Annotated in this window: 208 protein-coding genes, 4 tRNA genes, 1 other RNA gene and 1 pseudogene (2 of these 214 only partly in view); 113 read left to right on the forward strand and 101 right to left on the reverse strand. The window is 61.9% G+C overall.

From position 1 onward, the window contains the following. The 3 genes from GRF63_RS04295 to GRF63_RS04305 form a co-directional block, all read right to left on the reverse strand. Positions 1–1,174, reverse strand: partial view of a sigma-54-dependent transcriptional regulator gene (locus tag GRF63_RS04295; RefSeq protein ID WP_160484724.1) — the 5' portion only. 182 nt of this gene lie to the left of the window's left edge; only the first 1,174 of its 1,356 coding nucleotides appear in the window; its start codon is at positions 1,172–1,174; the stop codon falls past the left edge of the window. Beyond that, on the reverse strand, positions 1,171–2,913 hold the full coding sequence (locus tag GRF63_RS04300; RefSeq protein ID WP_160484725.1) for a sensor histidine kinase: 1,743 nt from the start codon (positions 2,911–2,913) through the stop codon (positions 1,171–1,173). The genes GRF63_RS04295 and GRF63_RS04300 overlap by 4 nt, the downstream gene beginning before the upstream one ends. A 185-nt stretch (positions 2,914–3,098) precedes the next feature. Further along, positions 3,099–4,229 (reverse strand): porin, encoded by a 1,131-nt coding sequence (locus GRF63_RS04305; protein ID WP_160484726.1) that lies wholly within the window; start codon positions 4,227–4,229, stop codon positions 3,099–3,101. Positions 4,230–4,618: 389 nt separating this feature from the next. Between GRF63_RS04305 and GRF63_RS04310 the strand changes: the two genes are divergently transcribed. Both GRF63_RS04310 and GRF63_RS04315 read left to right on the forward strand, forming a co-directional pair. Further along, positions 4,619–4,891: a UvrB/UvrC motif-containing protein gene (locus GRF63_RS04310; protein WP_160484727.1), complete on the forward strand. Its 273-nt coding sequence runs from the start codon at positions 4,619–4,621 to the stop codon at positions 4,889–4,891. A 181-nt stretch (positions 4,892–5,072) separates the two neighbouring features. After that, positions 5,073–5,813 (forward strand): cistern family PEP-CTERM protein, encoded by a 741-nt coding sequence (locus GRF63_RS04315; RefSeq protein WP_160484728.1) that lies wholly within the window; start codon positions 5,073–5,075, stop codon positions 5,811–5,813. Between the two features lie 34 nt (positions 5,814–5,847). Here the strand turns inward: GRF63_RS04315 and GRF63_RS04320 are convergent, their stop codons facing one another. Further along, positions 5,848–7,323, reverse strand: coding sequence for a tetratricopeptide repeat protein (locus GRF63_RS04320; RefSeq protein ID WP_160484729.1), 1,476 nt, complete (start codon positions 7,321–7,323; stop codon positions 5,848–5,850). 155 nt (positions 7,324–7,478) lie between these two features. Continuing rightward, entirely contained in the window at positions 7,479–7,925 is a 447-nt protein-coding gene (locus tag GRF63_RS04325) for a helix-turn-helix transcriptional regulator (protein ID WP_237392274.1), read from the reverse strand. 216 nt (positions 7,926–8,141) lie between these two features. Between GRF63_RS04325 and GRF63_RS04330 the strand changes: the two genes are divergently transcribed. After that, a complete protein-coding gene (locus GRF63_RS04330) occupies positions 8,142–8,951 on the forward strand; it encodes a COG4705 family protein (protein ID WP_237392275.1) in 810 nt (269 codons plus the stop codon). After that, positions 8,948–9,697 carry a phosphatase PAP2 family protein gene (locus tag GRF63_RS04335; RefSeq protein WP_160484730.1) on the forward strand — a complete coding sequence of 250 codons (750 nt, stop codon included), beginning with the start codon at positions 8,948–8,950 and terminating at the stop codon, positions 9,695–9,697. Before GRF63_RS04330 ends, GRF63_RS04335 begins: the two co-directional genes overlap by 4 nt. A 22-nt stretch (positions 9,698–9,719) precedes the next feature. On the opposite strand, the gene GRF63_RS04340 is transcribed toward GRF63_RS04335, so the two are convergent. Continuing rightward, positions 9,720–10,214, reverse strand: a complete 495-nt coding sequence (locus GRF63_RS04340) for a DedA family protein (protein WP_237392276.1) — start codon at positions 10,212–10,214, stop codon at positions 9,720–9,722. Here GRF63_RS04340 and GRF63_RS16510 point away from each other — a divergent pair. After that, positions 10,203–10,346, forward strand: coding sequence for a hypothetical protein (locus tag GRF63_RS16510; protein ID WP_237392277.1), 144 nt, complete (start codon positions 10,203–10,205; stop codon positions 10,344–10,346). The genes GRF63_RS04340 and GRF63_RS16510 overlap by 12 nt on opposite strands. A gap of 123 nt (positions 10,347–10,469) precedes the next feature. Beyond that, a complete protein-coding gene (locus GRF63_RS04345; RefSeq protein ID WP_160484732.1) occupies positions 10,470–12,335 on the forward strand; it encodes a M61 family metallopeptidase in 1,866 nt (621 codons plus the stop codon). A gap of 55 nt (positions 12,336–12,390) precedes the next feature. Here the strand turns inward: GRF63_RS04345 and GRF63_RS04350 are convergent, their stop codons facing one another. The 3 genes from GRF63_RS04350 to GRF63_RS04360 are packed head-to-tail and all read right to left on the reverse strand — an operon-like array spanning position 12,391 to position 16,607. Beyond that, positions 12,391–13,662, reverse strand: a complete 1,272-nt coding sequence (locus GRF63_RS04350; RefSeq protein WP_237392278.1) for a serpin family protein — start codon at positions 13,660–13,662, stop codon at positions 12,391–12,393. After that, positions 13,659–15,035 carry a hypothetical protein gene (locus GRF63_RS04355; protein WP_160484733.1) on the reverse strand — a complete coding sequence of 459 codons (1,377 nt, stop codon included), beginning with the start codon at positions 15,033–15,035 and terminating at the stop codon, positions 13,659–13,661. The genes GRF63_RS04350 and GRF63_RS04355 overlap by 4 nt, the downstream gene beginning before the upstream one ends. 33 nt (positions 15,036–15,068) lie before the next feature. Further along, positions 15,069–16,607: a hypothetical protein gene (locus GRF63_RS04360; RefSeq protein ID WP_160484734.1), complete on the reverse strand. Its 1,539-nt coding sequence runs from the start codon at positions 16,605–16,607 to the stop codon at positions 15,069–15,071. A 300-nt stretch (positions 16,608–16,907) separates the two neighbouring features. Here GRF63_RS04360 and GRF63_RS04365 point away from each other — a divergent pair, with 300 nt between their 5' ends. Beyond that, on the forward strand, positions 16,908–18,161 hold the full coding sequence (locus tag GRF63_RS04365) for a hypothetical protein (RefSeq protein WP_160484735.1): 1,254 nt from the start codon (positions 16,908–16,910) through the stop codon (positions 18,159–18,161). Between the two features lie 22 nt (positions 18,162–18,183). Here the strand turns inward: GRF63_RS04365 and GRF63_RS04370 are convergent, their stop codons facing one another. Next, positions 18,184–19,455, reverse strand: a complete 1,272-nt coding sequence (locus tag GRF63_RS04370; RefSeq protein ID WP_160484736.1) for a hypothetical protein — start codon at positions 19,453–19,455, stop codon at positions 18,184–18,186. A gap of 385 nt (positions 19,456–19,840) precedes the next feature. Between GRF63_RS04370 and GRF63_RS04375 the strand changes: the two genes are divergently transcribed. The 3 genes from GRF63_RS04375 (at position 19,841) to GRF63_RS04385 (ending at position 23,721) form a co-directional block, all read left to right on the forward strand. Next, a complete protein-coding gene (locus GRF63_RS04375) occupies positions 19,841–20,218 on the forward strand; it encodes a DUF6152 family protein (RefSeq protein WP_160484737.1) in 378 nt (125 codons plus the stop codon). A 38-nt stretch (positions 20,219–20,256) separates the two neighbouring features. Continuing rightward, positions 20,257–21,114 (forward strand): hypothetical protein, encoded by an 858-nt coding sequence (locus tag GRF63_RS04380; protein WP_160484738.1) that lies wholly within the window; start codon positions 20,257–20,259, stop codon positions 21,112–21,114. A 249-nt stretch (positions 21,115–21,363) separates the two neighbouring features. Further along, a complete protein-coding gene (locus tag GRF63_RS04385; protein WP_160484739.1) occupies positions 21,364–23,721 on the forward strand; it encodes a TonB-dependent receptor in 2,358 nt (785 codons plus the stop codon). Between the two features lie 87 nt (positions 23,722–23,808). Here the strand turns inward: GRF63_RS04385 and GRF63_RS04390 are convergent, their stop codons facing one another. The 3 genes from GRF63_RS04390 to GRF63_RS04400 are packed head-to-tail and all read right to left on the reverse strand — an operon-like array spanning position 23,809 to position 29,611. After that, positions 23,809–25,236 carry an efflux transporter outer membrane subunit gene (locus GRF63_RS04390; protein ID WP_160484740.1) on the reverse strand — a complete coding sequence of 476 codons (1,428 nt, stop codon included), beginning with the start codon at positions 25,234–25,236 and terminating at the stop codon, positions 23,809–23,811. Next, positions 25,233–28,469: a multidrug efflux RND transporter permease subunit gene (locus tag GRF63_RS04395; protein ID WP_160484741.1), complete on the reverse strand. Its 3,237-nt coding sequence runs from the start codon at positions 28,467–28,469 to the stop codon at positions 25,233–25,235. Before GRF63_RS04395 ends, GRF63_RS04390 begins: the two co-directional genes overlap by 4 nt. A gap of 2 nt (positions 28,470–28,471) precedes the next feature. Next, positions 28,472–29,611 (reverse strand): efflux RND transporter periplasmic adaptor subunit, encoded by a 1,140-nt coding sequence (locus GRF63_RS04400; RefSeq protein ID WP_160484742.1) that lies wholly within the window; start codon positions 29,609–29,611, stop codon positions 28,472–28,474. 149 nt (positions 29,612–29,760) lie between these two features. Between GRF63_RS04400 and GRF63_RS04405 the strand changes: the two genes are divergently transcribed. Together GRF63_RS04405 and GRF63_RS04410 are read left to right on the forward strand one after the other, a co-directional pair. Then, positions 29,761–30,345, forward strand: coding sequence for a TetR/AcrR family transcriptional regulator (locus GRF63_RS04405; RefSeq protein WP_202131563.1), 585 nt, complete (start codon positions 29,761–29,763; stop codon positions 30,343–30,345). A gap of 157 nt (positions 30,346–30,502) precedes the next feature. Then, the gene (locus GRF63_RS04410) at positions 30,503–31,120 is read left to right on the forward strand and encodes a TetR/AcrR family transcriptional regulator (RefSeq protein WP_160484743.1); all 618 of its coding nucleotides are present in this window, start codon (positions 30,503–30,505) and stop codon (positions 31,118–31,120) included. Positions 31,121–31,123: 3 nt separating this feature from the next. Here the strand turns inward: GRF63_RS04410 and GRF63_RS04415 are convergent, their stop codons facing one another. Genes GRF63_RS04415 through GRF63_RS04440 form a run of 6 tightly spaced genes read right to left on the reverse strand, consistent with a single transcriptional unit; the run spans position 31,124 to position 38,030 of the window. Next, positions 31,124–32,671 carry an AMP-binding protein gene (locus tag GRF63_RS04415; protein ID WP_160484744.1) on the reverse strand — a complete coding sequence of 516 codons (1,548 nt, stop codon included), beginning with the start codon at positions 32,669–32,671 and terminating at the stop codon, positions 31,124–31,126. 9 nt (positions 32,672–32,680) lie between these two features. Beyond that, entirely contained in the window at positions 32,681–33,535 is an 855-nt protein-coding gene (locus GRF63_RS04420; protein ID WP_160484745.1) for an HAD-IIA family hydrolase, read from the reverse strand. Continuing rightward, positions 33,532–35,010 carry a biotin carboxyl carrier protein gene (locus GRF63_RS04425; RefSeq protein ID WP_160484746.1) on the reverse strand — a complete coding sequence of 493 codons (1,479 nt, stop codon included), beginning with the start codon at positions 35,008–35,010 and terminating at the stop codon, positions 33,532–33,534. Before GRF63_RS04425 ends, GRF63_RS04420 begins: the two co-directional genes overlap by 4 nt. Continuing rightward, complete coding sequence (locus GRF63_RS04430) at positions 35,007–36,341, reverse strand: acetyl-CoA carboxylase biotin carboxylase subunit (RefSeq protein ID WP_160484747.1); 1,335 nt, start codon at positions 36,339–36,341, stop codon at positions 35,007–35,009. The genes GRF63_RS04425 and GRF63_RS04430 overlap by 4 nt, the downstream gene beginning before the upstream one ends. Positions 36,342–36,351: 10 nt before the next feature. After that, a complete protein-coding gene (locus tag GRF63_RS04435) occupies positions 36,352–36,822 on the reverse strand; it encodes an acetyl-CoA carboxylase biotin carboxyl carrier protein (protein WP_160484748.1) in 471 nt (156 codons plus the stop codon). Continuing rightward, a complete protein-coding gene (locus GRF63_RS04440) occupies positions 36,819–38,030 on the reverse strand; it encodes a Tm-1-like ATP-binding domain-containing protein (RefSeq protein ID WP_160484749.1) in 1,212 nt (403 codons plus the stop codon). Before GRF63_RS04440 ends, GRF63_RS04435 begins: the two co-directional genes overlap by 4 nt. A gap of 126 nt (positions 38,031–38,156) precedes the next feature. Between GRF63_RS04440 and GRF63_RS04445 the strand changes: the two genes are divergently transcribed. The 6 genes from GRF63_RS04445 to GRF63_RS04470 all read left to right on the forward strand — a co-directional run bounded on the left by GRF63_RS04445 (position 38,157) and on the right by GRF63_RS04470 (position 45,418). Beyond that, on the forward strand, positions 38,157–38,951 hold the full coding sequence (locus GRF63_RS04445) for a helix-turn-helix domain-containing protein (protein WP_160484750.1): 795 nt from the start codon (positions 38,157–38,159) through the stop codon (positions 38,949–38,951). Between the two features lie 142 nt (positions 38,952–39,093). Continuing rightward, entirely contained in the window at positions 39,094–41,751 is a 2,658-nt protein-coding gene (locus GRF63_RS04450) for a TonB-dependent receptor (protein WP_202131564.1), read from the forward strand. A gap of 79 nt (positions 41,752–41,830) precedes the next feature. Next, entirely contained in the window at positions 41,831–42,157 is a 327-nt protein-coding gene (locus GRF63_RS04455; protein WP_160484751.1) for a c-type cytochrome, read from the forward strand. Beyond that, positions 42,154–43,764 carry an FAD-binding oxidoreductase gene (locus tag GRF63_RS04460; RefSeq protein ID WP_160484752.1) on the forward strand — a complete coding sequence of 537 codons (1,611 nt, stop codon included), beginning with the start codon at positions 42,154–42,156 and terminating at the stop codon, positions 43,762–43,764. The genes GRF63_RS04455 and GRF63_RS04460 overlap by 4 nt, the downstream gene beginning before the upstream one ends. Positions 43,765–43,769: 5 nt before the next feature. Beyond that, positions 43,770–44,666, forward strand: a complete 897-nt coding sequence (locus GRF63_RS04465) for an MBL fold metallo-hydrolase (RefSeq protein WP_160484753.1) — start codon at positions 43,770–43,772, stop codon at positions 44,664–44,666. Then, positions 44,666–45,418 carry an SDR family NAD(P)-dependent oxidoreductase gene (locus tag GRF63_RS04470; RefSeq protein WP_160484754.1) on the forward strand — a complete coding sequence of 251 codons (753 nt, stop codon included), beginning with the start codon at positions 44,666–44,668 and terminating at the stop codon, positions 45,416–45,418. Before GRF63_RS04465 ends, GRF63_RS04470 begins: the two co-directional genes overlap by 1 nt. A 28-nt stretch (positions 45,419–45,446) precedes the next feature. Here GRF63_RS04470 and GRF63_RS04475 read toward each other — a convergent pair whose 3' ends face one another. Then, entirely contained in the window at positions 45,447–46,343 is an 897-nt protein-coding gene (locus GRF63_RS04475; RefSeq protein ID WP_160484755.1) for a LysR family transcriptional regulator, read from the reverse strand. Between the two features lie 121 nt (positions 46,344–46,464). Here GRF63_RS04475 and GRF63_RS04480 point away from each other — a divergent pair, with 121 nt between their 5' ends. The 7 genes from GRF63_RS04480 to GRF63_RS04510 all read left to right on the forward strand — a co-directional run bounded on the left by GRF63_RS04480 (position 46,465) and on the right by GRF63_RS04510 (position 57,537). Further along, complete coding sequence (locus tag GRF63_RS04480) at positions 46,465–49,419, forward strand: TonB-dependent receptor domain-containing protein (protein ID WP_160484756.1); 2,955 nt, start codon at positions 46,465–46,467, stop codon at positions 49,417–49,419. A gap of 98 nt (positions 49,420–49,517) precedes the next feature. Beyond that, positions 49,518–51,188, forward strand: a complete 1,671-nt coding sequence (locus GRF63_RS04485) for a dihydroxy-acid dehydratase (protein ID WP_160484757.1) — start codon at positions 49,518–49,520, stop codon at positions 51,186–51,188. A gap of 1 nt (position 51,189) precedes the next feature. Continuing rightward, positions 51,190–52,482: an aconitase X gene (locus tag GRF63_RS04490; protein ID WP_202131565.1), complete on the forward strand. Its 1,293-nt coding sequence runs from the start codon at positions 51,190–51,192 to the stop codon at positions 52,480–52,482. After that, positions 52,482–52,925, forward strand: a complete 444-nt coding sequence (locus GRF63_RS04495; RefSeq protein WP_160484758.1) for an aconitase X swivel domain-containing protein — start codon at positions 52,482–52,484, stop codon at positions 52,923–52,925. Before GRF63_RS04490 ends, GRF63_RS04495 begins: the two co-directional genes overlap by 1 nt. Positions 52,926–52,996: 71 nt before the next feature. Then, the gene (locus GRF63_RS04500) at positions 52,997–54,475 is read left to right on the forward strand and encodes an FAD-dependent oxidoreductase (protein WP_160484759.1); all 1,479 of its coding nucleotides are present in this window, start codon (positions 52,997–52,999) and stop codon (positions 54,473–54,475) included. A gap of 8 nt (positions 54,476–54,483) precedes the next feature. Next, the gene (locus GRF63_RS04505; RefSeq protein ID WP_160484760.1) at positions 54,484–55,875 is read left to right on the forward strand and encodes an MFS transporter; all 1,392 of its coding nucleotides are present in this window, start codon (positions 54,484–54,486) and stop codon (positions 55,873–55,875) included. 3 nt (positions 55,876–55,878) lie between these two features. Continuing rightward, positions 55,879–57,537, forward strand: a complete 1,659-nt coding sequence (locus tag GRF63_RS04510; protein ID WP_237392279.1) for a dihydroxy-acid dehydratase domain-containing protein — start codon at positions 55,879–55,881, stop codon at positions 57,535–57,537. An 18-nt stretch (positions 57,538–57,555) separates the two neighbouring features. On the opposite strand, the gene GRF63_RS04515 is transcribed toward GRF63_RS04510, so the two are convergent. The 6 genes from GRF63_RS04515 to GRF63_RS04540 form a co-directional block, all read right to left on the reverse strand. Next, positions 57,556–58,815 (reverse strand): adenosylmethionine--8-amino-7-oxononanoate transaminase, encoded by a 1,260-nt coding sequence (locus GRF63_RS04515; protein WP_160484761.1) that lies wholly within the window; start codon positions 58,813–58,815, stop codon positions 57,556–57,558. Continuing rightward, positions 58,812–59,429, reverse strand: a complete 618-nt coding sequence (gene bioD / locus GRF63_RS04520; protein ID WP_160484762.1) for a dethiobiotin synthase — start codon at positions 59,427–59,429, stop codon at positions 58,812–58,814. The genes GRF63_RS04515 and bioD overlap by 4 nt, the downstream gene beginning before the upstream one ends. Continuing rightward, entirely contained in the window at positions 59,426–60,592 is a 1,167-nt protein-coding gene (locus GRF63_RS04525) for an aminotransferase class I/II-fold pyridoxal phosphate-dependent enzyme (protein ID WP_160484763.1), read from the reverse strand. The genes bioD and GRF63_RS04525 overlap by 4 nt, the downstream gene beginning before the upstream one ends. Positions 60,593–60,603: 11 nt before the next feature. Then, a complete protein-coding gene (gene bioB, locus GRF63_RS04530; protein WP_160484764.1) occupies positions 60,604–61,662 on the reverse strand; it encodes a biotin synthase BioB in 1,059 nt (352 codons plus the stop codon). A gap of 118 nt (positions 61,663–61,780) precedes the next feature. After that, positions 61,781–62,140 carry an ArsR/SmtB family transcription factor gene (locus GRF63_RS04535; RefSeq protein WP_160484765.1) on the reverse strand — a complete coding sequence of 120 codons (360 nt, stop codon included), beginning with the start codon at positions 62,138–62,140 and terminating at the stop codon, positions 61,781–61,783. Continuing rightward, entirely contained in the window at positions 62,140–62,778 is a 639-nt protein-coding gene (locus tag GRF63_RS04540) for a peroxiredoxin (RefSeq protein WP_160484766.1), read from the reverse strand. The genes GRF63_RS04535 and GRF63_RS04540 overlap by 1 nt, the downstream gene beginning before the upstream one ends. 77 nt (positions 62,779–62,855) lie before the next feature. Here GRF63_RS04540 and GRF63_RS04545 point away from each other — a divergent pair, with 77 nt between their 5' ends. The 10 genes from GRF63_RS04545 to GRF63_RS04585 all read left to right on the forward strand — a co-directional run bounded on the left by GRF63_RS04545 (position 62,856) and on the right by GRF63_RS04585 (position 71,683). Next, positions 62,856–63,785 (forward strand): MBL fold metallo-hydrolase, encoded by a 930-nt coding sequence (locus tag GRF63_RS04545; protein ID WP_160484767.1) that lies wholly within the window; start codon positions 62,856–62,858, stop codon positions 63,783–63,785. Further along, positions 63,782–64,231 (forward strand): YeeE/YedE family protein, encoded by a 450-nt coding sequence (locus GRF63_RS04550; RefSeq protein ID WP_160484768.1) that lies wholly within the window; start codon positions 63,782–63,784, stop codon positions 64,229–64,231. The genes GRF63_RS04545 and GRF63_RS04550 overlap by 4 nt, the downstream gene beginning before the upstream one ends. Then, positions 64,228–64,641: a DUF6691 family protein gene (locus tag GRF63_RS04555; RefSeq protein ID WP_160484769.1), complete on the forward strand. Its 414-nt coding sequence runs from the start codon at positions 64,228–64,230 to the stop codon at positions 64,639–64,641. Before GRF63_RS04550 ends, GRF63_RS04555 begins: the two co-directional genes overlap by 4 nt. Next, entirely contained in the window at positions 64,641–64,970 is a 330-nt protein-coding gene (locus GRF63_RS16730) for a protein tyrosine phosphatase family protein (RefSeq protein ID WP_337189608.1), read from the forward strand. The genes GRF63_RS04555 and GRF63_RS16730 overlap by 1 nt, the downstream gene beginning before the upstream one ends. Before the next feature lie 36 nt (positions 64,971–65,006). Beyond that, positions 65,007–66,233: an NAD(P)/FAD-dependent oxidoreductase gene (locus tag GRF63_RS04560; protein ID WP_337189609.1), complete on the forward strand. Its 1,227-nt coding sequence runs from the start codon at positions 65,007–65,009 to the stop codon at positions 66,231–66,233. A gap of 9 nt (positions 66,234–66,242) precedes the next feature. Continuing rightward, positions 66,243–67,997, forward strand: a complete 1,755-nt coding sequence (locus GRF63_RS04565; RefSeq protein WP_160484770.1) for a SulP family inorganic anion transporter — start codon at positions 66,243–66,245, stop codon at positions 67,995–67,997. A gap of 89 nt (positions 67,998–68,086) precedes the next feature. Further along, positions 68,087–69,547, forward strand: coding sequence for a cytochrome ubiquinol oxidase subunit I (locus GRF63_RS04570; protein ID WP_160484771.1), 1,461 nt, complete (start codon positions 68,087–68,089; stop codon positions 69,545–69,547). Continuing rightward, positions 69,544–70,545 carry a cytochrome d ubiquinol oxidase subunit II gene (gene cydB, locus GRF63_RS04575; protein ID WP_160484772.1) on the forward strand — a complete coding sequence of 334 codons (1,002 nt, stop codon included), beginning with the start codon at positions 69,544–69,546 and terminating at the stop codon, positions 70,543–70,545. Before GRF63_RS04570 ends, cydB begins: the two co-directional genes overlap by 4 nt. Positions 70,546–70,549: 4 nt before the next feature. After that, entirely contained in the window at positions 70,550–70,687 is a 138-nt protein-coding gene (locus GRF63_RS04580; RefSeq protein ID WP_160484773.1) for a DUF2474 domain-containing protein, read from the forward strand. 66 nt (positions 70,688–70,753) lie between these two features. Further along, positions 70,754–71,683: an LOG family protein gene (locus GRF63_RS04585; RefSeq protein WP_160484774.1), complete on the forward strand. Its 930-nt coding sequence runs from the start codon at positions 70,754–70,756 to the stop codon at positions 71,681–71,683. A gap of 109 nt (positions 71,684–71,792) precedes the next feature. Here GRF63_RS04585 and GRF63_RS04590 read toward each other — a convergent pair whose 3' ends face one another. Beyond that, positions 71,793–72,290 carry a TonB family protein gene (locus tag GRF63_RS04590; RefSeq protein ID WP_160484775.1) on the reverse strand — a complete coding sequence of 166 codons (498 nt, stop codon included), beginning with the start codon at positions 72,288–72,290 and terminating at the stop codon, positions 71,793–71,795. 493 nt (positions 72,291–72,783) lie between these two features. On the opposite strand from GRF63_RS04590, the gene GRF63_RS04595 reads away from it, so the two are divergent. Next, on the forward strand, positions 72,784–73,278 hold the full coding sequence (locus tag GRF63_RS04595) for a hypothetical protein (RefSeq protein ID WP_160484776.1): 495 nt from the start codon (positions 72,784–72,786) through the stop codon (positions 73,276–73,278). 10 nt (positions 73,279–73,288) lie between these two features. Here GRF63_RS04595 and thiD read toward each other — a convergent pair whose 3' ends face one another. Together thiD and glmM are read right to left on the reverse strand one after the other, a co-directional pair. Then, the gene (gene thiD, locus GRF63_RS04600; protein WP_160484777.1) at positions 73,289–74,053 is read right to left on the reverse strand and encodes a bifunctional hydroxymethylpyrimidine kinase/phosphomethylpyrimidine kinase; all 765 of its coding nucleotides are present in this window, start codon (positions 74,051–74,053) and stop codon (positions 73,289–73,291) included. 73 nt (positions 74,054–74,126) lie between these two features. Then, on the reverse strand, positions 74,127–75,464 hold the full coding sequence (glmM, locus tag GRF63_RS04605; RefSeq protein WP_160484778.1) for a phosphoglucosamine mutase: 1,338 nt from the start codon (positions 75,462–75,464) through the stop codon (positions 74,127–74,129). Between the two features lie 176 nt (positions 75,465–75,640). Between glmM and GRF63_RS04610 the strand changes: the two genes are divergently transcribed. Next, complete coding sequence (locus tag GRF63_RS04610) at positions 75,641–76,252, forward strand: superoxide dismutase (RefSeq protein WP_160484779.1); 612 nt, start codon at positions 75,641–75,643, stop codon at positions 76,250–76,252. Positions 76,253–76,330: 78 nt separating this feature from the next. Here GRF63_RS04610 and GRF63_RS04615 read toward each other — a convergent pair whose 3' ends face one another. The 3 genes from GRF63_RS04615 to GRF63_RS04625 all read right to left on the reverse strand — a co-directional run bounded on the left by GRF63_RS04615 (position 76,331) and on the right by GRF63_RS04625 (position 78,390). Beyond that, positions 76,331–77,425 (reverse strand): AI-2E family transporter, encoded by a 1,095-nt coding sequence (locus GRF63_RS04615; protein ID WP_237392281.1) that lies wholly within the window; start codon positions 77,423–77,425, stop codon positions 76,331–76,333. Between the two features lie 129 nt (positions 77,426–77,554). Next, on the reverse strand, positions 77,555–78,187 hold the full coding sequence (locus tag GRF63_RS04620) for a sigma-70 family RNA polymerase sigma factor (protein WP_160484781.1): 633 nt from the start codon (positions 78,185–78,187) through the stop codon (positions 77,555–77,557). Continuing rightward, positions 78,184–78,390 carry a NepR family anti-sigma factor gene (locus GRF63_RS04625; RefSeq protein ID WP_237392282.1) on the reverse strand — a complete coding sequence of 69 codons (207 nt, stop codon included), beginning with the start codon at positions 78,388–78,390 and terminating at the stop codon, positions 78,184–78,186. Before GRF63_RS04625 ends, GRF63_RS04620 begins: the two co-directional genes overlap by 4 nt. A gap of 263 nt (positions 78,391–78,653) precedes the next feature. On the opposite strand from GRF63_RS04625, the gene GRF63_RS04630 reads away from it, so the two are divergent. The 4 genes from GRF63_RS04630 to GRF63_RS04645 all read left to right on the forward strand — a co-directional run bounded on the left by GRF63_RS04630 (position 78,654) and on the right by GRF63_RS04645 (position 82,406). Then, a complete protein-coding gene (locus GRF63_RS04630) occupies positions 78,654–80,291 on the forward strand; it encodes a CHASE domain-containing protein (protein ID WP_237392283.1) in 1,638 nt (545 codons plus the stop codon). Positions 80,292–80,357: 66 nt separating this feature from the next. Further along, positions 80,358–81,092, forward strand: coding sequence for a molybdate ABC transporter substrate-binding protein (modA, locus tag GRF63_RS04635; protein ID WP_160484782.1), 735 nt, complete (start codon positions 80,358–80,360; stop codon positions 81,090–81,092). Beyond that, the gene (gene modB, locus GRF63_RS04640) at positions 81,089–81,778 is read left to right on the forward strand and encodes a molybdate ABC transporter permease subunit (RefSeq protein ID WP_160484783.1); all 690 of its coding nucleotides are present in this window, start codon (positions 81,089–81,091) and stop codon (positions 81,776–81,778) included. The genes modA and modB overlap by 4 nt, the downstream gene beginning before the upstream one ends. Continuing rightward, on the forward strand, positions 81,768–82,406 hold the full coding sequence (locus GRF63_RS04645; RefSeq protein WP_160484784.1) for an ATP-binding cassette domain-containing protein: 639 nt from the start codon (positions 81,768–81,770) through the stop codon (positions 82,404–82,406). The genes modB and GRF63_RS04645 overlap by 11 nt, the downstream gene beginning before the upstream one ends. A 4-nt stretch (positions 82,407–82,410) precedes the next feature. Here the strand turns inward: GRF63_RS04645 and GRF63_RS04650 are convergent, their stop codons facing one another. Together GRF63_RS04650 and GRF63_RS04655 are read right to left on the reverse strand one after the other, a co-directional pair. Further along, positions 82,411–84,612, reverse strand: a complete 2,202-nt coding sequence (locus GRF63_RS04650) for a xanthine dehydrogenase family protein molybdopterin-binding subunit (protein ID WP_160484785.1) — start codon at positions 84,610–84,612, stop codon at positions 82,411–82,413. After that, positions 84,605–85,078, reverse strand: coding sequence for a (2Fe-2S)-binding protein (locus GRF63_RS04655; protein ID WP_160484786.1), 474 nt, complete (start codon positions 85,076–85,078; stop codon positions 84,605–84,607). The genes GRF63_RS04650 and GRF63_RS04655 overlap by 8 nt, the downstream gene beginning before the upstream one ends. Positions 85,079–85,421: 343 nt before the next feature. Between GRF63_RS04655 and GRF63_RS04660 the strand changes: the two genes are divergently transcribed. After that, positions 85,422–86,204 carry a Crp/Fnr family transcriptional regulator gene (locus tag GRF63_RS04660; protein ID WP_160484787.1) on the forward strand — a complete coding sequence of 261 codons (783 nt, stop codon included), beginning with the start codon at positions 85,422–85,424 and terminating at the stop codon, positions 86,202–86,204. An 82-nt stretch (positions 86,205–86,286) separates the two neighbouring features. On the opposite strand, the gene GRF63_RS04665 is transcribed toward GRF63_RS04660, so the two are convergent. Beyond that, positions 86,287–86,362 (reverse strand) — tRNA-Thr (locus tag GRF63_RS04665). 60 nt (positions 86,363–86,422) lie between these two features. Then, positions 86,423–86,496 (reverse strand) — tRNA-Cys (locus GRF63_RS04670). 134 nt (positions 86,497–86,630) lie between these two features. On the opposite strand from GRF63_RS04670, the gene GRF63_RS04675 reads away from it, so the two are divergent. Both GRF63_RS04675 and GRF63_RS04680 read left to right on the forward strand, forming a co-directional pair. After that, on the forward strand, positions 86,631–88,364 hold the full coding sequence (locus GRF63_RS04675) for a SulP family inorganic anion transporter (protein WP_160484788.1): 1,734 nt from the start codon (positions 86,631–86,633) through the stop codon (positions 88,362–88,364). A gap of 116 nt (positions 88,365–88,480) precedes the next feature. After that, entirely contained in the window at positions 88,481–88,777 is a 297-nt protein-coding gene (locus GRF63_RS04680) for a PilZ domain-containing protein (RefSeq protein WP_160484789.1), read from the forward strand. 22 nt (positions 88,778–88,799) lie between these two features. Here the strand turns inward: GRF63_RS04680 and GRF63_RS04685 are convergent, their stop codons facing one another. The 3 genes from GRF63_RS04685 to GRF63_RS04695 form a co-directional block, all read right to left on the reverse strand. Further along, complete coding sequence (locus GRF63_RS04685; protein WP_160484790.1) at positions 88,800–90,233, reverse strand: MFS transporter; 1,434 nt, start codon at positions 90,231–90,233, stop codon at positions 88,800–88,802. An 87-nt stretch (positions 90,234–90,320) separates the two neighbouring features. After that, positions 90,321–91,046, reverse strand: coding sequence for a winged helix-turn-helix domain-containing protein (locus GRF63_RS16515; protein ID WP_237392284.1), 726 nt, complete (start codon positions 91,044–91,046; stop codon positions 90,321–90,323). 102 nt (positions 91,047–91,148) lie between these two features. After that, positions 91,149–92,348, reverse strand: coding sequence for an LL-diaminopimelate aminotransferase (locus GRF63_RS04695; protein WP_160484791.1), 1,200 nt, complete (start codon positions 92,346–92,348; stop codon positions 91,149–91,151). Between the two features lie 178 nt (positions 92,349–92,526). On the opposite strand from GRF63_RS04695, the gene GRF63_RS04700 reads away from it, so the two are divergent. The 6 genes from GRF63_RS04700 (at position 92,527) to GRF63_RS04725 (ending at position 98,941) form a co-directional block, all read left to right on the forward strand. Beyond that, positions 92,527–94,389 (forward strand): PHA/PHB synthase family protein, encoded by a 1,863-nt coding sequence (locus tag GRF63_RS04700; protein ID WP_160484792.1) that lies wholly within the window; start codon positions 92,527–92,529, stop codon positions 94,387–94,389. Positions 94,390–94,547: 158 nt separating this feature from the next. After that, the gene (locus tag GRF63_RS04705; protein WP_160484793.1) at positions 94,548–95,378 is read left to right on the forward strand and encodes a phasin family protein; all 831 of its coding nucleotides are present in this window, start codon (positions 94,548–94,550) and stop codon (positions 95,376–95,378) included. Between the two features lie 189 nt (positions 95,379–95,567). Further along, positions 95,568–95,954 carry an ATP-dependent Clp protease adapter ClpS gene (gene clpS, locus GRF63_RS04710; protein ID WP_202131566.1) on the forward strand — a complete coding sequence of 129 codons (387 nt, stop codon included), beginning with the start codon at positions 95,568–95,570 and terminating at the stop codon, positions 95,952–95,954. 110 nt (positions 95,955–96,064) lie between these two features. Then, positions 96,065–97,330, forward strand: a complete 1,266-nt coding sequence (locus GRF63_RS04715) for an LptF/LptG family permease (RefSeq protein WP_337189610.1) — start codon at positions 96,065–96,067, stop codon at positions 97,328–97,330. Continuing rightward, positions 97,320–98,417 carry an LPS export ABC transporter permease LptG gene (gene lptG, locus GRF63_RS04720; protein WP_160484794.1) on the forward strand — a complete coding sequence of 366 codons (1,098 nt, stop codon included), beginning with the start codon at positions 97,320–97,322 and terminating at the stop codon, positions 98,415–98,417. Before GRF63_RS04715 ends, lptG begins: the two co-directional genes overlap by 11 nt. After that, positions 98,414–98,941, forward strand: a complete 528-nt coding sequence (locus GRF63_RS04725; protein ID WP_160484795.1) for a GNAT family N-acetyltransferase — start codon at positions 98,414–98,416, stop codon at positions 98,939–98,941. The genes lptG and GRF63_RS04725 overlap by 4 nt, the downstream gene beginning before the upstream one ends. Before the next feature lie 6 nt (positions 98,942–98,947). On the opposite strand, the gene GRF63_RS04730 is transcribed toward GRF63_RS04725, so the two are convergent. After that, on the reverse strand, positions 98,948–100,039 hold the full coding sequence (locus tag GRF63_RS04730; RefSeq protein ID WP_160484796.1) for a fatty acid desaturase family protein: 1,092 nt from the start codon (positions 100,037–100,039) through the stop codon (positions 98,948–98,950). Between the two features lie 181 nt (positions 100,040–100,220). On the opposite strand from GRF63_RS04730, the gene GRF63_RS04735 reads away from it, so the two are divergent. The 3 genes from GRF63_RS04735 (at position 100,221) to GRF63_RS04745 (ending at position 103,020) form a co-directional block, all read left to right on the forward strand. Next, positions 100,221–101,375, forward strand: coding sequence for an N-acetyltransferase (locus GRF63_RS04735; RefSeq protein WP_160484797.1), 1,155 nt, complete (start codon positions 100,221–100,223; stop codon positions 101,373–101,375). Between the two features lie 84 nt (positions 101,376–101,459). Continuing rightward, positions 101,460–101,903 (forward strand): response regulator, encoded by a 444-nt coding sequence (locus GRF63_RS04740; protein WP_160484798.1) that lies wholly within the window; start codon positions 101,460–101,462, stop codon positions 101,901–101,903. Positions 101,904–102,225: 322 nt separating this feature from the next. Continuing rightward, complete coding sequence (locus GRF63_RS04745) at positions 102,226–103,020, forward strand: response regulator (protein WP_160484799.1); 795 nt, start codon at positions 102,226–102,228, stop codon at positions 103,018–103,020. Between the two features lie 22 nt (positions 103,021–103,042). Here GRF63_RS04745 and GRF63_RS04750 read toward each other — a convergent pair whose 3' ends face one another. From GRF63_RS04750 to GRF63_RS04790, 9 genes are all read right to left on the reverse strand, one after another. Then, entirely contained in the window at positions 103,043–104,428 is a 1,386-nt protein-coding gene (locus GRF63_RS04750) for an MATE family efflux transporter (protein WP_160484800.1), read from the reverse strand. Between the two features lie 53 nt (positions 104,429–104,481). Next, positions 104,482–105,483, reverse strand: a complete 1,002-nt coding sequence (locus GRF63_RS04755; RefSeq protein WP_160484801.1) for an alcohol dehydrogenase catalytic domain-containing protein — start codon at positions 105,481–105,483, stop codon at positions 104,482–104,484. Further along, positions 105,484–106,602 (reverse strand): NAD(P)-dependent alcohol dehydrogenase, encoded by a 1,119-nt coding sequence (locus tag GRF63_RS04760; RefSeq protein WP_160484802.1) that lies wholly within the window; start codon positions 106,600–106,602, stop codon positions 105,484–105,486. It abuts the gene before it with no gap. A gap of 49 nt (positions 106,603–106,651) precedes the next feature. Continuing rightward, positions 106,652–107,515, reverse strand: a complete 864-nt coding sequence (locus tag GRF63_RS04765; RefSeq protein WP_337189611.1) for an SDR family NAD(P)-dependent oxidoreductase — start codon at positions 107,513–107,515, stop codon at positions 106,652–106,654. Next, positions 107,512–108,069, reverse strand: a complete 558-nt coding sequence (locus GRF63_RS04770; RefSeq protein ID WP_160484804.1) for a 2,4'-dihydroxyacetophenone dioxygenase family protein — start codon at positions 108,067–108,069, stop codon at positions 107,512–107,514. The genes GRF63_RS04765 and GRF63_RS04770 overlap by 4 nt, the downstream gene beginning before the upstream one ends. A gap of 12 nt (positions 108,070–108,081) precedes the next feature. After that, entirely contained in the window at positions 108,082–108,621 is a 540-nt protein-coding gene (locus tag GRF63_RS04775; RefSeq protein WP_160484805.1) for a 2,4'-dihydroxyacetophenone dioxygenase family protein, read from the reverse strand. Positions 108,622–108,635: 14 nt separating this feature from the next. After that, the gene (locus GRF63_RS04780; RefSeq protein ID WP_160484806.1) at positions 108,636–109,169 is read right to left on the reverse strand and encodes a 2,4'-dihydroxyacetophenone dioxygenase family protein; all 534 of its coding nucleotides are present in this window, start codon (positions 109,167–109,169) and stop codon (positions 108,636–108,638) included. Positions 109,170–109,283: 114 nt separating this feature from the next. After that, positions 109,284–110,624 carry an MFS transporter gene (locus GRF63_RS04785; RefSeq protein WP_160484807.1) on the reverse strand — a complete coding sequence of 447 codons (1,341 nt, stop codon included), beginning with the start codon at positions 110,622–110,624 and terminating at the stop codon, positions 109,284–109,286. 12 nt (positions 110,625–110,636) lie between these two features. Then, the gene (locus GRF63_RS04790) at positions 110,637–110,777 is read right to left on the reverse strand and encodes a hypothetical protein (RefSeq protein ID WP_160484808.1); all 141 of its coding nucleotides are present in this window, start codon (positions 110,775–110,777) and stop codon (positions 110,637–110,639) included. 117 nt (positions 110,778–110,894) lie between these two features. Between GRF63_RS04790 and GRF63_RS04795 the strand changes: the two genes are divergently transcribed. Together GRF63_RS04795 and GRF63_RS04800 are read left to right on the forward strand one after the other, a co-directional pair. Further along, complete coding sequence (locus GRF63_RS04795) at positions 110,895–111,653, forward strand: class II aldolase/adducin family protein (RefSeq protein WP_160484809.1); 759 nt, start codon at positions 110,895–110,897, stop codon at positions 111,651–111,653. A 16-nt stretch (positions 111,654–111,669) separates the two neighbouring features. Beyond that, positions 111,670–112,236: a (2Fe-2S)-binding protein gene (locus GRF63_RS04800; protein ID WP_160484810.1), complete on the forward strand. Its 567-nt coding sequence runs from the start codon at positions 111,670–111,672 to the stop codon at positions 112,234–112,236. 4 nt (positions 112,237–112,240) lie between these two features. Here the strand turns inward: GRF63_RS04800 and GRF63_RS04805 are convergent, their stop codons facing one another. Then, a complete protein-coding gene (locus GRF63_RS04805) occupies positions 112,241–114,268 on the reverse strand; it encodes a TonB-dependent receptor (protein ID WP_160484811.1) in 2,028 nt (675 codons plus the stop codon). A gap of 213 nt (positions 114,269–114,481) precedes the next feature. On the opposite strand from GRF63_RS04805, the gene arsC reads away from it, so the two are divergent. Further along, entirely contained in the window at positions 114,482–114,826 is a 345-nt protein-coding gene (arsC, locus tag GRF63_RS04810; RefSeq protein ID WP_160484812.1) for an arsenate reductase (glutaredoxin), read from the forward strand. A gap of 36 nt (positions 114,827–114,862) precedes the next feature. Here arsC and GRF63_RS04815 read toward each other — a convergent pair whose 3' ends face one another. Continuing rightward, positions 114,863–115,699, reverse strand: a complete 837-nt coding sequence (locus GRF63_RS04815) for a hypothetical protein (RefSeq protein ID WP_160484813.1) — start codon at positions 115,697–115,699, stop codon at positions 114,863–114,865. A gap of 67 nt (positions 115,700–115,766) precedes the next feature. Between GRF63_RS04815 and lipB the strand changes: the two genes are divergently transcribed. Genes lipB through GRF63_RS04830 form a run of 3 tightly spaced genes read left to right on the forward strand, consistent with a single transcriptional unit; the run spans position 115,767 to position 117,660 of the window. Then, positions 115,767–116,453 carry a lipoyl(octanoyl) transferase LipB gene (lipB, locus tag GRF63_RS04820; RefSeq protein ID WP_160484814.1) on the forward strand — a complete coding sequence of 229 codons (687 nt, stop codon included), beginning with the start codon at positions 115,767–115,769 and terminating at the stop codon, positions 116,451–116,453. 3 nt (positions 116,454–116,456) lie between these two features. After that, the gene (locus GRF63_RS04825) at positions 116,457–116,717 is read left to right on the forward strand and encodes a hypothetical protein (RefSeq protein WP_160484815.1); all 261 of its coding nucleotides are present in this window, start codon (positions 116,457–116,459) and stop codon (positions 116,715–116,717) included. Positions 116,718–116,736: 19 nt separating this feature from the next. Continuing rightward, positions 116,737–117,660: a DMT family transporter gene (locus GRF63_RS04830; protein ID WP_160484816.1), complete on the forward strand. Its 924-nt coding sequence runs from the start codon at positions 116,737–116,739 to the stop codon at positions 117,658–117,660. Here GRF63_RS04830 and GRF63_RS04835 read toward each other — a convergent pair. Next, the gene (locus GRF63_RS04835; protein ID WP_160484817.1) at positions 117,647–118,987 is read right to left on the reverse strand and encodes a DUF2254 domain-containing protein; all 1,341 of its coding nucleotides are present in this window, start codon (positions 118,985–118,987) and stop codon (positions 117,647–117,649) included. The two genes, GRF63_RS04830 and GRF63_RS04835, sit on opposite strands and share 14 nt — an antisense overlap. A gap of 48 nt (positions 118,988–119,035) precedes the next feature. Further along, the gene (gene nadA / locus GRF63_RS04840; protein ID WP_160484818.1) at positions 119,036–120,028 is read right to left on the reverse strand and encodes a quinolinate synthase NadA; all 993 of its coding nucleotides are present in this window, start codon (positions 120,026–120,028) and stop codon (positions 119,036–119,038) included. Positions 120,029–120,252: 224 nt separating this feature from the next. Here nadA and GRF63_RS04845 point away from each other — a divergent pair, with 224 nt between their 5' ends. From GRF63_RS04845 to GRF63_RS04855, 3 genes are all read left to right on the forward strand, one after another. Beyond that, positions 120,253–121,956, forward strand: a complete 1,704-nt coding sequence (locus tag GRF63_RS04845; protein ID WP_337189612.1) for a BCCT family transporter — start codon at positions 120,253–120,255, stop codon at positions 121,954–121,956. Between the two features lie 360 nt (positions 121,957–122,316). Next, positions 122,317–124,965 carry a TonB-dependent receptor gene (locus GRF63_RS04850; protein WP_160484819.1) on the forward strand — a complete coding sequence of 883 codons (2,649 nt, stop codon included), beginning with the start codon at positions 122,317–122,319 and terminating at the stop codon, positions 124,963–124,965. 95 nt (positions 124,966–125,060) lie between these two features. After that, on the forward strand, positions 125,061–127,013 hold the full coding sequence (locus GRF63_RS04855; RefSeq protein ID WP_160484820.1) for a tetratricopeptide repeat-containing sulfotransferase family protein: 1,953 nt from the start codon (positions 125,061–125,063) through the stop codon (positions 127,011–127,013). Here GRF63_RS04855 and GRF63_RS04860 read toward each other — a convergent pair. Beyond that, positions 127,010–127,354, reverse strand: coding sequence for a tRNA-binding protein (locus tag GRF63_RS04860; protein ID WP_160484821.1), 345 nt, complete (start codon positions 127,352–127,354; stop codon positions 127,010–127,012). The genes GRF63_RS04855 and GRF63_RS04860 overlap by 4 nt on opposite strands. Before the next feature lie 93 nt (positions 127,355–127,447). Between GRF63_RS04860 and GRF63_RS04865 the strand changes: the two genes are divergently transcribed. After that, positions 127,448–128,674: an MFS transporter gene (locus GRF63_RS04865; RefSeq protein ID WP_160484822.1), complete on the forward strand. Its 1,227-nt coding sequence runs from the start codon at positions 127,448–127,450 to the stop codon at positions 128,672–128,674. Between the two features lie 6 nt (positions 128,675–128,680). Here the strand turns inward: GRF63_RS04865 and GRF63_RS04870 are convergent, their stop codons facing one another. Both GRF63_RS04870 and GRF63_RS04875 read right to left on the reverse strand, forming a co-directional pair. Next, positions 128,681–129,397 (reverse strand): DUF4230 domain-containing protein, encoded by a 717-nt coding sequence (locus tag GRF63_RS04870; protein WP_160484823.1) that lies wholly within the window; start codon positions 129,395–129,397, stop codon positions 128,681–128,683. After that, positions 129,382–130,278: an MBL fold metallo-hydrolase gene (locus GRF63_RS04875; protein WP_419865944.1), complete on the reverse strand. Its 897-nt coding sequence runs from the start codon at positions 130,276–130,278 to the stop codon at positions 129,382–129,384. The genes GRF63_RS04870 and GRF63_RS04875 overlap by 16 nt, the downstream gene beginning before the upstream one ends. Positions 130,279–130,303: 25 nt before the next feature. On the opposite strand from GRF63_RS04875, the gene glpK reads away from it, so the two are divergent. Further along, positions 130,304–131,779: a glycerol kinase GlpK gene (gene glpK / locus GRF63_RS04880; protein ID WP_160484825.1), complete on the forward strand. Its 1,476-nt coding sequence runs from the start codon at positions 130,304–130,306 to the stop codon at positions 131,777–131,779. Here the strand turns inward: glpK and GRF63_RS04885 are convergent. Then, entirely contained in the window at positions 131,776–132,240 is a 465-nt protein-coding gene (locus GRF63_RS04885; protein ID WP_160484826.1) for a DUF1465 family protein, read from the reverse strand. The two genes, glpK and GRF63_RS04885, sit on opposite strands and share 4 nt — an antisense overlap. Positions 132,241–132,370: 130 nt before the next feature. Continuing rightward, a complete protein-coding gene (locus GRF63_RS04890) occupies positions 132,371–132,568 on the reverse strand; it encodes a YdcH family protein (RefSeq protein ID WP_160484827.1) in 198 nt (65 codons plus the stop codon). A gap of 204 nt (positions 132,569–132,772) precedes the next feature. On the opposite strand from GRF63_RS04890, the gene GRF63_RS04895 reads away from it, so the two are divergent. The 5 genes from GRF63_RS04895 (at position 132,773) to tilS (ending at position 138,587) form a co-directional block, all read left to right on the forward strand. Continuing rightward, positions 132,773–132,928: a YdcH family protein gene (locus GRF63_RS04895; protein WP_160484828.1), complete on the forward strand. Its 156-nt coding sequence runs from the start codon at positions 132,773–132,775 to the stop codon at positions 132,926–132,928. A gap of 84 nt (positions 132,929–133,012) precedes the next feature. Further along, positions 133,013–135,283: a phosphoenolpyruvate--protein phosphotransferase gene (ptsP, locus tag GRF63_RS04900; protein ID WP_160484829.1), complete on the forward strand. Its 2,271-nt coding sequence runs from the start codon at positions 133,013–133,015 to the stop codon at positions 135,281–135,283. A 97-nt stretch (positions 135,284–135,380) separates the two neighbouring features. After that, entirely contained in the window at positions 135,381–136,499 is a 1,119-nt protein-coding gene (locus GRF63_RS04905) for a helix-turn-helix domain-containing protein (RefSeq protein ID WP_237392285.1), read from the forward strand. Between the two features lie 191 nt (positions 136,500–136,690). Beyond that, positions 136,691–137,650 (forward strand): tetratricopeptide repeat protein, encoded by a 960-nt coding sequence (locus GRF63_RS04910; RefSeq protein ID WP_160484830.1) that lies wholly within the window; start codon positions 136,691–136,693, stop codon positions 137,648–137,650. Beyond that, complete coding sequence (gene tilS, locus GRF63_RS04915; RefSeq protein WP_337189613.1) at positions 137,628–138,587, forward strand: tRNA lysidine(34) synthetase TilS; 960 nt, start codon at positions 137,628–137,630, stop codon at positions 138,585–138,587. Before GRF63_RS04910 ends, tilS begins: the two co-directional genes overlap by 23 nt. Here tilS and GRF63_RS04920 read toward each other — a convergent pair. The 8 genes from GRF63_RS04920 to GRF63_RS04955 form a co-directional block, all read right to left on the reverse strand. Then, a complete protein-coding gene (locus tag GRF63_RS04920) occupies positions 138,584–139,297 on the reverse strand; it encodes a L,D-transpeptidase family protein (RefSeq protein ID WP_160484831.1) in 714 nt (237 codons plus the stop codon). The genes tilS and GRF63_RS04920 overlap by 4 nt on opposite strands. Positions 139,298–139,382: 85 nt before the next feature. Further along, positions 139,383–142,157 carry a phosphoenolpyruvate carboxylase gene (locus GRF63_RS04925; protein WP_160484832.1) on the reverse strand — a complete coding sequence of 925 codons (2,775 nt, stop codon included), beginning with the start codon at positions 142,155–142,157 and terminating at the stop codon, positions 139,383–139,385. After that, positions 142,154–142,777, reverse strand: a complete 624-nt coding sequence (eda, locus tag GRF63_RS04930; protein WP_160484833.1) for a bifunctional 4-hydroxy-2-oxoglutarate aldolase/2-dehydro-3-deoxy-phosphogluconate aldolase — start codon at positions 142,775–142,777, stop codon at positions 142,154–142,156. The genes GRF63_RS04925 and eda overlap by 4 nt, the downstream gene beginning before the upstream one ends. Before the next feature lie 5 nt (positions 142,778–142,782). After that, positions 142,783–143,760 (reverse strand): glucokinase, encoded by a 978-nt coding sequence (glk, locus tag GRF63_RS04935; protein WP_160484834.1) that lies wholly within the window; start codon positions 143,758–143,760, stop codon positions 142,783–142,785. After that, positions 143,757–145,571 (reverse strand): phosphogluconate dehydratase, encoded by a 1,815-nt coding sequence (edd, locus tag GRF63_RS04940; RefSeq protein ID WP_160484835.1) that lies wholly within the window; start codon positions 145,569–145,571, stop codon positions 143,757–143,759. Before edd ends, glk begins: the two co-directional genes overlap by 4 nt. Further along, positions 145,564–146,994 (reverse strand): glucose-6-phosphate dehydrogenase, encoded by a 1,431-nt coding sequence (gene zwf, locus GRF63_RS04945; RefSeq protein WP_160484836.1) that lies wholly within the window; start codon positions 146,992–146,994, stop codon positions 145,564–145,566. Before zwf ends, edd begins: the two co-directional genes overlap by 8 nt. A 141-nt stretch (positions 146,995–147,135) precedes the next feature. Then, positions 147,136–147,936 carry a transglutaminase-like domain-containing protein gene (locus tag GRF63_RS04950; protein ID WP_160484837.1) on the reverse strand — a complete coding sequence of 267 codons (801 nt, stop codon included), beginning with the start codon at positions 147,934–147,936 and terminating at the stop codon, positions 147,136–147,138. Between the two features lie 46 nt (positions 147,937–147,982). Continuing rightward, complete coding sequence (locus tag GRF63_RS04955) at positions 147,983–148,399, reverse strand: secondary thiamine-phosphate synthase enzyme YjbQ (RefSeq protein WP_160484838.1); 417 nt, start codon at positions 148,397–148,399, stop codon at positions 147,983–147,985. 17 nt (positions 148,400–148,416) lie between these two features. On the opposite strand from GRF63_RS04955, the gene GRF63_RS04960 reads away from it, so the two are divergent. The 3 genes from GRF63_RS04960 (at position 148,417) to GRF63_RS04970 (ending at position 150,184) form a co-directional block, all read left to right on the forward strand. Continuing rightward, positions 148,417–149,001: an alpha-ketoglutarate-dependent dioxygenase AlkB gene (locus GRF63_RS04960; RefSeq protein WP_160484839.1), complete on the forward strand. Its 585-nt coding sequence runs from the start codon at positions 148,417–148,419 to the stop codon at positions 148,999–149,001. Between the two features lie 65 nt (positions 149,002–149,066). Next, positions 149,067–149,438, forward strand: coding sequence for a DUF6152 family protein (locus GRF63_RS04965; protein WP_160484840.1), 372 nt, complete (start codon positions 149,067–149,069; stop codon positions 149,436–149,438). Continuing rightward, positions 149,435–150,184 carry a hypothetical protein gene (locus tag GRF63_RS04970; protein ID WP_160484841.1) on the forward strand — a complete coding sequence of 250 codons (750 nt, stop codon included), beginning with the start codon at positions 149,435–149,437 and terminating at the stop codon, positions 150,182–150,184. Before GRF63_RS04965 ends, GRF63_RS04970 begins: the two co-directional genes overlap by 4 nt. A 35-nt stretch (positions 150,185–150,219) precedes the next feature. Here the strand turns inward: GRF63_RS04970 and rimO are convergent, their stop codons facing one another. Next, entirely contained in the window at positions 150,220–151,587 is a 1,368-nt protein-coding gene (gene rimO, locus GRF63_RS04975; protein WP_160484842.1) for a 30S ribosomal protein S12 methylthiotransferase RimO, read from the reverse strand. A gap of 73 nt (positions 151,588–151,660) precedes the next feature. On the opposite strand from rimO, the gene GRF63_RS04980 reads away from it, so the two are divergent. Continuing rightward, entirely contained in the window at positions 151,661–152,077 is a 417-nt protein-coding gene (locus GRF63_RS04980) for a DUF1761 domain-containing protein (protein ID WP_337189614.1), read from the forward strand. 34 nt (positions 152,078–152,111) lie between these two features. Here the strand turns inward: GRF63_RS04980 and GRF63_RS04985 are convergent, their stop codons facing one another. The 5 genes from GRF63_RS04985 to sppA all read right to left on the reverse strand — a co-directional run bounded on the left by GRF63_RS04985 (position 152,112) and on the right by sppA (position 157,397). Further along, positions 152,112–153,173, reverse strand: coding sequence for a potassium channel family protein (locus GRF63_RS04985; RefSeq protein WP_160484843.1), 1,062 nt, complete (start codon positions 153,171–153,173; stop codon positions 152,112–152,114). 41 nt (positions 153,174–153,214) lie between these two features. Further along, complete coding sequence (surE, locus tag GRF63_RS04990) at positions 153,215–153,970, reverse strand: 5'/3'-nucleotidase SurE (protein ID WP_160484844.1); 756 nt, start codon at positions 153,968–153,970, stop codon at positions 153,215–153,217. Positions 153,971–153,972: 2 nt separating this feature from the next. Further along, positions 153,973–155,253 (reverse strand): serine--tRNA ligase, encoded by a 1,281-nt coding sequence (serS, locus tag GRF63_RS04995; RefSeq protein WP_160484845.1) that lies wholly within the window; start codon positions 155,251–155,253, stop codon positions 153,973–153,975. An 83-nt stretch (positions 155,254–155,336) separates the two neighbouring features. Further along, positions 155,337–155,411 (reverse strand) — tRNA-Val (locus GRF63_RS05000). A gap of 81 nt (positions 155,412–155,492) precedes the next feature. Then, positions 155,493–157,397 carry a signal peptide peptidase SppA gene (sppA, locus tag GRF63_RS05005; protein WP_160484846.1) on the reverse strand — a complete coding sequence of 635 codons (1,905 nt, stop codon included), beginning with the start codon at positions 157,395–157,397 and terminating at the stop codon, positions 155,493–155,495. Positions 157,398–157,541: 144 nt separating this feature from the next. Between sppA and GRF63_RS05010 the strand changes: the two genes are divergently transcribed. The 3 genes from GRF63_RS05010 to GRF63_RS05020 are packed head-to-tail and all read left to right on the forward strand — an operon-like array spanning position 157,542 to position 160,568. After that, a complete protein-coding gene (locus GRF63_RS05010; protein ID WP_160484847.1) occupies positions 157,542–158,585 on the forward strand; it encodes an aspartate carbamoyltransferase catalytic subunit in 1,044 nt (347 codons plus the stop codon). Continuing rightward, on the forward strand, positions 158,582–159,817 hold the full coding sequence (locus tag GRF63_RS05015; protein WP_160484848.1) for a dihydroorotase: 1,236 nt from the start codon (positions 158,582–158,584) through the stop codon (positions 159,815–159,817). Before GRF63_RS05010 ends, GRF63_RS05015 begins: the two co-directional genes overlap by 4 nt. Next, positions 159,807–160,568, forward strand: a complete 762-nt coding sequence (locus GRF63_RS05020; RefSeq protein WP_160484849.1) for an SDR family NAD(P)-dependent oxidoreductase — start codon at positions 159,807–159,809, stop codon at positions 160,566–160,568. The genes GRF63_RS05015 and GRF63_RS05020 overlap by 11 nt, the downstream gene beginning before the upstream one ends. Before the next feature lie 78 nt (positions 160,569–160,646). On the opposite strand, the gene GRF63_RS05025 is transcribed toward GRF63_RS05020, so the two are convergent. The 3 genes from GRF63_RS05025 to GRF63_RS05035 are packed head-to-tail and all read right to left on the reverse strand — an operon-like array spanning position 160,647 to position 163,328. After that, on the reverse strand, positions 160,647–162,113 hold the full coding sequence (locus tag GRF63_RS05025; RefSeq protein ID WP_160484850.1) for a CDC27 family protein: 1,467 nt from the start codon (positions 162,111–162,113) through the stop codon (positions 160,647–160,649). Between the two features lie 13 nt (positions 162,114–162,126). Then, complete coding sequence (locus tag GRF63_RS05030; protein WP_237392286.1) at positions 162,127–162,597, reverse strand: hypothetical protein; 471 nt, start codon at positions 162,595–162,597, stop codon at positions 162,127–162,129. 8 nt (positions 162,598–162,605) lie between these two features. Next, positions 162,606–163,328 carry a ParA family protein gene (locus tag GRF63_RS05035; protein ID WP_160484851.1) on the reverse strand — a complete coding sequence of 241 codons (723 nt, stop codon included), beginning with the start codon at positions 163,326–163,328 and terminating at the stop codon, positions 162,606–162,608. A 364-nt stretch (positions 163,329–163,692) separates the two neighbouring features. Between GRF63_RS05035 and GRF63_RS05040 the strand changes: the two genes are divergently transcribed. The 4 genes from GRF63_RS05040 (at position 163,693) to bfr (ending at position 167,118) form a co-directional block, all read left to right on the forward strand. After that, entirely contained in the window at positions 163,693–164,799 is a 1,107-nt protein-coding gene (locus GRF63_RS05040; protein WP_237392287.1) for an SPOR domain-containing protein, read from the forward strand. 114 nt (positions 164,800–164,913) lie between these two features. After that, entirely contained in the window at positions 164,914–166,194 is a 1,281-nt protein-coding gene (locus tag GRF63_RS05045; RefSeq protein ID WP_160484853.1) for a DUF418 domain-containing protein, read from the forward strand. Positions 166,195–166,289: 95 nt separating this feature from the next. Beyond that, positions 166,290–166,481 carry a (2Fe-2S)-binding protein gene (locus GRF63_RS05050; protein ID WP_160484854.1) on the forward strand — a complete coding sequence of 64 codons (192 nt, stop codon included), beginning with the start codon at positions 166,290–166,292 and terminating at the stop codon, positions 166,479–166,481. A 133-nt stretch (positions 166,482–166,614) separates the two neighbouring features. After that, a complete protein-coding gene (gene bfr, locus GRF63_RS05055) occupies positions 166,615–167,118 on the forward strand; it encodes a bacterioferritin (protein ID WP_160484855.1) in 504 nt (167 codons plus the stop codon). Between the two features lie 19 nt (positions 167,119–167,137). Here bfr and GRF63_RS05060 read toward each other — a convergent pair whose 3' ends face one another. The 5 genes from GRF63_RS05060 to GRF63_RS05080 all read right to left on the reverse strand — a co-directional run bounded on the left by GRF63_RS05060 (position 167,138) and on the right by GRF63_RS05080 (position 170,913). Next, positions 167,138–167,344 carry a hypothetical protein gene (locus GRF63_RS05060; protein ID WP_160484856.1) on the reverse strand — a complete coding sequence of 69 codons (207 nt, stop codon included), beginning with the start codon at positions 167,342–167,344 and terminating at the stop codon, positions 167,138–167,140. A 139-nt stretch (positions 167,345–167,483) separates the two neighbouring features. After that, positions 167,484–167,996 carry a DUF2721 domain-containing protein gene (locus GRF63_RS05065; RefSeq protein ID WP_160484857.1) on the reverse strand — a complete coding sequence of 171 codons (513 nt, stop codon included), beginning with the start codon at positions 167,994–167,996 and terminating at the stop codon, positions 167,484–167,486. Positions 167,997–168,005: 9 nt separating this feature from the next. Next, positions 168,006–169,484: a ribosome biogenesis GTPase Der gene (gene der / locus GRF63_RS05070; RefSeq protein ID WP_160484858.1), complete on the reverse strand. Its 1,479-nt coding sequence runs from the start codon at positions 169,482–169,484 to the stop codon at positions 168,006–168,008. A gap of 63 nt (positions 169,485–169,547) precedes the next feature. Next, positions 169,548–169,985, reverse strand: coding sequence for a VOC family protein (locus GRF63_RS05075; protein ID WP_160484859.1), 438 nt, complete (start codon positions 169,983–169,985; stop codon positions 169,548–169,550). 178 nt (positions 169,986–170,163) lie between these two features. After that, entirely contained in the window at positions 170,164–170,913 is a 750-nt protein-coding gene (locus GRF63_RS05080; protein ID WP_160484860.1) for a TorF family putative porin, read from the reverse strand. A gap of 285 nt (positions 170,914–171,198) precedes the next feature. Between GRF63_RS05080 and GRF63_RS05085 the strand changes: the two genes are divergently transcribed. Then, complete coding sequence (locus tag GRF63_RS05085; RefSeq protein WP_160484861.1) at positions 171,199–172,005, forward strand: metallophosphoesterase family protein; 807 nt, start codon at positions 171,199–171,201, stop codon at positions 172,003–172,005. Here GRF63_RS05085 and rnpB read toward each other — a convergent pair. From rnpB to GRF63_RS05105, 4 genes are all read right to left on the reverse strand, one after another. Beyond that, positions 172,006–172,424: RNase P RNA component class A (gene rnpB, locus GRF63_RS05090), an RNA gene on the reverse strand. A gap of 61 nt (positions 172,425–172,485) precedes the next feature. Then, positions 172,486–173,124 (reverse strand): N-acetylmuramoyl-L-alanine amidase, encoded by a 639-nt coding sequence (locus tag GRF63_RS05095; protein ID WP_419865952.1) that lies wholly within the window; start codon positions 173,122–173,124, stop codon positions 172,486–172,488. A gap of 65 nt (positions 173,125–173,189) precedes the next feature. Beyond that, a complete protein-coding gene (locus tag GRF63_RS05100; RefSeq protein ID WP_160484863.1) occupies positions 173,190–173,843 on the reverse strand; it encodes a histidine phosphotransferase family protein in 654 nt (217 codons plus the stop codon). A gap of 166 nt (positions 173,844–174,009) precedes the next feature. Further along, positions 174,010–174,405, reverse strand: coding sequence for a M67 family metallopeptidase (locus GRF63_RS05105; protein WP_237392288.1), 396 nt, complete (start codon positions 174,403–174,405; stop codon positions 174,010–174,012). A 44-nt stretch (positions 174,406–174,449) separates the two neighbouring features. Between GRF63_RS05105 and GRF63_RS05110 the strand changes: the two genes are divergently transcribed. The 3 genes from GRF63_RS05110 (at position 174,450) to GRF63_RS05120 (ending at position 176,826) form a co-directional block, all read left to right on the forward strand. Continuing rightward, on the forward strand, positions 174,450–175,427 hold the full coding sequence (locus tag GRF63_RS05110) for an RluA family pseudouridine synthase (protein WP_160484865.1): 978 nt from the start codon (positions 174,450–174,452) through the stop codon (positions 175,425–175,427). Between the two features lie 123 nt (positions 175,428–175,550). Then, positions 175,551–176,453, forward strand: coding sequence for an RNA polymerase sigma factor RpoH (rpoH, locus tag GRF63_RS05115; protein ID WP_337189615.1), 903 nt, complete (start codon positions 175,551–175,553; stop codon positions 176,451–176,453). A gap of 154 nt (positions 176,454–176,607) precedes the next feature. Next, positions 176,608–176,826, forward strand: coding sequence for a hypothetical protein (locus tag GRF63_RS05120; protein WP_160484866.1), 219 nt, complete (start codon positions 176,608–176,610; stop codon positions 176,824–176,826). Between the two features lie 6 nt (positions 176,827–176,832). On the opposite strand, the gene GRF63_RS05125 is transcribed toward GRF63_RS05120, so the two are convergent. Continuing rightward, complete coding sequence (locus tag GRF63_RS05125; RefSeq protein ID WP_160484867.1) at positions 176,833–178,176, reverse strand: amidohydrolase; 1,344 nt, start codon at positions 178,174–178,176, stop codon at positions 176,833–176,835. A gap of 101 nt (positions 178,177–178,277) precedes the next feature. Between GRF63_RS05125 and mtgA the strand changes: the two genes are divergently transcribed. From mtgA to GRF63_RS05140, 3 genes are read left to right on the forward strand one after another with little or no spacing between them, the layout of a single operon-like run. Next, positions 178,278–178,949 (forward strand): monofunctional biosynthetic peptidoglycan transglycosylase, encoded by a 672-nt coding sequence (mtgA, locus tag GRF63_RS05130; protein ID WP_160484868.1) that lies wholly within the window; start codon positions 178,278–178,280, stop codon positions 178,947–178,949. 5 nt (positions 178,950–178,954) lie between these two features. Continuing rightward, complete coding sequence (locus GRF63_RS05135) at positions 178,955–179,902, forward strand: cation diffusion facilitator family transporter (protein WP_160484869.1); 948 nt, start codon at positions 178,955–178,957, stop codon at positions 179,900–179,902. Beyond that, positions 179,899–180,396 carry a GFA family protein gene (locus tag GRF63_RS05140; RefSeq protein ID WP_160484870.1) on the forward strand — a complete coding sequence of 166 codons (498 nt, stop codon included), beginning with the start codon at positions 179,899–179,901 and terminating at the stop codon, positions 180,394–180,396. The genes GRF63_RS05135 and GRF63_RS05140 overlap by 4 nt, the downstream gene beginning before the upstream one ends. Before the next feature lie 80 nt (positions 180,397–180,476). On the opposite strand, the gene GRF63_RS05145 is transcribed toward GRF63_RS05140, so the two are convergent. From GRF63_RS05145 to GRF63_RS05155, 3 genes are all read right to left on the reverse strand, one after another. After that, positions 180,477–180,686, reverse strand: a complete 210-nt coding sequence (locus GRF63_RS05145; protein WP_160484871.1) for a hypothetical protein — start codon at positions 180,684–180,686, stop codon at positions 180,477–180,479. A gap of 139 nt (positions 180,687–180,825) precedes the next feature. Beyond that, positions 180,826–182,097: an ATP-dependent Clp protease ATP-binding subunit ClpX gene (gene clpX / locus GRF63_RS05150; RefSeq protein WP_160484872.1), complete on the reverse strand. Its 1,272-nt coding sequence runs from the start codon at positions 182,095–182,097 to the stop codon at positions 180,826–180,828. Between the two features lie 213 nt (positions 182,098–182,310). Then, positions 182,311–183,006, reverse strand: a complete 696-nt coding sequence (locus GRF63_RS05155) for an ATP-dependent Clp protease proteolytic subunit (protein ID WP_160484873.1) — start codon at positions 183,004–183,006, stop codon at positions 182,311–182,313. 250 nt (positions 183,007–183,256) lie between these two features. Between GRF63_RS05155 and GRF63_RS05160 the strand changes: the two genes are divergently transcribed. Beyond that, positions 183,257–185,353, forward strand: a complete 2,097-nt coding sequence (locus GRF63_RS05160) for a TonB-dependent receptor plug domain-containing protein (protein WP_160484874.1) — start codon at positions 183,257–183,259, stop codon at positions 185,351–185,353. Between the two features lie 205 nt (positions 185,354–185,558). Further along, on the forward strand, positions 185,559–187,682 hold the full coding sequence (locus tag GRF63_RS05165; protein ID WP_160484875.1) for a TonB-dependent receptor domain-containing protein: 2,124 nt from the start codon (positions 185,559–185,561) through the stop codon (positions 187,680–187,682). A 126-nt stretch (positions 187,683–187,808) separates the two neighbouring features. Here the strand turns inward: GRF63_RS05165 and tig are convergent, their stop codons facing one another. Further along, entirely contained in the window at positions 187,809–189,425 is a 1,617-nt protein-coding gene (gene tig, locus GRF63_RS05170) for a trigger factor (RefSeq protein WP_160484876.1), read from the reverse strand. 60 nt (positions 189,426–189,485) lie between these two features. Then, a tRNA-Leu gene (locus GRF63_RS05175) sits at positions 189,486–189,570 on the reverse strand. A 55-nt stretch (positions 189,571–189,625) separates the two neighbouring features. Between GRF63_RS05175 and GRF63_RS05180 the strand changes: the two genes are divergently transcribed. Continuing rightward, positions 189,626–189,973 carry a hypothetical protein gene (locus GRF63_RS05180; protein WP_160484877.1) on the forward strand — a complete coding sequence of 116 codons (348 nt, stop codon included), beginning with the start codon at positions 189,626–189,628 and terminating at the stop codon, positions 189,971–189,973. A gap of 33 nt (positions 189,974–190,006) precedes the next feature. Beyond that, positions 190,007–190,291: a DUF3297 family protein gene (locus GRF63_RS05185; protein WP_160484878.1), complete on the forward strand. Its 285-nt coding sequence runs from the start codon at positions 190,007–190,009 to the stop codon at positions 190,289–190,291. Positions 190,292–190,379: 88 nt separating this feature from the next. Here GRF63_RS05185 and nhaA read toward each other — a convergent pair whose 3' ends face one another. Further along, positions 190,380–191,627 (reverse strand): Na+/H+ antiporter NhaA, encoded by a 1,248-nt coding sequence (gene nhaA, locus GRF63_RS05190; protein ID WP_160484879.1) that lies wholly within the window; start codon positions 191,625–191,627, stop codon positions 190,380–190,382. A 134-nt stretch (positions 191,628–191,761) separates the two neighbouring features. Between nhaA and GRF63_RS05195 the strand changes: the two genes are divergently transcribed. The 5 genes from GRF63_RS05195 to GRF63_RS05215 all read left to right on the forward strand — a co-directional run bounded on the left by GRF63_RS05195 (position 191,762) and on the right by GRF63_RS05215 (position 197,930). Further along, the gene (locus tag GRF63_RS05195; RefSeq protein WP_160484880.1) at positions 191,762–193,165 is read left to right on the forward strand and encodes a glycosyl transferase family protein; all 1,404 of its coding nucleotides are present in this window, start codon (positions 191,762–191,764) and stop codon (positions 193,163–193,165) included. Further along, entirely contained in the window at positions 193,162–194,322 is a 1,161-nt protein-coding gene (locus tag GRF63_RS05200; protein ID WP_160484881.1) for a hypothetical protein, read from the forward strand. Before GRF63_RS05195 ends, GRF63_RS05200 begins: the two co-directional genes overlap by 4 nt. A gap of 53 nt (positions 194,323–194,375) precedes the next feature. Beyond that, the gene (locus GRF63_RS05205; protein WP_160484882.1) at positions 194,376–195,290 is read left to right on the forward strand and encodes a sulfite exporter TauE/SafE family protein; all 915 of its coding nucleotides are present in this window, start codon (positions 194,376–194,378) and stop codon (positions 195,288–195,290) included. Next, positions 195,287–196,048, forward strand: a complete 762-nt coding sequence (locus GRF63_RS05210) for a TIGR02186 family protein (protein WP_160484883.1) — start codon at positions 195,287–195,289, stop codon at positions 196,046–196,048. The genes GRF63_RS05205 and GRF63_RS05210 overlap by 4 nt, the downstream gene beginning before the upstream one ends. Before the next feature lie 109 nt (positions 196,049–196,157). After that, complete coding sequence (locus GRF63_RS05215) at positions 196,158–197,930, forward strand: ATP-binding protein (protein WP_237392289.1); 1,773 nt, start codon at positions 196,158–196,160, stop codon at positions 197,928–197,930. Between the two features lie 255 nt (positions 197,931–198,185). Here the strand turns inward: GRF63_RS05215 and GRF63_RS05220 are convergent, their stop codons facing one another. The 3 genes from GRF63_RS05220 to GRF63_RS05230 all read right to left on the reverse strand — a co-directional run bounded on the left by GRF63_RS05220 (position 198,186) and on the right by GRF63_RS05230 (position 203,345). Continuing rightward, positions 198,186–199,649, reverse strand: coding sequence for an MATE family efflux transporter (locus tag GRF63_RS05220; protein WP_160484884.1), 1,464 nt, complete (start codon positions 199,647–199,649; stop codon positions 198,186–198,188). Then, a complete protein-coding gene (locus tag GRF63_RS05225; protein WP_160484885.1) occupies positions 199,646–200,377 on the reverse strand; it encodes a 7-carboxy-7-deazaguanine synthase QueE in 732 nt (243 codons plus the stop codon). Before GRF63_RS05225 ends, GRF63_RS05220 begins: the two co-directional genes overlap by 4 nt. A 154-nt stretch (positions 200,378–200,531) precedes the next feature. Beyond that, positions 200,532–203,345, reverse strand: a complete 2,814-nt coding sequence (locus GRF63_RS05230; RefSeq protein WP_160484886.1) for a valine--tRNA ligase — start codon at positions 203,343–203,345, stop codon at positions 200,532–200,534. Positions 203,346–203,431: 86 nt separating this feature from the next. Here GRF63_RS05230 and GRF63_RS05235 point away from each other — a divergent pair, with 86 nt between their 5' ends. From GRF63_RS05235 to GRF63_RS05250, 4 genes are read left to right on the forward strand one after another with little or no spacing between them, the layout of a single operon-like run. Further along, complete coding sequence (locus GRF63_RS05235; RefSeq protein ID WP_160484887.1) at positions 203,432–204,541, forward strand: MlaE family ABC transporter permease; 1,110 nt, start codon at positions 203,432–203,434, stop codon at positions 204,539–204,541. Positions 204,542–204,591: 50 nt separating this feature from the next. Beyond that, on the forward strand, positions 204,592–205,461 hold the full coding sequence (locus GRF63_RS05240) for an ABC transporter ATP-binding protein (protein WP_160485399.1): 870 nt from the start codon (positions 204,592–204,594) through the stop codon (positions 205,459–205,461). Positions 205,462–205,470: 9 nt separating this feature from the next. Beyond that, positions 205,471–206,418 carry an MlaD family protein gene (locus GRF63_RS05245; RefSeq protein WP_160484888.1) on the forward strand — a complete coding sequence of 316 codons (948 nt, stop codon included), beginning with the start codon at positions 205,471–205,473 and terminating at the stop codon, positions 206,416–206,418. 11 nt (positions 206,419–206,429) lie between these two features. Further along, a complete protein-coding gene (locus tag GRF63_RS05250) occupies positions 206,430–207,032 on the forward strand; it encodes an ABC-type transport auxiliary lipoprotein family protein (RefSeq protein ID WP_237392290.1) in 603 nt (200 codons plus the stop codon). A 1-nt stretch (position 207,033) separates the two neighbouring features. On the opposite strand, the gene GRF63_RS05255 is transcribed toward GRF63_RS05250, so the two are convergent. The 5 genes from GRF63_RS05255 to crcB are packed head-to-tail and all read right to left on the reverse strand — an operon-like array spanning position 207,034 to position 210,169. Then, complete coding sequence (locus GRF63_RS05255; RefSeq protein WP_160484889.1) at positions 207,034–207,729, reverse strand: ATP12 family chaperone protein; 696 nt, start codon at positions 207,727–207,729, stop codon at positions 207,034–207,036. Beyond that, the gene (locus tag GRF63_RS05260) at positions 207,726–207,968 is read right to left on the reverse strand and encodes a hypothetical protein (protein ID WP_237392291.1); all 243 of its coding nucleotides are present in this window, start codon (positions 207,966–207,968) and stop codon (positions 207,726–207,728) included. The genes GRF63_RS05255 and GRF63_RS05260 overlap by 4 nt, the downstream gene beginning before the upstream one ends. Continuing rightward, positions 207,961–208,617: an HAD-IA family hydrolase gene (locus tag GRF63_RS05265; RefSeq protein ID WP_160484890.1), complete on the reverse strand. Its 657-nt coding sequence runs from the start codon at positions 208,615–208,617 to the stop codon at positions 207,961–207,963. Before GRF63_RS05265 ends, GRF63_RS05260 begins: the two co-directional genes overlap by 8 nt. After that, positions 208,614–209,759: an RluA family pseudouridine synthase gene (locus GRF63_RS05270; RefSeq protein ID WP_160484891.1), complete on the reverse strand. Its 1,146-nt coding sequence runs from the start codon at positions 209,757–209,759 to the stop codon at positions 208,614–208,616. Before GRF63_RS05270 ends, GRF63_RS05265 begins: the two co-directional genes overlap by 4 nt. Further along, entirely contained in the window at positions 209,756–210,169 is a 414-nt protein-coding gene (gene crcB / locus GRF63_RS05275; protein WP_160484892.1) for a fluoride efflux transporter CrcB, read from the reverse strand. Before crcB ends, GRF63_RS05270 begins: the two co-directional genes overlap by 4 nt. 209 nt (positions 210,170–210,378) lie before the next feature. Here crcB and rpsU point away from each other — a divergent pair, with 209 nt between their 5' ends. The 11 genes and pseudogenes from rpsU (at position 210,379) to GRF63_RS05330 (ending at position 219,343) form a co-directional block, all read left to right on the forward strand. After that, positions 210,379–210,585 carry a 30S ribosomal protein S21 gene (gene rpsU, locus GRF63_RS05280; RefSeq protein WP_160484893.1) on the forward strand — a complete coding sequence of 69 codons (207 nt, stop codon included), beginning with the start codon at positions 210,379–210,381 and terminating at the stop codon, positions 210,583–210,585. A 126-nt stretch (positions 210,586–210,711) separates the two neighbouring features. Then, positions 210,712–211,290, forward strand: coding sequence for an FKBP-type peptidyl-prolyl cis-trans isomerase (locus GRF63_RS05285; protein ID WP_160484894.1), 579 nt, complete (start codon positions 210,712–210,714; stop codon positions 211,288–211,290). A 4-nt stretch (positions 211,291–211,294) separates the two neighbouring features. Beyond that, positions 211,295–212,965: a DUF4153 domain-containing protein gene (locus GRF63_RS05290; RefSeq protein WP_160484895.1), complete on the forward strand. Its 1,671-nt coding sequence runs from the start codon at positions 211,295–211,297 to the stop codon at positions 212,963–212,965. A 50-nt stretch (positions 212,966–213,015) separates the two neighbouring features. After that, positions 213,016–213,318, forward strand: coding sequence for an Asp-tRNA(Asn)/Glu-tRNA(Gln) amidotransferase subunit GatC (gene gatC / locus GRF63_RS05295; RefSeq protein WP_160484896.1), 303 nt, complete (start codon positions 213,016–213,018; stop codon positions 213,316–213,318). Then, positions 213,318–214,799: an Asp-tRNA(Asn)/Glu-tRNA(Gln) amidotransferase subunit GatA gene (gene gatA / locus GRF63_RS05300; protein WP_160484897.1), complete on the forward strand. Its 1,482-nt coding sequence runs from the start codon at positions 213,318–213,320 to the stop codon at positions 214,797–214,799. Before gatC ends, gatA begins: the two co-directional genes overlap by 1 nt. Continuing rightward, positions 214,796–215,158 (forward strand): hypothetical protein, encoded by a 363-nt coding sequence (locus tag GRF63_RS05305; RefSeq protein WP_160484898.1) that lies wholly within the window; start codon positions 214,796–214,798, stop codon positions 215,156–215,158. The genes gatA and GRF63_RS05305 overlap by 4 nt, the downstream gene beginning before the upstream one ends. 238 nt (positions 215,159–215,396) lie before the next feature. Further along, positions 215,397–215,768, forward strand: a pseudogene (locus GRF63_RS16815) (acyltransferase family protein); the annotation flags it as partial. Positions 215,769–215,889: 121 nt separating this feature from the next. After that, a complete protein-coding gene (locus tag GRF63_RS16525; protein WP_237392293.1) occupies positions 215,890–216,462 on the forward strand; it encodes an acyltransferase family protein in 573 nt (190 codons plus the stop codon). Between the two features lie 84 nt (positions 216,463–216,546). Next, on the forward strand, positions 216,547–218,046 hold the full coding sequence (gatB, locus tag GRF63_RS05320) for an Asp-tRNA(Asn)/Glu-tRNA(Gln) amidotransferase subunit GatB (RefSeq protein ID WP_160484901.1): 1,500 nt from the start codon (positions 216,547–216,549) through the stop codon (positions 218,044–218,046). Between the two features lie 44 nt (positions 218,047–218,090). After that, positions 218,091–218,876, forward strand: a complete 786-nt coding sequence (locus tag GRF63_RS05325) for a hypothetical protein (protein WP_160484902.1) — start codon at positions 218,091–218,093, stop codon at positions 218,874–218,876. Between the two features lie 5 nt (positions 218,877–218,881). Then, positions 218,882–219,343, forward strand: a complete 462-nt coding sequence (locus tag GRF63_RS05330) for a tRNA (cytidine(34)-2'-O)-methyltransferase (protein ID WP_160484903.1) — start codon at positions 218,882–218,884, stop codon at positions 219,341–219,343. On the opposite strand, the gene GRF63_RS05335 is transcribed toward GRF63_RS05330, so the two are convergent. Continuing rightward, on the reverse strand, positions 219,340–219,648 hold the full coding sequence (locus GRF63_RS05335) for a hypothetical protein (protein ID WP_160484904.1): 309 nt from the start codon (positions 219,646–219,648) through the stop codon (positions 219,340–219,342). The genes GRF63_RS05330 and GRF63_RS05335 overlap by 4 nt on opposite strands. A 26-nt stretch (positions 219,649–219,674) precedes the next feature. Beyond that, positions 219,675–222,566 carry a M16 family metallopeptidase gene (locus GRF63_RS05340; protein ID WP_160484905.1) on the reverse strand — a complete coding sequence of 964 codons (2,892 nt, stop codon included), beginning with the start codon at positions 222,564–222,566 and terminating at the stop codon, positions 219,675–219,677. Between the two features lie 208 nt (positions 222,567–222,774). Here GRF63_RS05340 and clpB point away from each other — a divergent pair, with 208 nt between their 5' ends. Further along, complete coding sequence (clpB, locus tag GRF63_RS05345) at positions 222,775–225,354, forward strand: ATP-dependent chaperone ClpB (protein WP_160484906.1); 2,580 nt, start codon at positions 222,775–222,777, stop codon at positions 225,352–225,354. Positions 225,355–225,602: 248 nt separating this feature from the next. Then, positions 225,603–228,761 carry the 5' portion of a TonB-dependent receptor domain-containing protein gene (locus GRF63_RS05350; RefSeq protein WP_160484907.1) on the forward strand. 318 nt of this gene lie beyond the right edge of the window, so only the first 3,159 of its 3,477 coding nucleotides appear in the window; it begins with the start codon at positions 225,603–225,605; its stop codon lies beyond the right edge, outside the window.

Consider the following 228,761-nt stretch of genomic DNA (forward strand, 5'->3'; position numbering starts at 1 on the left):
GCGGCTGGCATGAATCCTCGCTATCGTCGGGTTTCTCGATGCCGACGAAATACAGCTCGGCAAGGTTGCGCAGCTCTCTCACGTTTCCGGGCCATTCGCGCTGCGCCAGCGTGCCGAGGTAATCGGCGGAGGGGCGGCGGTACTGATCCACGCCATGCCGCGCGGCAACGGTGCGCAGCAGGTGTTGAAACAATACGGCCACGTCTTCCGCATGGTCTCGCAGGGGCGGCATCTCCACCGTGGCGACGGCAAAGCGATACATGAGATCGGACCGGAATTCTCCGGCTTCGGTCAACGCTGCCAGAGACCGGTTGGTGGAGGTGATGATGCGGGCATCAAGATCGATGGATTCGTTGGAGCCGACCCGTTCGAACCGGCGCGTGTCGACCAGCCGCAGAAGTTTGGTTTGCAGGGCGGGGGAGAGCGAGCCGACCTCGTCAAGATACAGCGTCCCGCCGCGCGCATGCTCCAGCTTGCCATAGCGTGCCCGGCTCGCGCCCGGAAAGGCATCAGCCTCATGCCCGAACAGCAGGTGCTCAATATTCTCCTCCGGCAGAACCGCCAGGTTTATGGCAACGAAGGGCTGGCCCGATCGCGGGGACAGATCGTGCAGCATGCGGGCGGCAAGATCCTTCCCAGTGCCTGTTTCGCCCGTCAGCAAAACGTCGAGATCGGTGGCCGCCAGCATGCGGATGCGTTCCCGCGCCTGCTGCATCAGTTCCGAGGAGCCGACCATCAGCCGGTCCAGCGCATCATTGGTGCCTTCCAGCGTATCGCGCAGATCGCGGTTTTCCAGCCGCAGCTTGCGAAACTGCAAGGCCCGCGCAACGCGTTCACGCAGAGCCTGATTGGAGAACGGCTTTTCGAGGAAATCGAAAGCGCCCTTCTGCATCGCCGCCACGGCCAGCGGCACATCGCCGTGGCCGGTCACCAGGATCACGGGCAGCGCATCGTCTATTTCCTGTATCGCTTCCAGAAACTGGATGCCGTCCATGCCGGGCATGCGGATGTCGGACACGATCACGCCGGTAAAATCGCGCGATATCCGCTCCAGCGCCCGCTCTGCCTTGGCAAAGGCGGTGACTTCGTGCCCTGCCAGCGAAAGGCTTTCGATCGTGGTGTCGCGCACGTCCTTGTCGTCATCCACGAAAATCACGTCGGCACGGGTCGTCATGCAACATTCTCCTTCTGCGCCAGTGCCGGCATGGCGATGATGAACGTCGCGCCGCCGTTCTCTCCGGGACGGTAGAGCAATTCTCCGCCAAATTCCGATACGATCTTGGCCGATACGGATAGTCCAAGGCCAAGTCCTTTGCCACGCTCCTTGGTGGAGAAAAACGCCTCGAAAACGCGGGGCTCCTGCTCTTTCGAAACGCCGGGGCCGTTATCGGAGAACTGCAATTCTATCATCCCGTCCTCTCGCCGTGATCGCACTGCGATATGGCAAGGGATGTCGGCCGAAGCGCACGCATCCAGCGCATTCGCGATGAGATTGATGAAGACCTGCGACAGGCGGTTGCGCCCGCCCATGACGAAGAGGTCAGGCGCCACATCGAGATCGAAGATCGCATCCTCCTTCTGCATGCGCGGCTCCATGATGCCAAAGGCATCGTCCAGCGGCACGGACAGGGCCAGCGGATAGGAATCGGTGCGCGGCTGGCGAGAGAAGTTGAGCAGCCTTTTCGTAAGCCGGGCGATCCTGTCGGGCATATCGAGGATGGTGGAAATCTTGCTGCGCGCCAGATCATTGTCTTCACGGTCCAGATATTCATGCGCCAGCTCGGCGTTGGACCTGATGGCGGTAAGCGGCTGGTTCAATTCATGGCTGACCACGGCGGACATCTGCCCCACGGATGCGAATTTGGCGGCCTGCGTCAGTTCGATATGGGTTTCGCGCAGGTCCTTCTCGATCTTCTGGCGGCGGGCGATTTCTTCCCGCAAATGCCTGTTCGCCTCCCGCATTTCGGCGGTGCGCCGGTCCACCGTTTCTTCCAGCTCGGTCCGCATCTTGCGTTGCAGGGCCAGCCGCTCGACATAGGCGGCGCGGCGCGAAAGGATCAGCAGGGCGAGCAGGGCCAGCGCGCTGGTGCCGGTTGCGGCAAGCCAGCCCACCAGGCGAACATATTGCACGGCATCCTCGGATGATCGCGACACGCTGAGCGTCCAGCCATTGCGCGAATTCACCAGCCGCGACTGTCGCTGGGCGAAGGGCACCTTCCTGCCGGCCTGCGGCGGTCCCGCAAATTCGTCAATCGGCCGGCCGATGGCATCGCGCCTGTTGGCAACGGCCACGATGCCGCTCCTGTCCGCAACCAGCACGGTGTCTGACTGGAGTTGCAGATATTGCTCCAGTTCGGAAAGCGGCGCGATCACGACAACGATTTCGGCTCCTGCCTCGGGCACGGTGTCCACTTCAAAGGCAAAGGCATAGCCGCGCTGGCCATTGCTCCACGTTACGAAAGACCTTCCAAGGCCGCCATTCGCGGCGGTGCGCAGGATATCAGTGCCCAGCATCGCGGTTTCGCCTTCCGGCACGGTTGAGGAGAAAGAGCCTGCCAGTAGAGTGCCGTCCGGGCGCACGATCATCGTTGCCTGCGAACCCGTGGCGCCGTTCCACCGGGTCAAGCGGGAGCCGATGGAGGCAAGGGCATCCCCGTTCAGGAAGTTCGCATCGCGAAGGGCCGGGTCTTCGGCATAGATCGCGGCCAGCGCCCAATATTGCTGCTGCCAGGCTTCCAGCGATGTTGCGTAGGTCTCGGTCGCCCGCGCCAGTTCGCGGTCAAGCTCCTCGTCAGCGCTGCGTTCCGCCAGTTGCACCGCTACCACGGTCACCAGCGCCACCACGCCTGCAAGCACGGCAAGCCGCGCCAGCAGTTTGCGCCATATAGAACCAAGCGGCTCTCTTGATGCCAAAGGCCATCCCCTCACCATGGACGGCACTGCGCCCTGTGGTGGACATAGCCCGGTAAACGGCCAGCTGTCGATTGCCGCATCCGGCGAAAGTGATGCGGGATAGTGGCGCCGATCGGTTTTGTTGTTTTCTTCCGATCGGCGCCCGGTGCCGCCAGTTGTCGGCGGTGTACGACCCCAGCGAGGCATTAGAAATCGTAGCGGACGCCAAGCTCCATCTGCGACATGCTGTCACCGCTGGAAGATGAGGGCGCGCGAAGCGGATCATTGTCGAGCTTTTCGTACCCCAGCCACAGCCGTGCATCGCGCGAGATATGGCGCACATATTCGATCTTGTAGGAGTTCACGTCGCCCGAAACGTCGCATGAATCGACGGCGTAGCGACCGTGGATCTGGTTATCCCCCGTGCGATAGCTGGCATAGGCGCCGGTGGCACTGCGCGATTCACCGGGGCAGTTCGGAATGCCATCGACCCGGCCTTCCGTTGCAGCATCGCGCAGGCGGATGGTGCCGGTGGACCCGCGATAGATGTCGAAATCGTCGTTTTGGCGGTGGTGGTAGGCTGAAAGCGTCAGGCCCTTGGCCGGATAGACCCAGCCGCGCACGCCCAGGAGGGTGCCCTTGTCGGTGCCCTGGTTGTCCTTGATCGCGGCGACCTGGATCTTGGCGATATCGAAATCATATTCGGCACCGATCTGGAACTGGTCGAAGCTGTCGCCGTCCTGCTGCTCCATCTGCACGCCTGCGCCCACGGTCAGCCCGCCGGTGGAATAGTAATATTGCAGCATGTCATCATCGCGGATGGTGCCAAGCCGAACCGAATCCAGCCCGTCCCCGAAATAGGAACTGCGCACGAAGCGGTGGAAGACGATTGTCTGGGAGCCATAATAGAGGCTGCCGTATTTTTCCGATTGCACGCCGACATAGCCCAGGCGCAATGTCGGATCGCCGTTCTGTTGCAGATCCACCAGGTTATCGGCGCGCAGGCCGTATTCCACCGTGGCCACCAGCGCCACGCCGTCTCCGATACGCTTCTTGGCATTCACGCCCACGCGGCTGAGGAAGTCGCGGCCGTTGATCGCATCATCATCCGTCCCGGCGTCGACATAGTCCAGGCCGATGCGGATGGAGCCATAGAAGTCCACCTTGAACTCATCGTCGAGCGGCACGACTGGGTCCGCGACCTCGTCCAGCGTTTCCGATGTGGCGGCGCCTTGCGTTGCGGAGGGCAGGGTCTGCGCTGAGGCACCTTGTGCAATGCCGCAAAAGGCCACGCCGCACATTACAGCCGCGGTTGCGGCACGAAGCTTGATCATCATTTCTCTCCCAATGTTTTTGTTTTGACGAGAGGGACAGAAGGACAGGAACACCGTCCCGACAATCGCGAAACTGGCACCGCGACGCAGAAAATTGCGATGATCAGCGGCGGGGTTTCGCAAGGGTTACACGGCGCACTGTTTGGGCGTGTTATTCGCGTAGCAGAGCGCATCGCGGAGGCCGCACCAGAGGGTGAAGGGGCGGCAGATCGTCAGGAGCAGGCGCGGGCAGCATTGCGATTCGCAAGGCGCCGATCGCCCGATGTCGGCACTATCAGAGCACATACAAAGCCGCTGTTTCATCGTCTGCCACTCATCGCCAAACGCAGGCGAGAAGACGGTGCAGATCGTATCTGATGGTGCCGAAATGCCGACCCGCGCATTGCAACAGCATGGCACATACCATCGAAGACCTTCAGCGCGAGATGGAGCTTGCGGCAAGTGAACTCGATTTCGAGAAGGCAAAGCAGATCCGCGACCGTATCAACCTGATCAGGGGCGGGGCGTCTGCCGCAGAGGCGGAGCAGGCCGACACCTCAGACCTGACGCGCCAGCGACCGGGCGCAATGGGACTTGGCACGAACCGCCAGCAGCCCATTCGACCGGCAGGATGGAAACCGCCGCAAAAGCCCGATCCGATGACGTCGGGCCGAAAGCGTAAATAGGGGGCGCAATCACCGCGGGTGCGCAAATCTGCATTCGCGGTCACTGCGAAGACGCGTCGGGAATTTTGACAAGTTAATCCCGCGACTGCCGTCATTAACCATCGTGTGTCGCGGATTTCAGGGACTGGCACGAAGATTGCGTAATTCTCGGTATCCAAATTTTTTGAGGGTACTTGGGATCGTGAACAAACTTACCACCGCAGTACTGGCCTGTGCTGCCCTGGCCTATGCAACACCGGCCGCTGCCGGACCGATCACGATGGACAGCAGCGATATCGACTCCAGCTTCACCATCGATTTCGATGGCTTTGCCAACAATTCCACAAACACGGTGGACGGGCTTTCCGGCTCCATTACCTTCACGCTCGAGGAAATCACCAGCGGGACCTACACCTTCGGTTACAAGGTGGACAACACCAGCAGCGACGGCGTTGCCTCCAAGATCTCCAGCTTCGCATTCAACGTCGATCCCGATATCGTGGGCGCCTCCTCCGATGGCGCATACAACTACAGCTTCGTAACCGATGGCCGCGCCAGCGATCCGTCATATCCCAACCAGGTTGGCGCGGTGGATGTCTGCTTCAAGGCGGCAAACAGCGGGTCCTGCTCCAACTCCAGCGGCGTTTCCGAAGGGTCTACGGGCAGCGGATCGCTTTCCCTGTTCTTCGGTTCCTCGCCCAGCGAAATTACGCTGAGCGACTTTTTCGTGCGCTATCAGGGTATCAGCGGTGCGGGCGATGTCACCTCTGCCAGCGGGCAGCAGGTTACATCCTCCACCACCGGCGGATCGAGCAGCGGAACGCAGGTTCCCGCGCCCGGCATGGTCTGGATCCTGGGCCTCGTCCTGCTGGGTCTTGGTTTCCTGCGCCGCCCCGGTCGCTGGAATGCCAGCGATTTGGGCGGCAAACCGGCGTTCGCCTGATCCTCTACTCAGCGGCCAGGTGCCGGAGGGTCGACTAGCTGCGCTTTCGGGCCTGTTTCAGATGCTCTGCAATATCGGCATTGTCCGGCGCCAGCCGGGCCGCCTTCTCCAGCAATTGCAGGCCGCGGGCGCGGTCTTGCCCGCTCTGCACCATCAGCCAGCCTGCTGTGTCGATAACGCTGGCGTTATCAGGCGCCAGCTTTAACGCGGCGCGCGCATGGCTCAGCGCCTGCGCAGTCTGGCCTGTGCGGCTTTTCGCATAGGCAATATTGTTCAGCACCATGGCGTTGGAATCGCCGGTCCACCTGCGCAATTGCTCATAGGCGGCGATCGCGGCGGGCCAGCGCTGGGCGCGCATATCCGCATCGGCTTGCGCCAGCAGCGCGGCGATGCGTCTTTCGGGCGGAGCATTGGCAAAGGCGGCAGCCACCTGGCCAGCGCGGCCCGTCCGATCCGCAGCCTTGCGGTACAGCGCAATGTCACCCGGCGTGCCGTTTGCGCTGATCGCCAGCGGACCGATGGTGTCGAACGCCGCGCCCGCATCGCCCAATGCCATCTGCGCATCGGCCAGCGCGCGGCGGGCCTCCACCGCCTGCGGAGAGCGGCGCACGATTGCCGTCAGCTTGGGCAGTGCCTGCTCCGGCAAATCCAGCTCCAGCAGGGAGCGGGCGTACAGCTGTTGCGTGCGAGTATCTTCGCTGTCCTCGATAGGTTGCAGCAGGGTGCGCACCCTCGTCCAGTCTCCATCATCGGCGGCAAGGCGGGCCTGCAGATAGATCACGTCAGGATCGTTCGGCATGCGGCGCGCAGCGTCTGACACCAGATCGCGCGCGTCCTGCATTTTGCCCATGTCGCCCAGCATTCCGATCCGGCCCAGCAGGGCTGCGCGGGATTCTGGCCATGAGGCGTGGGCCTGCTCGTAATATTTCAGCGCCTGCGGATACGCACCTGCGGTCTGCGCAATATCTGCGCTGGCCAGCAGCGGGTCCAGCCCATCGGGATCGGCCTCAAGCGCCTGCCGGGCAAGCGAGCGGGCACGCGATAGATCGCCATTCAAGGCTGCGAACCGCGCGTAATCGGCATAAAGGCGGGAGCGATCGCCATCAGCATCAAGCCCGCGATAAAACGCATCCCTCGCAGCATCGCTTTCACCAAGTCCGATATAGGCAAGGGCCGCAATACGAAGCCCGTTGGCGGTGGCCAGGGCCTCTCCAGCGGCGGCTGCGCTGGCAAGTGCGCCCTGGATGATGAAGGCTTCGGCCAGCAATTCCTGGTGATCGGCCGGACGTATGCCAAGCCCGTCCATCCGGGTAAGCGTTGCTTCTGCACCCACACCGTCTCCCAGCATCAGCTGGGTGCGCACCAGCAATTCCAGCGCCTGCGGATCGTTTTCATCCGCTTGCAGCAAGGTGCCAAGATCGAGGCGCGTTGCACTGAAGCGGTGCTCCTCAAACGCCTGCTGCGCCCGCGCCAGGCGCTCTTCTGGCGAGACATCGCACCCTGTCAGCATGAGTGCCAGGGCGCTTGCAGAAATCAGATGGAGGACACGTCGCATGCTCGCGCATCTAGTGCGGCGAAGTTTAGGATAGGTGTACGTTGGCGTGCGGGTGGCGGTTTATCCGGCGAGAGGTGAGGGGGTGCTGGACTGGCTGGGAGCGCCCACAGCTATGGTTGATTTTCGATCAGCGGATCGATCAACTCGTCGAGAAAAAGGGCAAGCAACATGGTCTGGTTGGAGACCTGTGCCTTGTTGTAGATCTGGCTGAGTTGCGAGCGCACCGTGCCCTCTGCGCTGCCACGCAGCCTGGCAATTTCCGGAATGGTAGCGCCCTTGATTGCGAAGAGCGCAACGTCGCGTTCCGACCCCGTCAGGTTCCATTGTTCGAACCGCAGCCTGATGAGATCGGCCATCGCCCCGCGCGCCACGTTCAGCGCTGCCTCATTGCGCTGGGCATCGGCCAACAGCACCCGTGTGTAGCGAGCGCCCATTATGGTGCCCGCCAGCAGGGCGACCGCAACCGCGCATTCCATGATCGCCTCGATCTCAAGGCCCGAGCGCAGCTGCGCTGCTATGTCATCAATGCCATCTGCCAGAAAATAGAGCGCGGCCAAGCCTTGCAGGATAACCAGCGCACCAACTGTAAGCGCGCTGCGGCGCGGCGACTGGCCTGCTTTCATGTGTCTGCCGTTCACTCCGATTCTCCCTAAGCAGCCGCTCAACAGTCGCCGCCTAAGCAGGTGCTTATGGATTTTGCGACAGTTGCGTTCGATTAAATCGCCGAACCCGAAGGCAAACCTGAAGCCGGGCAATCGATTGGAGCACATCTGATGACACGTGACGATATGGCTGATGCCGTAGCCAAAGTTCCGGCGGTTACTGCGGGGTTCTGGATCATCAAGATTCTGGCGACCACTTTGGGGGAGACAGCCGGAGACTCGGTAAGCATGAGCTGGCTGGGTGAAACATCCGCCACCGCGGGCCAATCGGGACTGAACGGCTATGTCGTGGGGACTGCCATATTCGGGGCAGCGTTGCTGATCCTCGCATTCTTGCAAATTCGCGCCCGGCGCTTTCATGCCTGGCTGTACTGGGCAACCATCATCGCCTCCACCACTGCGGGAACGACCCTGGCAGACTTCGCCACCCGATCGCTGGGTATCGGTTACCCCGGTGGATCGCTGCTGCTCCTTGCCCTGGTTCTCGGTTCGCTGTTCGCATGGCATCGCACTCTGGGTGAGATATCTGCCGCTTCGGTCCACACGCGCGAGGCGGAGCTGTTCTACTGGATCACCATCACCTTTTCCCAGACACTGGGCACGGCACTGGGCGATTGGGTGGCGGACGGGTCGCTCGGCTATCTGGGCGCGGCAATGATCTTTGGAGGGGCGCTGGCGCTGGTGGCGCTGGCGCATTACTTCACCCGCGTTCCCAAGCCCATGTTGTTCTGGACAGCGTTTATCCTCACACGGCCCCTGGGCGCGGTGGTGGGTGATTTTCTCGACAAGCCTGTATCGAGCGGCGGACTTGAATTGAGCCGCCTTGCTGCTTCTGCCGTCCTCGCAGCCGCGATTGTAATGCTGATAGCGCTGTTGCCCCAACGCCCGGAGTCCGTCGCGGCGCAGGAACGGCTGGAATGATGCGCATCATCCGCAGCGGTTTAATGAATCGGATCGGTCCTCACCGCTGGGACAGCCACGTTCTGATAGCGTTTCTCGCCTTCGCTCTCGTGTCGCTCGGCATGATTGCCCTGGCTTCCGAAGTGGCGGAGGGCGACACCTTCGCGATCGACAAGATGATACTGACCGGACTGCGTCACAGCGATCAAGCTGGTTTGCCGATCGGTCCTGCCTGGCTGAGTGTGGCGGTGGCCGATCTTACATCGCTGGGTAGCGCGGCAGTTCTTGTCCTGATCACCGTGTTCGCTCTGGGCTATCTTCTGGTCGTGGACAAGAAATCCAATGCTATGTTCGTCGCTGCCTCGATCACCGGTGGCGCCTTGCTCAGCGGGCTGCTGAAGGCAATTCTGGTCAGGCCGAGGCCCGAGATCGTGCCGCATCTCGTCGATGTCAGTTCATCGAGCTTTCCCAGTGGTCACAGCATGAACTCGGCCATCGTCTACCTCACCTTGGCGGTGCTTTTAGCGCGCAGTGAAGAGGATCGGCACGTCCAGGTTTACCTGATCGCGGTCGCGCTGACCCTCACTCTCATAGTCGGCAGCACCAGGGTTTACCTGGGTGTCCATTGGCCAAGCGATGTGCTTGCGGGCTGGGCCGTAGGAGCCATCTGGGCAGCCGGGTGCTCTTTAATAGCAAGAGAGTTGCAGCGCCGCGGAGCAATTGAAAGGCCGGTTGAAGGGCCCGTCGATGGGCACTCTGGCAACTAAGGTGGCGCTGGCAATCGGACCGTCAGCCGTCAGGTGTCCCTCGCTGCTCGCGCGCCTTCCGCTGTCTCGCCGTGATGGTGTGCGCAAGCCATGCCGCTATGACCAACACGGCCACCGCACAAAGAATGACTGCATTCAGATGCAACCGGCCGAACAGGGCCTCGATTGCCTGCCCGAAGAAATAGCCCAGCGTCACGAAGGTTGCGCCCCACACCAGCGCAGCGGCGGCGTTGATGAGGACGAAACGGGACGCGCGCAGGTCCGTCGTGCCTATGGCGACAGGGCTGATAGTGCGCAGACCGTAGAGGAAGCGGAATGCGAAGACGAAGCCTGTCGGATGCCGATCAAAGACCGCCAACGCCCGTTTGAACGCAGGCTTTGCGCGAATTTTCTGCACATAGGCGGTGTCGCGAAACCCGCGGCCCAGTGCGAAGAAAACCTGGTCTGCCAGAAATGATCCGAGCGATGCCGCCAGCACAGCCGGCAAGAAAGCAAACAGCCCGCGATGCACGAACATCCCGCCAAGGACTGTCACCGTCTCCCCTTCAAGCCCGGCGCCTATGCCAAGCGCCCAGAGGCCATATTGGGTGAGGAATTGTTCAAGCTGCATCGGGTGCTTTTCTGCCGCGAAATCCGGCTGGTTTCCTGAAACGATCGCGGTACATTCGCAATCGATAATAATTGCATCGCTGGTTGCGGGGGAGGGAACGGCTCGGCCAGATCCGCGGTTTTTATCCAAGGCAAACACATCAGATCAGAGAGGAAAAGACGGTTGGACCAATCGAGCGGCGCGCAGGCTTCGGCCATCCAGCTCAGCGTGGATGCAACAGATGTGGCACGGGCAATCTTCTGGGCCACGCAGACCATGTCGGTGCAGGGGCGCGAGGGGCGTATCGCGCTCACGCTGGCCAAGTGGCTGCCCGCCTATCACGCGCCGCGCGGGGCGATAGACAGGCTGGCGGGGCTGGATTTCAGGGCGGATGGCTCGCCATGCCGCTGGCAGCGCGATCCTGACGATCCTTACCGCATCCTGGTCGATCTGCCCGAAGGGGCCATGCGCCTTGATATCACCTGCCAATCCCTGTCGCCCACGCAAGGCAATCAGGGCCGCATCATGGTGAGTGACGAGATTTTGCGCTTCCACTGGGAAGAATGCCTGCTCTATCCCGCAGACGCCCCGATTGACGATATACTGGTGGAGCCCGCCCTGCGATTGCCAGAAGGATGGGACTGGGCCTGCGCACTGGGCCGCGCGGACGAGGCGCAGACCGGGCCGGGCCAATCGATGCTGCGGTTCAAGCCGGTAAACGTGCGCACGCTGATCGATTGCCCGGTGCTGGCCGGCATCCACACCCATCGCGAGGATCTGGACGCAAACGTCGAACTGCTGATCGTGGCGGATCGGCAAGACCAGTTGCCGCAGGGCACCGAGGAACTGGAATGTCATAAGCGCCTGATCGCGGAGGCGGACGTGCTGTTCGGCCATCGGCCTTTCGACAATTACGTGTTCCTGATGGCCTGTTCGGACCAGATCGGGCGCATGGGGCTGGAGCATGAATGTTGCAGCGAGGAGGGCGTGCGCGCCACCTATTTCAGCAATTGGCAAAGCTCCACGACGGAACGCGATCTCCTGCCGCATGAATATGTGCACGCCTGGGTCGGCAAATACCGTGTGCCGGCGGGGAATTACCAGTCCGATTTCAGCCGCATGACGAATGAGCTGATGTGGGTGTATGAAGGGCTGACGCAGTATTACGGCCACGTCCTTGCCGCGCGGTGCGGGCTGATCTGCGCAGAATTGACGCGGGAGGCGTTTGCGCTGGTTTTCGCCACATATGACAATCGGCCGGGCCGCACATGGCGTCCGCTGGCCGATACGGACAATGATCCCATCTTCACCGCACGCGAGGCGCAGCCATGGCAAAGCTGGCAGCGCTCGGAGGATTATTATTCCGAAGGCCTGCTGATCTGGATGGAAGCGGATACGATCATTCGGCAGGGATCAGACGGCAAGCGATCGCTGGACGATCTGATGCGCCGCTTCTTTGCACCCGACGGCGCAGGTGATCCGGGCGTGGCAGGCGGACAGGGACAACGCCGGACGCCTGAACCCTACGGGCGCGATGAACTGATCAGGGCGCTGACCGATCTGCACGAATACGACTGGGCTGGCTTCTTCAAATCCCGCGTCGATGGCATCGCCCCGCACGCGCCCTATGCCGGGATCGAGAACGGGGGCTATCGCCTCGTCTGGCAGGGCCACCCATCTGGCTGGCAGGCGGATGACCAGACGCACCATTCCTATTTCGACTTCTCCTATTCAATGGGGGTCAAGATGGGCATCGGCGCCAAGGTGATCGATGTTCTGTGGGACGGGCCAGCCTTCAATGCCGGGATGACGAAGGGGATGGAGGTCCTCTCGGTTGGCGGGGTAACCTATTCCCACGCGGCGATGCAGGATGCGCTGGATAATTGCGCCGATGGCGGCGGCAGTGTGGAGCTGGTGGTCAAGCGGTTGGACAAGGTGAAGACGCTGACTATCGATTGCCCGACGGGCCAGCGTTATCCCGCCCTCGTGCCCGATGGCGACGGCCCGCATCTTCTCGACGCAATTCTGAGGCCGCGCGCCACGTCATAGGGGCAGTGCCGATGGCATCGTAAATGTGGCTGTCTGGCGGCAAGCTACAGGCGCTTCATCCGGCTTTTTCCACCGGTGCCGGGTCAGCAATGCGGCCGAAGAAGATCAGCGCGCCGCTGGCCCGGTCGCGGATGGTCAACAGGAATGGACGGTCGACGATCATCGTCGGCACATCCGGCATAATGCGCGAACCGGTGACCACGATCTTCACCGCCGTCACCGCCGCTGCCTCCGTCCCTTTTTCATCCACACGCAGGAAGGTGGCGTGGGCCACATCGTCAATTTTCAGCGGGGCAGCGGCCATGCTGGAGAAATCGGCACAATTTTCGTTGAAAGCGCAGGGCATTCCTGCCGCGATCAGCGCCTTCTTCACGCTGCCGTCGAAGCGCGCTTCGAAACGGGGCAGGCGCAGCAGGATTTCGCGTTCCTCTGCCGTGCCAAGATCGAATTTGCCGTCGCTCCCCTGCTGGCCGAGATTGAAGGAAAGACCGTCCAGATCGCGCTCCCAGCGGCGCAGGGTCGCCATGTCCCTTGGCAGGAACACTTCCATCACAAAGCGACCATCATCGCCATAGGGAAGCTGTACCGCCTGCCAGTCACGCGTCTGGCGATAGGCCATCGGCGCGATGCGCTCCATCATGTAGATGTTCTGCTTCGTGCCATCGCCGCGCGTGAATTCGCCGATGCTGCCATCTTCGAAGGGGATGCTCCAGTCCGCCTTGAACCATACTGCATTGGTCAGCACCGCAGCCGTCAGATCGTTCAGGCCGCTGGCCTCGACGATGCGGGTAATCCGCTCACGCGTCTGATCGCTGACCCAGCCGTTGATCGTGTCGGCAGAACCCTGCGGATCGCCGCCGAAATCCAGTGGGCGGGCAGTGGCGCCGAAATTTTCTCTGGTGGTGCGCAGGTACTCCGGCGTGAAAGCGAGCTTGTCCGATAGCCACAATGCATTGGCGACAGACAGCGCCACCTTGTCGTCCCCCGTCCGCGTCAGGAAGCGGTCGTAATCCTTTACGCCAAGCTCTGGCCGAGTGGCTGCATCCCACCCCAGCAGGGCGCGCATTTCAGCCTCGGTCTCCCCGCGCGCGCCGGGTAAGGCGAGGCCAAGCCCTTCGCTGAGCGACAGGGGCGAGATGAAGAGATTGTCGTTCGGTTCTGCCGCCTGCGCCATCTGCGGATAGAGCCGCGCGGCAAGCTGCGCCTGACCGGCGGTAATATCGTTCGGGCTGGCCTGCGCCCCGCCTTGCGCCGCGGGCGGCACTGGCGTGGTGGCGCATCCGCTGGCCAGCAATGCGCCGCCGATCATTGCCAGGATTGCTTTCATTGATCCTGCTCCAGAAACTCGGCCAGCCATTCGGGTAACGGTCGGAGATAACCTTGAGGCGTGCGGCACAGGCCGGACACCAGACTTGTTCCCGTGGGACATTCCGAAGCATCCATTACGGGGCGCGGAGGAACATCTATCGTCATCGCGGCGGTGATGGGCGGTGCGGCGATGCCATTGGCGTCCACCTGCCGATTTGCTGCCTGCCGCCGATCCAGCCACGCCATTGCGCGGCGCGCCTGCGCCTCTTCAAGACCATAGGAACTCTGCAGGCGCTGTAGTGCGCGGGCGTTATCATTCACCACGTCCTGCCGCGATTGTGCGTCCGCGCTTTCGAGGCCTTCCACCTTGATCACTCTGCCCGGCCCGCACGCCGCGTGGATCGGCTCCACCAGTTCCGGCACGGTCACTTCGTTGACGGAGCCCATGAAGGTCACCGTCTCACCCACGCGCGCATAGCCGGGGGCTGCTTCCGATCCGTAGGCCAGGTAGTTCTGGCTATCGACGAACAGGCGCGCGCCGAAAGGAAACAGCACCAGCGCATCGTCATGATCGGCGGCGCGGAAGCAGCCATCCTTCAGCACGACCTGCACACGGCTGTTGATGGCGTTGAGCGCGCCTGCCGGCCGATCATGGCGGGGGAAGATGCGGATATGCGGGGCCACGCTGGCGGGCACGGCATCATCGCGCTGCGCTGCGCTGGGCGGATTGCTGATCGGCACCACCGGCGCGGCGCGGAACACCAGCGTTACCGGTTCGGGAATGGTTACGCCCTTGCGGCGCACAAGATCGCGAAACTCGTTTTCGGATACGCTGATCTCCACGCTCACTTCCTGCGGGCGAATGCCGGTTGCCTGGATCACGCGGTCTTCGCGGAATGTCTCCCACATGAAATCGGCAGCGGCCATCAGCTCTTCTTTTGACCAGCGAACGGTTTCACCGCGAAAGGTGGGATTATCGCTGTATTTGCGCAGGGTCTGCGGTCCGTCACGCAGGAATTGCACCACCAGTCCCGGTTCGCCATCATTGTCGTAATACAGATCGACGAAGTTGCCGCGCTCTTCCCGTCGCAGCCGTTCTGTCAGCGCCTGCACCTCGTCCATCACGCTATTCTGATATTTTGCGACCCGCATGAACTGCGCATCGGCGGCATCCTGTTCGGCAGTGCGCGGTTCTGGCGGGCGCGGCTGCTGCGGATCGAAATCGGCTGGCGGCACGTCTATGATGGTGGCAAACCCCTCTGCGTTAAAGTCCGCGCGGAACGGCTGCGATGCGTCCGGGGGGCCTTCTTCCGGGGTGTTTGCCGCACAGGCGGCCAGCATTGCGCACAGGCTCAATCCAGCCGCGAGCGTCGTGAATCGTCGCATGGTCATCGGGTCAGTCCCCTCATCGATTTCAACCTCATCTCATTGTTCTGGCTGACGACATTCGAAAACCTCCGGGCCGGAATAGAGGTAAATCGGTCCGTCGCGGTTGGGGTAGATCCACAGGTCGGGCAGGCCTTCACGCGCGGCCACGATGCGAAATCCCGGCAGCACCATGCCTTCATCGATAAAGCCGTTGGCATGGTCCCACAGCGCGGCGCCTTCGTCTGCCCAGAAGATCATGTTCGATGATCGATTGGTGCGGATCAGCGTATCGGGCCGTTCGGATGGATCGCGCTCCTCGAACAGGCACACGCCGTTGCGATTGGGTTCCAGCTTCTTGGGCGGCGAGGGCGGGCGGTCAATTGGCGCTGCGGGTGCGCTTTGCGCTTCGGGAGGCAACGGTGCGGGCGGCGGCGGTTCCGGAGGATTGCCCCAGATGCCATAGGTTTTCGCGCATTGCGTGGGATGATCGCGCGTGCCGCGAAGCCTGTTGTCCGCCATCGTCTGTTCCTGCGCCAGCAGGCAGGAATTGGCGCGGCGCATGGCCTCTTCGCTGCTGATGCCTTCCCGGTCGCGATATTCGCGCACGCCGAACCAGTCGCTGCCATAACCCGCCGCCTGATCGAGCGACGTGACGGCCACGACGCGATGCTCCCCGCAGGCCTCTATCAGTTCTGCAGGCGGATCGGCGACATCGGACCTGTAGCCAAGCTGCAATCGCGTGCCGACCCGGCCAAGCCGCTGTTCGCTGTGGGAATATCGCGGGCGAAACGCCAGATAGCCTTCATCGTCCCGATAGATGCCGGTGCCGAAGGGAAACAGGGCAAGCGGATCGTCATCGCCTGCCTCGTCTATGAAAAAGCAGCCATCGCGAAGCACCACGGCATCATAGCTGGCGAGATCGGGAGTGGGGCCGAGCAAGCTCGTCTGCTGCGGAAAATAGCGGATGGCATCGCGAGCATCCTCGGAAACGCTCGGCAGGTCCGGTTCCGCAAAGGGGTTGAAGCGAAGCTGCAAATTGCGAGGCATATCCCAGCCGCGCTCTGCACGCAGTTGCTCAAAGGCCGTGCGGGACATTGCGATATCCAGCCACGGCACGCTCATATTGCCAAAGCCGGGGGAAGCGACATCGGTGCCGATCCGCTCTGCCCAGTCGCGCACGACCTTGTCCTGTTCCGCGCGGGAGAAATCCGCGGTTTGCGCGCTGAAAAGCGGGATGGAGGTGTAGCGCGCCAGCGAAGTGGCGGGATCGCGCAGGAAATAGGCGATGGCGCGTACCGTGCCGATGCCTTCGTTCTCCGGCCCATCGGTCCAGCGCCACTCGATGCCGCCGAAATTGCCATTTTCGCCCTGCTTCAGGCGGCGCAGCATCGGCAGATTGCGCTGCTCCAGCGCATCGGCAAAGCGCATTCGCCGGTCTGCGACGGTGGGCGTATAGGTGTCCGGGCCAAGCCGTGTGATCGGCGTATAGGGCGGCGCTTCAAGAACAGTTGCGTAGTCACCGCCATCCGCTTCGGGAGATGCAGTACACGCCGCAGGAAAGGAAGCGATGCAAGCAAGGAAAAGGCTACGAATCAATTCGATACTCCGCAAGGTTACACAGTAACATTGTGCAGTGATGCCTGAACCGAAGCTAAACGACTTGCCGCGCGTTCCTACCTGTTCGCCGCTGCAGCAATAGTTTCGCCGAAGGGCAGAACTTGCACTTCAGCGCATTCGCGCAGCCAACATCAATTGCGTAGTCCCGGCGAGCATGGGCATTGAGCGGGTGCGCTTTACTTGATACTTCACCGCAGGATGAGCGATGACAATCGTCGAAAACGGCTCTCGCCTGCAACATCTTCGGCAAACGTGGCCCTTGGAGAAAGTGGCGGCGTAGTGTCCTTTGCAGCCGAGGCAGCGCGTTTCCAGGCCGAACTGGCCGAGGATAGCCGCTCCAGCGTGCTTTCGAACCTGTTCGAATACATCGTTCAGGAATCGCAGGATGGCCGTGCGCCCAAAGAAATCGAAATCGCGATGGAGGTGTTCGGCAAGAGCGCCACTTTCGATACCGCCAAAAGCTCCATGGTGCGCAGCCACATGCACCGCCTGCGTCAACGGCTAGACAAGCATTACGATGGCGAGCCTGGCCCACGCCTGGTGATCCCCAAGGGTGAATACCGGCTCTATCTGGATGACATGCCGGATGCCGAAGATGCAGCGCAGGATGGTAAGGCCGCGACGATCGCCCCCTTTTGGCAGCGCGCGAACGTGCCCTGGCCAAAGGTGGCATTGGCGGCGCTTGCCATGGGGGCGGTGGTTCTGACGCTGGCGATTGCCCTGTCCGCCCGGCAAACACCCCGCCCACCGCTTGCCGACACACGGCTGTGGGCGCCGCTTGCGGCCAATGGCAGCGAAACGGTGATTGCAGTGGGCGATCTGTTCATGGTGGGGGAAAGCGATGGCGGCGGGCAGGTGCAGCGCGTGATGCTGCACCCGGATATTCAATCCCCCGGTGATCTTTCCACCCACCTTCTCAGCCATCCAGAGCAGGAGGGACGGCTGCTGGATCGCGATATCCGCCGCGTTCCCGTGGCAGAGGCGGAGAGTGCGCTGCGCATCCTGCAACTGGTGTCCGATTTGCAGCCCGCATCGCGCGATACGCTGGTGATCCCGGCATCATCGCTCAGCCAGGATGTGGTCGATGCCCACAATGTGATCTTTATCCAGTATTTCTCGCAACTGGGCGCGCTTCGCTCTCCCGTCCTGCAATATTCCAGTTTTGAGCCAACGGGCCAGTTTCACGAGATCAGGGACAAGACGACCGGCCAGATCTACACCGCACGCGGCGCTCCACGCGAAGAGGGCGGGGCGCAATCCTCCATCTATGACTACGGCTATATCGCCAGCTTTCCCGGCCCTTCCGGCAAGCGCAACACCATCATCTCCGGGGCTGACGACGCAGGCCTTTCTCAGATGCTGCAACTTGTGACCGATGACCGGGTGCTGGAGCGTTTGGATGAAGTGCTGGGCGATGAGACCGCGTTCGAGGCTTTGTATGAGGTGCGCGTGGCAGGCGGGCTGCGCTATGACTACAGGCTGGTAACCGCGCGGCCGATACGCACGGCAACCACGGTCGCGCACGCAATGTGACTGATGCAGCCAGCGCGCCCGATCAATCGCTGCGTTGCTGGCCGTCCCATATCTCCGCAGATGGCAATCGATTTGCTGAAATCAGCGAGCTGGCATAGCTTTGCGCAAACATCGTGCGCACCCGATACAATGCCTCGAAAGAGGTGAGATCGCCGCCGATCTTCTGCTTCAGTTCGGCCAGTCGTGCAGGGTCTCGCGCCACGCGCACCATCTGGCTGACGCCCGCGTCCCCCGTGCCTGACAGGATCAGGATCTGCTTTCCCGATGGCCCCGGAAAGCTGGCGATATAGCCGAAGTCCCGCCGCGGAACGACGCGCTCCCCCAGGGTATAGGGGCTGTCCGAGAGGAAGGTTTTGCCCGAGGCTTTCTCTTCCAGTGCATAGCAATTGCCCTCGCATCGAAATCGGGAGGCATCGAACAGCGGCTGCCGGATCAGCGGCGATAGCGCATCGAGCGGGCCGACATAGACCACGTTGAAGGATGCCATCGTCGCTGCGCTTACCTGGCTCATCGCGACAGCTTGCGGGTTGAGCCGGTCGATGGCAAGCCACAACCGGCTGGCCGATTCCAGGGTTTCGACGCTGACGGTGTTGTCACTCTCCTCCATCAGCATGTCGCCTGCCGCGCCCTGCGCCGCCTTGAAGGCGTGGAAGTCATCCTCATCGTGGATCGTCAGATCCTGCGTGGGGAGGGACGGCTCCCCGCCATCTGTTGAGCTGAGGAACATGAAGTAATCGCCAAGCGCGATCTTCGTGGGGAAGCCGTTTTCCAATGGCTCCACAAGATCCTGCGATGCTGCACTTGCGGGGGAACCAGGCTTGTCCTGCAACAGCCACAGCAACAACCCGGCATTCAGCACCGCGAGAAGGGCAATACCGATCCAATAGGCCCGTGGCCCGCGGTTTGGCTGATCCCGGCCCGCTTCTGCATCGTCTTCAGCCAGCGCACCATCGACCTGCTCATCCTCCGCGGCAGACAGGGTGAGGATGTACTCGCCTTTAGGTATAACCATCCGAGGGCCGGGCGCGCCTTCGTAAAACTGATCCAGCTTCTTGCGCAGCCGGTACACGCTCACCCTGATGCGGGAGCCTTCCGTCGCCTTCCACGGCTGATCGAAAACCGCCTCGGCAATCTCGGCCTCCTTGGGCCGGTTGCCTTCCAGCGACCGTTCGAGGAGGAAATCGAACAGGCGCAGCATGACTTCGGAATTGGTGGAGCCAATGAACTCGCGGACCTTGCGCCCCTCTTCCGTGAGAGCCTTTTCTTCGTCAGGAGATGGCGCCTGATTATCCATCTTTCCTGAACACTATCCCTTGCTGCGGCTTCATTGGTCACACTAACGCAACAGCGAACAATTGATAACGAAGAACGGTGAGGTAACCGTTCGTGACGTTGTGATCGTGCCACTTTGGCAACGGATCGGCAGTGTTGGAGGCTATCGGGCCACATCGCCCCGCCGCAGGACGAGAACCGCGCTGTCACAGGGCAGAAAGGGCCGCGCTGCTTCCCCGATTAAGCCCGCCTCGCGAACCGTTTCAAGACCGCTACCCGCGTGATTGGCCCGCACCAAACCCGCATACTGCATCCCATCAGGAAGGCTGGTGAAAGGCCGCATATCGCCGCCATGCGGACGAGATTGCGCCGACGCCGCCTTCACCCGGAGATGGATGGAGAAAGATATGAAATTTCGCAGCCCCAAGATCATGCAGCTGGCGCTTGCCGGTTCGCTCGGCCTGGCGGCGGTTTCGGCACCGGCGCTGGCCCATCATTCTTTCGCGATGTTCGATCGCAACACCATTACGGAATTGAAGGACGTTACCGTGCTGGAAGTGCGTTGGGGCAACCCGCACGTATTCTTCATCGTCCAGAGCGGGAAACAGCGTTACGCGCTGGAGGGTTCCAGCCCTTCCGCACTGCGATCGATGGGCTGGAAATTCAACAGCATCAAGGCGGGTGACAAGCTGGACGTCACCTTCTTCCCGCTGCGCAATGGCAAGCCCGGCGGTGCGCTCAGCGTCGCCACCTTCGAGGATGGCTCGCAGCTTAGAGACAGCTGATCACCGCTTCCAATTATAGAAACCAAGGTCAGCAACATATGAATTCCCAACGAATGCGCGATCTGGCGTGCATGGTGGCCGCCGGATTGGCGATGGTGGCCGGTCCTGCCTGGGCCGAAGAAAGCGGGCAGGGCGCGACTGACGCGGCCAGCCAATCCGTTCAGCGGCCCACGCCAGAGGCCCCTGTCGAAGGCGCGCGCAATTTTACCGGCGTGTGGGAGCGGTATCCGCTTCCCTGGCCCACATATCTGCATGATTTCGACGATGTGCCCCCACCAGATCAGGGGCCAGACCTGAAAGAGCCCTATGCCACCCAGTGGAAGGAGCAGCGCTTCGCCCGGCAGGAAGCCGTGGAGGCGGGCACGCCGCTGGTGGATCCCAGCACCAAGTGCCTGCCCGAAGGCATGCCGAGCATGATGCAGGCGATCTATCCGATCGAAATCCTGCAGACGCCGGGCCAGATCACCGTGCTGGCCGAATTGTTCATGCAGACGCGGCGCATCTACATGGATGTACCCATGCCGCCGGTGGATGAAATTCCGCCCTCGTACAACGGCTTCTCCGCCGCGCATTGGGAAGGCGATACGCTGGTTATCGTAACGCGCGGCGTGAAGGAGGACGTGCAGTTCTTCGAAATTCCGCACAGCCGCGAAATGACCATTACGGAGCGTTTCCAGCTTGGCGCTGACGGCAAGCTTTACCTGGATATCTCCATCGTGGACCCGGCCATTTTGCAAACGCCGTATGAGTTCCGCTGGATCTACAAGAAATCACCCGGATACCGGATACCGGAATACGTCTGCGACAATCTTCACGACACGATCAACCCCGATGGAACGGTCACGCTCGACACCAGCATAACCGAGGTGACGGACGAGGAAATCGAGGGGGAATAGGGCGCGCACCGGGCAGCCATGTAACGTTCGCAAACAGTTTAAACGCAGTTTCAAGCGGTCAATTCGCGCAACAATCATGCAGATAAGCGCGAGGTAGCGATGCGTTTGTGGCCAATGGCCCGTCGGCGGCAAGCGGGCGGGCACGGCGCGCCTCTGCCCAGGGTCAAGATCGAGGGATCGACACAAATAATCGGACCAGCCGCCATGCCAGAGAAGCATGTCGGCACAATAATAAGGGGAAATGAGGGAATGACGGGAATGACAATCTACGCGGCAGCACGATTGGCAAAACGGGCCTTGCTGCGCGCGACCATGCTGTCAGGCGGCTTCGCCGGAGCCGCCCTGATGATACCGGCTGGCACCGCGTTTGCGCAGGCGGATGTGCAGGATGAAGAGGTGCAGGCCGAGCAAATCGACGAGAACGTCATCCTCGTAAGCGCGCGCCGCAAGGTGGAGACGCTCACCGAAATTCCCTCCTCCATCACCAGCTATTCGTCAGAATTTCTGGAGCGGCAGAATGTCACCAGCTTTGTCGATTACGCATCGAAGGTGCCGAACCTGTCGTTCCAGCCGGGACAGGGCGGCTCCAACCTGTGGGCAGGCGATCGCGAAACGGCGATCCGCGGCGTGGCTGGCAAGGGCACCACGTCTTTCTATATCGATGATACGCCGGTGCCATCCTCGGTCAGCCCGCAGGTCCTGAACCTTGACCGGATCGAGGTGCTGAAAGGCCCTCAGGGCACGCTGTTCGGGGCCAGCTCCATGGGCGGGAACCTGAGGTACATCACCCGCAAACCCTCCTTTACCGATGATGATGGCACGGTGAGCGTGCAGGGCGGCTTCACCAAGGATGGCGGTTTCGATTACGATGCCAATTTCCGCAAGAACACCGTCCTTGTGGAAGATCGCCTCGCGCTGAATGTGGCGGCGGGATATTTGCAGGATTCCGGCTTCATCACCCGTCGCTTTCCTGACAGCACGGGGTCGCTCGTCTCCAAGGACGACGAGGGTCGCAACCGCGTGCTGTCAGGTTCCGTCGCCCTGCGCGCCAGATTGACGGACACGCTGGAGGTGACCGCCAGCTTCATCGGCCAGCGCAGCCGCCTGAATGGTTTTCCCGGCGCCTATCTGCCGCTGCCCGATTATCGCCCCGTCAGCTACACGATCTATCGCGACACCGACGTGCAGGAATTCTCGAACGATGACTGGGGCCTGGGCGCGCTGGTGTTTAACTACGCAGGCGACGGGTTCGATATCGTATCATCCAGCAGCTTCTTCGCGCGCAAGATCGTGCAGGTGGATGACAACACCGAAGGCACGAACGGCTTCTTCAACGATTTCTTCGAGCTGGATTTCAGCGGCGTGCCGTTCACCGTGGAGATCGACGCGCGGACGAAGGCCTATACCCATGAAACGCGCCTTTCCTTCGAAGAGGGGGCTGTGCTTCCCGGACTGTCTGGCATCTTCGGCGTCTTCCACCAGTATCAGCGGCAGAAGGATGCCAATCCGGGCATCTTCGTGCAGGAACTGGAAGATGCAGGGTTCGATCCGCCCTACCTTGCAGAGGTGCGGGCACGGCGTACCGAGAAGAACACGGCCCTGTTCGGAGAGCTTTATCTGGAGCCGGTTGAGGGCCTGACCTTTACAGGCGGGCTGCGGCAATACTGGATCACCCAGCGCGAAGACCCCAGCGTGGACAAGGGCGCACTGTTCGAACCAGGCGGTTTTTTCAACGCAGAGCGGACCGCGCGCCAGTCAGGCCTCGTTCCCAAGGCCGTGGTGTCCTACGAGATTGGCGATCAGGGCAATATCTACGCCTCCGTCGCAAAGGGCTTTCGCGTTGGCGGCACCAATTTCGCGCTTCCGCCGTTTTGCGGGGCAGACCTTGATTCACTGGGCTTGACCTTTGGTGAAGTAGGCCAGTTCGGTTCGGATAGTTTGTGGAGCTACGAAGTCGGCGCCAAGAGCAGGCTGGCCGATGGGCGCATCAGCGCATCTGCCGCAGCGTTTCACATGGACTGGTCTGACATTCAGCAGGTGGGCCAGCTGCCCAGTTGCGGCCTCACCTTCATCACCAATGCGGGCAAGGCGCGCATCAGGGGCGGTGAGCTTGAGATCGGCGGTCGCCCGCTGGCGAACGTGCCGCTGTCGATCCAGCTGGGCCTAGGTTATCTGAATGCCAAGCTGACCGATCCCGGCGTGTTGCCGCAACCGGCGGGTAGCCCGCTGGGGCTGGTGCCGGAATGGACGGCCAGCATCTCTGGATATTACGAAACACCGATCAGCCAGAATGCCGATTTCTTCATCGCCAGCGATTACAGCTACACCAGTTCCACCACCGTCCCATCGGTGACGGAGGAAGGGGCGGAATTCTTCACCCGTCAGCCGATCAATCTGGTCAATGCCAATTTCGGCGTGAAATTCGGTCGTGCGCAGGTGATGATCTACGGCAAGAACCTGCTCGATAATCGCCTCACCTTCGGTGATCAGCCGATCTCCGGTTTTGAGCGCTATGAAATGGTCGAGGGTGGCGGCTTCTCCCGCCTTCCGCGCGGACCGGTTACACGGCCCCGCCAGGTGGGCATGCAACTGCGCCTCGATTTCTGACCTCCCGTGGGGCCCGGCTGTCCGCTGTTTATAACAGTCGGGCAGTCGGGTTGCTGGATACAGGTGCCGGTTTTGCGGGGGCGGCCTTCAGCCTATCCCGCCGCCCCCTGTTCCCCCGCCCAACGCCACGAACAGGGTGGCGCCGTTCTGCAGATAGGCGCGCTGAGTGGTCAGCAATTGCTGGCGCGCGGCGAACAGGTTTCGTTCCGCGTCCAGCACTTCCAGATAGTTGGCCACGCCTTCGCGGTAGCGCAGTCCGGCAAGCCGCGCGATTTTCTCCTGCGCGGTAACGCCGCGCTGCAACGCCGTGACCTGATCCGCCAACCAGCGGCGACCGGCCAATCCGTCTGACACTTCGCGGAACGCAGTCTGCACCGCCTTGTCATACAGCGCGAACTGTTCCACCTCGCGCGCCCTTGCCAGATCCAGGTTCGCCTCCCGTGCGCCCCAGTCGAAGATGGGTAGCGAAATGGACGGACCGAAGGACCAGGTAAGCCCGTTACCGCCAAACAGCCCGTCCAGCTGGGATGACGCGAAACCGGCGCTGCCTGTCAAAGAGATGGCGGGGAAGAAGGCGGCGCGCGCCGCGCCGATATTGGCGCGGGCGGCGCGCAATTGTTCCTCCGCGGCAAGAATATCGGGCCGCACCAGCATCAGGTGCGACGGGGTTCCGGCGTCCAGGACCATGCCGTTATCCTGCTGAACAAGCGGCAGACCGGCAGGCAGATCGGCGGGCACACTGCCGCCCACCAGCACGGCCAGCTGGTTGCCCAGCCGCGCCCGCGCCAGGCGGAAGGTGGCCACTTGCTGCTCCGCCGTTGTCAGCAGCGTTTCGGCCTGGCGATAGGGCAGGGCAGAGGTGACGCCCGCGTCCAGCCTCCGTTTTGCCAATCGCAATTCTTCCTGCCGGCTTTGCAATGTCGCCTCCGCCAGGGCGAGCTGCGCCTCTGTTTCCACCAGTTCGAAATAGGTGGTGCTGACATCTGCGATCAGCGAGAGATAAAAGGCGCGCTGATTGGCCTGTGCTGCCAGAAACTGCGCGCGTGCTGCGTCGGAAAGATTTGCGATCCGGCCCCAGAAATCCAGTTCGAACGCGGAAACGCCCACGCCCACATCGAAACGGTTTGCGGTGATGGAGCCATCCGCACCGGGGCTTACACTGCTGAGCGGTGTGCGAGACCGGGCGGCTGCTGCACTCGCCACGAGCGTTGGCAACTTGCGGCTGTCCTCGATGCGGTATTGCGCGCGGGCCTGCTCTATCCGCGCCGTTGCCGCCAACAGATCGCGATTATTGGCAAGCGCTGAATCCACCAGCGCCACCAGCCGTGGATCGACGAACCACTCGCGATAGGAGAGGCTGGCCGCCACCACCGCGCCATCCGGGCGGTAATCCGCATCATAGGCGGCTGGTGTAGATAGCGCCGGACGATCGTGATCGGGCGCCATGTTGACGCAGCCAGCCAGCGCCGTGGCCACCGACAGGGCCAGCACGCCTGCGGTTATCTTGCGGGTCATGCGGTATCTCCCTGCGCAGTTTGGCTTGTGGTGTCGGAACGCTTCCCCTTCGCCAGCCGTGTGCGAACCAGCAGGTAGAGCACGGGGATCATGAAAATGCCGATGGCGGTGGCAGCGATCATGCCGCCCATCACCCCTGTGCCCACGGCGATCCGGCTGGCAGCGCCTGCCCCGGAAGACAGCACCAGCGGCACCATGCCCAGGATGAAGGCCAGCGAAGTCATGATGATCGGGCGCAGGCGCAGCCGCGCGGCCTCCCGCACGGCGGCCAGCGGCGGCTTGCCCTCTTCTTCCTGCTCTATGGCGAATTCCACGATCAGGATGGCGTTTTTCGCCGCCAAACCGATGATGGTGATCAGGCCGACGTTGAAATAGATATCGGCCGACAATCCGCGCGCCATGGAAAACAGGACCGATCCCAAAACGCCCGCAGGAATGATCAGCAGAACCGACAGCGGGACAGACCAGCTTTCGTAAAGCGCCGCAAGCACCAGGAACACGATCAGCACCGACAGGGCAAGGAGCAGGCCGATCTGGCCGCCAGCCTGCCGTTCCTCATAGCTGAGGCCGGTCCATTCAAAGCCGATGCCTTCCGGCAGCTGAGAGGCGAGCTGCTCCATCTCCTTCAGCGCTGCACCGGATGATTTGCCGGGTGCCGCGGTGCCCGATACGGTCATCGCGGGATAGCCGTTATAGCGGGCAAGACTGGGCGGCCCGGCGGTCCATTCTGCCGTGGCGAAGGAACTGAACGGCACCAGCGCCCCTTGCGCATTGGGAATGCGCAGCGACAGCACATCTTCGGGCTTCATGCGGAAGGGCGCCTCTGCCTGCACCAGCACTTGCAGAACGCGGCCCTCTCGGTTGAAATCATTGGCATAGGCGGAACCGAAACTGATGGAGAGGGCGGTGTTCACATCCACTATGGAAAGGCCCATGGCCTTGGCCTTCACCCGGTCAATCTCGACGTGGAGCTGCGGGGCGACGGGCTGATCCTCCGGCCGGATATTCGCCAACGCCGGGCTTTGGCTGGCCAGGCCCAGTAATTGATCGCGCGCAGCGACCAGCGATTCGCGCCCCACGCCTCCGCGATCCTGCAACTTCATGGTGAACCCGCTCGCCTCGCCCAGAGACTGTATCGCGGGCGGTTCGATGGTGAAGGCAAGGGCGCTGTCCAGCCCCATGAATGTGCCCATGGATCGTTCGGCAATGGCCGCTGCGCTGCTTTCGGATGCGCTGCGTTCGCTCCAGTCCTTCAGCGTGGCGAACATCATCGCGTTGTTCTGCCCCTGACCGAAAAAGCTGAAGCCGCGAATGACGATCAAGTCCTCAACGTCATCCTGCGCAAGCCAGTAATCCTCCACCGGCGTCACAGCCTCGTCCAGCCGCTCCTGTGTGGAGCCACCGGGGGATTGCACCACGGTGATCAGATAGCCCTGGTCCTCCGTTGGCAGGAAACCACCGGGCAGACGCATGAACAGCAGCACGGTGACGGCAACCAGCAAAAGGAAGCCTGCCAGCGCGCGCATCGGGCGGCTCAGGATCTTGTCATTGGTGCGGCCATAACGCTGCGTCATTCGTGCGAACCAGCGGTTGAAGCGCGCGAAGAACCTTCCCATCACGCGACGCACGCGTTCCACCTTGCCGCGCCAGCCAACGGGCAGGGGGCGTTCGTCCGGCGTGTTTATGGCGTCGCCACTATCCTCACACTCGTCCTCACCCTCTTTCTCGATATCCTCTGCGCGCAGGAAAGTGGCGCACAGAGCGGGCGTCAGGGTGAGAGCCAGCAGGGCGGAGAAGAAGATCGAGATCGCCAACGTGACGGAGAACTGGCGATAGATGCCGCCCGTCGCGCCGGGGAAGAAGGCCATCGGCACAAACACCGCGATCAGCACCAGCGTGATGCCGACGATGGCGCCGGTGATCTGGTCCATCGCCTTTCGCGTAGCCTCCAGCGGGCCGAGCCCTTCCTCGCGCATGATACGCTCCACATTCTCGATCACCACGATGGCATCATCCACCAGGATGCCGATCGCCAGCACCATGGCGAAGAGTGACAGCACGTTGATGGAAAAGCCCAGCAGCCACAGCCCAAGGCAGGCCCCGGCCAGCGCAATCGGCACCACCAGCGTGGGGATCAGCGTGGCACGCCAGGTTTGCAGAAACAGGAACATCACGAGGAACACCAGCGCCATCGCCTCGATCAGGGTCTTGACCACCTCGTCTACCGAAATCTGGACGAAGGGGCTGGTGTCATAGGGGATGGACCATTCCACGCCCGTTGGCAGGCCAGCGCCGATTTCCTCCATGCGCTGCTTCACGTTCTCCGCCGTGGAAAGCGCATTGGCGCCGGTGGCCAGCTGAACTGCCAGGCCTGCCATCGGCCGCTTGTTGAGCGATGTGGTGGTGGCATAGCTGCGCGCGCCCAGTTCGATACGGGCAACATCGCCCAGCGTCACCGCCGCGCCGCTGGGATCGGCGCGCAGGATGATGCGGCGAAATTCTTCCTCCGTCTCGAAACGGTTTTCGGTGATGATGGTGGCGGTGATTTCCTGCCCCTTCTGCACGGGCAGTGCGCCGATCGATCCGCCTGCGGTTTGCGCGTTCTGCTCGCGCACCGCCGCCAGCACAGCGGAAGGTGGCAGCTTGTAGGCGGCCAGCCTGTCCGGATCCAGCCAGATGCGCATGGCGTATTCTGACCCGAAGGAGGTGACATCGCCCACGCCGGGCACGCGGCGTATCTCGTCAATCACGCTGGTGGCGGCGATATTGCCAAGGTCCGTGAAATCCAGCGCGCCATTATCGGATGTAAGCGCGATGATCAGCAGGAAGCCGGGATTGGCCTGCCGCACGGTAATGCCCTGTCGGCGCACCTCTTCGGGCAGGCGGGCCTCCACCGTGCTAAGCCGGTTCTGGACCTCCGTCTGTGCGATATCGATGTCGGTCCCTGCCTCGAATGTCAGCGTGATAGACGCGGTGCCGTTCGATAGGCTGGAGGAATCCATGTAGAGAAAGCCGTCCACGCCATTCAGCTGCTGCTCGATCACCTGCGTGACGTTCTGCTCCAGCGTCTGCGCATCGGCGCCGGGATAGACGACGTTGATGGACAGGGAGGGCGGGGCGACATCGGGGTATTGCTCAATCGGCAGGGCGCGAAGGGCGATGAAACCGGCCAGCAGGATGCCGAGCGATATCACCCATGCGAAGATGGGGCGGTCTATGAAAAAACGGGCCATGATCAGTCAGCCCGCGCAGTGGCGGCAGCGCCGCCATTGACGATCTTCACCGGCGTTCCGGCGCTGAGTTTCTGCAGGTTGGAGATGATAACCTGCGTGCCCGGTTCCAACCCGCCTTCGATAACCCAGTCATCGCCTATCAGCTTGCCCAGCTTCACGGCATTGCGCGCAGCCTTGCCATCCTTGTCCACGATCAGCACCGTGCCGCCCGTCTCCGTCGCTGTGACGGCCCTTTGCGGGACGGTAATCACGTCCACCAGCTTGCCCGCAAACAGGCGCGCCCGCACGAATTCCCCCGGCAGCAAAAGGCCATCGGGATTAGCGAATTCCGCGCGCAGCTGGATGGTGCCGGTATCCTCGTCCACGGAGAAATCGAAGAAGTCGATCACGCCGGGAACGCCATATTCACTGCCGTCAGAGAAGGAGACGCGAACCTCGACAGGCTCATCCTCTCCCAGTGCCAGTTCACCGCTGGCCAGTGCCCGGCGCAGCTTCAGTATCTCGCTGGCGGATTGGGAGAAGGAGACATAGACGGGCGACATCTGCTCTATCCGGGTCATCAGCGTTGCTTCGCCCTGGGACACCAGCCCGCCTTCGGTGATAGTGGCCCGGCCAGCCCGACCGGATATCGGCGCGCGCACCGTGGTGTAGCCCAGTTGCAGCGATGCGGCGCGCAGTTGCGCCTGCATCTGCGCAAGGTTGGCCGATGCCTCCCGCGCGGCGGCCTGCGCTGCATCGAATTCCTGGCCGCTGATGGCGTTTTCCGCAACCAGCGGGCGATACCGCGCCACCACGGCATTGGCGTTTGCGGCCGTGGCCTTTGCCCGATCAAGGCTGGCGCTGGTCTGGGCGTAGCTGGCGCGCAATTCTGCGGGATCGATGCGGAACAGCGGCTGGCCCTTACCCACGTCGGAGCCTTCCTCGAACAGGCGCTGCTGCACGATGCCGGTGACCCGCGCCCGCACCTCCGCCACGCGCACGGCTTCGACCCGGCCCGGCAGTTCGATGGTGTTGTCGATATCCTGCGGCGCGACGCGAATCGTCTTGACCGGCACCGCCGCCGGGGCCTGCTCCTGCGCCGAAGGTGAGCACGCGGCGACGCATGCCGCCAGCAGGAGGGAGAGAATCGATTTGGGAGACATGCCGCACATCCTTGATTGTCGGAGCCCTCTCCCAAGCCCGATCTTTCGTAATTTTGCGGTCAATTGGACAAATGGCGTATTAATGTCAATTGACATTTTTGCGATCAGTGTAAAAGCTGCATCCGATTATCAAGGATCGGGTTTTGGGTTTGGAAGAGAGAGAAGCACAAATCGCCGCGGCGGGTTTCCGGGTGGTCAGCCGCTATGGCATTCGCCGCGCCAGCGTGAATGACGTGGCGGAAGAGGCAGGCGTCTCTCGCCAGACGGTGTACAACGTCTTTCCGAACCGATCCGCGCTCCTGGCTGGCATCGTTCGCTATCATTACGAGCGGCAGTGGGAGATCATCTGGCAGGAATGCGCCAGTGCTTCCGATCGGCGCGAACGCATTGAAATCGCGATGCGCAAGCTGGTGCTGGAGCCATGGGAAGATCTGCAGGCCATGCCCCATGCGGACGAGCTGGAGCTGGAATTGACCACCAGCGTGCGCAAGGAAATGCGGGTGATCTATGACGATGTGATAGAGAGCATGTCGGCCTTTTTCGAACCATATGAAAAGGCCCTGAGCCAGCATAGACTGACACCCTGCGATCTTGCCCATATGGTGCAGGCATCGCTTGCCGGACTGAAGCTGTCATCGCTTGATCGCGAACGCGTTGAATCCTTCACCAGGTCAATGCTGGCCTGCATTCTGTGCGTTACGGCGATGCCGCACGGTCAGGCAGATCCCGCCTAGGCTGGGCCGGCCTGGCCTTTTTTAACGGCGCCATTTGCCGTTTGCCTGCTAGTGCCGCAGGTCCCCGGTCTGTAATGCGCAACACTCGGAGCGATGGGTGCCGAAGAAATACAAGATAGATACTGCGCGCAGGGCGGAAATTGGCCGTGAACGCCGAATGCGCACCCGCGCCAATATCCTGAGCGCCGCGTTCGATATTTTCGGTGAAGAGCAGGGCCTTTTCGCCCGCATCGAGGATATCGCCACGGGGGCGGGCGTTACGAGAGCCACTTTCTACAACCATTTTTCCGGCATGGGCGAACTGCGCGAAGCGTTGAGCTATGAAGTTACGCATGATTTCCTGGCGGCGGTAACGCACACGATCTCGCAGCTGCCGGATGCCCGCAAACGGGCCGCCGTGGCCGTGCGGTTCTATCTGGACCGTGCGCGCAGCGATACGCGCTGGGGCTGGTCCATGCTGAACCTCAGCGCATCGGGCCGCATCTTCGGGGCGGAGACTTACGAACAGGCAGAGCGAACCGTGCAGGAAGGGATGGACGAGGGGCATTTCCTCATCCCCTCCTCCAAGGTGGGCAGAGACATCTTGCTGGGCAGCACGCTGGCCGCGATGGGATCGGTTACGCGGGAAGAGACTGCAGCAGATTATCCCGAAATCGTTTCCGGCTACATCCTGCACGCGCTGGGCGTGTCCTTCGATGATGCGAAGAGAATTGCCAGCATGGATTTGCCCGAACTTCTGGCGCCGCGGAACGACGCCGCCGCCAGCGCTGAATGACCCCTAATTCACCATGCGGGCGTTCTTGCCCCAGTGGACCACCCGCAAGGCCTTTTTGTCCGGTTTGCCGGCTGCCGTACGCGGGATTTCGCTGACGAACTCGACGGTTTTCGGCGCTTTGACGCTGCCCAGCCTGTCTTTCGCATGGGCAATGATCTGCGCCTCGTCCACGCCGTCTCCCACCACCACGGCATGCACGGCCTCGCCCCATTTGGGGTGCGGCACCCCGATCACCGCGCATTCGCGCACCTGCGGCAATTGCGTGATGGCGGCCTCAACTTCCGTGGTGAAGACATTGAACCCGCCTGAGACGACCATGTCCTTCTTGCGGTCCACGATGTAAAGAAAGCCTTCCGCATCTGCGCGGGCAACGTCGCCTGTATGGTGCCAGCCATGCTGGCGCACTTCCTCGGTGGCCTCAAGCTTCTTGAAATAGCCTTTGCTGACGAGAGGACCGCGCACGCAGATTTCGCCGGGCTCCCCTTCGGCCACGGGATTTCCGTCGTCATCCAGCAGCGCCACCTGAATTGAGCTGGTGGGCTTGCCACAACTCGCCAGACGCTCAGGTTTATAGCCCGATGCGGCTTCGGCCACCACTTCGGGCGAAAGCCATGTGATGACCATCGGGCACTCCACCTGGCCATAGCACTGGCACATGCACGGGCCGAAGGTCTCCACCGCGATGCGCAGCTTTTCCGGACTGACCGGCGATCCCACCAGGATGAAGATCCGCAGGCTGGAGGTGTCGTGCTCCTCGATGCCGCTGGAGCCGAGCAGCGAATACAGCGCGGTTGGCGGCAGGTACATGTGGCTAACGCGGTGCTCAGCGATGCAGGACAATACCTTGGCCGCGTCGAAGCCGGGCAGGATCACCTGCGTCGCGCCAAAGCTCATCGTGGCCAGTGCAACCGGCCCGGCGGCGTGGGTGATGGGCGCAACCACCAGGCTGACAGGGTTATCGGTGCGCTGATCCATCTCTGCCGCAGCCGTTTCCACCATCGTGCCCCAGCCAAGATTGGTGACCATCGCACCCTTGGATGGTCCGGTGGTGCCACCCGTGGGAATGATGCCCACCAGCTCGTCCAGATTGCCGAAAGCGTCCACTTCAGGTGGGGTGAAATCATCCGCGGTGGTATCGCCGATGAAGCTGTCCAACTCGTCTATACAGATGAGGTTCGTCAGCTTTGGGCAAGTGGCGCGCATTTCCTCCACCTGCTTCTCAAGGCTTGAATCATAGATCATCCACTCGCACTCGACGTAAGCGAGATACTGTGCATTCGCATCCACGGCGTTGCGTGTGTTCACTGGGATCCACTGCGCATTGGCGCGCCAGCAGGCCAGCAGCAGGATCATGGCAACGGCGCTGTTCGGCGCGAAAATGGCAAGCGGCTGCTGGTTGCCAAAGCCATGCTTGTAAAGCGCAGCGGCGATCTGCTCCGTCCTCGCCTTCACTTCGGCAAATGTGTGGCTCTCGCCGGTGGCCACGTCGATCAGCGCGGTGCGCGCGGGATCGAGATCGTGGCCACGATCGAAATAGTCGATAGAACGCATGGGGTGCTCCTAGGCGATAACGGCGCGCAAGGCATCGAGGTGGTCGATCAGCAATTCTGGCTGCTGGTCGGCTGGCAAATCGCCAATGGTGTCGCGCTTCATCAGGCCGGTGGTCATGCCGACGCCCAGCGCACCCGTGGCGCGCGCCATGCTGATTTCCAGCACCGGATCATCGCCCACGATCACCACGTCCGCGCTGTCTTCCGGTAACAGGCCCATGCCCGCGATGGCCGATTGAAAGGCTGTGACGGACGGCTTGCCTAGCACGGTAAGCTCCGCATTGGTGAGCGACTGGATCATCACGTTCAGAGCATAGCTCGCCCCTATGGCGCGGCCATTGGCCGTGGCGAAGAAGGGCACGTGGCTGGCAGAGGTGAGGATCGCGCCGTCCCACACCGAATTGCAGGCGGCCTCCAGATCGGGAAAGGTGAATTCGCGATACCAGCCGGTATAGACCGCTTCCACGCCGCTCGCTTCGGCAGAAGGTTCGACGCATTCGATGCCTTTCTCCTTCAGCGGAGCGGACACGCCTTCGCGGCCCAGCACGCGCACCTTGCCGATGCCCTGTTGCTCGAACCAGATGGCCGCTGCGGTGGAGGGGGTCATGAATTCCTCGTCCGCAATGTCGAACCCGGCTGCGCGCAACCGCGCGGCATAGGCGGCGGGCGGCTTTCCGGTGCCGTTGGTGAACACGCGCAGCGGTTTGCCCAGCTTGCGGATCGCGCCAAGCAGTTCGATCGCGCCGGGCAAGGCCTCGTGACCGCCGGATGCCGCATTGCCCAAGGCGATGGTGCCATCCATGTCGAAGATGAAGGCCTTCGCCCCGGCGATACGCTGGGCAAGGTGATCGGGTATTGCGGTCATTGTACGGACGGTCCTGCATGAAGGGCGAGACGCATGCCGTTCGCATCCACCACGATGTCTTTCGCGGCGGGGCGTTCGGCCAGCTGTTTGAGAAGGGAGAGGATGGGGGCGGCCTCCGGGCAATAGCTGGCCTTGGACGGCCCGCTGGCGAGCATGGCGTCCACCTGGTTTTCAGGCATCACCGCGCGCAGCAGGAATTCCTCGTCAGGCATGTTCTGGCCGAATTTCTTGCGCAGGTCGCCCAGCGAGGGGAACATTGGTTCCGCTTCGATCTCACGGGCGCGGGGGCGATCCATGATGGCGGCCTCCACATCGGGTGCCAGCGGGCTGGTGGGATGGCCGAACTTGCCCATCACGTAGCGCAGGATTTCGTCGCTCACCTGCGCATATCGGCCTATGCCGATCACGTTGGAGAGCGCCTGGCTCATCACCATTTGCGGGAAGGGCGTTACCATGATGGGATAGCCCAGCTCCGCGCGCACGCGCTCCGTTTCTGCCACAACCTCCTCGAACTTGTGTTCGAGGTTCAGCTCCTTCAGCTGACGACGCGTGGTCGTCATCACGCCGCCGGCGATCTGGTGGCGCAGGAAGCTGGCGTCGAAGTTTTGCGGGCGGCCGACGGGATGGCCCTCGGCAGCCGATAGCCTGCTCCAGTAATCGGACACCGCGGCCAGCGCCTTGTCATCCAGCGGCACGTCGTGGCCTAGCTCTCGCAGGTTCGCCACCATACGCGTGGCCTCGGGCAGGGAGGAGCCATCGCCAAGCGGACCGATGCCGACATGCACCGTGCCGACAGCGCCGCTTTCCACCGCCTCAAGGCTGGCGAGCGGGCCATAGCCGATGGTGCAATGGGCGTGGATCTCCAGCGGCTTGTCACCGATCACGGCCCTTACAGCCGGAGCCAGCGTACGCACACGCTCCGGCGACAGCAGGCCGCCGGGGTCCTTGATGTAGAAGCAATCAATATCCTCGCTTTTCGCCAGCTTGGCGGCGAAATCGGCGTAGAACTGGTCCGTATGCACCTCGGACAGGGTGAAGGTGAGAGCGCCCATCACGCTCGCCTCGCCTTCTTCCTTCACCAGCTTGCTGGCGGCCAGCACGGCTTCCACATCATGCATCGGGTCCAGCATGATGAACTTGCGGATGCCGTTCGCTTGCAAGCGGCGATAGACCAGCCGCATGAATTCGGGGTCCGCCTGCTGCCAAGCGATGAAGCGCAGGCCGGTGGTGATGAATTGCAGCGGCGTGCGCGGCATGGCGGCGCGCACACGGCGGATGCGCTCCCACGGATTATCGCGGAAATAGCGCACGGCCACGGCCATGTGGCTGGAGGAGATGAAGTCGATCGCCTCGAAGCCCACACGGTCCAGCAGGCCCGCAACTTCCAGTATCTGCGCGGTGGAAAGGCCGGTTGCGCCCCATAGCGACTGGTTGCCGTCACGGATCGACACGTCGGTCAGCGTGATCGTGCTCATGCCGCGAACTCCTTGAAGAAACGGGTGTCGACGCCGCCTTTTCTAAATCCTGCATCAGCAGCGATTTTCGCATGCAGGCTGGCGGTGGTGGTGATGCCTTCGATCTGCATTGTGGCGAGTGCCGCGCCCAGCTTCTCGACGGCTTCCTCCCGCGTGGGGGCGTGCACGATCAGCTTGCCGATCAGCGAGTCGTAGAAGGGCGGCACCTTGCCGCCCGTGGCGATATGGGTATCGACCCGGATGCCGGGACCAGCGGGCCATGCAGCGCGCGTGATCGTGCCGGGGGATGGACGGAAATCGGCATCCGGGTCTTCGGCATTGATCCGCACTTCAATGGCATGACCCGAGAGGGTTAGGTCATCCTGCCTGATGCCGAGCGGATTGCCGTCTGCAATAAGGATTTGCTGCTCGATCAGGTCGACCCCGGTGATTGCTTCGGTCACCGGATGCTCCACCTGAATGCGGGCATTCATTTCGAGGAAGAAAAAGTCGAACGTCTCGGCATCCACCAGCATCTCCACCGTGCCAGCACCCTTGTAGTTCAAGTGGCGCGTGAGCCGCACGGCGGCGTCCTCTATCGCGGCGCGCTTTTCAACCGGCATGGCGGGGGCGGGGGCCTCTTCCACCAGTTTCTGGAAGCGGCGCTGGATCGAGCAATCGCGCGTGCCGAGGTGGATTGCATTCTCGCCATCGCCCAATACCTGCACCTCCACATGCCGACCGCTGGCGATGAAGCGTTCGACGTAAATGCGCGGGTCGCCGAAGCTGGCCTGTGCTTCGGCCATGGCGGTGTCGATCTCGGCGGAGAGGTCTTCCGCGCGGTCCACCCGGCGCATGCCCTTGCCGCCGCCGCCCGACACGGCCTTCAGCAGCACGGGAAAGCCGGTTTCCTCGGCGCGGGCCAGGGCCTCGTCCTTGTTGGCCGCTTCGCCGCCGGGCACCACTGGCAGACCCGCCTCGATGCCCACCTTGCGGGCCATCAGCTTGTCACCCATGGCATTCAGGCTGGAAATGTCCGGCCCCACGAAAATGATGCCCGCATCGGCAGCGGCCTGCGCGAAACGCGCGTTTTCTGACAGGAAGCCGTACCCCGGATGAATGGCATCGGCCTTTGCAGCTTTCGCCGCCGCGATCACGGCATCGACATCAAGGTAACTCTGGTTCGATGGCGCGGGGCCGACGATGGCCACCTCGTCCGCCTGGAACGCAGGCAGGCTGGACGCGTCTGCTTCCGACGCGCCAAGGATGGTGGTGATGCCAAGGCGCTGCGCGGTGCGGATGATGCGCAGGGCGATTTCGCCGCGATTGGCGATGAAGAGGCGCTTGATCATGGCTGCCCCCTCACGCGGGCCGAACGTGCATGATCGTGGCGCCGCCATCCACCATTGTCGCATCATTCACCACCACCTTCTCGATGGTGCCGCTGCATCCGGCGTGGACCGGGTTCATCAGCTTCATCGTTTCGATGATGCCGACGACGGTATTCTCATCCACCGTTTCGCCTTCTTCGACGAAGGGCGGCGCCCCGGGCTGGGGGGCGCGGTAGAATGTGCCGGGTAGCGGGGCGGCGATGCCCAGCAGGCCGTCGGGCAATTCTGCCACCGTCGCCACCTTGTCTCCGCCGGCGGGGGCTTCAGCTTCGGAGAATGACCAGTCCTGCGTCCAGCCATCGGCAGACCCGTCTCCTCCGCCCTCGCGGCGCAGGCGCAGGCGGAAGGCGTCGGTCTTGATGTCGAGGTGATCGTATCCGCTGCCATCGATGATGGCGACGATTTCGGAAACGGCATCTGGCGTGAGGGGCAGTTTGCTCATGCTGACAAATACTCGCGGGCCTTGGCGAGGATCGCGTTGGCGAAAGCCTCGTCGTTGAAGTGGGCATCCTCGACATGCAGATCGACATTGTCCGGCATCACGCTCTCCACATAGTCGGCGAAGGGGCGGGGCATGTCGGGATCGTGGATGTGTCCGTCCGGGCTGTCATGGTTGGAGAAACCGCCCAGCGGGATGTAGAAGCTGACGGGGCCATTCGCCTCGGCAAACATGCCCGCCAGGTGATCGGCCAGGGCTCTCAGCTCCGGCATTTCCGTGCGCACTGCTGTCAGCGCGGGGTTGTGCTTGTGATAGCGTTTGCCGGGGTACTGCTTCTCGGCTTCCTCCAGCGGGCCTGCGATCATGAAATCGGCGTTGCCGGGGGCGAAGATCGTCGGGATGCCTTTTTGTAAGGCTGCCTTGCCGCGATCAGGGCCGCCATTGGCCAGGCCGTTCTGCAGGTGATCGCCGATTTCTGTCACCGACAGGTCCAGCACCAGCGCAACGTCCTTGTCCGCCGCGATGGAATCCAGCGTCGGTCCGCCCGCGCCGGAGGAGTGGAACACCATCACCTCGCAGCCGTCTGCCTCCAGCGCCTCGCGAATGGGGCGCACGGTCTTTTCGGTGGTGGAAAGCATGGTCATCAGCACCAGCGGCTTTCCTGAGCCTGCTTCGGGCGAATAGCCCTTGGCCATTCCGGCAACCGCGTTTGCGGCATTGCGAAACACTTCGCGGGCAATCGTGTTCAGCCCCGAAATATCGGTGACCGAATTCATGATAGCGATGTCCTTCACGCCGATGTACGGCGCCACGAAACCGGATGCCATGGTGGAGACGATCATCTTGGGCAGGCCGTAAGGCAGGGCCTGCATCACGAAGCCCGCGAGCCCTGTACCCATCGAACCGCCCACGGCGATCACGCCCGACAGGCCCTGTTCCTGATTGGTCTGCACGGCCAGTTTGGTCGCGCCCTCTATCATCACCGCCTGGCACTTGCCCTCGTGGCCCAGCGCGCGGACTTCCTCAATGGTATGGCCGCCAGCCTCGGCAACCTGCATCGGCGTGATCTCGGCACCTTCGACATAGCGGCGGATACTGCAATCGAGGTGGATCACCTCGCACTCGTTTGCTTCCAGCACATCGCGAATGAAGGCAGCTTCCTGCTGTTTTGAATCGTTAGTGACGATCATCATCACTTTGGGCTTCGACATTGTTCAGGTCCTCTCGGGGGTGGCTCCAATCGCGTGGAACTTCTGCTGCGCAAAAGACCAAATTTTTTGATTTGACAAAATGACCATCTCGATACTATTTCACCTAGTGAAACTGGAGGGTTTCTTATGGCCGAGGTGAAAACGATCCGCGCGGTGGAGCGGGCGCTGGAAGTGATAGGTGCCATCCGCGCCCGGCGGGGCATGAGTTTGAAGGAACTTCACCAAGGCACCGGCCTGCCCAAGGCGACCCTGCTGCGCATTCTGAAAACCCTGTCCGAAGGCGGCATGGTGTGGCAGCGCATGGCCGATGGCGCCTATGTGGCGGGCGCGCTGAAATTTACCGGCCAGCCGCCTGATATTACGGACAAGTTGGCGGAAATCGCTTCCCCCTTTCTCGCCGATCTCAGCAAGCGCGTGATGTGGCCCTCGGTCATCGCGGTGCCGCGAATGGATTATATTCAGGTGATCGAGACGAATGGCCCCATAGTGCGGCTTGATTCCGCCGTGCTGGGCCCGGTTGGCCTGAAACTCAGCTATTTGCACACGGCGACAGGCCGGGCCTATCTGGCGGCTTGCAGCGCGATGGAGCGGGAGGCGATTATCGAACGTATTCGGCCAGCAGAGCCGGACCCCGCGGGCGAAAAGGCGCTGGAAGCGATTGTGAAGCAGACGCGGGAGCAAGGCTATTCCGCGCGCGATCCGCTGCATCACTGGCCAGATCGCAGCTTCGAACTGGTTCGGGAAGACGGCAGGCGATCGCTGGCGGTTCCCGTCTACTCCGCCGGGCAGCCTATCGCCTCGCTCAACCTCACCTGGCCCAGCGCCCGCACGACGCTGGCCGAAGTGGTGGATCTTCACTTGGCAACCATGAAGGCCACGGCATCCATCATCGGCCGCCGGCTGGACGAGGTTCTGGCCTGATCAGGACGCCTCGCGGCAACGCGAATTTCACGCTGTGAAACATGCGGCCAGAGGCGATTTTCAATATCGACAGATTGTCTCATTCCAAAGGGCATAAGAAATTAGCTCGCGCCACAAGCGGGCAGCCTTTGGGAGAAGAAGAATGCGTACGAATTTCGTGCACCTGTGCGGCACGGCCATGGCCCTTGCCATTTCCGTTCCGGCGGTCGCCCAGGATAATGACGGCACCCAGCAACAAGATGCGGAGGCACCGGCCCGGCAGGGCGGGATCAGCACCATCGTGGTGACTGCGCAGAAGCGCGCGGAAAATGTGCAGGATGTGCCCATCGCAATCTCCGCATTCGGCGGTGAACAACTGCAGGATCGCGCCGTTGGCGAAGTCAGCGAGCTGGCGGCGCTTGCACCCAACGTCTCGCTCGATTCCAGCGTGCCTTTCTCCGGCTCCACCGCCGTTCTGGCCGCCTATATTCGCGGCATCGGCTCGGATGACTTTGCTTTCAACATCGATCCGGGCGTCGGCATTTATGTGGACGGCGTCTATCTCGCGCGTTCGGTGGGCGCGAACCAGGATCTGCTGGATGTGGAGCGTATCGAGATCCTGAAAGGCCCGCAGGGCACGCTGTTCGGGCGCAACACCATCGGCGGCGCGATCTCCATCGTCACCCGCGATCCGGCCGACGAATTCCGGTTTCGCGGCGATGTGACGGTTGGCAGCTACAACCGGATGCAGGCGCGCGGATCAATGGACATTCCGCTGTCCGACAACCTGTTCTCCTCCGTCACCTTCAACATCTCCAGCCGCGATGGGTTCGTGGAGCGGGTGCCATTTCCTGACGATCGGCGGGTGAACACGCCGTCCTTCACGTCCTATGCGGCGGTGGGTTACGATTCTCCCGATACGGAGGGCGCGCAGGACAACCGCACCATTCGTGGCAAGCTGCTGTACGATCCCGGCAGCAGCTTCCGCATCACGTTGAACGGCGATTACACTTATTCCACCGGCGGTGCGGCTAGCACGCTGTTGCTGGCAACAGATTTCGTGCCGGGCCCATTCGCGCCGCCGCCCGGTGCCTCCATCCCCGGCACGGCCTTCGATCCCACGCAAACCCAGGGCGTGCTGTTCGCAGGCGTCTACAATTTCTGCATCGGCTCCACCCCGCAGGAGATTGCGGCGCGCAATGCCACGGCGCTGTGTGCGGGCACCGGCACGCAGTTCCCCTCGCAGGCCTTCGGCACGATCACCACGCCCGTTACACGGCTGCCCAGCTTCGCCAGCGTGAATGTGGACGGCAATCCCGACAACGATCGCATCCCCTACGATAACCGCTTCCTCAGCCCGGATATCGATCAAAGCTATGCCACCGGAAACAACTTCTCCAAGCTGAAGAACTGGGGTGTCGGCGCCGTCATCGATCTGGATATCACGCCCGATATCGCCCTGAAATCCATCACCGCCTATCGCAAGCAATCCTGGCAGAGCGGCGCCGACCTGGATGGCTCTCCCATCAATTCGCTGCAGGTGTCTTTCGACCAGCGCCAGTGGCAGTTGAGCGAGGAATTGCAGCTGACAGGCACGCTGCTGGACGACAGCCTGAACTTCGTCGTCGGCGCATATTACTTCAAGGAAAAGGGCTCCTTGCGCGATTACGTGACGTTCGCGGAAGGCCTGTTGCAGGTGGACGGGCCCAACAGCCTGGAGACGGAGAACTACGCCTTCTTCGGCCAGATCGATTACCGGCCGATCGAGCTCATCGGCATCACGCTGGGCGGTCGCTACACGCATGAGGACAAGCAGTTCGAGGGCGGGCAGCAGGATCTTAACGGCTTCAACTATCGCCTGTTCGGCTGCGCCGATGCCAATGGCAATATCACGCCCGATGCACAGGCTGGCTTTGCCCCTCCGGGTGTGACGTGCCAGCAGGCACTGTCCTACCCCGATCCCACCAACCCGATCCGCGTTTATCCGCCGGGTCTGAACGAGCTGACGTTCAACAACTTCAGCCCCAAGGTCGGCGTGCAGCTGTATCCGGCAGACGACATCATGCTCTACGGATCATGGTCCAAGGGATACAAGACCGGCGGCTGGACCACGCGCTTCACCAACCCGCAATTGCAGGCGCAAAGCTATGAGCCGGAAGAGGCGGAAACCTGGGAAGTCGGCATCAAGTCCACGCTGCTGGACCGCCGCCTGCAGATCAACGCCGCCGCCTTCACCACCGATTACAGCGATATCCAGCTGAACTTCCAGAACGGCACGTCGCCCACCATCGGCAATGTCGGCGATGCGCGGATCAAGGGCTTCGAACTGGAAACGGTCAGCCAGCCGGTTGACTGGTTCACGCTCAACGCCTCGGTAGGTTATATCGATGCGACCTACACTGCGCTCGATCCGCTGGTGTCGTTGCCGTCGGTCAGTGGGCCGAACCCGTTGCAGGCGGGTGCCGTGATTGGCGCTCCGCTGCCCAAGACGCCGAAATGGCAGTTCAACATCTCTCCGAAGCTGGAGTTCGATCTGGGCAATGGCGGGCAGGTTACCATCATCGGCGATTATTCGCATGCCTCCACGGTCTACAACGACGTGGCGCGCACCTTCCTGCTGACGCGCGGACCAACCGATATCGTGAATGGCAGCATCACCTACGATTCGCCCGATCGCCTCTGGTCGGTCAGCGTGGGCGGCAACAATATCCTCGACGAACGCTACATCACCACGGGCCAGAACAACGCGGCGGGCGGTTCCATCTTCGGAACCTACAACCGCCCGGCGACGTGGTATGTCCGCCTCGGGGTCGATATTTGACAATGTGACAAATATGATATCTTTTGCCGGGACAGCGAAGAGATTCGCAAGTCCCGGCAGAGGACAAGGAGAGGCCAGAATGATTTTCAGATTTATTGCGCTCAGCGCTGTGGGCAGCCTGTGCCTCGGGGGGGTCGCGCTGGCGTCCGCTCAGGAAGCAGAAGAGGCCACACCGCGTGCGCCCGAGCAGGTTTACGCAGAGACATGCGGCTATTGCCACGGGGTAAATGTCGGCCCGATCATCCGCGGTCGCAATCTGCCGCCGGTTATCACCAAAAGCTTCGTGCGCATGGGTCCCAACTCCATGCCCGCCTTCCGCCAGACGGAAATCACAGACGAGGAGCTGGACGCCCTCGCAACATGGCTTGAGCAAAGCGAAGCTGACCCTGAGGAGCGTGGACAATGAGCGGTTTGGACAGGCGCACCCTGCTGGGCGCGGCAGGCGCGATCGGCGCAGCGGCAGGCTTTGCCCGCACCGTGAACGCGCAAATGGCCGATGGCCAGACAGCGGCGGACGTGGATGCATTCATGCGGGAAATGCAGTCCATCGTGGGCGAGGACTGGGCATTCTGGAACGCAGAAGCCCTGCGCCCCTACGACAAGGCCTATATTCCCGAACCCAGTGACCAGTTGCATCCCGTGGGCGCGGTGGCTCCGCGCACGGTGGAAGAAGTGCAGGCCATCGTGGCGGCGGCCAATCGCCATCGCCAGCCGATCTGGCCGATCTCCACCGGCAAGAACATGGGATATGGCACCGCAGTACCGGCAACGCCGGGGCAGGTGGTGCTGGACTTGAAACGGATGAACCGCATCCTTGAGGTGGACCCCGATCTGGGCACAGCCCTGGTGGAACCCGGCGTCACCTATCAGCAGCTGAAAGATTACCTCGAAGAGAACAACATCCCGTTGTGGATCGATGTGCCCACCGTTGGCCCGCTGGCCTCGCCGGTTGGCAATACGCTGGATCGCGGCGTGGGCTACACCCCCTATGGGGAGCATTTCTTCTTCCAGTGCGGCATGGAAGTTGTGCTGCCCGATGGGCAGGTGATGCGCACCGGCATGGGCTCCATCAAGGGGTCCACCGCTTGGCAGTCCTTCAAATGGGGTTACGGGCCTTCCGTCGATGGCCTGTTCACGCAGTCCAACTATGGCATCGTCACCAAGATGGGCATGTGGCTGATGCCGGAGCCGCCGGCCTACAAGCCCTTCATGATCCGCCATCCCAATATGGAGGACGTGCCCGCCATTATCGAGGCGATGCGCCCGCTGCGCGTGTCCAACCTGATTGCCAATTGCAATCTGATGATGAGCGCGTCCTACCAGCTATCCATGTTCCAGCGGCGTGATAGCGTGGTGCCCAATGGTGCCCCGCTGGACGATGCATCGGTGAAGCGCGCCGCGCAGGCCAATGGGCTGGGCATGTGGAACACCTATTTCGCGCTCTACGGCACGGATGAAACCGTCGCCGCGATCGAACCGATCGTGCGGCAGGTGCTGACCGCCAGTGGCGGCGAAGTGCTGACCGAGCACGAGATGGGCGACAACCCTTGGTTTCACCATCACGCCACATTGATGAAGGGCGGCCTCAATCTCGACGAGATCGGCATGGCCCGCTGGCGCGGCAACGGTGGCGGCCTAGCCTGGTTCGCCCCCGTGGCTGCCGCAAAGGGCGCGGAGGCCGAGCGCCAGACCGTCCTCGCGCGCGAGATACTGGACAAGCACGGCTTCGATTACACCGCCGCATACGCCATCGGCTGGCGCGATCTGCACCACATCATCGCACTGCTGTTCGATCGCAGCGATGCAGAGGAGGAGCGCCGCGCAGACACTTGTTATCGCGAAATGGTGACCCGTTTCGGAAAGCAGGGCTGGGCCAGCTATCGCACCGGGGTCAACACCATGGACCTCGTGGCGCAGCAATACGGCGCCGTGAACCGCGAATTCAACGCCAAGATCAAGCAGGCGCTTGATCCCAATCACATCATCGCACCAGGAAAGTCGGGGATCGCATGAAGGGATTGATTACAACAACTATCGCCGCAGCCCTGGCCTTCTCGGCCAGTGCCGCATGGGCGGATGATCACACCCAGGCGCGCACGCCGCTGTCCTACGAGGTCATCCCGACATCCGAACTGAGCCTGCACGCCAACATGGTGCTGGTATCGGGAGAGACCGATGCCGTGCTGATCGATGTGCCTTTCTCCCGCGCCGATGCCTACCGCGTGGTTGCGCAGATTCTCGACAGCGGGAAAACGCTGAAAGCGGTGCTGGTAACGCATGACCATCCCGATCACTTCTTCGGGCTGGACGTGTTGCAGGATGCCTTCCCGGATGCCGAGCTTCTGGCAGGGCAGGTGGTGGTGACGGACATGGTCCGCACCGTGCCCATCAAGTTCGAACGCTGGGGCCCGATGCTGGGCGCGAATGCGCCGGTGCGCCCTGTGGTGCCCGAACCGGTGGAGGGCGATGCCTACATGCTGGAAGGCCATCCGCTGCAGATCATCGGTCCGATGCAGGGCGACCATGTTCGATCCACAGTAATCTGGGACGAGGAAACACGCACGCTGGTGGCGGGCGATGTGATCTATAACGGCATGTATGTCTGGCTGGGAGAGCACACGCCCGATCGCTACGCCGACTGGATCGCCGCGCTGGACAGGCTGGAGGCGATGAAGCCCAACCGCGTGATCGCAGGGCACACCTCACCGGGCCGCACCAACGACAATGCCGGCATCAAGTGGACGCGCGACTACATCGCTTTCATGGGAGAGGCCGCGCCGCGGGCTGAAAACTCTGTCGAGCTTCAGAACATGGTTCGCGCCCAATTCCCCGGCGCGACCGATGTTCTGGAATGCTTCCTCCTGTGCATTTCCACGCAAGTGGCAACTGGCGAAATCGAACCGTGGGACGAATGATGATGCGATATGAAAACAAGGTTGTTCTGGTAACCGGCGGCGCCACCGGCATTGGCCGCGCAACATGCCAGGCATTCGCCCGCGAAGGCGCTGCCGTGATGATCGGAGACCTGAACGACGACGCTGGCGACACCGCCGAAATGATCCGCAGCGAAGGTGGCCGCGCCGTATATCGCAAGGCCGACGTGCGCGACAGCCAGGCGATGAGCGATCTGGTGGCGCAATGCGTGGATGAGTTCGGCGGACTGCATGCGGCATTCAACAATGCCGGCGTCCTGCCGCCGCCCGTGCCATTTCACGAGGTGCCGGAGAAGGATCTGGACCTCATCATGGACGTGGACCTGAAGGGCGTGTTCTTCGCCATGCAGGCGCAGGTTCGCCATTTCCTTGAGAATGGCGGCGGGGCCATCGTCAACACCGCCTCTGTCGCAGGCAAGGTGGCCGATCCCAACATGTCAGCCTATGTCGCGGCAAAGCACGCCGTTGTCGGGCTGACGAAGGCCGTGGCGATCGAATATGCACAGCAGGGTATCCGCGTGAACTGCATCGGCCCCGGCCTTGTGGCCACGCCGATGACGCAGGCCTGGCTGGATTCGCCGGAATTTCGCGAGATGTTCTTCCAGCACAACGTCATCGGCCGCGCAGCCCAGCCGGAAGAGATTGCAGGCACGGTGCTGCACCTGTGCTCTGACGAGGCGAGCTTTACCAACGGGTCCTTCTTCGTGATGGACGGCGGGCAGACCTCCCACTGACGACAAGCCCGCTGCGGGTGCGGTGATATCAGTGCTTGTCCGGGCCGATGTCCGGCTGGCCGAGTTTCTGCTTCAGGAATTCGATCAGCGCCCGCACGCTTGGCTTCACCGAATTGCGCCTGTGAACCTGCGCCTTGATCCACATGGGTGACGGGCGGAAATTGGGCAGGACGGTGGTGATACGCCCGCTGTCGACATCGTCCTGCACCAGCAGGGTGGGCAGGATCGCTATGCCAAGGTTCTGCAACACGCCCTGCCGCAAGACAGTGGCATCATTCACCATCATCCGCGGCTTGATATTGAGGGCGAAATCCCCCTCCTCGCTGTAAAAATGCCAGGTCTTGCCGTGCAGCAGCGACACCAGGCAATCATGCTTGTTCAGCTGCTTCGGATGATCGGGGCTTCCCCTGCTTTGCACATATTCGCGGCTGGCATAGGCGGCGCAAGGGTAGGGCATCAGGGGATAGTCGGTCACGTCTTCATAGATGGAAGGCCGCGTGCCAATCGTGACGTCGAAACCGGGTGAGAGGGGGTTGTCCAGCCGGTCTGACAGGCGCAGGTCCAGATCGACTGCGGGATAGAGATTGAGGAATTCACAAAACAGCGGCCCCAGGATGATCGCCGCCACCGATCCGGGCGATTCAATTCGCAGCAATCCGCTCACCCGCTTGCTGCTGCCGTCCTCTCGCATTTCGTCATAATCGGTGACGAGCTGCATGCAGCGCGGCAGCAGGCGGGATCCATCCTCCGAAAGCTTCAGCTCGCGAGTCGAACGGTGGAACAATTGGGCATGCAATTCATGTTCCAGCTGACCAATGCGCTTTGACACCACCGAAGGCGCGACTGACATGGCACGCGCCGCCGCGGCGAAGCTTCCCAGCCGCGAAACAGTCAAAAATGTGCGCAGATTCAGTATGTTATCCATTGTTCTCGATTCGCGAATACTGGCATCGCATTAAGCTCTATTCTCTACATAAGCCACCAGGCGTAATCTCGCAAACATGATCAAGCCGCACAACCGGCGATCTGTTCTGGGAGAGAGAACCATGAAAAAAACAATTATCGAAGGCCAAGCCTCGACTTTTGTCCTGGCTCTGGCGCTGGCCGCTGCAACCAGCAGCCAAGCCTATGCACAGCAAGCTTCTGACGAACAGGATCCGGTTATCCTGAGCGCCGATGAGGCGGACGCCACCGAAGAAACGATCGTGGTGACGGGATCGCGCATCCGGTCCAGCTTCGATCAGCCCACGCCGGTTTCCATGCTGGGGGCAGAACGGCTGGAGGAGCGCGCGCTTACCAATGTGGGCGATGCCCTGAATGAACTGCCCGCCTTCCGCCCGTCGCAGGGCCCTGCCACTTCTGGCCTCAACCCTGGTGCGGGCCTCAGTATCGGCGCGCGCATCCTTGATTTGCGCGGGCTCGGCTCTGTCAGGACATTGACGCTGATCGACGGAAAAAGGTTCGTGCCGTCCACCACGCAGGCCACCGTCGATACCAACATGGTGCCATCCATCCTGCTCTCGCGCGCAGAAGTGGTGACCGGGGGCGCGTCCGCCGTTTACGGTTCGGATGCCGTATCGGGCGTGGTGAATCTGTTGTTCGACAAGAACTTCACCGGATACCGTGTGAACGGCCAGCTTGGCATTGCCGATGAAGGCGACAATTTCACCCGGCAGATCGGCGTGGCAGGCGGCTGGGACATCGGATCCAACGTTCACCTGATCCTGGGCGGAGAGTGGGAGAAGTCAGAGGGTATCGATGCCTGCCGGGAGCGCGAATGGTGCGTAAACGGCTTCACCATCGTGGGTCGCAACCCGCTGGCGGCAGGGCAATCGCCCGATCGCACAGCCAGCTCCGTCCTGCCCAATGCTGCGGTGTGGAGCACCGATTTCCAGGGTATCACCAACCCGCCCGGTAGCGCCTTTGTGGGCGTCGACCTGCCGGTGCTGCGCCCGATTGACGGGATCACCTTCAGCAACAGCGGCAGGCCGCGGCGTTACGAGTTCGGCAGCTATGCCAACAGGATTTGGATGGTGGGCGGCGAAACGGGAACGCCGGCGGAGGAGAACGTCTATTTCGACTTCCCCATCGTCTCCCCCAACGAACGCGTGGCCGCCATGGGCCTGCTGACGTGGGACGCGACGCCCGATCTCAGAGTGGAACTGATGGCCAATTTCGGCCGCAGCGAGGGCACCCACCGCAGCACGGCCTATCGCACCATCGGGTTGACCGTGCGGGACGACAATCCCTTCATTCCCCGCTCAACCGATCCCACGCTGGACATCCCCACCATCCTTGCCGCCAGCGGCGCAACCAGCTTCACGCTGGGCAAGGGTTTCGATGATGTCGGGCCGACCCAGATCGCCGTATCCAACGAGGTTTATCGTATCGTCGGATCAGCAGAATATAATATCGACGATAATTGGACCGCCGATTTCTACTACCAGTTCGGCAAGAACGATTTCCGCAGCGATCTTACCAACAATACCATCACCGCCAACATCGTGCGCGCACTGGATGCCGTTGCGGTGGGCGGGGAGCCGGTATGCCGCGTGAATGCGGATGCCGATCCATCCAATGATGATCCGTCCTGTGTTGCGCTCAACCCCTTTGGCTATGCCAACCAGTCCAATTTTGCTGATGCCGTGGCCTATGTCACCGGGGCTGCGTTCCAGACCAACAAGACGACGCAGCATGTGGTTGCCGGCAATATCACCGGCACGCTGTTCGAATTGCCCGCAGGGCCTGTTGGCGTGGCGTTCGGCGGCGAATTCCGCAGCGACAAGGTGGATGGCGATACCGACGCGATTTCACAGAACCTGGGCTTCTTCAACGCCGGCAATGGTTCGCTGATCTCTGGCAAGATCGAGGTGGTGGAAGGCTATGGCGAAATTGACGTGCCATTGCTGGCCGACACGCCCTTCTTTCGCGAATTGGGCGTCAACGCGGCAATCCGCCAGACGCATTACAAGCGGTCCAGCGAATTTGTGAACAGCAGCTCTGTCGATGCAACCACCTGGAAAATCGGCGGTGTGTGGGCTCCGATCGATGCCATTCGTTTCCGCACCACCCTGTCTCGCGATATTCGCGCGCCAAATGTGCAGGAACTGTTCGGCCCTGTCACATCCACCACCGGCATTCTTACCGATGTCGGTAATGGCGGCGTGCAGGTGATCGTGCCGATCCGCAGCGGCGCGAACCCCAATCTGGAGCCCGAAAAGGCAGATACTTTCACCGCTGGCGTGGTGATCCAGCCCACGGGCGGGTTCCTGAGCCGGTTCCGCGCATCGGCGGATTACTATGACATCAGCATCGATGGCGCGATCAGCACGCTGGGCCAGCAGAACATCGTGCAGCGCTGCGTCGATGGCGATCAGCTGAGCTGTTCGCTGATCACCAGGGATGCCGGCAACAATGTTACCCTGGTGGAAGATACGATCCAGAACGTGAACGAATTGATTGCACGCGGCATCGATTTTCAGGTCGATTACGCGCAGCCTATAGGTGCCACAAATCTCCTGTCGGTCTCGCTGCTTGCCAATTACGTGAGTGACTTGGTGACGGTGGATAGTGCTGGCGAGGTCAACCGGGCGGGGCAAACGGGCCTGCGCGGCGGCACGCCCGCCGGTATTCCCGATTGGACCGTAGATGCCAATGTCCGTCTGGATATCGGCGAGGCGTTCTCGTTCAACACGCATCTTCGCTGGATCAACAGCGGCTTCTTCTTCCCCAGCTTCGTGGAACCTGGCGATCCCGGCTTTTCCTTCGAAAATCCGAACAGCGTGAACACCAATTCCATCTCGTCCCGCACCTATGTCGATATGCTGGCGACCTACCGCGTGGAGACCGATTACACGCAGGAGATGGAGCTCTACTTCGGGGTCGACAACGTGTTTGATCGTGATCCACCCCGTTTCCCCGGTGCGAACGGCGCAGGCAACAATGTGCTTTTCAATCCCGTTGGCAGGTTCGTGAAAGGCGGCGTCCGGCTTCGCTTCTAGGCGAAGCCATGTCGCCCGGGGGCCGGGCGGGATCACCTCCCGAAGCCCGCCCGGTCCGCATACCATCACGCGCACGGCACTTGAGCAGGAATTTGAAAATGACATTACGCAGCATCAGCGCCAACTCACCCGTACGCCGCGCCCACTGGCACGCCCTGGGCCTGAGCGAGGAAGATTTGCTCAAGCCCAAGATCGCAGTGGTGAACACCTCCTCTGAACTTGCCGTTTGCTTTGCCCATCTGGACGGTGTGGCCAAGGTGGTGAAGGAGGCCGTACGCGAGGCTGGCGGCGTTCCGTTCGAAGTGCGCACGACGGCGGTATCCGATTTCATCACCGGAGCGGCGAGTTCGGGAAGCTATATCCTTGGCGGCCGCGACCTGATCCCCCACGATATCGAGGCGCAGGTGGAGGCAGCCATGCTGGATGGCATGATCTGCCTGACATCCTGCGACAAAACCCCGCCCGGCCACCTGATGGCGGCCATGCGGCTGAATATCCCGACACTGCTGGTGATCGGCGGATACCAGTCATCGGGCAAGATCGATGGCGATCATGTGGATATAGAGGACCTGTTCAACGGCGGTGTGCAAGAACAGCTTGGCGTAGAGCTGAAGCATTCGGTCGACGCGATGACGAAACAGGCGGTTCGCGGGCCGGGTGTGTGTGCCGGCATGGCCACGGCCAACACCATGCATTGCGTGGTAGAGGCGCTGGGAATGTGCATCGCGGGCTCCGCTCCCGTGCGCGCCAATAGCGAGAAGATGTTCGATTATGCCCGCAAGGCGGGCAACCGCATCGTGGACATGGTGCATGAGGACCTGACGCCGAGGCAGATCATGACGGATGGCGCATTCCGCAATGCCGCCGCCATGGTGCTGGCCGTGAGCGGGTCCATCAACGCGATCAAGCATCTGCAGGCCACCGCCAGCGAAGGCGGCATGGACACAGACCTTTACGCAATCTGGGAAGAAATGGGGCACAAGGTGCCAACTCTTTCGGCCGTGCGCCCCAATGGCGAGGTGCGGATAGAACAGTTTGAAGATGCCGGCGGCGCGCGGGCCATGCTGAAACAGCTTGAAAGTGTGCTGGATACCTCCGTCACCGTGGCCAGTGGCAAGACCATGGGCGAAGATCTGGCCGATGCAGAAATCGGCGATGCGGAGGTTATCCGCCCGCTGGAAAGGCCCATATCGCCTGGCCCCTCCATCGCCATCCTGAAAGGTTCGCTCGCGCCTGAAAGCGCGGTGGTGAAGCTTGGCATACGCGATGGATCGCGGCCCGAAAGCTTCACTGGCAGAGCGCGCGTCTTCGAAAGCACGAGCGATGCAATGGAAGCCATCGAAGCGGGCAAATTGCAGAAAGGTGATGTGCTGGTGCTGCGCGGACAGGGGTTGAAAGGCGGCCCGGCCATGGGTGGCGGCGCGTCCTTCATCCTGTTTGCCATCGATGCAGCGGGTCTCGCGAAGGATACCGCATTCGTTACCGACGGGCAGCTTTCGGGCCTGTGCCTGAAGGGGCTGACCGTGGCCGAAGTGGCCCCGGAAGGCGCGGTTGGCGGTCCGATTGGCAAGGTGCGCGATGGCGACACAATAGAGATCGACGTGGCCCAGCGGCGTATCGATGTGATGGTGGCGCAAGAGGAGATGGCGAAGCGCGAAGCCGTGGGAACGGATTTCCCTGTTCCCGCAACAGGCTGGCTTGGCATGTACCGCGACAATGTCGGCTCCATGGCGTCCGGCGCGGTGCTGATCGACACAAAGAGGCGATGACATGAGCGTGCGACTGACCGCCGAGGAAAAGGCCATGCGCGACGGGGACAATGGCCCCGCCGTTGCCAAGGCGATGGACCTGCTGATCCGCTATGCCGAGGCACTGGGCGCGGAGGATTTCGTCTATACCGACAACATCGCCGGCGTTCCCGGATCCTCTCCGCAATGGGTGAAGGACTACTACGCCGAAGATGGCGGCGATTATCGCGCGGTATTCTCCCGCTTCGATCTTGATTCCGATGAGGTGGTGGACGTGCCGCGCATCTCCGGCTTTGCCTGCCACCTGCAGGGCGGGATGGATCCGGAGCAATGGGCCGAACAGGGCATGACAGAGGAAGCCCACGCCAATTTCGCAGCCGACGAACGCGACGTTGCCGATCACGGCATCCAGGTTCTGAAAACCTGCACGCCCTATCTGGCGGGCAATGTGCCGGTGATGGGAGAGCACTGCGCGTGGATGGAATCGAGCGCCGTGGTGTTCTGCAATTCGGTGATCGGCGGGCGCACCAATTGCGAAGGGCGCGAATCCACCAGCGCGGCGATGCTGGCCAAGCGCGTGCCCAACTGGGGCTTTCACAAGGATGATTTTCGCAAAGGTCAGCACCTGATCGATGTGGAGGTGCCGGTGGATTCCATTTTCGAATGGGGGATGCTGGGCTATTTCACCGGCGATGCGGTGGAAGATACGATCCCGGTGCTGGACGGCAATATCTCCAACGCGGCGCTGATCAAGCACAAGCATTTCGGCGCCGCTGCCGCCTCCTCTGGCGGGGTGGAGATGTACCACATGGCAGGCATCACGCCCGAAGCGCCCAGCGTGGAGGCCGCGTTTGGCGGCGCGCCGCGCGGTGAACACTTCACCTATGGCAAGGCGCAACGCTCCGCGATGTACGAACGCCTTAACTCGGTGGGTGAAAGCACTGATGTTGATTACGTGATGCTGGGATGCCCGCATTACTCAATCGACCAGCTGGCCGAGGTGGCGCAGATGCTGGACGGGCGGACGATCCACGAAAACAGCAATCTGTGGATCTTCACCAGCCGCGCGGTGAAGGCCACCGCCATCGCCAGCGGATATGACGCCATCATCCGCAAGGCAGGTGCCCGGCTGATGACGGACACATGCTCTGCGATCAGCCAGGCGGTGCCGCCCGGCACGAAGGTTGCCGCGTTCGACAGTGCCAAGCAAACCCACTACCTTCCCGCGATCATGGGCATCGAAGGCTGGTTCGGCACCACGCAGGAATGCATCAATGCTGCCTGCACATCGCGCTGGGAAGGGAGGCTGAACTGATGGCCACCGTCAAAACGAGGCCAGCCGACATTACCATTCATGGCCGCAAGGTTGTGGGCGGCGTCACCGAAGGGGAGGCGCTGGTCACCGATCAGACGATCTCCGGATGGGGCGGCGTAAACCCCATGAAGGGCGAAATCATAGAGATGCGCCACGAATTGCGGGGCCAAAGCTTTGCAAACAAGATATTGGTATTCCCCGGTGCAAAGGGGTCTTCCGGATGGTCTGCGGTTTTTCACACCACGAAGCTGACTGGCAAGGCTCCGCTGGGCATGCTGTTCACAATCACCACCACCAAGGCGGCCTTGGGCGCGGTTGTGCTGCGCGTGCCCAGCATGACAGACTTCGACAGCGATCCCGTGCAGCAGATAGAAAGCGGGGACTGGGTGCGTATCGATGCCGATGCGGGCGAAGTATCGGTGTGGAAGGGTGGCCGACCCTGACGAATTGACGCCGCGGCCGACCATGAAACCATGGCGCGCGCACAAATGAACGATTTTGCGGAAGAGACAAGATGGCTGACGACAAGGTAAAACTGCAACGCGTGGAGGGGCATAGCGAAGAGCGCTTCCTGGGTTCCGACGTGTTCGAAAGCGACGGGCGCAACCTGCCGCCCCCGCGGCGCGGCGGCACCATTACCGAAGACGCTCGCCAAATCGATATCTATCATCAGACGGACGTTGTGGTGGTAGGCGGCGGCCCGGCAGGCTGCGCTGCGGCATGGGCCGCGGCGAAAACCGGCGCGGATGTTACACTGGTGGAGCGGTACAATTGCCTTGGCGGCCTTTCCACCGGCGGCCTGGTGATGTGGATCGACCGGATGACCGATTGGGACGGCAACCACGTGATCCAGGGCTTCGCCCGCGAATTTATCGACCGCATGCCGCGCGAAGGCGTGGCTGGCCCGCCCAAGGAGGATTGGGGCAGCCAGCAGCATGACAAGGTCGCCTATTGGAGCAACCGCACAACCGCGTTCCACGGCATCGTGCAATGGGCGCCCACGCTGGACCCTGAGCGCATGAAGCTGAACGCGCAGGAGATGCTGTTGGGAGCGGGCGTGCGCATCGTGTTCCACGCCTGGGCCGCGCGCCCCATCGTGGAAGACGGCGCGGCGCGGGGCGTGATCTTCGAAAGCAAGGCCGGACGCCAGGCTATCAAGGCGAAGGTGGTGGTGGATACCACTGGCGATGGCGACATGTTTGCGCGCGCCGGGGCAGAATTCGATACCGATATCGAGGAAGGCGACGTCCACCATTCGATGAACACCGGCTGGGTGCTGGGCGGTGTGAACATGGATCGCTGGATCAACTGGAAAGTGCTCTACCCCGATCAATTGCGTGAGCTGATGGCAAAGGGGCGTGAGGAGCTGGGCTATTTCCAGACGCCCTATGTCAGCTGGCGGCCCGATATCGCGCTGTTCCTGGGCCCACGGCAAAGCGGCCTGTCGGCGCTGGACGTGGACGATATGACAGAGGTGGAAATCCGCAGCCATCGCCTGATGGAAGGGCACTGCCAGTTCTTCCGCAAGCATGCGCCGGGTTTTGAGAATGTCTATTCGCTGCAAAGCGCCAGCCAGTTGGGCGTGCGCCACACGCGGCGGCTGGGCGGCGTTGGCCGGATTGAGCGCGGGGACTGGCCCACGGCTGGCCCGGTGGCGGACGAGGTGGGCATATCGCCTTCGCTCAGCCCGAAATTCCCCGTTGTCTCCGTGCCATACGGTTCGCTGGTGCCCCGTGCGCTGGATGGCCTGCTGGTGGGCGGGCGGCATATCAGCTGCGATGCCAACAGCCACGGCTTTATGCGCGAGATCCCGCAATGCTGGCTAACCGGCCATGCCGCGGGTGTTGGTGCCGCGCTGGCGGCAGACAAGGGCGTGGAACCGCGAGAGGTGGAGGTGGACGCCATTCGCAAGCTGCTGCGTGAACAGGGCGCGTATCTGCATGATGATACCGCCGTCGAAAGCGTGCGAAACGAAACGGTAGCGGCAGAGTAGGACGGCACATGGCCAGCACCCCGCCCGCCACGCTAGACGTTGCAAAATTCATGCGCGAACAGCGCTTCTCGCGCTACCACATCACCATACTGGTGCTGTGCAGCCTGGTGACGTTCTTCGATGGGCAGGATTTTGCCGCGCTGGCCTATGCGCTGCCCTACATCCGGGATGACATGGGCATTTCGGATGAGATGACGGGTTATGTCAGCTCGGCAGCGTTCCTGGGCCAGATGATCGGATCGCTGTTCGGATCGTATCTGGGCGATATCTTCGGGCGAAGACCGGTCATCATATTCTGTACCATCGGCAGCGCGGTGCTGACCTTTGCCGTGGGTTTCGCGCAATCGCCAGAGCAATTGATCGGCCTGCGCTTTGTCTCCGGCCTTGCCATCGGCGGCCTGCTGGCCCCGGTGTGGGCTTTGAGTATCGAGAGCATGCCCCGATCCATGCGCGCCACCAGCGTGACGATCATCATGATGGGATTTTCCATCGGCACGGCATCCTCCGGCCCGATCGCCAATTTCGCCGCGCCCGTATTAGGATGGCAGGGCATCTTCTGGGTCTGCGGCGCGATGACCGGCGCATTTGCCCTCATCCTGCTGTTCACCCTGCCCGAAAGCGCGCGCTGGATGGTGGCGACGGAGAAACCGGCTGCCCGCATCGTGCCGGTGCTGTCGCGTTTCAATCCCGGCTTTGAATGGAAGGCCTACGATAAATTCGTGCTGCTGGATGAAAAGGCCGTGAAGCAGTCCACCAATCCGCTGAAGAAGCTGGGAGAGTTGTTCGTCGGCAAGCTGGCCTTCATCACCCTGTTCATCTGGGCGGCCTATTTCTGCTCCAGCTTCGCGATCTATCTGAAAAGCGCCTATGGCGTGATCTTCATGGAGAATTTGGGCATCACGCGGCAGAACGCCGCATGGCTGGGTTCGATCAATGCCATCATCGGCGCCATCATGGGCGTGGTGTTGCTGGCCATGACAGAGCGCAAGGGACCGGGCTGGATCATCCTTGCGCCGCTGCTGGGCATTCCCTTCGTTTTGCTGGTGGGAACAGGCGTGGTGCTGGGCGGACCTGCCCTGATCCCGGTGCTGCTGATCGGCGCGATTGCGGTGGGGGCAGGGCATGCGGCGGTGATTTCCATCACCAGCATCTATTACCCCAGCGCGGTGCGCGCCACGGGCGGCGGCTGGGCCAGCTTCATGGCGAAATTCGCCGCCGTTGCAGCCCCGATTTATGGCTCTCAATTCCTGTCCGGGGTCAGCGGCGCGATGGCGGGGTACATGTTCACGGCGCTGTGTCTTGGCGGCGTGATCGTGTTCATCCTGCTGCTTGCCTGGGCCGCCAGAGGCATGACCGATCTGCCCATTCACGCTACAGAACCTGCTAAGAAGGAAACATAATCCATGCCCGAACTGCGCAGCCTTGCCGCCAACAATCCCGGTCGCCGTGCCAACTGGAAGGCGCTGGGCCTGTCGAAAGAGGATATGGAAAAGCCCAAGATCGCGGTGGTCAATTCCTCCAGCGAACTGGCGATCTGCTATGCTCATCTCGATGGCATTGCCCAGATGGTGAAGGAGGAAATCCGCAAGGCAGGCGGGGTGCCGTTCGAAGTGCGCACCTCTGCCCCCAGCGATTTCATCACCGGGGCGGCCAAGTCCGGCAGCTATATCCTGGCAGGCCGCGATATCATCGCCAATGATATCGAGGTGCAGGTGGAGGCCGCATTGCTGGATGGCATGATCTGCCTGACCAGCTGCGACAAGACCCCTCCGGGCCATTTGATGGCCGCTGCCCGCCTCAACATCCCCACGATCCTGGTGATCGGCGGATATCAGCAGGCCGGAGAGATCGACGGCGAACCGGTGGACGTGGAAGACGTATGGTCTGGCCAGATCGGTGAGATTTTTGGCAAGAAGCCGAAATTCCCCGTCGCCGACATGGCGGAAAATGCCATCATGGGGCCGGGCGTTTGCGCCGGTATGGCAACGGCCAACACCATGCATTGCGTGGTAGAGGCGCTGGGCATGGCCATGCCGGGCCATGCCCCGGTGCGCGCCAATTCACCCAAGATGCAGGACAATGCGCGTGCCGCTGCTCGCCGGATCGTGGCGATGGTGGAAGAGGACCTGCGCCCGCGCCAGATCCTGACCGAAGCGGCCTTTCGAAATGCCACTGCCACCGTGCTGGCCGTCAGCGGATCGATCAATGCGATCAAGCACCTGCAGGCAACTGCGATAGAGGCAGAGAACGGCGTCGATGTTTTCAAGCTCTGGGAAGAGATGAGCGATGTGCCGGTGCTAAGCCCCGTGCGCCCTTCGGGCGCGGTGCGGATCGAACAGTTCGAGGATGCGGGCGGTGCGCGCGCCATTCTGAAGCGCCTCCTGCCAAGGATCGACGGCGGCGCAATGACCTGCACCGGGCGCACGCTGGCCGAGAACCTTGAGAATTACGAAGTCGAAGGGCCGGAGACTATCCATCCGCTCGACAAACCTTTCAGCAAGGGGCCCAGCATCGCCATTCTGACGGGCAGCTTTGCCGATACGGCAGTGGTGCGGCTTGGCATTCGGGACGGCTCGCGCCCGGAAGAGTTCACCGGGCCTGCGCGTGTGTTTGAGGACACGCAAAGTTGCATGGATGCGATCAAGAACGGCGTCATCCAGGAAGGCGATGTTATCATCAGCCGCAACCAGGGCCTGCGTGGCGGCCCGGCGATGGGCGGCGGCGCATCGCTGATCCTGTTTGCGCTGGACGCGGCGGGCCTTGCGAAAACCACGGCCTTCGTCACCGATGGGCAGCTATCGGGCCTGTGCCTGAAGGGGTTGACCGTGGCGGAGGTGCATCCCGAAGCGGCCACGGGCGGACCTGTTGGCAAGGTGCGCGACGGCGATATCATTCGCATCAGCGTGGAAAGCCGCAGCATCGATATCGATGTGCCGCAGGCAGAGCTGGATGCGCGCGAAGGCACTGGCATGCGCGTGGGGGCGACGGGATATCTTTCCACCTTCCGGGAAACCGTGCGCGCCATGCCCACCGGTGGTGCGCTGATCCCGTCCAAGGAGTAGGATCAGCTTTGCATTTAACTAGCGCGCATTCAGATCGATTGCGGACATCATGACGTCAGAAACCCGGTCAATATCGTCCTGCCCGATGCAATAGGGGGGCATCGCGTAGATCGTGTTCCCCAGCGGGCGCAGCAACACGTCATTAGCGAAGAAATGCGCGCGCAAGCTGGGGCCGATATTCGCCAGATAGCCTGCGTCATCCCCGGTATCGATATCGAACGCAATCATCGTGCCGCATTGGCGCGGGCGTATAACCTGCGTCTTTTGCGCCGCGCGATCCAGCACCGCGCCCAGCCGCTGTGCCAGTGTCCCAATCCGCTCCATCACCGGCTCCTCCCGCCAGATCGCCATATTCGCAACGCCTGCCGCGCAGGCGACCGGATTGGCGGTGTAGCTGGAGGAATGATAAAACAGTTTCGATCGATCGGTGGAATAATGCGCATCGAAAATCGGTGCGGTGGCCATGGTGACGGCCAGCGGCATGGAGCCGCCTGTCAGCCCTTTCGCAAGGCACAGGATATCGGGCGTAACGCCAGCCTGATCGCAAGCCAGCAGTGTACCGGTGCGGCCAAAGCCCGTCATCACCTCGTCCGCGATAAACAGCACATCGTGCGCGGCGCAAATGGCGCGCACTTCGGCCAGCACCCGCGGCGGGTAGGTGAGCATGCCGCCCGCACCCAGCAACAATGGCTCCACGATAAAGGCCGCAACATCGCCTGCCGCGCAGGCGCTTTCCAGCGCATCCAAGGTGGGCTGCGGATCGGCGGCGGGGAAGGGCACCGTGCCAACATCGAACAGCAGCGGAGCGTAGGCGCGGTTGAAAACGCCGCGCTCCCCAATGCTCATCGCGCCGATGGTGTCCCCGTGATAGCTGTGCTCCAGCACCAGGATGCGGTGCCTTGGCTCCCCGCGATTGTGCCAATATCCAAGCGCCATCTTCAGCGCCACTTCCACAGAGGTGGAGCCGCTGTCGGAATAGAATACGTGGTCCAGTCCGCCGGGCATGATGGCAACCAGATCGCGCGCCAGCGTTTCGGCGGGTTCATGGGTCCAGCCAGCGAAAATGACCTGGTCCAGCTTCTTGGTCTGGTCCCGCACCGCAGCCATGATGCGCGGATGGTTATGACCATGTGTGGTGACCCACCAGCTGGAGATCGCATCGATAACCCGGCGGCCATCGGCGGTGTGCAGGATCGCGCCATCGCCGCGCGTCACCAGCGGAATATCCTCGCCCAGCCCGTGCTGGTGGAAGGGATGCCATACGGGCGATTTGCTCATGTCAGCAGGTCCATGCGAATATTCGCCGCGAACGCCTGTGCCAGCGTATCGGCATTCAGCGGATCGAGGCGCGGCAGGCGGCCAAGGTGGGGAACGTCGGCGATGCGGGTAATCGCACCCTCCGCCACGGGTTCTTCCTCACCAATGAAGGCCACCCCGGCAACCGCGATACCCCGCGCCCGCAATGCCTCGATAGACAGCAGCGAGTGGCTTATGGTGCCCAGCTGCGTGCGGGCGACCAGAATGGCGGGCAGGTTCCAGCGGGCGAACAGGTCTGCTGCCAGCAGATCCTCCCGATAAGGCACCAGCACGCCGCCTGCGCCTTCCACCACCAGCGGGCGATCCGACTGCGGCAGGGTGAGTGCCGCCTCGTCAATCGTCACACCATCCACCCGCGCTGCCTCATGCGGAGAGCAGGGGGTGCTGAGGCGATAGGCTTCGGGCAGCACCTGTGCATCGGGGGCGAGGCGGCGCACGGCGTCACTATCCGTCTCGTCTTCCAGCCCGGCCTGCGCGGGTTTCCAATATGCGGCGCGCAAGGCTTGCGACAATCCGGCGGCAAACACAGTCTTGCCAACGTCTGTATCGGTGCCAGTGACGATAAATCCGGTCATGGCTTCTTCCAACTTGCAACAGCGGAAAGGACCGCCTCGATATCCTGCGCGCTCAAGGTGGAGCGCAGGGCAAAGCGGATGCGGCTGGTGCCCTTGGGCACGGTGGGCGGGCGAATGGGCAGGGCGGCAACGCCATGATCCAGCAGGTGATCGCCTAGCGCCAGCGCGTCTGCCTCAGTCCCGACAACGAAGGGGATGATCTGCGTGGTGGAGCCAAGCGTATCGTAGCCGAGTTTATCCAGCCCCTCGCGCAATTGGGCACCCAGATCGGCAAGATGCGCGCGATCGTCATCCATATCGGGCACCACATCCAGCGCTGCATCCATCGCGCCCAGCATTGCGGGCGGCGGGGCGGTGGTGAAGATCAATCCCGCGCACATGTTGATGAGGTAATCGCGCACCACATCCGGGCAGGCGATATAGGCGCCGAAACCGCCCATGGCCTTGCTGAAGGTGCCCATCACGATGGTTGCGCCCGGGGCGGTAACAGGATGGTCCGCCGTCAGCCCCGCACCGCGCGCGCCAAGGACGCCGGTGGCATGCGCCTCGTCAATATAGAGCATGGCATCATGTTGGACGGATAGCGCGTTCAGCCGCGCCAGGTCCGCGCGGTCGCCATCCATGCTGAAGACGCTTTCGGTGATGATGAGGCGGGCGGGCGCATCGCTGTGTTCCTGCAACAGGGCGTGCAGATGGGCGTAGTCATTATGATCGTAGAAATGCACGTCCGCCGTCGCGGCGCGAAGGCCGGCGTGGATGGAATTGTGCACCAGGCTATCTGCAAAGATCACCGTGCCCTTTGCAGCGCGTGCCAGTGCCGGGATCGCGGCGGCGTTGGCCTGCCAGCCCGTTGCAAGGATCAGCGCGGATTCGGTGCCCTTGAAAGCGGCGATCTTCTTCTCGACCGCGAGATGCGCCGGACTGGTGCCGGTGATCAGCCGCGATGCGCCCGCGCCTGCGCCGTATTGGCGCACGTAATTGGCAGACCGTTCCACCAGCAGCGGGTGTTGCGACAGGCCGAGGTAGTCATTGCTCGACAAGTCCAGTAATTCGCGCCCGTCGCGCACCAGGCGTCCTTGTCCGCGCATTTCCACCGCACGCAGCACGCGCGTGCGATGCTTGGCAGCAATAGTGCCCAGCGATTGCCGGATATGATCGAGCATGGCTGGCCTGCTCAGGTCAGTTCGGCGCGGCGCTCGGCTTCGGGTTCCGGCTTGGTGGCGCAGCCGCCGGAGCATCCTCCCACGGCGCGCATAGGCTCTTCGCCCTGCATGGCTTTCAGGCCCAGGCGTGCGAACATCGCGGCATCGCTATCATCGCCCGCATTGGGCGCGGTCAGCAGCTTTTCGCCCGTGAAGATGGAATTCGCGCCCGCCATGAAGCACATGGCCTGCACCGCGTCCGACATGCTTTCGCGGCCCGCAGACAGGCGTACCATGCTCATGGGCATGGCGATGCGCGCCACGGCCACGGTGCGCACGAATTCGATATCGTCGATCTTCGCCATCGGCGTATCGGCCAGCATATCGCCCAGCGGCGTGCCTTTTACCGGCACCAGCGCGTTTACCGGCACGCTTTCGGGATGGCGTTCCAGCGTGGCAAGCGTGTGGATGAAGCCAACGCGATCGGCGCGCGTTTCGCCCATGCCCACGATGCCGCCGCTGCACACATTGATGCCCGACTTGCGCACGTTTTCCAGCGTGGTCAGCCGGTCCTCGTATTTGCGGGTGGTGATCACGCGGTCGTAATATTCAGGCCCGGTGTCGACGTTGTGGTTGTAATAATCGAGGCCAGCCTCCGCCAACTGCTCTGCCTGCGAGGGGGAGAGCATGCCCAGCGTCATGCAGGTTTCCAGCCCCATTTCGCGCACGCCCTTCACGATCTCCACGATCTTGGGCATGTCCCGCTCCTTCGGGTTGCGCCATGCGGCACCCATGCAGAACCGCTGGCTGCCCGCATCCTTCGCCTGTGCGGCCGATTGCAGCACCTGGCGCACGTCCATCAGCTTGGTCGCTTCCACGCCGCTGTCGGCATGCGCGCTTTGCGAGCAATAGCCGCAATCTTCGGGGCAGCCGCCGGTCTTGATGGAGAGCAGGGTGCACAACTGTACCTCGTCCGGCCGGTGATTCTCGCGGTGGACGCTGGCGGCGCGAAACAGCAGTTCGGTGAAGGGCAGATCGAAAAGATCGGCAATCTCTTCGCGGGTCCAGTCGGTGCGGATCATTGTAGGCATTCCCCGTGTTCTCGCGGCCCGCAAATCATGGTGACGGCGGGTGTGTGACGCCTCCTTGGCAAAATGTGCCGCGCTAGTGAAGCGTTTGCGCGCAGGAAAACCACCAGGCGAAACGGGATCAGATGTTCAGCCGGGCGAAATTTGCCACTCCGGGCGCGGGTCTGCGGGCACCGGTTTCGGTGTGCGGGTCGGGATGGGAAAGAGCCGTCTCGGGTGCCAGATCGCCAAGGCTGCGGGCAACGCTGGCGATGGCATCGCCGTCAGGTGAATAATACACCAGCTTGGCCTGCCTGCGGGTTTGCACCAGCCCCGCTTTGCGCAAAATGGCCAATTGCTGGGAAAGCGTGGGCTGCGCCACTCCGGTCGCCTCCTCAATCTCTCCCACATTGCATTCCCCGCCCGCAATCGCCTGCAGGATGCGCAGGCGGGACGGATGGGCAAGGGCTTTCAACGCCTCCAGCAGCATGTCGTCCGCCATCACTTGCGCTCCTGCCAGAACCAGTCTCCGGCATGCTCTGCTGCGAACACATCATCCAGCGATTCAACCGGCGGGCTGAGCATCGGCTGGCCCTTCTTCCAGTCCGCCGGCGTCAACCCCGCTGTCGCATCGGCAGCCTGCAAGGCATCGAGAATACGCAGCATTTCCGGAATGGAGCGGCCCACATTGGGGGGGTAGCATGTCATCGCGCGGATCACGCCCTGCGGATCGATGAAATAGGTGCTGCGAACGCCGAAGTTGTCGGCATCGCCGGGCATGGACATGCCATAGGCGTTGGCGATCACCATCGTCGGGTCTTCGATGACGGGGAAGCGCACCTCGATATCGAAGCGGTCGCGAATAAGGCGCAGCCAGGCGAAATGCGAGAACAGTGTATCGATGGACAGCGCCATCAGCGCGCAGTCGCGCTTTGCGAATTCATCGGCCTTGCGGGCAAGCGCCACGAATTCCGACGTGCAGACGGGCGTGAAATCCGCCGGGTGGGAAAACAGGATGACCCACTGGCCGCGAAAATCCTCCAGCTTCACCGGCCCAGTGGTGGCGCGCGCGGAGAATGCGGGAGCCTTGTCACCAATGCGGGGCGGGTAGCTCGACTTGCCTTCAATTTCGCTATTCATGTAAGTCACATACTCATTGACGTCTCCAGCGGCAATACATATTATCAATTAATGAAAATGTTTATAGGAAGGCGATCATGAGTACCGATCAAGCACTCGCCAACGCCAGTCAGCAGATCGATCGCGCGCGCTCCGACAAGGGCAAGCGCCCGACAATAGCGGGCTTTTTCGACGAGGCGACCAACACCATCACCTACGTCGTGCACGATCCGGCGACGAACGAAGCCGCAATCATCGATTCGGTGATGGATTATGCGCCCAATTCGGGCCGCACGTCATTCGGGTCGGCAGATCTGGTTATCGAATATGTCGAAACCAACAATCTGAAAGTCACCTGGCTGATCGAAACCCACGCCCACGCCGATCACATCTCTGCCGCGCCCTATCTGCAGGAAGAACTGGGCGGCAAGCTGGCCATCGGCAAGGATATCATCCGCGTGCAGGAGGTGTTCGGCAAGCTGTTCAATGCGGGCACCGATTTCGAACGTGACGGATCGCAATTCGATCACCTGTTCACCGATGGCGAGACTTTCAGGATTGGCGAGCTGGAAGGCATTGCGCTGCATGTGCCCGGCCATACGCCCGCCGATATGGCCTTCATCGTCGGGGACGCGGCGTTCGTGGGCGATACGATCTTCATGCCTGATTTCGGCACCGCGCGTGCGGATTTCCCCGGCGGCGATGCGCGCGAGCTCTATCAATCCATCCGCCGCCTGCTCTCGCTGCCGGACGAGACGCGCCTTTTCCTGTGCCATGATTACAAGGCTCCGGGACGTGACGATTATGCCTGGGAAACCACGGTGAAGCAGCAGCGCGAGGAAAACGTGCATGTGAAAGACGGCGTGACCGAGGATGAATTCGTCGCAATGCGCACCAGCCGGGACAAGACGCTGGACATGCCCACGCTCATCATGCCGTCCGTGCAGGTGAACATTCGCGGCGGCCGCTTGCCGGAGCCTGAGGAGAACGGCGTCTCCTACATCAAGATTCCGGTGAACGCGGTATGATGCTTCCCGGATTTCCCGACGCCGCGCCCTTGGATGGGCTGATCGGCGGTGCGCTGATCGGCGTGGCGGCGGCGATCATGCTGTTGACGCTGGGCCGGATCGCCGGTGTATCCGGCATCGCCGCCAAGGCCTTCGGGCTGGGCGGCAGCGGCCTCAATCGCATGGGAGCATGGGCCTTCGTGATCGGCCTGCCGCTGGGCGCGCTGGCCGTATTGCTGGCAAGGGGCGGGCTGGAGCCCAGCTTTGCCGGACCGATCCCCCTGGTGATCGCTGGCTTGCTGGTGGGCTTCGGCACACGGTTGGGCAGCGGTTGCACCAGCGGGCATGGCGTTTGCGGCATCAGCCGCCTTTCGGGTCGCTCTATCGTCGCCACCATCACCTTCATGGCGGCGGGCATTGCCACGGTCGCCGTGATGAATGCGCTGGGACTGGAGGTGCTTTCATGAAAACTCTCGCTTCTCTTGTGGCCGGCATCATCTTCGGCGCTGGCCTTACCATTGGCGGAATGACCGATCCTGCCCGCGTGCGCGGTTTCCTTGATCTGTTCGGTGATTGGGACCCGACGCTGGCCTTCGTGATGGGCGCGGCCCTCATAGTGATGGCCATCGCCTGGCGCGTGGTGCCCGGCATGGCCCGTCCGCTGTTCGACGATGATTTTCACATCCCCGGCAAAAGCGAACTGACCCCCAGCCTGATCGGCGGCGCAGTGCTGTTCGGCGTGGGTTGGGGGATTGCCGGCCTGTGTCCGGGGCCGGGCTTTGCCGCCCTTGCCATAGAGCCGCTCAGCGCCGCGATCTTCGTTGTCTCCATGCTTGTCGGCATGGCCTTGCTGCGCCTGATGGAAGGAAAGAGCTGATGGATACGACCCAACTGACCGATGGGCTTTCCGTTTCCCCGCAGATTTCGCCCGCCGAGGTGAGCGAGCTTGCAGCCGCAGGGTATAAGTCCATCATCTGCAACCGCCCCGATGAGGAGGAGACCGGCCAGCCTGATTTCGCTGACATCGCAGCCGCGGCAACGGCATTGGGCCTATCAACCCGCCACATCCCGGTGGACGCTGAACGGCCTGTCGAGATGCAGGCAGACGCTTTCGCGAAAGCGCTGGCCGAGTTGCCCGGCCCGGTGCTGGCCTACTGCCGCACGGGCAATCGCTGCACCAAGCTTCACGAAGCGATCAGCGACTAATCCCGCGCCGCTTCCACTGATCGAAAAGGATCAACCATGACCGACAATCACAGCCACCACACCGTAGTCATCGCAGGCGGCGGCTCTGCCGGTATCGCCACTGCCGCATCCATGCTGCAACGCCATCCCGGCCTCGATATCGCGATCATAGAGCCCAGCACCGAGCATTATTACCAGCCGGGCTGGACGATGGTGGGCGGCGGCGTCTTCGAAAAAGACGAGACGATGAAGCCGGAAGCCTCCGTCATGCCCAAGGATGTTACTTGGTTGAAGGCCGGGGTGACCGGCTTCGATCCCGACAACAACGCCGTGGAATTCGGCAATGGCGGGCGCGTGACATATGATGTGCTGATCGTTGCCATGGGCAATCGCCTTGCATGGGAGGAGATCGAGGGGCTGGAAGAGATGCTGGGCAAGAACGGCGTCACCTCCAATTACCGATACGATCTGGCGCCCTACACCTGGGAACTGGTGCAAAACACGCGTTCCGGCCGCGCGCTGTTTACCCAGCCGCCCATGCCCATCAAATGCGCGGGCGCACCGCAGAAGGCGATGTATCTTTCATGCTCGGAATGGGAGAAGCGCGGGTGCCTTGGCAATATCGAGGTGGAGTTTCACAATAACGGCGGCGTGCTGTTTGGCGTGCCCGAATATGTGCCTGCGCTGATGAGCTATGTCGAACGCTACGGGATCGACCTCAACTTCGGCTCTACGCTCACCCGCGTGGATGGCCCGGCGCAAAAGGCCTATTTCGCCACGGAAGACGGCGAGGTGGAGCGCGAGTTCGACCTGCTGCATGTCTGCCCGCCGCAAAAGGGCAACGCGGTGGTTGCCGCCAGCACGCTGGCAAACGAGGCGGGCTATGCCGAAGTGGACCAGCACAGCCTGCAACACGTGCGCCATGCCAATGTGTTCGCCCTTGGCGATTGCAGCAGCACGCCCAATGCAAAAACCATGGCCGCTGCCCGAAAGCAGGCCCCGGTCGCGGCGGTGAACGCGCTCGCCATGCTGGAAGGCAGCGAGCTGAAGGGCAGTTACGATGGTTACGGCAGCTGCCCGCTGACGGTGGAAAACGGCAAGATCGTGCTGGCCGAATTCGGCTATGGCGGAAAGCTGCTGCCCACCTTCCCCACTGCAATCCTTGATGGCACAAAACCTTCTCGCCTTGCGTGGACACTGAAGGCAGACGCGCTTCCGGCGATCTACTGGCATGCCATGCTGAAGGGTCGCGAATGGATGGCCAAGCCCATCGGAGGGGCGTGATCAAGCCTCATGCTCTCGCGCTATTTTCCGATCCTCGAATGGGGGTGCAGCTATAACGGGCAGACGCTGAGCAGCGATCTGATGGCGGCGATCATCGTCACCATCATGCTGATTCCGCAAAGCCTTGCCTACGCGCTGCTGGCGGGGTTGCCTCCGGTCGTCGGCCTTTATGCCTCCATCCTGCCATTGGTGGCCTATGCCATTTTCGGCACCAGCCGCACGCTGGCCGTGGGGCCGGTGGCGGTGGTTTCCTTGATGACGGCGAGCGCGGTGGGTGCTGTCGCCCCGCAGGGAACGGCGGAATATCTGGAAGCCGCGATCACGCTGGCCGCGCTGTCGGGCGTGATGCTGTTCGTGCTGGGCGTGTTGCGAATGGGGTTCCTGTCCAACCTTCTCTCGCACCCGGTGATCAGCGGCTTCATTACCGCCAGCGGCATATTGATTGCCACCAGCCAGCTGCGCCATGTGCTTGGCGTTTCGGCCGGCGGCGACACCTGGCCAAAGATGCTGGGCTCGCTGTTCGCAGCCCTACCACAAGTGAACCCGTGGACGCTGGCCGTGGGCGTGCCTTCGGTGATCTTCCTGTTCTGGGTGCGCAAGGGATTGAAGCCGCTGCTGGTGAAATTCGGCATGTCTGGCAAGGCAGCGGATATCGCTGCCAAGGTCGGCCCGGTCGTGGCCGTGGCGCTCAGCATCGTGGCCGTGATGGCATTCGACCTGGCGGGAAGGGGCGTGAACATCACGGGCGAGATCCCGCAGGGCTTGCCGCCCTTTGCCATGCCCAGCACGGACCTGTCGCTGATCCGGCAATTGTTCGTACCTGCGCTGCTGATCTCCATCATCGGCTTTGTCGAGAGCGTGTCCGTCGCGCAGACCTTGGCCGCAAAACGCCGCCAGCGGATCGCGCCCGATCAGGAGCTGATCGGCCTTGGCGCATCCAATATCGCCAGCGCCTTTTCCGGCGGCTATCCGGTAACCGGCGGCTTTGCCCGATCGGTCGTGAATTTCGATGCAGGAGCGCAGACGCCCGCTGCGGGCGCTTTCACCGCTGTTGGCATCGCGATGGCATCGCTGTTCCTCACGCCGCTGCTGTTCTCGCTTCCCATCGCCGTGCTGGCGGCCACCATTATCGTGGCCGTGCTCGCGCTGGTGGATTTGAAGACGCCGCGGCAATTGTGGAACTATTCAAAGGCTGATTTCGCCGCGCATGTCGCCACCATTGCCATCACCCTGCTGGCGGGTGTGGAAATGGGCGTGATCGCGGGCGTATCCGTCGGGCTGCTGCTGTATCTCTGGCGCGCCAGCCGTCCACATGCCGCCATCGTGGGCCGCGTTCCGGAAACCGAGCATTTCCGCAATGTAGAGCGGCACAAGGTCTTCACCGCCGATCACGTTCTCTCCATCCGCATCGACGAGGCGCTGACCTTTCTCAACGCCCGCTGGCTGGAGGAATATGTGCTGGAACAGGTGGCCGACCGGCCAAAAATCCGCCACGTCATCCTGATGGCCAGCGCTGTGAACGAGATCGATGCATCGGGGCTGGAAAGTCTGGAAGCGATCAACCACCGGCTTGCCGATGCCGATATAAGGCTGCACCTTTCCGAGGTGAAAGGCCCGGTGATGGACCGCCTGCAACGCACGCATTTCATCGAAGAGCTGAGCGGCCAAGTGTTCCTAAGCCAGGCGCGTGCCTTTGCAGAGGCGCTGCGCGATGATGGCAATGATGTGGAGCAGCCCGACGATATAGCGCGCGGGTTGATCTGAGTTGTAATAAATGCACCTGATGGTGCGAAATTCGGGTTCGTTGCACGACGTGCAATATCGTAAGGCGCGTGCCTGAAGGAGCAGAGATAATGTTCGACGGCCTCGACGCACTGATGCTTGCCCGGATACAGTTTGCCTTCACGGTAAGCTTCCACTTCTTCTTTCCCGCTTTCTCCATCGGCCTTGCCAGCTATCTGGCAGTGCTGGAGGGCTTGTGGCTGAAGACAGGTAAGCAGATCTATCTCGATTTGTTCAAATACTGGATCAAGATCTTCGCCATCGCTTTTGCCATGGGCGTCGTCTCCGGCATCGTGATGAGTTACCAGTTCGGCACCAACTGGTCCGTTTATTCCGATCTTGCCGGCCCGGTGATCGGCCCGCTGATGGCGTATGAAGTGCTGACGGCCTTCTTCCTGGAGGCAGGCTTCCTTGGCGTGATGCTGTTCGGCATGAACAAGGTGGGCAAGAAGCTGCACTTCCTCGCCACGCTGATGGTGGCCTTCGGCACCTTCGTATCCGCCTTCTGGATCCTGTCGGTAAACAGCTGGATGCAAACGCCTACGGGGTTCGAGATGGGTGCCAACGGCCAATATCTGCCCGGCGACAGCTGGCTGGCAATCATCTTCAATCCCAGCTTCCCCTACCGCCTCGTCCACACCGTGCTGGCCGCCTATCTCACCACCGCATTCGTGGTGGGCGGCGTTGGCGCCTGGCACCTGCTGAAGGACCGGGCGAACCTGCACGCGCGCAAGATGTTCTCGATGGCGATGTGGATGGCCGCCATCGTTGCGCCGATTCAGATATTCGCGGGCGACATGCACGGCCTCAACACGCTGGAGCATCAACCGCCAAAGGTCATGGCGATGGAGGGGCATTACGAAAGCCACCCGGACGGCGCGCCGCTTTACCTGTTTGGCATTCCCAACGACAAGGAACAGCGGCTGGATTACGCCGTAGGTATTCCCAAGCTTTCCAGCCTGATCCTGAAGCATGATTTGAATGCCCCGCTGGCCGGTCTGGACACCGTTCCCGATGACGAGCAGCCGCCCGTCTTCCTGGTGTTCTGGGCATTTCGCATCATGATCGCCATCGGCCTTGGCATGATGACGTTGGGCATGTGGAGCCTGCTCGCACGCTGGCGAGGGCGGCTGTACGAATGGACATGGCTGCACCGCGCCGCGCTGGTGATGGCACCTTCGGGCTTTCTTGCCGTGCTGTGCGGATGGATCACGACGGAGGTGGGCCGCCAGCCCTATGTCATTTACGGCCTGCTGCGCACAGCCGATGCCGCCAGCCCGCTGGCCGCGCCTGCCGTGGCCACATCGCTGCTGGCCTTCATTATCGTGTATTTCACCGTGTTCGGCGCGGGCGTGTGGTACATTCTGCACCTGATGCACAATCCGCCGCATACCGGCGAACTGGGCGCGAAGCGCGGCGACAAGGGCCCGATCCGTACAGCAGGCATCACGCCGGGGCCGACGCAGGACCCGACCGATGCCTCCACCCGAGACCTGTCGGGAACGAAGCAAGAGCCGGAGGAAAGGCCATGAGTATCGACCTGACCACGATCTGGGCATTCATCATCGCCTTCGCCGTATTCGCCTATGTGGTGATGGACGGGTTCGATCTTGGCATCGGTATCCTCTTCCCCACCTTCGATCCGGGGCGGGAGAGGGACCGCGCGATGAATTCCATCGCGCCTGTATGGGATGGCAATGAAACATGGCTGGTGCTGGGCGGCGGCGGGCTGTTTGCCGCATTCCCGCTGGCCTATGCGGTGATCCTGCCTGCCACCTATCCCCTGATCATCGCCATGCTGCTGGGCCTGGTGTTCCGCGGCGTGGCGTTCGAATACCGTTGGCGTGACCCGGCGCACCGCGCATTCTGGGACGGGGCTTTCACGATCGGCAGCCTGGTGGCCGCAATGGCGCAGGGGATGACGCTGGGCGCATTGCTGCAGGGTATCGAGGTGGAAGGCCGCGCCTATGCGGGCAGCTGGTTCGACTGGCTGACGCCGTACACCCTCCTTACCGGGGTTGGTACAGTCGCAGGCTATGCGCTGCTGGGCGCGACATGGCTGATCTGGAAGCTGGACGGCGAAGCGCAGGCCCATGCCCGCAAGCTGGCCAAGCGCGCCGCATGGGCGACGCTGGGGCTGATGGGGGCAGTCAGCATCTATAACGTGCTGCTGAACACCGATTACGCGGCCCGCTGGCTGACCGCGCCGGAAATCTACTTCGCCGCGCCTGTGCCCATCCTCACCGCCATTGTCGCGCTGGCCCTGCTGCGCGCGCTATCGGCAGAGCGCAATTCGAAGCCTTTCTGGCTGGCGCTGACGCTGTTCTTCTTGGGCATGGCGGGGCTGGGCGTAACGATATGGCCAAACGTGGTGCCGCCCGATGTCACCATCTGGGATGCCGCCGCGCCGGAACGCAGCCAGATATTCATGCTGGTGGGCGTCGCCATCACCATGCCGCTGATCATCGCCTACACCGCCTGGGCTTACTGGGTGTTTCGTGGGAAGGTGGACGACGAGGGGTATCATTGAGCCGATGGCCGATACGCCCAATACGCCCGATACGGCTGGCCCACTGTGGAAACGCCTGTTGTGGATGGCGGCGATCTGGCTGGCCAGCGTTGCGGTGCTGGGCACGGTGGCCATGGTGATCCGCTGGTGGCTCAATCCCTAGCTATCGGGCTTTTGACTTCAGCCTTTCATTCGCGCGCGCGAATGCCTACCTCGCAGACCTGATATTATGCGGGAGGAAAATTGCGTGGCAGACAAGCCTGACGAAACGGATCACGACCTTAAAGATCACAAGTTCTATCATGCCGACATGGAAGCAGGCTTTGCCGAAAGCCTGGATAACGATACCCCGCAAACCCGCCATCCCGCCTATCGCCTCGCCTTCCGCGACGATGATTTCCTGCTGCGGGAGGAATTGCGCCCCATCCGTTTTCAACTGGAACTGCTGAAGCCCACGATGCTGCTGGACGAGGCGCGCGTCGGCTCAACCCTCGTCATGTACGGCTCTGCCCGCATCCCCCCGCCCGAAGCGACCGAGGACGCGCTGAAGCAGGCCGAGAACCTGCCAGAGGAAGAGGCGCTGGTGGTGCGCAATCTCGCCAAGAAGGCGAAATATTACGCGGAGGCCTATCGCCTCTCCCGCATGGTGAGCGAAAAGGCCATCGTGGAGGATGGCAAGCGGCAGTTCGTGGTGTGTTCGGGCGGCGGCCCTTCCATCATGGAAGCCGCCAATCGCGGGGCCAGCGATGCCGGCGCAGAGAGCATCGGCTTGAATATCATCCTGCCGCATGAGCAGGCGCCAAACCCCTATGTGACGCCGTATCTCTCGCTGAATTTCCACTATTTCGCGCTGCGCAAGATGCACTTCCTGCTGCGCGCGCGGGCCGTGGCGGTTTTCCCCGGCGGGTTCGGCACGTTTGACGAGATGTTCGAACTCCTCACCCTGATCCAGACGGGCAAGATGAAGCCCATTCCCATCCTGCTGTTCGGCAAGGATTTCTGGAACCGCGTCGTGAATTTCGAGGCGATTGCAGAGGAAGGCACGATCTCCAAAAAGGATCTGGACCTGATCACCTGGTGCGAAACTGCCGAAGAGGGTTGGGAGACAATCCGCGATTTCTATTCGCTGAAAGAAAACGGCGAGGTGAAGCCGGGTTAAGTTGAGCGATCCGTCCCCTCAGTAGGACTCACGCAGGACTTCGGCGCCATCACCGGCTGCCCGCAGAACAGCACGGCGTGACGCCGAAGATTCTGGTGGTGCAAAATGGTCAGGAGCGGGCTGGCACCACGGTGACGGCCAGCATTTGCGGATCGAGTTCACCCGATGCGATCAGTGCAGCGTTTTCCTGCGCCACGCGCTCCTCCATACGCCTTGCATCCCTGCTGTTCGTTGCAAAGATGATGCTGAGCAGCACGGGCTGCCCGCCTGCATCAATATAGCGCGGAGTGGGTAGCTTGCCGATGCGATTGACGGCACGAATGGCTGCCAGGTCCATCGTGTGGCTGCCGGATTCCTGGAAGATCGTGACTTGCTCCGCCCGGCCGCTGCCATTGGCAACGAAGCGGACTTTCACCACACCGGCCCGCTGCCTGCCACTGGGATAGCTGACGCGGTTCAGCTGTTTGTCGAGCTCGACACCCAAGGTGGATACAAAGCCATCCCGTTCCGGCTGTACCAAGATCGTTCCATCCTGCAGGGAATCCTGCGCGGATAGCGGTGCGCCAAGAACGGCTGTCGCGATTGCGATTGAGACAAATTTATTCATGAGATCATCCTTTCCCCAAAAGATGATCGGCCACAGTTTAAAGCGCGCTCTGCGCGACCCTTCATAAGAGCGTGTTAGACCAAAGGTCGATCACATCGGTTGGCGACTGCGGACCGCTCCGATGCAAGTGTGTTCTGCCTCAAATAAGGCCAGAATATGACAGACGTCCTACGGCCAGTGATCGGCAACCGAAATTCCCCTTTGGTTACCGTGTTTTGGGCTGCTTAAATTTTTGTTTCTTAAATTTGGCGGGGCAATTCAATTTAATTATAATATTGCGTAAGTTTGAAAGCGGAAAGACGGTGTCATCATTATAAATTGCCCTCCATTATTCGATTACCACGAACGGTGACTGTACCGCTTGATTAAAATTCGAGAGTCTGGCCCGGCACGAGATTTACTTCCTCTTGCGCACGCCACTCGTGGCAGCGTTTGCAGGGTGACATCGCGTTTTGGGAAGGGAACATGCATGGCCAAAAGGCGTAAGAAAGGCATGAAGTACTCTTTCTGCGCTCTTGCCGCCCTTGCCATTGCCGGGTGCTCACAAGGTGAGAATGGCGCGGATCCTGCCGTTCCGGCTACGCAGACCACCCCTTCCGCCTCTGCATCGTCCGAAGGTCAATCGGCATCAACATCCGCCGCGCCGACAGCCAATGCAGATGACAAGCGCGCCGACCGCGCCCCGCTGGTGGACGAAATTCCTGCCCGCTTCCACGGCACCTATGCACAAGGTGCCGAATATTGCGACGATCGCAGTCACGGCCTTTTCACCATCGCAGCGCGCGAAATCGATTTCTTCGAAAGCACCGGCGAGGTTCGCAACGTGCGTGCCGATGGCGATTACGCCGCTGTTACCGTCTTCGAACAATATGGCGATGGTCCGGGCAATACCTACGCGTTCTACATGCGCATCATGCCCGATGGCAGCCTGCGATACCGGTATGACGATAATGAACGGCTGACCTGGGGTCGCTGTTCGCAGAATTAGGCGCGGACGCTCAACGCACCGCCTGATGCCCCAGCGGCCCATTGCCAAAGCCGAAGCCAGGCGCGCTTTTCAATGCCTCGCGCACGTACAGGCGCGCCTCCGCAATGGCCGCTTCCATGGCCAATCCGCGGCCCAGGTTCGTGGCAATCGCGCTGGACAGGGTGCAGCCGGTGCCGTGGGTATGCTTGGTGACGATGCGCGCATCGCTCCATACCTTGTCCTCATGGCCGGGGCGAACCAGGCGGTCTTCCACCATCGGCCCGTCGGCATCGCCGCCCTTGGCAAGATAGGCGACGCCGCGCCCATCGTTTCTGGCCGTCATGCCATCCGCGCCGCCTAGCGCCGCTAGTTCAGTCACGTTGGGGGTGGTGAGGGTGGCGATTTCCATCAGCCATTCGAATGCCGCGATAGTGGCATCATCGGCCAGCAGGCTGCCGCTGGTGGCCACCATTACGGGATCGAAAACGATGGGTTTGCCCAGATCCTCCAACCGGTCTGCCACCACCTCTGCAATATCCGCGCTGCCGAGCATGCCGATCTTTACAGCATCGGCGCCGATATCCTCCAGGCAGGCATCGATCTGCGCGGCAACAAAATCGGGCGAAAGCGATTCCACCCCCCGCACGCCGCGCGTGTTCTGCGCGGTGACCGCGGTGATGGCCGTCATGGCATATCCGCCCAGCATCGTGATGGTCTTGATATCGGCCTGAATGCCAGCGCCGCCAGAACTGTCAGAACCGGCGATGGACAGAATACGGGCGGGCCGCGCGCTCATGCCTCAGCCACCTTTGCTAAGCTGGAGGCGTTCCCTGCCAGCGGCGCACCGAAATCTGGGCGCATCGCCAGCATCAGATGGCCTTGCGCACCGCATCGCAGATGCTGTCCACCACGCGCTCAACCTGCGCCTCGTCATCGCCTTCGGCCATTACGCGGATCAGGGGCTCGGTACCGGATTTGCGGATCACCAGCCGCCCATTGCCATCCAACTCTGCTTCCGCCGCAGTGATGGCATCCTTCACGGCTTGCACTTCCAGCGGATCGCCCGTTTCATAGCGCACGTTCTTCAGCAATTGCGGCACGGGATCGAACAGGTGCAGCAGCTCGCTGGCAGGCTTGCCCGTCCGCACCAGCGCGGCCAGCACCTGCAAAGCGGCAACGGTGCCATCACCCGTGGTGGCATGGTCGAGCAGGATCATGTGGCCCGATTGCTCTCCGCCGACATTGTAACCGCCCGATTTCATCGCGCCCAGCACGTAGCGGTCCCCCACCTTGGTGCGCACGAGGTTCAGGCCCTTGCTGCCCAGGAACCGCTCCAGCCCAAGGTTGGACATAACCGTGGCCACCACGCCGCCGCCTTTCAATCGGCCTTCTTCTGCCCAGCGGCTGCCGATGAGGGCCATGATCTGGTCCCCGTCCACGGCCTGGCCCTTTTCATCGATCACGATCAGGCGATCGGCATCCCCATCCAGCGCAATGCCGATATCGGCGCCTTCTTCCACCACGCGCCGCTGGATTGCGTCCAGCTGCGTAGAGCCGACATCCTTGTTGATGTTGAGGCCGTTGGGCGCAACGCCCATGGCGATCACCTCTGCGCCCAGTTCCCAAATGGCCGTGGGGGCCACCTTGTAGGCCGCGCCGTGCGCGCAATCGACCACGATCTTCAGCCCGTCCAGGCGGCAATCCTGCGGCAGCGATTGCTTTACCGCGTGGATATATCTTCCGGCCACATCGTCGATACGCCGCGCGCGGCCGATGGCATCGCCCTCGGCAAGGACTTGCTCCTCTTCCATCGCAGCTTCGATCGCTTCCTCGTCCTCGTCAGACAATTTGAACCCGTCCGGGCCAAACAGCTTGATGCCATTGTCGTCATAAGGGTTGTGGCTGGCAGAGATCATCACGCCGATATCGGCGCGCATTTCCCGCGTCAGCAGGGCAACGGCGGGCGTGGGCAGGGGGCCTGTCATGATCACGTCCATCCCCACGCTAGTGAAGCCTGCCACCAGGGCATTTTCCATCATGTAGCCGGAAAGGCGCGTGTCCTTGCCGATCACCACGCGATGCTTATGCGATCCGCGCAGGAAGTGGCGGCCAGCAGCCTGCCCTACCTTCATCGCGGTTGCGGCGTTCAGTTTCCTGCCGTTGGCCCGGCCACGGATTCCGTCGGTGCCGAAATAGGTGCGTGCCATATAATCCTTCGTGTTTTCTCAAAACTGTCACAAGCGCCATGCCGCCATTCGCCCCTCTTGTCACGGGGGCAGGGCGTGGCCATGTCGGCAACTTCGAATTTTGTGTGCAAGACTGCAACGACCGGCGGCCTCGCGCATTGGTTAACTGAAGACCTATCAAACAGGAGTATTCGACTATGGCCTTTTCACTAATCCCGCTTCCTTTTGACAATGAAGCCATTGCCCCGGCAATCACTGCCGAGACTTTCAGCTATCATCATGGCAAGCATCACCAGGCCTATGTCGACAAGACCAACGCCGCCATCGAAGGCACGGCGCATGCCGACAAGTCTCTGGAAGAAATTGTCGCCGCATCGCGCGGCAGCGACCAGGGCCTGTTCAACAATTCCGCGCAGACGTGGAACCACGGGTTCTACTGGCACTCGCTCACGCCTTCCACCAGTGGCCCCTCCGGCGATCTGGCCGACAAGATCGATGAAGCTTTCGGTTCGCTGGACAAGCTGAAGGAAGAGCTGAAATCCAAGGGCGCAGGCCATTTCGCCAGCGGCTGGGTATGGCTGGCAGAAAAGGGCGGCAAGCTTTCCGTCGAAGACAGCCACGATGCAGACACGCTGGCCGACAGCGACTTCAACCCGCTGCTGGTGATCGATCTGTGGGAACACGCCTATTATCTGGATCACCAGAATGCGCGTCCCAGCTATCTATCGGCAGTTGTCGACGGCCACCTGAACTGGGATTTCGCCGCAGAAAACCTTTCGCGCGGCAGCACCTGGGCATACCCCGGCTGATCGAAGCGATCATAATAAAGAGAAAGGCCTGCTTCCCACATCGGGAGGCAGGCCTTCTTTTTTGACAAAGCGAAGTGTTCAATCTTCGACGGGGTCATCCAGCATGCTGGTCTGGAACAGGGGCTCTCCAAACAGGAAGCCGATGAAATTGGGCCGGCCAAGGTGATCGACCAGTGCAGTCAGCGTCAGCAGGATTGGCACAGACAGCAGCGCGCCGGTGACGCCCCAGATCCAGCCAAAATAGGAAAGCGCCAGCAGGATCAGCACCGGGTTCATGGTGAAGCGCGCACCCAGAACGGCAGGGGTGACCACATTCGCTTCCACCGTGTGCAGGCCAAGATAGGCGGCAGCCGGTATCAGTCCGACAACCACGGTGTCCGCAGAGCCGATGCCAAACAGGCCCAGCAACACCATCATCATCAGCGGGCCGACATAGGGAATGAAGTTGAACAGCGTGGCAAGCCCGCCCCACATGATCGGCGCGTCCAGCCCCATGATCCACGCGCCCAGCGCCACGATGATGCCGACGCCGATATTGATGAGGCCAACCGTCAGGATATAGGCAGCCACCCTGTCCTGCACTTCGCGAATGGCGCGCGCGGCTTTCAGGCTGGCGCCCACCTGCTGGCGATCCAGCAACAGGCGGCGGCGCAGGCGGATGCGCGCCTCTATCATGAAGAAGGCGAGCAGGAAGGTTAGCAGAACCTCCAGCAAAACCGTGGGCGTGGCGAGCGCAAGCTCCTCCAGCATGGTAGGCCCGGCCAGCACGACCTGCTGCCCTTCCTCGCCGGTCATCCCGGCAAGCCTTTCGTTCAGCTCTCCCACCCAGGCAAAGGTGTTCTGCAATTCGGAGAAATTGCGCGCCACCCGTTCCGCCATCGCCGGAACCTCGTCATATAAAGAGATTGCGGGCCCCAGCACTGCGCTAAAGGCAAGGGCGAGCACTGCGAAGAACACCAGCAGCGCCAGGATGGAGGCAAGGGTGTTCGGCAGCCACAAGGCCAGCTTGTCTGCCAGCGGGGACAAGATGATGGTGAGGATCAGGGCGGCCACCAGCGGCAGGAACACCACTGATCCGATGGAGAGGACGAAGGGGAGAGCAAGAAACACACCGATCGCCATCAATACGACAAGCGACGAGATCAGACGCAATTCCTGCGCCGCAAGCGTCATTGTCCGACGGCGACCTGGTTGTTTCTCGGCGCTATCCCCCTCGGCGCTCATCGTTTGAAAAGGCTTTCATATGTGGACCACGCGGTGGCGTGGCCCCCGTCATAACTGCAATCGGCCGCGATTGCAGCGTTATTTCCCGGCCGCAGCTTCACCACGCCCGGCTGCCACTTCGTCCAGCTCTTCCAGAATGGCGCGATGGGCAGATGGATCGGTCAGCTCTCTATCGGGGATGTCGCCATCCTCCATCATGCTGCTCAAGGCTGCGCGGGCACGGCCCACGCGGCTTTTGATCGTGCCCACGGCGCAGCCGCAAATGTTCGCGGCCTCTTCATAGGAGAAGCCACCCGCGCCCACCAGCAACAGGGCCTCGCGCCGTTCCGGCGGCAAGGTCAGCAACGCGCGGTGCAGGTCTGACAGATGCAGCGGCTCTTCCTGTCCCGCAGGGGCGGTAAGGATCCGTTCGGCCACCGTCTCGTCATACTCGCCGCGAAAGCGATTGCGGCGCATGTCGGTGAGATAGGCGTTGCGCAGGATCACGAAGGTCCACGCCCGCATGGATGTGCCGGGCTCGAACCGTTCCTGGGCGGCCCATGCTTTCAGCAAGGCTTCCTGTACAAGATCGTCGGCCATGTCAGGACGGCCGCACAAACCACGCGCAAAGGCGCGCAGATGCGGTACGACTTCGGTCAGTTCGCGTTTAAAGTCGCTTTTGTCCTGCGTGCTGCGCTCTGGCAGTTCTCGCTTTTTTTGATCTTTGCTCATTTCTTGCCGTCTTGATCGAGCTGCGAGAGCAAATTCTTGAAAGAATCCGGAAGTGGCTCATCAACCACAGAGTTGTAGAGCTTCTTCAGGCTCCCGGCCCACTCTGGATCCCCGACCTTCACTTTATCGCTGTTTTCCGGTCCCTTACGAGGGCCATTTTCGTCTTGTGACGATGACATGAGCTGTGTTTTTCCCGTCGTCATACGGATTACCGCACTTGCGATCCTCGGATAATTCCCAGGCGGCGATCCAAATTTACATTTGATAGTGTGTGAGTGCGGAACGAAACTGGTGTCATCCGGTTCCCCGCATGTACGATTGATTTGTCGCACTGTTTGCTTTCTGCCCCAAGGTAGGACTATGCGGCGCGCAGAATGACTTCGGTCGTTAGGGATGGCCCCCTTCGGGTCGAGGAGTTGATTTGCAGCACAAGGCCAGTCGACGCAGCAGGACAAAGCGCTGGTTGATGCGCTATCCCCGCGCGATGCCCCTGGGCATTTTCGTGCTGATTGCTGCTGTCACGATCCTTTCCATCTTTGCCATAGAGCGCGGCGAGTACGAGCGGCAGACGGCGCAGCTCAATGCCCGCGCCACGGCCATCGCCTCCGCGCTGGAGCGGCGCGCCAATGCCAGCAGTGCCTATCTGCGGGCCGGCGCAGCGTTGCTTTCCACCATGAACGATATCCCGGCGGACGATTTCCGCCGCTTCGTATCGGAACTGCGCCTGGATGCAGATTATCGCGGCGCGGAAGGGATCGGCTGGGCCAAGGTGGTGCGCCCGTCCGAAATCGAAGAATACGAGGCTTTGCTGGCCGAGGAAGCGCCGGGCGAGGCGCAGCTTTTCCCTCCCATGGACGGCAGCCAGCCTTTCGCCGTTCCGGTCACCTATCTGCAGCCCGATACAGAGCGCAATCGCCGTGCCCTTGGGTATGACATGTATTCCGATGCGCAGCGCCGCGCCGCCATGACAGAGGCAGAGGCAACATCGCGTCCCACGGCCACAAACGCCCTGGTGCTGCAGCAGGAAGGACAGGGGGAGGCGCCCGGCTTCCTGATATTCATGCCCGTGTTCGAACCCGGCGTAAGCGGCAGGACGCTGAAGGGCTTTATCTATTCACCCTTCAATGCAGAAGATTTCCTCCAGAGCGCACTGGAGCTGGAAGACGCGGGCAATTACGGCGTGCGCCTTTACGATAGCGATACCGGCAATGGCACCTTGCTGGCTTCCACTTTCAATAGCGATCTGGAAAATCCTGAGATAGCCACCAAGACGGTGACGATTGCCAACAACCCCTGGCGGCTTGCGGTCAGCATCAATGAAGATCCCGGCATCTCCGGCCTTTCCATGGCGACGCTGATTTTCGGGCTGCTTGTCGCCAGCCTGCTGATGCTGCTGGTGCGCATGTTGACGCAGCAGGCGCAGGAGGATGAAAGCGCGCTGGCCTGGTTTGAAGAACAGGCATCCATTCGCAACTCCCTGACGCGGGAGCTGAACCACCGCGTGAAGAACACGCTGGCCAATGTCCTTTCGATCATTGCGCTGACACGGCGCCGCGCCGATGACGTGGAGGAATTTGCCACCGGTCTGGATGGCCGCATCCGCGCGCTCTCTGCCACGCATGATCTGCTCACCCAGTCTGACTGGGGGTCCACCCCTGTAAAGGCCGTGGTGGAGGCCGAACTGCTGCCCTATGCGCAGGATGAAGATCACGCCCTCGACCTGGTTGGCCCCGAAGTGGAACTGGCGCCCAATGATGCGCTGTCACTGGGCCTCGCGGTGCATGAACTGGCCACCAACGCCGCCAAATACGGCGCTCTCAGCCAGCCCGGCGGAAAGCTGACCGTACATTGGCGGCTTTTGTCGGAGGACCTGGTTCGCGTCGAATGGCTGGAAAGCGATGGCCCGCCTGTGAAGCAGGAGCGCTCTCGCGGATTTGGCACGGACCTGATCGAACGCATCGTGGCGCATGAATTGCGCCATCCCGTTGAGCTGGACTTCAACCCGGAGGGTGTTCGCTGCGTGCTGCTGATCCCCGTGCGCCAGCCCAGCGAGTTCATGATCAGGGCAAATCGCAAGGCGCCAGCCGAATCCGACGAAAGCTGATCGGTGGACGGCCCCAGCGGGCGGCGATATGGGCGTGGCATGGCGGCGCGATGTCTTGAAAAATTGATGGCGGCAGTTCTGACCTGTCTGATGCTGGCTGCCTGTTCTTCCGAGAAAGATACCGGACCCGTGGTGCTGGCCGCTGCCAGCATGCAGGAAGGCTTGAACGCCGCCGCCGATAGCTGGACTGCTGCGGGGCACGCGTCCCCCGTCCTCTCCTTCGCATCCAGCGCCGCCGTGGCGCGGCAGGTAAGCGAAGGGGCACCTGCAGACATCGTGATCACCGCCGATGATCGCTGGATGAACTGGCTCGCATCACAAGGCGCGCTGGCCGGCGATGCTTTGCGGTTGGTATCCAACTCCTTGGTGGTCGTCGCGCCGGCAGGCAAATCGGGACCGGAGAGCCTTGCCGCGTTTGCGCAGGATGCAAATGCGGGGCGACTGGCGATAGGGGAGCCGGACAGCGTTCCCGCGGGTGAATTTGCGCGCACGGCCTTGCAGAACATGGGCCTGTGGGATGCGCTCTCCACGCGCCTTGCGCCGGGTGACAATGTGCGCGCATCCCTCGCCCTGGTAGAGCGGGGGGAGGCTGCACTGGGTATCGTCTACGCCAGCGATGCAGCCGCGAGTGACCGCGTCCGCGTGGTGGAGCGCATCGCGGCGGACATGCACCCGCCCATCATCTATTACGCAGCGCAGGTTGCCGGATCGCGGCATCCCGGCGCGCGGGGATTCCTGGCTTTCCTGACCTCGGAAGAGGGGCGGCAGGTCATCGCGGGCCAGGGGTTCGATCTGCCGTGACAGAGGTGGAATGGACCATCGTCGCGCTGTCGCTGAAGGTCAGCATCGTGGCCGTTCTGGTGACCATGCCGATTGCCTATGGGCTGGCGTGGGTGATCGCCCGCCGCCGCTTTCCGGGGCGCATGCTGCTGGATGCGCTAGTGCATCTGCCGCTGGTGTTGCCGCCGGTTGTCACGGGGTGGCTCCTGCTGGTGTTGCTAGGCCGCAATGGCGCGATTGGCGGCTGGCTGTATGACGCGTTGGGCATCACGCTGGTGTTCCATTGGACGGGCGCGGCGGTGGCGGCGGGCGTGATGGCACTGCCGCTGATGGTGCGGGCCATGCGCCTTTCGATAGAAGCAGTGGACAGGCGGCTGGTAGGCGCGGCGCGCACGCTGGGCGCTTCGCCGTTTCGCGCCTTCCTTAGCATCACCCTGCCGCTCAGCCTGCCCGGCATTGCCGCCGGGGCCATGCTGGGCTTTGCCCGGTCGCTGGGAGAATTTGGCGCCACGATCACATTTGCCGCCAATATCGCGGGCGAGACGCGGACACTGCCGCTGGCCATCTACACCGGCCTTCAGGTTCCCGGATCGGAAAGCGCGGTGGCACGGCTGGCGGTGATTTCCATCGTCCTGTCGCTGGGCGCGCTGCTGGCGTCCGAGTGGCTGGTGCGCCGATCACAGGGGGCGCGCGCTCATGTCCTTTGATGTCGATATCGATATGGCGGTGGACGACCATGCCTTCGCGCTGAAATTCGTGTCCGATGCGAAGCTGACGGCACTGGTCGGCCCGTCAGGCGTGGGCAAGACGAGCACGCTCAACGCCATCGCCGGTCTTCTGCGCCCCCGCAAGGGGCGCATCACGGTGGCGGGCCGGGTGCTGTTCGATCATGCGGCGGGCGTGAACCTGCCGCCAGAACAGCGCCGCGCTGGCTACGTGTTTCAGGATGCACGGCTGTTCCCGCACAAGCGGGTGGCCGCCAATCTCGATTACGGAGAGAAGCTTGCGCCACCAGATGCGCGCTTCGTCACGAAGGCCGAGGTTGTGAACCTGCTGGAGATCGAGCACCTGCTGGATCGCCTGCCCGCCACGCTTTCCGGCGGCGAAGCGCGGCGCGTTGCCATCGGGCGCGCCCTTTTATCAGCGCCGCGTTTCCTGCTGCTGGACGAGCCGCTTGCCTCGTTGGATGAAAGCCGCGCCGAGACCCTACTCACCCTGATAGAGCGATTGCGGGACGAGCTGGACCTGCCAATGCTGCTGGTGAGCCATTCCACTGCAGAGGTGGAGCGGCTGGCGGGCCGGGTCGTTACCATGACCCAGCCCGGCCAGGCCTGAAATCCTAGGCAAATACCTGCGGATCGATAGGCAGCGAACGCACGCGCTTGCCAGTGAGGGCAAACAGGGCGTTCGTCAGCGCGGGGATTACCGGGGGCAAAGCAGGTTCGCCAAGGCCGGTGGGCGCATTGTCGGACAATACCCATTCCACGTGGATCTTCGGCGTCATCGGCATGCGCGGCAGCGGGTAGTTGTGGAAGTTGGATTGCTTTGCTGCACCCCCTTCGATCTCCACCGCCAGCTGGATAGCCTGGCCGATGCCATCGATGATGGAGCCTTCCACCTGGTTCAGCGCGCCGAAGGGATTGATGATCTGGCTGCCCACGTCGCCCGCGGTCCACACATTGTGCACCACCGGATTGCCCCGCGCATCAAGGCTGGCTTCCACGACCTCCGCAAAATAGCCCATGTGGCTGTAATAGAAGCCAAAGCCCAGCGCATGGCCATCGGCCACCGGCTGGCCCCATTTGGCCATCTGCATCACCTTGCGCGTTACGGCCTGCAGGCGCGGCGCGGAAAAGCCCGGCTGCGGCCCTACGAAGCCTTGCGTTTCCGGTTCGGCCTCAACCCCGTCTGTCAGCTCCAGCATCAGCGTGGGCAAGTCCTTGCCCGTGGCATGGGCCACCTCGTCCAGGAAGCTCTGCATCACGAAGGACAGCGCGTTGGACCGCGGCGCACGAAGCGCGCCCATCGGCACGGCTGTGGCCATCTTCGTCTGCTCGAACTTCAGATTGTCGACGTATTTGGCGGGAAATTCCGTCGCGTCCATTGCCGCGGGATTGAACGCGCCATCGCCCAGATCGAAGGTGACGAAGTGATCGGCCCAGCCGGTCAGCTTTCCATCGGCGTTCACTGCGGCGCGCATCTTGTGCCAGCCTGCGGGGCGATAGAAATCGCTGCGCAGATCGTCCTCCCGGCTCCAGATCAGCTGCACCGGCGTGCCGGGCATCTCCTTGGCGATGGCGGCAACCTGCACCATGTAATCATTGTTCAACCGCCGGCCAAAGCCGCCGCCCATGCGGGTGATATGCACTTTCACCTGGGACGGCTCGACCCCCAGATAGCCTGCCACGGCCTGCTGTCCCCCCTGCGGCGTTTGCGACGGCGCCCACATCTCCATGGTGCCATCTTCGTGCATCAGCGCCGTGCAATTCATCGGTTCCATCGCGACATGCGCGAGGAAGGGATAGCTGTATTCAGCCTCCAGCACCCGGTCAGCCTCGGCAAAGGTGGCGTCGATATCGCCCTTCTCGGCAAATACCTCGTCACTTTTTCCCGATGCCCAGGCGTCCTTGGCTGCCTGCGCGTAAGCTTTCGTGGAGTGCGTCTCCCACTCGCCATTGTCCCACTGGGGCGACAGCGATGCGCGGGCCTTGTTGGCCAGCCACCAGTTGCTGGCGATCACCGCCACGCCCTCCACCAGCGATGCCTGCGGATTGGCCGCCACCTTGAATGCATCGATCACACCTGCCTGCGCCTTTGCCGCGGCAAGATCGGCAGATTTCAACGTGGCCCCGAACACGGGCGAGCGTTCGAACGCGGCATAGACCATGCCATCCAATTGCGTGTCGACGCCGAAGATCGGCTCTCCGCGAACGATTTTGGGGCTGTCCACTCCGCCAATGGCGCGGCCGATGATGCGGAAATCGGCCTGATCTTTCAGTTTCAGGCTGGCGGGATCGGGCACGTCCATCATGGCTGCATCGCTGGCCAGTTCGCCGAAGGTGGCAGAGCGGCTGCTGCCCGGCTGCACCACGCGGCCCGGCTCTGTCGCAAGGCTGGCGGCGTCCACGCCCCAACGCTGCGCTGCGGCGGCGATCAGCATGGCGCGCGCGGCGGCACCGGCCTGCCGCATCGGCATCCAGTTCATCGGCGTGGCGAAAGATCCACCGGCCAGCTGCGGCCCGTATTTGGCCGCATCCGTCATGCCCTGCTTCACGCTCACGCTGTCCCAATCGGCATCCAGCTCCTCTGCGATCAGCATGGGCAGCATGGTCTTGATGCCCTGGCCAATCTCCGGGTTCTTGCCGACGATGGTGATGGTGTTGTCAGGACGGATCGTGATGAAGGCGTTGAGATCCGCCGGGCCGGAAACGGCCGTGGCGCGGCCCGCCATCGGGAAGGTCGCGGCAAGGGCAAAGCCGCCACCGGCAACGGCGCTGGCTTTCAGCAGGGTGCGACGTGAAAGCTGGACACCATCAGGCATTGGCCGTCTCCTCATCACGGGCAACCTTGGCGATTGCCGCATGGATACGTTTGTAACAGGCGCAGCGGCAGATATTGCCCTGCATGGCGGCATCGATTTCGCCGTCGCTTGGATTGGGATTGTTGGTGAGCAGGGCGGTGGCATTCATCAGCTGCCCAGCCTGGCAATATCCGCATTGCATCACGTCACCGTCCAGCCACGCCCGTTGCAAGGCCTGGCCTACCGGGGTCTGCTCCAGTGCCTCCACCGTGGAAACCTGCTTATCCGCCACTGCTGAAAGCGGCATGGAGCAGGACCGCGTGGCCTGCCCGTCCACATGCACGGTGCAGGCACCGCACATGCCGATGCCACAGCCGAATTTCGTGCCAACCATGCCCAGCTCATTCCGCAAGGCCCACAGCAGTGGCATATCACCCGGAGCATCGATTTCACGTGTTTCGCCATTGATGGTGACACGATGGGCCATAATGCCAACTCCTGCTTTTTTCGTTCGAGGTTTGCGCACACGAGGCGGTGCAGATTGATTATGTCTACATAAATTGGCGGGAACTGCCAACAGGGACAAAGGGGGCGGGTCGCGATGGTCCGCATACCCGTGCTTCTGTGATGAATACGGCGTTACAGGCTCGAAACATCCGGTTCAGTCGGCCAATGTAAAACAAAAGCTTAGGCAATCGCAGCAGCTTGATTTTTGCGTGGTTGCAGCTAGCGGAAGGATATCAATTTGGCTGTCACACACCCTGCGTATTTTCAGCCATTTACTTCGGTTGCTACTGGAACAACCCTTGGGTTAACAAATTACAGATAATATGAACATCATTCGCGATAGGCCAGATTTGGAGCCCGGTCAGGACATTCTCGACTGGAATTCTCCCGGCTTCTCCCACCCGCTTGGCGCGCTGGAGAAGAGGCTGAAGAATTTCTCCGCGCGTTCCAGCGTGGAGGACATCGCGGAAGTGATCTGCGGCACGCGCAGCTTCCGGCGCGATCAACCCGCCTGGGCGGATCGTGGTGATCTGGCGAATCTCTTCGTCCTGGAATCGGGCTGGGCTTACAAGTTCGCGATTCTGGCTGGTGGGCGGCGTCATATTTCCGAATTTTTCGGACCCGGCGCCATTTGCAACTGGTCCCGCCTCTCCGATTTTGAGGAACAGGGCGATATATTGTTCAAGGCCGGTGCCAAGGTCACGATGCTGAACGCATCGGCGCTCAACATCCTGCTGGAAGAACAGCCTGGCCTGGGCGCCGTTGTCAGGCAGCACGAGATTGCACGCACCTTGCGCACCACGCAGCGCGTGCGCACCGTCATTTCCTCCGCCGCGACGGAGAAGCTGTTGTTTCTCCTTCTCGATCTGCAAAGCGAAGCGACGGCAGTCGGGCTTGATCCTATTTGGCTGGCGTTGCCGTTTTCCCAGATCGAAATGGCCGATATCCTAGGACTGACGCCAGTGCATGTCAGCCGCACATTCGCAAAGCTGGAAGAGGATGGCCTCATCACAAAGGATGGCCGCTACGTCCAGCTGCACGATGTAACGCAGATTCGCGAAACGCTCTCGTATCGCGCGTTCTTCGATCGCTCCCGATCCGGCTGATCATCTAAATTGATAGCGCAGCGGCCGCCACGCGGCCGGGGCGTTGCAAGCTGCGCAAGACATTGCGATTTTCAGGAAAGCGTGGTGCCGCTTAGAGGATTCGAACCTCTGACCCCATCATTACGAATGATGTGCTCTACCAACTGAGCTAAAGCGGCATTCCAGCGTCGTCCCATAGTTGCACCTTTGCCTGTCGGCAACGGTGAACTGAAGGATGATGGAGGCCCGAGCCGGAATCGAACCGGCGTGCAAGGATTTGCAGTCCTCTGCGTAACCACTCCGCCATCGGGCCGGAAGGGCGGCCAACTAGCCGCTTGTTTGCAGGTGTGCAATGGTTTCTTCGTCAAACTTTCTGGTGCCTATCACCGTGCTTGTGCATTTAGTCTGATATAAGAGCGTCTTGCGCGTGGGTTTTGGGGGAATGAAATGGCAGGCAAGGCGTTGATTCCACGGTTCGGCTGGCTCAGTTCCTATGGCGGGGGCGGGCTGCTGAAGGATGGCATCGCCGGGCTTATCCTCTCCATACTTCTGGTGCCGCAGGCAATGGCCTATGCACAACTGGCCGGCTTGCCGCCGCAGATGGGCCTGTTCGCCGCGATGACGCCGCCCCTGCTGTACGCCATATTCGGCACCAGCAATTATGTATCGGTCGGCCCGGTTGCGCTGGTATCGCTTATCGTGGCGGAGGCGAGCAGCGGCGCGCCGGGTGGGGAGGCCATGTCCGTGGTCGCCATCATCGCGATACAGGCCGGGCTGATCCTGCTGCTGGTGGGCGCGCTGGGGCTGGGCAGGCTGGTGAACTTCGTCAGCGAGCCAGCGCTGCTGGGCTTTACCGCGGCTGCCGCCTTCCTGATCGCGGCCAGCCAGCTGCCCACCATGCTGGGCCTGGATACGGAGCGTGCCGGCAATCTGCCCGCCGCCCTTGGCGCATTATGGCAGGAGCTTCCCCAAACCAGCATTCCCACGGCGCTAATCGGTGGCGCGGCCCTGATCGCGCTGTTGGTGCTGAACCGTCTTGCCGCGCCATTGCTGTGGAAGATGGGCGTTTTCCCGCCATGGCGACAGGCCGTGGCAAAATCCCTGCCGCTGCTGGTGATCGTTGCCGCTGCCCTGGTGGCTGCGAGCTATGGCGATGCGGTGTCCACCGTGCAGGCTATCGAACCGGGCCTGCCATCGCTGCCTTCATTTGGCACGCCTGACCTCTGGCTGTCCCTTGCCCCTTCCAGCGTGGCCGTTGCCATCGTGGTGTTCGTAACCGCGACCGCTGTTGCAAAATCGCTGGCGGGTACGGATCGCAGCCACCTTGATACCAGCAGGGAGGCCGTGGCCCTTGGCGCTGGCAATATCGTCGCCGCGTTGACGGGCGGCTATGCGGTTGGTGCCAGCCTCAGCCGGTCTGCGCTGGTGGAAGAAAGCGGCGCGCGCTCGCCGATCTCCTCCGTTGTGGCGGCAGCGGTGGTGCTGGCAACGATGCTGTTCCTGGCGCCGCTGCTGGCTTTCCTCCCGCAAACCGCGCTGGCGGCGCTGGTGATCAGTGCCGTGTTCGGCCTGATCAAGCTGGGCGAGATGAAATCCATCTGGCGGCATGATCGGCTGGAGGGGATCATCGTCGCCATCGCATTTCTGGCAACGCTGATGCTGGGTGTGCGGTTGGGCCTGGCCATCGGGGCAGGCGTCAGCGTGGCGCATTTCCTGTGGTTCTCCTCCGTTCCGCGCGTGACCCGGATCGGCAGTGACGATGGCGGCAGATCCTTCCGCTCCGTCGACAGGGACGACGTGGAAATCATCACCCTGCCCGTGCTGGGAATACGCATTGATCGATCGATCTATTTTGCCAATGCGGAATATGTCGAGGAACGTATTTTCAAACTTATCGGACGCCATGATGATGACGGGGTCAGTTGCATCGTTCTGGACATGCGATCCGTAAATGGCGTGGATGCCAGCGGGGTCGCCATGCTTCGCCGCCTGGCAGAGCGGCTGGAGCGGGCCGAGATGACCGTGCATTTTGCAGAAGTGCATGCGCCCGTGCTGGAAAAGCTGAAAGTGCTCGACCCGGCTGTGTGCCAATATCACCGCACCGTGGCAGAGGCTGTCAATTCCTGCGGCGTTGATCTGAATGACATGCGCGATGACACGGCAGGCGTCTGGCCTCGATAGCGATTACGCCGGGTGCGCGCTGCGGCCAGCAACAATCTTTTCGGCCCTGAGGGGTCTGGTAAGATTTCGGTAAACAGCTGCGCCTTATGTCGTAAAAATCAGGCAAAAGGATATCCATGATGGCAACTGGGCTGGCCGATCGCAGCGATGCAGATGTGGTGCGTGTGAAAGTACGCGCGAAAACCGGCGGATCGATTGACCTGCAGGTGCTGGATATCTCGGCAGGGGGCTGCATGGTGGATTTCCACGGATCGGCCGCCCGTCCGGGTGAACGCGTTCTTGCAACCTTGCCGGGCCTTTCTGCATTGCCGGCCGAACTGGTGTGGATAGAGGATGGCCGCGCAGGCATCGCTTTTGAAGCGCCGCTGCATGAAACGGTGCTGAGCCGGTTTGAAGGGATGATGGGCCGCTAAGGCAGCGCTGGCCAGCACCCGCCTATTCCGCAGGTTGAACGGCGGTTTTTCGCGCGCCGGTTTTCTCAACGCCTGAGGTTTGCACATTTTGCGGCAGGCGCTTTGCAAAATGCGCGAGCAGGGTGATGCACACCACGATCCCGGCAAGACAGCAGGCGGTGAAGACGTAGCCTTCGCGCGCGCCGCTTTCCCCCTGCAGAAACCCGGCAGCCGAACCGATGATCGGAGCGGCAACCGCGCCGAACTTTGCCATGAAGCTGGCCCAGCCGCCGCCAAAGCTGCGCACGGTGCTGGGGTAATAGATGCTGGTGATGGAAATCACCGCCGCATGGCCTGCGCCCACGAATATCGCCCCGATCAGCAGGGTGGTGGCAAGCTGCGTTCCGCCGCTGACATAGCCCAGGCCGACCAGCAGGACGATGGGAATGCCGATCAGCGGGGCCATGGCGATCCAGCCCGGACCGCGCTTCTCCGTCAGGGCCAGCAGCACCACCCCGCCAATCGCGCCCACCATGCCACTGGCAGCGGAAAGCCAGGCGGCATCTGTGCGTTCCAGCCCGAGGTTTTCCATGAAGATCACGCCATAGGCATTCTTCAGATAGATCGCGATGCTGGAGAAGAAATACGCGCCCCAGATCAGCGGCGTCACGATCCACAGCGCGCCTACGAACAGCTCCTTGAATTTCAGGATCGGGTTCTCGCTGCGTGTCGTCTCGCGCTCGTCGGATAGTGTGTAGTCAGTATAGCTAGACAGATCCGCGGCGGGATCGAAGCGCGACAATGTGGATTCTATCCGCGCCGCCGGCTTGCCCTTCGCCGTCATCCAGCGCGCGCTTTCGGGAAGGGTGAACAGCAGCAGCAGGGCAAATGCGCCTGTCATCGCGCCGCATACCCAGAAAATGCCCTCCCAGCCCAAAACAGGCGCGGTCCAGTTGGCGATAGGGGCCGCGGACGATGCGCCAAAGCTGAAGCCCAGCATGATGACGGTAACCGATGTAGATCGCATGGCCTTTGGCATGCTTTCGATGCTGAGCGCCCAGACAGGGGCCAGCAATCCGCCAATGGCAAAGCCGGAGATAAAGCGCAGCGCGATCAGCATTTCAGGAGAGGTGGCAAAACCGACCAGCGTGGTGAGGATTGCGCTGCCGATGGTGCAGGTGATGATCACGGGCCGCCTCCCGAAGACATCCGCCAGATAGGCACCGAAAAGGGAGCCGATCATCTGGCCCAGAAATGCAGCCGAGGTAATGATGCCGGTGGTGTAATCATCGATGCCCCATTCATCGCGAATGTAGGGCAGGGCATAGGGAAGGGCGGTAAAATCCTGACCGTCGAAGAAGGTCACGAAGCTGCACAGCATCAGCAAATAGGCGTGATAGCGGTTGAAGCCCCGCTCTTGCAGGAAATGTGCGACGTCCAGTGTGCGTGATCCGGCATTGCCGGGCGATGTCGCCATGCTCGCAGCCCTCTCCCTTGTTGATTTTGTCTGGCGTAATCCAATTGGCATGGCGGGCGCAAGCCAGTGACAGGCAAGAGTTTTCAGTCAGGCATCTTGCGATACCCAGCCAAGCTGCCGCAGATACTCATCCAGCGCATCGGCCTGCGGCTGGGTGGAGCCGAGCATGAAGGGGCGAGGATCGGCAAGGCGATAGCCGCCCTCGGGCACGGTCTTTACCAACCCCTCACACCCCACGTCCGCCAGTTTGGAGCGCAGGCGCGACACATGCACCTCCACGCTGTTGGTTTCGGGTTCGTGGTTTAGGCGCCAGACATCGGTAATTAGCTGCCGCCGCGATACCGGCACGCCGGGCGAATCCGCCAGACGCCACAGCAGGCTGAATTCGCGCGGATGCAGGCCCAGCCACCGCGCACCCTTGCGGGCATCGCGGTGAAACAGGTCCAGCGTCAATGCGCCGATATCGCGCCAGCGTGGCAGCATTCCGAACATCTCTGTCACTCGCAGGGCGCGCGCTTCCAGTTCATGCAGTCCGGTCGCGGCGGACAGTGCCTCTGCACAGCCGATGGACAGCAGGTGTGCGCGTTCTGCCGGGTCTTCAACACCCAGCAGGATCAGCCGCCATGCCGGGCGATCGGCCTCTGCCAGCGCCAGCCGCGCGGCGGCATCCAGATCACCTGTATCGCAGATCAGGACATGCCGACATTCCGCGCGGCACCCGCACTTGCCGCGGCACAAGGCCCAGCCATTCGCCCGCAAATCCCAGTGCGAAGGAGGTACATCCCCCTTCGCTATCCAGCCGAAACAGGCCATTGATGCTCCCCACTACATTTGCCCAACGGCAAAGCAGCAGCATTTAGCCAGCTTGCATCTGCGTCGGCACGTCAATCGCTTATCGCCGACAAGGCTTGTGCCTTACTTGCCGGGAGTTTCCATCCCCATATCCTGGAAATAGCGCTTGATATTGCGCGCCGCCTGGCGAAGCCGCTGTTCGTTTTCCACCATGGCGATGCGGACATAGCCTTCGCCGTCCTCGCCATAGCCGACGCCCGGTGCCACGGCGACTTCGGCCTTGGTCAGCAGCTGCTTGGAAAATTCCAGGCTGCCCATTTCCTTCAGCGGTTCCGGCAAGGGTGCCCAGGCGAACATGCTGGCGGGCGGTGCGGGGATATCCCACCCGGCGCGGGCGAAGGATTCCACCATCACATCGCGGCGCTTGTGATAAAGCTTGCGGTTCTTCTCCACGATATCCTGCGGCCCGTTCAGCGCGGCGCAGGCAGCGGCCTGGATCGGGGTGAAGGCGCCATAATCAATGTAGCTTTTTACCCGCGAAAGCGCGGAAATCAGCGTGGGATTGCCCACGGCAAAGCCCATGCGCCAGCCAGCCATGGAATAGGTTTTGGAAAGGCTGGTGAATTCCACCGCCACATCCTTTGCACCCTTTGCCTGCAGGATGGATGGCGTCGGCTTGCCGTCATAATAAAGCTCTGAATAGGCAAGGTCCGACAGCAGCCACACCTTGTGGAACTTGGCCCAGTCCACAAGCTGTTCGTAAAAGGCCAGATCCACCACTTCTGCCGTGGGGTTGCTGGGGTAATTCACCACCAGGATGGTGGGGCGCGGGACGGTGAAATTCATCGCCGCCTCCAGCTCCTCCCAATAGCGGGCATCGGGCGTTGTCGGCACGCTGCGGATGGAGGCGCCGGCCAGAATGAAGCCGAAGGTGTGGATCGGATAGGATGGGTTGGGCGCAAGGATCGTATCGCCCGGCGCGGTGATGGCCGTGGCAAGGCTCGCCAGGCCTTCCTTCGATCCCAGGGTGACCACAACCTCTGTTTCAGGGTCGATGTCCACGCCAAAGCGGTTCTGGTAATAATTGGCCTGGGCCTTGCGCAGGCCGGGAATGCCCTTGGACTGGGAATAGCCGTGCGCATCGGCCTTTTGCGCAACCTCGCACAGCTTGTCTATCACGTGCTGCGGCGGGGGCAGATCGGGATTGCCCATGCCCAGATCGATGATGTCGCGCCCTTCCGCACGCGCGGCCGCCCGCATCGCGTTGACTTCGGCGATGACATAGGGCGGGAGACGCTTGATGCGGTAGAATTGCTGGTCCATCGATTCCTTCTTCTGGATTGAGCCCCGGTTCGGGGGCTGTTGCAGGTTCGGCCTATCTGGCTGAAAGGGGCGGCAAGCGCAACGTGGCAGCCCTTTTCCCGTGCAAACGCGAAGTTTGGCGATTGTTCCCCAAGAATGGCTGCCAATCGCGGCGATCTTGCCTATAAGGGGCCTCGACATGGCGAATGATACGAATAGCGGCCAGGATGCCGCCGACATCTTTACCGAAATGCTGCGCATCCAGGGGGAAGCTGCGCGACAGATGATGCAGGCGTTCTCGCCGCAGGCTGCCCAATCCATGCCCGATGCAACGGCCGTGGATGCCATGGGGCAGGCGATGATGGAGTTCCAGAAAACCTGGCTGCAATTCTGCCTGCCTCGTGAAGAGCAGGCCGCCCCGCTGCTGACCGATCCGGCAAGCTGGATGGAGGCGATGCGTAACCTGTCTGTTGCAAACCCTTTGCTGGATACGGACGGGCAGCGCGAATTGTGGGCCGATGGGCTGAAACTGTGGCAGGATGTGCTGGCGCAATATTCCGAACAGGGTGATGGAGAGAATGCAAGCCTTCCGTTCAAGGATCGCCGCTTTGCCGATCCCGCATGGCGCCAGCAGCCGGTGTTCGCGCTGATCCACCAGACCTATCTGCTGTTTGCTCAGCGCCTGAGCGAGAGTGTGGATACGGCAGAGGGGCTTTCGGAGGATGATCGGGAGAACCTGCGCTTTGCATCCAAGGGCATTCTGGATGCCATGAGCCCGGCAAACTATCCGCTGATGAACCCCGTCGTGCTGGAACGCACGATGGAAACCCGCGGAGAGAACCTGGTGCGCGGGCTGGAACGGCTGACGCATGATCTGGAAAAAGGGCAGCTGACCCATACCGACACCAGCCAGTTCAAGCTGGGAGAGAACATCGCCAACACGCCGGGCAAGGTGATTTACGAAACCGATCTGTTCCAGATCCTGCAATACACTCCCACCACCAGCAAGGTGATGAAAACGCCGCTGCTGATTTTCCCGCCGTGGATCAATCGCTTCTACATCCTCGACCTGAACGCCAAGAAAAGCCTAGTGCGCTGGGCGGTGGAGCAGGGCGTCTCTGTTCTGCTGGTAAGCTGGCGATCGGCGGATGAGAGCATGGCCGATGTGATCTGGGACGATTACATCCGCGCGCAGATCGAGGCGATCGACGTGGTGCGTGATCGGCTGAAAGTGCCCAGCGTGCACACCGTCGGCTATTGCGTGGCGGGAACCACGCTGGCTGCCACGCTGGCCGTGCTGGCGCGGCGCGGGGAGGGGGACAAGGTTCGCAGCGCCACCTTCTTTACAGCGCAAGTGGACTTTGAAAACGCGGGCGAGCTGAAACTGTTCATCGATGAAGGAAAGCTGCAATTCATCCGTCAGGCCAGCAAGGGCGGCTATCTGGACGGGCGATATCTGGCCGCAACCTTCAACATGCTGCGCGGCAGTGATCTGATCTGGAACTACGTGGTGAACCACTATCTTCTGGGCGAAGATTATCCGGCGTTCGACCTTTTGTACTGGAACGGCGATGTCACCAACCTGCCTGCAAAATGGCACGATGCCTATCTGCGCGATCTCTATCGCGATAATCTGCTGGTAGAACCGGATGCATTGTCTGCCGATGGCACCGCAATCGATCTGCGCAAGGTCGCCGTTCCCACTTATATCCAGGCCGGACGGGAGGATCACATCGCCCCGCCCGAAAGCGTGATCAAGGCGCTGGACCATTACTCTGGCGATAATCGCTTCGTACTTGCAGGCAGCGGCCACATCGCTGGCGTGGTAAACCCGCCTGACGCGCAGAAATACCAATACTGGACGAATGACGGCGAGTTTTCCTCACTGGAAGAGTTCGTGGACGGGGCGACCGAGCATCCGGGCAGCTGGTGGCCTGATTGGCTGCAATGGCTGGAATCGCAGGATGAGAAGCGCGTTGCTGCCACCGGTGCGCGGAAGCCCGGCAGCGCGTCAAACCCTGCAATCGAGGATGCACCGGGCCGCTATGTCATGATGCGCTAAGGGGCATCAAAACGGCTGAACTACGGGTGTTTGCGCATTTTTGTGCACTGCACCATTTTTCCTTGACTTCGCGTATGCGATATCCTATTTGTGCACTGCAACAAGAGGTCGTGAATGTTTCACGGCGTCAGTAACGCAAAGGATTGAAGCGAGGAAAGATGGCCGAGACCACTTCCACATCAAAGGGCAGCGCCGACACGGCAAAAGCTGCACCGTCGCCAGCCAAGGCCGAACCAAAGGCTGAGGCCCAAGGTGCCAAGGCAAAGACTGCTGAAGCCCAAACCGCTGAAGCAAAGCCCGCACCGGCTGCCGAGAAGGCGCCCGTGAAAAAGGCTGCGGCGGCAAAGAAATCTTCTGCGGCGGCGAAAAAGCCCGCTGCGAAGAAAGCGCCCGCCAAGAAGGTTGCGGCGAAGAAGACCCCGGCCCGCAAGTCGGTCGCAAAAAAATCTCCAGCCAAGAAGCCGGCGAAGGCACCGATTGCCGCCAGCGTCGAAGCGGATGACAATCAACCTAGCGTGTCCCAGCTCAAGGAAAAAATTATGGCTACCAAGACTAACGATTACACCGCCCCGATCACCGATATGATGTCGGGCGCCGTCAACGAAATGCAGAACCGCACTCAGGCTGCTTACGAAAAGAGCACCGAAGCAATGTCGGAAATGACCGATTTCGCCAAGGGCAACGTCGAAGCCGTGGTCGAGAGTGGCAAGGTTCTCGCCGAAGGCATGCAGGGCATGGGCCAGACTTTCGCTGACGAAGCGAAGACCGCCTATGAAACCACCACTGCCGACATCCAGGAAATGGCCAGCGTGAAGAGCCCCACCGAGTTGTTCCAGCTGCAGGGCAAGATCATGCGTCGCAATTTCGATGCGATGATCGCCGCCGCCACCAAGAATTCGGATGCCACCATGAAGCTGGCCAACGATTTCGTTGCTCCGATGTCGGCTCGCGTCAGCATCGCCAGCGAGAAGATGTCGAAGGTCGCCTAACGGCATCAACAAGTTACCGGTTGCCCACTCCTCCTCTCCCAGGGCAACCAGTCAGCGGGCCGGGCAGTCTGACTGTCCGGCCCAAATGCTGTCCGGCGTTCGCATTTTGCGATTAACCGTCGTTGCAATCCCGAAAACTGCAACACCGGCCTTGCAGCCTGCACATTCGATACGATATTCGCGCTTCCAATGAACAACGCTACTCCCTTCAAGACCGCCGCTGGCTGGTCCATCTTCGCCGCCGATAAGGATGGCGATGATTCCACCGGTGGTGATGGCGAAGGCCAGATTGGCGTCGTAACGAAAACGCGCACCAAGCCCAAGAAGCCCAGCCAGTACAAGGTCCTGCTTCTGAACGATGACTACACGCCGATGGAATTCGTCGTGATGGTGCTGAAACGGTTTTTCCGCATGGATCTGGAACAGGCCACGCGCGTGATGCTGCATGTGCACCAGCGCGGCGTGGGCGTATGCGGCATTTTCCCGTATGAAGTGGCCGAAACCAAGGTGAATCAGGTGATGGATTTCGCGCGGGAGCATCAGCACCCGCTGCAATGCACGCTGGAAAAAGCCTGATCAGGCCCCAGCCATTGCCAATCAGGGCATGACCGCCATGCTTTTTGCCGCTAAGGCCCAGGGCAACTGATTTTCCTCCGCAGTGTCCAGACGGCTTTTTCGAAACACCCGTGTCCCGCTTCATCACCGCAACAGACCGCTACATCTTCCGGCTCGTTCTCGTGCCGATGATCGGCGTGTTCGTTCTGGCCGCCAGCCTTCTGCTGCTGGAAAAGATGCTGCGCCTGTTCGATTTCGTCAGCGTTGAAGGCGGGCCGATCAGCGTCGTTTTTGAAATGCTGGTGAACCTCGTGCCCGAATATGCGGGCCTGGCGATCCCGCTGGGCCTGATGCTGGGCATCCTCTTCGCCTTCCGCAAGCTGGCGATTTCCAGCGAGCTTGACGTGATGAAGGCGGTGGGCTGGTCCTACACCCGGCTGCTGCGGGTGCCCTTCCTCATCACTCTGGCTCTGGTGGCGCTGAACTTTGCCATCGTCGGCTTCATCCAGCCACAGGCGCGCTTCGCCTATGAGGAGATGGAGTTCGAGCTGAGATCGGGCGCGCTGGGTGCCTCCATCAAGGTGGGCGAATTCAACACCATCGAAGACAAGATGGCCCTGCGCATCGAAGGCAGCCAGGATGATGGCCGCCAGCTGATGGGCGTGTTCGCCCGCATCGCCGATAACGATGGGCAGGTTCTCTCCATTTCTGCGCGAGAGGGGCGCTTTCTCGCCAATAGGGAGGATCGCAACACCATCATCCTGCGGCTGGTGGACGGCGTGATCGTGCACAATGTTGCCAAGGGCAGCCCTCGCGTTCTCAGCTTCAGCCAGCACGATCTGCCCATCGATCTGCCCGCGCTTGAACAATTCCGCGATCGCGGGGAGGATGAGCGGGAGTACAAGCTGCCCGAACTGCTGGAAGTTGGCTGGAGCCCTGAAAGCACCGCCGACGAACGCATCGGCAGCCAGGCCAATTTCAATTATCGCATGGTCGAAGTGGTGATGATGCTGATGCTGCCGTTCCTCTCTGTGGCGCTGGGCGTGCCGCCCAAACGCAGCACATCGGCGCTGGGCGTCTTCCTCTCCATCGTGATCGTGGTGGCCTATCATAAGATCAACCAATACGGCTCCGAAGTGGCGGAGATTGGACGGATCGATCCCTTCCTTGCCCTTTGGGGGCCGTTCGCTGTCCTCTTCGTGTTGATCGCCTATATGTATTACCAGGTCGCCTTCGTGCCCGGCGGGCAGGCTATCGGTTTCCTGGAAAGCGCCTATGCAAAGGTCGCGCGCCGCCTGAAAAAGCTGGTGGGTCGTGACAAGCTGCGTGGGCTGGTGCCCGATCAGGATATCCACATGCAGGACGATGACGAGGGTACGCCGCCGCATGTTGCTTGATTTCTTCCCCTCACGCACGCTGACGATCTACCTTGCAAAGATGTTCGCGGTGCGGATCGTGGCCGTGCTGGGCATGCTGGTGATGGTGCTGCTGATGCTGGATCTGCTGGGCAAGACCGGCGATATCCTGGCAGTGGAAGGCAATACCAATGCCGAGGTCTGGCTCTACGCCTCGCTGCGCGCGCCGCAGCTGGTGTCACGCTTCCTCCCCTATTCCGTGCTGCTTGCCACGATCATCACGCTGGCGGGCATGAACCAGAATTCCGAAGTCATCTCGATGAAGGCGGCCGGCATGTCGGCCCACCAGATCCTGGCGCCGCTATTGCTGATCGGGCTGGTGGTGGCGGCCATTTCCTTTGCTTTCAACGAACGCATCGTCACCCGCGCCACAGCCACGCTGTCGGCGTGGGAGAACGTGGAATTCGCCGCTGTTCCCGAAGACAGGGGAGCGCGCACGAACGTCTATTTCAACGATGGCACCGATGTGCTGCTGGGCGGCACCCTGTCTGGCAGGGGCGATCAATCCGTGCTGACGGATGTCACCTTTTATGACCGTGACGATGGCGGCATGATCAAGCGTCAGATCACCGCGGACAGGGCGACATTCGCATCGCCCGGCTGGCGCCTTGAAAACGCCGACAGCTTCGATGTGGCCACCGCCAATTCAGAGCGGCTGGACAGCATCGTGGTGGCAGAGGGCGTGGAAATCGCGCAGGTCGAATTGCGCCGTGTGGATGCCGATGCACAGCCGCTGGGCGAATTGTCGCAAAGCATAGACGCCCTGCGCGGCGCGGATCGCCGTACCGGGGAGCTGGAGGCGAAATGGTGGCACAAGATATCTGGGCCGCTCTCCGCCGTCCTTATGCCCTTGCTAGGCGCTGTCGCCGGTTTCGGTCTGGCGCGATCGGGCAAGCTGTTCCAGCGCGCTATCATCGGCATGGCGCTGGGTTTCGCCTATTTCGTGGTGGACAATGCCGCGCTGGCGATGGGCAGTTTCGGCGGATATCCACCTTTGCTGGCGGCTTGGGCGCCGTTTTTCCTGTTCTTGCTGGTGGGTGAAACGGTGCTGGTCCGGACGGAGGAATGACTCCGTCGGACTGGTCCGTCAGGCTGGCACATCCTGAAGATGCAGAGGCTTTCGCGGAGGTGGAGGGCGATGCGCTGCGTAGCTTGCGCGATGCGCCCTCATTGGCGGAGCATACCCTGCCGCCACCGCGATCAGCCGATGAATACCGTGCGATAATCGCGCAGCGGCAAAGCCTTTCCGTCTTGTCGGAAGAGCGAATTTTAGGCTTTGCAGCCGCGCGCCCGGCGGGGCGTGCTCTGCACCTTCATCAAATCAGCGTAGCGCGCGCATTTCAGCGTAACGGTATTGGTGCAACGCTTCTTCGCGCGTTGCAGATCGATGCGCGCAATGCAGGGTTTGCCGCCATCACCCTGCACACATTTCGCGCCATTGCCTGGAACGCGCCGTTCTTTGCCGGACATGGCTTTGAGGAAGTTGCGGACCTTTCGGCCCATCCGCGATTGGCGGCAGGTCAAGATGCGGCGGTGAGGGAGGGCCTGCCCGAAGACATGCGCTGCGCGATGATCTGCCAAATCGACAGATAGGGAGGGTCAGCCTTCGCGCCGGCCCATGGTGCTGCGCGCGATACGGCCCACCAGCGGGAACATGCCGGGATGGCTGGCCTCAGCGAAAGTGGATGTCTCTCCCAGATGCGCGTGAATGCGCCGATGCGCCTCGTGCAGGGAGTGATAGGGCATGGAGGGGATCAGGTGGTGCAGCGCGTGATAGCGCAGGCCCACAGGTGCCCAGATGCCGGCGATGAAGCGCGGCACGTTCACGCTGTCCAGATATTGCGCCGTCACCGTCATCGCTTCCCCGTCATTCTCCCACAAATGCGCGACCAGCGTGCGCAACTGGTTGAACACGGCAGCCGCCGCGGTGATGGCGAATGCGATCAGCAGCGGACGCCAGCCCAGCCAGAACGGCGTGCTGATCAGGAACATCGCCCAAAGGCTGGCCCCCACCTGCTGGAACAGGAACCACTTGCGGTCCTTGCCCTCTGGCGGACGGCGGCGGAAGGACGGGTTGATCGACAGAGCAGAAAACCGTTCCCAAGTGAAACGGCGCACCGCCGGAATTATCAGGCCGGTAGGGGCAAGAATTCCCCAGCGGAACACCAGCGCGATAGGCGCAAGTGCCGCGATCAGCACGAATACCGGCAGGCTCCATGGTTTCATCAGCGCCAGCGGCATATATTCAGGATCGTCGATCGTCCCGTATTTCGTGCGGGCATGATGCAGGGTGTGAACGCCTTCGTACATCAGGCTGGGCGTCAGCATGGGAATGCCCACCAGCAGGTTCCACGCGGTGCGGAACCCCGGCAAGGCGGTGCGATGCAGGTGCGAAATTTCATGAATGAACAGCAGCGCCCGATAAAGCGCCAGGACTGACACCACGCCAAGGGCAACCGCCAGCCAGGTGCTGTCCACCAGGATCGCACCCGCCATCGCGGCATAGCCCACCAGTGCCGATCCGATCATGTCGGGCCAATAGATTTCCGGCCGCGCGGTGTTGATATCGCGCGTCAGTTCGGCTGCGGCGCGCAGCATATCCTTGTCGTCAGGGATCTGGGCATGGACGCGCCGCTGCGCCGGCTGGGTTGCAGCCGTTCTTTGTGCGGAATTGCTGGTCGTCGCGTCCATAAGGCGGGCTCTATAATCCAAACTGTTCTAAACTGCACTGTTCTCAAAACCGCGGGGCATTGCGGCACGATGTCTGCACATGCGATCTGCATCCCAGACCCGGCGCTCTTGACCCCAGTGCTCTTGACAGCGGCTTCAACCATATCAAGAGCGAACCCGGTATGAACGAAAGGCCGATCCTGTGAACGAACAGATAGATATTGCACCGGTTTCCGGCAAGGGTGACCTCGAAGCGTTCATAGATATCGCGTTCAAGCTGAATGAGAGCGATCCAAACTGGGTGCCGCCTCTACGCATGGAAGTGCGCGAACTGCTGACGCCCGGCAAGAACCCATTCTTCGAACACGCCAAGGTGCAATTGTTCCTCGCCCGCCAGGGCGGAAAAGTGGTGGGCCGGATTTCCGCCCATTATGACGAGCTGGCCCTGGCGCAGCCGCCGGAGCAGGGCATGGGACCGGGCACCGGCAACTGGGGCATGATGGAGGCGGCAGACGAAAACGTCATGGCCGCACTGATCGCCCGCGCGGAAGACTGGCTGCGAGAGCAGGGGATGACCCGCGTGCTCGCCCCGCTCAGCCTGTCTGTCTGGGATGAGCCCGGCTTGCAGGTGAAGGGCCACGATCACCCGCCGATGATCATGATGGGCCATCACAACGCCGCCTATGAAGCATGGGTGGAGGCGCAGGGTTATGACGTGGCAAAGCGCCTGCTGACCTATGACCTGAAGATCCACGGCGGCTTCCCCCCGCTGATCGACAGGATTGTCGCCTCCGGAGAGAAATCCAGCCGCATCAATGTGCGCATGGTGGACACCAAGAATTTCGAATCCGATGCAGCGATCTGCATGGATATCCTCAACGCGGCGTGGTCCACCAACTGGGGCTATGTGCCGTTTACGGAGGCTGAAAAGGTTTATGCCTCCAACAAGCTGAAGCCGCTGACGAAGCAGGGCGCCAACATGATAGCCTTCGTCGATGGCGAACCTGCGGCCTTCATGCTGGCGTGGCCGGACATCAATCTGAAGCTGAAGAATTACGGCGGAAAGCTGTTTCCGTTCAATTGGCTGAAGCTGCTGTGGTGGCTGCGCAACCCGGATTCGATCAACTGGCGTGTGCCATTGATGGGTGTGATCCCCAAGTATCAGAACAGCCGCATGGCCAGCCAGCTGGCTTTCATGATGATCGAATATATCCGCCGTTATTCGGTTGGCCGCTTCGATGCCGAAAGGGCGGAGGTCGGCTGGATCCTGGAGGATAACCAGGGAATGGTGGCGATTGCCGATGCCATCGGGGCAAAGGTCAATCGCGAGTATCGCCTCTACGAAAAACAACTTTGATCGCTATCGCCTGTTTGCGGGAACCCTCTGCAATCGATTCACGTTTGGTTCCCAGGTGCATGCTTTGCGCCTGCACGGAGGCGAATGACCGATAAATCGAAAACCAAGCCCCATAACGGCAAGAAGACCAAGCCCAAGAAGCTTGGCCGGGTATTGCTGGTGGAGGATGATGCAATTCTGGCGATGACGCTGGAAGATGCCTTGCGCGCTGGCGGCGCCGAAGAGGTGATCATCTGCCACACGATGAAGGCGACGGTCGAGGAGCTGGAAAAGGATGAGAAGCTGGATGCTCTTATCCTGGATGTACATCTTGCCGATCGGGACGACGGCTGGGCACTGGCAGAACTGGTTGCGATGCTGGGCCCGAAACGTCCGTGGATCGCCTTTGCCACAGGATCGCCCAAAGCCATCCCGCCGGAAATCGCCGAAATGGGTCCGGTTTTCGAAAAACCCTATGACCCGGAACAACTGGTGAAGGTAATGTCGGACGGTCGCAAGCAAGGCCTGTTCTCACGCCTGCTGGGCTGAAGTCGCCAATCTGCCTTTACTGCAGTCTATCAATCCCTATTGGACGAAAAAAAGGCCTCCAATCTTTTGATTGGAGGCCTTTCGGGATCGTATCACCAGCCGCTTGGACGGGAGGGGGGGGTCTCGGCGGTGATATAGTGTAAATGACCGTCTTCAATTGCAGTTCCCGCCCGCCCAAATTTTTTCGAATTTATTTTTCGCCAGCATTTGCATTGCGTCGCAACAGGGGCCATTCGAGGGGTGGATTCAGTCAGATGCGCCGGACAGGAACCCATTCCCGTCGCGCGCGTTCACCTGAAACGAATTACCGGGAAGGGTTTATATGAGTATTGGTGCAGAAGTCGCCGCACATCTACCGTTTCTTCGCCGCTATGGCCGCGCCCTCACAGGGTCACAGTCGACAGGCGATGCATTTGTTCAAGCTACACTGGAAGCCGCACTGGCCGACGATGATCTGGCAGACAGCCTGCGTGGTGGCCGTGTGCCGCTGTACAAGGCTTTCAACAAGGTCTGGTCCAGCGCGTATATGGAAGTTGAAGAGGCTCAATCCGAAGGCTCTTCTCACGAAGTTGCCGCACAGGATCAGCTGAAGCGTATCACGCCGGTCAACCGTCAGGCCCTGCTGCTGACCACGGTGGAAGACTTCACGACCGCTGAAGCTGCAGAAATCATGGATATGGACGAAGGCGATGTTGAATCGCTGGTTCGTGAAGCTGTGGCCGAGATCGAGCGTGAGAGCAGCACCAGCGTTCTCATCATCGAGGACGAGCCGCTGATCTCCATGCAGTTGGAAGACCTGGTGAAATCGCTGGGTCACGAAATCTGCGGCACCGCAGCCACGCGTACGCAGGCGCAGGAAGTTGTTGCGGAAACAACGCCGGGCCTGGTGCTGGCCGATATCCAGCTGGCCGATGGTTCATCTGGTCTAGATGCGGTGGACGATATTCTGGCGATTGAATCGGTGCCGGTGATCTTCATCACCGCCTATCCCGAACGCCTGCTGACGGGTGACCGTCCGGAGCCGACCTATCTGATTACCAAGCCTTTCCAGGAAGACACGGTGCGTGCTGCGATCAGCCAGGCCCTGTTCTTCGGCTCCAGCCGTCCGCTGGACTAAAGACGGCCACGGTTGAAGATGATTAAGCGTCCCCGGCGGCCTGTTCGCCGGGGCGCTTCCACAATACCCACCAGGCAATCGCAGCGGCGGCCAATCCGCCCAGCAGGTTTGCCGCCAGTTCGCCATAATAGATCGCATCGGTGCCCAGCGCCCCGCGCAGCAGCCACGCGAATGGCACCATCACCAGCAGGACACGCGTGATCGAAAGGGCCAGCGCATTGCTGGCGCGATCGATGGCGTTCAGCGCGCCGTTCACCACGATCAGCACGCCATATCCGGCATAGCCCCACACGGAAATCGACAGATAGGCCGTTGTCGCGTCCAGCGTCTGCGCCTCGTCACTGAAGAGGTTGGCAAACCAGCCGCGCAGGCTGAACAGCAGCACAGCTGAGGCAAGGCCATAGCCAAGGCAGAACAGCCCGGCCTGCACCAGTGCGCGCCGCGCCCGGTCATACTGCCGCGCGCCCCAGTTCTGCCCCACGATCGCGCCGATGGAGCCTGACAGCGCCAGCAATGGCACCACGGCAAAGCTCTGCAATCGTCCGCCAGCACCAAACCCAGCGACCGCTGCCGAACCCTCTATCGCCAATAGCGATGTCAGCACGGCAAGGCCCGCGGGATTGATCGAGTTGGTAAAGGCCGCCGGCCCGGCAACACGGGTCAACGCCTTGAGCTGTCGACCGAAATTGCAATTGCGAACAGCCGATGGGCGGAAGGGCAGCGCGTGCCGTTCCAGCAGCAAGAAGGCGACGATCACCCCCACCAGCCAGCCGCCAATCGTGGCATAGGCTGCCCCTGCAACGCCAAAGCCTTCAAAACCGAATGCGCCGGTGATCAGCAGCGGGTCCAGAACCCAGTTCACCATGGAATAGATGATCAGCACCGCCGTATTGCTTTTGGCGGCACCCTGTCCGCGCAGCACGCCGTTTGCGCCCATCATCGTCATCATCAGGATGAAGCCGAAGGCGTAGGGCTGCATGTAAAGATCGATCAGCGGCAGAACATCGGCATCGGCCTGCATCAGTTGGAACAGCGGCCGGCGAAGCACATACAGCAGCAGGCCCAGCACGATCCCTGCGGCAAGGCCCAGCATCAGGCCCAGGTTCGCGCGGGCGAGGGCGCGTTCGTCATCCCCTTCGCCCAATGCGCGGCTGACTACCGAATTAATGCCCACCATCACGCCCACGCCAAGGCTTTGCAGCGCGGTGATAACGGGGAAGATGAAGCTGATCGCCGCCAGTTCATTCGCGCCAAGCTGGCCGATGAAATAGGCATCGATCACGCCGACAGACATGATCGCCGCAACGCCGACGATTGCGGGCGTTGTCTGCGTAACAAGGTGCCCGGCTATCGATCCGCGCACCAGCTTGGCGCGCGGATTGTCGGGTGTTTCGGTGGATGTGGCCATGCGCCCCCAGATGGTAAGTGGCCGTCCAGCGGCAATACGGCCCTAAGCGGGTGTCAGGGCGCGATCAACACCTTGCATTGCTGAGTCCGGCGTTTGAGGCTTTCAAACACCTCCGGCGTATCCGAAAGGCTGATTGTATCGGTCACCAGCAGGCGCGGGGCGATGGCGCCTGCATCCAGCGCCGATAGCGCGGCCTGGTATTCGGGAACGGTGAAGAAAGCACTGGTTATCAGCCGCACCTGCTTTGACAGCATGGCAAAGGTGTTGAGTGTATCGGGCTTTGTGCAAAGGCCTAGCAATACGATAGTGCCATCGGGGCGCACCTGGCTTACCGCCTGATCGATCAGGCCGGGGATGCCGACGCATTCGAACACCACATCCGCCTCACGCCCAAGGCCCTGCTTTGCGCTCTCCACGGGATTTTCGGGATCGACTACGAAGATATCCGCGCCCATTTCCAGCGCGCGCGATTGCTGGAAACCGGCGATATCCTGCACCGCCACCTTGCCCGCGCCAAATCGTTTTGCCCAGAACGCTACGGCGAGGCCAATAGGGCCAGCGCCCAGCACCAGCACGCTGTCACCTGTGCGCATGCCGGACAGGTTTATGCCATGAAGGGCCACGGCGAGGGGTTCGATGATTGCGCCATCGGCCAGGGTAAGATCACTGGGCAGGGGCACGCACTGGTTGGGGCGGGTGACGGCATATTGGGCATAGCCGCCGCCCTGAAGGCCAAACCCCTCACACCATTGCACGGCGCCCTTGCGGCAATGATCGCATTTGCCGCAGCTTTTGAGCGGGATGACGGAGACGAGATCGCCGACCTTGTGGCCCGCCGTGTCCTTGCCAAGGCCGACGACTTCACCGGCAAATTCATGGCCCAGAATGTCACCATGCTGGCAGCCGTAGGCAGCATCCTGCGTCATATGCAGGTCGCTGCCGCAGATACCGCAGCGGCCCACTTCCACCACCAGTTCACCTTCGCCGGGCGTGGGATCGGGCACTTCCTCGAAAGCGAGAGGCTGGTGCAGGCCCTGAAAGGTGACGGCTTTCATCTACTCGGCAGAGATGCGCAGCACAGGCTTCACCACCTCGCCGCTTTCGCTGGCCTCGATCCCGGCGTTGATATCGTCGAAGTCGAAATACTGGATCAGGCGGTCGAACGGGAATTTGCCGTCCTGGTGATAGGCGATGAGTTCGCAGATGAAGCTGCCGACATCGCTGTCCCCGCCAAGAATACCGATCACCCGCTTGCCGCCGCCCATCAGGGCGCTTTCATTGAGGTTCAGCATGTCTTCGGGCGGGCTTGCGCCAACCAGGCCGAGGACGCCCATCGGCGCAATCAGCGGGAAGACCCCCTCGATAACCTTTTTCACTCCGGTCGTATCGAATGCATAGGCAAGGCCCTGCGGCACCAGTTCCTCCAGCTTGTCCATCGCATCGTCACCCGCCTTGATGGTGTGCGTTGCGCCAAGTTCCTTGGCCAGTTCCAACCGGCTGTCATGCATGTCGACAGCGATGATCGGGTCTGCGCCAGCGATCTTGGCGGCCATGATGGCGGCAAGGCCCACAGTGCCCACGCCGAATACCGCAATCGGCAGGCCTTCGCGCACCTCCATGCTGCGCAGCACTGCGCCAGCGCCGGTCATCAGGCCACAGCCAAGGGGTGCGAGGCGTTCAAGTGGCAGGTCCGCGGCGCTGTCAGGCACTTTTACCACGTTGCGTTCATGCGCGATGGCGTGGGTGGCGAAGGAGGACTGACCGAAGAAATTGCCGCCGATGTCCTCTCCATCACATGTGATGGTGGCCGATCCGTCAGGCCGGCGGCCGGAGAAGTTGTTCGGCCCGAAGTTGTAGCAATAGGTGGGCGCGTCCACATCGCAGCTGGGGCATTCCCCGCAGGAATTGAAGCTGATGATCACGCGATCACCGGCTTTGGCGGCGCTGACTGCACTGCCAACCTTTTCCACGATGCCGGCACCCTCATGCCCCAGAACAGCGGGAAGCGGCGTTGGCAGCTGCTGATCGCGCACGGCCATGTCGGTATGGCAGATGCCGGTGGCAACGATGCGGATCAGCAGTTCGTCATCGCGCAGTTCGTCCAGCTCGACATCGGCGATGTGGAATTCCTTGCCCTCTCCGGGACAAATGGCGGCGCGTGTCTTGGTGGTCATTTCAGCTCCATTGGCATTCGGATTTATGCAGGTTCAACGCGCAGGGCGCTCAATCGTTCAGCGGTTTGATCGGGCCCAGCTGCATGCCGCCATCGATCATCACGTGGCTGCCGGTCATGTAGCTGCCAGCATCGCTGGCCAGCAGCAGGGCGAGCGGCTTGATCTGGTAGGTTTCGGCCATCCGGCCCACGGGCACGAGCTTGTCCCACGCCTCCTTGGCCTTGGGATTCTTCTTCACCCAGCCATCGCCGATATTGGTGACGAAAGGGCCGGGCGCGATGGCGTTTACGCGGATGCCGTGGGCGGCCAGTTCATAGGCCGCGTGGCGCATGAAGTGCTTCACCCCGGCCTTGGCCGCCATATAGGGCACGCCCACGATAGCCTCGTTCACCTCTGCCGCATTGGAGGAGGTGATGACGATACTGCCGCCGCGGCGCTGCCCGTTACCCTCGTTCGCCTTCATCACCCGCGCGGCCTCGCGCAAGGTGTGGAATACGCCGGTCAGGTTGATGCCGATGCTTTTGTCCCAGCTGTCCTTGGGAAAGACGTCGATCTGGCCTGCCGGGTTGCGCTCGTCTTCCGGGCTCCAGAATCCGTTGCCGACGTCCAGTCCGGCATTGGCAAAGGCGATATCGCAACCGCCATAGGCCGCCACGTGATTGTCGAAAGCCTGCGCCACCTGATCCAGATCGGAGACGTCGCAGCTTTCCCAGCGTGCCTCGTAACCCTGATCGGTGAACCGCGCCGCTTCTCTCGCCGCGCCTTCGGCGTCGATATCGGTGATGGTCACCTTCGCACCCGCTTCCGCCATGGCTTCTGCATAGGCGAGGCCGATGCCGGAGGCAGCACCCGTTACAAGGGCGCTTCGTCCCGCAATATCGAACTGGTCGAGAGTGCGTGGCTCCTCGCTCACAGATACAGCTGCCGGTTGATCTCCAGCCCGTTCTCTTTGCAGTAGGTCTCGTAGTGGTTCATGAACCACCATACATCCAGCGTTTCCACGAAATTGCCATTCTCATCGTAGAACTCGTTGGCACCCTGCATCCAGAAGAATGCCTTCATGCCATTCGGCTCATCGGTGACGAGCGTATGTGCATGGCCGGGAAATTCCGTGATGAATTCGCCGGGGCCGCAGACCCAGTCGTATTCCAGGTAGCGGAACGTGCCTTCCATGCCGATCGCCCACACCATGCCGCGATGCTTGTGCGTGCCGATCACGCCGGGGGACTTGATCCACAAGATGTTGGCATAGACATTGTTCCGCACGTCGAATGCCAGGTGCCGGATGGCTGCGTTGTCGCCAAAGGGGACCCACGGGCTCTCTTCTTCCGAGCGGCCGACATAGGTGCCGGGGATGCAATACTGATCGATCATGTTCTTGTGCGCTTCGGGCACTTCCACGATCTTGAATGCGCCGGAAGGTGGGGCCTTTATGCCGCCAAGCTGCGATTTTTCCTGCGTTGCCATGTCAGGCTCCCTTTAAAGATACAGCTTCTTGTTGATGGGAATGCCGTGTTCCTTGCAGTGGTTTTCATAGTGTTCGATGAACCACCACACGTCGACGGTATCCATATAGGTGCCCTCGGCATCGTAGAACTGGATCGGGCCGTTCATCACGCCGAACAGCTTACAGCCCTCTGGGTGCTCCGTTACCAGCGTATGCGCTTCGCCCGGTGTTTCCAGGATCAGGCCGCCCGGCGTGCCGATCCAGTCATATTCCAGATAGCGCACGCTGCCCTCCAACGTGATCATCGTCACCGTGCCGCGATGCAGGTGGGTGCCGATGGTGCCGGGGCCCTTCATCCAAAGGATGTTCATATACGTATTGGTGCGAACGTCGAAGCTCAGATGCTTGATCGCGGCCCCGTCTCCGAAGGGCACCCATGGGGAATCCACATCGGTCAGCGCATCGATATACCGTCCGCCGGGGCTCAGCCGCTCCACCGTGTCACGATAGGCCCAAGGCACATCGACGATTTCCTTGGTGTCTGACGGCGGGGCTTTGAGTTTGGTGACCATGATGGCATCTCCTTTTATCGGATCAGGGTGTCGACATAATCGGCGCCGATGCCGACGGCGTCATAATGGGTGCGGGCCAGTTCCATGTAATCGAACACGTCAAAATGGCCGACGCTTTCGCCGTTCTCGTTCAGCCACATCAGCGGGCCGGATACGACGAAGAAGACCTTCATCGGGTCTTCGTGTTCATAGGCTACCAGCGTGTGGCTTTCGCCCGGCGCCTCGAAGATGAAGTCGCCTGCCGTGGCGGTCCATTCATGCTCGAGATAGGCCCATTTGCCGCTGATGGTGTAGGCCCAGATGGGCTTGGGATGGTAATGCCGGTTCACGATGCACGGCTTTGTCGCCATCAGCACATCGGCCCACATGTTCAGCGTAGGGCTGATCCACACCGGCTTTGACGAGACATTCTCGACAATCGGCACCCAGTATCGTTCATCACCCTCTGCGATCTTGGCCATATAGGCCTCTGGCATCGCGCCGGGACGTAGGGCGTGGGGTACGGGCGGAGTCCCGGCCCAGGGTTCGGTCGTGGGTGCCTCTGGCATCTGTCTCTCCAACTCGGTCCGCGTTTGGCCGCGAATCTCGATCTCAGCGCAGTTTATCCTAACGCACGTTATTATGCGACATGGTTGTTTGGCTGCATTCTTCCCGCTGCCCGATCATGCCGGGTTTGCGGTTTCGCCCCGGCGGCGAAGTGCCGCAGGTGCGGTTTCCTTCAGGCCCATGGCCACGAAGCCGCTGATCACTGCCAGCACCATCAGCACGTAAAGGAAGGTTTCCGGCCCGTAGGCATCGTTCAGCAGTCCGGCGAGCGGCGGGCCAAGGACGCCGCCCAGCACCTCGCAGCTGCCCATGGCAAGGCCCAGCACGGTGGCGTGATGGATGGGGCGGAAGCTTTCCGAAGGGATCGTGGCCATGAAGATCGGGAACACGCCGTTCACCATCCATCCAATGAAAAAGATAGGGATCAGAACGGTGGCATAGCCGGAGAGGCCCAGCAGCCCGTCGCCCGTAAAGCTGGCGGGATCGAGGTAGATCACGCCCAGCGGCCCGATCAGGGAAAGGAAGGGCAGGAAGACCATCACCGGCTTGCGCCCGATCTTGTCCGATATGCCCGCCACCACGAAGCTGTAGATCGCAGCGGCAATGCCCAGCGAACCGACCAGCCAGCTCATGGAAAAGGCATCCATCCCGCGCGTTTGCACCAGGAAGTTGGGCATGAAGGCCCAGGTGATCACGAAGTGTGCCACCAGCAACACACCCACCACCACGCTGACCCACATGTTGCGGACCTTCAGCGCTTCGAGAAAGCCGATGGCCGAATGGTGATCGCCAGCCGTGCCAACCTGCGCAGAGATTTCGGCGGCAGGCTCCGGCTCACGTAGCATGAGCCAGATAAGGCCTGCGCTCAGCAGGCCGGGCAGGGCCGCTAGGTAGAATGCCTCGCGCCAGCTGAATGCGGTGGCGAAGGCCACCAGCACCACGGGTGCGGCGAAGCTGCCCAGCAGATTGGAGCCAAGGTTCTGCGCCACGCCCTGAGCCAGCCCGCGCCGTTCGGGGTTCACCTCGCTTGCCACCATGGCATGGCTGATCGGCATCACGCCGCCTTCGGCTGCGCCCATCAGCAGGCGGGCGGCGAACAGGAACAGGAAGCTGGTGGCAAGGCCGGACAGGAAGCTGCACAGCGAGAACGCGATGGTGGCGATCACCAGAAGGATCTTTCGCTTGCCGATACTGTCCGACAGGCGACCCACGAAGAAGGCGGCAATCGCCCAGCTGAAGGACAGGCCGCCTGCCAAGAGGCCGATCTGCGTCTGCGACAGTTGCAGATCCGGTTGCACGAAGGGCATCAGCGCGTTCAGCGCCTGCCGATCGAAGAACACGATGCCGAAGTTCAGGCTCAGCAGCAGCACCAGCAGCGTCTGATAAGCGGGTGAGTTGGTCACCCAGTTGCCTTGCGCTTCGCCGCCAGCGTGGATGTGGGCAGGATGTGTGGCCATGTCGTGGAGTTCCTATGCCAGGGGGCGGATAACGTTCGGCTCGGCCTTGCGCACGGCAATCGGGTGGCTGGCGACAGCGTTCAGATAATGGGCGGTGAAAGCGGCCTGCGCGATCCCGCCGATGGGCTGGCCATAGCCAGACGTATCTGCCATCGAATCCTCCCGAATTGCCGGTCTTGTTTGCCGGTCCTTATACGCAGTGCTTGCCAGCCCACGCGACAAAGTCAATCTCGCGCTGTAGACAAGAGGGAATCACGAGGGAGAGAATCAATGGCTACCCAGATGAATGACAATGTCGATTGCAGTACCCAGGAATGGCAGGCGCGGCTGGATCTGGCCGCGGCCTATCGCATCTTTGCGCATCTTGGCTGGTGCGAGAGCATTTATAATCACATCACGCTGCGTGTGCCCGGCACCGAAAACCAGTTCCTCATCAATCCATACGGTCTGTTGTGGGAGGAGGTAACCGCGTCCAGCCTGGTGAAGATTGACGAGAACGGGCAGAAGCTTGGCGACAATCCGCACCCTGTAAATCTGGCGGGCTTCACCCAGCACAGCGTATTTCACAAGAATCTGCCGCACGCCCATGCCATCGTCCACACGCATACGCCGGACACGATGGCGGTCTGCGCTACCGAAGGGGGCCTGCAGGCCAGCAATTTCTATTCCTGCTTCTTCGAAGGCGCCATCGGCTATCACGATTTTGAAGGCATCACCGTGCGCAGCGAGGAGGGGGAGCGGCTGGTGAAGAACGCCGGCAATCACCAGATCATGATGCTGAAGAACCATGGCCCCGTGGTGATGGGCCGCACGATCTACGAGATGTTCCTGCTCTACTACATGCTGCAGCGCGCGTGCGAGGTGCAGGTGAAGACCGCCGCGATGGGCAAGCCGATCATCGTGCCGCCAGAAGTGATCGAAACGCACCAGCGCGACCGTGACAGACAGTTGACGGATGACTTCGGCAAGCTGGACTTTGCCGCCTGGACGCGCAAGATCGACGCCATCGATCCCAGCTGGCGCGACTGAGAGGCCTGCCTACACAATGACGGCAATGACGGTAAACGAACGGCCTGTCGATTTCGACATGGACCCTGCCACGCCATTGCTGCACGCGCTGCGCGATGCGGCGAATTTGACGGGCACGAAATACGGCTGCGGCGTGGGCGATTGCGGCGCGTGCATGGTGCTGGTGGATGGGGAGGCGCTGCGTTCCTGCCTCGTCACCATTGCGGAGGCCGAGGGCCGCTTCATCACCACCATCGAAGGGCTGAGCCGAGATCGCTCACACCCGGTGCAGCAGGCGTTGGTGGCAGAGCAGGCGATCCAGTGCGGTTTCTGCACGCCGGGCATCGCCATTGCCGCTGCCAGCCTGCTGCGCAGCAATCCCGATCCCACAGAGGCGCAGATCAGGGACGCGATACCCAATTTGTGCCGCTGCGGTGTCTATCCGCGCCTTGTGCGCGCCGTACAGCGCGCGGGCCGCGTGGCGCGTCGGCGTGAAACGATCAGCGCCGCGCCTGCACCGGGGATCGATCCGGAAGACGCGGCGCGTGCCGTTCCGGGTATGCGCATGAAGGGCGCAGGATCGGACGGCGAGGGACCGAACTAGGCGATCAGAACCGCAACCTTGCGCCAAAGCTGACATTCAGCGGGGCGCCCGGCTGGATGTTGTTGTCGCCATGCGCGCTGGGAAAATAGTCCTCGTCGAACAGGTTCTCCACATTGGCCTGCAGAGTCAGCATATCGGTCGCCTCGAAAAACACGGCGGCATCCACGCGGGTGTAGGATGGCAGCACGACGTTGTTGCTGAGCGATGCGTATTGCTCTGACAAATGCGTCAGTCCGGCGCCAAAGCCGATCCGGTCCGTCACGTCATAGCGGGCCCATGCGGTGATCTGGTGTTCGGGCACCTGCTGCAACCGCGTGCCGGATGTGGCCGATGTGGTGGTGGAGGTGATTTCCCCGTCGAGATAGGAATAGCCAAGGGAGAGGGAGAGGCCGTCCACTGGCTCTCCGATCAGGCCCAGCTCAAAGCCTTCTACTTCGCTTTCACCTGCCAGAATCACCAGGCCGGTGTTGGCAGGATCGGGCGCAGTGGTGTTGGATCGGGTGAGGCGGAAAACCGCCGCCGTCAGCAATAGGTCGCGGTGCGGTGCCCATTTCACGCCGGCTTCGATATTCTCGAAAACCTCCGGCTCCAGCGATGCGGACTGCTGGTTCAGCACGGTAAACTGGTTGCCGGATTGCGGCAGGAAGCTTTCGGCATAGCTGGCGTAGATCGACAGATTATCCATCGGTTTCAGGATCGCACCAAAGCGCGGGCTGACCCGATCATCCACGCGGGCCCCATCGAAATTGGCGATGATATCGGTGCTTTCCAGATCAAAGCGATCATAGCGCACGCCGGCCACCAGTTGCAGAATGCCGATATCCAGCTGTTCCTGCGCATAGAAGGATAGCGTGGTCAGCTCGCTGGCGCTGGCGCGTTGCGGCACCAGGGTAAAGCTGGGCACGGAAATCGTATCGTCCAGCGGCACGGTGACGCCGGTGTCCGCGCCGTTGTTGAACAATGCGCGGTTGCGGAAGGCATCGGTGTCCTGCGTTCCTGCCTCTGCACCCACCAGCAGAGTGTGGCTGAGCGATCCTGTGTCGAACTGCCCCACCAGGTTCACCTGCCCGATCAGGTTCTGGCGATCCGTGCCGCTTTCATATCCGCCGAGGTTGACGGTGGTGGCCGTTGCTCCGCCGCCCGGAACGATATTAGCATAGAACTTGTCGTAATCGGCGAACATCACGCTGGCGTTCACGCTCCACGCGCCGCTGATATCATGTTCAAGCCGGGTGCGGGCCACATGCACTTCCACATCGCTGGAATTGTAATCGGGATCGCCGAAGAACGTCTCGTCATAGCCGCGCAGCGGGCCGCCGTTCAGCGACGGCAGGCCGCGGTCGACCACGCGCTTGTCATTGTCATAGGTGTAATAGGCGTACAGCCGTGTGTCCGGGCCGAGGTTGGCCGTGACGGTGGGGGAGAAGCCGATGAAACGGCCTTCATACACGTCGCGGTGGTTGTCGAACTCTTCATACGTCCCGGTGAGGCGGACGGCCACGCTTTCGCTGGCGGGCAGGTTGGCATCGCCAGTAAAAGCGAACGCGCCGAAGCTATCCACCTGTGCGCCCAGCGAATATTCGGGCGCGCCGAATTCTGCCACCTTGGACACGCGATTGATCGCGCCGCCGCCTGCGCCGCGCCCGAAGATCAGGGCGTTGGCACCTTTCAGCACTTCAACACGTTCCACATTATACAGCGGGCGGTAATATTCGGCATCGTCGCGCAGGCCATCGATATAGAAATCCGCCGTGGTTTCCTGCCCACGAATGAACACCTCGTCACGGTGGCCTTCACCCGTTTCCAGGCTGACACCGGGGACGAAGCGCAGCGCATCGTTCAGGCTGGTGACGCCCTGGTCTTCCAGCTGGTCTGCCGTGATGACGGTGATGGCCTGGGGCACATCGATGATGGGGGTGGGGGTCTTTGTGCCGGTGCTGCCGTCTTCGTTCACATAGGTTTCCCGATCACCCGTAACCACGATATTGCCAGGCAGGTAATCACGCTGTGCCTCTGCCGCGGAATTGGCCATGGCGGTGGTGGGAGCAAGTGTGGCGGCGCCTGCCAACAGGGCCAGGCGGATGGCTGCGGTACGGATGATGAATTCCCTCAGAACGTCTATTGCGATTGATTTGCAAAAGCGCCTCTATTGAGAATGATTATCACTGGCAACACCAAATCTGCCATTTGCGCGAAAATTTTCCCGCGCTAGGGCGGCGGGGCATTTTCAATCGAGGACGATCATATGAAAGCGACCATCTGGCACAATCCGAGATGCAGCAAATCCCGCAGCACGCTGGCGATTCTGGAGAACCGCGAAGGCGTGGAGGTGGACGTGGTGGAATATCTGAAAAACCCGCCAAGCCGCGACAAGCTGGCCCAGCTTTACAAGGATGCGGGCATGTCACCTGCGCAAGGACTACGCCTGGGTGGAACTGACGCGAAGGAACGCGGCCTGCCCGAAGCCGATGCAGACACCGTGCTGGATGCGATGGCCGCCGATCCCAAGCTTATCGAACGTCCGCTGGTGGAAACGCCCAAGGGCGTGCGCCTGTGCCGTCCACCCGAAAAGGTGGAAGAAATCCTCTGACGGGCACGCCCGGCGCGCGCCCGTCACTTCGCCCTATTATTCGAAGGTTTCGCGTGCGCGGGCGGTGCTTCCACCGCTCAGCTGGCGATGCACGGCGGCAAGAACGGCCAGCATGATGGTGGTGTAGACCATGCTGATCAGGCCGCCGCCGATTGCCGTCACCAACAGGCCGATGGTTTCCCCCAGCACGGCGAACAGCGCAAATATCAATCCGGCCACCAGGGACAGCACCACCACCGCCACGATCAACAGCACGTAAAGCGCGAACAGCCGCAGGGAATTGCCCTTCGTCAGCCGCCATGACCGGGTCAGCGCATTGATCGGGTTCATGATGCCTTCGATGGCAATCACGGGAGAAGTCAGCGACAGCTTCACCCAGATGTACACCATCAGCGCGATGCCGACGAAAACCATGATCACGGCCAGCGCCGCGTTGATGGCCGCGCCCAGCGCGATCAGCAGGATGGATGGCACCACCATGGCAAGGCCAAGCAGGATTTGCGCGATGATATAGGGGATCAGCGCCTTGCCGCCGAAGGTCAGCGCCTCCCCCACGGTGGGGCGCGACTTGTCTGTCAACAATGCCAGCAGGCCCAGCATGCCGACGGCCTGCACCAGCGTGATGATCAGGTATATCCACCAGCTGCCGGCGAAATGATCCGCGAACAGGGCCATGACTTCCTGCGGATCGGGCTGATCGCCCAGGGCCTGCATCTGCATCACGAACGCATCTTGCGACGGCAGCACCAGAGCCGAGATGACATTGGGCAGGAAGAAGAACACGGCAGCCACGATCAGCACGACATCGCGATTGGCGGAAAGCAGCGAAGTCGCCTCGTTCCACGCGCGCTCAAGATCCAGTTTTTCGCCCATACCACCCTCGTTTCATGAATTGCCCACTTGATAAGCGCCTTCACACCCGCCACGCAATCGCCAAACCATGACCGACGCACACCTTTCTGATTTTGCCACGCCCGATGCGGGCATCGAATGGCGCCGATCCACGGGGCAGGTGCCCTATCGGGATGCATTGGCGCAGCAGCAGGCGCGCAGCGATGCCCTGATCGCCGGCGAAGGGCAGGAACTGGTGTGGATGCTGGAACATCCGCCCGTCTACACGGCCGGCACCAGCGCCGATGGCAGCGAGCTTGTGGATGCGCGTTTCGATGTTGTCGAGACAGGCAGAGGCGGGCGCTACACCTATCACGGCCCCGGCCAACGCGTGACCTACGTGTTGCTGGACCTGAAGAACCGTGCGCGCGATGTGCGCCAGTTCGTCCATGCGATGGAAGGCTGGGTAATTGCCACGCTGGCCGATTTCGATGTGCAGGCTTTCGCCGTGCCGGAACGAGTGGGCATCTGGACGCATGACCTGACCGGCGCAGAGGCGAAGATCGGCGCCATCGGCGTGCGCGTGCGGCGTTGGGTCACGATGCACGGATTTGCGGTGAACCTGTCGCCGGATCTATCCCATTTCGGCGGCATCGTGCCCTGCGGCATCGCCGAATATGGCGTTACCAGCATGGCGGCCCTTGGAAAGACAGTTGCGCCCGATGAATGGGATGAGGCATTGCTGGCCCGCGCCGGGAATTTCCTCGAGGCTATTTCGATTCCGGAGAATTCATAGATCATGTCACTGCGTTCAACTCTCGCCATCGCTGCCCCCCTGCTGCTGGCGCTGTCCGCTTGCGGGGATGACACGGAAGTCGCCGTTGACGATGACGGGAGAGAGGCATCTGGCGAGGTGCTGGACGGCACGATCAGCGATGAAATGATCCCGCTGGACGAGATGCGATCGCAGGCCCCGCTGGCCGAAGCTGCAGACGGCGAAGAAAACGGCGAAGGTGGCGGCGAAGGCAGCGGCGAGACCGATAACGCCGAAGCCGATTAGGCGCCGCGGCGCCGGGCATATGACAACGGCGGCAGAACCAGTTCTCTCCAGAGTGATGGGCACAAGGCTGATGGGCCTTGCGGCCCTGCTGCTGGGCAATATCGCGCTGGCCTGCGGCCCGTGGCTGGTGCGCCTGGCCGATACCGGGCCGGTTAGCGCGGGCTTCTGGCGCGTGGCGCTGGCGTTGCCTTTCCTCTTTTTACTGGCCGCACTTCGCAAGGAGCGGATCGGCGGCATCCCGCGCAGGGCCGTGCTGCTGGTGCTGGCAGGCGGGGTGTTCTTCGGCCTTGATGTTGCCGCATGGCATGTCGGCATCGGCGATACCCGCCTCGCCAATGCGGTGCTGTTCGGCAATTCCGGCAGTGTGATCCTGATGGTGTGGGGCTTCATCCTGCTGCGCCGCCTGCCACGGGGTCGCGAATGGCCCGCCATCATCGCGGCATTGGCAGGGGCAAGCATCCTGCTGGGCCGTTCGATGGAGCTTTCTCCGGCCAATCTCATCGGCGACCTGTTCTGTCTGCTGGCGGGCGTGCTTTACGCCGGATACCTGCTGTTATTACAGGATGCGCGGAAGGGTTTCGGCAGCTGGAGCGTGCTGGCCCTCTCCAGCAGCGCCAGCGCGGCGGTGCTGTTGTTGATGGCGATGGCACTCAAAGAACCGTTCTGGCCTACCGACTGGACCCCGGTGCTGGTGCTGGCCCTGTCCAGCCAGCTGATCGGGCAGGGTCTGCTGGTTTATTCGCTGCGCCTGTTTTCGCCGCTGGTGATCGGCATTGCCCTGCTGACGCAGCCTGCCGTGGGCGCATTGGTGGGGTGGATCGTGTTTGGGGAATGGCTGGTGATGCTGGATGTGGTGGGCATCGTGCTGGTGGGCAGCGCGCTGGTGCTGGCACGGGTGACCATGCCGAAGGAGCCGCCGCGCCCGCGCGTCAATCCTGTGTGAAGCGCACCTGCTTGAAATCGGTCATCAGCAGGTCGAACTTCTCTTCAACCTCGGCAAGGTCCGGCCCCGTCAGCGACAACCGCGCCTGTTCGCGCAGCAGGCTCGCCTCGCCCAGCAGCAGCTCGCGCCGTTCCGTCGAATCCAGCGTAACCGCGACGTCGCGCAAGGTGGAGAGCATGATTTTCGAGGCGATGGGACTGGTCGCCACCGCGCTGCGGATCGCGCCAAAGCCGCGGTGCACATAGTGGCGGAAATCGTCGGGCAGGGGATGGACGGGGCATTCCTCGCTATCATTGCCGCAAATATCCTTCACCAGCCGCCGCTGCCCCAGCTCCGTGGTGGCCGCGCCCAGCCAGTGCAGCGAGGTGACGGCGGTGAACGGGTCGTTGATGCCGGGCGACAATGCCCGCAGGCCGATCTCCACCAGCTCGTCTATCAGGAATTGCGGGTCCTGCTCCGGTGTACGGGCAAAGCCGAGGGTGAAACAGGCGCGCAGGTCGTCACGGCAGCCATCGGTGCATTCGCCGCCGGAAACCTCCAGCAACGGTAGGCCGGAATGCACGAAATCGCCGGTGCGAACCGTGAGCGTGACATGGCAATCATGCTTGTTCGCAACCTCCTCCAGATCGGAAAAGTCGATAAGCTGCACGTAACCCGGTTTTTTCGCCAGCAGCGGCTTGCCGCGTCGCCGGTCATCGGGCCCGTCGTCATTGCCAAGTTCGGGATAGGTCTTCCTGATCGCGCCCATCAGGCGGCTGCCGATTCCCTCGATCACCTTGTTGATACGAATGCCGGAAGGCACGTGGTTGAGGAAATAGACCAGCACCGCGACCGAGATCACCATCAGCACAAAGGCGATCAGCAGTGAAAGCTGCGGCACGAAGCCGGGAAGGGCGGTGGCAGCAGCGTCTGCCGCATCGGCGGGCTGCTCATCCTCCGCCCGTACGCTGCGCAGCACGGTGAGGGAGAACACGAAGGTGCCGATGAAAGTGGCGAGGCTGAACTGGTTGCCCTTGTCTTCCATGAAATTGGTCAGCAACCGCGGGCCATAGGTGCCGCTGGCATAGCTGACCGCCACGATCGTGATGGAAAACACGGTGGATGCCACCGCGATCATGCTGCCGGCGATCACCTGCAGCATGGTGGATGCACCATTGGGCCGCGCAGGCGCCAGCCAGGTGACATCGTTCAGCCACTCTGCCCAGCCCGTGCGGTCTGCATAGATGCAGGCCAGGGCGAGAACGAGCGCCAGAAATGCGAACAGCGCCGGATAGAACCAGTAGTTCGCGTTAAGCCGGCGCCACGCCCACAGGATTTCTGCTTTCATGATCGATCTAACGCGCGAAGGGCGCGGCGGTTGCCGCGCCGCATGACATCACGCGTTCGGATCGCCCAGATCGCCCTTGCCGATCGTGCCGCTCGCCATCTCCAGCATCTTGTCGAGGCTGGCCTTGGCCTTCAGGCGCATGCTCTCCTCGATCTCGATACGCGGTTCCAGATCGCGCAGGCACAGATAGAGCTTCTCCATCGTGTTGAGCGCCATGTAGGGGCAGATGTTGCAGTTGCAGTTGCCGTCCGCACCCGGTGCGCCCAGGAAGGTTTTCTCCGGCAGTGCCTTTTCCATCTGGTGGATGATGTGCGGCTCTGTCGCAACGATCAGCGTGTCACCGGGGAAGGTCTTGGCATATTGCAGGATGGAACTGGTGGAGCCGACGTGATCGGCATGATCGATGATGGCGGGCGGGCATTCGGGATGCGCCACGATGGGGGCGCCGGGATGCTCTGCCTTCAGTTTCAGCAGTTCCTTCTCGCTGAAAGCTTCGTGCACAATGCACACACCGGGCCACAGCAGCATATCGCGGTTAAACTTGCGGTTCAGATATCCGCCAAGGTGACGGTCCGGCCCGAAGATGATGGGCTGGTCTTCCGGGATCTGCTGCAGGATCGTTTCCGCGCTGGAACTGGTGACAATCACGTCCGACAGGGCTTTCACCTCGGTCGAGCAATTGATGTAGGTGAGCGCGATGTGATCGGGGTGCTTTTCCCGGAAGGCGCGGAATTTGTCCGGCGGGCAGCTGTCTTCCAGCGAACAGCCGGCTTCCATATCGGGCAGCACCACGATCTTTTCAGGCGAGAGGATCTTCGCCGTATCGGCCATGAACTTCACGCCGCAAAATGCGATGACATCGGCATCGGTTTCCGCTGCCTTCTTTGACAGTTCCAGCGAATCGCCCACGAAATCAGCCAGATCCTGCAATTCGGGCTTCTGGTAATAATGGGCAAGGATCACGGCGTTACGCTCCTTGCGCAAGCGGTCGATCTCTTCGCGCAGGTCAACGCCTGCCGGAATTGCTGTCTGGTCTGTCATGTTGTCTGGCCCGTCCTCGGTTGCGTCGGCTAGGTTTGGCGGCGCTTATATAAACAATGCGCGATTTTGCGAGAGTGTTCCGCCCCAAAACGGTTGCACGATGCAATGTTTGCAATACCGGACCAAGAGGCTATGTTCCGTGCCCTACCCAAAATCGGCAGAATGAAGGCGCGCATCATGCGTGCCGCTTGTAACGTTGCGGGTAAGGCAGGAGAGTATTCGTAGTGACTGAACAGGTGCCAGCGGGAAACTCGGACGACAATCGTATGGACCCGCCCTTGGTCGATTTGCCGATCAACACCCATGACAAGGGATTTTACGACGGCTTCAGCCGATCGGTCACCATTCCTGCCAAGGTCATCGTCTCGCTCATCATCATGTGGGCCATCTTCTTCCCGGTCAGCGCCAATGAAACGCTGGTTGCGGCCAACAACACCATCATCGCCACGTTCTCCGGCTGGTATGTCTATCTCGTCGCCGTGCTGATGGTGGTGACGCTGGTGCTGGCGATCATCCCGCAATCGGGATCGCTGCGCATCGGCAATCCGGGGGAGGAGCCGGAGTTCGGTTTCTTCAGCTGGTTCGCCATGCTGTTTGGCGCAGGTATCGGCATCGGCATGCTCACCTATTCCACCGGAGAGCCGCTGGCCCATTGGCAGAACAACCCCGATATCATCCGCGGCACGGTAGAACCGCTGAGCCAGGAGGCCATCGGGCCTGCCTATCTGTATACCTTCCTGCACTGGGGGCTGGCGGCCTGGGGCGCCTATGGCCTGGTGGGCCTAGCCATTGGCTATGTCGCCTATCGCCGGAATCTGCCGCTTACCATCCGTTCCTCCCTCGCGCCGCTGTTTGGCAAGGTGATGTCTGGCGGAGCCGGGCATGTCGTCGATGTCGTGGCCGTGGTGGCCACCATTCTTGGTGTTGCCGTTACCATGGGGCTGGGCGTCGAACAGTTCGTGGCCGGGCTTTACCGGCTGGGTATGGGCGATTGGCTGATGAATGCAGAGGGCACTTCCAGCCCCGCTGCCATCATCATCTCGCTGGTGCTGCTGGTGGGTGCATCCACCATCAGCGCCCTTTCCGGCGTGGGCAAGGGGATCAAGTGGCTGTCCAACATCAACATGGGCCTTTCCATCGCCATGCTGGCGCTGTTCGCGGTGGTGGGTGCCGGCTTCTATGGGCTGGAGCTGCTGGGTGTGGCGGTGTTCGAATATTTGCGTAACCTGCCGCAGCTTGCGCTGACATTGTTCAGCAGTGATGGCAGCTCGGTGGGCGATGCGCTGGTGCGCTGGCAGCTGGACTGGTCCGTTTTCTATTGGGCATGGTGGATCGCCTTTGCGCCTTTCGTTGGCATGTTCATCGCCCGCATTTCCCGCGGGCGTACGGTGCGCGAATATGTGTTCGGCGTGCTGCTGGTGCCATCGCTGATGTGCTTTGTATGGATGACGCTGGTGGGCGGCACGGCCATCGATCTGGAGCTTAGCGGCGTGGCCAATGGCGCCATCGTGGGTGCGCCCATGTCCGATCAGCTGTATGCCACGCTGGCCGTGTTGCTGAGCCCCGGCGTTGCCTGGGTGGTTTCCGGCCTCGTGGTGATCCTGCTGATGACCTATCTCATCACCAGCGCGGACAGCGCGATCCTGATCGTGAACACGATCAACGGTGCGGGTGAAACGGATGGACAGCGCCGCCGGCATATCCTGTTCTGGGGTGCTGCGCTGGCCTTCATGGTGGGATCGATGCTGATCATCGGCGGGATCGATGCGATCAGAATCACCATGATCATCGGGGCGCTGCCGTTCTCTGTCGTGGTGGCCCTGATGGCGATTTCCATCGTTAAGGCCGTGATTTTCGACATTATTCGCACCCGGCAGGGCGTGCCCTGTACTGCTGAGGCTTGCGAGGATTGGGATCCTGCGCAGTAAGTAAGCACCAACAGGATAAGAAAAGAAATCGTCTCCAAGAGAAGATTTTTCCCTGTTCAGCGTTTTATTAGAGTAGATTGGGTCTGCGGAATAAATAGAATTTAGATTCCTCTTGAGAAACGATGAATATATCTTTCAATATTTGACCGTTACATGAGAACCACTTTCATTGTGGTTATTCTGCAACATCTTTTTTCGCAGTCCGGTAAATCCTTCGAAACACTGTGGAACCTTGGCGACGGTGCCGTTATTCGGACGCGGCACGCGCGCTCTATTTATAGCGCGGCACCTATCTCAGATCATGTTGCAGCCGACCCTTCGCTGCATGATCGCGAACAGTGATCCTCAGAGGAATCAAACATGTCGAAATACATCAGCGGCGCGTCGATCGGCGCGCTGGCCATCGCAATCGCTACGCCTGCCGTGGCGCAGGATCAGGCCGCCCCCGCACCAGAAGCGCGCAAGGGCGGCGTTGGCACCATCATTGTCACCGCCACGAAACGCCAGGAAGATCTGCAGGACGTTGCCGTGTCCGTGCAGGCGCTGGGTTCAGAAGGGCTGGAAGAGCTCAATATCGATACGTTCGAGGATTATCTCGACCAGTTGCCCACCGTTACCGCAGGCGGCAGCGGCCCCGGCCAGAACACCATCTATATCCGCGGCCTTGCATCCACCACGCCCAACCTCACCACCGCCGGTGTTGCAGGCCTGGCGCCCAACGTGGCAATGTATCTGGACGAGCAGCCGCTGGCACAGCCGGGCCGTAACCTGGACGTTTATGCCGCCGACCTTGCCCGGATCGAGGTTCTCTCCGGTCCGCAGGGCACGCTGTTCGGTGCCAGTTCGCAGGCCGGTGTGGTGCGCCTGATCACCAACAAGCCAAGCCTTGCAGGCTTTGATGCCAGCGCCGATGCCGGCGTCAGCTTCACGCAGGGCGGCGCAACGTCCTACAAGACCGAGTTCATGCTGAACGTGCCGGTGACGGATACGATCGCGGTTCGCGGTGTCGCCTATCTCGACAAGCAGGGCGGCTATATCGACAACATCGCAGGCAAGCGCGATGCCAGCGAAAGCGCGCGTTTCCGCCCGGCGGGCACCGTGCGTTCCAACGGCACCGTGGTCAACTCGCTGCGCGGCGGTTTCCAGGCAGGGGCAGACCTTTCCAACGTCGACTTCATCCCTGCCGAAAACAATGCCTTCGTAGAGGACAAGTTCAACGGCACGACCTATGCCGGTTTCCGCGCCACGGCCCTGTGGGAAGTCACCCCGGACTGGACGCTGACCCTGGCCCATTCGCGCCAGAGCCTGGAAAGCGACGGCGTGTTCTTCGCCGATCCGGAACTCGGCGGCCTGGATGACCTGGAGATCCAGCGTTATTCGGATGACCGTCTGGAAGACGATTTCAGCAACACCAGCTGGACCGTGGAAGGCCGCCTGGCGATGCTGGATGTGGTCTACACCGGTGCCTATACCGATCGTGAGACGCAGCAGCAGGTCGATTATTCCGACTATCTCTTCGTCGGTCAGTACCTGCCCTATTACATCTGCGACGGTTCGGTTTCCTATCCCGGCGCGGCTGATCCTTCGGGCACCTGCCAGGCACCCAATCTCTATGTCACGTCCGACAGTGAGACGACCGTGTTCACGCAGGAACTGCGCTTCAGCACGCCCAGCGACTGGCGCATCCGCGCCACGGCTGGCGCCTTCTATTCCGATCTTGAGTTGAAGGAGCGCAACGACTTCAACTATCCGGGCAACATCCTGGCAGATCCGTTCGGCCCATTCGCCCCCAACTTCCCGCAGCCCGGTTTCAACACCGATCCCGGCCCGTTCCCGGAAGCCACCATCTTCCGCAACGACATCCGGCGGACGGATGAACAGATCGGCATCTTCGGTGAAGCCAGCTTCGATATCGTGCCCGATTTGCTCACCATCACGCTGGGTGCGCGGTATTACGATATCGAGGTGGATTTCGAAGGCAGTGCCAATGGCTCCTTCTGTAATTCCGGCGCGGCACAGGATGCCAATGCCTTCGGCACCGATCTGAACGATCTGTACGATGGCGATGGCAGCTACACCTTCATCAACAGCTGTAACGCTGCCCTGCGGCAGACGTTCACGCTGGATGATACCTTGCAGGACATTCAGAACGCGGGCCTCAACGCGTCGCAGGCGCAGCAGGTGTTCAACGCGGTTCGTGCACCGGACACTGCGCAGACGGACGGGTTCATCTACAAGGGTTCGCTGCAGGTAACGCCCACGCAGGATACGCTGATCTACGCAACCTATTCGGAAGGCTTCCGTCCCGGTTTGCTGAACCGTCCCGGCGGTGCCACCAATGGCGCGGGCTTCACCGTGCCGTTCGAACTGGCCACCGACGAGGTGAAGAATTACGAACTCGGCTGGAAGCTTGACCTGATCGACGGCCAGCTGCGCTTCAACGGCAGTGCCTTCTATGTCGACATCACCAACCTGCAGACGACGATCTTCGATCCCAGCATCGCCAACCTGTTCTTCTCGGACAATGCGGCCAATGCAGAGATCAAGGGCGTGGAGGCTGACTTCACCGTGGCCCCTTACGCACTGCCGGGCTTCACCTTTGCCGGTGCGTTCTCGCTGCTGGACACAGAGATCACGGAAGTGCTGACGCCGACGGATGATGTGCAGGTCGGCGAACCGCTTGCCTTTGCTCCGAAATTCCAGGGCAATATGCGCATTCGTTACGAATTTGACCTGTCGAGCACGCTGGAAGCCTATGTCCAGCCGCAGGTTACCTATTCGTCGAAGAAGTTCACCGACATTATCGAGATCAACAAGCTTGAGCTCGACAGCTACACCGTGGTGGACCTGTCCGCCGGTATCGTAGCCGATCAGTGGCGCTTCGAGATCTATGGTGAGAACCTGACGGACAAGCGCGCGCAGATTTCCGGCAACTACGTGAACGATCGGGAGCGTATCTCGGTAAACCGTCCGCGTACGGTGGGTCTCCGCGTATCCTACGATTATTGATCCAACCTTCCGCAATGGAAAAACGGCACGGGGGCGGACTGCGGTTCGCCCCCGTTTCTTTTGAAGCTGCGGCCATGCTTTGTTAGGGCGCGCCCATGAGTGAACGCGACGAACAACTCGCGCTGGCGCAAAAGGCGCTTCAGGCAGGCGATTTCGCAAAGGGGCTGGCGCTGGTGGAGCGGGTTCTGGCGACGGACCCGGCCGATGGGGAGGCGCTGTATATGGCCGCCGTGTCGCTGCGCTATCTGAACCGCGCGCCAGAGGCGGAGGCGATGCTGGCGCGGCTACATGCCGCCATGCCCGAATATGGCCGCGCCTGGCAGGAAGCAGGGCACTTGGCCCGCGCGCAAGGACAGGCTGCGCAGGCGATTGCAGCCTATCAGCGCGCGACCCGTTTCAACCCGGCGCTGGATGCCAGCTGGCGGGCCCTGGCGGAATTGCAGGACGGCGCAGCAGCCAAAGGCGCGCAGGCGCAGGCGGATCGCATCGCCAGCCTCCCGCGAGAGCTGGTTGCCGTCACCCATCACCTGCACGAAGGGCGCATCCTTCGGGCCGAGGAGATCTGCCGCCACTTCCTGCGTACCAATCCCAAGAGCGTGGAGGGCATGCGCCTGCTGGCGCAGATCGGCATCAAGCTGGGCATTCTGGACGATGCGGAATTCCTGCTGGAAAGCGCCCGCGTGTTCGAGCCTGCCAATGTGCAGGTGCATCTCGACTATATCGATGCGCTGCGCCGCCGCCAGAAGTTCAAGAGTGCGCGGGCCGAGGCGCAGAGCCTTTACGAAAGCGATCCTGCCAACCCGCTGTTCCAGTCGCACCTTGCCATCGAAAGCATGCAGACCGGTGATTACGACCGCGCGTTTGCGCTGTTTGCGCAGGTGCTGGAAAAAGTGCCGAACGATCCCGCAACGCTGACCAGCCGTGGCCACGCGCTGAAAACCATGGGCAAGAGCGATGAGGCGGTGGAAAGCTACCGCGCTGCCTGCGCCGCAAAACCCGATCATGGCGATGCGTGGTATGCGCTGGCGAACCTGAAGACCTACAAGTTTACAGATGACGAACTGGCCAGGATGGAAGAGCAGGCAGCGCGGCCCGATCTTGCTTTCATGGACCGCGTGCACCTCTCCTTCGCGCTGGGCAAGGCGCATGAGGACGGCAAGAATTACGAGGCGAGCTTTTGCCATTACGAGCGCGGGAATGCGCTGAAACGCGCGCAAACCCGCTATGATGCGGACATTATGAGCGCCGAACTGGCAAAGCAGCGCGAAGTTTGCACGGCGGAACTGTTCGCAAAACATGAAGGCGCCGGGCACGATGCGCCGGACCCCATCTTCATCCTTGGCTTGCCGCGCGCCGGGTCCACCCTGTTGGAGCAGATCCTTGCCAGCCACAGCCAGGTTGATGGCACGCTGGAATTGCCGGATATCCTTGCGCTGGCCCACCGCCTGCGCGGGCGCAAGGCGGGGCAGTCGCGCTATCCTGAAATCTTGCACGATCTATCGGCGGATCAGCTCAAGACCTTTGGCGAGCAATATATCGCAAACACCGCCATCCACCGGCAGGGCGCGCCGTTTTTCATCGACAAGATGCCCAACAATTTCCGGCACATCGGGCTGATCCACCTGATCCTGCCCAATGCAAAGATCATCGATGCGCGCCGCGCGCCGATGGATTGCTGCTTCTCCGGCTTCAAGCAGCTGTTCGCCGAAGGCCAAGAATTCACCTATGGCCTCAACGAGATAGGCCGTTATTTCGCCGATTACGTGGACCTGATGCAGCATTGGGACGAAGTGCTGCCGGGCCGCGTGCTGCGCGTGCAGCACGAGGATGTGCTGGATGATCCCGAGGGGCAGATCCGGCGGATGCTGGACTATTGCGGGCTGGATTTCGAGGAAGCCTGTTTGAACTTCCACCAGACGAACCGCGCCGTGCGCACCGCCAGCAGCGAACAGGTGCGCCAGCCGATCAACCGCGCGGGGCAGGGGGCATGGGTGCCCTTCGATCCATGGCTGGGAGAGCTGCGAAACGCTCTTGGTTTTCCGGCCTAGGCCAGCCGCGCACCGTCGGGCAGTTTGCCGCTTTCATCCGGCCCGGCCAGCACGATAGCGCCGTCTGCGTCGGGAAAGCCCAGCACCAGCACTTCGGACATGAAGGGCCCGATCTGGCGCGGCGGGAAGTTGACGACGGCCATCACCTTGCGGCCCTGCAGGCTTTCCGGCGAGTAGTGGTCGGTAATCTGCGCGGATGACTTCTTCACCCCGATTTCCGGCCCGAAATCCACCCATAGCTTGATCGCGGGCTTGCGCGCTTCCGGGAAGGGCTGTGCGTCGATTACGGTGCCGCAGCGAATGTCTACCGCCATGAATTGTTCGAAAGTTATCGTGTTCATCGGCAGGGACTTATGGGGCCAATTGGCGCATGTCCACCAGCGGCGAAAACACTGCTCTGGCGTAACAGCTTCGCCGCGCCTAGGGGGCGAATCATGGTGGCATCGCTCAACCTCGTCCGCCCGCTTCTGATGGCGATTTTCATGCTGATGGCAGGCAGCGGCTTCCTGAGCACGCTGATCGCGATCCGGCTGGAGGCAGCAGGGCAGGGCGACCTGCTGATCGGCCTGGTCGCCACGAGCTATTTCGGCGGGCTGACCATCGGCGCGCTGAAAGTCGCGCCACTGATTGGGCGCGTCGGCCATATCCGTGCCTTTGCGGCGTTTGTTTCCATCTACTCCGCCAGTTCGCTGACCTATGCGATCTTCGATTTTCCGGCGCTCTGGGTCGGCTTGCGCTTTGTGGACGGCTTCGTGATGAGCGGCGTTTTCGTGTGTTTGGAAAGCTGGCTGAACCGCGTTGCCCGGCCCGACAATCGCAGCGCCATCCTGGCGACCTACATGATCGCGCTTTATGCGGGCCAGGCAATCGGCCAGTTCCTGCTGAACCTTGGCGATAACGCGCCCGCGCTGCCGTTCATGGCCTCTGCCGTCCTGCTGTCGCTGGCCGTGCTCCCCGTGGCGCTGACCAAGATCGAACAGCCGATCCTGGACGAAGTCGCGCCGTTTTCGCTGAAGCGGATGTATGAAGTATCGCCGCTGGGCATCGTGGGTTCGGTGGCGACGGGCGTGATGCTGGGTGCCTTTTATGCGCTTGGCGCGGTGTTTGTGCAGCGACAGGGCCTGCCGCTGTCACAGGTGGCGCTGTTCACCTCCTGCGTGATCGGCGGCGGCGTGGCGTTGCAATATCCGCTGGGGCGGCTGTCGGACAGGTTTGACAGGCGCCGCGTCATCGTGGCCTGCATGCTGGCGGCCGCGCTGCTGTGCGCAGGGCTGGCGATGGTGCGCCAGCCGGATGCTTTGTTCATTGTGGGCGCTCTTTTCGGCGGGTTCTCCTTCGCGCTCTACCCGCTGTGCGTGGCCCATCTGAACGATCACCTGGAAGAAAGCGAAAGGGTGGGGGCGAGCAGCGGTCTGGTGCTGGTGTATTCTGTGGGTGCGGCAGCAGGGCCGATCGCGGGCTCGACGGCGATGGCGATATTCGGGCCAATGGGCTTGTTCGCCGCAATCGGCGCGGTGTCGCTTGCCGCGGCCCTGTTCGGCCTCTGGCGAATGGCGGTCAGCAAGCCGGTGCCCGATGCAAGGCAACAGGATTTCCAGGCCCTGCCGCGCACCACGCCGATGGCCTCGGTGCTGGAGGACGACGCGGAAAACTGGGACTAGCGCGGCCTATTCGTCTTCGAAGCGCACATTCACCTGCACATCGCCATAACCTGCAACCTGCAGGGGAATGGCAAGGTTCTGCGTCACGGCGGTTCGCGCCGCATCGCGGGCCAGTGACATCACCTCTGCATTTCGCGCGAAATCGCGCGCGCGCTGGGCTGCCTGCTGCGAATTGTTCCGGCTGAGAGAGACGGAGGCATCGCGGCTAACATACAGCCCATCGGTGAAATAGCGGGCTTCCGCCTCATTCAGATTGGGCGTGGAAACGGTGACGGCGGGCAGAGTTACCTGCAAGGTTTCGCTCGCCTCGTCCCAGGCGAAATCGCTGCGATCCATGTCCGACAGGTCAAGCCGGTATTCCACCGTGGCGGGCACGATCATCGCTTGGCGCGATTGCAGCGCGTCCACATTGAACGGGCCGACGCTGGGCGTGCTGACGCTTTCGGCCACCACGTCAAACCGGCTGGAGAACACAGTCAGCGCGTTCTGCTTTTCAAAGGCCAGCATGGACGTGGCGACGATATCGCCCTGTTCCTGAGGGCCCCATATCTCCCACGCCAGCCAAGCCAAGGCGACGACCAGCAGCAGCACCACCAGCCACGGTGCGCCGCGTGGCACGGCGCCGCGCGCATTACCGGCGGAGGTGTGCGCCGGTGGAGAGCCGACCGCAGGGTCCGCCGGGCGCACGCGTGTGCTCTCATCATCTTTTATAGTGTTGACCATATATCTCCTGAACGGATCACGGTGCCACGCCGTTCCATATCCAGCAGATGAGCGTGCACGCTTTGTGCAGCGGCAGGCCACAGCTTCTCGTTGATGCCCTTGTACATCACCGGCACCAGCGCCTCTATACTGCGGGCTTCTTCCGCCAGCAGGCGGGTGATCTGCCCTTCGCGCTGGCGGCGGTGGCCGATCATGCCGCGCACCAGCTGGCGCGGATTTTCCACTGCGGGGCCATGGGCGGGGTAATAGATGCGATCCTGTTCCCGATCATACAGGCGGGCAAGGCTGGCGAGGTAATCGGCCATGTCGCCATCGGGCGGCACCACCACGGTGGTGGACCAGCCCATTACGTGATCGCCGGTGAACATCGCGCCGCTTTCCTCCAGCGCGAAACACAGGTGATTTGACGTATGGCCGGGCGTGGCCACGGCGCGCAGCGTCCAGCCGGGGCCGGTCATCGCCTCCCCATCCTCCATCACCCGGTCCGGCGCGTAGGTCTGATCGAAGGGCGCATCGCTGCGCGGGCCATCGCTGCTGATATGCAGCGGCGCACAGCCCACGATGGGCGCGCCCGTCAACTGCGCCAGCGGGGCGGCTGCAGGCGAGTGATCGCGGTGGGTGTGGGTACACATGATGGCCAGCACCGGCCGATCGGCGATGGCGGATTGCAGCGCGGCCAGGTGATCATCGTCAGCCGGGCCGGGATCGATCACGGCAATCCCCTGATCCGCGCCGACAAGGTAGGTTTGCGTACCTGTGTAGGTGAAGGGGGAGGGATTTGGCGCCAGAACGCGGGCGACCAGATCTTCAAGCTGATCGACTTTGCCGGTGGGCCAGGTGGATGGATCGTGGGGTTGCGGGGGAGGGGCCATGCTGGGCATATGGCCTGCGAAGAGAGGAATGCCAATGATCGACCAGTCCATCCTTGTTCTGGATGAAGGAACCACCAGCACGCGCGCCATGCTGTTTGCGCAGGACGGGCGCTTTCGCGGGGTGGAGCAGGCGGAGCTGACGCAGCACTATCCGCGATCCGGCTGGGTGGAACATGATGCAGGCGAAATCTGGGACAAGACACTGTCCTGCGCCCGCGCCATGGTGGATCACGCGGGCGGCGCGGCGCGCATTGCCGCCATCGGCATCACCAACCAGCGCGAAACCGTGGTGGCGTGGGATCGTGAGACAGGAAAGCCGCTGTCCCGCGCAATCGTGTGGCAGGACCGGCGCACCGCGGATTTCTGCGCAAAGTTGAAGGATGCAGGTCACGAGGCGGAGGTGCGCGCACGCACGGGCCTGCTGCTGGACCCCTATTTCTCCGGCACCAAGATGCGCTGGCTGCTGGATCACGATGACGCGGTGAGGGCCGCGGCAAAGGCGGGCACGCTGGCCTTCGGCACGGTGGAAAGCTGGCTGGTGTACAAGCTGTCTGGCGGGTCACACCACATCACCGATGCCAGCAACGCCAGCCGCACGCTGCTGTTGCCGCTGGATGCCTCCAGCTGGGATCAGGAATTGTGCCAGTTGCTGGGCGTGCCGATGGAAACCCTGCCGCGCGTAACGGATTGCGCAGGCGAACTTGCCAGCACCGCGCCGGACCTGTTCGATGGCGCGATCCCCATCTGCGGCATGGCGGGGGACCAGCAGGCCGCGACTATCGGGCAGGGTTGCCTCAATCCGGGTGAGACGAAGGCGACCTATGGCACCGGCGCCTTCGTGCTGTCCAACATCGGCACCCGCGTTCCGTGGTCTGACAATCGCCTGCTGGGCACCGTGCTGTATCAGGTGGCAGGAGAGCGGCACTACGCCATCGAGGGCGCGGTGTTCGTGGCGGGCAGCCTGATCAAATATCTGCGCGACAGCCTGGGCATGATTTCCAGCGCGGCAGAGACGGAGGAGCTGGCCCGCTCCATTCCAGACAGCGGCGGCGTGGTGGTGGTTCCTGCCCTGTCCGGCCTTGGCGCGCCGCATTGGCGGCCAGAGGCGCGCGGCATCATCTCTGGCCTCGGCTTCGACACCGGGCGCGCCCACATCGCTCGCGCATCTTTGGAAGCGATGGCGCATCAGACACGCGATCTGGCAAGCGGTTTTGCTGCCGATGGCTGCCAATGGACGGGCCTGCGCATCGATGGCGGCATGGCCGTGAACGACTGGATGGCGCAGGATATCGCGGATCTGCTGGGCCAGAGCGTGACACGCCCCGATTTCGTGGAGACCACGGCCCTTGGCGCAGCGATGCTGGCGGCGGTGGGCTGCGGTATGAAGTCGAACTTGCAGGAAGCGGTCGATACGATGATCGGCACCGCGCAGACATTCACACCGAATATGAACGAGGAAGCGCGCCAGCGTCGGCTGGCCCGGTGGGAAGCGGCGCTAAGGAAAGTCTAGCTGGCGAAAGCGTAGCCAAGCCGCTGCCGCAGCCGGTGAACCGCCGCGGGCTGCAATTCAAAACGCGTCCTCCACGCCCTGTCCAGCCGTTCTATCCGGGCGTAGAAAGACACGGAACGATCGACCAGATCGGCAATATAGGGCGGCAGCATAGCCAGTTCCAAGGGGTCTGGCGCGGGCTGGGCAGGGGGCAGGCGGCCATGATGGCGCAGCTGAAATTCGCTCATGTCACCGGCAAGAAAGGCCCGCTGATTCAGCAGCCAGGCGATGGCGTGCATCATGCGGGTGGTGGTGCGCAAGGCCTCGCAACTCAGCGCCACGCGCGCGGCGGATGCGCCTGCTGCGGAGCTTGTAAAACCATCGTCAAAGTCGAAAGTGGCGCGCGCCTCGTCGGCCAGCAGCAGCGCATCTTCGTACAAGGTCTCGATGATGGAGGGTGATATGGTTGCGGGTTTTGTCATGCGGGCCGATCTTTAACGCCTTGCCGGGCGGCTTGCCACTCGCAGTGTGGTTAATTCCGACAGTGAATTCAGCCTGTCCCGATCATAAACGGAAATTGCGGCGTCGGCGGCACTGATTACGTAAGGCTGCCTAGGCGATGATATCGGGCGTCAGGTAATTTTCGATCTGGTTGATCTGATCGCGCAGCCGCAGCTTGCGCTTTTTCAGGCGGGCGACCTGCAACTGGTCCGGCCCGCCGGTGTTCACCAGCGCCTCTATCGCGATGTCCAGATCGCGGTGCTCCACCCGCAGGGAAGCCAGCCGTTTGCGCATTTCATCTTCGGTCATTCCGGCCGTGGTCCCCGCCATCGCGTGTTTTGCGGGACGACGCCCGCGCGGGGCGGTTCATCGCCAACGCGTTTGGAGATTTAGGGGTATTATGGTTTGATGACAATCACGCGGCGGCTGCCGTCTGCGAGTCGAATGGCAGTTGTCGTGGAACACCACGCGGGCCGGGCTTTATCCGGCCCCCTCTGTCTAGGAGACTGCCTCATGGAAACTTCGCACGCCCAAGCCCTGCAGCAAAAGCATGAAGGGCTCGATCGCCGGTTGCGTGAGGAAATGAACCGACCTGCGCCGGACAGTGCGAAAATCCAGGCAATCAAGAAGGAAAAGCTGCGCGTAAAACAACAGATTGCGCTGCACTGATACCATGATGGCCCGCCCCCGCAATCTGCGCGGGGCGGGACCGGGAATTTGCAAATTCGCCAATCTGCTATAGGCGGTTAATTGATGACAGCCGCCGCTTCAGCACGCCAGATCCTCACCAGCCTTCACGAAGTGATGGCATCGCGCACCCACGCGCAGGCAAAGCTGAACCAGGTCGTCGAAATCATCGCCGGGGAATTGTCGAGCGAAGTGTGTTCGATCTATCTCCTGCGTCAGGGCATGCTGGAGCTTTTCGCGACCCGCGGCCTGAACCAGGCGGCCGTTCACGTCACCCGGCTGGGCGTAGGCGAAGGGCTGACCGGCACCATCGCCCAGAATATAGAGACATTGAACCTGGATGAAGCCGCCGCTCATCCAGAATTCCAGTATCGCAGCGAAACCGGGGAGGAGAAATTCCACTCCTTCGCCGGCGTTCCCATCGTGCGCCGCGCGCGTGCCATCGGCGTGCTGACGGTGCAGCATGTCGATCCGCGCAAATATGAAGAGGTGGAGATCGAGGCGCTGCAGACCACCGCGATGGTGCTGGCCGAACTGATTCACAATGCCGGCCTGGTGGATGGGGAAGCGCTGGACGATGGCGGCAAGGCGCAAACCGGGCAGGAAGTGATCACCGGCCTGAAGCTGGTGAAGGGCCTCGCCATCGGGAAGGCCGTGTTCCACCAGCCGCGCGTGACCATCGAACAGACGGTGGCCGAAGATACAGAGGCCGAGCGCCAGCGCGTGTATCTGGCGTTTGACCGGATGCGCGAGCAGATCGACAACATGGCGAAGCAGGCCGATTTCGGCGTGGGCGGAGAGCAGGAGCAGGTTCTCGAAACCTACAAGATGTTCGCCTATGACGAAGGCTGGGGCCGCCGCATCAACGAGGCGATCGATTCCGGCCTCACCGCGGAGGCCGCGATAGAGCGCGTGCAGCAACGCACCCGCATGCGCATGCGTGAAATTCAGGACCCGCTGTTGCAGGATCGCATGCACGATCTGGAAGATCTGGCCAATCGCCTGATCCGCATCGTGTCAGGCCAGCTGGGTACAGCCGCGCAAAAGGGGCTGGCGCAGGATTCGATCCTGGTGGCCAAGAACCTCGGCCCGGCTGAATTGCTGGAATATGACAAGCGCCGGTTGAAAGGCGTGGTGCTGGAACAGGGATCGCTCACCGCGCATGTGGTGATAGTGGCGCGGGCGCTGGGCATTCCGGTGATCGGCCGTGTCTCAAACGTGCGCGGGCTGGTGCGCGACGGGGACGAGATGCTGGTGGACGGCGATGCCGGCACGGTGACCCTGCGCCCCTCCACAGCTGTGCTGGAAGCCTTCGAAACGCGCTTTGCCCGCAGCAAGGAAAAGAAGGCGTCCTACGCCCGGCTGCGCGATGTGGAGCCATTCACCCGCGATGGTGAGCGGATCGAGGTGATGATGAACGCCGGCCTGCGTGACGATGTCAGCATGCTGGCAATGACAGGTGCCGACGGTATCGGCCTGTACCGCACGGAGTTCCAGTTCCTGGTGTCCGCCGCCCTGCCACAGCGGGAGAGGCAGGCACGGCTTTACCGTGAGGTTCTGGAAGCGGCGAATGGCAAGAAGGTGATCTTCCGCACGGTGGATATCGGCGGTGACAAGTCGCTGCCCTATATCTCCAGCGAAATCGCCAAGGAGGATGAGAATCCGGCCATGGGCTGGCGCGCATTGCGCCTTGCGCTGGAGCGGGAAGGCCTGATGAAATCGCAGGCGCGCGCGTTGCTGGAAGGGGCTGCGGGGCGGGAATTGAACGTGATGTTCCCGATGGTTTCCGAACCTTGGGAATTCGATGCGGCAAAGGCCGTGTTCGATGGCCAGCTATCCTATCTGAAAGATCGCAAGCACAAGCTGCCCACCGCCATCAATTATGGCGTGATGCTGGAAGTGCCCTCGCTGGCCGAAGTGCTGGATCTGCTGCTGCCGCGCCTTTCCTTCGTGTCCATCGGCACAAATGATCTCACGCAGTTCCTGTTTGCCGCGGATCGCGCCAATCCCATGCTGGCGGAACGTTACGACTGGCTAAGCCCGGCAATCCTGCGGTTCCTGCACCGGGTGGTGCAGAACAGTATGGGCCACAAGATCGATCTGGGCGTGTGCGGCGAAATGGGCGGACGCCGGCTGGAAGCGCTGGCCCTGCTGGGCCTGGGCATCCGCCGCCTGTCCATCACGCCTGCGGCCATCGGCCCGATCAAGGAATTGATTCGGCGCGTGGATACGCGAGAGATTACCGATGCGATGAAGGGCTGGCTGGCAAATCCGCCGCAAAACATGCGCGCCGAACTACAGGCCTGGGCAGAAGAACGCGAAATCGAGGTCGAATAGCGCTTCGCACTGCACAATAGCTTGACTTGAGGCCCGCGGGTCGATTGGTGTGGCTACGGGTTTGCAGTTAACCCAGCACCTTTATGCTGGAGCGGTCATGACCGGATCTGAAGACGATATGGCATTTGAAGAAACCGGCGCGGAAGAATTCGCGCCTACAAGCGTGGGCTCTCGCCTGCGCGCCGCGCGTGAACGCAAGGGGCTGACCATCGATCAGGTCGCCTCTCAGACGCGGATCGCGGGGCGGCACCTGGAAAACATCGAGGGCGGCAATTTCGATAATCTGCCGGGCCGCACCTATGCCGTGGGCTTTGCCCGCACCTATGCCAAGACGGTGGGTCTGGACGAGGAAGAAACCGTATCCTCCGTGCGCGAGGAGATGGATCTTGCCACGATAGAGGAACGCTATGTCGCCGGATCGCGCGGCACGTTCGAGCCGGGCGATCCCGCCCGCGCGCCGGGTGGCAGACTGCTGTATTTTTCTATTTTCGCCGTCATCATCCTGCTGGTGGGCATTTTCTTCGCGGCCCGCGCCTTGTTTGCGCCTGCCGCCGAAATGCCATCGCTGGTAGAACAGGAACGGCAGGAACAGCGCGAACTGGCGCAGCAGCAGGCGGCTCAGCAACAGGCCGGGCCGCAGGCAGCGGGCGTTGCCGCCGATCCCAGCGGAGAGGTGGTGTTCACCGCCGAAGGGGAAACCTGGGTACGCTTTTACGATGGCGATAACAGGGTGCTGCGCGAAGGCACCTTGACCGAGGGGGAAAGCTTCACCCTGCCAGCGGGCGTGCAGAACCCGAAGCTTATCACCGGCCGTCCGGACAGGCTGGCGATTACCATTGGCGGTCGCCCCGTGCGCAAGCTTTCCACAGAGGTGGAAACGCTGTCCGATGTGCCGATTTCGGCAGAGGCGCTGCTGGCGCGCACCGGCGGCGTGCAAACCATCGGCTTCGGCCTCGGAACAGCTGCGCCCGAAACAGCCGCACCGGCGCAAACGTCGCAGCTGACGGCAGCGCCCGCGCCCCCGCGCGCGGCGGCGCCTGCACCGGCCCGGACGCAGGCACCGGCGCCTGCCCCATCGCCAACTCCGACGCCCACTCCCACACAGGCAACGGCGCCCGTGCAGCCGACGCCAGAGCCCGAAGCTGCGGCCACCGCGCCGCCGCGTGCGGTTCCGGCCGATGCTGCGGCGGACGATACTGCGACCGCAACGCAGTGATCGGCGGCTGACCCTTTACCGACCGGCGCATTTTTCACGGGGGAAACGCGGCCTTCCGCAGCTATCGCGCCCGCGTTAATCGTATATCTTGCCTGTGGCGTGCATGGTCAAAAACGGTCAATATGCATGAAACAATTATCGAATTGAGGAGATCGCTGGCAATGCTTGCAAGGTCGAAGACATCGTTTGCCATGACGCGCGCCGTCGTTTGCGCTGGCCTGGTCGCCATTGCCGTGCCCGCACCGGTCGCGGCCCAGTCCAATGATCGGCTGCAACGACTGGAGCAGCAGGTAAACGCCCTGCAACGCGCGGTTTTTCCGGGCGGGGATGATCGCTTTTTCGAGCCTGAGATCACGCCGGAGCGGGCGCTCCCGCAAGACACCTCTCCGCAGGTGACGACATCCGCGCTCACCGATGTGCTGGCCCGGCTGGAGGCAATCGAAGGCCAGCTTGCCCGCCTGACCGCCGCGACAGAGGTGAATGAAAACGCCCTGTCGTCCGTGGAAACGCGGCTGACCGCGATGGAAGGGTCTGACATCGCCGCCGTCACCACCTCTTCAACGGGGCCTGCATCGCAGTCTTCCACCACCAGCGCTGGCCCTTCTGGCGTGATCGCCGTGCCCAGCGACAATCGCACTTCGCAAACCGCGCCTGCCAGTAGCAACGTCGCTGCTGCCAGTTCCAGCACCAGCGAACCGGCTGCCGGCCCTTCGCCAGAGCGTTTGCAGGCAGTGCAGGGCATCGCCAAACCCGCCACCGGCGATGCTGGCGATGATGAATATACCTACGGCTTCCGCCTGTGGGATGCCGGTTTTTATCCGGAGGCGCAGCAGCAACTGGCCATGTTCGTGGAGCAATATCCCAATCACTGGCGCACCACCTATGGCCGCAACCTGCTGGGCCGCGCCTTCTTGGACGCAGGCGAGCCGCGCGCGGCAGCCACCCATTTCTTCGATAATTATCAGTCCGACGGCAACGGTGCCCGCGCGCCGGACAGCCTGCTGTATCTTGTCGAAAGCATGATCGCGCTGGGCGATACGCGCCGCGCCTGTATCGCGCTCGCCGAATTTGGCGAGAGCTACGCGGCACTGGCCGCGGGCCGCCTTGCCGATATGTATGGCGATCTTGGTGGCCGGGTCGACTGCAATTGATAATGGGCTGGTCACGCGCTTCAGGCAGGCGCTTGACCGGCTGAATCCCGATGGCGAAAGGATCGGGCTCGCCGTGAGTGGCGGGCCGGATTCCATGGCCATGCTGCTGCTGGCGCACGAAGCCATTCCCGGCGGTTTCGAAGTCGCCACGGTAAATCACGGCCTGCGCCCCGAAGCGGTGGACGAATGCGCATTGGTGCAATCGGCGTGCGAGGAGCGCGGCGTGCCCTGCGCGGTGCTGAACATCACGGTGGCGGCGGGCAATCTGCAGGCGCAGGCAAGAGCCGCGCGGTATCTCGCGCTGAATGAATGGGCGGCCCGGCGCGCTATCGGGCGCATCGCCACGGCGCATCACGCGGATGATCAGGCAGAGACTTTGCTGATGCGGCTTAACCGGGGCAGCGGCGTTGCAGGCCTTGCCGGGGTGCGCGAATTGCAGCAGCGCGAACCTGACGGTGCGGCCATTATCCGCCCGCTGCTGACATTCCGCAGGGCAGAGCTGCAAAGCGTGATCAACGTGCTAGGCCAGAATGTCGCGCATGATCCCAGCAATGCGGACCCGCGTTATGATAGGGTGCGGATGCGCAATGCCCTGGCCGATTGCGATTGGCTGGATATCGCATCACTGGCGCAATCGGCCAGCCATCTTGCCGATGCCTATGAAGCGCTGGAAAGCTACGCCAGCATCCTGTGGCCACAGATGGTGACGCAGGCGGGAGAGGGCTTCACCCTTGCACCCGGATCATCGCGGGAGATGAACAGGCGGCTGCTGGCCCGCATCATGGAGCAGATGGGCGGCAGGCCGCGCGGCGGCGACGTGGCGCGCCTGTTGCTGAAGCTGGAGCAGGGAGAGGGCGGCAATGTTGCCGGTGTGCTGGCGAAGGTGGAGGCAGGGCGGTGGGTGCTGACGCCGGAACCGCCGCGGAAAACGGGCTAGCCCTCGCTGGCCAGCGATCCGCCGACCCCCGTCATCACGCCATCGGTGATGATCACCACGTCACCCACGTCCGCAATATCGAACAGCTTCGATGCAAATTCGTCCGGCACTCCGATGCAGCCATGGCTGGCATAGCCGCGCTCTACCGTGGAGCCGCCGTGCACGGCCACGCCATCCCACGTCAGCCGCAGGGTCCAGGGCATGGGCGCATTGCCGTATTTCTCGGAGATATTGTGGCGTTCCTTGGTCAGGATCGGGAACGTACCGACGGGCGTGGGATGATCGGGCGTGCCCAGCAGCGCGGCAGCAGCGCCGATTTCATAGCCATTGCGAAACACGCTGATCACGCGCGCCTGCAGATCCACCGTCACCACCAGTGGCCCATCGGCGATGCCTTCATCGTCCCAATGCCACTCGCCATAGCGGATCGGGCCATCGATAGGCAGCACGCGCTTGATGACGAAGGGATCGTCGGGATCGTGGGCCGGGGCCGGCTGCACCACTTCATTGGCAACGAAGGTGATGGCGCTATCCACCGTATCGCTGGCGACGGAGGTGCTGTCTGCCAGCACATCTTCGGTAGAGAGCCAGTCCTGCATGGCCGCCTGCGCATCGTCAGTGCCACCCAGAACAGCAAAGCTGCCCACCAGCGCCACGATTGCCAGGCAAAGGCCTGCCATCCATTTCATTGCCACGTTCATAGCCAGCATAATGCGCCAATCGCGGCGCAAAATCCAGCGGATCGCGCGCCAGCGTCCCTGTTTGGAACGCCGCCGCCGCTCTGGTCAGCCGCGCTTAACCATGCGCGCCAAAGATATTGGCGATGGCGGTGGAGATGCGCAGGCACAGGCCATAGGCGCGCTCTATCGGGTCGATAAAGTCACGGTGGATGGCTTCGTAGCCCTCGTCTGCACCATCAGGCCAATCGGTCGGTTGGGTCAGATCGAAACGGCTGATACGTGGGAAGTGGCGTGGATATGCGCGGCGTAGCTGGGCCAGCGCCTCCTCCACGCGCAGGGTGAAAATCATTTCCAGCACATCGTCACGGCTCACGTCGTTGGCCCGGCTGAACACCGGCACGCTGACGGCGCGGATGAACATGGCTTGCAGCAGGGCGATGCGCAGGGATTGCAGCACGCCGATCATGCGCCGCTTCTCTTCCCGGTTTTCGGTGGGCGAATCGTCCGGCACATGATCCAGCAGGCGATGGAACTTCATCGCATCCACGCGCAGGCGGCTGGCAAGGCGGCGGAACACGCCGACCCGGTCATCCTTCACCAGATACTCGCTCAGGCTTTCGCAGGCGGCGGTGAGGTTGCCTTCCGTGCCGCGATAGGGGCGGCTGGCCCAATAGGCGGAATTGAACAGCTCGCCATAGGCCGCCACGGTCTTCACGCTGGCCAGCGCATTGGCGGCACGCACCAGCCTCACCAATTCCAGACCGCGCGCCGAGTTGGCCAGCAGGCTGCCGATTTCCTCGTAATTGCCCTCCGCCGCTTCGCCGATCCCGGCGATGACGTTCACCGGATAGCCAAGCTGTTGCAGGATGGAATTGTGCGGAATGGCGCGGATCTGGCGCAGGCTCATCTCGCGGTCTGCATTAAGGTCGCTCTGACGGCGGGACACGCGGCTGCCGGTGGAATTCAGCAGGCCAAGGCCGAAGGCGGTGATGGCGCGCGAATAGGTGCGGCTTTCCAGATGCTCTCGCTGATGCTCTTTCACCGCGCGATAGAAATCCAGGCTCAGATCCGTGCGCTGGTAGAACACGTCCTTGGGCACATCGGTTTCTGTATGCGCAGGCTTGAGCACGGCGATGCGGGTAAGCGTGGCCTGTGCCAGTTCCGGCGTGGAGAACCACAGATAGCCGTCGCCGCCCTGAAAACTGACCTCCGGTTCCAAGGGAATGCCGGCGCGGGCAAAGCGCCGCTTGGCCCAGGGTGACAGGGCCCAGTCCAGCCTGTCCGCCATTTTTGCCGGATGTGCGCCGCGGCCCATGCTTTCGCCGTGGGTGTTGAAGATCAGCGCGGCCACATGGGTGAGGCCGTTCTTCTCCATCGCCCCGGCAAGGCGCCCTTGCAGACGTTCAATCGCCAGGCTGGCGGGGATCTGCCCGACGAAGCGGCCTGCATCGGAAAAACCGGCCTGAATGGCCACGCGTCCGCGCGTCTTGGCGTATTCCTGATACACCGGCTCTGCCAGCAGTTCATCCAGGAAGCGGCCGCCGTGTTCCAGCGCGCTTTCCGTTTCGAACAGCGGGGAGACATCGACCTTGTCCTCAATCCCGAACAGCTTTGCAAAATACAGCGCGGCCAGAACCGTGGCAGGCTCCTCGCACTCTGCAATCAGCATGCGAATGGGCGCGTCGGCATCGATATGGGCAAGGATCTGCGCCATGGCGATGAACTGGCGGATCGCGGTGCTGGCCTCTATCGCCAGCGCGCCGAAATTGCTGCGGCGCGGTTCTATGTTCTTGATCGCGCGGTTGAGGTGCACCACCGCGCCCTTGCTGGCGAGGTCCAGATTGCCATCGGGGTCAATCCGGCGGCGGATCGCATTGTGCAATTGCTTGGCATTTACGCGGAAATGGATCCAGCCCATGCCCAGCCCATCGGCGCGCATCGCGGCGGCCAGCGTCTTCAGCGCGACGGCGCGCGTTGCATCGTCGCAATCGGCCGCCTCGTCCTGCAAGGCGGTGATATAGCGTTTGAGGGACAGCAGCTTGCGCGGATCATTGGCCGTCAGCCGATTGGCGGCAACCGATAGCGCGGAAGGATCGGAAAGGTCCGCGGCAAAATCCTGCGCGCGTTCTTTGGCGTACATGGCTGCCGGGCGCAGTTCGCCCAGCAATGCGTGTTCGGCATCAATCTGTTCCAGCGCATCGACATAACGGCTGAGCCGTTCCGCCTTTTCGGAAAGGCGGAAACCGATGGAGTTGGACCACGTGATGTCGGTCCGCCCATCCATGTCATACCCCACCCAAGTGGCAAAGCGGAAGGGCAGGGGGGCAAGCTGGTGCCACTGATCCGGCCAGGTTTTCTCCGCATGGGCCAGCAGTTGCGACACGATGGTATCGCGCGCGTCCTGTGCATGGGCGATGGCCCGCATGGCGCGCTCATGTTCATAGGGCAGGGTGACCTGCGGCCGTTCCCCGCCGATGCATTCATCGGTGATCTCTTCCCCGTGGCTGGCGGCGTTTGCCACCGCATCCGATTGTGCAGGCGTCAGCAGGAACGTGGGGTGCGCGGTGAACACGGCGTGCAGCTGCGGGCGTTCCCACTGCGCGCGAAATGCAGCGAAATCGCCCTTTTCCAGCGTATCGGCCAAGGCCGTATCGTTAGCTGCATCTCCGATAGGGGCAACCATGCGTTCCAGCCGCGCGGCGCGATCTCCCAGTGATGCGATTTCCAGTTCGGCAATCAGCGCCTCGAAATCGTCGAGCGTCATGTCGCCTGCTTCCAGATCCCGCGACAGGTCATGGCCAAGCTGGAAAACCGGGTTGAACAGCGGCGTTTCCACCGTGCGCTTGTGCAGTTCCTGAAGCCGCTCGCTAAGGTCTGAGACGCCTGTCATCGTTGGCCCATCCTCGCAGCTTCGCGCGCCAGTGCTTCGATATTCTCAGTAGATGCGCCCTTGGGCGCAACCCAGCTGCCGCCCACGCACAGAACCTGCTTCATCGCCAGCCAATCGGGCGCGGTTTCAGCGGAGATGCCGCCCGTTGGGCAGAACTTGCACTTGCCGAATACCGAAGTCAGCGCCTTCAGCGCAGGGATGCCGCCATTGGCCATGGCAGGGAAGAACTTGAAATGGGAAAGCCCCATGTCGAGACCGCGCATCAATTCCCCGGCGGTGGAGATGCCGGGCAGGAACGGAATGCCAGATTTGATGGCGGCGCGGCCCAATGGCTCTGTCAGGCCGGGGGAGACGATGAATTCGGCTCCAGCTGCAAGGGCCGCATCCAGATCGCTCTCGTTCGTCACCGTGCCCGCGCCCACGATTGCGCCGGGCACCAGGTTCATGCGCTTGATCACCTCTATCGCGGCATCGGTGCGCAGGGTCACTTCCAGCACTTTCAGCCCGCCAGCCACCAGCGCCTCTGCCATCGGGCGCGCGTCGGCGGGATCGTCTACCACCAGCACCGGGATGACCGGGGCCGTCAGCATGATTTCCTCGATATTGTCGGGCGCGCTCATGGGTGTCAGTCTCCGTGACTTTGGAAAAATGCCGCTGCCGCACCGAACAGGCCGGGTTGCGGATGGGTGATGAGTTTGACGGGAATGCCCGCCATCAGTGTTTCGAACCGGCCTTTTGCGCGAAAGCGCTCGGCAAAGCCTGAATTGGGCAAATGGTCACGCAGGCGATAGCCAACGCCGCCTGCGATCACGACGCCCGAAAAACCGCCCTGCGCCAGCGCGATATCGCCCGCGACAGAGCCTAGCGAGAGGCAGAAGCGATCTATCGCTGCGGCGGCCAGCGAATCGGAGCCGTCCATCCCGGCGGTCCAGATCGTAACGTCATCCTGTTCCTTCACCGCGCGGCCTTCCAGCGCGGCGAGGGTGGCGTAGATATCGACAATCGCCGGCCCCGCCACAACGCGTTCGGTCGACACCCGGTTATGGCGCTTGCGCAGCCGCGCGAGGATCGCGTCCTCTATGGGGTCCAGCGGTGCGAAATCGATGTGGCCGCCTTCCGTGGCGGAAACGCGGTAGGTGCCATCGGCCTCCCGATAGAGATGCGCCACGCCAAGGCCGGTGCCGGGGCCCAGCACCGATAGGCGCCCGGTGGCACCCAGCGGCCCCTCCGGCCCGGTGAGATGCAGGAATTCATCATCGCCCGCCCGCGCCACGGCATGGGCCACGGCCTCAAAATCGTTGACGATTGTAAAGCGGGAGACGCCCAGCTTCGGTTCCACCAGCGCGGGACGGATGATCCACGGATTGTTGGTGAACCTGATGACTTCCCCGCCCACCGGCCCGGCAATCGCCATTGCCACGGCATCGGGCAGGCTGCCGCCCTTGCGCGCGCGGTAATCTTCCCACGCGGTCTGGAAACTGGCGTGATCTTCTGTCTGCAGGGTAACCGGCTCATCCATGGTGATGGTGCCATCCTCCGCCTGGGAGGCGATGGCGAAGCGGGCGTTCGTGCCGCCGATGTCTACGGTTACAAGTTCGCTCATAGTCCAGCCACCGCCAGCATTGCGCTGCCGCCTTTCTCTGCTTCGTCAGCCTGCGCGCGCATCATGGCGAACAGTTCGCGGCCCGTGCCCATTTCGGGCACCGGATCGGGGGCGGGGGTGCGGGTGGAAAGATCTGCCGTGGTGGAAAGCGTGCCCGTCTCCGCGCACACCCGCACTACGTCGCCATCGCGCAGCAGGCTGAGCGGGCCACCGCCCAGCGCCTCTGGCGAGCAGTGGATGGCAGACGGCACCTTGCCGCTCGCGCCGCTCATGCGGCCATCCGTCACCAGTGCCACGCGGTAACCGCGATCCTGCAACACGCCCAAGGGCGGGGTCAGCTTGTGAAGTTCCGGCATGCCGTTGGCGCGGGGCCCCTGGAAGCGCACGACGACCACCACGTCCTTTTCCAGCTCGCCTGCGGTAAAGGCGTCGGCCACCTGTTTCTGGGTGGAGAACACGCGGCAGGGCGCCTCGATGGTCCAGCGCTCCTTCTCCACGGCGGAGGATTTGAAGCAGGCGCGGCCCAGATTGCCTTCCACAAGGCGCATCCCGCCATCGGGCTGGAAAGGCTTGTCCGCCGTGCGCAGCATCTCGTCATCTCCGCTTTCACCGACGTCGCGCCAGTTCAGCGTATCGCCGTCCAGCCACGGTTCCTGGCCATATTGCGCCATGCCGCGTTCCTCGCCAACGCCGATCACGTCTGCATGGGCAAGGCCAGCGCCCAGCAGTTCCTGGATCACGAAGCCCATGCCGCCAGCGTCGTGGAAATGGTTCACATCGCCGGAGCCATTGGGATAGACGCGCGCCAGCAGCGGCACCGCGCTGGAAAGTTCGGAAAGGTCGGTCCAGTCGATCTGCACGCCCGCCGCCCGCGCAAAGGCGGGAATGTGGATGGCGTGGTTGGTGGAGCCGCCCGTGGCCAGCAGGCCGACAGCGGCGTTCACCACCGCTTTTTCGTCCACGCAGTGCCCCAGCGGGCGGTAATCATTGCCGCCCTTGCCCATGGCCGCCACGCGGTGCACCGCGGCACGATCCAGCGCCTGGCGCACCTTGGTGCCCGGCTGGAAGAAAGCCGCGCCCGGAATATGCAGGCCCATCAGTTCCATCATCATCTGATTGGAATTGGCCGTGCCGTAGAACGTGCAGGTGCCCGGCGAGTGATAGCTGCCAAGTTCGGAATCCAGCAGTTCCTGCCGCGTTGCCTTGCCCTCTGCATAAAGCTGGCGAACGCGCTGCTTCTCCTTGTTGGATACGCCGGACGGCATTGGCCCGCTGGGCACGAAAACGGCGGGCAGATGGCCAAATCGCAGCGCGCCCATCAGCAGGCCGGGCACGATCTTGTCACAAATGCCCAGCAGCAGCATGCCGTCATACATGGCGTGCGACAGGGCGATTCCTGTGCTGAGCGCGATCACGTCGCGGCTGAAGAGCGACAATTCCATGCCTGTTTCGCCCTGCGTCACGCCATCGCACATGGCGGGAGTTCCGCCCGCCACCTGCGCCGTGGCACCCACTTCGCGGGCGTAGATCTTCAGGCGCTCGGGATACCGGCCATACGGCTGGTGGGCGGACAGCATATCATTATAGGCGCTGACGATGCCGATATTGGGGCCGCTGCTGGTTTTAAGCGCCTCCTGATCCTCCAGCGCGCCGGCAAAGGCGTGGGCTAGGTTGGAGCACGATACCTGGCTGCGCTCCGGCTGGTTATCCGCCTCGTGATCGATCAGCTCGAGATAGGCGCGGCGCGTGTCCTTCGATTTCTCGATGATACGCTGCGTAACGCGCTCCACCGTTGGATGCAGCTTACTCATGCCAGCTTACTCCGTCACGTTCGGCCAGGGCGATGGCGGCGCTGGGGCCCCAGCTTCCGGCGCTATAGGTTTTGGGCGTCTTGCCCTCTGCTTCCCAGCCTGCGCGGATCGCATCGATCCAGTTCCACTGGGCTTCCACCTCGTCGCGGCGCACGAACAGCGTCTGATCGCCGCCAATCAGGTCCAGCAGCAGGCGTTCATAGGCGATGCGCTTGTGTTTGCCGGTGAAGGCATCGGGCATGCGAATGTCCAGCGGCACTTCGCGCAGGGTCATGCCCTCATGCTCGATACCCGGCACCTTCGCCATCATGGACAGCGAGATGTTTTCTTCGGGCTGGATGCCGATCACCAGCCGGTTGGGCTTCAGCTTGGCATCGGGGAAGATGGAGTGCGGCACGCAGCGGAAATTGACGATGATCTCTGTCACACGTTCGGGCAGACGCTTGCCGGTGCGCATGTAGAAGGGCACGCCCTGCCAGCGCCAGTTATCGATATGCGCCTTCAGCGCCACGAAGGTTTCTGTATCGCTGTCGCGGCCCAGTTCCTCGTCATAGCCGGGCACGATTTCGCCATTGCTGGCCCCGCCGCGATACTGGCCGGTCACGCTTTCCTCGTCCGACAGGTGGCGCAGCGCGCGCAGCACTTTCACCTTTTCATCGCGCACGGCGCCCGCGTCAAAGCTGCTGGGCGGTTCCATCGCCACCAGTGCCAGGAGCTGCAGCATATGGTTCTGCACCATGTCGCGCAGGGCACCGGCACCGTCATAGAAATCCACGCGGCTTTCCAGCCCGACGGTTTCACCCACGGTGATCTGCACATGATCGATATGCTGGGCATTCCACAGCGGTTCGAACAGGATATTGGCAAAGCGCAGCGCGATAAGGTTCTGCACCGTCTCCTTGCCCAGATAGTGATCGATGCGGAAGATGCGGCTTTCGGGAAAGGCGCTGGCCACGGCATCGTTGATCTCGCAGGAGCTGGAAAGGTCGGTGCCCAGCGGCTTTTCCAGGCAGATGCGTGAACGCTCATCCGCCAGCCCGGCCTTGGAAAGGCCTTCTATCGTGGGTTTGAACAGGCTGGGCGCGGTGGACAGGAAAATCGCGATCTCGCGGTCTTCGCCCACCTTTTCCGCCAGTTCCGCATATCCTTCCGGCGTGGTGACATCCAGCTGGCTGTATTGCAGGCGGTTGAGGAAACTGGCCATGCCGCCGCGCCGATCGGACGGCAGGAATTTCTCGATGGCCTCTCGTGCGAAATTGCGAAACTCGCTGTCGGTCATTTCAGACCGCGCGGTGCCGATGATTTCCAGTTCCTCCGGCAGCAAATCCTCTGCATCCAGCGCACATAGCGAAGGTAGCAACATCCGCCGCGAAAGATCCCCGGTCGCGCCGAAAAGAATGAGTGTTTGTGCCTTCGTGGTCACGCGGCCTCCCGGTTCAGTGCCATTGATTTTGGGTGCAACCCTAGACCCCCTGTTTGCTGCGGCGCAACATTATCCTTGAAATATGGTCCGGCGGAATACGTATTCGATCATGTTAACGTTCTCAACAAGCGAATGCGTCAATCAGCTTCTTTCCGTTACACGGATCGTGGAATTGTCGAAGTGCGACATGCCGAAGGTGGTGAGGAAGGATACGTCGGCAGCATCGCGGCCGATGCCGATTTTCGCCGTCTTTTCAGGGTCCGCCATGCGCGTGGCATCCACGATGTACCATGCCCCGCCGCCGGGGGTGGTGGGATCGTTCAGGAACACTTCCGCCACGGCATGAAAATCAGGCGGTTCCACGCCGGGGGCATAGCAGCTGACATAGCGTGCAGGGATGGTGGATGCGCGCGCCAGGCAGATCATCACATGCGCATAATCGCGGCAGATCCCGCGCCGTTCTACAAAGGTGTCCAGCGCGGTGGTGGTGGCGTTGGAAGCGCCGGGTTCGTAGGTGAACTTGTCCGCCATCCAGTCGCGCATGGCCAGAACCTGCTCTCCGCCCGAAAGATGGCCGAACTGATCAGCCACGAAGCTTTGCATCCGGTCTGCCTGGCAATAGCGGGAATCGAATAGGTATTCGACCGTCTCGCCCGGCAGATCATGCGGATCCAGCCTCTTCAGCCCGTCCAGCTTTGGCACCAGCCGTTCCACTTGAACGCTGGCCTTGTAATTCACGCTGTAATTGCCCTCCGCCCGGATCCAGATGCGTTCGCCAATGTCATTATGCGCCGGCACGCGCGCGGTGTGCAGCGCAGGCGACATGATGGTGTTGGACGAAAGGATTTTCTGTTCGGGAATCGCTGCCGCCTCGAACTGCAGCAGCAGATCGGTCGGCTCATCCAGGTGAAACGCAAATTCTGCGGATATATCTATGGGCATGATGTTGCGAACGTTCGGGAGAGAAGGCGGTTTCGCCAATTGCCGATTAGACGCCAATTATATGCGCAATAATCTCGCGGGCGTGCGCTGCGCGGCGGTGTTCTGCCAGATAAACACCCTGCCACGTGCCCAGCGCCATCCTGCCGCCGGACACCGGGATGGAGAGGGATGCACCCGTCAGCATGGTGCGGATATGGGCGGGCATATCGTCCGGCCCCTCGCTATCATGCTCGTACTGCGGGCCTTGCGGCACGGCCTTGTCCAGCCATCGCAAAAGATCGCGCTGCACGGCAGAGGCGGCGTTTTCGTTGATCAGCAAACTGGCAGAGGTGTGGCGGCAGAACAGGGTTAGCAGCCCTGTGTGAATGCCCGTACCCGCCAGCCAATCGGTGACATCGTCCGTAAATTCATACAGCGCCTGTCCCTGCGTATGAATGGTGAAGCGGTGCTGATCTTGTTGCATGCCGCCCTATATAGGCGATGATGCCACATCAGATAGACCTGTTTGCCTCAGAAAACGCCGATACAGCGCCGCCGATCGCGGGGCTGCAAGTGGTGCGCGATGCGATATCGGTGGAGGATGAGGCAGCGCTGGCGGCCCGGATCGACGCCGCCCCGCTCGAGCCGTTCCGCTTTGGTCAATGGACGGGAAAGCGGCTGACGGCCTACTACGGCTCTGCCTATGATTTTCAGAGGGGGCGCACCGCACCCGCGCCGCCGCTGCCCACCTGGCTGCTGGAACTGCGCCATAAGCTGGCGCCGCAATTCGGGCTGGAAGCGGAAGCTTTGCAACAGGCTTTGTTGATTCGGTATGATCCGGGCGCGGGCATCGGCTGGCACCGGGATCGTCCACAATATGCAGAAGTGCTGGGCCTTTCGCTAGGCGCGCCCGCGGTGATGCGCCTGCGCCAGCGCCGGCCGGATGGCACGTTCCGGCGTCACATTCTGCCACTGCCCGCGCGCGGCGCCTATATGCTGCGCGGGGAGGCGCGCGATGGCTGGGAACATTCCATCGCGCCGATGGAGGACCTGCGCCGATCCATCACTTTTCGCACCTTTCGTTGACTTTGTTTGCTACTACTGGACCCGGAGCGCATTTCGCGGCAGACTTGGCCCGGAGGAGAGTTAACATGCGAATTCTAGGCGTATTTGCCGCACTGGCGGCGGTAACAATTCCCGCCAGCGCACATCATTCATTCGCGGTCTATTTCGATCCGGAGGATACCGTGGTGCTGGAAGGCACGGTCACCGCATTCCGCTTTACTAACCCGCACGGCACTCTGGTGCTGGATGTGGACGGGCAGGAATGGCGGGCGGAAACCAATGCGCCGGTGGTGCTGCGCAGGCGCGGCTGGACCAGGGGCAGCGTGCGGCCCGGTCAGCATGTGACCATATCGGGATGGCGCGCGCGCGATGGCCGCCGCTACATGCGCCTGCGCGAAGTGCGCGATGAAGCCGGGCGGATGATCGGCAGCGCACCCTTTGGCAAGGACGACGGATGAAGCGCGCCGCAGGACTGATCGCCGCGGCGCTGGCTCTGATGGCCGCGCCGGCCATGCCAGCAGCCGCGCAGGATAGCCCTCCCGATTTCTCCGGCTTCTGGGGCCCGGTGTTCGAACCGGTAGAGCCTGCGGCCGATATGCTGGCGAAACTGCCCGATGGCACCGTGCTGGTGGAAGACACCGGCGTGGTGGAATTTCCACGCGGCGAATTTGGCGGGCTGGACCCCACGCCAGAAGCGCTGGCCAAGGCGCAGGAATGGCAGCCCGAAGATGACATGACGCTGGACCGCGTCTGCCTGCCGCCCAGCATCGTTTACGCCCTGCAAGGCCCGTTCCCCTTTGAAATCCACCAGACGGATGAGCTAATCGTGATCCGTTACGAATATTTCGATCAGGTGCGGCTGGTTTTCATGGATGATCGCACAGCGCCCGCCGATTATCCACATTCGAAGATGGGTTTCTCAACCGGCCAGTGGGACGGGGATGAGCTGGTGATCGAAACCACCCACATCATGCCCAGCACCATTACCAACAACGGGCTGGATCACTCAGCCGATCTGCGCATGGTGGAACGCTATCGCATTGATGGGGAAAGCGGGCGGCTGGTGGCGACGCAGTGGTTCACCGATCCGTCCACCATCACGAAGGACGGCGTGCGCTGGATCGAATGGGAAAAGCGCGAGGGGCAACATGTTTACCCCTATGAATGCGATCCGACCTTCGCCCTGGAATACGCTGCGCAATAGGGCGACAAATCGGCTGGAAGGCCGACTTCGCCCGATTATTGCGTGATGACGCCGTACAAATCGTGCGCGTCGGCGTCTTCCACCTCGACGTCCACGAAATTGCCCGGCTGGAGCGTTTCGGGCACGTTGCGCAGGTATACGGCGCCATCGATTTCCGGGGCGTCGGCCTGGCTACGGCCCGTGGCGCCGATGTCGCCATCCTCGTCCGGCTCTCCCACCTCGTCGATAATAACGGGCAGGGTGGTGCCGACCTTGGCGGAAAGCTTGGCGGCGCTGATACGCTCTGTCACTTCCATCACGCGGGCGAAGCGCTCTTCCTTCACTTCTTCAGGCACGGGGTTCGGCAGAGCATTGGCCTGCGCGCCCTCCACGGGCTCGAACCGGAAGGCGCCCACGCGATCAAGCTGAGCTTCTTCCAGCCAATCCAGCAGATATTTGAAATCGTCCTCCGTCTCTCCGGGGAAGCCGACGACGAAGCTGGACCGAATGGCGATTTCGGGACAGATCTCGCGCCACGATTTCAGGCGTTCCAGCACCTTTGCTTCGTTGGCGGGGCGCTTCATGGCCTTCAGCACGCTGCGGCTGGCGTGCTGGAAGGGAATGTCCAGATAAGGCGTTAGCAGCCCCTCCGCCATCAGCGGGATAACCTGATCCACGTGAGGGTAGGGGTAAACGTAGTGCAGGCGCACCCACGGCACATCGCCTTCGGTCGTGCGCATCTGGCCCAGTTCGCGGGCAAGGTCCGTCATATGGGCGCGCGGCTCGCGCCCATGCCAGGGCCGCGTTTCATGCCGGGTGTCCACGCCATAGGCAGAGGTATCCTGGCTGATGACCAGCAATTCTTTGGTCCCTGCGGCCAGCAGTTTCTCCGCCTCCCGCAGAACGGCGTCGATCCGGCGGCTGACCAGCTTCCCGCGCAGATCGGGGATGATGCAGAAGGCGCAGGAGTGGTTGCAGCCTTCGGAAATCTTCAGATAGCTGTAATGGCGCGGCGTCAGCTTGATATCCGGCTGCGGCACCAGATCGATGTAGGGGCCCTGCGAGGGCGGGGCGGCTTCGTGCACGGCCTCCACCACATCCTCATACTGATGCGCGCCGGTGATCGCGAGGACTTGCGGAAAGCGGTTGCGGATCAGTTCCGCCTCGTCACCCATGCAGCCTGTCACGATAACGCGGCCGTTCTCATTGATCGCCTCGCCAATCGCCTCCAGGCTCTCTTCCTTCGCGGAATCGAGGAAGCCGCAGGTGTTCACCAGCACCACGTCTGCACCCTCATAGTCCGGGCTCATGGCATAGCCATCGGCGCGCAGCCTTGTGAGGATGCGTTCTGAATCCACCAGCGCCTTGGGGCAGCCGAGGCTGACCATGCCGACTTTCTTCTGTTCAGGTATTTGCGATGCCATGATGGCCGCGCCTCTACACCCGATTGCCGCTTTGGGCTAGAGTGCGCGCGGGCCGCGTTAGGGGAGATTGATTGTGGGCAATGTAAACATGCTGGCCGTGGTGCTGGGCACGGTGGTCTTCTTCGTGATCGGGGCGATTTGGTATGGGCCGCTGTTCGGCAAACAGTGGCGCAAGCTTACCGGCATCACGGATGACATGGTGCAGGCGGGGCCACGACCGGGGCAGAAACCGGTATGGCTGATCATGCTGCTGGCATTCCTGCTGGAAATGGTAGTGGTGCTGATGCTGGGCCACAATATCGCCCGCGCAAACCCCGCGCCGCACGTGATCATGATGATGGCCGTGGGCTTTGGCGCTGTGATCATGACGCCGGCATTGGGCATCAATTACCTGTTCCAGATGCGACCGGGCAAATTGTTCGCCATCGATGCCGCGCATTTCATCGTCGGCATGGCGGCGGTGGGCGGGGTGTTTATCGCCCTTGGCTGAGTAGGCTGGACGAGATCGTGGCCCAGACCTTTGCCTAAACCTTAGCCTGGACCTGCTCGCCCGCCAGCTCATCCGCTTCGGTGGGACGGATTTCCACGATGATATCGCCCGCCTGCAGGCAGGTTGCCTCATGCTCCCAGAAGCCGCAGGCCACGCCGTTGCGATAGATGCGCAGGCCCTGCCCGCCGGTGGCGAGTTCACCAAAGGACTTGCCGATTTCATCCGGCATCACTTCACGCTCCACCAGTTGCACACGGCCCGTGACGGAGGCGAGATCGCCCAAGTAATCCGCGATATGCGCGCCGCGTGCACTGCCGGCCAGCAGCAGGCCGGTAAAGCGCACGGGGTTGATCACGTTGTCCGCACCCGCCTGCCGCGCCAGCAGTTCGTTATCGGCGGCGCGCACCACCACGCTGATGGGAACCTTTGGCGCAAGGTGGCGCACGGTCAGCACGATGAGGATGGAGGAATCGTCGCGCCCCGCGGAAACCAGCACGGTCTGCGCTTCGGTAATGCGCACGGCCTCAAGGTTTTCGTCGCGGGTGGCATCCGCCTCGATCACGTTGCAGCCCAGCATTTCTGCGGATTCAAGGCGTTCCTGATCCTGATCCATCACCACGATGCAGGCAGGATCGGTGCCGCGTTCGATCAGTTCGCCCACGGCCTCCGCACCGGAGACACCGAAGCCGAGCACCACGACATGATTGGATAGCTGGTCCTGAATACGGGCCATGCGGAATTTCTCCCAGCTTCGCTTGATAAGAAAGTTGTACGCCGTGCCCACGAAGATGAACAGCACGGCAAATCGGACAGGCGTCACGATCAGCGCCTCCACCAGCCGGGCACGATCGCTGATCGGGGCGATATCGCCAAAGCCGGTGGTGGTGATGGAGATCATGGTGAAATAGATCACGTCCAGAAAGCTGACGTGGCCGTCGAGGTTGTCCACCAGCCCTTCGCGATCCCACCAGTGGATCATCACCACCACGAAGATCAGGAAAACGGCCAGGCCCAGGCGGATGAACAGGTCACCCCATACCGGGATATTCACCGCCCGGCGCAAGGGGGTGGATCGCCGCTTGCTGGTTTTGCGCAAACCCCTGTTGTGCGATTGCGCCACGGGTCAGGCTTTCCCGATCACGCGGCGAACCTGCTGGCCAGCGCATCGATCGCTGAATGGTTCGTCAGGTCCAGTTGAAGCGGGGTCACGGCGATATAACCATCGTCCACCGCTTCCAGATCCGTGCCGTGATCCAGCGTGTGCTCTGCGGGTTGCAGGCCGAACCAGTAATAATTGCGACCGCGCGGGTCCGTACCCTCCACCAGCGATCCGCGCGCATAATCGTGGAAGCCCTGCCGCACCACGCGAATGCCTTTCACATCTGCAGCGGCCAGCGCGGGGAAGTTGACGTTCACCAGTGTGCGCTTTGCCATCGTCACGTCGATCAGCGGGGCCAGCACCTTTGCGCCCCACTGCTCTGCCGCCTCGAAACTCTGGACGGTTTCACTGTAGGCCTGGCTGAGGCCAATGGCAGGAATGCCCGCCAGCGCGGCCTCCATCGCGGCGGAGATGGTGCCGGAATAGGTGATATCGTCGCCCAGGTTCTGCCCGGCGTTGACGCCCGACAGCACCAGGTCCGGCAGGCGATCGGCAAACAGCTTGCGCAGCGCCAGGTTTACAGAATCGGTGGGCGTGCCGGTAACGCTGTAGCGATTGTCACCATGATCGCGCAGGCGCACGGGGTGATGCAGGGTGAGCGAATGGCCCGCGCCCGACTGCTCCTCTGCCGGCGCACACACCCACACATCGTCGGACATGGCCCGCGCAATACCCTCCAGCACCTTCAGTCCGGGGGCGTGAATGCCATCGTCATTGGTAAGAAGGATGCGCATATTCAGCTTGCTACCAGCTTTTCGACGCCGCCCATATAGGGCTTTAACGCATCGGGCACGACAACGGAGCCATCGGCCTGCTGATAGTTTTCCAGCACGGCAACCAGCGTGCGCCCCACGGCAAGGCCGGACCCGTTTAGCGTGTGTACGAATTCGGTTTTCTTCGCGCCTGCCTCTGGCCGGTAGCGCGCATTCATGCGCCGCCCCTGGAAATCCCCGCACCAGCTGATGGAGCTGATTTCGCGGTAGGTATTCTGCCCCGGCAGCCACACCTCCAGATCGAATGTCTTGCGCGCGCCGAAGCCCATGTCGCCCGTGCACAGCAGCATCTTGCGAAACGGCAGTTCCAGCGCGCGCAGAATGCTCTCGGCGCTTTCCACCATATGCTCATGCTCGGCATGCGCATCCTCGGCGCGGCAGATGGATACAAGCTCCACCTTGTCGAACTGGTGCTGCCGGATCAGGCCGCGCGTATCCTTGCCGGCCGCGCCCGCTTCGCTGCGGAAACAGGGGGTGAGGGCGGTGAGGCGGATGGGCGCGGAAAGGTCATCGATAATCTGTTCCCGCACACTGTTGGTGAGCGAAACCTCGGCAGTCGGGATCAGCCAGCGGCCATCGGTGGTCTGGAACAGATCCTCTGCAAACTTGGGCAGCTGCCCGGTGCCGAAAACAGCCTCGTCCCGCACCAGCAGCGGCGGCGCGCATTCGGTGTAGCCGTTCTCGCCCGTCTGCCGATCCAGCATGAACTGGCCGATGGCACGGTTCAGCTTCGCCATCTGGCCACGCATGAAGGTGAACCGAGAGCCGGACATGGCCGTCGCCGTTTCGAAATCCATGCCCAGCGCAGGGCCAAGATCGGCATGTTCCTGCGCCTCGAAATCCAGCGCTTTGGGCGTGGTCCAGCGGCTTACCTCGACATTGTCATCCTCATCCGCGCCTTCGGGAACACCGTCTGCGGGAAGGTTGGGAATGGCGGCCAGCACATCGGAAAGGGAGCGGCCCAGCGCGCGTTCCTCTTCCTCTATCTGCGGCATCGCCTGCTTGATCTCGGCCACTTCGGCCTTCAGGCTTTCGGCCTTTTCCTTGTCACCCTGGCCCATGGCCTGGCCGATGGCCTTGGATGCCTCGTTACGGCGGCCCTGCATTTCCTGCAGGCGCGTGGTCAGCTGCCGCCGTTCCTCGTCCAGCTTCAAGATTTGGGCGGCCACAGGCTCCACCCCGCGCTTCGCCAGCGCGGCGTCGAAGGCTTCGGGATACTCTCGTATTTGTCGCAGATCGTGCATGGCCGCGGGCTATGCCTCGGCAGCTTGCCGCTTGTCCAGCATGGATGCGAAGATCTGCAGGCCGGATCGCGATGATGGAGGGATGGTGGGCGCGGCAAGGATTGAACTTGCGACCCCACCCGTGTGAAGGGTGTGCTCTACCACTGAGCTACGCGCCCGCCGATTCACGGCAGGGGCGGGCCTTTGCCATTTTCACAGCGCCAAGACAAGTCAGAGATTGTTGCGCCGCCCCGCGTGCGTCAGTCTAGCCCAAGGCGGCCCAGCAGGGCCATCCACGGGTGCCATGCGCCTTGGGCGTCCGGCACGCGGTGTGCGCCGGGCATGATTGTGCATTCAAGGCAGCGGGCCTGCACCCCTTCGGCAGCCATGAAACTGTTCATCCCGCCCATGACTTCTCCCAGCCGCGCAACTTCGCGGCGGGCGAAGATGGAAGCGACATCGCGGCCGGCGTGCGCCTGCGTTTCATCGCTGCCCATCACCATTTGTGCCAGCAGGGTGTCGTAAGGGTTCGCATCGTCGCCCAGGAAGCGAACCTCGTATGAATCCGCTTCCAGATCGGCGCGAGTAGCCGCCCAGGCAATTGCCGCGTCCAGATCGCCGAACTGGTCCACAAGGCCCAGTTGCCGTGCGGCCCCGCCATCCCACACGCGTCCCTGGCCAAGCTCGTCTGCCCTTGCCGGGGTGATGTTGCGGGCTTCGGCCACAAGAGCCAGGAATTGCGTATAGAAGCTTTCCGTCGTGGCCTGAAGCACCGCGTCAGCCTCTGGCGTGAAGCCTGCAAGAACATCGGGCTGACCGGAAAGGCCCGTGGTGCGCACGCCATCGCTGGTGACGCCATAATCGGCCAGCAGGTTTTCAAAGCTGGGGATGACGACGAACACGCCGATGGAACCGGTCAGCGTCTCCGGCTCTGCAAAAATGCGTTCTGCCGGGGTAGCAATCCAGTAGCCGCCGCTGGCAGCGTAATTGCCCATGGAGACGGCGATGGGCGTTCCGGCGTTGCGGTGGCGCATGATGGCGCGACGAATGGTTTCGGACCCCGTCACCGTGCCGCCGGGCGAATTGATGCGCACCACCAGTGCATCCAGATCATCGTCCAGCGCATTGTCCAGAAGGCGGGCGATGCGCGTGGCTCCTGCAGCGCCGGGCCCGGCTTCACCATCGCTGATTTCCCCGTCCACCGTGATCACGCCGATGCGGCCATCATCGCCGGTATCGCGCTTGGCGTCGACCTCGGCCAGCCATGGATCATATTGGGTGGAGGCGAAGGCACCGGGTTCATCGGACCAGTCATCCTCCCCCACCTGATTGGCGATATGCTCCCCCCATTCCACACGCGTTCCGATCCTGTCCGCCAGGCCAGCGGCAAGGGAAGCTTCGGCCAGATTGTTGTTCGATGCGGCAAGCCATGCCGCGACATCCTGCGTCACCAGGTCGATTTCGGCCTGCGGGCGCGCGGCGGTGACATTGGCGCGCCATTCCTGCCACAGCGTCGACAGAAGCTGCGTAAGATTCTCGCGCGCTTCGGGAGACATGCCCGATTGGGTGTAGGGCTCAACCGCGCTTTTATAAGTGCCGACGCGATAAACGTGGGCGGTAATGTTGAACCGCTCCAGCGCCTGCGCGAAATACAGGTTTTCACCGCCGGGCCCCATGATGGCAACGCCGCCCATCGGATCCACCCAGATCTCGTCCGCATGGGCGGCCAGCAGCATGGCATCGTCCCCATAGGCATAGGCGTAGGCGTAGATCGGCTTCTCTGTTGCCTTGAAGCGGTCCAGCGCGCCCGTGATTTCCGACATGTGCACGGCGCCGCCGCCCAGAAAGCCGGTGAGATCGAGGGCGAGGGCCTCTATCCGGTCATCTCCCGCAGCCTGATCGATTGCCTGTACAAGATCGCGCGCGGCATATTCGCGCACCGGAATGGATTGCGATATCAGCGCCTGCAATGGATCGATGGGGGATTCTTCTTCCACCACGCTGCCATTGATATCCAGCAGCAGGGCGCCATCGCGCACCAGGCCGGGATTGGGCCGCGCGCTCAGCACGGCGAACAGGGCCATGAAGAACAACAGCAGGAATAAGAGGGCCAGCGCGTCCTTCACCCCAACCAACAGCCGCCAGACCTTGCCTGCAAATGCCATGTAAACGCGTTCCCTCGAATTCTCTATTTCAGCCCGTTTAGGGCGCGTTGGCAGCAAGAGCCAGAGTTAACAGGGCAACCGGCAAATGCGCATCGACCAAGGGCATTGCCAGCCCCATGACTGTGCCCTAATGGCGTTGCTTTAATGACATCGCCGCAAAACACCTCGACCGGCAGCCGCTTTCCCCAAGGCGGCCAGGCCTTTCCGCATCGTGACCTGATCGGCATTTCGTCGCTGGAGCGGCACGAAATCCTTTACCTGCTGGCGGAGGCGGAGAACTACGTCGCCTTCAACCGGCAGGCCGCCAAACATTCAGACCAGCTTGCCGGACTGACCATCATCAACGCCTTCTTCGAAAACTCCACCCGCACGCTGCTGTCTTTCGAGATCGCGGGAAAGCGGCTGGGGGCCGATGTGGTGAACATGCATGCGGCGCAGTCCAGCGTGAAGAAAGGCGAAACGCTAATCGATACGGCGGTGACGCTGAACGCTATGCATGCCGATGCCATCGTGATCCGCCACGGCAGCAGCGGCGCGGTGGGGCTGATCGCCAGCAAGGTGGATTGCCCCGTTCTCAACGCAGGGGACGGTCAGCATGAACATCCCACGCAAGCCCTGCTGGATGCGCTGGCGCTGCGGCACAAGCTGCGTGACCTGGGGCATGATTCAGAAGATTTCACCGGGCTGACGGTGACGATTTGCGGAGATATCCTGCACAGCCGCGTCGCGCGGTCCAACATTCTGTGTCTGCAGGCCATGGGCGCCACGGTCCGCCTGTGCGCGCCGCCTGCGCTGATGCCTGCAGGGATAGAGCGAATGGGCGGTGTGGTATTCCACGATTTCGATGCCGCCCTGAAAGATACAGACGTGGTGATGATGCTGCGCCTGCAGAACGAGCGGATGGACGGGCAGTTCATCCCCTCTCCGCGTGAATATCGCCATCTCTATGGCCTGACGCCGGAACGGCTGGCGCTGGCACGGCCCGATGCCATCGTGATGCATCCCGGCCCCATGAACCGCGGCGTGGAGATCGACAGCACAGTTGCCGATAATGCCGACCGTGCAATTATCACCTCGCAGGTGGAAATGGGCGTTGCCATCCGCATGGCGTGCCTCGATGTCCTGACCCGCAAGGCGCGCGGAGTGCCCGGCTGGGGCCAGGCGGAAGCCGGGGGAGAATGGGTATGAAACAGGCTCAACCCCTTTCCATCACAGGTGGAACACTGATCACGCCGGGCGGCCCTGTTGAGGGCACGCTGCGCTGCGACGATGGCGTAATCACCGCCGTCGGCAACGATGCGGCCTCAGGCGATGGCGATCAGGTTTTGGATGCCAAGGGCAAGTTTGTTGTCGCAGGCATCGTGGACCTTGGCGTGTTTGCGATAGACAAGCCGGCGTTCCATTTCGGCGGCATCACGCGCGCCGGGCTGATGCCCGCTCTCTCTCCACCGCTGGATTATCCTGCACGCGTTCGCTTCATGGCGCAAAGCGGCAAGCCGGACCTGTGGGTCCACCCGCTGGCCGCCGCGACAAAGGGGCTGGAGGGTGAGCAGCTGGCGGAAATCGCCATGATGCGCGATGCGGGCGCAAGGGCCATCGCCACGGGCCGCAAATGGATCCGCGATAGCGGTGTGATGCACCGCCTGCTGCAATATGCGGCGATGCTGGACATGGTGGTTGTCACCCATGCGGAGGATTCCGGATTGGCCGGCAATGCCGCCGCAACCGCCAGTGAAATGGCCACGCGCATGGGCATCCCCAGCGCCCCGAAGGAGGCAGAAACGCTGGCGCTGGCTCGCGATATCGCCTTGGCAGAGATGAGCGGCGCACGCATCCATGCGCGGCAGGTGACGACGCGCGCCGGGCTGCAACTGGTACGGCAGGCAAAGCAGCGCGGTGTCTCCATCACGGCCGGCGTCACGCCTGCGCATTTCATGCTGTCTGACCTTGCGATGGGCGATTATCGCACCTTTACCCGCCTCTCTCCGCCTCTGCGGGAAGAGGATGACCGGCAGGCCGTGATAGAGGCCATCGGCGATGGCACGATTGACGTGATCGCCAGCGGCCACGATCCGCGCGGGCCTGAGGACAAGAACCTGCCCTTCGCCGATGCCGCACCGGGCATGGCGGGCGCCGAAACGCTGCTGGCCATGACGCTGACCCTCGTGCGCGACGGCGTGATCGACATGACCCGCGCCTTCGATTTGCTCGCCCGCAATCCCGCCAGCCTGCTGGGCGTGGAGGCCGGATCGCTTGCAGCCGGGAAAGAGGCGGACATCGCCTTGCTGGACAGCGAAGAGCCCTGGGTGGTCGATTCGCGAGAAATGGCAGCGGCGGCAGGCAACACGCCGTTTGACCGTCAGCCGGTGCAAGGCCGGGTCACGGCCCTCTGGAAGGGCGGAGTAGCGATTGACCTTTGATTTCAGCCACAAACGCGCGCTGGTGACAGGCGCAGCATCGGGCATCGGTGCGGCGGTGGCCACGGCGCTGGCGCAGGCGGGCGCGGCGCATCTGGTGCTGGTCGATAGCGACGAGGATCGCCTTTCCGCGCTCAGCCTGCCGTGCGAGACGACACTGCATTGCGGAGACGTGGCTGACGAAGAGCTATGGACCGCGATAGAGGGGGAGGGCGCGCCGCTGGACGTGGCATTCCTCAACGCCGGAATTGCCGGGACCGCTGCTCCGCTTGCCAAGCTTTCACTCACCGACTGGCGCAAGGTCATGTCGGTCAATCTTGACGGCCTGTTTCTTTCGCTGCGCGCCGCCATCCGCCTTGCGCGTGACGATGCCGCAATCGCGATCACCGCGTCTTCCGCCGGAGTGAAGGCAGAGCCGGGAACCGGCCCATATGGTGCGTCAAAGGCCGGGGCGATCCAGCTTGCCAAGATCGCCGCGAAGGAAGGTGCGCCGCGCCGGATACGCGTGAACGCCATCGCGCCGGGCGGGGTGGATACCGCGATCTGGGACGACCTCCCTTTTTTCGAGAAGCTGAAAGCCAAGCACCAGGGCGACAGGCAAGGCGCCTTGCTGGAAATGGCCAGGGGGATGACGCCGATGGGCCGGTTTGAAACCGCCGAGGAGATCGCGATGCAGGTGCTGTTCCTGCTTTCCAGCGCATCGGGCACGATCACCGGCACCACGCTGGTCAGCGACGGCGGCTACTCGCTGTAGCGAATAACAGCGGCGGCCAAAGGGAAACCCCTCCCCGCACTGATGCGGAAAGGGGTCCATCTCTTCTTCAAGGATGACTTAGCGGCGCGCCAGGCGAATGCCGTTGTCCACTGCGCCCGGCAGCGGAGTGGCGGCGGCCCAGGTGATGCAGCCTTCGCCAGCAGCCGAATTGTTCACGCTGCTGCACATGGATCGGCTGGAGGCCACGTTGAAACCGCCTGCCGATACACGCCAGTAGCGCTTGCCACGAACCAGAGCCTGCGTGATCACCATTTCGTGATTGGCAAGTTCAGGATGGCGGCTGACATAGATACCCCAGGCACGGCGTGCGCCCTGCTCGCTGGAGAAGCTGCCCAGCTGAATCAGGTGCGTGGCATCTGCAACAGGGCCTGCTGACGCTGCGCGAACCGGGGAGGGCGCTGCGGCGGAAGCCTTGGCCACGGTGCTGCGCGGTGCGGTGCGCGGTGCTGCACGCGGTGCGGCAGCAGCGGCAGGTTCTGCCATTACGGCCTGAACGACAGGGCTTGGCTGCAATGCGGGCGAAGCCGGAGCCGGAGCGGGAGCTGCGGCCTTTGAGACGCTCGCATAGCGTGCATCCACCGGCGCATCATTTGCAAAAGCCTCTGCAAAATTTACCGCGGGAACGGTTTGTGCAGGGGCCGTCTGCGCGCTCTGATAGCGATTAACGCTTGCCGCAGGCGCATTCGCTACGGGCAATTCGCCGCCGTCATTGGCGTCGGCAGGGGCGCTGGCAGCAAGCGCGGGCTGCACGGCTGTCGTCGTGGCGCTTGTCTCTGCCGCAAACTGTTCGTTGATCGGATGATTGGCGAGAGCGAGGTGCATCGGCTGGCCGGCATCGCGCACATTGGCAGGTACGCCCAGCAATCCGGCAACGCGGTGCTGATAGGCTTCTGCGTGGGTGAGCTGCGCCCATTCCTGCATACGTGCGCCAACCTGATCGGCGGGCACATCCTGCGCCACCATCAGTCGCGAATCGCGCCAGCGGCCTGCCACGGCATAGGCATAGGCCAGATTCTGGCGAACCTTCACCGTGTTCTGACCCTGGCGAATGGCGTTGGAAAGAATGTGGATGCCGCGCTCCGGCTCTCCGGCCAGGGCATAGGCCAGGCCAAGATCGGCAGCGGCGATTTCGCCTTCCCAGTCGCGCAGCAGCGATGCTGCCTCTGCAAAACGGCCTTCGCCGGTGAGGGCAAGGGCCAGGCTCAGGGCAGCACGGGGACTGTTATCGCCCAGCGCCATCGCATCCTGGAACGTGGTGGAGGCAGAGGCGAAGCGCCCTTCCTCAAGATAGGCATTGCCCAGAAGCTGGCGATAGGTGGCGTTGCGCGGCTCTGCCGTTACGGCGAGCTCGGCCTGCATGATCGCCTTGCTGGTTTGACCGCGGGCCATCGCATTCTGCGCGTCGGCCGCTGCAACGGCGGCGCGCGGTGCGGGCGCACCGGCACAGCCTGTCAGCAGGACGGCTGCCATCGCGGTCGAGATGCCCAGACCGATCATTGGATTGCGCTTGTCCTTGCGGTACATAGGATTTTCCCCTTCAGCCCTTGGTCTTGTTGCCCGCGACATGCGCGGCGATGGAATCGAGTTCCGGAATATCCTGCAGGAAACGATCGAGCGCTTCGGTCACCAATTGCTGTGCGCTGCACGATTGCATCGTGCTGGCGAGCCGCAATTTCAGGTGGCGTTCGTTATCGAGGCGCAGCGTGAATGCGGCGCGGCGGCCCTGATCGGCGGCCTTCTGGCGCGGCCTTGGCTCGGCCTCCAGCGATACCGGCGTACGCTTGTGAGCGAAATCATTGGCAGCGTGGAGTTGTACCACGCCATCATCGTCACCCATGTCGTTCCAGCCCAGGTCGGACTGGCTTTCGGCCAGGTCATCGAAATCGTCGCCCAGTTCGGCAACGCGATCGTTCTGGGTAAGCTGGGCGCGCATGGCGGGCTTTGCCGTGCCCTTGCGCGCAAGCAGCATAGGACCGAGCGAGGCGAAATCAGCGGTTTCGGTCATCATGCTACCCATCACTGCGCCACGCGGCGGCCAAAGCCTCCGCCCTGGGCACGGGCTGCGCCATTTGCCTGCGCGGCCTTGCTGCCGGGAGTGGCAAATACGGTGCGGCGGAAATTCTTCTCAAGGCGATCGGCAACATAATGCCAAAGCGCCGTGACTTCCTGCGCGCTGCGACCTTCGGGATCGATTTCCATCACCGTGCGGCCATCGATCATGGAGGCGGCAAAATCGGTGCGGTGGTGAACCGTGATGGGGGCAACTGTGCCGTGCTGCGACAGGGCAACGGCAGCTTCGGAGGTGATCTTGGCCTTGGGCGTTGCACCGTTGACCACGAAGATCAGCGGCTTTCCGGCGCGTTCGCACAGATCAACCGTGGCACCAACGGCGCGCAGATCATGCGGGCTGGGCCGGGTGGGTACCACCATCAATTCCGCCACCGAGATCACCGACTGGATAGCCATGGTGATTGCGGGAGGCGTATCGATCACGGCCAGCTTGAAACCCTGCTGACGCAGGATCGCAAGGTCATTGGCCAGCCTTGCCACCGTGGTTTGCGCAAAGGCGGGAAATTCCGCCTCGCGTTCGTTCCACCAGTCGGCAAGCGACCCCTGCGGATCGATATCGATAAGTACAACCGGGCCAGCGCCAGCGCGCTGCGCCTGGACAGCGAGGTGTCCGGATAGAGTGGTCTTACCAGAGCCACCCTTCTGCGATGCCAGTGCCAAAACGCGCAAGGCTATTCCCCCTAAGAACAAGCGACCCGACCAAGTCTCAATTACGGGCCTTCGCCTAAGGGCTTCGCAGACTACCGTTTATTTTGAGTTAATTTGCATTAGCCCCGCATTCGCTTTTTTTGATGGGTGCCTGGGCGTTTTCCGCCTTGGGCCGGGATTGCGCGCAAGGGCAGGGCCGTAAAAATTCCGGCGGATAAACGCTTTGCTAATGGCTCGTTTACTATGGCATCGTGCATTCGGCCTAACATGATACGTAGCAGGGCCCTTTATAGGGCACCCGGCAAGGCAGGTTACAGGGGACGTGAGGGTGACAATGCATAACCGCAGGAATTGCTTGTTTGCGAAAACCGCTGGCGTGCTTGCCATGCTGGCACTTGCCGCGCCCCTGGGGGCCACGGTGCGTGATGGTGTGGATGCATGGTCTCGCGGAGATTATGCCGCTGCCGTGGCGCAGTGGCAGGGTCCAGCCGCGGCGGGCGATGCAGATGCCATGTTCAACATGGGGCAGGCCTATCGCCTTGGCCGGGGTGTGCCGCAGGATATGCAGCAGGCTGAACGCCTTTATCTCGCAGCAGCCCAGGCGGGCCATTTGCAGGCGGCAGATACCTACGGCCTGATGCTGTTCCAGGACGGGCGCCGCGAAGAAGCACTGCCCTATGTGCTGGCCGCATCGCGCCGGGGCGACCCGCGCGCGCAATATCTGATCGGTATCGCCCATTTCAACGGAGACCTTGTGCCCCGCGATTGGGAGCGGGCCTATGCCCTGCTGTCCCTCGCCAATGGCGCAGGCTTGCCGCAGGCGGGCCCGGCGATCGGGCAGATGGACAATCACATTCCGGTTGAGCAGCGCCAGGCAGGCGTCGCGCTGTCCCGGCAGATAGAGATTGAGGCAGAGCAGGCGCGCGCAGTGCAGCTGACCGCCGCAGACCTTTCCGCATCGGTGCCCGCAGAAACGCAGGAACTTGCCCAACCGCAGCCGCGGCCCGCAACCGTTGCACAAGCTGAACCCAGGCCCAGTTTGGCAATATCGGTTTCGCCATCGGTGGCGGCAGCGCGCGATGCGGTGCTGCAGGCGCGGCAGGCAACAGGCACCGCCAGCCCCGCAGAGGCGGGCGCCAGCTACACGCAGGAAACAGTGGCGGCAGCACCGGCCCAGCCACGGCAGGCTCAAGTCGCCGCAGCGCGGCCAAGCACCTCGCCCCCCGCGGCACCTCCTGCCCAAGGCCCTGCGGCGCGCAGCGACGGTCCGTGGCGTGTGCAGCTGGGTGCGTTTGGCGTGCCGGGGAATGCGGAGCGTTTGTGGAACAGGCTCTCCAGCCGGCCAGAGATCGCCGGACGGCAGCGGTTGCTGCTGAAAACGGGCCGCGTCACGCGCCTGCAGGCGGCAGGCTATGCCACGCGGGCAGAGGCACAGACCGCCTGTTCCCGGCTTCAGCGCGCCGGGCAGGAATGCCTTGTTACGCGCAATTAGGTTACCCGCGATGAGATCCTGTCGCGATCAACTTGCCGCAACATCACACCATCCGCTTCCCTTAATTTTGCGCAGCCGCCATATGGCGTGCTGGTGAATTGAGGGGATGCGGGGATGACAACATTGGAACAGGCGACACCTGACGGGAATCGCGGCGGTGCATCCCCGGCGACTGCGGCGGAACGCATTGCCAGCCTCGATCTGATCCGCGGCGTCGCCGTGTTGGGCATACTGGCGGCAAATATCGTCGGTTTCGGTATGCCGTGGTCTGCCTATTCCTGGCCAACCGCTTTCCTGACGGGGCACGATGCCACTTCGGATTGGCTGTGGGTGGCGCAATTCGTGCTGGTCGACGGGAAGATGCGGGGGCTGTTCACCTTGCTGTTTGGTGCAGGCATGGCCCTGTTCATGGAACGGGCGTGGGCGCGGGGAGACGGGCTGGGCCTGCAGGCGCGCAGGCTTGCCATTCTGCTGGTGTTCGGCCTGATCCACTTCTTCCTGATCTGGCGCGGCGATATACTGGTGCTGTATTCGGTGGCCGGGTTTGCCGCCATGTTCTTCCTTCGCATGACCGCTGGCAAGCTGCTGACGCTGGGCCTGATCGGATATGTCGTGGGCGCGCTGTTTTTCTCGCTCACCCTCGGTTCCACCTATTTCATCACCGAAACGGCCTTTGGCCAGGCGGAGGGGATGGGAGAAGCGCGGGCCGCAGTCGACGCTGCGCAGCAGCAAGAACTTGACGAGAATGCGAGCGAAATCCCGATCATGCAGGACGGCAGCTACGGCGATATCGTGTCGCACACCTTTGCCGAGCACGCGGCGGACCCGATAAATATCATCCTGTTCATGGTGCTGGAAACGGTGCCGCTGATGCTGATCGGCATGGCCTTCTATCGGCTGGGCTGGTTCGATCCCGGCGGGGAAGTGGGCAGGCGGCGGATGTGGGGCTGGGGGCTGCTGATCGTTGGCACCGTGCTGAACGTGCTGCTGGCCTTGTGGGTGAAGGATGGCGGCTTCAGCTATTGGGGTACGCAGGCGGCCACGTCCGCCTTTGCCATGTTGCCGCGCCTGCCGATGATCCTGGGCCTTGCCCTGCTGCTGGCAATCTACGGCAGCACCGCAACGGGCTGGCTGGCGCAGAGACTATCTGCCGCAGGGCGTGTCGCCTTCACCAATTATATCGGCACTTCGGTGCTGATGATGCTGGTGTTCCACCCTTGGGCCGGGGGCCTGTGGGGCGATCTGACGAGGCCGCAGCTTTATCTGGTGGTGCTGTTTGGCTGGGCGGTGATGCTGGCATGGTCAACACCCTGGCTGGCACGGTTTCGTTACGGCCCGCTGGAATGGCTGTGGCGCTGCCTCACCTACGGGAGACTGTTTCCCCTGCGGCGATAGGGCTCTCGCTATCTTGCGAATAATTCTCAAGAGACTTGCTAATGCAAGCCATTCGCATTATTAGGTGCGTGTAGCCTGAGAGAGATTCGAGACGCATGTACATCTGCATTTGCAACGCCATCAAGGAAACGGACCTGCGCAAGGCTGCGCGGCAACATCGGGGCGGTGCGGAAAGCGTCTATGCGAAGCTCGGCAAGCGGCCCAATTGCGGGCAATGCCTGGTGGAAGCCGAAGAGCTGATCACCGAAGAACGCGATGCGATGGCACAGCCGGCGATGGTGGCCTGACCCTTTCCTGATACGCATTTTCAATAGCGCGTTTTTCTGCGGTTTTACGCCGCTTTTCCGGCGTCTTTTGCTTGCCAAGCGCGCCGGTTCCTGACCATCCTGCACCGCGAAACACCCACTCTGGAGGCAGCCCATGAATGGCGACGAAAAGGTCATCGAGTATCTCAACAAGGCTCTGACGAACGAGCTGACGGCCATCAACCAGTACTGGCTGCATTATCGCGTGCTGAATGACTGGGGCGTCTACAAGCTGGCCGAGTATGAGCGGCACGAGAGCATTGATGAGATGAAGCACGCCGACTGGCTGGCCGATCGCATTCTCTTCCTCAACGGGCTGCCCAATTTCCAGGCGATCCACAAGCTGAAGGTGGGGGAGACGGTTGAGGAGATCCTCAAGGCCGATCTCGCGCTGGAGCATGAGGCGATACCGCTGCTGCGCGAAGCGGCCGACTATTGCCAGGAGGCGAAAGATTTCACCTCAGGCGCATTGTTCGAGAAAATTCTCGCCAGCGAGGAAGAGCACGTCGATTTCCTGGAAACGCAGTTCGACATGATCGAACGCATGGGCATCCAGAATTACGTGCAACTCAACAGCCGTGCCGCGGGTGAGGGCGAGAACGACGCGGGCGCTGGCTGAGCTTTCTGGAAAATGCGGCCTAGGCGACCCGCCAGTACGGCGCTTGGCGGGGCGACTGCTTTTCTATCGTGGCGACGATCTTGTTGCCCTTGAAAATCTGCGCGGCTCCGCTGGCGATATTGATATCGGCAACGATCAGCGCCGTGGCAAGATCAGGCACATCCAGGCAAAGCGACTCAGATGCGCCCCTGCGGTCTATGCGCAGTTCATAGCGTTGCACGTTCATCTGCCTCTCCATCGGATGCCTTTCGCATCCTTATGGCGCATCAACGTGTCAAAATTGCGAAGGGTCCTGTCGATTGGCCTGAAAAACCAATCGTTCTAGCTACTTAATCAGCAAAATTCGCCCGATTGAGGCGAAGGGATCAGCCCGCGCTTTCGCGTTCGCGGCGGCGCGCCAGGATCTCGCGGCTGCGCTTTCTGCGCTCTCGCGCGGTGGCCGCGGCCATGCTGGTTTCGCGGAAAAACAGCGCCAGCGCCACGGAAAGCTGCGCCATTGTGGCGATCCACAGGGCCGCGACAATCGAGCCTATTCGCGGTTCGATAAATGCGCTGATGAACAGGATGGCGATGACGATACAGATCGTCAGCGCGGCCAGTGTGGACAGCTTCACGGCGATCTGCGCGAACTGCTGGCGCTGGATCAGCGCGGGCAATTCTTCCACCTCGCGGTTGTCCTCGCCCGCTTCTTCCATCCTCTCGATCATCTCGATCCGATCGAACAGCCACGTCAGACGCAAATTCATGATGTTCAGCATCGCGCCGATACCTGCCAGCAGGAAGACCGGCGCAAGGCTCAGTTCCACCATCTCCTGCACACGTACGGTGCTGGATGTGCGTTCGATCAGTTCGCCGGTGAGGGAGAGGAAATCAAGCATGACGGAAGGCTAGTCCCGGCCCTCTCCGCCGCTGAATTTGCCGCCGCCACCGCGATTGGAATCATACGGGTTCTTGGGGCTTTTCAGCGTCAGCCGAACGGGCACGGCGCCAAAACTCAGGCGCTTGCGAATATCGTTTAGCAAATAGCGTTCATAGCTTGTGGGCAGATCGTCCAGCCGGGTGCCGAAAATCACGAAACGCGGTGGACGGGTGCCAACCTGCGTGATGTAGCGTAGCTTGATGCGCCTGCCGCCCGGCGCTGGCGGCGGGTTCTTGGCCAGCGCATCGTCAAACCAGCGGTTCAGCGCGGCGGTGGGAACGCGGCGGCTCCATGCCTCGCGCAATTCGAATGCCGCGCCCAGCATGGTGTCCAGCCCCTTGCCGGTGACGGCGGACACCGCGAACAGCGGCACGCCCTTCAACTGCGACAGGCCTTCTTCCAGGGCACCCCGAATACCATTGAACAGGCCGCTGGGATCTTCTGCAATATCCCATTTGTTGATGGCCACCATCAGCGCACGGCCTTCCTCGATCACCTGGCTGGCGATCTTCAGGTCCTGCACTTCCAGGCCGCGCGTCGCATCCAGCAGCAGCACCACAACCTCGGCATAGTCCACGGCGCGCAGGCCATCCTGCACGGACAGCCGCTCCAGCTTGTCCACCACCTTGGCGCGCTTGCGCATGCCCGCGGTGTCGATCAGCTTGATGACGCGGTCCTCGCCCGTCTTGGGATCGGTCCATTCCCAATCGATGGCAATGGAATCGCGCGTGATGCCCGCTTCCGGGCCTGTCAGCATGCGATCTTCATCCAGCAGGCGATTGATCAGTGTGGATTTACCCGCATTGGGGCGTCCTACGATGGCCAGGCTGAGCGGCGCAGCGGGATCAACCTCTTCCAGTTCATCGCCCGCCTCGGCAGCGGCGCGCGCCTTGTCAGCGGCAATCGCAGCCTCGGCCTCGGCCTCCAGCTGCATCTGATCGGCCTTCTCGTCGATCAGCGGGATCAGCGCGGAATAGAGATCCGCCACACCTTCGCCATGCTCGGCGCTGACGGGAATTGGCTCTCCCAGGCCCAGCGAATAGGCTTCCAGAATGCCGCTTTCGCCCGAATTGCCTTCGGCCTTGTTGGCAATCAGCACGACGGGCACTTCCTGCTGGCGTAACCAGCGGCCAATTTCCTCGTCCAGCGGGGTGAGGCCTGCGCGCGAATCGATTACGAACAGCGCGGCATCGGCATCTTTCAGGGACACCTGCGTCTGCGCCAGCATGCGGCCGGGCAGGGACCTGTCATCCTCATCCTCCCAGCCTGCGGTATCGACAGCTTCAAACTCCAGCCCGGACAGGCCAGCCAGCCCCATCCGGCGGTCACGCGTCACGCCGGGCTGGTCATCAACCAGTGCCAGCCGCTTGCCAACCAGCCTGTTGAACAGGGTCGACTTGCCGACGTTTGGGCGGCCAATGATGACCACCTGGGGAATCTTGCGCATTTTCATCTGGCGCAGGTGGAGGGCGCGGGCGCGAATAGCAAGGGGAAGCCCCCTGCAAACCGCTTACCAGCTTCCCGTGTTCTCCATGCTGGCCCACGGTTCCTGCGGGTCCAGAGTGCCATCCTGCAACAGCTCCACGCTGATGCCGTCGGGCGAACGCACGAAAGCCATGTGCCCATCGCGTGGCGGCCGATTGATGGTGACGCCCGCGTCCATCAGGCGCTGGCAGGTGTCATAGATATTGTCCACGCGGTAGGCGAGGTGGCCGAAATTGCGCCCGCCGTCATAGGTTTCGGGCGCGCTGCCATCTTCAGGGGGCCAGTTATAGGTGAGTTCAAGCTCTGCCACGTCCTCCTGTCCCGGTGCGGCCAGAAAGATCAGGGTAAAGCGACCCTGTGGCACATCCTTGCGGCGCACCTCTTCCAGACCGATCAGCTTGAAGAAATCCAGAGTGGCTTCGGCGTCTGTCACCCGGATCATGGTGTGAAGATAATGGACCATCGTTGAAAACTCCGTTTGTCGCTGTGCAGGCGGGGCAAGACCCGCGCGCCTGCTTGCAAGCGTGTCAGCGACCTCGATAATGGTCCCGCGCGGCTTAAGCAAATCAAAGGGCGCAAACGAAAGGGCCCGCACCATTGCCGGTGCGGGCCCTCCCGTTCCTCGCTTTGCGCGATAGACTTTAGAAGCTGGCGCCCAGCGTGACGACAACGCCATCGCTGGTGAAGGTGCCACCTGGATCGATGATGCCGTCGCCTTCAACGCCGACGTAGGAAACGCCAACGGCCAGCGGCGTGCCGGCGATGGCAACTTCCGCGCCGACGGAATAGTCGAACGCTTCGCCATCTGTGGTGAAGGTAAGGAAGCCATCGGTGTAGCCGACATGGCCGGTCAGGCTGATCGGGGTGCCCGGTACGCCAACGCCCACATCGGAATAGATGTAGAAGTTATCGGTGCTGCCCAGCGAATCCTGGTCAGGAGCGTAGGCGATGCCGACGGTTACTTCTGCCGGGCCAACCGCTGCGCCAACGGAGCCGTAGAATTCGACATAGTCGAAATCGCCGGGGCCGGCATCGGGATAGATGTACATGATGACGCCAACATCGGTGGAGATGTTGCCGAATTCTCCGGCCCAGCCGCCGTAGAGGTCAAGTTCGGTGCTGCCGTAGCCAACGGTCTGTTCATCAAGTGAAGATGCCCAGGTGCCGACATAGAAACCGGCGGGCAGGCCGACATCGACGCCGCCCTGGATGGCGAATTCGCCACCGGACAGATCGACACCGCGGAAGCGATATTCGCTGACCATGGCGACATTTGCCGAAACCTCGACACCGATACCGCCATCATCGTCCTGCGCCATGGCAGGCGCTGCGAAAGCGGCAGAAAGTGCGAAAACAGAAGCAGCCGTAAGGCTGCGGACGGACGTAAGCATGGGCAATTTCCCTCAATTGCTTTGGTGAACTGTTGCTTCGTCCCACCTGCGCCGATCGCGTGCTGGCATCTTTTAGTGCGCCAATTCGCCGCGAAAGCCACATGATCTTGCACAGGTATTGTGCGCTGCACAAGAAAAATTACGCGACTGCGATATGCACCCTACAAAGTGTGCTTATTTTGCACCACATTCAGCACACCGACATGTATTTTCTAGCATCACACCCACAACTACCAACCGATTGCGCTCTCAGGCGTTATGATTATGTGAGCCAGACAGTTGAGCATGTTTGAATTTTTCCGATCCAAGAAGCGGGAGCCAGAACTCCCGGCGATTGCAGCGCATGTGCCCGATGGGCAGCGTGTGTATGCCGTTGGCGATATCCACGGCCGCAGCGATCTGCTGATCGCCCTGATCGAGGCGATCGAGATCGACAATCGGGACAACCCCGCAGCGGTCACCACGGTGATCCTGCTGGGTGACCTGATCGATCGCGGGCCAGACAGCGTCAACGTGCTGGCCCTGGCACGCGAATGGCGCAAATTTCGCGACGTGCGCATTCTGGCGGGCAATCACGAGGAGATGTTCCTGCGCAGTTTCGACGATGTCGATCTGCTGCGCCATTTCCTGCGCCATGGTGGCCGGGAAACGCTGATGAGCTATGGCCTGCCCAAGCGGCTCTTCACGGCCTCGTCGCTGGAAGAGATCATGGAGGCCATGGAAAAGGTGGTCCCCCAGTCCGACCGGGACTTTATCGCCAGCTTTGAAAACATCGTCAGCATCGGTGATTATATTTTCGTTCATGCCGGGATCGAGCCGGGCCTGCCGCTGGCCGAGCAGAGCGAAGCCAAGCTGCGCTGGATCAGGGAGCCGTTCCTCAGTTACCGGGACGCCCATGAGGGCGTGGTGATCCATGGCCACACGATTACGGATGCGCCGGTGGACCAGGGCAACCGAATCGGGATCGATACCGGTGCCTATGCCAGCGGTCGGCTCACTACGTTGGTGCTGGAAGGCGAAAATCGCCGCTACATCACCGCGCTGGATGACGGGGGCGAGATCAGCATCTGTTCTCACGATGAAGTGGAATAATTTGCCGGGGAGCCTGTAAGCCGGGTTCTGTCCCGCAGCCGATATGCTGACACATCAGCGCCGCGGGGGCAGCCATTCATCTCGGCGGGGGATTGCTCCCGCGCGCTCAAGCAACCAACCCGGGTCTCTCGCAGCGAAACGCTGCTGCCCTTTTAAAGGCGCGAGACCCCTATGCGGTCTTGCTCCGGGTGGGGTTTGCCATGACGGGAACTGTTACCAGCCCCCCGGTGCGCTTTTACCGCACCCTTTCACCCTTGCCTGTGCCGTTTGACGGGCCATCGGCGGTTTGCTCTCTGTGGCACTTTCCCTGCGGTTGCCCACGGCGGGCGTTACCCGCCACCCTTGTTTCGTGGAGCCCGGACTTTCCTCGACACCTTTGCGCCGAAGCACATTGATGACGCGGCTGCCCGGCTCCCCGGCGTGCAGGCGTATATGCGCAAGTCGGGTGTTAGGGAAGGGCGCTGCGTCGATCTGACGGGATTAGCGGGTGCGGCCCTGATCCCGGTCCAGCAGCAACTGGAAGAGGATCGCCCGCACTTCGCCGTCGATCTCGCCGTCGATATTCTCAGGCCGCCAGCGCCGCTGGAAAGCCTCCACCGCATCATGACCGTTGGTGATGTCATAGCCGAACCGTTCCAGCGCCAGGTAGAATGACGCATCATTGTCGAACGGATCGTTGGGAGAAATCTTTTCCGGACGCGGCAGGCACAGGCCGTATTCAGCCAGGCGATCCCATGGGAACAGCTCACCCGGATCGATCTTGCGCCCCGGCGCGACGTCGGAATGGCCCACCACATTGGCGCGCGGGATATCATGCTGCTTCACCATCCGGTTCAGCAGGGGAACCAGCGCTTCGAACTGCGCATCGGCAAATTCGCGATAGCCGCCTGCATGGCCCGGATGATCCAGTTCTATCCCGATGCTGGCCGAGTTTACGTCACGATGCCCGCGCCAGTAGGATACGCCTGCGTGCCAGGCGCGCTTTTCCTCAGGCACCAGCTGGATGACCTCGCCGCCCTCCGTAATGCAGTAATGCGCGCTGACCTTGGCTTTCGGATTGCACATCTTGTCGAGCGCGTTCTCGACAGGTTTCATCTCGGTGTAATGCAGTACCACCATGGAAATGGGCAGTGCGCGCTCATCGAAATTGGGGGAGCTTACCTCCCGGTGCACCAGCGGATCGCTCAACCGATCATGCCTTCTGGTTCGGGCAGCATGGCACCCAGTACCAGCGCATCGTCTCCGTGGTGATATTGCACCGCGCCGCCATCGCGCTCCACGATCAGGCGGATAAGGTGGGCAGGGGCGGTTCGGCCCGACAATTCATCGGCGCCCAGCGATCCGTCCAGCGCCTTGCCGATATTGGCATCGAATGCGATGCGCGGGCCGCTGGCGCGAATGGCAATTTCCGTCCGGCCGCCCGTCCGTTCCGCGCCCACTGCCAAAGTGCCGCCGCGAACCAGCGAATCGAGACCCATGGCAGCGAGGTTCAGCAGAACCTTGATCGCAGGCTTTGCCAGCGTCTGCTCACTGACAGCCCAGTCCAGCGTCAGCCGCTCATCCGCAGCGGTGAGCGAGGTGAGCAATTCATGCGGTTCCTCCACCGGCACCTGCTCGCCAAAGCCGCCTGCCGCACCATAGGCGAGACGGAAGAACTTCAGCTTGTTGGCCGATACGCGCGCACTTTGTTCCAGCAGATCGAGGCAGCGCTGGCGCATCGCCGGGTCCTTCTCATCCGCCAGCAATTCCAGCCCGTTGTTCAGGGCGCCGACGGGGCTGAGCATATCGTGGCAGAGGCGGGAGCAGAGCAGGGATGCGAGATCGAGGGAGGAAGTCATTCAGGTATCGGCCAATCAGCATTAACAACAAAGATGACGAAGTTGACGGGAAGTCACTTCACGATATCGGGATAAAGCGTTGATCTTCAGATATTTGCTGCCGAAATGCCAGCTGGCACCTCACCGGCAGTTCGAGTAAAACCGTCTTGCCCCGTTGGTTGACGTCTTAGCCATCATCGATCGCGTATGGAAGCGCGGTGAAACCGCTTTCGTCGTCCCGCCAGAACGATACGTCATGTTCCGCCCCTTCGCCCGGCGCCACGATAGCCCAGACGGTGCCATCATGCGCCGCCTCGGCCCGATCGGTTGCGGAGGGGTGCGGCGGCCCGTCCGGGTGCGAATGGTAATAGCCCAGCACCTGCGGACCGCCCGCGCGGGCTGCGCGGTGAGCATTGACCAGCGCCTGCGGATCGATTTCGAAATGCGTCTGCGGGCGGGGGTGGACATTGGCGGCGGGCAGGGCGGCGGCTATGGTTGAGCCAGCGCCCAGGTAAGTGCCCAGCAGGATGCCGCAGCACTCTTTGTGGCGCGACTTGTCTGCCTCAGCACGAAGCAGTTCCATCACGTCTCTTGCCACCCGCAGTCCCATTGCGCATGGACCCTAGCATGGCCGGCCCACAAAACAGTACCGAAACGTCTGCAGAAACCATCACGGGCAGCATCCAGGCGGCGGCCCGCGTGGACAAGGCGCTGGCCGATGCGACCAATTTGTCACGTGAACGCGTCAAGTCATTGATTGCAGAGGGTATGATCAGCCTGAACGGGGAAATCGTAAAAAGCCCCAAGGCGAAAGCTCAAGCGGGATCGAGCTTTTCTATCCACCTTCCACCCCCAAGCAATCCACAGGCTCTTCCACAGGATATCCCCATAGTTGTCACCTATGAGGATGAGCATCTGATCGTGGTGGACAAGCCTGCCGGAATGGTGGTGCACCCCGCTGCCGGTAACGCGGATGGCACCTTGGTGAACGCACTGCTGCACCACTGCCGCGGGCAACTTTCCGGTATCGGCGGCGTGGCGCGGCCCGGCATCGTCCACCGTATCGACAAGGATACATCCGGCCTGCTGGTGGTGGCCAAGTCCGATGCAGCGCATGAAGGGTTGGCAAAGCAGTTCGCAGACCATTCGATGGAGCGCGCCTATCTGGCCGTATGCGGCGGCCATCCCGCGCCCCCTTCGGGCACGGTGAACGCGCGGCTTGGCCGATCTGACCGGGACCGCAAGAAAATGGCGGTGCTGGATGATGATTCGTCGCGCGGGAAACACGCCGTTACGCATTTCAAAACGCTGGAGCGGCTGGACCACTGCGCATTGATCGAGTGCCGCCTTGAAACAGGGCGAACCCACCAGGTGCGGGTTCACCTTGCGTCAATCGGTCATGCGCTAATAGGGGACCCTGTGTACGGACGCACGCCAACCCCTTTAAGGCCCATTCTCAAGGCCTTGGATTTCCAGCGACAGGCACTTCATGCCGCGCGGCTTGGCTTCGTTCATCCCGCCACAGGTAACCGTCTGTCGTTTTCCAGCGAAATTCCGGCAGATATGCGGGAACTGATCGACGAAACCGGTCATTCCAATCGATGAAATGCACCCTATATCGTCCCGCGGTGCGCTATAGACAGAGTCGCACCCAATGTGACCACCAAGACCGGGTGCCCATCAGGGGCCCGATACGAGCGGTCGACGACAAAGAAAGGTTTGGGACACGTGAGTAAAGTAAGATCAAGCGTTCCGGCGCTGGGCGGTGAGCAGGGGCTCAATCGCTATCTGTCGGAAATCAAGAAATTTCCCGTGCTGACGCCGGAGCAGGAATACATGCTCGCCAAGCGTTTTGAAGAGCACGAAGACCCCGATGCCGCCGCGCAGCTGGTGCAAAGCCACCTGCGCCTCGTGGCGAAGATCGCCATGGGTTATCGCGGCTATGGCCTGCCGGTCTCGGATCTGATCTCCGAAGGCAATGTGGGCCTGATGCAGGGCGTGAAGAAGTTCGAGGCCGATCGCGGTTTCCGCCTGGCGACCTATGCCATGTGGTGGATCAAGGCCAGCATCCAGGAATTTATCCTGCGCAGCTGGAGCCTCGTGAAAATGGGCACCACCGCCGCGCAGAAGAAGCTGTTCTTCAACCTTCGCCGCATGAAAAAGCAGCTGGAGGCTTATGAAGACTCCGACCTGTCGCCGGAAGACGTAAACAAGATCGCCACCGATCTAGGCGTGCCGGAGCAGGAAGTGGTCAACATGAACCGCCGGATGATGATGGGCGGCGATGGCTCGCTCAACACGCCGATGCGCAATGGTGAAGAAGGCAGCGGCGAATGGATGGACTGGCTGACGGATGACCGTCCGTTGCAGGACACCATCGTTGCCGACGCCGAGGAAGCAGACGTGCGCCGCGAAATGCTGGTGGAGGCGATGGACGCCCTCAACGAGCGTGAGCAGCACATCCTGACCGAGCGCCGCTTGACGGAAAATCCGCAGACGCTGGAAGAGCTTTCGCAGGTTTACGACGTGAGCCGCGAACGTATCCGCCAGATCGAGGTGCGCGCGTTCGAGAAGCTGCAGAAGGCCATGCAGCGCATCGCCGGTGAAAGGCTGATGCCGCAGGCTGCGTGATATCCTGCGCCTGAAGACACGAAAAGGGCGATGGCTGCTGTTTGCGGCCATCGCCCTTCTTGCATTCTGGCCCCGCGTCATTGACCTGAGCGAGTGGCCCGATCACCCTCTTGCGCCCCGTTACGAGGCAGAGGCGCGCAATACCCTTGCATGGATGCGCGACAATCCGGTGCAGCAGATCATCGATCTGGTTCTGGTGCAGCAATGGCGCTTCTCCAATTGGCGCGAAGTCCCCGGCAGCGGGGAAGGTAGCACCTCGCTCCCCAGCCTTATGGATGTACGCGTGGATGCGACCGCGCTTGGCCCCTGGGGCATCCCCTTGGCGCGTTACACGATGGGCTGCGGCGGCGCATGTTCGCAAGTATCGGAGTAGCCGCGATTACGAACCTGCCAGATCCAGCACCGCAGCCACCATCGCCCGCGTGCCCAGCGTGACGGATTCGCGCGGTTCGATGCGGAACAGCGGGCTGTGGTGGGACGCCACCGGCGGTCCGCCTGCTTCCTCGGCGGCGATATCCTCCGGCGCGGTGCCGCCCACGCTGAAGTAGAAGCCGGGCACGCCATATTCGTCGGCAACAAAATAGGCGAAATCCTCTGCGCCCATGCCATCCTGTTCGTACGGTCCGACGGCATCGTCTCCAAACGTTTCGACGAAAACCGGGATCAGGCGATCGGCGAGTTCCTGCTCGTTCCAGGTAACAGGCGTGCCTTCCACCACCTCGATGCTCGGCAACTTGTCCTCCGGCAGGCCGTGTGCGCGCCCAATGTTGGTGGCGATCCGCTCTATCGCGGCAATCGTGGCGGCGCGCGTTTCCTCGTCATTGGCACGCACCGTCAGTTGCAGGTCTGCGCCTTCACCGATGATGTTGTGCTTGCTGCCCGCATTGAAGGCACCCACTGTCACCACGGCAGGGGTGAGCGGGTTGGTTTCGCGGCTGACGATACTCTGCAGGCCGACGACGATCTGCGATGCGATGTAGATCGGGTCCCGCCCTTCGTGCGGCGACGCGCCATGCGCGCCAATGCCGGGAACGTGCAGGTTTACCGAATCCGAGCTTGAGCCGAAGATGCCGGGTGCGGCGATGATCGTGCCGGTCGGCTCCCCGGCGGAGACATGGAAGGCCAGCGCATAATCGGGTGTGCCGAAGCGATCATAGAGGCCATCGTCCAGCATGGCCTTTGCACCGGCTACCCGTTCCTCTGCCGGCTGGACGATGAACATCAGCGTGCCGCTCCACTGATCCTGCATGGCGACAAGCTGCCGCGCCGTGCCCACCAGCGATGTGATGTGCACATCGTGCCCGCAGGCGTGCATCACAGGATATTCCTGCCCATCCAGGCCGGTTTGCGTAACGGTGGAGGCGTATTCCAGGCCGCTGCGCTCTTTTACGGGAAGGCCATCCATATCAGCGCGCAGCAGTATGAGCGGGCCATCGCCATTGCGCAGCATCCCCACCACGCCAGTACCACCGACACCCTCTGTGACCTCCAGCCCGGCAGCGCGCAGTTCAGCGGCCATGCGCGCGGCCGTGTTGCTTTCAAGGAGGGAAAGTTCAGGATTCTGATGGAACCAGATGAACAGGTCTTCCAGATGCGAATCATACTGCGTTTCAACAGCTTCCTGCACAGCCTCCGGCCCCGCTTGCGCGGTGGCGGACTGGTGAGAGAGCGCGACGACAGAGGCCGCCAGCAAGGCACCACGAAATTTCGGGTTAATGTGCATCGGTAATCTCCCCCTGTGGAACGGCGATAAACAACCAGAGCAACGCATTCACGACAAGCAGATATTGGCATTCAGTGGCAATCCGCCCTACACGGTGTCGCATGATAGCACGCGTGTTCTGGTGGGTGGTGAAGCTCGTCTTGTGGTTTGTAATCATCAGCGTAGGGCTGGTGATCCTGTTTCGCTTCGTGCCTGTTACCTACACCGCCACCATGCTGATGGACGAGCACAGCGTGACGCGCGACTGGGAGCCGCTGAGCCGGATCGATCGCAATATGGTGTCCGCCGTAATCGCGGCCGAGGACGGCAAGTTCTGCGAGCATGACGGTTTTGACCGCGAAGCCATCGAGGATGCGCTGGAAGAACGTGCGCGGGGGGAACGCCAGCGCGGCGCCTCCACCATCAGCCAGCAAACCGCCAAGAACGTGTTCCTGTGGCAGGGCGGCGGCTGGTTTCGCAAAGGGCTGGAGGCCTATTTCACCGTCCTGATCGAGAACCTTTGGGACAAGCGGCGCATCATGGAAGTCTATCTCAATGTCGCGGAAACGGGGCTGGGCACCTATGGCGTGGAAAGCGGGGCGCAGCGATATTTCGGCCATTCCGCCGCGCGTCTCTCCGCCGATGAGGCCAGTCGCATTGCGGCCATCCTTCCATCGCCAAAGACACGCGAGGCGAAGAATCCCGGCGGCTTTACGGCGCGCTATGGCAATACTATCGAGGCACGCATTGGCGTAGTAAGGCGTGACGGGCTGGATAGTTGCGTCTACGAATAGGTTGAATGGGCGCAGGGCACTCACACTCGCACGGGCATGATCATGCCTCAGGACACGGGCACGGTGGTGGCCACGGGCACAGCCACGCGCCTGCCGATTTCGGGCGCGCCTTTGCCATTGGCGTGGTGCTCAACACCGCATTCGTTATCGTGGAGGCGACCTTTGGCTTCCTCTCCGGCTCCATGGCGCTGGTGGCGGATGCGGGCCACAATCTTTCCGATGTGCTGGGCCTGCTGATCGCCTGGGGCGCCAGCATCGCGGCGAAAAAGCCGCCCTCCTCGCGTTTTACCTATGGCCTAAAAAGCTCCACCATCCTGGCCGCCTTTGCCAATGCCGTGCTGCTGCTGGTGGCGATCGGCGCGATCCTGATCGAAACGGTGGATCGGCTGCTGGACCCGGTAGAACCGCAGGGCTGGACCATGATCTGGGTGGCGGGCATCGGCATCGTGATCAACACGGCAACCGCGCTGATGTTCATGCGCGGGCGCAAGGACGATCTGAATATTCGCGGCGCCTTTCTGCACATGGCGGCAGATGCGCTGGTCAGCGTGGGCGTGGTAATCGCTGGCGTTGCCATCCTGATGACCAACATCGCCGTGATCGATCCCATCGTCAGCCTGGTGATCGTGGCGGTGATCGCCTGGGGCACCTGGGGCCTGCTGAAAGACAGCGTGAAGATGAGCCTGCTGGCCGTGCCGGACAGTGTGGACGAGGGCAAGGTTCGCGCGTTCCTGGAAGGGCAGCCGGGGGTGGAAGCCGTGCACGATCTTCATATCTGGCCGATGAGCACGACTGAGACCGCGCTGACGGCGCATCTGGTGATGCCCGCCGGCCATCCGGGCGACGCTTTCCTGCGCGATGCCGCCCATGCACTGGAACACAGCCACGCCATCGGCCACGTGACCCTGCAGGTGGAAATATCGCGCGAGCAATGCCTGGAAGATTGCGAATGAGCGAGGGGCGGCTGCGCGAAGGCGGCTGTGCCTGCGGATTGGTTCGCTATCGGATCACGGGTGAGCCGATGATGGTGCACAATTGCCATTGCCGCCAGTGCCAGCAGCAAACAGGCTCCACCAGCGTGGTGAACGGCTTCTGGGAAGCAGATCGCCTTCAATTGCTGTCAGGAGAGCTGGAGGAGCATGTCTTCCCCGGAGGCAGCGGTGCACCGCACACGATTGCGCGTTGCCGTGACTGCGCGACCGCGCTTTTCAGCTATTATGGCCGCATGGGCCGCCTGATGGTGGCCGTGCGGGCAGGATCGCTGGACGATCCCGGCAGCATTACCCCCGATGTTCAGATATTCACTGCCGAAGCGATGCCATGGGTCAGCTTTGCCAGCGATATTCCCCGCTTCGATGGATATTACAACCCGCGCGAGGTGCTGGCGCAGGATGCCTTGAATCGGCTGAGAGCGCTTGGCGAGAGGCGCAAGGCAGGCGAGGGTTAGAGCAGGGGCCAGGGCTAGCAGACAGCAAAAAGCCCCGCTCCGGCAGATGCGGAACGGGGCTTATTTCGAAAGCTTATCGCTTATTCGCTGGGCTGCGCTTGCGCTTCGCTCGGATCCTGCGTCGGCACTTCGCCGGTGGGATCGGATTCGACCAGCTGAGCCACCTGGTCATAAACGGCGGCGTTCTGGTTCATCTGCTCTGCCACGGGCGGGTTCTGTTCGCCCACCTGGCGGAAGAACATGGAAGCATCGCGCAACATCTTGGCGGCGAGTTCGGAATTGGTCGGCATAGTATAGCTCCTTCTTGCCCCGCAGCGCGGGGATCGTCAGGCGCGCCCGGATTTCAGGCGCGCGGGTGTGAGGCCCTTTCGGGCCTGTGATTATAGCCGGGTAGTGAGAACCGGGTGGGAGGCGGGAAGCAGCAGGCGATTACGCCGCTGCTTCCTTCTTTTTCCCATTGTCGTTGGCCAGCACGCGAACGGGCTCCTTGCGGCCCTCCACCACGTCTGCATCAACGACCACTTCGGACACGTCTTCCATGCTCGGCAGATCGAACATGGTATCGAGCAGCAGGCCCTCCACGATGGAGCGCAGGCCGCGCGCGCCGGTCTTGCGCTTGATCGCCTTCTTGGCGATGGCTTCCAGCGCCTCGTCGGTGAAGGTGAGTTCCACCTCTTCCAGCTCGAACAGCTTGGCGTATTGCTTCACCAGCGCGTTCTTCGGTTCCTTCAGGATCGTGACCAACGCATCGGTATCCAGATCGTGCAGCGTGGCGATCACGGGCAGACGGCCTACGAATTCGGGGATGAGGCCGAATTTCAGCAGGTCTTCCGGCTCGCACTTTTCAAGCATCTCACCGATCTTGGCCTTGGTGGGATCTTCCACGTTGGCACCGAAACCGATGGACCGCTTCTGCAGGCGATCGGCAATGATCTTTTCCAGGCCGGCAAACGCGCCGCCCACGATGAACAGGATGTTGGTGGTGTCCACCTGCAGGAATTCCTGCTGCGGATGCTTACGCCCGCCCTGCGGCGGAACGGAGGCGGTGGTGCCTTCCATCAGCTTCAGCAGAGCCTGCTGAACGCCTTCGCCCGATACATCGCGCGTGATGGAGGGGTTTTCCGCCTTGCGGGTGATCTTGTCGATCTCGTCGATATAGACGATGCCCTGCTGCGCCTTCTCGACATTGTAGTCGGAGCTTTGCAGCAGCTTGAGGATGATGTTCTCCACGTCCTCACCCACGTAACCGGCTTCAGTCAGCGTCGTGGCATCGGCCATGGTGAAGGGCACGTCGAACGTGCGCGCCAGCGTCTGCGCCAGCAGAGTCTTGCCGCTGCCGGTGGGGCCGACGAGGAGAATGTTCGACTTTGCCAGTTCAACATCGCCCTGCTTGCCCGAATGCTTCAACCGCTTGTAATGGTTGTGCACGGCGACGGAGAGCACGCGCTTGGCGCGTTCCTGGCCGATCACGTAATCATTCAGCGTGTCGCAAATGTCGATGGGGGCAGGCACGCCGCCATCCTTGCGACCGCCAAGGCCGCTCTTGGCCTCCTCGCGGATGATATCGTTGCACAGCTCCACGCACTCATCGCAGATGAATACTGTAGGGCCTGCAATCAGCTTGCGCACCTCGTGCTGGCTCTTGCCGCAGAAGCTGCAATAGAGGGTGCTCTTGCTATCTGTTCCGCTCAACTTGGTCATAACCTTCGTCCTATGCGCCCGGTCCTGTGCCTTCGGATAGCACGGGGCGCGGGAGAATCAGCCTACCAATCTAGGGCAGGCATGCTGAATATCAATCGCTTGGACCCTAGCATCCCCGGCTTGCGCCAGCCTGAAGGGACAGGGTTGCCAAAATGCTACAGCCCGCATGACGGCGATTGACGACTGCAAACACCATCCATGCGGGCCGTGCGCCTATTCGCTGTCCTTGGTCGGCGCGCCGCCGGTGCCGTCGCGATCATGCTCCGTATCACCCTTGGGACGATGCGCGAAAACCGCATCTACGATGCCGAATTTCTTGGCTTCCTCGGCCTCCAGGAAAGTGTCGCGATCCATCGCCTTTTCGATATCGGAAAGGCTCTGGCCGGTATATTCGACGTAGAGATCGTTCATCCGCTTGCGAATTCGCAGGATTTCGCGCGCCTGGATCTCGATGTCGGATGCCATGCCGCGGGCACCGCCGCTGGGCTGGTGAACCATCACGCGCGCATTGGGCAGGGCCACGCGCATACCGGGCTCACCCGCTGCCAGCAGGAAGCTGCCCATCGAAGCCGCCTGGCCCACCACCACGGTGCGCACCTTCGGCTTGATGTACTGCATGGTGTCATGGATCGCCATGCCGGCTGTCACCACGCCGCCGGGCGAGTTGATATACATGGAGATGTCCTGCGAATTCTCGGATTCGAGGAACAACAGCTGGGCCACGATCAGGCTGGCCATGTTGTCTTCAACCTGGCCCGTGACGAAGACGATGCGTTCGCGCAGCAGGCGGCTGAAGATATCGAAGCTGCGCTCTCCGCGGCTGGTCGATTCAACGACGACGGGCACAAGTGCGCCGGTGACGGGGTCGGTGGTAAACTGGTCTTTCTTGTCGCCGAACAGGTCGAACATGCGTGGTCCTTCTCTCGTGTTGCGAAGCCTATGTCGCGTTTTGAGGCTGCGGGTTCAAGGGGGTGTGGGCACAAGGCCTTCAGATTCCGTTTATCGGACCCCGTCGATCGTTCGTCGTTTGGTCGGCAGATGGACGGCGTTTGTCGATGAACGGCGGCGCTGACCTCCGGTTTCCCCTGTAACCATCACGATTACAAATGTGGTTGAAGGGTGAGATTGAGGGATGGTTTTGGTTTGGAAGCATTATCTGATGGCCAGTGCAGCCATCGCCGCGGCGGCTGCCGCCAATCCGGCATATGCCCAGGATCAGGAGCAGGACGCGCAATCTGAGACGCAGGCAGACAGCATCGCCCCGCCGCCCGACGCAATCGATACCGCCAGCGGCAAGCGCATATTCCTGCCTGCCGATTTTGCACGCTTCGCCCCGCGCAACGCGCTCGACATGCTGAGCGAAGTGCCAGGCTTTACCGTGCGCGGGGAAGACGGCCAGCGCGGGCTGGGCCAGGCCAGCGCCAACGTGCTGATCGACGGGGAGCGGATAACCAACAAGTCGGACGGGATTTTCACGCAGCTACAGCGGATCGGCAGCGACCGTGTGGAACGGATCGAGATCGTGGATGGCGCGACGCTGGGTATCGCCGGTCTTTCCGGACAGGTCGCCAATGTCATCACCCGGCCCGATCCGCTAAGTGGCCGTTTCACCTATCGCGCGGGCTTCCGCCCCAAATATGCCGAGCCGAGCTTCATCGGCGGCGAGGTGTCGATCAGCGGCGCGGGCGAATCGCTGGAATGGACGGTGGCGCTGTCCAACGGCGTGGGGCGCGGCGGAGCGGGCGGGGGAGAGGCCTTCATCTTCGACCCCGACGGAAACCTGCTGGAAACGCGCGACATCAGCATGCAGTTCGTCGGCGACTTTCCGAAGGTCTCGGGACAGGTACAGTGGACCAGTCCGGGCGGCACGGTGATCAACGCAAATGGCAATTATCGCCGCAATTATGAGAATTATCGCGACTTCCAATTTCGCGATCTGGCCACCGGCGTGGACCGACAGCGAAATTTCGAGGCACGCGATCGCGGGTGGGCCTATGAATTAGGCGGCGATATCCAGTTCGGCCTCGGTCCCGGCAAGCTGAAGCTGATCGGTCTGGAACGCTACAGTCGCAACCGCGGGCGAGCCGATTCCATCCTGGTCTTCGAGGATGGCAGCGCCGACATCGGCAGCCGCTTTGCCTCGTTCACCGAAGGCGGAGAGCGCATCGGCAGGGCCGAATACAGCTGGAACATGCTGGGCGGTGACTGGCAGCTGGATGCAGAGGCTGCGTTCAACCGGCTGGATCGTACGTCGCAATTGTTCGATCTCGATCCATCGGGCGAGTTTGTGGAGATCGCTTTTCCCAATGGCACGGGCGGGGTGACAGAGGATCGCTACGAAACGATACTCACGCACAGCCGATCGCTGGCAGACAACCTCTCTATCCAGATTGGCGCAGGCGGTGAATATTCGACAATCGCGCAAACCGGCGCAGGCGGGCTGACGCGCAGCTTCTATCGCCCCAAGGGCTCTGTGAACCTTGCATGGCAAGCCGAGGAGGGGCTGGATATTTCGCTGGAACTGGCGCGCACGGTAGGACAGCTGTCCTTCGGCGATTTCCTCGCCAGCGTTTCTCTCAACCAGAACCAGCTCAATGCAGGCAATGTGGAGCTTGTGCCCTCGCAAAGCTGGGAGGTCGATCTTGAGGTGGTGAAGGATCTGGGCAGTTGGGGCAGCACGGAACTCACCGTCTTTGCCAGGTCGATCGAGGATTATATCGAATTCATCCCGGTCGAGGGCGGGCTGGAGACGCACGGCAATATCGACAGCGCGACGATTTACGGCATTCGCTGGAACAGCACATTCCAGCTCGACACAATCGGCTTCAAGGGCGCACAGCTTGAGGTCACATTGCAACTGGAAGAATCCGAGCTGACCGATCCGCTGACCGGCGAAAGCCGCAGCTTCGGCGGCCATCAGGACCGTGAGGTGGATGTGGAGCTACGCCACGACATTCCCGGCAGCGACTGGGCATGGGGCGCAGGTCTGGAATACAATCACACCCTGCCATATTACCGGCTGGGAGAGATGGGGCTGAACTATGAAGGCCCGACATACACCTATGCCTTTATCGAGCATAAGGACGTTTTCGGGATGACCGCTAACCTCTCCATCTTTAATCTCACGGATGGACGCGCGTTGCAGGATCGCTTCGTTTACGATGGCTATCGCGATCGCTCGCCGCTGCTGTTCAGAGAGACGCAGGACCTTTCCGTGCAGCCGATCTTCAATTTCAAACTTACCGGGGAATTCTAAAGCCTTCGCCACCACTCGGCGCGCCGTGCACGAATGCGGGCATCACCGTGCGGCCGCGAGTGGACAGGCGTGTGATCGATATGCGAGGGAATGCGAACACTGCGGCCGGACCTGCGGCAGCGGCAAGGCTTTGCCATCGGTTGCTTTACCTGCAAGTTGATCTGGTCTAGCTGTTCGGACATAATCAACCAGGAGAGTAGCCAGCGTGTCCCCCCGCCGTCCGCATGCCGCCCGTATGGCGCTGGTTGCGGCCCTACTTTCTTCCGCAGCGCCGGCTTTCGCGCAGGATCTGGACCCCGCCGATGCCGGGCCTCCCGATGCGGTGGAGGTGCCTTCTGCAGAGCAGTCAGCATCCAGCGCTGCCGCGCGAGAGATTTACGTCCCTGAGGATTTCGAACGCTTCGCCCCGCGCAATGCGGCGGATCTGATTGCGGAGATTCCGGGCTTCGAAATCGATGATGATGGCGGCGGCAGTAGAGGTTTCGGGCAGGCGCAGGAAAACCTGCTGATCAACGGCAGCCGTATCTCCAGCAAATCCACCAGCACGGCAGAACAACTGGCTCGTATCCCGGTGGAAAATGTGATCCGCATCGAAGTGGTGGATGGGGCGACGCTGGATATTCCGGGCCTTTCGGGCCGCGTTGCCAACATCATTGCAAAACAGGGCGGTCTGGCCGGTCAATTTGAATACAAACCTGAATTCTATTCCGGCATAGCCAAGCCCAACCTGTTTGAAGGTGAAGTCTCCCTGTCCGGCAGCGCGGGGCCGGTAAACTTCACGCTGGCGCTGGAGAACGGGGCCTTTGCGCGTGGATCGCAAGGTCCGGCGATCTTTACCGATGCATTCGGCGTGGTGGACGCGCGCGACAATTTCTCGCGTGCCGATTTTAACCGTCCCACCCTCAGTGGCCAGTTCCAGGTGGACCTCGGCCCCGAAACCGTCGCCAATCTAAATGTCAGCGGCGGCCTGCAATATTTCCGCAGCGAGGAGGAGGAGCGGCGGATCGCATCCAACCTGCTTCCCCCTTTCTTCGAAGAATTCGCCGCCAGCAATGACGAGTGGTTTTACGAGATTGGCGCAGACATCCAGTTTCCGCTTGGGCCAGGCCGTTTGAAACTGATCGCGCTGGAAGCTTTCGAACACGGCGATTTTACCACGCAATCGCTGCTGAACCTGGGGGACCTGCCTGCCAGCGGCTCACAATTCGCGCGGCTTAGCGATGAGGGGGAGCGTATCGCTCGCGCCGAGTACGGCTGGGGCATGTGGGGCGCGGACTGGCAGCTTTCGGGCGAAGCGGCGTTCAACCGTCTGGACCAGGTGGGCCGCCTGTTCGATTACGACCCGTTGGCGGACCAGTATGTGGAGATTCCCTTTCCGGCAGGCGCAGGCGGCGTGCGTGAAGACCGGTATGAGGCGCTGCTCAGCGTGGGTTTCCCGCTGACGGATAACCTCTCCCTCCAATTGGTGGGCGGGGGCGAATACTCCCAGATCGCGCAGACCGGGGCCAATGCCCTGTCGCGCAGCTTTCAGCGGCCCAAGGGCACCGTCAGCCTTGCTTGGGCACCAGCGCCGGGCCTCGATATCAATCTGGAGCTTGCGCGCCGGGTGGGACAGCTGAATTTCAGCGATTTCCTCGCCAGCGTGAACCTGACCGACGATCAGGCCAGCGCGGGCAACAACAATCTGCGCCCGCAGCAGAACTGGGATGCGAAGCTTGAAATCGCCAAGAATTTCGGCCCTTGGGGCTCTGCCACGCTGACCCTGTTTGACGAGCGGATCGAGGATCTTGTCCTGATCGTGCCGGTTGCAGGCGGCGGAGAGGCGCGGGGTAATATCGAAAGCGCGCGCCGTTATGGCGCGGTGTTGAACGGACGGCTGGAGATGGAGCCGCTGGGCATTCGCGGTGCGCAGCTGGACGTGCGGATGGAGATAGAGAATTCAAATCTCGCCGATCCGGTCACTGCCATAGACAGGCGGTTCGACGGGAATAACCCGTTCCAGATCGAGCTGGATTTTCGGCACGATATTCCGGAAACCGATTATGCCTGGGGCTTGAATTTCCGCGATACCGAGCGCGCGCCGTTTTATCGCGTGGCAGAGGTCATCTTCGATCACGCGCCCAGCACATTCGGCGCCGTCTTCGTAGAGCATAAGGACGTGTTCGGAACCACGGTTACGGCGCGCGTTGGCAATGTCTTCGGGGCCAACACCACGCTGCTGCGCACGGTCTATGACGGGCCGCGCGATGTCTCTCCCGTATTGTTCAGCGAAGAGCGTCGCCGCCCGATCGGCCAGACCTTCCGCATCTCTGTGGCGGGTAGCTTCTGAAACAACAAACCTCCCCTCCCATGATCGGGAGGAGAGGTTTGAATGTCTTCGTGGGCTCTGAACCGCCAGAGAGTCCGCCCGGTGCCCGCTCCGATCGCCATGGGCGAGGGGAGGCGGGAGGAAGCCTTACTTGGCGTCCTTCTTGGCTGCTGCCTTTTTGGCAGGGGCCTTTTTAGCGGGCGCTTTCTTCGCAGCGGGCTTGTCATCAGCCTTCTTCGCTGCTGCCTTCTTGGCCGGAGCCTTCTTCGCCGCGGGCTTTTCGTCGCTGTCGGCGTCTTTCTTTGCCGCTGCCTTCTTGGCCGGGGCCTTCTTTGCAGCAGGCTTCTCGTCGGCGTCAGCCTTCTTGGCAGGGGCCTTCTTCTTGGCCGGAGCCTTCTTCTTGGCGGCAGGCTTGGCCTTTTCGGCTTCGGCGTTTTCCTCGGCTTCGATGGCAGCTTCCAGCTCTTCGCGGGTCACTTCACGCTCGGTCACGTCAGCCTTGTCGAACAGGAAGTCGACGACCTTGTCCTCGTATAGCGGAGCGCGAAGCTGTGCCTGCGCCATCGGCTCGTTGCGGACATATTCCATGAACCGTTCACGATCTTCGGGGCGATACTGCTGCGCAGCCTGCTGCATCAGCATCTGCATTTCCTGCTGCGAAATTTCCACGCCATTGGCCTGGCCGATTTCGGAAAGCAGCAGGCCCAGACGCACGCGGCGCTCTGCAATGCGACGGTAATCGTCCTTCTCGGCTTCGATTTCCTTGATCGCAGCTTCGGGATCTTCTTCCTTGGCAGCTTCCTGCTGCAGCTGGTTCCAGATCTGCTCGAACTCGGCTTCCACCATGGTGGGCGGCACGTCGAAATCGTGATCGGCGGCCAGCGTATCCAGCAGCTGACGCTTCATCTGCGTGCGGGTGAGGCCGGCGCTTTCCTGCTCGATCTGGCCCTTCATCAGCTCTTTCAGCTTGTCGAGGCTTTCAAGACCCAGGCTCTTTGCGAACTCGTCGTCGATCTTGGTTTCGGTTTCGACCTTCACCTGCTTCACGGTAACGTCGAACTCGGCTTCCTTGCCGGCCAGGTGCGTGGCCTGATAATCTTCGGGGAAGGTCACCGTGATGGTTTTCTCATCGCCGGTCTTCACGCCCGTCAGCTGCTCTTCGAAACCGGGAATGAACTGGCCGGAACCAATCACCAGCGGTGCATCCTCGGCCTTGCCGCCTTCGAATTCCACACCGTCAACACGGCCCACGAAATCGATGATCAGCTGGTCGCCATCGGCAGCCTTCTTGGTCTTGGCGGCGTCCTTGTAGCTCTTCTGGTTTTCGGCAATGCGGCCCAGCGCTTCGTCCATCTGCTCGTCAGAAACAGGGACGGTCAGCTTCTCAAGCTTCAGGCCGTCGATCGAAGGCGCGTCAATCTGCGGCAGCACTTCGACTTCAACGGTCAGCTCGGCATCCTTGCCCTGCTCGTAACCCTCGGCCATTTCCACCTTGGGCTGCAGCGCGGGGCGCAGCTGCTTGTCACGGATCAGGCCATCAACCGATTCGCGCACCGTGGTGTTCAGCACGTCCGCGTGCAGCGCATCGCCGTGCATCTTACGCACAAGGTTGGCGGGAACTTTGCCGGGGCGGAAGCCGGGCATGCGTACCTGGGGTGCAACCTTCTTTACCTCGGCATCGATCTTCGATTCGATGTCCTTGGCCGTAATGGTGACGGTGTAGGCGCGCTTGAGGCCTTCATTGGTGGTTTCAACGATCTGCATTGTACAGCCTTTACTCAAATCTCTGTCCGGTTCTCACATGCCTTGCGTGGCATGCGAAACTGGTGCGGGCGAAGGGACTCGAACCCCCACATCTTGCGATACTGGTACCTAAAACCAGCGCGTCTACCAATTCCGCCACGCCCGCAGCTCAACGAACCGTGCAGGCAGGACGCCTGCGAAACGAAGCGGTGCCCATAGGGGTGGCGGGCGAAAAGGGCAAGGATGACGATGGATGGATTGTGCAAGAGGAACGCCAGGGCGGCGCGGGACGTTTCATCTGCACCAAAAACACAAGGCTGAAGGTTATGATGACAGACACGCAAGATGACGCCCCCGGCAGCGCTTCCGGCGATGGCGAAGCAGCGCGAATCGACCCGCTGCAACAGCCGCTGAGTTCCGAAGAGCTGGCAGGCGATACCGTAAATCCCGGCAAGGATGGCGGTGACGAATTTCCCGACGGACGCGAAGATTTCGATGAACCCGGCCGCGGTCCGTCAGAAGCCCCTGCGCAGCCGGTGCCCGAATTGCCGAACCTTCCGCCCGATTGATTTTTGCGTGGGTGGCTCTAGGGGCTATTGGTCATGAGCGAAGAAACCAGCAAAGACACCCCGCCCGATCACATCTCGATCGATCCGCGCAGCGAATTTTTCGATGCCGACAAGCTGCAGCGCGGCATCGGCATCAATTTCAAGGGCAAGCAACGCCACGATATCGAGGAATATTCGATTTCCGAGGGCTGGGTGCGCGTGCAGGCCGGCAAGACGGTTGACCGCAAGGGCCGCCCGCTGACGATCAAGCTGAATGGCCCGGTCGAAGCATGGTACGAGGATCTTGGAGAGAACCCGCCGATCGCCAAGGCCGATTGATCGCCAAACACAAGTTTCACCACCAAACAAAAAGGGGCACTGCCGGTTGGCACTGCCCCTTTTTTGTCAGACTAGTCTAACAGGTTGATCACACCACCGGGCTGTTTGGATCGTCCGCAGCTTCTTCCGGGTGCGTGGTGGTGAGGCGCAGCACGATATAGCCGAGCACTGCCGAAATCAGCGACCCTGTCAGAATGCCGATCTTGGCCTCGTCCCGCAGGAATGGCGATCCATCGAATGCCAGCTCGCCGATAAACAGGCTCATCGTGAAGCCTATGCCGCACAGGATCGAAACACCCCACACCTCCGGCCAGGAGCAGCCCGCAGGCATCTTTACGATGCCGAGCTTTACAGACGCCCAGACGGTGCTGAAAATGCCCACCTGTTTGCCCACCACGAGGCCCGCCGCGATGGCCAGCGGCAGCGGATCCAGCAGGGCCGATAAGCCGAGCCCGTCAAGGCTGACGCCAGCATTGGCGAAGCCGAAGATCGGCACCACCAGATAGGCGCTCCACGGCACCAGCGAATGCTCCACATTCTCCAGCATGGAATAGCCATCCTTGGAATGCATCGGGATGGTGAAGGCCGCCAGCACGCCCGCAATCGTGGCATGAACGCCCGAATTCAGCACGCAGTACCACAGGATGATGGTGGCAATTACGAACAGCGAGAGGTGGCGCACCCTGGCGCGGTTCATCGCCAGCATCACCAGGAACACGCCCAGCGAGATCAGCAGCCACATGATCTTTGGCTCTGAATAGAAGATCGCGATAATGGCCACCGCGCCGATATCATCGACAATCGCAACGGTAAGCAGGAACAGTCGCAGCGATTTCGGCACGCGCGTGCCCAGCAGGCCGATCACGCCCATGGCAAAGGCGATGTCCGTTGCTGCCGGAATTGCCATGCCAGCGCGATAATCGCTGGCGCCGCCCGTTACGGCCAGGAACACCAGTATCGGCATGGCCATGCCCGCTGCCGCGGCAAGGATCGGCAAGGTGCGCTGCGCCGGGTCCGACAGATTGCCGCTGATCAGCTCTCGCTTCACTTCCAAGCCGACCACGAAGAAAAAGATCACCATCAGGCCATCGTTGATCCACCCATGCAGCGTATCGAGATACATCAGCTTGTCGATATTGCCCGGCACGCTCAGCCAGAAATCGCGCCCGAACAGCGAGCCTTCGAAAAGGCCGCGATAGGCGCCCGCCACCCCGGAATTGGCGATGATTATGGCCACCAGAGCCACTGCGATCAGCAATATCCCTTCAAACGCGTCGGCCTTGAACAGGGCTTTGAAATTGCGAACGGCGGATTTGATGATACTGGGCTCTGACATGGGAAAAGCCCTTCTCCAATAATGCCCGCTTATGCAAGCCTGCAAAACGGAAATGTCCATCGCGCCGCCGCTGTCATTGCCTTTTGCGCTGCAGAGTCTAACACTTAGGACAAATACTTAATTGGGGCGTAGGTATGGGCGAGAATGCCGCGGGGGCGCTGGAATGGCTTGCTCTGCTCGAATATGAATTGCTGCTGTTTGCGGGCTTCTTCTTCCTGCTTGGCGCGATTGACGAGCTTTCGATGGATTTTGCCTGGTTCTGGCTGCGCTTCACCGGGCGTGCCCAAACCCCTGTTCTCAGCCGCCAGCATATCTATTCCAGCCAGCTGACCGGACGGGCCGCGGTGCTGGTTCCCGCCTGGCAGGAAGCGAAGGTAATCTGCGACACGCTTTCCCATGCGCTGGCCGTATGGCCGCAGGACGATTTACGCATTTACGTGGGCGTCTATCGCAATGATCCCGAAACGCTGGAAGCGGCGGCGCGCGGGGCGCAGGGCGATGGGCGCGTGCGCATCGTGGTGCATGACCGGGATGGCCCATCCACCAAGGCCGATTGCCTCAACCGCCTGTTCAGGGCGATGCAGCAGGATGAGCTGCGCGAGGGGCGAGAGGCGCGCATGGTGGTGCTGCACGATGCAGAAGACATGGTGGATTCCGCGGCGCTGGTTCTGCTGGACCGCGCCATCGGCACATCCCAGTTCGTGCAACTTCCCGTCCTTCCCATGCCGCGCAAGGAAGCGCGCTGGATCGGCAGCCATTATTGCGAGGAATTTGCCGAGGCGCATGGCAAATCCATGGTTGTGCGAAACGCGCTGGGCGTCAGCCTGCCCGCAGCCGGAGTGGGCTGCGCCTTCGATCGGCGCACGCTGGAAAAGATTGCCCGAAAGTCCGACCGTGATGCACCGTTTGACGAGGATTCGCTGACGGAGGATTACGAGCTGGGCATCAATGTGGCGGCCATTGGCGGCAAATCCAGCTTCCTGCGGGTGAGGGGCGAGAACGGTCACCTGATCGCCACGCGCGCCTACTTCCCCGAAAAGCTTGGCCATGCCGTGCGCCAGAAGGCGCGCTGGATGCATGGCATCGCCTTGCAGGGGTGGGACAGGCTGGGCTGGACCGGTGGCCCCGGTGAATGGTGGATGCGCCTGCGCGATCGGCGCGGCCCGTTGTCCGCCGTCGTGCTGTTTGCGGGCTATTCTCTGATGGTGCTGGCGCTGTTGCTGGCGGGCCTGCGATATGCCGGCATGTCCACCCCATGGCAGCCAAGCGGCCTGCTGCTGGCGCTGCTGGCCTTCAACATCGCCAGCTTCGCCTGGCGCGCGTTCATGCGATTCAATTTCACGAAGGCGGAGTATGGCTGGCGAGAGGGGCTGCGCGCCGTCACCCGGATACCCGTGGCCAATGTGATCAGCATCATGGCCGGATATCGCGCGCTGTTCGCCTATACTAAAACCCTGCGCGGTGAAGCGCCGCATTGGGAGAAGACCGCGCATGATGCGCATCCCGCGCGCACGTCCGCGCTGGAATATGCGCGATGAACGCAGCGCCATCGAACAAACGCGGCTGGCCGCTGCTGTCGCTTGCCATCGTGCTGGGCAGCTGGGTGCTGCTGCGTGCGGCCTTTTGGGAAACGCCTTTTTCGTCTGCGATCATGGCCACCGCCGATAAGGATCGGCCATTGCAGGCAGCGGCGCCAACACAGGTGGCTGCGCCTGCCCAGAACAGTCCGGCATCCACGCGGGTGCCGGACACCGTGCCCGCACCGCTGCCCCATCGCCCGGTTTATGAACCGATAGAGCGGCCTGACTTTGAATTCATCCCGGCCGACAATCGTCCACCGCGCACCGCCGCGGGCAGGGCAGGCCTGCTGGCCGCCGACAGGATCATTGCCCATTCGCTGCTGCTGGCCGCTGCTTATGGTAATGCTGGCGGCGATGGATCGCAGAAAAGTCGAACAGCCTCGCCGGGGCCGGGCGTGGGACCGGTTGCAACGGGCGTCTTCAACGCACCTGAAGCCGCGCGGGGATTTGCGCAAGGTTCGCGCGCTAGCCGGTGGTCCATGGATGCATGGGCACTGTGGCGCGATGATACCACCACGCCGCTCACATCCGGTCGGCCAAGCTATGGCCGCAGCCAGGCGGGCGCGATCCTGCGATATCGCATCCTGCCATCCAGTGATCATGCGCCGCAGCTTCATCTGCGCGCCACGCGGGCCTTGGCCGGAGTGCGGGAAACCGATGTCGCGCTGGGCGCGTCCGCACGGCCTTTGCCTGCCGTACCCATTCGCCTTGCGGCAGAGGCGCGGGTGAGCGAGACGGATCGCGGCAGGGAACTGCGCGGCGCGGCCTATGCGGTAACCGAACTCCCGCCGGTGGCGCTTCCGGCAGGCTTCACTGGAGAAGCCTATCTGCAGGGCGGCTATGTTACCGGAGATTTCGCCACGCCGTTTGCCGATGGGCAGGCGCGCGTGACGCGCAAGCTGGCAGGAACGGACGATTTCCGGCTGATGGCGGGCGGGGCCGCATGGGGCGGGGCGCAGGATGATGCGCAGCGGCTGGATATCGGGCCAAGCGCGGGGCTGCATTTCCGCGTGGGCCGGGCGCGCGGGCGGATCGCGGCCGATTATCGCTTCCGCATCGCTGGCAATGCAGAGCCTGCTAGTGGCCCTGCGCTCACACTCACGGCAGGATTTTAAACAAAGCGCGCATTCATCTTCAATCAACCGCGCCTTTGCACTAGGCGCAGGTCATGGATGTCTATCTCCCCATTGCCAATCTTGCTGTCGACGGTCTTGTTATCGTCGCGCTGGGCGTGGCCACGGGCATTCTTTCGGGCGTTTTCGGCGTTGGCGGCGGTTTTCTCACCACGCCGCTGCTGATTTTCTATGGCATTCCGCCCACCGTCGCCGCCGCATCTGCCGCGACTCAGGTGACGGGCGCCAGCGTATCGGGCGTTTTCGCCCACAGCCGCAAGCAGGGCGTGGATTACCAGATGGGCGGCGTGACCGTGGCCGGCGGCATGGTGGGGGCACTGCTGGGCGCGGTGATTTTCAACCTGCTGCGTTCGGCAGGCCAGATCGATGTCGTCATCAACGTGCTGTATGTCGTGATGCTGGGCACCATCGGCGGGCTGATGGCGCGAGAGAGCCTGGAATCGCTGCGCCACCCTGCGGGAAAAACCAGCCAACGCCCGGCCAAGCGGCGGCACCATCCCATGATCGCCAGCCTTCCCTATCGTTGGCGCTTCTATCGCTCCGGCCTGTATATCTCACCACTGGGGCCGCTGATCCTGGGCGTGGTGGTTGGCATCCTCACCATGCTGATGGGTGTGGGCGGCGGCTTTTTCATGGTGCCGGCAATGCTCTATATCCTCGGTATGAGTGCAAAGGTCGTGGTGGGCACCAGCCTGTTCAACATCCTCTTCATCACCATGCTGGTGACGATGGTGCACGCCTTCACCACGCGCGCGGTGGACATCGTGCTGGCGGGCCTGCTGCTGGTGGGCTCGGTTACCGGCGCGCAGCTTGGCACCAAGATCGCCAGTTTTGCAAAGCCGGAACATCTGCGGCTGGTGCTGGCCACCATCGTTCTGGCGATTGCCCTGCGCATGGCCTTCAACCTAGGTGTGCGGCCTGACGAGGTTTATACGGTGGTGCCGCTATGAGGTGGATTGTCGCCCTTCTGCTGGCCCTTGCCACGGCCCCTGCCGCGCTGGCGCAGGATCGCGACCCGATCCTGGTGCCCGAAATCTCTCAGCACGATATCGTTCTGCGCCAGGGTTTCACCGGCGCCAACCTGCTGCTGTACGGGGCCGTTCTCGATCCGCAGGACCGCGCCATCGAATATGATATCGTGGTCGTCCTGAAAGGCCCGACAGAGCCGATCCAGGTGCGAGAGAAAGAGCGCGTGTTCGGCATCTGGATCAACGCCGAGACCACCTCCTACCGCTCCGTACCGTCCTTTTACGCGATGGCCAGTTCGCGCCCCGTTCTGGATATCGTGGATGAACGCACGGCAGCGATTTACGAACTGGGCCTCAGCTATCTCCAGCTTTCGCCAAGCGGCTCCATCAACCCGGCAGAACAGCAGCGTTTTTCCGAAGGTCTGGTAGACTTGCGTCAGCGCCAGGGGCTGTATGCGCAATATGACGAGGGTGTGCATATTTCCCAGGGCGTGCTGTACCGGGCGGATATTCCCATCCCCTCCAACGTGATTTCCGGGCGTTATGTGGCGGAAACCTTCGCCATCACCGATGGCCGGGTCATCTCTTCCGCCACATCTGAAGTGCAGGTTTTCAAGAAGGGTTTCGAGCTTGGCGTGGAGGAAGCGGCGAATGATTATGCGTTCTTCTACGGGCTGTTTGCCGTGGGGCTTTCGGTGTTCATGGGCTGGGCCGCGGGCAGACTTTTTGCCATGATCTGACGGGGTTGGGGCACTCCTGTGTGCTCCACGGTGCGCGGGGTTTATGCGATTTTAACCCCGTCCGCCCTATCGCAAGCCGACACCACATTGGCAGCGAGAACCTGTAATCATGACTGAAATGCCCGGACGATCCAGCTTCAATTCCGTGCCCGCCGCCGATACGGGCGCTCCGCAACGTCCACATGAGGCAGAGGCTCCTCGCGCGCCTGCTCCGGCACAGGCGCAGGCCCCGCAACAGCCCGCAAACTCCGCCACCGCTGAGGACAATGAGCAGGAAGCCGCGCGCCAGCCGATCGGCGTTGTCCTGGATATCGCCGGTTCGGGCTCCCAGATCGCGCTGGATCTGGAACGGCTGAACGAATGCATGGATCATTCCGATCCCTCCATCGCGCTTGCCGGGCAGGTGGGCAGCCAGATCAAGATCCGCACGCGCGACGGCTGGTTGCTGGCATCCGTGCGCAATCAGAAGCAGGATCGCCGCGGCGCCGCCAATTCCGTGGTCGCGAACATCGATTTCATGGGCGAGGGCAAGGAAGAGCGGCTGACGGGCAAGATCCACAGCTTCCGCCGCGGTGTGACCCGCTATCCCATTCCCGGCGCGCTGGTGTTTCCTGCCACGACGGAAGATTTGCGCCAGATCTACGCCTCCGACGGGCGCAGTTCCATTCAGATCGGAACGGTCTATCCCACCACGGATATCCGTGCAGGCATGTATATCGATGCGATGCTGGGCAAGCATTTCGCCCTGCTGGGTTCCACCGGTACGGGTAAATCCACCAGTGCCGCACTGATCCTGCACCGCATATGCGAGGCTGCGCCGCAGGGCCACGTGCTGATGATCGATCCGCACGGCGAATATTCCGCCGCGTTCAAGAACTATGGCATGATCTTTGACGTTTCCAACCTGCAGATGCCCTACTGGCTGATGAATTTCGAGGAGCATTGCGAAGTGCTGCTGAAATCCAGCGGCAACGATCTGCAGAACGACAAGGACATCCTTGCCAAATGTCTGCTGGCGGCGCGCGGCAAGAACCGTCTGGCGCAGAGCATGGGCAAGATCACCGTTGATTCGCCCATCCCTTATCTCCTCTCCGACCTCACCAATTTCGTGCAGGACGAGATGGGCAAGCTGGACAAGGCCACCAACACCGCGCCCTATATGCGCATCAAGACCAAGATCGAGGAACTGAAGGCCGATCCGCGCTACCAGTTCATGTTCTCTGGCATGTTGGTGGGCGATACGATGGGAGAATTCCTGTCCAAGATCTTCCGCATGCCCGGTGACGGGAAGCCGATTTCCATCGTCGACGTGTCGGGCGTGCCGTCCGACATCACCAGCACCGTGGTTGCCGTGCTCAGCCGCCTGGTGTTCGATTTTGCGATCTGGGGCCGGAACGAGAAGACCCATCCGATCCTGCTGGTGTGTGAGGAAGCGCACCGCTACGTTCCCAACGAGAAGAACGCTGAGAACAACTCCGTGGGCCGCGTGCTGTCGCGCATTGCCAAGGAAGGCCGTAAATACGGTATCTCCCTGGGCCTGATCACGCAGCGACCGTCGGACCTTGCAGAAGGCGTGCTGTCGCAGTGCGGCACGATCATCTCGATGCGTCTCAACAACGATCGTGACCAGGCCTTCGTGAAGGCCGCCATGCCCGAAGGCGCGCGCGGCTTCCTCGATTCCATCCCCGCATTGCGCAACCGCGAATGCATCGTCTGCGGCGAGGGTGTGTCCATTCCGATCCGTGTCTCCTTTGATAACCTTGAAGAGTCCAAACGGCCCGCTTCCGAAGATCCCAGCTTCGTGGAGCTGTGGAACGAAGGCGGCGGCGAGGAAGATGCCGTGTTCCGCACCGTGCAACGCTGGCGCGCGCAGGGCACCTAATTTATCGGGCCCCTCAGGCGCCGGGCGCAGCGCGTCCGCGCTGCTTGGCTTTCCTCGCATAAGCTCGGGCGCGCGGTCGCGCTTGCGGTCGCTTTTCGCGACCGATACCCGCGCTATGCTTGAGCCCGCTAACAGCCGGTCCGCGCCAAGCGGACCGCAAGGCCGAACGGCCGCCCGCAGCGGGCGCAGCTTGCTGCGCATCTAGCGAGGACGATTGCGCGGAGGCGCAATCGATAAACAAACTAACTCACCACCCTACAAATCCGGGGTCATGCGTCCTGCCACCAATCCATCGGTATGGCTGCCTTCCTCTGCCGTGCGCGGGCCGATGGGCTGTTCGCCGCGCCAGTTCCAGCGGTAGTAGAACAGCCAGCCAAGGATCAGGCCCGACATGGCCGAGAAGGGGTAGGACAGCCACAGGGAATCCGCGCCCAGCCAATCGTAGGTGGCATAATAGAAGCCCAGCCGCGCCGGGAATACGGCCAGCCCCATGATCAGCAGCGGCACCCACACCGCGCCTGCTGCGCGCATGGTGGCGGTGTAGACCATCAGCACGCCGAAGATCACGAAATTCCAGCTGGCCAGCAGCTGGATATGCCGGGCAATGTCCACCGCCGGACTGTCCGGCCCAAGGAACAGTTCCAGCACCGGCCGATCGAACAGCAGCAGGGCCAGCGTCATCATCCCGGTGAAGGCCAGATTCAGCAGCAATCCCGCGCGCGTTACGGCGTGCAGATCGTTCCACTTGCCAGCGCCGATATATTGCGCCGCCATCGCGCTGACAGCGCCGCCGATGGCCATGGCGGGCATCTGGATATAGGTGAACAATTGCATGGTTGCGCCATAGGCCGCCGTCGTCATCAGCCCTTCGCGGTTGACCAGGCCGACAAGGATGATGCCCGCAGCCGACATCACCAGCATCTGCGCGCCCATCGGCAAGCCCTTGCTGACGATAAAGCCCAGTTCTGCGCGCGCGGGCACGAGATAGCGCAGTTCCCTGCCACGCAGCCGCAGTGGCAGATCGCGGCGATAGACATAGATCACCATGGCCACGAAGGATGTCATGCTGGCAACGATGGTGGCCGTGGCGGACCCCGCGATGCCCATTTCGGGCACTGGCCCTATTCCGGCAATGAAAACCGGGTTCAGCACTGCATCGATCAGCACGGTCACGCCCATGAAAATCAGCGGCGTTTTCGCGTCACCTGTACCGCGCAGGCCCATGCTGAGGATGATGGAGATCATGCCAAATGGCATGGAGAGGAATATCAGCCGCAGATAGATCAGCGCCAGCGGATAGGCGCCGCCCGGCGTTGCCAGCGCGCGCAGCAGCGCCGGGGCCAATGCAAAACCGATGGCCGCAATCAGCACCATCAGCAGGGCGCAAAAGCCCACGGCCGTGCCGAATGTTCGCCGCGCCCCGTCGATATTGCGCGCGCCCCAGCGCTGACCGATCAGCACGGTGGCGGCCATGCCAAAGCCAAAGGCCATGCTGGCCACCAGAAACATCACGATATTGGCATTGGCCGTGGCCGCCAGCGCCTCCTCCCCGATCAGCCGACCCACCCATATGGCGTTCACCGTGCCAGACAGCGATTGCAGGATATTGGTGAGCAACGCGGGAACGGCGAACATCAGCAGCGTGCGCGGGATCGGGCCCTGGGTCAGGTCTCCGCGGATTTCCGGCGGAGGAGCGGCAGGCTCGATCGGATCGCTCATGTTCCGCGCGTGTCTCCGAACAGGTGGATATGCAACCGGTCCGACAGGCGGAACCCGTGTTCCAGGCATAGCGGCACCAGCCATTCCATGCGGGCGCGCAGGGTTTCGCTATCGGTCCCCTCCGGCATCAGGAAGATACGGCCCGCCGGGATCATGTGCTGTTTAGCAAGGCGCAGCACCTCATCCACATCACCCGGCTGGGCCAGCACGAACTTCAGAAAGGCGCGCCCGTCCGTGGCCCAGCGATCCAGCATTTCAGGCTTCAGCGCGAGGTCCGCCGGATTGCCGCTGTGCGCCAGCTTCGGGCTGACGTTGTACTGGTCTACCCGCACGTCCAGCCGCGCGAGCGGATCGACGGTGCCATTGGTTTCGATCTCCACCTGCATATCGGGCAGATGCTCCAGCATTTGCGCCAGTCTGCCCGCCTGCAACAATGGCTCCCCGCCGGTGATGACGAGGCGTTTCTGCCCGGTCGCGGCGATTCTACGGGCCACATCTTCCTCGTCCAGTTCAAGCAGGTTGGCCTTACGCTCGAAATGCTCGCCGGATCGGTGCGGGCGATCGTCGCCCTCGAAATGCCAAGTATAGGCCGTGTCGCACCACACGCAGGCAAGGTTGCAGCGTGACAGGCGCAGGAAGGCAACCGGCATGCCGGCGCTTGGCCCTTCGCCCTGGACGGAGGCGAAGATCTCCGGTTCGCCGGGGGCCTGTGTGGCAAGGGTCAGCATGGCCCAATCCAACTAATGTGGAACACCTGGAACACTGTCCTGGGCTGAAAAACGCTTCCGCCCGAAAACGGGTGCAAATCACTGGGGCAGGGGCGGGCTGTGCGGATCATGTCAGCCGGTCTGCCACATCGGGGCGAAAGTAGGAAATCGCAGGTTACCCCAGCCGTTCAAGCGCCGCAGTCAGCCGCTCTGCCTCTGCCGTGTGGTGGGTGAGATCGGCGCGGGCCTTCTCCACCGCTTCGGGCTTTGCCCGATCCACGAAATTGGCATTGCCAAGGCGGCCTTCCAGTGATTTCGCTTCCTTCTGCGCGGCGGCCAGCGCCTTTTGCAGGCGGGCACGCTCGGCCTCGATATCGATCACGCCTTCCAGCGGCACCACGAACACATCGCTGCCCGTTCCCACCTGCATGGCCGCGCCATCGGGCGCTTCGCCCACGGTGATGGGGGAGAGACGCGCAAGACGCTCAATCGCCGCGCTGCTGCGGTCGATCACGCTTTGCGCCAGTGCCGATGGGTTTGCGATGAATGCAGGCAGCTTCTCGCCCGGCGAAATGCCCAACTCGTTACGTGCGCCGCGCGTGGCGGTGGTGAGGGCGATGACCCAGTCGATGGCGTCGGTGGCGTCCTTGCTAACCTCGGCGCGGGGCTCCGGCCACTTGGCATGGATCAGGTCATATTTGCGCGTCCCCTGCGCGTGCCAGAGTTCCTCGGTCACGAAGGGCATGAAGGGGTGGAGCATCACCATGATCTGATCCAGCGCCCAGCCGGCCACTTCGCGGGTTTCGGCCTGAATCGGGCCGTCGTCTCCGGATTGGAGGACGGGCTTGATCAGTTCCAGATACCAGTCGCAGAACCTGTCCCACGTGAAGTGATAGACGAGATTGGCGGCGGCATCGAAGCGCAGTTCTGCCATCGCCTTGTCCAGCGCCTCCACCGTCTGCTGCACTTCGCCGATGATCCACTGGTTGGCGGCAAGGCGGGCGGCGGGCGCTGCGATGGTGCTGGATGCGCCAATGCCATAGCCCTGGCAGAAACGCGTGGCATTCCAAAGCTTCGTGGCGAAGTTGCGATACCCCTCCACGCGCTTTTCATCCATCTTGATGTCGCGGCCCTGGCTTTCCATCGCCGCCATGAAGAAGCGCAGCGCATCGGCGCCATATTTGTCGATCAGGCCCAGGGGATCGACGACATTGCCCTTCGACTTGCTCATCTTGGAGCCGTCTGCCGCCCGCACGAGGCCGTGCAGATACAGCTTCTCCCACGGGCGCTGATCCATGTTGTAATAGCCCATCATCATCATGCGGGCATCCCAGAAGAACAGGATATCAAAACCGCTGATCAACAGGCTGTTGGGATAGTGCTTCTTGACCCGCTCCTCCGCATCGGGCCAGCCGAGCGTGGCGAAGGGCCACAGGGCGCTGGAGAACCACGTGTCGAGGACGTCGGGATCCTGCCAGAGATGGATCGTCTTGCCGATGCCGCCGCCTTCCGCGTCAAGCGCGGCAGACTGGCTTGGTGCCATGACAATGTCCGCACCGTCATACGGAATGTAGTCGCGCGCCTTCGCTTCCACCGCCGACGTTTCCATCGCCACGAATGGCTTTGGTATGTCGTATCGCAACACACCATCGACAACGGAAGGCCCGTACCAGGCCGGAATCCGATGCCCCCACCAAAGCTGTCGACTGATGCACCAGGGCTGGATGTTTTCCATCCAGTTGAAGAACGTTTTCTCCCAGGTCTTGGGGACGATCTCGATCTCACCGGATTTTACCGCATTGATCGGTGGACTGGCGAGACGCTCCGCATCGACATACCACTGGTCGGTCAGCCAGGGTTCGATCACCACGCCGCCGCGGTCGCCGAAGGGCGTCGCGATTGTACGCGGCTCGGCGTCGAGCTCCTGCTCCTCGCCCTTTTTCGTCTTGGTGATGTGGGTGACGAGGTGGCCGCTGTCCTTCAGCATCTCGACCACGCGGGCACGCGCTTCGAACCGTTCGAGGCCGAGCAGTTCGTCGGGGATCAGCCCGTCGGCGGTCTGGCAGACGTTCGCATCGGCATCCAGCATGTTGAGCATATCAGCCGGAGCAATCCCGGCACGCTTGCCGACCTCGAAGTCGTTGAAATCATGCCCCGGCGTGATCTTCACCGCGCCAGAACCCAGCTCAGGGTCGGCATGCTCATCCGCCACGATGGGAATCTCGCGGCCCGTGATCGGCAGCTTCACCTTCGCGCCGCGTGCCACCAGATCCTTGTAACGCTCGTCCTCCGGGTGAACCGCCACGGCCATATCGGCCAGCATGGTTTCAGGCCGCGTGGTGGACACGCGAATGTCTCCGCTGCCGTCCGACAGGGGGTAGATGAAGGTCCAGAACGAACCCTTCACATCCTTCGTTTCCACCTCAAGGTCGGAGATCGCGGTGCGCAGCTTCGGGTCCCAGTTCACCAGCCGCTTGTCACGGTAGATGAGGCCATCGTCATAAAGGTCCACAAACACCTTCAGCACGGCCTTGGTGAAATGCTCGTCCATGGTGAACTGTTCGCGGCTCCAGTCCATCGAACAGCCCAGGCGACGCAGCTGGCGCGTGATCGTGCCGCCCGATTCTTCTTTCCATTCCCAGACCTTCTGGACGAATTCCTCGCGCGTGTAGTTGGTGCGCTTGTCCTGCCGCTCCTCCATCTGGCGTTCCACCACCATCTGCGTGGCGATCCCTGCGTGATCGGTGCCCACCACCCACAGCGCATCCTTGCCGCGCAGCCGCTCGTAACGGATCACGATATCCTGCAGCGTGTTGTCCAGCGCGTGGCCAATATGCAGGCTGCCCGTTACGTTGGGCGGAGGATTGACGATGGTGAAGGGTTCCGCATCCGGGCGATCCGGACGGAATGCGCCGGTCTCTTCCCAATGGGAATACCACTTCGCCTCAATCGCGGCGGGATCGAAAGTCTTGCTCAATTCACTGGTCATGGTTGAGGCCACTGCCACCGCTTTACCCCAAGGGCAACACGCGAAGACCTTGCTGCGCAGCGGATTTGTGCGCATAGCGTGCCGCAATGCGCGAATGGGCTCAATATAGCGTCGAAGAGGCAGGCGGTCGGGCGACGGTGATCGTTACCGGGCCTTTGCTGGTGTCCAGCATAGGAAAGCTGGACCCGGAATTGCGCGATTACAGCGAATCGGTGCAAACCATCGATATCTCCGGCGCGCACCCGATCGACACGGTTGGCGCGTGGATCATCCATCGCTTTGCCGAACGCACCGGCGCCGATATCGTGGGCGCCAGCGAACAGGCAGAGGTGTTGATCGAAGCGGTGGAGGAAGCATCCAGCGATGCCGAGATCGCCCCGCCGCGCCCCCATTCACTGGGCGACATTTCGGAAAATGTCGGCATCAAGGTTGTGGAGTTCTTCAGCGGCGTGAAATCCTCCATCGGATTTCTTGGCGCCGTGCTGATGAGTGCGCTGGGCCTGGTGCTGCATCCCCGCCGCTTCCGCATGAAGGCGCTGGTGCGGCAGATGGAGCAGGTGGGCGTTTCTTCCCTGCCGATCATAGGCCTGATGAGCTTCCTTATCGGCATCGTTATCGCGCAACAGGGCGCGGTGCAGTTGCAGCAGTTTGGCGCCGAAACGCTAACGGTGAACCTGGTGGGCCGCATTACCTTACGCGAACTGGGCGTGCTGATGACGGCGATCATGGTGGCAGGCCGCAGCGGCTCTGCCTTTGCCGCGCAATTGGGCACGATGAAGCTGACCGAAGAGATTGACGCGATGCGCACCATCGGCGTCTCTCCCATGGAGGCGCTGATCATCCCGCGCATCCTTGCTTCTGTGCTGATGATGCCGCTCTTGGGCTTCTATGCCTCCATCGTCGCCATCGTGGGCGGTGCGGTGATCGGTGAACTGATGCTGGGCATCCCGTTCTGGACCTTCCTTGCCCGCGTGCAGGAAGTGGTGCCGATCTATGATTTCTGGGTCGGCATGGTGAAGGCGCCGATGTTCGGCCTGATCATCGCCATGGCCGGTTGCTACCAAGGCATGCAGGTGAAGGGTAACGCGGAAGAAGTGGGCCTGCGCACCACCGCCGCCGTGGTGCAGGCCATTTTCATGGTGATCGTGCTGGATGCATTCTTCGCAGTGTTCTTTACAGAGATCGGCTGGGCATGAGCATTTCCGACGATAATCCCTATGGCGACGAGCCCCGCGGCGACCAATCCATGCGCGACAGCCACAGCGATGTGGAAGACGCCGCCTATGGCGATGCGCCGGAACAGTTCGAGGGCGAGTTTCCCATTCGCATCAAGGGGCTGACCAATTCCTTTGGCGATTTCAACGTGCACGAGGATCTGGATCTGGACGTGAAGCGCGGGGAAATCCTCGGCGTCGTCGGCGGGTCCGGCACGGGCAAGAGCGTGCTGATGCGATCCATCATCGGCCTGCAGATACCGCAGGACGGCATGATCGAGGTGTTCGGCCGCAACATTACCGAGGCGGAGCCGGACGAGGTTATCGGCGTGCGCAATCGCTGGGGCGTGTTGTTCCAGGGTGGCGCGCTGTTCTCCACCCTCTCCGTGGGTGAGAACGTGCAGGTGCCGCTCAAGCAGTTCTATCCGGAACTGTCGCAGGAATTGCTGGACGAGATCGCCCGTTACAAGGTGGTGCTGACCGGTCTGCCGGAAGAGGCGGCGAGCAAGTTTCCGTCAGAGCTTTCGGGCGGCATGAAGAAGCGTGCTGGCCTCGCCCGCGCACTGGCGCTGGATCCGGAATTGCTGTTTCTGGACGAACCGACCGCCGGGCTGGACCCCATTGGCGGCGCGAAATTTGATGAGCTGACGCGCGAATTGACCGATACGCTGGGGCTGACGGTGTTCCTGATCACGCACGATCTGGATACGCTGTACGCCATTTGCGACCGGGTGGCCGTGCTGGCAGACAAGAAGGTGATTGCCGTGGGCACGATCCCGGAATTGCTTGAAAACGATCATCCATGGATTCAGGAATATTTCAACGGACCGCGCGCCAGGGCGGCGACGGCAACGCATGAACGCGGGAAAGCGTTGGACAAGCTGGGCAGCGAGAAGGCATAGGCGAAGCAGATGGAAACACGGGCAAACCACATCTGGGTAGGCGCGATCACCCTGCTGCTGCTGGCAGCGGCGGCGATGTTCTTCGTCTGGCTCGCGCGGCTGGGCGATCGCGACAACAAGGAATATGATATTTTCTACGAGCAATCCGTGGGCGGCGTCGCCACCGGATCCGTGGTTACCTATTCCGGCGTTCCCGTGGGGCAGGTGTCGGCAATCTCGATCTGGGAGCGTGATCCCGAATTCGTGAAAGTTCGCATCAGGGTGAATGACGACACGCCGATCCTGATTGGCACGACGGCCAGCATTTCCGCCAGCTTCACCGGCGTTTCCAACATCAGTCTTTCGGGCGGACGATCCAACCAGCCGCCCATCACCTGCGATACCACGGGCTGCCCTGAAGGCGTGCCGGTGATCCCGCCCGCACAGGGCGCCGTGGGTGAAATTCTTGCCAGTGCGCCATTGCTGCTGGAACGCCTCGCCACGCTGACGGACAGGCTGACGCGTGTGCTGGATGACGAGAACCAGGATTCCATCGCCGGTATCCTGCGCAACACCGATTCCATCAGCCAGGAACTGGCCGCCAGCTCTCCGCAGGTGCAGGCCACCTTGCGTGAATTGCAGACCACGCTGGCCCAGTCGACCGAAACGCTGGCCGCATTCGAAGGCACGCTGGAGACGACCGACGGCCTGCTGGAGGCAGAAGGCCCGGCGCTGGCGAACGACCTGCGCCAGACGCTGGCAAGCGCACGGCAGGCTGCTCAATCGCTGCAGGGCTCTTTGGAGAATGTCGAGCCGCTGACACGGCAATTGAACGAAGACACGCTGCCGGCTGCCACTGCCACGCTGCGCGATCTGCGGCAGACCAGCCAGAACCTGCGCATGGTGACCGAACGCCTCGAGACAGAGGGCGCGGGCGCCTTGCTGGGCGGGCAGGACCTGCCGGATTACGAGCCTTGAGGCTGAGGACCATGAGCACGAATATGACCATGCACAAGAACACATTCCTCGCCGCCATTGCTTCGCTTGGCCTGCTGTCAGGCTGCATCAGCCTCGGCTCCGAGCCGCCCGAACAACTGCTGACGCTGACCCCATCGGCCACGATTCCGGCGGGTGCCGCGGCTGAAGGTGAAGTGTCCGCCGCGCTGGCGATACAGGTGCCCAACGTTACGCAGCGGCTGAATGTTACCCGCGTACCGGTGACCACCAGCGACAGTTCGCTTGCCTATCTGGAAGGCGCCTTCTGGGTGGAAAAGCCTGCGCAACTGTTCCGCAACGTGCTGGCCGAAACCATCCGCGCCAAGGGCAATCGCCTTGTTGTGAGCGCAGGAGAGCTGGAATATGTCGCCCGCACGCAGTTGACGGGGCAGTTGGTGGACATGGGCTATGATGCCACCACCGGCAGCGTGGTTGTGCGGTTCGATGCCGTGCTGCGCGCCGATGACGGCACGATCCGCACGCGCCGCTTTGAAGAAAGCATTCCTGGCGTTCTGCCGGAGGCTGTGGCCGTAGGTGCGGCGCTGAACGAGGCATCCAACACCGTGGCGGATGAAGTTGCGGAGTGGGTGGGCTGATCTAGCCCCGCACGGCCTTTGCAAAACGGGCCGCCTGGCTGAACGCTTCAAGCTTCGTCTTGCGGGCCTCTTCAGCTTCGAAATCCCAGCCCCATAGTTCGGCCTGCCAGTCCTCCTCCAGATTGGAGGCGGCGAACAGCGCTTCGACATCGGCGCCATCCTCCAGCGCGGCCAGCGCCACCACCAGCGATGTGCCCAGCGATGCCAGCATGATCAGCGCGGCAAGCGTGAAATCGTCTTCGCTCTCCAGCCGTTTGCGAAACGCGTCTGTCGTCGCATCGCTTTGAGCGCGGTGCACAATGCCGCTGGCGCGTTCCAGCGTCAGGCCATGCGCGGCCTCACACGCGGTGACCAGCGGTTCCCACACCTCCTGCTGGCGCTGGAACAGGGCATCGCCGGGATCGGCGCGGTAGCAAAGCGTGTCGGTTTCCGAATACGCCAGCAGCTTGTCGATATGCGCGGCGCGATCGCTGCGCAACATGTCGATCGCGAAATCGGCCATATCGCGGTAAACGAAGCTGCGCGGATTGATTTCCTCGCCCTGCATCGCAAACTCACCCGCCACCAGGTCGGCGCTGGCCTGCGTGGGCAGCACCTGCTGGGAACCGGTTTGCGTCTTGATCGCCCGGCCATCCAGCAACACCTGCCAGCCGCCATCGTGCTGGCGGACCGATACCTCTTTCCAGAATCGCTTCATCGTCTCGCGTTCGTGCTCCACTTTCGGGACAGCATTACAGGCGCCACGAAGGTGGCGAACATGCCTGCCACCATCGCCACATAGCCCACCCAGTGCGGCAGGGGCAGGGCATCGTTGAACACTGCAATCGCCAACAGAACCATTACAACGCCAGAAATACGCGCCGCATTGATCGCCATGAAATGCCTTTTCGCGCGCGACTCGGCTTCGGCATTGGGCCTGCTGTCGGGCTTATCCAAGGATCAGCCTTTCCAGTTCGGCGATATCATCCGCCACGGCGACTGCACCTGCCTCCAGCAATTCGGCAGGTTCGTGATAGCCCCAGGATACGCCGATTGCGCGCACACCTGCATTGGCTGCCATCTGGATGTCGAACACCGTATCGCCAATCATGCAGCTTTCATCCGGGGTAGCGGCTGTATCCTCCATCGCTGCTTCCAGCATGGAGGGGTGCGGTTTTGACGGGTGGCGATCGGCGGTGTGCAGCGTGGCGAACAGATCGGTAAGGCCATGCGTTGCCAACGTGGACACCAGCCCGCGGTCAGACTTGCCCGTGGCCACGCCCAGCGTCCAGCCCCCATCATGCAGACGGTGCAGCAGATCGGCCATGCCATCATACAGCGGTTCACGCAGGCTGCCGTTTTCGCGCGAGAGGCGGAACGCATTCTTATAGGCCTGCACCACGGCCATCTGCTGGCTGTCGGCAAGATCCGGCGCAAGCTGGCGGATCGCCTGCGGCAGGCTGAGGCCGACGATGCGGCGCACTTGCGTGTGGGGCGGGGCGGGCACGCCGATCTCCGCAAAGGCGGCGTCCATGGCATTCACCACGCCGGCCTGCCCATCAATCAGCGTGCCGTCGCAATCGAACACGGCGAGGCGGACTGTCATGGTTTGCGGGGCGGTTTCTTGCCGCGCTTCTTGCCGCCCACTTCGCCGCGACCCTTGCGTTCCCCGCGGCGTGCCTTGCGATACTGCTTGGCATGCGCTTTCGCGGCCTGCTTCTTCTCTGCCTTGGTGCGCTCTGCCGGGGGCGCTGCAACGGGCTCCGCCTCGCTCAGATTAAGGTCGAAGCCGAGATGCTCCATGCTCTGCGCGAAATGTTCTGGCAGGTCGGCGGTAACATCCAGCTTTCCATCGCCCGGTGCGTCGATGATCAGGCGGCGGGCGTGCAGGTGCATCTTGCGGCTGACACTGCCTGTAAGGAAGGCATCCTGCCCGCCATATTTGCCATCGCCCACGATGGGATGCCCCATCGCCGCCATGTGCACGCGCAGCTGGTGCGTGCGCCCCGTCATCGGCTGCAATTCCACCCATGCAGCGGCATTTCCGGCGCGCTCCACCACGCGGTATACCGTCTTTGCGGGCTGACCGTTTTCCGTATCGACGTGCATCTTCTCGCCGCCGGTGCCAGGCTGTTTGGCCAGCGGTGCCTCAATCTCGCCTTCGTAGATTTCCGGCACGCCCACCACCAGCGCCCAGTATATCTTCTTGGCGCTGCGGCCGGAGAACCGCTTTGAGAAAAATGCCGCGCTGCCGGCAGTTCGGGCAACCAGCAGGATGCCGCTGGTATCCTTGTCCAGCCGGTGGACCAGGCGCGGGCGCGGCTCGTCCTCATCGGCATAGGCATCCAGCAGGCCGTCCACGTGGCGCGTAGTCTTGGTGCCGCCCTGCGTGGCGAGGCCGGGCGGCTTGTTCAGTACCAGCGCCGCTTTCGTGCGGGTGATCAGCATGTCCTCTGCCAGCGCTTCGTCTTCCGCTGTCAGTGGCCTGCGCTCCCTCTTGGTGCGGGCGCCGTCTTCACCGCCGGGAGGAACGCGCAGCACCTGGCCCTGTGCAAGGCGATCATCCACCTTGGCGCGCTTGCCATCCACGCGCAGCTGCCCCGTGCGCGCCCAGCGGCTGACGGTGCCAAAGCCCACTTGCGGCAGGTGGCGCTTGAACCAGCGGTCCAGCCTGACGCCCTCGTCATCCTCCCCCACGGTGAACTGGCGCACTTCGTCCGATGGCTTTGGGGTAGGAGTGTTGGTCATGCAAACAGCCTTGTGATGGTGAGGCCGAAGAAAAAGCCCGTTACGCCAAGGCCGATGGACAGCATCATGTAGATCGCCGCCAGCCCAAGTTGACCGCGTTCCAGCAGCAGGGCCGTTTCCAGGCTGAAGGCGCTGAAGGTGGTGAAGCCGCCCAGCAGGCCCACGCCCAGCAGCAGGCGCAGCTGATCCGCATTCTCTGGCGCGCCGCGCATCAACCATCCGGCCAGCACGCCCATCAGCAGGCTGCCGATGGTGTTCACGGCCAGGGTAACGAAGGGAAAGGCGGAAATCGCGGGGATGCCCAGCCAGCCGGTTATCAACCGGCCGATCTGATAGCGGGCAAGCGCACCGATTCCCCCTCCCAGCGCCACGGAGAGCGAGGCATAAAGTTGCGGGGTAGCATTCGACATGCGCGCTCCCTTATACGTGTGCGGCGCTATGCGGAACCCAAAAGGCGCGGTCTGCCTTGCAATTCGCCCGCGATTCGCATATCTGCCGCTGTGTGAAGCCGACCCGAGAGGGATTCGGCGCAATTTTCGTTTTGGTTATTCGGTGCATCCCGCGCCTGATCGCAGCGGGCTCTGACTGTTTTTGAGAATAGAGAAGGTGGCTTAGATTTATGCAGATCATCGTTCGCGATAACAATGTCGAGCAGGCCCTGCGCGCGCTCAAGAAGAAGCTGCAGCGTGAGGGGGTGTATCGCGAGATGAAGCTGCGCCGCCACTATGAAAAGCCGTCGGAAAAGCGTGCCCGTGAAAAGGCTGCTGCCGTACGCCGCGCCCGCAAGCTGGAGCGCAAGCGTGTAGAGCGTGACGGCGGTCGGTAATTTCGACTACCGGCTTTCGGCTTCTGGAAGCTTGAAAGCAAATCGCAGCTAAGCCAAAGGGGCGTGGAAGTATTTTCCGCGCCCTTTACGTTTGGCGCGCCAAATTTTTGACGGGATCCGATTACGATGACCGAAGTCACTCGCGTACCTCTGCAGCCGATTGCCGAGGGATCGCTTACGAAATTATGGGTGGGCGTGGTGATCGCCGTTCTGGTTGCCGCAGGTATCGCCTGGGCGGCCATGCCGCAGGGCCTCAACGTCGATACGATCCGTGCTGGCGAAGGCCCCAATCCGACTGCGGAAGACGTTGTCTTCGTGAATTACACCGGCAAGCTGGCCGACGGCACCGTGTTCGATCAGTCGCAATCCATGCCGCTGCCCATCGAAGGCATCTTCCCTGACGGCACGCCGCTGCCGCTGGGTGACATGATCCCCGGCTTCCGCGAAGCGCTGCTGCAAACGCAGAAGGGCGGCCAGTATGAAATCTTCATCCCCGCCGATCAGGCCTATGGCGAAGATGTGCCCGAAGGCGGCCCGATCCCGCCGAACAGCGATCTGTATTTCGATATCCAGGTGATCGATTTCATGAGCCGCGAGGATTTCCAGCGGCGCGTGTCCACCTTCCAGCAGATGATGATGCAGCAGCAACAGCAACAAATGGAAGGCGCAGCGCCGGGCGCGGCCCCTGCAGTTCCTACCGAGTAAGAGGATGGCGACAGAGTCCAGCAGCGTAGATAACACTGCAACGCTGGACGACTGGCCGCTGCGGCCATGGCTGCTTGCCGGTATCGGTGGGCTGGCCGGGCTGGTTGTCCATCTGATCCTTGAAAGTAACGGGGAAAGCCCGTGGGGCGCGGCCCTGGCCGCTGCCATCTTCTTCGCCGCGGCTGCATCCGGCTTCGTACTGAACCCGCGTCGCTGGAAAGAGGCGGCGTTGTTCTGCCTCGGCCTTGGCGTGGTGATGGGCGGGATTGCCTGGCTGGCCGTCGATTCGGGAGACAGCGTGGCGGGCAAGGAATTTGCCTTTGCCGCCGGTGTGTTCTTCTCGCTCCTTGCCATTCCGCTGTTCCAGGCGGATTTCCACCGTAAGCGCTGGGCCACGCCTTATGCGGAGACGCATTTTCACGTGTGGAGCGATGCAGTCAGCGCGGGCGGGGCGCTGGCCTTCGTGCTGCTGTCATGGCTGCTGCTGTTCCTGCTCCAGGCGCTTTTCAGCCTCGTCGGTTTCGAATTTATCGAAACGCTGATCGATACAAACGGGTTTGGCGGCTTCTTCATCGGCGTGACATTCGGCGCGGCGATGGGCGTGCTGCGCAACCAGTTGGGCATCATCGGCACCTTGCAGCGCGTGGTGATGCTGGTGTTCTCGCTGCTAGCGGTGCCATTTGCATTGGCAATCCTCTTTTTCCTGTTCGTCCTGATTGCAACCGGTGGCAGCGCGCTGTGGGACGCGACTGACAGCGCCACGCCGGTGCTGCTGGCCTGCGCGCTAGGCTGCTTCGTGCTGGCAAACGCCGTGGTGCGCGATGATGACGAAGCGCGCAGCGACAATGTGGTGATGCGCTATGCCGCGCTTGCCCTGTCGGCCAGCATTCTCCCGCTGACGGTGTTCGCCGCCATCAGCATGGGCATCCGCATCGATCAGCACGGCCTCTCGCCAGAGCGGCTTTGGGCGCTGGTCGCCATCGCTCTCGCGACTGCCTACGGCCTTGCCTATTGGGTAGGGCTGGCGCGCGGTCGGCTGTCTAACTGGAGCCATTACCTGCGCCGGGCCAATCTCCACCTGGCCGTGGTCAGCTGCGTGATTGCCCTGCTGCTGGCATTGCCGATCCTCGATTTCGGCGGAATATCCGCGCGGCAACAGGTTGCGCGGCTGAATGCAGGCGAGGTGGCCGTGGACGAGTTCGACTTTGCTGCGCTGCGCTGGGACTTTGGCGATGCCGGGCGCGATGCGCTGGCCCGGCTGGCAGAGGGTGATGGCCGCGTGGCAGAGCTTGCCGCAAAAGCTGCGGAGATGGAGCAGCGCTATCCCATGGAGATGCGCGATACTAGTTTTGGCGAAGTCGCCATCGAGTTCGACGATCCGCAACTGGAACAATGGGTGCGTGATTACGTGGAGGAATATCCCTGGGCATGCCGCACGAAATGCGTGGTGATGGACCTTGGAACCAAGGGGAACCGCCGCCACGTCGCCTTCCTCAGCGAGCGCAATGTTCAGCACGTCACCTTTCGTGATGACGGCGTTCCCGACCCGCCCGCAGCACCGATTGATCCCATTCCCGATGATGTGGACGTTGCACCGGGCAACGTTGAGATCCGCGAATGGACCGGGCGGCGCTTCTATGTGGATGGGCAGCCTTTCGGCGAACCGTTCGAGTAACAGCGAATGTCCGCTTGAAGCGCGGCGCACGCGCGGCTAACGCGAATGGCATGTCAGTAACCCGAGAAGAAGTCGCCAAGATCGCCAGTCTGGCGCGCATCAGCATGGACGACGATGCCGTCGACCGCATGGTGCCCGAACTCAACAATATCCTCGCCTGGGTAGAACAGCTGGGTGAAGTGGACACGGTCAATGTAGAGCCGATGTCTGCCGTTATCCCGCTGGAACAACGCCTGCGGGATGACGTGGTGGATGCCGATCCCAAGACAGGCGGTGGCCGCCGTGACGATATCCTCGCCAATGCGCCCGTGGCGGAACACGGGTTTTTCGGCGTACCCAAGGTGATCGAATAGTGACCGATTTTACGCAACTGGGCCTGAAGGCCATCCGCGACGGCGTGGCCGCTGGCGATTTCACCGCGCGCGAAGTGGCAGAGGCGCATAATGATGCCGTGGCCGCCGCAACCGACTTGAACGCTTTCATCGTCGCCACACCCGATCACGCGCTGGCCGCGGCTGACAAGGTGGATGCAGACCGTGCTGCTGGCAAGGATCTTGGCGCGATGGCCGGCGTGCCCATCGGCATGAAGGACCTGTTCGCCACCAAGGGCGTGCAGTCAACCGCCGCCAGCCACATCCTGGAAGGCTTCGTGCCGCCGTATGAAAGCACGGTGTCGCAGAATTTGTGGGATGCTGGCGCTGGCATGCTGGGCAAGCTCAACATGGACCAGTTCGCCATGGGCTCCTCCAACGAGACGAGCTATTTCGGCAATGTGAAAAGCCCGTGGCGCAAGAACGGCAGCAATGCCGCAATGACGCCGGGCGGGTCTTCGGGCGGTTCGTCCGCAGCCGTTGCCGCGCGCCTGTGCCCGGCGGCAACCGGCACCGATACGGGCGGCTCTATCCGCCAGCCCGCCGCCGTCACCGGCATTACCGGCATCAAGCCGACCTATGGCCGGTGCAGCCGCTGGGGCGTGGTCGCCTTTGCCAGCAGCCTTGACCAGGCAGGCCCGATGGCTCGCAGCGTGGAAGATTGCGCCATCATGCTGGGCGCGATGGCGGGCTTTGACCCCAAGGATTCCACCAGCATCGACGCGCCCGTGCCCGATTGGGCGGCTGCGCTGGATGCAGACCTTTCCGGCAAGACCATCGGCATCCCTCGCGAATACCGGATGGATGGCATCGCCAAGGAAATCGACGATAGCTGGGAGCAGGGCAAGGCATGGCTGCGCGATGCAGGCGCCAAGGTGGTGGACATATCGCTGCCGCACACGAAATACGCGCTGCCCGCCTATTACATCATCGCTCCGGCAGAGGCGTCCTCCAATCTCGCCCGCTATGACGGCGTGCGATACGGACTGCGCGACCTGCCCGAGGGCAGCGGCCTGCAAGACATGTATGCCGCCACCCGCGCCGAAGGTTTCGGGGACGAGGTGAAGCGCCGCATCCTGATCGGCACCTATGTGCTGAGTGCCGGCTTCTACGACGCCTATTACACGCAGGCGCAAAAGGTGCGCACGCTGGTGCAGCGCGACTTTACGGAGGCTTTTGCCCAGGTCGACGCGATCCTCGCGCCCACCACGCCGACCCCGGCCTTTGCGCTGGGAGAGATGCAGGACGATCCGCTGGCGATGTATCTGAATGATGTGTTCGCCGTGCCCGCTTCGCTGGCTGGCCTGCCCGCCATGAGCGTGCCCGCCACGCTGACGGAGGACGGCCTACCGCTGGGCCTGCAGATCGTGGGCAAGCCGATGGACGAGCAGGGCGTGCTGAACACCGGCCTCGCCATCGAACAGCGCGCTGGATTTACGGCAGCCCCGGGGAAGTGGTGGTGAGCGGTTTCGAGATTCTCGTCATCGTCCTGCTGATCGGTGGGCTGATCGTGCCGATCTGGGCGCTGGTGGCCACCGTCCACTTTGCCAATCGCAAGCAGCGCGGCCAGCTGCAATCGGCGCAGCGGTGCCTGGCCTTCACCACGCTGATGGACCGGCTGACGAACGAACTTCGCGGTGACAAGAAGCGCGCACCCATCGTGCTCGCCTGCATCCGTGAATTGCAGGCATTCCCGGAATATCGCGATATCTCGGTAACGATGATCAACGATATCAACGTGACGGGCAGTACGCCTTACGATCAGATGCTGCGCAACGAACTGCAGAAGACAGAGGCCTTCCTTCTGGAGGCGAACACATGAACAGCTGTTGTATTTGCCCTCGAGGGCAATGACGAATCCATAGCTCCAGCTGGGTTTGGTGCGCAGCCGTAATAATGGTGACTTGGACATCAAGTTGCTAAACACCGAATTTCTAAAGCAATTTTGAAAAAGGGCCATGAAGCACCCGCTTCGTGGCCCTTTCCAGGTCACGACGATTGGCTTGCGGATCTCATTATTGCAGTGCACAAAAGGGCATTACGCGCAGTTTGGGGTGCGAATGCTCGGACGAAACGAACGATATCATACGCTGGACGCGATCCGCGGTGTTGCGGCTATCGTCGTCGCCTATTACCACTTCCTGGCTGGCGCAGGTTACCTGGGTTTTGGTCAGCCTTGGATACAGGGATATCTGGCGGTAGACCTGTTTTTCGCTCTCAGCGGTTTCGTGATTGCCCTCAGCTATGAGGATAAGCTGCGGGATGGAATGGGCGTCGGTACGTTCATGATGCGCCGGATTATTCGCCTCTACCCGCTCTTCTTCCTTGGGTTGATTCTTGGTGGCGGCTTCTTGGTGTTGCGCGCCATGCTTGGCGCGACACCCGATTACTCGGTTTCCGAAGTGGCGCTGGAATTCGGTGCCAATTTGTTCATGCTTCCAACGCTCCGGCAGGATTGGCTGTTTCCGCTGAATATTCCGGCTTGGTCGCTTTTTTTTCGAAGTGCTGGTGAACATCGTGTTCGCACTTATCCTTTGGCGAGCTTCGCGCGGGATGCTTGTCGCCCTTTGCCTGCTGTCTCTGATCGCCATCATTTTGACCGGAACTCCCGACACTCTCCTTGGCACAGGCGCGCGGACGGAGGATCTGCTTTCCGCCCTGTCTCGCACACTGTTGGGCTTTGCCATCGGGATGCTGCTTTTCCGGCTGACCAAGGCCATGTCGCGCAGGCCATCCCTGTTGGCGCTGGTGCCCCTGGTCGGCGTGCTGGTGATACTTCTCTTGCCCAAGCATATCCCATTTCTCGAGGTGGGCAGCGTGGTGATCGTTTTCCCGGCGCTGCTGCTGCTCGCCATCAGGTTGGAGCCCCCTGCAATATTGCAAAGCGCGTTCGTTGTACTGGGGGACATTTCATACCCCATGTACATGATCCATGTGCCGCTGATCGCGCCGCTGGTAATGGTTTTTGACAAGCTTGGCTTGCCCTTGATGCTTTATCCTTGGCTATTCCTGGCGCTGGTGGCCGTGGCCGCTTATATATTGGTCATATGGTATGACGAGCCGGTGCGCCGTTTCCTGCGTGCAAGAGACCCAAGCCGCAGGCAGGCCGCCCCCGTCGCCAGCTGACTCATTCGCGCTGTCGCAAGATTTTGTCGCACGTGGGGCGATGCGGGCTTTTTTTTGCTCTGCTAGCCCCTTAAAGCACCCTGCATGAGCAATTATACAGTCCACGGCGCAACCGGCGAATGGGAGGTCGTGATCGGCCTCGAGGTCCACGCGCAGGTCACCACCAACGCCAAGCTTTTCAGCGGCGCGTCCACCGCCTTCGGGGCGGAGCCGAATACGCAGGTCTCCCTTGTGGACGCGGCGATGCCGGGCATGCTGCCCGTGCCCAATCGCGAGTGCATCCGCCAGGCCGTGCGCACCGGCATGGCAATAGAGGCGCAGATCAACAAGTGGAGCCGGTTCGACCGCAAGAACTATTTCTACGCCGATCTTCCGCAGGGCTACCAGATCAGCCAGCTTTACCACCCCATCGTGGGTGAGGGGCAGCTGCTGATCGAGGCGGATGAGAAGGCCGGTATCCCCGAAGACAAGGTAATCGGGATCGAGCGTATCCACGTGGAGCAGGACGCGGGCAAGCTGATGCATGATCAGCATCCCACCATGTCCTACGTTGACCTCAACCGCACGGGCGTGGCGCTGATGGAAATTGTCAGCCGCCCGGACATGACCTCGCCTGCAGAAGCGGGCGCCTATATCCGCAAGCTGCGCGCCATCCTGCGCTATGTCGGCTCGTGCGACGGCAACATGGAAGAAGGCTCCATGCGCGCGGACGTGAACGTATCCGTGCGCAAGGTGGGCGATACCGAGCTTGGAACGCGGACGGAGACGAAGAACGTCAATTCCGTGCGCTTCGTGATGCAGGCTATCGAGCACGAGGTGCAGCGCCAGATCGACGTGATCGAGGATGGCGGCACGATCGTGCAGGAAACCCGCCTGTTCGATCCCGGCACCGGCGCCACGCGTTCGATGCGTTCGAAAGAGGACGCGCATGATTACCGCTACTTCCCCGATCCCGATCTGCTGCCGTTGATTCTTGACGAGGCGTTCCTGGACGAATGCCGTTCGTCCCTGCCGGAACTGCCCGATGCCAAGCGCCAGCGGTACGAGACCGAGCTTGGCCTCACGCCCTACAACGCCCGCGAGCTGACGGCAGAGGTGGAAACCTTTGGCCGCTTCGAAACGCTGCTGGGCGTGGCGGCGAATACAATCGGCAAGCCGGAAAAGGACGTAGCGACGCAGGTCGCCAACTGGTCCCTCTCCGTCGCGCCCGGCGTGGTGAAATCGCTGGGTGACGAAGCCAACATGGCCAACGCCACGGCAGAACGGCAGGCCGCCATCCTCGCCATGCAGGACAAGGGCGAGATTTCCGGCGGACAGGCCAAGGAAATCTACGAAATCGTGCTGAAGCAAGGCCGCGAGCCGGACGAGATCGCCGATACCGAAGGCCTGAAGCAGGTGAGCGACACCGGCGCCATCGAGGAAGCCATCGACGCCATCATCGCAGCCAACGGTGACAAGGTGGAACAGTACAAGGGCGGCAAGGACAAGCTGTTCGGCTTCTTCGTTGGCCAGACGATGAAGGCGATGCAGGGCAAGGCCAATCCGGCGGTGGTGAACCAGATTTTGAAGGACAAGCTGGGCTAAAGCCTTGACCGCACGCGCCGATCCGCCAAGATCGGGCGATGCTGGTGACGATTAAATCCGCATTTCGCCGCCTGTCGAAATCGCACACGGCGAAGTTGCTGGTGCTGGAATTCATTGTTGTGCTTTCGGGCGTTCTCGCCGCGCAATTGCTGCAGGGATGGTTTGCCGAGCGTGAAGAACGCGCACGGGCACAGAACCAGATTGAGGGTATTGCCACAGCGCTTCACAACAGCGCCGAGCTTGCCGTCATGCGCCAGCGCATGAACCTTTGCATGATCGACCGGATTGAGACCCTGCGCGACGCGCTAGCAGCGCCGCAGATTGATCAGGACAGCCTGACCTGGGTGCGCGTGCCGGAGCAGAACCTGCTCGACGATCCCGGTATCGAGGCGGCGCGCCCGCTCATCACCAAGGCCTTTGGCCCCGAAACGATGATACCGTTCAACCTCGTCGAATTCGTTTATGAGAACATGTATATCGCGCAGGATGCTGAACTTGCTGCATGGTCGAAACTGTCCTTGCTCAATCCCGAGAACGGACCCGTGGGCCCTGATCTGCGCGGAGAGATGCAATTGGCGCTCGCGGAAGCCAGAAAAAGCAACCGCCTTATGATCGAAGTGTCGGGCATGATGCGCAACTACAGCCGGCAACTGGGCACACCGGTGCACGAACACACGATCGAGGGGTTTGCAACTTCTCCGAAGCTGTGCGCCGCAATGGTTGCCTATTCGGACGATGAGCACGCAGCGGCGGCCGAGAGAGGGGAGCTGCCCGATGGCACGCAGGTCCACCCGCGCGCGCTGGAGCGCGTGGCTTCCGGCATACGCTAGGACTAATGGTGGGAATCACCATCGTCCTCATCCACCCGGAAATCCCGCATAACACCGGGGCCGTGGGGCGCACCTGCGTGGCGCTGGACATGGAACTGGTGCTGATCCGGCCCTATGGCTTCACGCTATCGGACAAGCATCTTAAACGTTCGGGTCTCGACTACTGGCAGCATGTGCGGCTGGCCGAATATTCTGACTGGGCAAGCTTCATCGCAGACCGCAGCCCGCGCGAGGGGCAGATGTTCCTGTTCGAGGACGACGCGCCGCGCAGTTTCTACGAACCGGATTACCCGGACGACGCTATTCTGGTGTTCGGCAGCGAGACGAAAGGCCTGCCTGCAGCAATCCGCGAGGAGCACCGGACAAGCGAGGTGAGCCTGCCGATGCGGTCCAACCACATCCGCTCTCTCAACCTCGCCAATACGGTGACGGCAGCGGCCTACCAGGCGCTGCGGGGGAAATTCTAGGCCTGGCGCTGCGCGGTGAAGGGCATCGTGCCCATCATGCCGGCCTTGATCGTGCCGCTCACGGCGTCGCCATCGACGGTGGCTTCGCAGTCCAGCGTCATTGGCATGGGCAGGCCCATCTTCATCTGCCAGGTCAACGTGTCACCTTCGATGCGGCCGTTCTTCACGTCCATATCGCCCATGCCGCCCGAAAGCTGTCCGGTGAAGGTTTCGCCATCATCGCCGGGAACGACGGTAAAGGTGCCAGTCTGCTCTCCCATCGGGGATTGCGCCACGAAATCGTAGGTTCCACCCACTTGCGTCATTGAAATTCTCCTGTTGTGAGCGGGCCTTAAAGGCTGTCCGCCTCTACATAATCGATGTCGATATCGAGTGCTTCCAGCTGCGGTTCAACCGTTTCCCAGTCACCCACCACAACGATGGTGATATTTTCCGGCTGCAGATATTCGCGGGCGGCGGCATTGATGTCGTCTGCATCGATTGCGGAATAGAGCTGCGGCAGCAAGGCCTGATAGCGATCATCGCGCCCGGCATTCTGGTTTGCCAGCAGGGCGCCCAGCACCTGGCCATTCGTTTCATAGCGGTTGGGCAAGTTGCGCACATTGCCGTCTGTCACGCGTTGCAATTCCACGTCATCCACCGGGCGGGTGCCGGGAAAGGCCTCCAGCTGATCCAGGATCACCTGGATCGAATCGGCCGTGCGATCCGCCTGCACCTGCGTTGCGATCCGGAAAATGCGCGGCCCCCGGGCGCTCGGCAGGCTTGATCCGATGCCGTAGGTCCACCCCTTCGTTTCGCGCAGATCATTGTTGAGGCGCGAGAGGAAGCCGCTGCCGATCACCTCATTGGCGAGATCGAGGGCTTCCATATCCGGCTGCCAGCCCGAAAGCGGGGTGGGGCGGCCCAGCACCAGATAGCTGGAGGGGGAATTGGGGCGGTTCACCACCACGATGCGCGGGCCATCGCTGGCGGCGGCGGGCAGGTTCACATTCTTGGCCGGAACGGGCGTGGCCGAGCGCTGCCAGTCACCCAGCGTGGCTTCCAGCGCGGCGACCAGTTCATCCATCGACACATCGCCAACGGCGGTGATGGTGGCTGTTTCCGGGCGGATCCACTCGGCATGTTCTGCCACCATGTCTTCCCGCGTCAGCCCCTCTATCACCTCTGCATCACCGGATGTGGAGGCGTAGGCATAGGGATGCTGATCCCCATAGACGAGCGGCATGAAGGCGCGGTTCGCCAGCCCTGCAGGAGAGGACAATTCCTGCGCCACGCCTGCCAATCGCTGGCTGCGCACGCGTTCCAGCGCGTCGGCGGCAAAGGCCGGGTTGCGCACCACGTCCGCCATCAGTTCCAGCGAAGGCACCAGGTTGGGGCTGAGCGCGGAAAGATAGGCAGCGGTGCTTTCCGCACCGGCATTCACGCTGAGCGAGGCGCCGAGCGTTTCTTCCTCGATGGCGATGTCCAGCGCGCTGCGGGTGGTGGTGCCTTCGGTCAGCAGGTCCGCCATCATGGCATGCGTGCCGCGTTGCCCGGCAGGATCGACAACCGAGCCTGCATCGAAAGTGAGCGCCAGCGATACCTTGGGCACCGATGTGCGGCGTGCCAGCACGACCTCGATACCATTGGAAAGCGTCGCACGCTCTACTTCGGGGAAGGTGAGTTCGCCCACCGGTTCCGGCGTGGGCAGGGCGATTTCCGGCCCCGTGCGGGTCACCTCGATCTCGCTGCCATCGTCGGGCGTGGGTGCGGGCGCTGATTGCTCGTCTCCCCAGCCGCCCATGTCGCCGCCGTCCAGCGTGCGTTCGCCCGGCACCACGGCAAGGTTATAGGCCGGACGCGTCAGCCAGCGTTCCATTGCCGCCTGCACATCAGCCGGGGTGAGGGCGGCCATCTGTTCCAGTTCCGTGCGGTAGTAATCGGCATCGCCTGTGTACAGCAGTCCCTCTGCCAGAATGGCCCCCTTGCCGCCGAAGCCGCCAATACGCTCCAGCGAACCGACAAGGCCTGATGCGATCTGCGTGGTGGCGCGATCCATCTCATCCTGTGTGGGACCATCGGCGATCAGGCGCGCAATTTCTGCTTCCAGCAGGGCCTGCGCCTCTTCCTGAGAACCATCGGGCCGCACCTGCACCATGGCCTGCGCCATGCCGATCTGTTCATACGGCTGGTAATAGGCAGAAACGCTGGTGGCGATTTCTTCCCCGCGCACCATCGCATTGTCTAGGCGCGAGGAGGCCAGCCCGCCAAGGACATACATGCCCACCTGCAGCGGCACGGCATCGGGATGCTGCATGTCCGGCCCCGTCCATGCGCGCAGGATCATCGTCTGCGGCACCTGGTCGGTCATCGTGTCATAAACGGGCTCGGCCAGTGTGACGGGGCCGCCATCGAACTGCGCAACCGCAGGTCCGCGTTCGATAGCGCCGAACCAGCGTTCCACCATCGGGCGGGCGGTTGCCGCGTCAATATCTCCGGTGAGGGCGAGCACCACGTTGTTCGGCCCGTAATTGTCGGTGAACCATTCACGCACATCCAACAGGCTGGCAGCGGACAGGTCCGCCATCGACCCGATCACGGAATGGCGATAGGGGTGGCCCACGGGAAGCAGACCTTCCGACATCTTGTAATCGACCAGGCCATATGGCTGGTTATCGCCCTGCCGCTTTTCATTCTGCACAACGCCGCGCTGGTTATCCAGCCGTTCCTGCGTCACCGCGCCCAGCAGATAACCCATGCGATCGGCTTCCATCATCAACGCAAGATCCAGCGCGCCGATGGGCACCGTTTCCACGTAATTGGTGCGGTCATAGCTGGTGGAGCCATTGGTGGCGGTGGAGCCTGCCGCTTCCAGCGGAACGTCGAAATTCTCCACGTTCTCGCTGCCTGTGAACATGATGTGTTCGAACAAATGGGCAAAGCCGGTGCGCCCGCGTGGTTCGGATTTGGAGCCGACGCGGTAATAGACCGTCACGCCAACCAGCGGCGCCTTGCGATCGGTGTGCACGATGGTGGTGAGGCCATTGTCCAGCGTGAATGTCTCGTAAGGAATGTCGACCGCGGCGATGATATCGTCCAGCGATGCGGTTCGCGCGGTGGCAGTGGATGCAGCGCCCGCCGCAGACGCTGTCTCGACTGGTGCAGTGGCGGTGGTGGAGCAGCCTGCCAGCAGAAGAGCGGCGGCAAAGGGGGCGAGCGTGCGACGCGCGAAGGACGTTTTCATGTGAAACTTGATAACACCTCTCTGCATGATGGGAACCCGATTTGTGACGGCGCTTATTTTCCATATGGGCGACGGTAAGATGCTGGATCATTAGTGGCGGCAATCCGGCACCTGCTAATCGACGATTGTATGAAAATTGCCGTTCAACGGGTCTTGTGTTGCGATAATGCAACACTATGTGATTTGGGAACAGATTAAGGGGCCAGATATGAACCTGGAAAAATTTACAGATCGCGCGCGTGGCTTCCTGCAAAGCGCGCAAACCGTCGCCATTCGCAACAGCCACCAGCGCATCAGCCCGGAGCATATCCTGAAGGCCTTGCTGGAGGATGAGGACGGCATGGCAGCAGGCCTGATCCAGCGCGCCGGAGGCAATCCCGGTCGTGCGGTGGAAGAGGTGGATGCATTGCTGGCCAAGGTGCCTGCAGTCAGCGGCAGCGGGGCACAGGCGACGCCCGGCCTCGACAATGATGCCGTGCGCATTCTCGACCAGGCCGAGCAGATTGCAGAGAAAGCTGGTGACAGCTTCGTAACCGTGGAGCGGCTGCTACTGGCCGTCGCGCTGGCAAAGCAAAGCAAGGCGGGCAAGGCGCTTGCCGATGCAGGCCTGACGCCGGAGGCGCTGAACACCGCCATCAACGAATTGCGCAAGGGCAAGACGGCCGACAGCGCCAATGCCGAAGCCGCCTACGATGCGATGAAGAAATACGCCCGTGACCTGACCGAGGCCGCGCGCGAGGGCAAGCTGGACCCGGTGATCGGGCGCGACGAGGAAATTCGCCGCGTGGTGCAGATCCTTGCCCGGCGCACCAAGAACAATCCCGTCGTGATCGGCGAGCCGGGCACCGGCAAGACCGCCATCGCGGAAGGGCTGGCCCTGCGCATCGCCAATGGCGACGTACCCGATTCCCTCAGGGATCGCACGCTGATGGCGCTCGACATGGGATCGCTGATCGCAGGCGCGAAATATCGCGGCGAGTTCGAGGAACGTCTGAAAACCGTGCTGGACGAGGTGAAGGACGCCGGCGGCCAGATCATCCTGTTCATTGACGAGATGCACACGCTGATCGGCGCGGGCGCATCGGAAGGCTCGATGGATGCATCCAACCTCTTGAAGCCTGCGCTGGCGCGCGGCGAATTGCATTGCATCGGTGCCACCACGCTGGATGAGTACCAGAAATACGTGGAGAAGGACGCCGCGCTGCAGCGCCGTTTCCAGCCGGTGTATGTGGACGAGCCTACTGTCGAGGATACGATTTCGATCCTGCGCGGCATCAAGGAAAAATACGAACTGCATCACGGCGTGCGCATTACCGACAACGCCATCGTTGCCGCCGCGCAGCTTTCCGAACGCTACATCGCGGACCGTTTCCTGCCGGACAAGGCCATCGACCTGATGGACGAGGCCGCCAGCCGCATCCGCATGGAAGTGGAAAGCAAGCCCGAGGAAATCGAAGGCCTGGACCGTCGCATCATCCAGCTCAAGATAGAGGAATCGGCGCTGGCCAAGGAAAGCGACAGCGCCTCGCAAGACAGGCTGGAAGCCTTGCGCAAGGAACTGGCCGACCTGGAACAGCAATCTACCGAGCTGACCACCCGCTGGCAGAACGAGCGCGACAAGATCCATGCCGAGGCCCAGATCAAGGAAGACCTGGACGCCGCGCGCATAGAGCTGGAACAGGCCCAGCGCGCAGGCGATCTCGCCAAGGCGGGCGAGCTTTCCTACGGCAAGATCCCGCAGCTTGAAAAGCGGCTGGCCGAGGCTGAAGGCACTACCGAAAACGCCCTTCTGCGCGAAGAGGTGACCGAAGATGACATCGCCAATGTCGTCAGCAAGTGGACCGGCGTGCCGATGGAAAAGATGCTGGAAGGCGAGCGCGAGAAGCTGCTGAAGATGGAAGACGTCCTCGGCAAGCGCGTGATCGGGCAGGAAAAGGCCGTGGTCGCCGTGTCTAAGGCCGTGCGCCGTGCGCGCGCCGGTTTGCAGGACCCGAACCGTCCGCTCGGCAGCTTCCTTTTCCTTGGCCCCACCGGCGTCGGCAAGACCGAACTGACCAAGGCGCTGGCCGCATTCCTGTTCGACGATGATCAGGCGATGGTGCGCATCGACATGAGCGAATTTATGGAGAAGCACGCTGTCGCCCGGCTGATCGGCGCGCCTCCGGGCTATGTCGGTTACGAGGAAGGCGGCGTGCTGACAGAGGCGGTACGGCGCAGGCCCTATCAGGTCGTATTGTTCGACGAGGTGGAGAAGGCGCACAACGATGTGTTCAATGTGCTGCTGCAGGTGCTTGATGATGGGCACCTGACAGACGGGCAGGGCCGCCGCGTCGATTTCTCAAACACGCTGATCATCCTCACCTCAAACCTAGGCAGCCAGTTCCTTTCCAATCTGGAAGACGGGCAGAAGGTAGAGGACGTGGAAGACCAGGTGATGGACGTGGTGCGCGGCCACTTCCGGCCCGAGTTCCTGAACCGGCTTGACGAGATCATCCTGTTCCACCGCCTGGCGATGGAGCACATGGCACCCATCGTCGATATCCAGGTGGGACGCGTTCAGAAGCTGCTGAAGGATCGCAAGATCACGCTGGACCTGACCGAGGCTGCGCGCCGCTGGCTGGGCCGGGTGGGCTATGATCCGGTGTATGGCGCAAGGCCGCTGAAGCGCGCTGTGCAGCGTCATCTGCAGGACCCGCTGGCTGAATTGCTGCTTCAGGGCAAGGTGCCCGACGGCAGCACGGTCCACATCGACGAGGGCGAGGGACAGCTGGAAATGAAGGTAGAGTGACGCCTCAATAAGTAGAACCCTTGCTTCCGAACAGTGTGTTAGGTGGTTGCAACGGTAACTGTGTCACTTTGGTTACAGATGGTATGAAATGCGAATCGGCGCTTTGACAACGCCGGTTCGCTATTGCAACTAAACAGACCTCATCACTGGGCTGGAACTTCACATCATTGTCATACGTAAGGCGTCGGAGAGCGCCGGTTTTGCAATGCGCCAAATGATTCCAGCCTGCACCTCGGGTTGGAGTCAAAATGAAGAAATTCTGTAAAACCAATATGACCGGTCTCGTCGCATCGGTTTCCGTTGTCGCATTGCTCGCTGGCGCGCCGGCATATGCGCAGGACAATCAGCAAGAAGATCGTCCCGATGGCGTTACCACCGATGTTCCCGGCGATGTCGACGTCGTTCTGAATGACGACACCGGCGCCCTGGGTGCCGATTCGTCCGGCGACACCATCGTTGTTACCGGTTCGCGCGTTCGCCGCGACACCTACAGCAGCACCTCGCCTCTCCAGATTCTCGACACCGAAGTCGCCCGCGATACGGGTAATTTCGATGCCGCGCAGATCCTGCAGCGTTCGGAAGCCGCTTCCGGTCAGCAGATCGACGCCACCTTCCAGGGCTTCGTGCTCGATAACGGCCCCGGTTCGCAGACGCTGAACCTGCGTGGCCTTGGTGCCGATCGCACGCTGTTGCTGATCAACGGTCGCCGCCTGGCGCCTGCTGGTGTTGAAGGCGCGCCTACCAGCCCTTCCATCAACCTTCTGCCCGCCTCGCTGATCGCTCGCTATGACCTGTTGCTTGACGGTGCATCCTCGATCTACGGTTCGGACGCTGTTGCCGGTGTGGGCAACATCATCCTGCGCAACGATATCGACGGTTTTGAAGCTTTTGCATCGGGTAGCTATAACCCCGATGGCGGCGGCGATGATTACACCATCAGCGGCGCATGGGGCTCCACCTTCGATCGCGGCTTCATCGGCATCGGTGCCGAATACTCGCTGCGTGACGAAGTCAAGCTGCGCGACCGTCCGTTTCTCGCCGGTTGCGACACCAATTACGAAGTCGATCAGGACGGCAACATCTACACCGTTGGCCTGCGTGACAACGCACTGGTGCAGCGCGATTCGGGCGGCACCATCTCGGTGTCGGAAAGCCCCTGTAAGGTTGACGGGATTTCGGGTCGTATCTTCAACCCGTACAACTTCGGCGGCTCGATCTACTTCCAGCCCGATGGCAACGGCAACTTCCCGGGCTTCCCGAATTTCCCCTATGCCGACTCGACCAACGCCTTCGGCGACCAGCTGGATCGTGATGGCGATGGCATCCGCGATGTGGATTTCCAGGATGTAAACACCAACGCCCAGAACCTCGACCAGACCTTCATCTCGCAGCAGAAGCTGTATAACGTGATGGCTTACGGCGAGTATTCCTTCGGCGGTGACCTGAACATCACGCCGTTTTTCGAGGCGCTTTACAGCCGTGCGGAAATCAGTGCGCCAAACACGGGCGTGGCACAGCTTTTCCCGTCCGTGCCTGACATCAACCCGTTCAACCCCTGTAACATTCAGACGAACCCGGACGGCGTTGACTGTCGCTTGATCGACAACGCCCAGGCTGATGGCTTCCCGGTCTATGCACCTCCGGGTGTTCCGTTCCCGCGTGGCAACTACGGCTTCAGCCTTCCTGTTGTGCCGATTGTGGCAATTCGCGGCGATCGCAACAACTCGGACGTGGTTCAGGAACAGTATCGCGGCGTGCTTGGCCTGCGTGGCGACCTGCCTTTCATCGGTGATACCTGGACCTTCGAACTCTCGGGCGTCTACTCGCGTTCGGAAGGCCGTTCGGTCATCCGTGGTATCCGTGAAGATCGCCTTGCTCTCTCGCTCGGCCTCGATCCCACGGCTGACTACAATGGTGATGGCGTTGTCGACAACAATGGAGACGGCATTGCTGACGATTACGACAGCAACATCGACTTCTTCCAGGGTGACCCGCAGCTGATCGGTGTTTGTAACACCAATGGCCTGGCCAACCCCAGCCTCGCCGCACCGGATCTCACCGCTGGTTGTACTCCTGTGAACCTGTTTGCACCCAGCGTGCTGTCAGGCGCAATCGGCGATTTCGCATCCCAGGCAGAGCGTGATTACCTGTTTGGTGAGCGCGTGGTTGACACGACTTACGAACAGACTGTCATCGGCGGTTTTGCTACCGGCGACCTCGTTCAGCTGCCTGCTGGGCCGCTCGCTCTCGTGGTCGGTGCCGAGTATCGCAAGGACAGCATCTCGACCACGCCTAACGATGCAGCCATCAATGGTCTGTTCTTCGGTTTCTATCGTGATCTTGGTACCAATGGTTCCAAGTATCTGATCGAAGGTTTTGCCGAGCTGGACGTCCCCGTGTTCGACAATGAGGATATCGGTCGTTTCGACCTGAACCTATCCGGTCGTGTCACCGACGAAGAGTTCTACGGTACTGCCGGAACATACTCGGCCAAGGCCAGCTGGAGCCCCGTGCCCCAGGTCCTGTTCAAGGCTACCTATGGTACGTCGTTCCGCGCGCCGAACCTGCGCGAGAACTTCCTCGGCGGTATTACCGGCTTCACCACCATCTCCGATCCCTGCGCCGTTCCTGATGAGGCGTTCGAACCCCTGGGTGGTGGCTATCAGGCCGCGGACGATACGCGTGACCCGGATGTTCTGGCGATCTGTCGTCGTGAAGGCCGCGATCCGACCGCTGTCGGCATCAACGCTGCTGGATCGAATACCTTCACCACCAACAGCATCGAAGTTGCCAACCAGGGTTCGCTTGACCTTGATCCGGAAACCTCGACTTCCTTCACCGCAGGTGTCGCGATCACGGAAAACTGGGGAGACTTCGATTTCTCGTTCAACTTCAACTACTACTCGATCATCGTTGAAGACTCGATTGCCGAACTCACCGCTCAGTTCGCCATCAACGAGTGCTACTTTGACACTGATGGTCAGCGTAGCGTGTTCTGTGACCAGCTGCGTTATTCGGCCGGTGACCGTGCTCTGATCAACCAGGCCTTCCCGACCTTCCTGAACCAGGACAAGGAAACGGTGAAGGGTATCGATCTGAACGCCAACTTCGGTTATGAAACGCCGTTTGCTGGCGACATTCTGGACCTGGGTCTGAACCTTCGGGCCAATCACCTGATCGAGCGTAGCACGCTGTTCATCAGCGACGATGAAGTGCAGGATTTCGACGATGATACTGGCGAATTCGGCTTCCCTCGTTGGACTGGCCGGGCAATCGCAACCGCCGGATGGTCTGACTTCCAGCTGACTTGGGAAACCCGCTACATCGGTCGTACCGAGCAGCAAGCCGACGGCATCGACGATTTCGCCGACGTGTTCGGTCGTGGACCTGACGGACTGCCCTCCGAT

This window comes from Aurantiacibacter rhizosphaerae, from assembly GCF_009807005.1.
GTDB classification, from domain to species: domain Bacteria; phylum Pseudomonadota; class Alphaproteobacteria; order Sphingomonadales; family Sphingomonadaceae; genus Alteraurantiacibacter; species Alteraurantiacibacter rhizosphaerae.

Excerpts from the sequence above, each read along its gene's own strand:
- GRF63_RS04305 (WP_160484726.1), bottom strand. The coding sequence starts at position 4,229 with ATGATGATCAAGCTTCGTGCCGCAACCGCGGCTGTAATGTGCGGCGTG.
- GRF63_RS04310 (WP_160484727.1), top strand. The coding sequence starts at position 4,619 with ATGGCACATACCATCGAAGACCTTCAGCGCGAGATGGAGCTTGCGGCA.
- GRF63_RS04320 (WP_160484729.1), bottom strand. The coding sequence starts at position 7,323 with ATGCTGACAGGGTGCGATGTCTCGCCAGAAGAGCGCCTGGCGCGGGCG.
- GRF63_RS04330 (WP_237392275.1), top strand. The coding sequence starts at position 8,142 with ATGACACGTGACGATATGGCTGATGCCGTAGCCAAAGTTCCGGCGGTT.
- GRF63_RS04335 (WP_160484730.1), top strand. The coding sequence starts at position 8,948 with ATGATGCGCATCATCCGCAGCGGTTTAATGAATCGGATCGGTCCTCAC.
- GRF63_RS16510 (WP_237392277.1), top strand. The coding sequence starts at position 10,203 with ATGCACGAACATCCCGCCAAGGACTGTCACCGTCTCCCCTTCAAGCCC.
- GRF63_RS04340 (WP_237392276.1), bottom strand. The coding sequence starts at position 10,214 with ATGTTCGTGCATCGCGGGCTGTTTGCTTTCTTGCCGGCTGTGCTGGCG.
- GRF63_RS04350 (WP_237392278.1), bottom strand. The coding sequence starts at position 13,662 with ATGAAAGCAATCCTGGCAATGATCGGCGGCGCATTGCTGGCCAGCGGA.
- GRF63_RS04355 (WP_160484733.1), bottom strand. The coding sequence starts at position 15,035 with ATGACCATGCGACGATTCACGACGCTCGCGGCTGGATTGAGCCTGTGC.
- GRF63_RS04370 (WP_160484736.1), bottom strand. The coding sequence starts at position 19,455 with ATGGATAATCAGGCGCCATCTCCTGACGAAGAAAAGGCTCTCACGGAA.
- GRF63_RS04375 (WP_160484737.1), top strand. The coding sequence starts at position 19,841 with ATGAAATTTCGCAGCCCCAAGATCATGCAGCTGGCGCTTGCCGGTTCG.
- GRF63_RS04380 (WP_160484738.1), top strand. The coding sequence starts at position 20,257 with ATGAATTCCCAACGAATGCGCGATCTGGCGTGCATGGTGGCCGCCGGA.
- GRF63_RS04385 (WP_160484739.1), top strand. The coding sequence starts at position 21,364 with ATGACGGGAATGACAATCTACGCGGCAGCACGATTGGCAAAACGGGCC.
- GRF63_RS04390 (WP_160484740.1), bottom strand. The coding sequence starts at position 25,236 with ATGACCCGCAAGATAACCGCAGGCGTGCTGGCCCTGTCGGTGGCCACG.
- GRF63_RS04395 (WP_160484741.1), bottom strand. The coding sequence starts at position 28,469 with ATGGCCCGTTTTTTCATAGACCGCCCCATCTTCGCATGGGTGATATCG.
- GRF63_RS04400 (WP_160484742.1), bottom strand. The coding sequence starts at position 29,611 with ATGTCTCCCAAATCGATTCTCTCCCTCCTGCTGGCGGCATGCGTCGCC.
- GRF63_RS04410 (WP_160484743.1), top strand. The coding sequence starts at position 30,503 with ATGCGCACCCGCGCCAATATCCTGAGCGCCGCGTTCGATATTTTCGGT.
- GRF63_RS04415 (WP_160484744.1), bottom strand. The coding sequence starts at position 32,671 with ATGCGTTCTATCGACTATTTCGATCGTGGCCACGATCTCGATCCCGCG.
- GRF63_RS04420 (WP_160484745.1), bottom strand. The coding sequence starts at position 33,535 with ATGACCGCAATACCCGATCACCTTGCCCAGCGTATCGCCGGGGCGAAG.
- GRF63_RS04425 (WP_160484746.1), bottom strand. The coding sequence starts at position 35,010 with ATGAGCACGATCACGCTGACCGACGTGTCGATCCGTGACGGCAACCAG.
- GRF63_RS04430 (WP_160484747.1), bottom strand. The coding sequence starts at position 36,341 with ATGATCAAGCGCCTCTTCATCGCCAATCGCGGCGAAATCGCCCTGCGC.
- GRF63_RS04435 (WP_160484748.1), bottom strand. The coding sequence starts at position 36,822 with ATGAGCAAACTGCCCCTCACGCCAGATGCCGTTTCCGAAATCGTCGCC.
- GRF63_RS04440 (WP_160484749.1), bottom strand. The coding sequence starts at position 38,030 with ATGTCGAAGCCCAAAGTGATGATGATCGTCACTAACGATTCAAAACAG.
- GRF63_RS04445 (WP_160484750.1), top strand. The coding sequence starts at position 38,157 with ATGGCCGAGGTGAAAACGATCCGCGCGGTGGAGCGGGCGCTGGAAGTG.
- GRF63_RS04450 (WP_202131564.1), top strand. The coding sequence starts at position 39,094 with ATGCGTACGAATTTCGTGCACCTGTGCGGCACGGCCATGGCCCTTGCC.
- GRF63_RS04455 (WP_160484751.1), top strand. The coding sequence starts at position 41,831 with ATGATTTTCAGATTTATTGCGCTCAGCGCTGTGGGCAGCCTGTGCCTC.
- GRF63_RS04460 (WP_160484752.1), top strand. The coding sequence starts at position 42,154 with ATGAGCGGTTTGGACAGGCGCACCCTGCTGGGCGCGGCAGGCGCGATC.
- GRF63_RS04470 (WP_160484754.1), top strand. The coding sequence starts at position 44,666 with ATGATGCGATATGAAAACAAGGTTGTTCTGGTAACCGGCGGCGCCACC.
- GRF63_RS04475 (WP_160484755.1), bottom strand. The coding sequence starts at position 46,343 with ATGGATAACATACTGAATCTGCGCACATTTTTGACTGTTTCGCGGCTG.
- GRF63_RS04480 (WP_160484756.1), top strand. The coding sequence starts at position 46,465 with ATGAAAAAAACAATTATCGAAGGCCAAGCCTCGACTTTTGTCCTGGCT.
- GRF63_RS04485 (WP_160484757.1), top strand. The coding sequence starts at position 49,518 with ATGACATTACGCAGCATCAGCGCCAACTCACCCGTACGCCGCGCCCAC.
- GRF63_RS04490 (WP_202131565.1), top strand. The coding sequence starts at position 51,190 with ATGAGCGTGCGACTGACCGCCGAGGAAAAGGCCATGCGCGACGGGGAC.
- GRF63_RS04495 (WP_160484758.1), top strand. The coding sequence starts at position 52,482 with ATGGCCACCGTCAAAACGAGGCCAGCCGACATTACCATTCATGGCCGC.
- GRF63_RS04500 (WP_160484759.1), top strand. The coding sequence starts at position 52,997 with ATGGCTGACGACAAGGTAAAACTGCAACGCGTGGAGGGGCATAGCGAA.
- GRF63_RS04505 (WP_160484760.1), top strand. The coding sequence starts at position 54,484 with ATGGCCAGCACCCCGCCCGCCACGCTAGACGTTGCAAAATTCATGCGC.
- GRF63_RS04510 (WP_237392279.1), top strand. The coding sequence starts at position 55,879 with ATGCCCGAACTGCGCAGCCTTGCCGCCAACAATCCCGGTCGCCGTGCC.
- GRF63_RS04515 (WP_160484761.1), bottom strand. The coding sequence starts at position 58,815 with ATGAGCAAATCGCCCGTATGGCATCCCTTCCACCAGCACGGGCTGGGC.
- bioD (WP_160484762.1), bottom strand. The coding sequence starts at position 59,429 with ATGACCGGATTTATCGTCACTGGCACCGATACAGACGTTGGCAAGACT.
- GRF63_RS04525 (WP_160484763.1), bottom strand. The coding sequence starts at position 60,592 with ATGCTCGATCATATCCGGCAATCGCTGGGCACTATTGCTGCCAAGCAT.
- bioB (WP_160484764.1), bottom strand. The coding sequence starts at position 61,662 with ATGCCTACAATGATCCGCACCGACTGGACCCGCGAAGAGATTGCCGAT.
- GRF63_RS04535 (WP_160484765.1), bottom strand. The coding sequence starts at position 62,140 with ATGGCGGACGACATGCTGCTGGAGGCGTTGAAAGCCCTTGCCCATCCG.
- GRF63_RS04540 (WP_160484766.1), bottom strand. The coding sequence starts at position 62,778 with ATGAATAGCGAAATTGAAGGCAAGTCGAGCTACCCGCCCCGCATTGGT.
- GRF63_RS04545 (WP_160484767.1), top strand. The coding sequence starts at position 62,856 with ATGAGTACCGATCAAGCACTCGCCAACGCCAGTCAGCAGATCGATCGC.
- GRF63_RS04550 (WP_160484768.1), top strand. The coding sequence starts at position 63,782 with ATGATGCTTCCCGGATTTCCCGACGCCGCGCCCTTGGATGGGCTGATC.
- GRF63_RS04555 (WP_160484769.1), top strand. The coding sequence starts at position 64,228 with ATGAAAACTCTCGCTTCTCTTGTGGCCGGCATCATCTTCGGCGCTGGC.
- GRF63_RS16730 (WP_337189608.1), top strand. The coding sequence starts at position 64,641 with ATGGATACGACCCAACTGACCGATGGGCTTTCCGTTTCCCCGCAGATT.
- GRF63_RS04560 (WP_337189609.1), top strand. The coding sequence starts at position 65,007 with ATGACCGACAATCACAGCCACCACACCGTAGTCATCGCAGGCGGCGGC.
- GRF63_RS04565 (WP_160484770.1), top strand. The coding sequence starts at position 66,243 with ATGCTCTCGCGCTATTTTCCGATCCTCGAATGGGGGTGCAGCTATAAC.
- GRF63_RS04570 (WP_160484771.1), top strand. The coding sequence starts at position 68,087 with ATGTTCGACGGCCTCGACGCACTGATGCTTGCCCGGATACAGTTTGCC.
- cydB (WP_160484772.1), top strand. The coding sequence starts at position 69,544 with ATGAGTATCGACCTGACCACGATCTGGGCATTCATCATCGCCTTCGCC.
- GRF63_RS04580 (WP_160484773.1), top strand. The coding sequence starts at position 70,550 with ATGGCCGATACGCCCAATACGCCCGATACGGCTGGCCCACTGTGGAAA.
- GRF63_RS04585 (WP_160484774.1), top strand. The coding sequence starts at position 70,754 with ATGCGGGAGGAAAATTGCGTGGCAGACAAGCCTGACGAAACGGATCAC.
- GRF63_RS04590 (WP_160484775.1), bottom strand. The coding sequence starts at position 72,290 with ATGAATAAATTTGTCTCAATCGCAATCGCGACAGCCGTTCTTGGCGCA.
- GRF63_RS04595 (WP_160484776.1), top strand. The coding sequence starts at position 72,784 with ATGAAGTACTCTTTCTGCGCTCTTGCCGCCCTTGCCATTGCCGGGTGC.
- thiD (WP_160484777.1), bottom strand. The coding sequence starts at position 74,053 with ATGAGCGCGCGGCCCGCCCGTATTCTGTCCATCGCCGGTTCTGACAGT.
- glmM (WP_160484778.1), bottom strand. The coding sequence starts at position 75,464 with ATGGCACGCACCTATTTCGGCACCGACGGAATCCGTGGCCGGGCCAAC.
- GRF63_RS04610 (WP_160484779.1), top strand. The coding sequence starts at position 75,641 with ATGGCCTTTTCACTAATCCCGCTTCCTTTTGACAATGAAGCCATTGCC.
- GRF63_RS04615 (WP_237392281.1), bottom strand. The coding sequence starts at position 77,425 with ATGACGCTTGCGGCGCAGGAATTGCGTCTGATCTCGTCGCTTGTCGTA.
- GRF63_RS04620 (WP_160484781.1), bottom strand. The coding sequence starts at position 78,187 with ATGAGCAAAGATCAAAAAAAGCGAGAACTGCCAGAGCGCAGCACGCAG.
- GRF63_RS04625 (WP_237392282.1), bottom strand. The coding sequence starts at position 78,390 with ATGACGACGGGAAAAACACAGCTCATGTCATCGTCACAAGACGAAAAT.
- GRF63_RS04630 (WP_237392283.1), top strand. The coding sequence starts at position 78,654 with ATGCGCTATCCCCGCGCGATGCCCCTGGGCATTTTCGTGCTGATTGCT.
- modA (WP_160484782.1), top strand. The coding sequence starts at position 80,358 with ATGGCGGCAGTTCTGACCTGTCTGATGCTGGCTGCCTGTTCTTCCGAG.
- GRF63_RS04645 (WP_160484784.1), top strand. The coding sequence starts at position 81,768 with ATGTCCTTTGATGTCGATATCGATATGGCGGTGGACGACCATGCCTTC.
- GRF63_RS04650 (WP_160484785.1), bottom strand. The coding sequence starts at position 84,612 with ATGCCTGATGGTGTCCAGCTTTCACGTCGCACCCTGCTGAAAGCCAGC.
- GRF63_RS04655 (WP_160484786.1), bottom strand. The coding sequence starts at position 85,078 with ATGGCCCATCGTGTCACCATCAATGGCGAAACACGTGAAATCGATGCT.
- GRF63_RS04660 (WP_160484787.1), top strand. The coding sequence starts at position 85,422 with ATGAACATCATTCGCGATAGGCCAGATTTGGAGCCCGGTCAGGACATT.
- GRF63_RS04675 (WP_160484788.1), top strand. The coding sequence starts at position 86,631 with ATGGCAGGCAAGGCGTTGATTCCACGGTTCGGCTGGCTCAGTTCCTAT.
- GRF63_RS04680 (WP_160484789.1), top strand. The coding sequence starts at position 88,481 with ATGATGGCAACTGGGCTGGCCGATCGCAGCGATGCAGATGTGGTGCGT.
- GRF63_RS04685 (WP_160484790.1), bottom strand. The coding sequence starts at position 90,233 with ATGGCGACATCGCCCGGCAATGCCGGATCACGCACACTGGACGTCGCA.
- GRF63_RS16515 (WP_237392284.1), bottom strand. The coding sequence starts at position 91,046 with ATGGCCTGTTTCGGCTGGATAGCGAAGGGGGATGTACCTCCTTCGCAC.
- GRF63_RS04695 (WP_160484791.1), bottom strand. The coding sequence starts at position 92,348 with ATGGACCAGCAATTCTACCGCATCAAGCGTCTCCCGCCCTATGTCATC.
- GRF63_RS04700 (WP_160484792.1), top strand. The coding sequence starts at position 92,527 with ATGGCGAATGATACGAATAGCGGCCAGGATGCCGCCGACATCTTTACC.
- GRF63_RS04705 (WP_160484793.1), top strand. The coding sequence starts at position 94,548 with ATGGCCGAGACCACTTCCACATCAAAGGGCAGCGCCGACACGGCAAAA.
- clpS (WP_202131566.1), top strand. The coding sequence starts at position 95,568 with ATGAACAACGCTACTCCCTTCAAGACCGCCGCTGGCTGGTCCATCTTC.
- lptG (WP_160484794.1), top strand. The coding sequence starts at position 97,320 with ATGTTGCTTGATTTCTTCCCCTCACGCACGCTGACGATCTACCTTGCA.
- GRF63_RS04725 (WP_160484795.1), top strand. The coding sequence starts at position 98,414 with ATGACTCCGTCGGACTGGTCCGTCAGGCTGGCACATCCTGAAGATGCA.
- GRF63_RS04730 (WP_160484796.1), bottom strand. The coding sequence starts at position 100,039 with ATGGACGCGACGACCAGCAATTCCGCACAAAGAACGGCTGCAACCCAG.
- GRF63_RS04740 (WP_160484798.1), top strand. The coding sequence starts at position 101,460 with ATGACCGATAAATCGAAAACCAAGCCCCATAACGGCAAGAAGACCAAG.
- GRF63_RS04745 (WP_160484799.1), top strand. The coding sequence starts at position 102,226 with ATGAGTATTGGTGCAGAAGTCGCCGCACATCTACCGTTTCTTCGCCGC.
- GRF63_RS04750 (WP_160484800.1), bottom strand. The coding sequence starts at position 104,428 with ATGGCCACATCCACCGAAACACCCGACAATCCGCGCGCCAAGCTGGTG.
- GRF63_RS04755 (WP_160484801.1), bottom strand. The coding sequence starts at position 105,483 with ATGAAAGCCGTCACCTTTCAGGGCCTGCACCAGCCTCTCGCTTTCGAG.
- GRF63_RS04760 (WP_160484802.1), bottom strand. The coding sequence starts at position 106,602 with ATGACCACCAAGACACGCGCCGCCATTTGTCCCGGAGAGGGCAAGGAA.
- GRF63_RS04770 (WP_160484804.1), bottom strand. The coding sequence starts at position 108,069 with ATGGCAACGCAGGAAAAATCGCAGCTTGGCGGCATAAAGGCCCCACCT.
- GRF63_RS04775 (WP_160484805.1), bottom strand. The coding sequence starts at position 108,621 with ATGGTCACCAAACTCAAAGCCCCGCCGTCAGACACCAAGGAAATCGTC.
- GRF63_RS04780 (WP_160484806.1), bottom strand. The coding sequence starts at position 109,169 with ATGCCAGAGGCACCCACGACCGAACCCTGGGCCGGGACTCCGCCCGTA.
- GRF63_RS04785 (WP_160484807.1), bottom strand. The coding sequence starts at position 110,624 with ATGGCCACACATCCTGCCCACATCCACGCTGGCGGCGAAGCGCAAGGC.
- GRF63_RS04790 (WP_160484808.1), bottom strand. The coding sequence starts at position 110,777 with ATGGCAGATACGTCTGGCTATGGCCAGCCCATCGGCGGGATCGCGCAG.
- GRF63_RS04795 (WP_160484809.1), top strand. The coding sequence starts at position 110,895 with ATGGCTACCCAGATGAATGACAATGTCGATTGCAGTACCCAGGAATGG.
- GRF63_RS04800 (WP_160484810.1), top strand. The coding sequence starts at position 111,670 with ATGACGGCAATGACGGTAAACGAACGGCCTGTCGATTTCGACATGGAC.
- GRF63_RS04805 (WP_160484811.1), bottom strand. The coding sequence starts at position 114,268 with ATGGCCAATTCCGCGGCAGAGGCACAGCGTGATTACCTGCCTGGCAAT.
- arsC (WP_160484812.1), top strand. The coding sequence starts at position 114,482 with ATGAAAGCGACCATCTGGCACAATCCGAGATGCAGCAAATCCCGCAGC.
- GRF63_RS04815 (WP_160484813.1), bottom strand. The coding sequence starts at position 115,699 with ATGGGCGAAAAACTGGATCTTGAGCGCGCGTGGAACGAGGCGACTTCG.
- lipB (WP_160484814.1), top strand. The coding sequence starts at position 115,767 with ATGACCGACGCACACCTTTCTGATTTTGCCACGCCCGATGCGGGCATC.
- GRF63_RS04825 (WP_160484815.1), top strand. The coding sequence starts at position 116,457 with ATGTCACTGCGTTCAACTCTCGCCATCGCTGCCCCCCTGCTGCTGGCG.
- GRF63_RS04830 (WP_160484816.1), top strand. The coding sequence starts at position 116,737 with ATGACAACGGCGGCAGAACCAGTTCTCTCCAGAGTGATGGGCACAAGG.
- GRF63_RS04835 (WP_160484817.1), bottom strand. The coding sequence starts at position 118,987 with ATGAAAGCAGAAATCCTGTGGGCGTGGCGCCGGCTTAACGCGAACTAC.
- nadA (WP_160484818.1), bottom strand. The coding sequence starts at position 120,028 with ATGACAGACCAGACAGCAATTCCGGCAGGCGTTGACCTGCGCGAAGAG.
- GRF63_RS04850 (WP_160484819.1), top strand. The coding sequence starts at position 122,317 with ATGTCGAAATACATCAGCGGCGCGTCGATCGGCGCGCTGGCCATCGCA.
- GRF63_RS04855 (WP_160484820.1), top strand. The coding sequence starts at position 125,061 with ATGAGTGAACGCGACGAACAACTCGCGCTGGCGCAAAAGGCGCTTCAG.
- GRF63_RS04860 (WP_160484821.1), bottom strand. The coding sequence starts at position 127,354 with ATGAACACGATAACTTTCGAACAATTCATGGCGGTAGACATTCGCTGC.
- GRF63_RS04865 (WP_160484822.1), top strand. The coding sequence starts at position 127,448 with ATGGTGGCATCGCTCAACCTCGTCCGCCCGCTTCTGATGGCGATTTTC.
- GRF63_RS04870 (WP_160484823.1), bottom strand. The coding sequence starts at position 129,397 with ATGGTCAACACTATAAAAGATGATGAGAGCACACGCGTGCGCCCGGCG.
- GRF63_RS04875 (WP_419865944.1), bottom strand. The coding sequence starts at position 130,278 with ATGCCCAGCATGGCCCCTCCCCCGCAACCCCACGATCCATCCACCTGG.
- glpK (WP_160484825.1), top strand. The coding sequence starts at position 130,304 with ATGATCGACCAGTCCATCCTTGTTCTGGATGAAGGAACCACCAGCACG.
- GRF63_RS04885 (WP_160484826.1), bottom strand. The coding sequence starts at position 132,240 with ATGACAAAACCCGCAACCATATCACCCTCCATCATCGAGACCTTGTAC.
- GRF63_RS04890 (WP_160484827.1), bottom strand. The coding sequence starts at position 132,568 with ATGACCGAAGATGAAATGCGCAAACGGCTGGCTTCCCTGCGGGTGGAG.
- GRF63_RS04895 (WP_160484828.1), top strand. The coding sequence starts at position 132,773 with ATGGAAACTTCGCACGCCCAAGCCCTGCAGCAAAAGCATGAAGGGCTC.
- ptsP (WP_160484829.1), top strand. The coding sequence starts at position 133,013 with ATGACAGCCGCCGCTTCAGCACGCCAGATCCTCACCAGCCTTCACGAA.
- GRF63_RS04905 (WP_237392285.1), top strand. The coding sequence starts at position 135,381 with ATGACCGGATCTGAAGACGATATGGCATTTGAAGAAACCGGCGCGGAA.
- GRF63_RS04910 (WP_160484830.1), top strand. The coding sequence starts at position 136,691 with ATGACGCGCGCCGTCGTTTGCGCTGGCCTGGTCGCCATTGCCGTGCCC.
- GRF63_RS04920 (WP_160484831.1), bottom strand. The coding sequence starts at position 139,297 with ATGCTGGCTATGAACGTGGCAATGAAATGGATGGCAGGCCTTTGCCTG.
- GRF63_RS04925 (WP_160484832.1), bottom strand. The coding sequence starts at position 142,157 with ATGACAGGCGTCTCAGACCTTAGCGAGCGGCTTCAGGAACTGCACAAG.
- eda (WP_160484833.1), bottom strand. The coding sequence starts at position 142,777 with ATGAGCGCGCCCGACAATATCGAGGAAATCATGCTGACGGCCCCGGTC.
- glk (WP_160484834.1), bottom strand. The coding sequence starts at position 143,760 with ATGAGCGAACTTGTAACCGTAGACATCGGCGGCACGAACGCCCGCTTC.
- edd (WP_160484835.1), bottom strand. The coding sequence starts at position 145,571 with ATGAGTAAGCTGCATCCAACGGTGGAGCGCGTTACGCAGCGTATCATC.
- GRF63_RS04950 (WP_160484837.1), bottom strand. The coding sequence starts at position 147,936 with ATGCCCATAGATATATCCGCAGAATTTGCGTTTCACCTGGATGAGCCG.
- GRF63_RS04955 (WP_160484838.1), bottom strand. The coding sequence starts at position 148,399 with ATGCAACAAGATCAGCACCGCTTCACCATTCATACGCAGGGACAGGCG.
- GRF63_RS04960 (WP_160484839.1), top strand. The coding sequence starts at position 148,417 with ATGATGCCACATCAGATAGACCTGTTTGCCTCAGAAAACGCCGATACA.
- GRF63_RS04965 (WP_160484840.1), top strand. The coding sequence starts at position 149,067 with ATGCGAATTCTAGGCGTATTTGCCGCACTGGCGGCGGTAACAATTCCC.
- GRF63_RS04970 (WP_160484841.1), top strand. The coding sequence starts at position 149,435 with ATGAAGCGCGCCGCAGGACTGATCGCCGCGGCGCTGGCTCTGATGGCC.
- rimO (WP_160484842.1), bottom strand. The coding sequence starts at position 151,587 with ATGGCATCGCAAATACCTGAACAGAAGAAAGTCGGCATGGTCAGCCTC.
- surE (WP_160484844.1), bottom strand. The coding sequence starts at position 153,970 with ATGCGCATCCTTCTTACCAATGACGATGGCATTCACGCCCCCGGACTG.
- serS (WP_160484845.1), bottom strand. The coding sequence starts at position 155,253 with ATGCACGATCTGCGACAAATACGAGAGTATCCCGAAGCCTTCGACGCC.
- sppA (WP_160484846.1), bottom strand. The coding sequence starts at position 157,397 with ATGGCATTTGCAGGCAAGGTCTGGCGGCTGTTGGTTGGGGTGAAGGAC.
- GRF63_RS05010 (WP_160484847.1), top strand. The coding sequence starts at position 157,542 with ATGACATCGCCGCAAAACACCTCGACCGGCAGCCGCTTTCCCCAAGGC.
- GRF63_RS05015 (WP_160484848.1), top strand. The coding sequence starts at position 158,582 with ATGAAACAGGCTCAACCCCTTTCCATCACAGGTGGAACACTGATCACG.
- GRF63_RS05025 (WP_160484850.1), bottom strand. The coding sequence starts at position 162,113 with ATGTACCGCAAGGACAAGCGCAATCCAATGATCGGTCTGGGCATCTCG.
- GRF63_RS05030 (WP_237392286.1), bottom strand. The coding sequence starts at position 162,597 with ATGATGACCGAAACCGCTGATTTCGCCTCGCTCGGTCCTATGCTGCTT.
- GRF63_RS05040 (WP_237392287.1), top strand. The coding sequence starts at position 163,693 with ATGCTGGCACTTGCCGCGCCCCTGGGGGCCACGGTGCGTGATGGTGTG.
- GRF63_RS05045 (WP_160484853.1), top strand. The coding sequence starts at position 164,914 with ATGACAACATTGGAACAGGCGACACCTGACGGGAATCGCGGCGGTGCA.
- GRF63_RS05050 (WP_160484854.1), top strand. The coding sequence starts at position 166,290 with ATGTACATCTGCATTTGCAACGCCATCAAGGAAACGGACCTGCGCAAG.
- bfr (WP_160484855.1), top strand. The coding sequence starts at position 166,615 with ATGAATGGCGACGAAAAGGTCATCGAGTATCTCAACAAGGCTCTGACG.
- GRF63_RS05060 (WP_160484856.1), bottom strand. The coding sequence starts at position 167,344 with ATGAACGTGCAACGCTATGAACTGCGCATAGACCGCAGGGGCGCATCT.
- GRF63_RS05065 (WP_160484857.1), bottom strand. The coding sequence starts at position 167,996 with ATGCTTGATTTCCTCTCCCTCACCGGCGAACTGATCGAACGCACATCC.
- der (WP_160484858.1), bottom strand. The coding sequence starts at position 169,484 with ATGCGCAAGATTCCCCAGGTGGTCATCATTGGCCGCCCAAACGTCGGC.
- GRF63_RS05075 (WP_160484859.1), bottom strand. The coding sequence starts at position 169,985 with ATGGTCCATTATCTTCACACCATGATCCGGGTGACAGACGCCGAAGCC.
- GRF63_RS05080 (WP_160484860.1), bottom strand. The coding sequence starts at position 170,913 with ATGCTTACGTCCGTCCGCAGCCTTACGGCTGCTTCTGTTTTCGCACTT.
- GRF63_RS05085 (WP_160484861.1), top strand. The coding sequence starts at position 171,199 with ATGTTTGAATTTTTCCGATCCAAGAAGCGGGAGCCAGAACTCCCGGCG.
- GRF63_RS05095 (WP_419865952.1), bottom strand. The coding sequence starts at position 173,124 with ATGGTGGTACTGCATTACACCGAGATGAAACCTGTCGAGAACGCGCTC.
- GRF63_RS05100 (WP_160484863.1), bottom strand. The coding sequence starts at position 173,843 with ATGACTTCCTCCCTCGATCTCGCATCCCTGCTCTGCTCCCGCCTCTGC.
- GRF63_RS05105 (WP_237392288.1), bottom strand. The coding sequence starts at position 174,405 with ATGGAACTGCTTCGTGCTGAGGCAGACAAGTCGCGCCACAAAGAGTGC.
- GRF63_RS05110 (WP_160484865.1), top strand. The coding sequence starts at position 174,450 with ATGGCCGGCCCACAAAACAGTACCGAAACGTCTGCAGAAACCATCACG.
- GRF63_RS05120 (WP_160484866.1), top strand. The coding sequence starts at position 176,608 with ATGCGCGACAATCCGGTGCAGCAGATCATCGATCTGGTTCTGGTGCAG.
- GRF63_RS05125 (WP_160484867.1), bottom strand. The coding sequence starts at position 178,176 with ATGCACATTAACCCGAAATTTCGTGGTGCCTTGCTGGCGGCCTCTGTC.
- mtgA (WP_160484868.1), top strand. The coding sequence starts at position 178,278 with ATGATAGCACGCGTGTTCTGGTGGGTGGTGAAGCTCGTCTTGTGGTTT.
- GRF63_RS05135 (WP_160484869.1), top strand. The coding sequence starts at position 178,955 with ATGGGCGCAGGGCACTCACACTCGCACGGGCATGATCATGCCTCAGGA.
- GRF63_RS05140 (WP_160484870.1), top strand. The coding sequence starts at position 179,899 with ATGAGCGAGGGGCGGCTGCGCGAAGGCGGCTGTGCCTGCGGATTGGTT.
- GRF63_RS05145 (WP_160484871.1), bottom strand. The coding sequence starts at position 180,686 with ATGCCGACCAATTCCGAACTCGCCGCCAAGATGTTGCGCGATGCTTCC.
- clpX (WP_160484872.1), bottom strand. The coding sequence starts at position 182,097 with ATGACCAAGTTGAGCGGAACAGATAGCAAGAGCACCCTCTATTGCAGC.
- GRF63_RS05155 (WP_160484873.1), bottom strand. The coding sequence starts at position 183,006 with ATGTTCGACCTGTTCGGCGACAAGAAAGACCAGTTTACCACCGACCCC.
- GRF63_RS05160 (WP_160484874.1), top strand. The coding sequence starts at position 183,257 with ATGGCCAGTGCAGCCATCGCCGCGGCGGCTGCCGCCAATCCGGCATAT.
- tig (WP_160484876.1), bottom strand. The coding sequence starts at position 189,425 with ATGCAGATCGTTGAAACCACCAATGAAGGCCTCAAGCGCGCCTACACC.
- GRF63_RS05185 (WP_160484878.1), top strand. The coding sequence starts at position 190,007 with ATGAGCGAAGAAACCAGCAAAGACACCCCGCCCGATCACATCTCGATC.
- nhaA (WP_160484879.1), bottom strand. The coding sequence starts at position 191,627 with ATGTCAGAGCCCAGTATCATCAAATCCGCCGTTCGCAATTTCAAAGCC.
- GRF63_RS05195 (WP_160484880.1), top strand. The coding sequence starts at position 191,762 with ATGGGCGAGAATGCCGCGGGGGCGCTGGAATGGCTTGCTCTGCTCGAA.
- GRF63_RS05200 (WP_160484881.1), top strand. The coding sequence starts at position 193,162 with ATGAACGCAGCGCCATCGAACAAACGCGGCTGGCCGCTGCTGTCGCTT.
- GRF63_RS05205 (WP_160484882.1), top strand. The coding sequence starts at position 194,376 with ATGGATGTCTATCTCCCCATTGCCAATCTTGCTGTCGACGGTCTTGTT.
- GRF63_RS05210 (WP_160484883.1), top strand. The coding sequence starts at position 195,287 with ATGAGGTGGATTGTCGCCCTTCTGCTGGCCCTTGCCACGGCCCCTGCC.
- GRF63_RS05215 (WP_237392289.1), top strand. The coding sequence starts at position 196,158 with ATGACTGAAATGCCCGGACGATCCAGCTTCAATTCCGTGCCCGCCGCC.
- GRF63_RS05220 (WP_160484884.1), bottom strand. The coding sequence starts at position 199,649 with ATGAGCGATCCGATCGAGCCTGCCGCTCCTCCGCCGGAAATCCGCGGA.
- GRF63_RS05225 (WP_160484885.1), bottom strand. The coding sequence starts at position 200,377 with ATGCTGACCCTTGCCACACAGGCCCCCGGCGAACCGGAGATCTTCGCC.
- GRF63_RS05230 (WP_160484886.1), bottom strand. The coding sequence starts at position 203,345 with ATGACCAGTGAATTGAGCAAGACTTTCGATCCCGCCGCGATTGAGGCG.
- GRF63_RS05235 (WP_160484887.1), top strand. The coding sequence starts at position 203,432 with ATGCGCGAATGGGCTCAATATAGCGTCGAAGAGGCAGGCGGTCGGGCG.
- GRF63_RS05240 (WP_160485399.1), top strand. The coding sequence starts at position 204,592 with ATGCGCGACAGCCACAGCGATGTGGAAGACGCCGCCTATGGCGATGCG.
- GRF63_RS05245 (WP_160484888.1), top strand. The coding sequence starts at position 205,471 with ATGGAAACACGGGCAAACCACATCTGGGTAGGCGCGATCACCCTGCTG.
- GRF63_RS05250 (WP_237392290.1), top strand. The coding sequence starts at position 206,430 with ATGAGCACGAATATGACCATGCACAAGAACACATTCCTCGCCGCCATT.
- GRF63_RS05255 (WP_160484889.1), bottom strand. The coding sequence starts at position 207,729 with ATGAAGCGATTCTGGAAAGAGGTATCGGTCCGCCAGCACGATGGCGGC.
- GRF63_RS05265 (WP_160484890.1), bottom strand. The coding sequence starts at position 208,617 with ATGACAGTCCGCCTCGCCGTGTTCGATTGCGACGGCACGCTGATTGAT.
- GRF63_RS05270 (WP_160484891.1), bottom strand. The coding sequence starts at position 209,759 with ATGACCAACACTCCTACCCCAAAGCCATCGGACGAAGTGCGCCAGTTC.
- crcB (WP_160484892.1), bottom strand. The coding sequence starts at position 210,169 with ATGTCGAATGCTACCCCGCAACTTTATGCCTCGCTCTCCGTGGCGCTG.
- rpsU (WP_160484893.1), top strand. The coding sequence starts at position 210,379 with ATGCAGATCATCGTTCGCGATAACAATGTCGAGCAGGCCCTGCGCGCG.
- GRF63_RS05285 (WP_160484894.1), top strand. The coding sequence starts at position 210,712 with ATGACCGAAGTCACTCGCGTACCTCTGCAGCCGATTGCCGAGGGATCG.
- GRF63_RS05290 (WP_160484895.1), top strand. The coding sequence starts at position 211,295 with ATGGCGACAGAGTCCAGCAGCGTAGATAACACTGCAACGCTGGACGAC.
- gatC (WP_160484896.1), top strand. The coding sequence starts at position 213,016 with ATGTCAGTAACCCGAGAAGAAGTCGCCAAGATCGCCAGTCTGGCGCGC.
- GRF63_RS16525 (WP_237392293.1), top strand. The coding sequence starts at position 215,890 with ATGCTTGTCGCCCTTTGCCTGCTGTCTCTGATCGCCATCATTTTGACC.
- gatB (WP_160484901.1), top strand. The coding sequence starts at position 216,547 with ATGAGCAATTATACAGTCCACGGCGCAACCGGCGAATGGGAGGTCGTG.
- GRF63_RS05330 (WP_160484903.1), top strand. The coding sequence starts at position 218,882 with ATGGTGGGAATCACCATCGTCCTCATCCACCCGGAAATCCCGCATAAC.
- GRF63_RS05335 (WP_160484904.1), bottom strand. The coding sequence starts at position 219,648 with ATGACGCAAGTGGGTGGAACCTACGATTTCGTGGCGCAATCCCCGATG.
- GRF63_RS05340 (WP_160484905.1), bottom strand. The coding sequence starts at position 222,566 with ATGAAAACGTCCTTCGCGCGTCGCACGCTCGCCCCCTTTGCCGCCGCT.
- clpB (WP_160484906.1), top strand. The coding sequence starts at position 222,775 with ATGAACCTGGAAAAATTTACAGATCGCGCGCGTGGCTTCCTGCAAAGC.